This window comes from Burkholderia sp. MSMB1072, from assembly GCF_001524725.1.
GTDB lineage: Bacteria > Pseudomonadota > Gammaproteobacteria > Burkholderiales > Burkholderiaceae > Burkholderia.
This window is the reverse complement of sequence record NZ_LOYC01000010.1, coordinates 114,367-292,355: the sequence shown is the minus strand read 5'-3', so window position 1 is coordinate 292,355 and position 177,989 is coordinate 114,367. Positions and strand designations below refer to the sequence as shown.

Below are 177,989 nucleotides of genomic sequence, written 5' to 3'. Positions count from 1 at the left end.
GTTGTTTAGACAAAAAATAATGAATTCCGGCCATGCCCATCCGAGACGCTTCTCCCGCCCGCGCAGTGCAGCGCGCCAACGCCGATCCGAGCGAACGCGCGGACGGCCCGTCACTGATCGCCGTCTGGGGCGAGGACGACGGCAGCAACGCCTACCAGCTCGGCACGCGAGAGGTCGACTGGCACAGCCATCTGCGCGGCCAGGTGTTCTGCGTCGAAAGCGGATTCGCGCACGTGCGCACGCCGCACGGTTCGTGGCTGCTGCCGCCGCATCGCGCGGGCTGGATTCCGCCGGGAGAGCAGCACAAGGTCAGCATCAGCGGTGCGTTGAGCGGCTGGAGCGTCGTGATCGCACCGGCCGCGAGCCGCCGGATGCCCGATCAGCCGTGCGTGATCGCGATCACCGAACTGATGCGCGCACTCGTGCGGCGCGCGGTGTCGTGGGCCGGTCAGGATCGGCTCGACATCGAGCAGGCGCGCATGAGCGTCGTGCTGCTCGACGAGATGCGCCGCGCGCCGCACGAACCGCTGCACTTGCCGATGCCGCACGACCGGCGGTTGCTGCGGATCGCCAACGCGATCCTCGGGCAGCCGCACGATGGCCGCACGCTCGACGCATGGGCCGAATGGGCCGGACTGTCCGCCCGCACGCTGAGCCGGCTGTTCGTCGCGGAAACCGGCACGAGCTTCGCGCAGTGGCGGCAACAGGCGCGGCTCACGCATGCGCTCGAACGTCTGGCGAACGGCGACAGCGTCGCCAACATCGCGGACGCGCTCGGCTATGCGACGCCGAGCAATTTCATCGCGATGTTCCGTCGCGCGTTCGGCGATTCGCCTGCCCATTACTTCGCGAAGCGCAAGCAGCCGTAATGCCGCACGGCATCGCACGGCCCCTATCACCCCTGCCAGTACTGCGCGCGCATCGACGTCGCTATAGTCGCCGTGCGACCGGCCGGTCGGTCGCTCAATGTGACCTGTGGAGGATGTCGATGTCGAATGCCGTCGGATCGGACAACACGCCGATCGTCTCCGAGCAGCAGCTCGCCGATCATCTGGCCGCCGGCTGCAAGCCGGCCGCGCAGTTCCGGATCGGTACCGAGCACGAGAAGTTCGTCGTATCCCGCGCGACGCACGCGGCTGCGCGCTATGAAGGGCCGTCCGGCATCGCCGCGGTGCTGGCGCGGCTGCGCGGCGACGGGACGCCGATCGTCGATGCCGGGCAGACCGTCGGCGTGATTCAGCGCGACGGCGCCGCGATCTCGCTCGAGCCGGCCGGCCAGCTCGAACTGTCGGGTGCGCCGCTCGATACGCTGCACGACACGCATGCCGAACTGCATGCGCACCTCGCCGCGGCCCGTGCGGCATGCGATCCGCTCGGCCTGCGCTGCGTGCCGCTCGGCTTTCACCCTCACCTGTCGCGCGACGCGCTGCCGTGGATGCCGAAGCAGCGCTACGCGATCATGCGGCGCTACATGCCGCGTGTCGGCACGCGCGGGCTCGACATGATGCAGCGCACCTGCACCGTGCAGGTCAACCTCGATTTCGCATCGGAAAGCGACATGGCGCGCAAGATGCGCGTCGCGCTCGCGTTGCAGCCGGTCGCGACCGCGCTGTTCGCGAATTCGCCGTTCCGCGACGGCTGCCCGTCGGGCCTGCTGTCGACGCGCGCACACACGTGGCTCGATACCGACGAGGATCGCTGCGGCGTGCCGGCGCTGTTCCTGTCGCGCAGCTTCGGCTTCGAGCGCTACGTGAGCTGGCTGCTCGACAACGTGCCGATGTATTTCGTGCGGCGCGGCGATCGTTATGCGGATGCGACCGGGCACACGTTCCGCGATTTCATGCGGCGGCGCATTCCGCATCTCGAAGGCGAGACGCCGACGCTGGGCGATTTCGCGGACCATCTGACGACGGTGTTCACCGAGGTACGGCTGAAGCGCTATCTCGAGATGCGCGGCGCCGATGCCGGCTCGCCCGACATGATGGTCGCGCTGTCCGCGTTCTGGACCGGCCTGCTGTACGATCCGACCGCGCTGTCGGACGCCGGGACGCTGGCTGCCGCGATCGACCGCGGCACGTTGCTCACGCTGCGTCGCGACGTGCCGCGTACCGGGCTCGATACGCCGGTCGACGGCCGGTCGTTGCGCGCGATCGCGGCCGATGCGCTCGCGATCGCGCAGCGCGGCCTGCGCGCGCGGGCGCGCATGGATGCGGCCGGCCGCGATGAATCGATGTATCTCGCGCCGCTCGACGAGATCGTCGCCGGCGCGCCGACCCAGGCCGAACACTGGCTGGCCCGCTATCGCGACGCGTGGGCCGGCGATGCGACGCGGATCCATGACGAAGCCGCCATCTGAGCACGTCGCGCCGGGCCGCTCACGCGCAGCAGGCGAGCAGCGGCTCGTGAGCGAACTCGACGCCGATCGGCAGCGCGTGGCCGCGTCGCCGCGTACGGACGGCGTGCGCGAGCGTCTCGAACAGCCGAGCGGTATCGGCGAACGACAGGCACGCGTCCGTGATGCTCTGCCCATAGCGCAGCGGTACGCCGGGCACGACATCCTGGCGCCCTTCGATCAGGTTCGACTCGATCAGCACGCCGACGATGCGCGTATCGCCGGCCGCCACCTGCGCGGCAACTTCCGCGCCGACCGCGAGCTGATTCCGGTACTGGCGGCGGCTGTTGCCGTGACTGACGTCGATCATCACGCGCGGTGCGAAGTGCGCGGCCGTCATGCGCTCGCACGCGGCATTCACGGCGGCCGCGTCGAAATTCGGCTCGCGGCCGCCGCGCAGCACGACGTGCGTATGCGGATTGCCGGACGACGCGGCCGCGCATAGCCGGCCGCCCGCATCGATCGACAGGAAGCGGTGCGCGTGCGCCGCCGCGCGCATCGCATCGACGGCGATCTGGACATTGCCGTCGGTACCGTTCTTGAAGCCGATCGGGATCGGCAGCGACGACGCCAGCTCGCGATGCACCTGCGACTCCACGGTGCGCGCGCCGATCGCGCCCCACGCGACCAGATCGGCCAGGTAGCGCGGCGACAGCGGATCGAGCAACTCGGTCGCAGCCGGCATTTCCGTGCCGTTGATGTCGCACAGCAACGCACGGGCCGTGTGCAGTCCGACGTCGATCCGGTCGCTGCCGTCCAGCAGCGGATCGTTGATCAACCCCTTCCAACCGACCGTCGTGCGCGGTTTCTCGAAGTACACGCGCATCACGATTTCCAGTTCGTCCGCAAAGCGCGCGCGTTGCAGCGCGAGCCGCGCCGCGTAGTCGCGCGCGGCGTCGGGATCGTGTATCGAGCACGGGCCGGCGATCACCACGAGCCGGTCATCCGTGCCGTCGAGCACGTCGACGATCGCGCGGCGGGTCGTATGAACGGTGCGCGACGCGCGCCACGCCGGCGGCAGTGCGTCGGCCAGATCCGCAGGGGACGGCAAGCGCAGCACGGCGTCGCGGTTTGTCGTCCAGGCGTTTGCATCCATGGGGACTGCCCTCCTGTCGATAATTAACGAGACTTTTTACTACAGCGCGACTGTATTGAATGGTGCTTTCGACGCGCAACTAACATATTTATCAGTATCTAATTCATAACCTTATGAATGTGAAGAATAAGCGTCGGATTCGATAATTTGGGGTCCGGCAATTTGCTGTTAGCGGGGCGTGAAATGGAGCGTGCATTCGGTTTTCATTTGAAAACGCGGATGCGATTGTTGCTCGGCAATGCACGCACGGACGGCATTTTTACCAAGCTTCGCTATTCGTTCTGATAGTGGCGGCCCGATAGTCGTTCGATTAATTTTCGGATGCCCGACAGGCCATTCGGGCTCGAAAATATAAATCAACCCAGTCATTGCGGAGAGTCATCATGTCGAAGCGACATTACGAAACCCCCATTCACGTCAAGTATCGCGATACGGATTCGATGGGGCATGTGAGCAGTCCCGTCTATTACGACTATCTGCAGCATTCGTATCTCTGCTACATGTTCGACCTGCTCGGCCTGCCGCGCAGCGAGAAACTGCCGCACATCATGGTGAAGACACAGTGCGAATACCTCGCGCCGGCACAGTTCGGCGACAACCTGACCGTTCGCTCGAGCATCGTGCGCTTCGGCAGCAAGAGCTTCGATCTCGAACACCTGATGGAGCGCGACGACCAGACCATCGTCGCGCGCGGCGTGTCGACGCACGTGATGTTCGATTACGCGAACAACACGACGCTGGCCGTGCCCGACGAATTCAAGACGCGCGTGCTCGAATTCCAGGGGTCGCTGTAATGGGGGCGCGCCTGCTCGGGAGCGACACGTGAGCTGCGCGGTGGCGCGCGCCCGGCGCCGGATCGGCGCGATCGTCGAGCGGCGGGACGATCGCGCGATCGTGATCGTCCGGCATGCGGCGCAGGCATTGCTCGAGCCGGCGACGCTCGAGCGGCACCGCGCGCTCGCATGCCGCCATGAGGACGAGCTGGAGGTGCTGCTGCAGCCGTGCGGCGGTGTGCACGACGGCGTGCGGCCGCTGCTCGGCCGGCTGCGGGACGCCGGCGTGGCCGTGGCGCTCGACGCGGCGACGGTGGCCCACGACGCGTCGCTGCTCGAATTCGCGAGCTGGGTCACACGGTGTACGACGCCCGACGGTTCGGCGGCGGCCCCCGACGACACGGCCGTGCCCGGCGGTGCGCTGCTCTACGGGCTGGTCGTGCGGTGGCGCGATCTGCACGGCAGGTGGCGACGGCCGGGGCGCGACGCGGAGCCTGAACGCACGCCGCGGACCATCGCGGCGGACGCGGCCGAGCACCTCGTGGCCGGCGATCCCGACGCGCCGGTGCTCGGCGCGCTGCTCGACGCCGATGACGCGTCGACCGACGCGGCGCTCGACACGCTGTCGGATGCGGTGCGCGCGCGACGGATCTGTCTGGCGACGCGGGCGCGCTGGCCGCTCGCGCGACGGTTATGAGCGGCGTGGTCGCGCCGGCTGGCGGGCGCGCGTTCCTGGTCGGCATGATGGGTGCAGGCAAGTCGACGCTTGGCCGCGCGCTCGCGGCTTCGCTCGGCTGGGCGTTCGCCGACAGCGACGACGAGATCGAACGGCGCACGGGGCGCTCGGTCCCCGCGCTGTTCGATGTGGTCGGCGAAGGCGGCTTTCGGCTGCTCGAAACGCAGATCGTCGACGAGCTGACGCAACGCGCGAACGTGGTCGTCGCGACCGGCGGCGGCTCGGTCCTGAATCCGCGCACCCGCGCCCGCCTGAGCGAACGCGGCAGCGTGATCTATCTGCATGCGGATCCCGATGTGCTGTGGCGGCGGACACGCGACGACACGCGGCGGCGGCCGCTGCTGCAGTCGGGCGAGCCGCAGCAGACGCTCGCCGCGCTGTACCGGATGCGCGACCCGCTGTATCGCGAATGCGCGCATGCGCTGGTCGATACGGCCGCACATGATGTCGCGCGCGCGACGGCGGAAGTATTGACGTTGCTGTTTGCGCGGATGAAGGCGCCGGAGTGACGGCGCTTTCGCTTCCCTGCCCTTCGAATCGAGCGCGCGTTCGGTATCACGCGCGTTTTTGGAACGGCGAGTTCGGATTCTTTATCGTCCTATTGTGATAAGAAAAGTTATCCGGATGGTAGTGTTTTCGTGATCCAACTGCGTGTTCCGCGACAGAAGAATCGACGCGCCGCGCGCCGCAAATCCGTACTCGTCGAACCACCCGGCGCGGTGTCGTCGCGCGACACGTAACGTCTCCGTTTCGAATGCGCTCGTTGTCCGTGCAAGCGCAGGCCGTCGGCGGGTCGCTCGCGATCGGGGCCTGCAAAGCTGGGAGAGACGGTGCGCTGTATAAAGCGGAATAATGACGAGGCGCCTGTTCGCTTTAGGGAAACGTTGAGCAGACGACTGCTCCGCTTTCCCGCGGCCTTTCCGGAATCGTTCGCCGTTCGTCGATGTCCGGCCATCATCGCCGGACCGCCCGAAAGCCTTGTCCAGCAAGGCGCTACACGATCCAGATACATTGAAATACAAAATATCGTATGCGATTTAATCGAATGCGCTTGACGTGGCTGGCCGTCAGGCGGAAACTGCGTCGCATGCGATCGAATCGCATCTGAGACAAACCTACCGACGGAGCAAACGATGAGCAAGATCGACAAAGTGCTGTACACGGGCAAGACGCATACGACTTCCGGCGGCCGCGACGGCGCCGCGCGCAGTTCCGATGGCCGCCTCGACATTCAGTTGTCGTCGCCGGGCAGCGCCGGCACCGGCACCAACCCGGAGCAACTGTTCGCAGCCGGCTGGTCGGCCTGCTTCATCGGCGCGATGCAGCTTGCGGCGCGCGCCGCGAAGGTGACGCTGCCGGCCGATCTCGCGGTCGACGCCGAAGTGGATCTCGGCACGGCGGGCAACGCGTACTTCCTGCAGGCCCGGCTGAACGTGAGCGTGCCGGGGCTCGAGCGCGACGTCGCGCAACGCATCGTCGACGCCGCCCACCAGACCTGCCCGTATTCTAAAGCGACGCGCGGCAACATCGACGTCGACATCCGGATCGCCTGAACGTTGCATCGGGCGGCCGAGCGCCGCCCTCCCGAATTCCCGATTCCTTTTCCATCGAGGTGAAACATGAAAGTCCAACTGATCGCTGCCCTGTTCGTCGCTGTTTCGGCTGCCGTTGCCGCTCCGGCGTTTGCCAATGAAGCCACCGTGACGCGTGCGCAGGTGCGCGCCGAACTCGCGCAGCTTCAACGCGTCGGCTATCCGCTGAACCGCGCGACCGACGCCACCTACCCGAACGATCTGCAGGCCGCGCTGACGCAGATCCACGCCGACGATGCCGTCGCGGCCAACGCCGCAGCGTCCGGCTACGGCAGCGACGGCGACACCGCGACGCAATCCGGTCGCCGGCACGTCGCAAGCGTGGCCGAGCGCTCGGTGTACTTCGGTCACTGAACACACTCGCGGTACGTGAACCCTGATTCCCTTTATCCCTGATTCCATTTTGTTTTGTCGAGGTGAACGATGAAAACCCGATTGATCGCTGCCCTTCTCGTGGCTGTTTCCGCCTCTGCCGCCGCACCGGCGTTTGCCGACGAAGCCGTCGTGTCCCGCGCGCAAGTCCGCGCCGAACTCGTCCAACTGGCACAGGCCGGTTATCGGCCCGGCCGCGCGAACGATCCGCACTATCCGGACGACCTGCAGGCCGCGTTGACGCGCATTCATGCCAGCAACGCGGTGGCGGCCGATGCTGCGGCATCCGGTTACGGCAACGATGCCGCTGCCGCGACGCAGTCGGGTAGCCGGCCGGCGACGCGACTCGCCGAACGCTCGATCTACTTCGGTCATTGAACGAACGCGCGAACGGCGCCGATGGCCGGCGTGCGATGCGCAACCCCTGAATTCCTGAATCCCTGTCGAGGTGAATGATGAAGACCCAACTGATTGCCGCCCTTCTCGTTGCCGTGTCGGCTTCTGCCGCCGCACCGGTTTTTGCCGGCGAAAGCACTGTCACGCGTGCGCAGGTGCGTGCGGAACTGGCCGCGTTGCAGCAAGCCGGCTACCAGCCGAATCGCCCGAACGATCCGAACTACCCGGACAATATCCAGGCCGCGCTGAACCGGATTCGCGATGGCGGCGCCGTCGCGGCCGATACGCAGGCGGCCGGTTACGGCAGCGACGCCGGCGGCGCCACGCAGTCCGGCAGCCGAAACACGGTGCGTACAGCCGAGCGCTCGATCTATTTCGGCCATTGAGCGCGGTACGGCGAATTCGGCCGCCGAAGTCCACTATATAACGCGCATGCGATGTAATCGCATGCGCGTTATTATTTGCATCGTCCGGACTGCATCGTCAGCGCTACCTGTTCGCCTGATCCGGGATTATTCTGTGCGGCACCCCATCTTCCACCAAGGAGCCGCCGATGCCGGACGCCATGACCGGAAACGCGACAGGCGATGCGCACGTGCTCGACCGGGTCGTCTGGAATGCGCTCACGGGCAGGCAACGCCGTTTCGCGCTCGGCGAGGGTCGCGCACTGCGGTTCCCGGCGGCCATCGCGCCGTTTGTCGCGATCGACGACACGAGCCCGGCGTCGTTCGGCGCGCTGTGCGAACTGATCGCCGCACACGGACCGGCGGCGCTCGTCACGCCGGACGAGATCGAGTCGCCGGCAGGCTTGTCGGTGATCCGGCGCGCGACGTTGCTTCAAATGATCTGGCAACGGACGTTCGATCCGACGCACGACGCGGAATCTGTCCCGCTCGGCGAAGCCGACGTGCCGGACATGCTCGCGCTGACCGCCGCCGCGCAGCCGGGCCCATTCGGTCCGCGCACGTTCGAACTGGGCCACTACGTCGGCGTGCGCCGTGAAGGCCGGCTGGCCGCGATGGCGGGCCAGCGAATGCAGGTCGACGGATATACCGAGATCAGCGCCGTCTGCGTGGATGCCGCGTTTCGGCGGCAAGGGCTGGCGACGCGGCTGATCCGGTCGTTGATCGCGACGATCGGTGCGCGTGCGGAAACGCCTTTCCTGCACGTCCTCACGACGAATCAGGTGGCGATCGCGCGCTATCTCGCACTCGGTTTCGTCGTCCGTCGCGAGATGCACCTGCTGGTGGTGGGCGACGCGCGCACGTGACAACGCGGCCGGCGCGATTCCCGCGTCGGCCGCTTGCCGTATCCGGATGTTTTTATGCTTCGGTCGATCGGATCAGGTTGCCGCGCAGCGTGACGATCGCCTTCTGCACCTTGGCGAACTCGTCCGGCTTCAGCCCGGTAGCTTCGACTAGGTTCATGTCGAGCCCCTTCTCGCGCACGCGGCGACCGCTTTTGGTCAGGCTGACGAGCACCTGGCGCTCATCGGACGGATCGCGATGCCGCTCCAGATAGCCCATCGCCTCGAGCTTCTTCAGGATCGGCGTCAGCGTGTTGGATTCGAGGAACAGCTTCTCGCCGAGCTGGCCGACGGTCTGGTTGTCCTGCTCCCACAGCGCAATGATCGTGATGTACTGCGTATACGTGAGGCCGAGCTCGTCGAGAATCGGCTTGTATGCCTTGCCGAACGCGAGGTTCGCCGAGTAGATCGCAAAGCACAGGAACTCGGACAGCTTCGGCGCGGCGGGCGACGGGGTTTCGGTCGGTTTCATGGACTTCCTCCAGCGACGCGAACGGTCGCAGACGATCACATTATATATCGCATGCGATCTTATCGGAAGCATGATAATCGGTGTCGATAGGCCGACGCCCGCCGCGTTCGCTCAGCCCGGCTTGCGGCGCTTGCCGGTTCGCTGACGGCTGACCGACAGCAACGTGCACTGCACCGGATACGCGATTTCGGTCGCGAGCCCGCCCGCGGCAAACAGCAGGATCATCAGCCAGCGTTTCATGCGTCCTCCACGACCGAAAGGCTCGCGCCGTCGGCGACCGTCGCGTCGAGCGTAGTCGGATCGACGCCGTCGAGGCAGCCGAGATTGACGCGCCAGCATGCCGGGTCCTTGCGGGTCTGGTGGAACGGATAGACGCCGCACCGGCTGCAGAAATAGTGGCGCGCGGTGTGCGTGTTGAAGCGATAGCACGTCAGCACGCCCTCGCCTTCGACGATCGTCAGGTTGGCGGCGGCGAACATCGGGCTCATCAGCGCGCCGCGCCGGCGGCACAGGCTGCAGTTGCAGCGGACGGCCGGCGTGATGGCCGCGCTGAATTCGAATCTGACGGCCCCGCAATGGCAGGACCCTTTGAACCAGGTGGCAGACATGATGGGCTCCGAAACGGTCATGCCTGCTTTATAGCGAACCCGCGCGCGGGCGTTGTATCGCACTGTATCGACGGTCGGCGCAGATACAGGACATTGCAAATCCGCGGCTTACGCGCTCGGTCCAGCACGTGCTGCATCCGCGCGATTGCCGCGCGCGTTTCGCGTTCGAGCGCCGCGAACGGCTCGGCTGCCGGCAGCGCGCGAGCCAGCAGCGCTGCCGGTCTCGCCCATTCGTGGACGACCCACGTTGCGCGACGCGCAACGTCGCCGCTTTCGTTGGCGGCGGGCTGCGGCATGTCGCGTGACATGCACAAACAGAACGGCCCCGCTCGATTGCTCGAAGCGGGGCCGACCGGATGTGGGGCTGCTTACGCCAGCGACTCGGCACGTAACAGATTCGTGCATGCTCCCTGTCTTGCGGCCGGTTTCCGAATGCCGGATGGCCGCTGCTTCAACGCATTCGGATCGGCGGTGATGCGGGCAAGCCCGGCAAGCGGAAAAGCTGCTCAGGCTCAGTAAGCGGACATCTCGACGCAGGGATCGACCTTGGACGGCGAGCAGATGACCGAGTACTTGGCGCTTTCGCGCATCAGCGCTTCGCCTTCGTGCAGCGCGATCTTGATCTCGGGATGACGCTCGTACGCGAGGAAGGCCGAGCACACGACGGCGGACATCACGACGATGGAAAACACAAATTTTTCAAGGGTTTGGAAGCGTTCAGGCATGGTATGACCTTTCTCTCATGGCCGAAATTATACCTTGAGATAAGGGTTTTCCCTATAACCCTTTCTGCATACCGAGGATGCGTTCGAACGAGATGGGCACGACACTCGCGCCCTTTTACCGGGGCAAGCGCGGCGCTACGGCCGGCAAGGCCCGCGCCGCCTATCCGGGGAAGAGAACGAAGGCTTGCCGCCCGCGCATCACTGCGGCGCCGACGCGCCGCTCGCCGCATTGCCCGGCCACGCCTTGCCGATATGGTCGATCAGCGACTTCGCGGTGCCCGTCACGATCGCCGCGTCGACACCCGACGTCTGCCACGAGCCGTCTGCTGCCTTCACGAAGGTCAGGTTCGCGCGCGACGGCGAGTAATCGGCGTTGCGCCACGTGACCACGACGTCGCACGAATACGTGCGATCGCCGAGCTTCTTGCAGTCGCCGTCGGGTTTCGCCGACACGACGTCGGCCGATACGGGCAGCGGCTGACCGAACAGCGCGTTCAGGCCGCCGTGGTTTTCCGCTTCGAGCGCGCGGCGCACGGCGGCGTCGACGTCGCTCGATCCGGGACCGTCGTGAAGCAGGTTGCAGGCGGCCAGCAGCGTCGAGGCGCCGGCGAGTGTCAGCAGCGTTTGAACCTTCATGGATATCCGTCGATCGGGGGAACGCCGCGTAGTCTGCAACGTCCGCGTGTCGTGCGCGGTATCCATTTGTAACCAATTGCACGCTGTCGGCAGCCCCGCGCGGCTGTACGATGCCCTCGCCTACTGCCGCTCCTGCTTCACGCGGCTCACGAGCTGGGTCGGACTGACGAACTGCAGCGCGATCACGACCCACACGAGCGTGATGACCATGTAGATCATCGCCATCGCGTCGATCGACTGCGGCGCGCGCACGCCGGTCGAGAACACCGCGTAATACAGCGCGACGACGAGCGTCTGCGTGCTCGGGCCCGCGGTGAAGAACGTCAGCTCGAACATCCCGATCGTGCGCACCAGCACGAGCAGCCCGGCCGCGAGCATGCCCGGCACCAGCAGCGGCAGCAGCACGTAACGGAAATAGCGCCACGTGTTCGCGCCGAAGATGCGCGCGGCGGCTTCGAGGTTCGGATCGATCTGCTCGATGAACGGCGTCATCACGAGGATCACGAACGGCAGCGCCGGCACGAGGTTCGCGAGGATCACGCCCGGCAGCGTGCCCGCGAGCCCGATCTTGTACATCACGGTCGCCATCGGGATCCCGTAGGTGACGGGCGGCACCATCAGCGGCAGCAGGAACACCAGCAGCGCGAAGCGCTTGCCGCGGAACTGCACGCGTGCGAGCGCATACGCGGCCGGCACGCCGAGCGCGATCGACAGCAGCACGACCGCGCCGACCACCTCGACGGTCACCCACAGCACGCTCGCGAGCTGGAAGTCTTCCCACGCCTTCGCATACCAGTGCAGCGTGAAGCCCTGCGGCAACGGCGTGCCGAACCAGCGCGTCGCGACCGAATTCACCGCGACGGTCGCGATCAGCAGCATCACGTTCAGCAGGAAGAACGCCATCAGCGCCCACACGAGCGCCTTCCATGCGCGGCCGGCGAGGTTGCTTCTCATCCTGTGCGGTTTTCCCGTGTCGACGGGCCGCGCGTCGGGTGCATCGTGCTTCGGCGGCCACGTGCGAGCGGCATGATCGTCGGTCGCCATCAGCCCTTGCCTCCCGTCACCGCGCCCGTATAGAAGAAGCGGCGCGCGCCGAGCATCGACGCGACCACCAGCAGCTGCACGAAGCCCATCACGATCGCGATCGCCGACGCGAGCGAATAGTCGTAGCTCTCGAACGCGGCTTCGGCCGCCGCGATCGAGATCACGCGCGTCGGCCCGGCCGGCGCGCCGAGCAGCACGGCCGACGGAAATACCGAGAACGCCTGCACGAACGACAGGCACGCGGCCATCGTGAGCCCCGGCACGAGCAGCGGCAGGTAGATCTGCCGGAACTGCTGCCACGGGTTCGCGCCGAGCGTCGCGGCCGCGTGCGCGAGGGTCGGGTCGATGCCGCTGATGTACGACAGCATCAGCAGGAACGCGAATGGAAAGCCCGACACGATCAGCGACAGCAGCACGCCCCAGTAGTTGTGCGTGAGGCGCACTTCGTCCGTGTACAGGTGCAGCCCCTGCAGCGCCTGCGGAAACCAGCCGTTTGGCCCGAAATACGTGAGCATCCCGTCGGCGACGAGCACCGTGCCGAGCGTAACGGGAATCACGAGCAGCGTCGTGACGAACTTCTGGTATGGCGAGTTGCGACGCAGCGCGAATGCGACGGGCACCGCGATGCCGACATTGAGCAGCGTCGCGGGCACCGCGAGCTTCAGCGTGACGAGCACGGTTGGCCACATCGCGGTGTCGGTGAAGAACTGCACGTAGTTCGCGAGCGCGCCGCCGCCGTTCATCGGCTGGAACGACAGCACGAGACCGTACGCGAACGGATAGATGAACAGCGCGGCGATGAACGCGAGCGCCGGCGTGACGAGCCAGGCTTTCGCGTCGCGCGGCGCGCCGCCGGTCGCGAGCGTGCTCATGCGGCCTCCGCGCGAGACGCCGCCGTGCATGCCGCTTGGCGCAGCCCGTTCATTGCACGTCTCCCGGATAGACCAGCGTCCGTGCCGGCGCCACGCGCAGCCGCAGCGGTTCACCTTCCGCGAACTCCCCGGCCACACGCGCCCAGATCGCGCCGAACGGCGTGAGCGCGCGGATCAGCGAGTCGCGCCCGCCGTACTCGACGGTCTCGACGGTCGCGTCGAACGCGTTGTCGGCGCCTTCTTCCGCGCGCTCGACGTCGTCCGGGCGCAGCGCGACCACGACGTCCTTCGCGTCGAAGCCGGCCATCGGCACGCCCGCGAGGCGCACGCCGCCCGACGCGACGCTCACGCGATCGCCTGCCATTCCTTCGAGCGTAAACGGCAGCACGTTGCGATAGCCCATGAAGCGCGCGACATGCAGGTTGTGCGGGCGCGTGTACACATCCTTCGGCGACGCGACCTGCTGCACGACGCCCTCCTTCATCACGACGATGCGGTCGGCCATCGACAGCGCCTCGTCCTGGTCGTGCGTCACGTAGATCGTCGCGCGTTCGAGCTGCGTGTGGATGCGGCGAATCTCCGCGCGCATCTCGATGCGCAGTTTCGTGTCGAGGTTCGACAGCGGCTCGTCCATCAGCACGAGCGGCGGCTCGATCACGATCGCGCGCGCGATCGCGACGCGCTGCTGCTGCCCGCCCGACAATTGCCCGGGCAGCTTGCCTTCGTGGCCGACGAGCTGCACGAGCTCGAGGGCCTGCTGCGCGCGCCGCCGCGTTTCTTGCTTCGGCACGCCGCGCATCTTGAGGCCGAAGCCGACGTTGTCGAGCACCGACATGTGCGGAAACAGCGCGTAGTTCTGGAACACCATCCCGAAGCCGCGACGCTCGGGCGGCAGCACGTCGATGCGCGTGTCGTCGAGCCAGATGCCGCCGCGCGTGAGCGGCTGCAACCCGGCGATGCAGTTCAGCGCGGTCGATTTGCCGCAGCCCGACGGGCCGAGCAGCGCGATGAACTCGCCGCGTCGGATCTCGAGGTCGAGCCCGTTCAACGCGGCGACCTGTGCGCCTTGCGCATTGGTGAAACTGCGGCACACGCCGTCGAGCCGCAACCGTTCGAAACCGTGCTTCATTCCACGAACTCCATCGACGCGGGCGCCGCGGCGCCCGCCGGTTCAGCCGTCACTTGGATTTCTGCGAACCGATCTCGCGATCCCACTTCTGGAACGCGGCGACCATTGCCTGCGCGCTGAGCGGCTGCACGTGCGGTCGATCGGCGAGCAGCTTCGCGTATTCGGGGCGACCGAACTTGCGAACGACTTCCTGGCTGTGCGCGGGCGCCATCTCGAGCGTCACGCCCTTCACCGCCGGCCCCGGATAGAAGTACCCGTCGTCGTAGGTCATCGCCTGCTGCGCCGGTTCGAGCAGGAAATTCATCAGCTTGAACAGCACGTCGAGCTTTTCCTTCGGCACGCCCTTCGGGATCACCATGTAGTGCGCGTCGTTGACCCACGTCATGTTGTCGAACGCCTGGATTCTGAATTCGGCTGGCACGATGCCGAGCGCGCGCGGGTTGAGGTCCCAGCCGGTGACGGTCACGGTCATGTCGCGCGTGCCTTCGCCGAGCTCCTTCATCACCGCCGACGTGCCGCCCGGGTAGTACGGCACGCAGTCGTTCAACTGTTTCAGGAACGCCCAGGTCTTGTCCCAGCCGTTGATCGGGTCCTGCGGATTCTTGTCGCCGAGCACGTACGGCAGCCCCATCAGGAACGTGCGGCCGGGGCCCGAGTTCGCCGGGCGCGCATAGATCAGCTTGTTCGGGTGCGCCTTGCACCAGGCGAGCAGTTGATCGGGGGTCTTCGGCGGGGCGCTCACCTTCGCGGGGTTGTATTCGAGCAACGGGCCGGCCGGCATGTAGGTGACTTCGAGACCGAAGCCCTGCGCGAGATCCTGCATCTTGCGTGGGCCGGGCGCGTACTTGTCGAGTACGCCGGGGAAGGCGGCCGCGTTGTCGGGCAGGAGCTTCTGCCACAGGTTCTGCTCGATGCCGGCGGCCAGCGCGTCGGTGCCCGTCAGCACGAGGTCGATGTCGGAGCGCCCCGCCGCCTGCATCGCCTTGATCTTGCCCGGCAACTGCGGGGCGGGTGCGTTCGTGAACGTGACGTTCGCGACGAGATTCGGATTCTTCTCCTTGAACGCCTCGATGGCCTTCTGCGTGAGCTGCAGGTTGCCTGCGACGTCGACGATGTTCAGCGATACGGGGGCGGCAACGGCTGCGGCGGCCGACAGCGCGAAGCCCAGTGCGAGTGCGATCCGGCGGACACGGCAAGCGATCGGGGTGGTGTTCATGTCTCCTCACTTCGGTCGGTGGATGGGACCTTTCTTGTCAGGAAATCATGACGGCGTTATACGATGTCGGTCAACAAAAAACCACGGAATCCGGGGCGGGACTTTCCCTGACAAAAACCCTTCTGCGGTGAGGCGATCCGGCAGGCAGAATGAGCGCCAAGGGCCGAAATGGAGCGCTGAACGATATGAGTTAGGACATCGTATATCGATGCGAGATCAGGCTGAAACCGGGCGGCGACCAAGCACAACCGGCATATTTCGCGGGATGGAATGCCAGGCCCGACGGACGTCCGGCGCGAGTAATCGAATCTTCGTGCCCGTTGTTTATCGACGAGTGGCCATTGGCGGGGACATGGTGAGAAAATGGCCCGGCGGGACCCGCTTTCAGCGAGACAGAGACAATTCCCAGACCGCACTGAAATACTCGGCCAGTTCCTCGTTCGTTACGCTACCGTCGGCAACATCGACCATGAGATCTTCGAGATCGGCTAGACGAGGAATCGAGATGCCCTGTCGTTCCATATACGTCAACGCACAAGTGAGGCCGGTACGCTTGTTCGCATCATTGAACACGTGGCCCCGTGCGATTGCGACGGCATAGGTCGCCGCAATGCCGAACACGTCATCGAGACCCGCGTAATGGACATGATTGTCGACGCGTTGCAGGGCGGCCTCGACTCCGCCCCGACCCGCATGCGCGAAACCGCCGAGGCCGCCGAGATCGCGGATGATCTCGTCGTGGATGGTGATGACGTAGTCGAGATCCAGCAAATCAGCGATCCTTCAACGCGATTAGTACGTCCCGGTGTTCCGAAATGACTTTTCGCGCCGCGCGAAGCACATCGCCTTTCTCGGTCTCGGTCGAAGCCTTGACCTCCGTCGTGGGACGAATGATTGCGCGGGGTTTCAGTTCAACCCCGTACAGCACCTTTCTCTTGGGAGCCATGACAGATACCCGCTAAAAAAAACGATAACAATCAGCCGCTTACCCCGTTCTCATACGGGTGGCCATATCACCGGCAATCATAGCACCCGACGAACCGACGAAGGAGGCTCGGGACGGGCAAACGGTGTCCGTGCGTCAATCCCTCGGACCGGAGCGACCTTCGCCGAGCGCGATCGTCTCGTTGGCCAGCCGCTCCGCATCACGCCGCTCGCCGTAGCCGGATGCCGGATTAGGTGCCCGACCTCGCCGAGATGGACGAGCTGGCCGCCCCACCCGGCCGTCAGCGTCTCGGTGCGTTCGAAGCACGCGAGCGGATCGTTGCGGCTCGCGGCGACGATGCCCGGGAATGGCAGATGTGCAGCCAGGCGGCACAGGCTCAGGCGCGACCGACCCCTGCATCGATTTCCCGGATCGGCTACAGTGGGCGCTTTCGGCGCGCACCGCCCCGCCGCCGCGCCCTGAACCGTGCGCGAGCACGGCGGCACGGGCGGGCGCGGATCATTCACTTCGACGAGCGAACCTTCATGCCCGATCTGTCCGCCTTCCCGATCACGCACAAGTGGCCGGCCCAGCACCCCGACCGTCTCCAGCTCTACTCGCTGCCGACGCCGAACGGCGTCAAGGTGTCGATCATGCTCGAGGAAACCGGCCTGCCGTACGAGCCGCACCTCGTGCGCTTCGACACGAACGACCAGATGTCGCCCGAATTCCTGTCGCTGAATCCGAACAACAAGATCCCCGCGATCATCGATCCGAACGGCCCCGACGGCCAGCCGCTGCCGCTGTTCGAATCGGGCGCGATCCTGATCTATCTCGCGGACAAGACGGGCCAGCTGATCCCGAAGGATCTCGCGGGCCGCTACGAGACGATCCAGTGGGTGATGTTCCAGATGGGCGGCATCGGGCCGATGTTCGGCCAGGTCGGCTTCTTCCACAAGTTCGCCGGCCGCGATTACGAGGACAAGCGCCCGCGCGACCGCTACGTCGCCGAATCGAAGCGCCTGCTCGGCGTGCTCGACGCGCATCTCGCGAACCGCCAGTGGGTGATGGGCGATACCTACACGATCGCCGACATCGCGATCTTCCCGTGGGTGCGCAACCTGGTCGGCTTCTATGAGGCGGGCGATCTGGTCGGCTTCAACGAATTCCGGCACGTCAAGCGGGTGCTCGACGCGTTCGTTGCGCGGCCGGCCGTCGCGCGCGGGCTCAATATCCCGGCGCGCGATTGAGACCGGGCAGCAGCGCGGGCTCGCCGTGTGCGGCCCGCGCGCTGCTCGAGCCAAGCCCGCCGCATTGCGCGGCGGGCATTTTTTTGCCCGTGCGGTGCGCCGGCGTCACGCATCCGGCGGCGCTACTTTCCGCCACGCGCGTCCGGTGCAGGATTTTCCAGCCCCGCCAGCAGCTTGCCCAGCAGTTGCGACAACTGCGCCTGTTCGGCCGCCGACAACGCGGCCAGCAGGTCGCGCTGGTTGTCGATGTGCGCGACGACCGCTTCGTCGATCAGCGCACGCCCGGCGTCGGTCAGCGCGACCAGCGTGCCGCGCCCGTCGGCCGGGTTCGGCCGGCGCTCGACCCAGCCGGCCTTCTGCAGCCGGTCGATGCGCGCGGTCATCCCGCCCGACGACATCATCAGCGCGTCGTACAGCGCGGTCGGCGTCAGCGCGAACGGCGCACCGCTACGCCGCAGCGTCGCGAGCACGTCGAATTCGCCCGGCTGCATGCCGTAGCGCGCGAACAGAGGATTGAGACGGTCGCGCGCAATCACGAGCGCGGCTTCTTGCAGCCGCCCCATCACGACCATCGATGTCGCGTCGAGATCCGGGCGCTCCGCGCGCCATTGCGCGAGCGCATGCTCGGCTCGATCCATTAACCCTCCTCGGCTTGCCAGTTATCTTGACGTCGAGATAAATAGTCATTTATCTTGATATCGAGATACTTTACCTGAAAAACGCGCGGCGCCTCGTGGGCAGCCGCGCACCGATATCGAGGGCCTTGCATTGAATCGCTTCACTTCCCCCGGATGGCGGCTCGCCGCGATCGTGCTCGTCGGGCTGAACCTGCGGCCGGCGCTCGCCGCGGTCGGCCCGTTGCTCGACATGATCCAGCGCGCGACCGGTATCGGCGACGGCGCGGCGAGCCTGCTGACGACGATCCCGATTCTGCTGATGGGATTCGGCGCGCTGAGCGCGCGGCGCCTGCAGCGCGTCGCCGGGATCGCGGGCGGCGTGTGGCTCGGCGTCGCGTTGATCGGGCTGGCTTGCGCCGCGCGCGTCGGTGCGCAGCACGCAGGGTTGCTGCTCGCGAGCGCGTGCTGCGCGGGCGTTGGAATCGCGATGGTGCAGGCGCTGCTGCCCGGCTTCGTGAAGGCGCATTTCGCGACGCGCATCGGCGGTGCAATGGGCGTCTACTCGACGTCGATCATGGGCGGCGCGGTGCTCGCGAGCGTCGTCGCGCCCTTCGCGGCGGCGCGCTGGGGCTGGCTCGTCGCGCTCGCGGGCTGGGCGTTGCCGGCGGCGCTCGCCGCACTGGCCTGGCCGCTGGCGAGCCGTGGCGGCGACGCGCCGGCCGGCGGGCCGCTGTCGGTATCGAATGCGCGGCCGTCGCGTTCGCCGCGCGCATGGCGGCTCGCGTTGTTCTTCGGCATCGCGACGGGCGCCTACACGCTCGTGCTCGCGTGGCTGCCGCCGTACTACATGCGGCTCGGCTGGTCGCCGACCGCGGCCGGCAGCTTGCTCGGCGGCGTGACGCTCGCGGAAGTGGTCGCGGGATTGACGATTGCCGCGACGATCGACCGCCTGCCCGATCGCCGGCCCGCGCTGCATGCGGCGATCGCGTCGCTGTTCGTCGGGTTGCTGACGATGCTGGCCGCGCCCGACGCACTCGCGTTGCCGGCCGCGCTGCTGCTCGGCGCGGGAATCGGCGCGCTGTTTCCGCTGTCGCTGATCGTCACGGTCGACCACGCGGCCACGCCCGCCGATGCCGCGTCGCTGACGGGGTTCGTGCAGGGTGTCGGCTATCTGGTCGCCGGCTTGTTTCCATTCGCGGCAGGTGTCGTGCGCCAGCATCTCGCGGACCTGACGCCCGCGTGGGTCGCGATGGCGTGCCTGTGCGTCGCGCTATTCGCGCTGGCGGCGGGGTTTGCGCCGAAGCTGGCGCGGCACGTGGCGCGGGTCTGAGCGACGCGGGCGCGGGTGCGTTCAGCCCGCGCTCGCGTACAGCGTCGAATCCGCGAACCCTTCGGCGTCGAGCACGCGACCGATCAGGATCAGCGCGGTGCGCTCGATCTGCGTGCCCTGCACCTTGCCGACGATGTCGGCCAGTGTGCCCGTCACGCGTTCCTCGTCGGGCCAGCTCGCGCGATAGATCACCGCCACCGGGCAATCGGCGCCGTAATGCGGCAGCACTTCGTCGACGATGCGCGCGAGATGGCGCACGCCGAGATGGATCGCGAGCGTCGCGCGGTGCGCGGCGAGCGAGCCGAGCGCTTCGCCTTCCGGCATCGTCGTCTTGCCCGCGAAGCGCGTGAGGATCACCGTCTGCGCGACGCCGGGCAGCGTCAGCTCGACGCCGAGCGTCGCCGCGCACGCGGCCGTGGCCGTCACGCCCGGCACGATTTCGTACGGAATCCCGAGCGCTTTCAGGCGGCGGATCTGCTCGCCGATCGCGCCGTACAGCGATGGGTCGCCCGAATGCACGCGCGCGACGTCCTGCCCTTTCGCATGCGCGGCGGCGAGCAGCGCGACGATCGCGTCGAGGTCGAGTTCGGCCGTGTTGACGACCTGCTCCGCGCGATGACCGTCGAGCACGGCGGCCGGCACGAGCGAGCCCGCATACAGGATCACCGGGCACGTGCGCACGAGGCGCTGGCCCTTTACCGTGATCAGCTCCGGGTCGCCGGGGCCCGCGCCGATGAAATACACCGTCATCGAAATTTCTCCGTCAATTCGTGGGATGACCGCTGCGTCGCGTCAGGCGCGCGCGGCCGGATCGAGTGCGTCGACGAGCGTCCGGACCGAGTCGAACGCGCGGTCGGCATCGGGCAGCGGCGGCCGGCGCAGCATCACGACCGGCAGCCTGCGTTCGCGTGCGACGTCGAGCTTGGCCTCCGTGGCCGCGCCGCCGCTGTTCTTGCTGACGACGACGTCGATCCCCGCCAGTGCGAACAGCGCACGCTCGCCGTCGGGCGTGAAGGGCCCGCGCGCGGCGACGACCTGTGCGCGGGCGTTGCCGGGATGCGCATCGAGGCAGCGCACGAGCCAGAACTGGTGCGGCGGGATCGTGTCGAGATGCGCGAGCGGTTCGCGGCCGAGCGTGAACAGCGGACGCCTGAACGGCGCGAGCGCGGCCTCGATGCCGGCCCAGTCGTCGACCATCCGCCAGTCGTCGCCCGGTTGCGGCGTCCACGGCGCGCGGCGCAGCGCCCATAGCGGCACGCCCGCGTCGCGCGTCGCCGCCGCGGCGTTCGCGCTGATTTGCGCGGCATACGGATGCGTTGCGTCGATCACGAGGCCGATGCCGGCGTCGCGAAGATACGCGGCGAGCCCGGCTGCGCCGCCGAAACCGCCGACGCGCACGCCGCAGCGCAAGTCGTCGGGCGTCTTGCCGAGGCCGGCGAGACTATAGACATGATGCGGGCCGAGCGCGCGCGCGATTTTCAGCGCATCGCCGGTGCCGCCGAGCAGCAGGATGCGCGGGCTCATCGCGCCTCCCCGACGAAGCGGCCTTGCCGGTCGATCGCGAACATCTCGACCGCGACCGACGGCGGCACGATGTCGCGCGCCACCTGCAACGCATGTGCGCAAACGAGATCGCCGAGCGGCACGCCGTCGGCCTGCGCGAGTTTCAACGCTTCCTGGCTCGTGTTCGCGGCGCGCATCGCGGCCTGCAGCGCATCGCTCGCGCCGGCTTCGGCCGCCCACTGCGCGAGCAGCGGCAGGTCGATGCTCGAATGGCGGCTGTGCAGATCGAGATGGCCGGCCGCGAGCTTGCTCAGCTTGCCGAAGCCGCCGCACATCGACAGGCGCGCGACCGGCGCGCGCCGCAGGTGCTTGAGCACCGCGCCCGCGAAGTCGCCCATCTCGATCAACGCCATATCGGGCAGACGGTAGTGCGCGCGCATCGCGTCCTCGCTCGCGTTGCCCGTGCAGGCGGCGATGTGCGCGATGCCGTTCGCTCGCGCGACGTCGATGCCCTGATGAATCGACGCGATATAGGCCGAGCACGAGAACGGCCGCACGATGCCGGTCGTGCCGAGGATCGACAGCCCGCCGACGATGCCCAGGCGCGGGTTCATCGTCCTCAGCGCGAGCGCCTCGCCGCCGTCGACGCCGATCGTCACGTCGAAGCCGCCCGCGTAGCCGTGTTCGGCGGCGAGCGCTTCCAGGTGCGTGGTCATCATCCGGCGCGGCACCGGGTTGATCGCCGGCTCGCCGACCGGCAGCGTCAGCCCTGCCCGCGTGACCGTGCCGACGCCCGGCCCGGCATGAAAGCGCACGCCGGGCGCCGCCGCGAGCGCGACGCGCGCGAAGATCAGCGCGCCGTGCGTGACGTCCGGATCGTCACCGGCATCCTTGATCGTGCCGGCTTCGGCGCCGTCGGCCGTGGCGCGGCAGAATTCGAGCCGCATCATCACGCGCTGCCCCTTCGGCAGCACGATCTCGACCGCGTCGTCCGCATGGCCCGCGAGCAGCAGTTGCGCGGCCGCGAGCGACGTCGCGGTCGCGCAACTGCCGGTCGTGTAGCCGAAGCGCAGCGGCGCGGGCTGTTCGGGAGTTTCGTCGCGCATCACGCGTCCGTTGCGTTCGACGGAGTCGACATGGTCGACGAGCCGGCCGCGTCGGGCTTGCGCACGTCGTACAGCGTGACCGGCAGCGGCTGTCGCCACGTGTCGAAACGGCCGAGCGGTTCGGCATGTGCGAGCGACACGCGCGTGAGCGTGCCGCCGTGCACGTCGCGCCACGCGGCGAGCGCCATCTCGCCCTGCAGCGTGACCGCGTTCGCGACCAGCCGGCCGCCCGGTTTCAGCGACGCCCAGCACGCGTCGAGCACGCCGGGCGCCGTCGCGCCGCCGCCGATGAAGACCGCGTCGGGCGCAGCGAGCCCCGCGAGCGCTTCGGGCGCACGACCCGCGACGAGTTGCAGGCCCGGCACGCCGAGCGTTTCGCGGTTGTGTTCGATGAAGCGCTGCCGCTCCGCATGCGCTTCGATCGCGATCGCCTGGCACGATGGATGCGCGCGCATCCATTCGATGCCGATCGAGCCGCTGCCGGCGCCGACGTCCCACAGCAGCTCGCCGGGCGCGGGGGCGAGGCGCCCGAGCGTCATCGCGCGCAGGTCGCGCTTGGTGAGCTGGCCGTCGTGGCGGTACGCGTCGTCGGGCAGGCCGGGCGTGAGCGCGCGGCGCGGCGCGTCGGGGCCCGCCCGGCAGTCGAGCGCGACGAGATTGAGCGCGGCGGTTTCGGCGACGCTCCAGTCTTGCGCGAGGCCATCGATCCGTCGCTCGAGCGGGCCGCCGAGGTGTTCGAACACGCTGACGCGCGTCGGCCCGAAACCGCGGGCGGCGAGTTCGGCCGCGACGGCGGCCGGCGTGCGGCCGTCGGCGCTCAGCACGAACAGGCGCCGGCCCGGCAGCAGATGGCGCGCCAGCGTCGCGAGCGGCCGCCCGACGAGCGAGACCGCGCCCACGTCCTGCAGCGCCCAGCCGAGGCGGGCGGCCGCGAGCGACAGCGACGACGGCGCGGGCAGCACGCGCCATTCGTCGGGAGAAAGCGCGCGGGCGAGCGTCGCGCCGACGCCGAACAGCATCGGGTCGCCGCTCGCGAGCACGCACACGGGCGCGCCGCGGCGCGCGAGCAGCCCCGACAGGTCGAACGGCGACGGCCATGCTTCGCGCGTCGCCCGCAGCCGTGCGGGCAGCATGTCGAGATGCCGTTTCGCGCCGACCACGCGCGTCGCTTCGAGCAACGCGCGCCGCGCGTGGCGTCCGAGCCCCGCGTAACCGTCGTCGCCGATGCCCACTACCGTCAGCCACGCCGTCATCCACCCTTCCCCATCGTTCGATTTCATCGTGTCGCCGCGCGGCCCGGAAAGCGCCGATGCGGCCGTCCGCATTGCGAAATACGGCATGGTACCGTGTTCCACCCCGCGTTTCATCCGGCCGCCCGCTCGCGCCCGGGCATTGCCCGCTTCGCCCGCCGCGAACGGCCAGACGGTCGCGAATCGTGGCCGAAATCGGGTATCCTACGGCCGTTCGTTCGCCGGTGCCCTTCGGGGCCGAAGAGGGAACACAGGGCGCACCGCGCGCCGCTGTGGCTGCCCCCGCAACTGTAGACAGCGAGCCGATCCCCCCTCATGCCACTGGTTCCACCGGGAAGGCCGGGAGCCGGCGCCGACCTGTCAGCCAGGAGACCTGCCGGCCAGAAAGTGCGTGCGTGCCAGTCGGCGTCGGGCGGGGTGTACCGATGCGTTGGCCGCGGCGCCACACTGTTCCGGTATCCCGTTGAGTTCCGCTCCCGATTCGATTCCTGCGTCGTCCGTCGTGCGCCCGTCGGCCTGCCCGGGGCTCGTGCGCGTGGTCGCGGCCGCCGACGGCGGGCTGTGCCGGATCAAGCTGCCGGGCGGCCGGCTCGACGCGCGCCAGGCGCGCGCAATCGCCGCCGCCGCGCGCCTGTACGGCTCCGGCATGATCGATGCGACCAATCGCGCGAATCTCCAGTTGCGCGGCATTCGCGACGGTGCGGCCGATGCGCTGACGCGCGCGTTGCTCGATGCGGGGCTCGGCCCGCGAGCAAGCGCCGACAACGCCACCATCGTCAATGCGGCCGCGCTCGCGGCGAGCGACGACGTCCGCAACGTGATGCTGAGCCCGCTTGCCGGGCACGACCCTGCCGCACTCGTCGACAGCCACGCGCTCGCCGTGCCGCTGCTCGACATGCTCGCGAGCGAGCCGCGTCGCGGCGAATCGTCGCCGAAATTCTCGATCCTGCTCGACGGCGGCGAAACGGTCGCGGCGCTCGATCATCCGCACGACATCTGGCTGGCCGCGTGGCGCCGCGGCGACGGCGCGGTACGTCTCGCGGCGGGGCTAGCCGGCTGTCCGCCGGTGGCGCACGGCGATCGGCCGGCTTCGGTCGACGTGTCCGCGGACCAAGGCGTGGCACTGGTTCGCGCGCTGCTGCTCGCGTTCCTCGATCTCGCGCCGGCTGACGTCACGCGGATGCGCGCATTGCTTGCGACGTGCGACGAACGCACGCTGCTGGAGCGCGCGCAGCACTACCTGCCCTTCCCGCTCGCGGCCGATCCGGCGCTTGCCGACTGGCGGCGCACGCGTGTCGACCCTGCGTTGCGTTTCGGCGCGCGCCCGTCGCGCGACGCGGCGCGTTGCAGCGTCGGCGCGCAATTCGCGCTCGGGCGGCTCGACGCGGCGCAATTGGAGCAGCTCGCCGCACGGGCCGAAGCCGATGGCGACGGCACGCTGTCGATGACGCCGTGGCAAGGCGTGTTCGTGCACGGCGTGCCGAACGAGCGTGCGGCTGCGACGCGCGACGCACTCGCGTCGCTCGGCCTCGTGTGCGCGCCGTCCGACCCGCTGGCGATGCTCGTTGCCTGCACCGGCAGCACGGGCTGCGCGAAAGCGCGCGCCGACACGAAACGCGACGCACGCGCACTCGCCGCGCGCGTCGGCCATCCGCTCGACGTGCATCTGACCGGATGCGAGCGCCACTGCGCGCTGCCGCACCCGGCCGCCCATACGCTCGTCGCGGTGGCGCCCGCGCATTACGACCTTTACCGGCGCGACGCGGCCGCGGGCCTCGGCGCCCCGCTCGCGCGCCATCTGACGATTGATCAGGCCGCGGTCCGACTCATGGACGCGCGGCACAGCCAGGACACCACCGATGCTTGACTACATTCGCGACGGGCAGGAAATCTACCGCCAGTCGTTCGCGACGATCCGCGCCGAGGCCGACCTGTCGCGGGTTCCGCCCGATCTCGAGAAACTCGCGGTGCGCGTGATCCACGCGTGCGGGATGGTCGACGTCGTGTACGACCTGCGCTTCTCGGTCGGTGCCGGCGCGGCCGGCCGCGCCGCGCTCGCGGCCGGCGCGCCGATCCTCTGCGACGCGAGGATGGTCGCCGAAGGCATCACGCGCGCGCGGCTGCCGGCGGCCAATCGCGTGATCTGCACGCTCGGCGAGCCGGAAGTGCCCGACCTCGCACGGCACCTCGGCAACACGCGTTCGGCCGCCGCGCTCGAACTGTGGCGCCCGCATCTCGCGGGCAGCGTCGTCGCGATCGGCAATGCGCCGACCGCGCTGTTCCACCTGCTCGACATGATCGACGCCGGCGCGCCGCGCCCCGCGCTGATCCTCGGTTTCCCGGTCGGCTTCATCGGCGCGGCCGAATCGAAGGCGATGCTCGATGCCGACAGCCGCGGCGTGCCGTACGTGGCGCTGCTCGGCCGGCGCGGCGGCAGCGCAATAGCCGCCGCCGCGGTCAATGCGCTGGCGACGGAGGTCGAATGACGAGCGCGCGCGGACGGCTGTTCGGTGTCGGCGTCGGCCCCGGCGATCCCGAACTGATGACGATCAAGGCGCTGCGCGTGCTGCAGGCGGCGCCCGTGGTCGCGTATTTCGTCGCGAAGGGCAAGAAAGGCAACGCGTACGGCATCGTCGAAGCGCACCTGCTCGACGGGCAGACGCAATTGCCGCTCGTCTATCCGGTGACGACCGAGGCGCTGCCGCCGCCGCTGTGTTACGAGACGGTGATCGCCGATTTCTACGACACCGCGGCCGAGATCGTCGCGGCGCATCTCGATGCAGGCCGCGACGTCGCGGTGATCTGCGAAGGCGACCCGTTCTTCTACGGCTCGTACATGTACCTGCACGACCGTCTCGCGCCGCGTTACGACACCGAGGTGATCCCCGGCGTGTGCGCGATGCTCGGCGGCACGGCCGTGCTCGGCCAGCCGCTCGTCTATCGCAACCAGAGCCTGTCGGTGCTGTCGGGCGTGCTGCCCGAGCACGAGCTGCGCGAGCGGCTCGCGCGCGCCGATGCGGCGGTCGTGATGAAGCTCGGCCGCAACTTCGACAAGGTGCGGCGCGTGCTCGACGAACTCGGGCTCGCGAAGCGCGCGCTGTACGTCGAGCGTGCGACGATGGCAAACCAGCGCATCGTGCCGCTCGACGAGGTCGATCCGATGGCGTCGCCGTATTTCTCGCTGCTCGTCGTGCCGGGGGAAAAATGGCAAGGATGACGACACCGCCCGCGATCGTGATTCTCGGCGCGAGCGCGCTCGATACCGCGCGACGTATCCAGGCGCGCTACCCGGGCGCCCGTGTGCACGGGCTCGCGTCGCGCGTCGACGCGGACGTGCCGTTCGACGAGCTCGGCGCGCACCTGCGCGAACTGTATGCGCGCGGCTTGCCGATCGTCGCGCTGTGCGCGGCCGGCATCGTGATCCGCTGCCTCGCGCCCGCACTCGCCGACAAGGGCGTCGAGCCGCCGGTACTCGCGGTCGCGGAGGACGGTTCGGCCGTCGTGCCGCTGCTCGGCGGGCTGACGGGCGTCAATGCGATCGCGCGCGAAATTGCCGAATGCGTCGGCGTCGCGCCCGCGATCACGACGAGCGGCGAACTGCGCTTCGGCGCGTGCGTGCTCAATCCGCCGGAAGGCTATGCGCTCGCCGATCTCGCGCAGGGCAAGCGCTTCGTGTCCGACCTGCTCGCGGGCGCGTCGACGCGCATCGACGGCGCCGCGCCGTGGCTCGACGCGGTCGCGCTGCCGCGCGATGCCGCGGCCGCACACGCGATTCGCGTGACGCCCGATGCGTGGCGCGGCGCGCGCGACGAACTCGTGATTCATCCGCGCAGCGTGGTGGTCGGCGTCGCCGCGGAGGCCGTGCATGCGGAACACGCGCTGGCCGAGCGCATCGCAGCTGCGCTCGATACGCAGGGTCTCGCCCGGCTGGCGCTCGCGGCCATCGTCGCGCCGGCGTCGGCGATCGGCGAATCCGCGCTGGAAGAAGCGGCGAGCACGCTCGACGTGCCGCTGCGTTTCGTCGATGGCGATAGCGACCGCGACATGCCCGCCGACGCCGCCACGCTGCTCGCCCGCGCATTGCGCGTCGCCCACACGATGCGTGCGGCATCGCACGGCCTCGCGTGCGCGGTCGCCTCGCATCCGATCGATCCCGCGACGCTCGGCCGCGCACGCGGCCGCCTGACGGTGCTCGGTCTCGGCCCGGGCGGCGCCGCATGGCTCACGCCGGCCGCACGCGCGGCGCTCGCGGACGCGACCGACATCCTCGGCTATACGACCTACGTGAACATGGCCGGCCCGTTCCGGGCGAACCAGCGCGTGCACGGCACCGACAATCGCGAGGAAATGCAGCGCGCGCGCCATGCGTTCGAACTGGCGGCCGAGGGCCGCCGCGTCGCGGTCGTATCGTCGGGCGACCCCGGCGTATTCGCGATGGCCGCGGCCGTGCTCGAAGCGCTCGACGAAGCGCGCGACCCGCAATGGGCCGCGGTCGACCTGCGCGTGGAGCCCGGCATCTCGGCGTCGCTCGCGACGGCCGCGCAGGCCGGCGCGCCGCTCGGTCACGACTTCTGCGCGATCTCGCTGTCGGACAACCTGAAGCCGTGGGAAGTGATCGAGACGCGCCTGCGGCATGCGGCGCAAGCCGATCTCGTGATGGCGTTCTACAACCCGATTTCGCGCGCGCGGCCGTGGCAGCTCGACCGGGCGCTCGATATCGTGCGCGCGTATCGCACGGCCGACACGGTGGTCGTGCTCGGCCGCGACATCGGCCGGCCGGGCGCGACGCTGTCGACGACGACCCTCGGCGCGCTACGCGGCGACCAGGTCGACATGCGCACGATGGTGATCGTCGGCTCGTCGACGACGCGGCGCTTCGCGATCGGCAACACGCGCGAATGGGTCTATACGCCGCGCTGGTATCGCTGACGGCCGCTGCGCCCGGCCGGCGCGCGTACCGCATCCGGCGGCGCTCGCGTGAATGCGCATGCGCGCGAGCCGGTAATCGGCATGCCGGCGCGTCGCCGGTTCGCTGGAACCGGTCCATGCGCACCGCGTCGCGCGATCGGCCGGAAAAAATGCCCGCCCTGCGTTTCGAAATGCGATCGAATCGGCAAGTTCGTTACGTATCGGGAATCGAATAACAAAAAGAAGAACACCTAAATTCCCTATTCGACGCGAATCCTCCAAGATAGGCACGCCGCCGGCGGGGCACGTGCCTGCCCCATCGGCGGCGATACGCAGGCCAGCGTATCCCTCTTCCACTTGGAGAACACAGAATGAACAACAATGCGTTGACGCGTTTCGTTCCGCGTGCGTTTGCCGCGGGTTGTCTGCTCGCGGCGAGCGTGTCGCACGGTGCCGGCGTCTATGCGCCCTATGTCGACGTGACGCTTTATCCGACACCGCTGATCGACCAGATCGGCGTGCGCCAGGGCATCCAGCAGTTCACGCTCGCGTTCGTGGTCGCGGGCAACGGCTGCGTGCCGTCGTGGGGCGGCGTGCAGCCGATCGGCAACGGCGCGAGCGGCGGCCTGCTGACTGCACTGTCCACGTCGATCGCGAGCTACCGCGCGAAAGGCGGCGAAGTCGCCGTGTCGTTCGGCGGTGCGAACGGCACGCCGCTGATGCAGGCGTGCTCGACGGTCCCCGCGCTGAAAGCCGCGTACCAGACGGTGATCGACACGTACGGCCTCACCCATGTCGACTTCGACATCGAGGGCGGGTCGCAGCAGGACACGGCGGCGATCGCGCGCAACTTCCAGGCCGTCGCGCAACTGCAGGCCGACTACGCGGCGAAGGGCAAGCCGCTGCATGTGACGCTGACGCTGCCGACGATGCCGACCGGGCTCACGCAGGACGGCGTGAACGTCGTCAACGCGGCCATCGCGAACAAGACCGCGTTCGATGCGGTCAACGTGATGGCGATGGATTACGGCCCGGCGAACCTCGACATGGGCGCCGCGGCGATCAGCGCCGCGCAGGCGCTCTACTCGCAGCTCGACACGGCGTTCAAGTCGGCCGGCCAGCCGAAGACGAATGCGCAGCTGTGGCAGATGGTCGGCGTCACGCCGATGATCGGCGTCAACGACGTGCAGGGCGAGACGTTCACGCTCGCGAATGCGCAGACCGTGCTGAACGCGGCAGTCGCGAACGGCTACGGCTTCTTCGGCAACTGGTCGGTCGGCCGCGACCAGGCGTGCCCGTCCGGCGGCACGTATGCGTCGCCGACCTGCTCGGGCGTCGCGCAGCAGCCGTACGCGTTCGCGACGATCTTCAAGAAGCTCGACGGCAAGTGGGGCGCGGGCGTCACGCAGGACCCGAACTACGGCGGCGGCACGAATGGCGGCACGCCGCAGCCGGGCGCACCGTGGGCGGCCGGCCAGGTCTATACGGCCGGCGCGACGGTCACCTACCAGGGCACGACGTATCAGGCGCAGTGGTGGACGCAGGGCGACGTGCCCGGGCAGGCGGCCGTGTGGAAGCCGGTCGGCGGCGGCACGCCCGCGTGGTCGGCGACGACCGCCTACCAGGGCGGCACGTGCGTGACGTATCAGGGCGCGAAGTATTGCGCGAAATGGTGGACGCAGGGCGACAACCCGAGCGCGGGCGGCGTGTGGGTGAAGTCGTGACGTTGCGACGGGCCGGCGCGTGACGCGCGACGGGCCGTGTTCGGCGTGGCAGGACCGCACGCCGGCAACGGCCCGCTGCCGGCGCCGTCGGGTGCCGCCGCCCTACCCGCGCGCATGCTCGGCCAGCAGCCGCGCCTTCGCGTCGACGAGCAGCGCCGCATGCGCGTCGCGATGCTGGCGAATCCGCTCGGTCGGCCCGACGACCGACAGCCCGTACCAGTCGCCGTCGAGCATCAGCGCAACCGCGATCGCCGACAGTTCGGGCGCGCTCTCGCCGAAGTTCTCCGCCCAGCCGAGTTCGCGAAACCGCGCGGTCTGCGCGACGAGCGCCGGCAGGTCGGCCACCGTCGCGTCGGTGAAGCGTTCGAACGGCAGTTGCGCGCCGAGCGCCTGCTGCACGTCGCTCGCGAGTTCCGCGAAGATCGCCTTGCCGATCGAGTTCGCGTGCAGCGGGCGCAGCTCGCCCGGCTGGCGCGTATAACGGATCGCCTGCTCGGATTCGACGACGTCGAGGTAGGTGACCGACACGCCCTGGATCTTGCCGAGCACGGCGGTTTCGCGGGTCGCGTCGCGCAGCGCGACGAGGTGCGGATGCACGATGTCGACGACCGGGTCGGTCGCGTCGATCGCGGCGGCGACCGTCTGCAGGCGTCGCGTCGGATAGTAGCCGCCGCGCTTGCGCACTTCGTACAGATAGCCGCGGCTCACGAGCGTGCGCGCCATCGCGAGACAGCTCGACGCCGGCACGTTGAGCAGGCGCGCGAGTTCGGTCAGCGGCAGCGGCCGCCGTTCGGCGGCGAACAGCTCGAACAGGTCGAGCGTGCGGGCAACGAGTTTGACGTCCATGACGAGCGCTTGATTCGGAACGGGAAACCGCGCGCCGGGCGAGCCGCCGGGTCGGTACGGTCAGTACGACTTCGGCAGCCCGAGCACCTTCTCCGCGATGTAGCACAGGATCAGTTGAGGGCTCACGGGCGCGAGCCTCGGAATCATACACTCGCGCAGGTAGCGCTCGACATGGTATTCCTTCGCATACCCCATCCCGCCGTGCGTCGCGATCGCCGTCTGACAGGCCTGGAACGCGGCTTCCGCGCCGAGGTATTTCGCCGCGTTGGCCTCCGCGCCGCACGACTGGCCCGCGTCGTAGCGCGTCGCGGCCTTCATCACCATCAGCCATGCGGCCTCGAGCTGCATCCACGCCTGCGCGAGCGGGTGCTGGATCGACTGGTTCTGCCCGATCGGCCGGCCGAACACGACGCGCTCGCACGCATACTGCGTCGCGCGGCGCAGCGCGGCCTGCCCGAGCCCGATCGCCTCGGCGGCGATCAGGATCCGTTCGGGGTTCAGGCCGTGCAGCAGATAGCGGAAGCCGTCGCCTTCGTTGCCGATCAGGTCGTCGCGCGACACGCGCAGGTTGTCGATGAACAGCATGTTCGAATCGACCGCCTTGCGGCCCATCTTCTCGATTTCGCGCACCTCGACGCGCGAACGGTCGAGGTCGGTATAGAACAGGCTCAGCCCGTCGGTCGGCTTCGCGACCTGGTCGAGCGGCGTCGTGCGCGCGATGATCAGCATCTTGTTCGCCACCTGCGCGGTCGAGATCCAGATCTTGCGTCCGCTCAGCACGTAGTGATCGCCGTCGCGGCGCGCCTGCGTGCTCAGGTGCGTGGTGTCGAGGCCCGCGTCGGGCTCGGTCACCGCGAAGCACGCCTTGTCGCGCCCGGCGATCAGCGGCGGCAGGAAGCGCGCCTTCTGCGCATCGTTGCCGAACACCTGCACCGGGTTCAGCCCGAAGATGTTCATGTGGACGGCCGACGCGCCGGACAGGCCGGCGCCCGATGCGCTGATCGTGCGCATCATCAGCGCTGCCTCGGTCATCCCGAGCCCGGCGCCGCCGTAGGCGGGATCCATCGCGATGCCGAGCCAGCCGGCGTCGGCGAGCGCCGCATGGAAATCGGCCGGAAACCCGCCCGCGCGATCGCGTTCGAGCCAGTAGTCGTCGCCGAAGCGCTCGCAGATTTTCTCGATCGCGCTTTCGATCGCGCGCTGGTCGTCGGTCAGGTCGAACTGCATGGTTTGCTCTCCAGGAAAACGTGAACGGCCGCGCCGCTTTCGCGACGACACCGGGCCGCCCCGGCCGTCGCGCCGACGAAAAACGCCTTCGGGCGGCCGGCACGCGGCGTCGGGGCAACGCGCACGGTCATAACGGAAACACGCCCGTCGCGACCGCGGCGAATACCATCAGCACGGTGGCGGCGAACAGGAACGGAATCGTGAATTTCTGGTGCTCGGCGAGCTCGACGCCGGTCAGGCCGACGATCAGGAACGTCGCGGGCGTAAGCGGGCTCACCGGAAAGCCCGTCGTCATCTGGCCGAGCAACGCGGCTTGCGCCATCTGGATCGGCGGCACGCCGAGCAGCTTGCCGCTTTCCGCGAGCACGGGCAGCACGCCGAAGTAGAACGAATCGGGATCGAACAGCAGGCTGAGCGGCATCGACAGCAGCCCGAGCACGAACGGCATGTGGTGCGCATGCTCGATGGGCACGTGCGCGACGACGACCTCGGCCATCGCCTTCAGCATCCCGGTGCCGGACATGATCCCGGTGAACGCACCGGCCGCGAGCAGCACGCTCGCCATCATCAGCGCGGCCTTCGCATGCGCGTCGATCCGCTCGCGCTGCGCCTGGACGTCCGGGTAATTGATCACGAGCGCGGCGACCGTGCCGAGCATGAACATCACCATCGGGTCGACGATGCCCGACACGAGCGTGACGAGCACGACGAGCGTCAACGCGACGTTGATCCCGAATCGCCGCGGCCGGCGCAACGCGCGTTCGGCGTCGGTCAGCTCGCGCGGCGCGATCGCGAGCGACGCCGCGCCGGCGCGGTCGAGCCCGAGCCGTTTCGCCTCGCGCAGGCCGAGCACCCAGGCGGTGCCGAACACGAACGCGAGCCCCACGATCTGCACCGGAATCATCGGCGTGAAAATCGCCGAGCCGGGAATGTGCAGCGCCGCCGACGCGCGCAGCATCGGCCCGACCCACGGCAGGAAGTTGACGCCGGCCGCCATCGACGCGACGCACGCGAGGATGCGGCGATCCATCCCGAGCCGCGTATAGAGCGGCATCATCGCGGGCAGCGTGACGAGAAACGTGACCGCGCCGGAGCCGTCGAGATGGATCAGCAGCGCGAGCAGCGCCGAGCCCATCACGATGCGCGGCGGATGGCAGCCGATCACGCGCAGCACGCCGGCGATGATCGGGTCGAGCATCCCCGCATCGGTAAGGATGCCGAAAAAAAGAATCGCAAAAACGAACATCCCGGCGATCGGGCCGATGTTCTGTACGCCGTGCACGACGAACTTGCCGGTCTGCAGCCCGAAACCTGCCGCGAGCGACGCGGCCACCGGCACGACGATCAGCGCGACGAGCGGCGACAGCCGCTTCGTGATGATCAGGCCGAACAGCGCGACGATGGCGACCGCGCCGATCCATGCGAGCATGATGCGTCTCCTCTTCTGCCGGTGCGCATGTCGGTGCGTGTCGACGCGCGGGCCGGCGTGATGTCCGAATGACGGTGCGCGCGGCGCGCGGCCGTGCACCGCGGTACCGCACGGCTGGCGGCCGCGATGCCGGTCAGCGCCGGCGGTCGTCGGCGTTGCCGTTGTCGTTGCCTTCGTCGTCCGCAAAAACCTGCGCCGCATGTTCGTTCAGCGCGGGCGGCGGACGCCGGTACGTGGCCGGCGTGCGGCCGAGCTTGATCGGCGACGCGATGCCGCGATGCCGGCCCAGCTCGATCTTCATCCGCCGATGCGCGACATGCGGGTGGTCGAGCGCCGCATCGAGCCCGAGCACGGGCGCGCACGGCACGCCGCGACGCATCAGTTGCTCGGCGAGCGCGGCGCCGTCGTGCGCGGCCAGCGCCGTTTCGAGCAGCGTGCGCAGCGCGGTGCGATGCTGACTGCGCGCGCGGTTGTCCGCGAAGCGCGGATCGTCGAGCCAGTCGCGCGTGCCGAGCACGTCGCACAGCGCGGCGAACTGCCCGTTGTTGCCGACCGCCAGGAAGATGTCGACGCCCGCCGTCGGAAAGCTGTCGTACGGCGTGATGTTCGGATGCGCGTTGCCGGTGCGCACGGGCGCCTTGCCGGAATGGAAGAAGTTCGGCGTATGCGGATGAAGGATCGACAGCGCGCAGTCGAACAGCGTCGATTCGACGAACTGGCCGCGGCCGCTGGCGTCGCGCTCGCGCAGCGCCATCAGCACGCCGAGCGCCGCGTTCAGCCCCGTGACGAGATCGACGATCGGCACGCCGACGCGCAGCGGCGCGCCGCCGGCTTCGCCGTTGACGCTCATCAGCCCCGCGAGCGCCTGCACGGCCGCGTCGTAGCCCGGCAGCCCGCCCAGCGGGCCGTCCGCGCCGAAACCCGACACGCGGCAATGGACGAGGCGCGGAAACCGCGCATGCAGGGCGTCGAACCCGAGCCCCCAGCGCTCCATCGTGCCGATCTTGAAGTTCTCGACCAGCGCGTCCGCATGTTCGAGCAGCCCGAGCAGCCGCTCGCGATCGGCCGGCTGCGTCAGGTCGAGCGCGATACCGAGCTTGTTGCGATTCACGCCGAGAAAGTACGACGCGGTGTCGCCGTCGAACGGCGGGCCCCACGTGCGCGTTTCGTCGCCGGACGGCGGTTCGACCTTGATCACCTCCGCGCCGTGATCGGCGAGGATCTGGGTCGCGTACGGACCGCCCAGCACCCGCGACAGATCGATGATGCGCAATCCCGCCAGCGCGCCCTGCTGCTCGTGTTCCGCCATGCGTCTCGCTCCTGGTTCCGGTTGATCGGACTGCCGGTTCCGGCGTCCCGGCGCGTGCAGCGCGGTTGCTCCGGATTCGACGAATAATTCTTGTATGTGAATTTATATTCACACCCACGAATTATGTTGTCAAGCCCGGATGGACCCGGCTGCCGCGCGGACGACGTCGGCGTGCACGAGGTGGAACGGCACCGAACGCGCGCCGGTTGCGGTCGCGCCCCGCCGTTGGCTAAGCTGGCGGGCGACATTCATCCCCCCCATACAAGGCGGAACATTCATGAAACGGTTGTGGCTGGCGGCCTTCGTGCTGGCGTCGACGCTGGGCGTCGCGCACGCGCAAAACCAGACTTTCCACTTCGGCGAAGGACAAGCCGGCATGCCGGGCGCGGCGCCGCACGCTGCCGCGCCGGCGGCCCGGCCCGCGCCCGCACGCCGGCACGTCGCCGCGCCGTCGCCTCATCATCGGCGTGCGGTTCACAAGCGCCGCCATTCGCGCGGCGCGAAGCCGGCGCGCGGCGGGATCTACACGCACGCGTGACTGGCGTCCGTGGCGCGACCGCGGTGCACGCGATTGTCACGAACGGCCGGTAACATCGGCGCGGCGGCTTGCATGCCGTCGCCGCCTGCTGCCGGACCCTGCGCAGCCGACGTGCCTTTCCTCCACGATTCAGCACCTGTTTTGCCAGAACATGAGCACCGGGCCGGATACCCTCGCCGTCAACAAGGAACGCGCCACGATCGTGTGCCGCCAGCGCAGCAGCGTGCTGCTGGTCGCGCGCACCGCGGCGCGCTGGTCGCTACCGGGCGGCACGATCCGGCGCGGCGAGACGCCGCTCGAAGCCGCGCAGCGGGAACTCGCGGAGGAAACGCGGCTGGAGGGGCTCGCGCTCGACTACGCGGTGCAGTTCGGCGGGCTGACGAAGCTGCATCACGTGTTCGTGGCCGACGTGCCGGCGCACCTGACGCCGCGCGCGAGCAACGAGATCGCCCGCTGCAAGTGGTTTACCGTCGACCGGCTCGATACGCTGCGAGCCAGCGTGCCGACGCGCAAGATCATCGAGTTGCTGCGGCTCGACTGTTTCTCTGCGCTCGCGAGCGGGCCGCTTCGCTGAGGCCGATGCCGGGTCGGGCTCCGACCGCGGCGATTACGCGCGCAGGAACGGACCGGCCTTGCGTTCGAGCAGCGCGACGAGTGCGGGTTGCATGAACGCGTAGCGGTCGGGGATGTCGAGGCAGACGATCTTCCGGTGCTTCAGATGCGCACCGAATTGCGCCGACAGTCGCGCCTTGTGCGCGCGCTCCATCACGAACACGATGTCTGCCCAGTCGAGTTGCTCGGCGGACAGCCGTACGTCCGCGTCGGGCGCGAGGCCCGCGGAGTCGGTTTCGATGCCGGGCCACGCGGCGAACACCGCTTCGGCCGTCGGGCTGCGTAGCCGGTTGCGGCTGCAGATGAACAGTGCCCGTGTCATGTCGCTTCGCGGCCGCCCGAAAGGCCGGCTCAGCCCTGCGGAATCGTGCCCGGCCGCACGTACGCAAGCATGTGCGGCACGTAATCGGCCTTGCCGAGCTCGACGCCGTGATGGCGCAGGATCGCGTACGCAGCGATCGCGTGGAAGTAGAACTGCGGCAGCGCCCAGTCGCGCACGTACTGTTCGCCCGTCATGTCGAACGCGATCCCGTTCGGCAGTTCGAGCGTGATCGGCAGCGCTGCGCCGCCATCGAGCGCATCCGGCGCGAGTTCGCCGAGAAAGGCGAGCGTGCCGGCGATGATCGCCTGCGCATCGGCCGGCGAACCGGGTTGCGCATCGGCGTTCCAGCCCGCCTCGCGCAACGCGAGCAACGCCGCCGGCAGCGGTTCGCCGCGCAGCCGGTGGACCGGCTCCATCGCCTGGAAACACGAGAAGCGCACCTGGGCGGCGAGCGGATACATGTCGGGCGCCAGCCTCAGCGTCATCGCCGCGTCGGGTTCGTCGCCGGCGGACTGCCGGTGCGCGACGGCCTTGTCGAGCCACGCGGACTGCGCACGCAGCATCTGGATGTAGGTCGGAACGAGAAGTTGGGTCGGTGACACGCGTGCGCTCCTGTGCTGGGGTTCGCGCCACACGATAGCAGCGTCGGCGCAAACCTGCATCCTTGGTCGGGCGCGCCGTGTGCCGTCACGGCTTGCCGTGCCGCGCCAGGAACCGGTCGAGCTGCGACGCAAACGCCTTGCCGTCGCGCGCGCTGAACGGCGCCGGCCCGCCCGTGTCGATGCCCGCGCTGCGCAACTGGTCCATCATCGCGCGCGTCGACAGGCGTTCCTCGATGTTCTCGCGGCTGAACCAGTTGCCGCGCGGGTCGAGCGCGTGTGCGCCCTTGTCGAGCACGGCGGCGGCCAGCGGGATGTCGGCCGTGATCACGAGGTCGCCGGGTTCGGCCAGCTCGACAATGCGCGCATCGGCCACGTCGAAGCCGGCCGGCACCTGCACGGCCTTGATGAACGGCGACGGCGGCGTGCGCAGAAACTGGTTCGCGACCAGCGTCACGCAGATCTCGGCGCGACGCGCGGCGCGAAACAGCATGTCCTTGATGACGGCGGGACACGCGTCGGCATCGACCAGTACTTGCATGGTGGAGGTTTCCGGTGGGCAGAAGCAGAAGCGGCGATCATAGCGCACCGCCGGCCGGCCATCGGCCGCCGAGATCGGTGCGAAGCGCGTCGGCCGTCACCCGCTGCGCGCCCCACGACGCGGCGAGCCGCGCACCCTGCCCGATCCGCACGGCCGCATCGTCGAAGTCGACGAACACGACGTGATCGGCCGCCGCGGGTCTGGCCGGCGTGTCGCGCGTGCGCCCGTCGGACAACACCCATAGCCAGCGCGCTTTGCCGGGCTCGCGCCGCGCCGCGCGGGCGAGCAACTGCGCGGCGGCCGCGATGCCGTCCGCGAGCGGCGTACCGCCGCCGCCGTCGACCGGCTCGAGCCAGCGCGCATTCCACCAGCGCGGCACGGCCGGGCCGAAGCGCCGCACGGCGCCGTTGCCGCCGAAGCAGACCAGCGCGGTTTCGACACGCGCGCGCGCGGCCTGATCGAAATACGCGACGATCAGCCCCTTCGCGAGCGCGAGCCGTTCGTGCGACAGCATCGACGCCGAACAGTCGAGCACGAAGCAATGCAGCGCGTGCGGCGTGCCCGCACGTTTCCCGTAGCGCAGATGATCGCGATGCAGCGGGCCGCCGCGTTTCGCGGCGAGCGTCGCCGGCCAGGCGATGGCCGCGCCGGCGCGCACCGTGCCCGGCACGCGCGCGGCGGCGCCTGACTGCCATCGAGGACCGCGAATCGCGTTCGCGGCGGCGCCGGCTCGATGGCTCAGCGTTTTTTTAGCGGCAGCGGCACCACGCTTTTCACGTCGCGCAGCCCGGCCGGTTCGGGCGGCAGGTAGCCCCAGTCGGCCTGCGGTGCCGACACGCCGGCCGTCGGGTCGTCCGTTTCGCGCGGCCGGTCGTCGGGGCGCGGGTCCGGCGGCGCGCGACCGTCGCGTTCGCCATCGTGCTGCGACGACTGGTACGACGATTGCTGCGACGACTGCGGCCCCGCATGGCGCCGGTGCCGCAGCACGGCCTCGGCCACGCGCTCCACGTGCGACACCGCCACCGCGCCGGCCCGTTCCAGCGCGGCCAGCGCACGCGCGGCGCGCAGCATCACGAGATCGGCACGCAGCCCGTCGACGGCCGCGTCGATGCACAGCGCGCTGACGCGCGCATGGACCGCATCGTCGAAATCCAGCGCCGGCAACCGGGCGCGCGCCGCGCGAATCCGGTCCGCGAGTTTCCGCTGAGCGGACGCGTGACGCGCGCGAAACGCGTTGGGATCGAGATCGAACGCGAGTCGCGCCTTCACGATCCGCTCACGCTGGGCGGCGTCGAAGCAGTTCTCCAGTTCGACCATCAGCCCGAAGCGGTCGAGCAACTGCGGGCGCAGCTCGCCCTCCTCGGGATTCATCGTGCCGACCAGCACGAAGCGCGCGTCGTGCGAGTGCGACACGCCATCGCGCTCGACGATGTTCACGCCGCTCGCGGCGACGTCGAGCAGCGTATCGACGAGCCCGTCGGCGAGCAGGTTCACTTCGTCGACATACAGCACGCCGAGATGCGCGCGAGCCAGCAGGCCCGGCCGGAAGCGCACGCCGTTTTCGGCCAGCGCATGCGCGAGATCGAGCGTGCCCGTCACCTGCTCGTCGCTCGCCGACAACGGCAGCGTGACGAACTGCCCTTCCGGCAACAGCTCCGCGAGGCCGCGCGCGGCAGTCGACTTGGCGGTGCCGCGCGGCCCGCTGACGAGCACGCCGCCGAGCGACGGGTCGATCGCGGCAAGCAGCAGCGCCTGCTGCAACGCGTCCTGCGCGACGAGCGCCGCAAACGGAAAAACCGCGCGGGCGCGGTGCGTCGTCGGATCGGTCATCGCCGCCCCCCTTCCTGAAGTTGTTCGCTCGCGAGCCAGACCGCTTCGATCCGCTCGCGATAGTTGCCCGGCTGCTGCCACAACCCGCGCTGTATCGCCTCGACGAAGCGTTCGCAGATCCCGTGCAGCGCCTTCGGGTTGTGCCGCTCGAGGAACGCGCGGGTAGCGTCGTCGAACAGGTACGCGTCGGCGACGAGCGCGTACTGGTGATCGGACAGCACGCGTGCGGTCGCGTCATAGCCGTACAGATAGTCGACGGTCGCGGCCAGCTCGGCCGCGCCCTTGTAGCCGTGACGCTTCACGCCGTCGAGCCATTTCGGGTTGACGACGCGCGAGCGGATCACGCGCGCGATTTCCTCGCGCAGCGTGCGCATCTTCGGCGCGACCGGGTTCGCATGGTCGCCGTGGTAGATGCTCGGCTGTTGCCCGGACAGGTGCCGCACCGCCGCCGTCATCCCGCCCTGGAACTGGTAGTAGTCGTTCGAATCGAGGATGTCGTGCTCGCGACTGTCCTGGTTCTGCACGACGACGTCGATCGTCGCCAGCCGTTCGCCGAACACGTCGGCCGCCGCGTCGCCTGCGCTGCTCTGCGCGTACGCATGGCCGCCCCATCGACGGTAGGCGTCTGCGAGATCGGCGTCGGTCTGCCAGCGGCGCCGGTCGATCAGGTCCTGCAGGCCCGCGCCGTAGCTGCCCGGTCGCGCGCCGAATACGCGCCAGCCGGCGCGGCGCCGCGCTTCGTCGTGCGCCACGCCCTGCGCGATCCATTTCGCGCGTTCACGCTCGATGCGCGCGCGGATCGGGTTCAGCGCCTCGGGCTCGTCGAGCGCGGCGACGGCCTGCACGGCCGCGTCGAACAGGTGCATCAGGTTCGGGAACGCGTCGCGGAAGAAACCCGACACGCGCAGCGTCACGTCGATGCGCGGCCGGTCGAATATCTCGATCGGCAGGATCTCGAAGTCGGTCACGCGATGGCTGCCGTGCGCCCATTTCGGCCGCACGCCGATCAGCGCGAACGCCTGCGCGATGTCGTCGCCGCCGGTGCGCATCGTGGCCGTCCCCCACACCGACAGCCCGATCGCGCGCGGATAGTCGCCATGATCCTGCAGATGGCGCTCGATCAATTGCTGCGCGGATTTCAGGCCGAGCGACCACGCCGCCTGCGTCGGCACCGCGCGCGTATCGACCGAGTAGAAGTTGCGGCCGGTCGGCAGCACGTCGGGACGGCCGCGCGACGGCGAGCCGCTCGGCCCCGGCGGCACGAAACGGCCGTCGAGCCCGCGCAGCAACTGACGCATTTCCTCGCCGCCGCAGGCGTCGAGCGCGGGTAGCAGCATCGTGCGCACGCGCTCGATCACCGCGAGCGCATGCGGCCATGCGCCGGGCGGCGGAATGTCGATGCGGGGTCCGTCTGAAGCGGCTCCGCACACGGCGTCGAGCCAATGCTGCGCAAGCCGTTCGAGCCGCTCGCGCGTATCGCCCGCATGACGCCACGGCGACGCATCGAGCGCCTGCAGGACGGTCGGCCGCGGCCCCGTCCACGGCGCGGCCCAGTCGGCCGCGAGCGGGTCGAAATCGTCGCCGAGCGCGAGATCGCGCGCGAGTGCGCCGATCAGCCCGGCGCGTTCGCCCTTGCCGTCGCCGACCGGAAAACGGGCGAGCGCGAGCAGCGTGTCGCGCCGCTGGCGCTCGATCGGCGACGCGCCGAACACGTGCAACCCGTCGCGAATCTGCGCTTCCTTCAACTCGCACAGCCATGCGTCGACCCGCGTGAGCAGCGCATCCTCGTCGCCCGCGTCGCGCGGCGGCGACACGCTCAGCTCGTCGTGCAGCCGATGCTCGGCGATCGTCGCGAGGATCGACTTGCGCAACAGCTTCGCGCGCCGCGCATCGACCATCAGCGCTTCGTAGTATTCGTCGACCTGCCGTTCGAGATCCTGCAGCGGGCCGTAGTTTTCCGCGCGCGTGAGCGGCGGCATCAGGTGATCGACGATCACGGCCTGTGTGCGGCGCTTCGCCTGGCTGCCCTCGCCCGGATCGTTGACGATGAACGGATACAGGTGCGGCAGCGGCCCGAGCGTCAGGTCGGGCCAGCACGCGTCGGACAGCGCGACGCTCTTGCCCGGCAGCCATTCGAGATTGCCGTGCTTGCCGAGATGGATGACCGCGTCGACGCGATACGCATCGCGCAGCCAGAAATAGAACGCGAGATATGCATGCGGCGGCACGAGCTCCGCATCGTGGTAGCTCGCGTAGTCGTGGTCGTCGCGCGAGCGTGACGGCTGGATGCCGACGAACACGTTGCCCGCGCGCCAGCCGGCGATCGTGAAACGCCCTTGCCGCAGCGTCGGGTCGGCTTCAGGCGGCCCCCAGCGCGCGTTCAGCGCGTCGCGCACGGCCGCCGGCAGCCGCGCGAAATGCGCGACGTAGTCGGCCAGCGGGAAGCTCTGGAACGCCGGGCGCAGCGCATGCACGGCCGTGTCGTTGGTCACGCCTTCGGTGAGCCGCGCGATCAGCGCGTCGCCGTCGGGCGGCAGATCGGCCACCGTATAGCCCGCGTCGCGCAGCGCCGCGAGCACGCGCAGCGCGGATGCCGGCGTGTCGAGCCCGACGCCGTTGCCGATGCGCCCTTCGCTTTGCGGATAGTTCGCGAGAATCAGCGCGATGCGCTTGTCGGCATTGTCCAGCGTGCGCAGCCGGCACCAGCCGCGCGCGAGCGCCGCGACGAACGCGATCCGCTCGGCATCCGGCTGGTAGCGCACGACGTCGACCTCGGTATGCGGGCAGCGATACGCGAGCCCCTTGAAGCTCACCGCGCGCGTGACGATGCGCCCGTCGACTTCGGGCAGCGCGACATGCATCGCGATGTCGCGTGCGTGCAGGCCCTGGTTGTCGGCCACCCACGCGTCGCGATTGCCGCCGGACAGGATCACTTGCAGCACCGGCGCGTCGCCGGCGAGCACGTCGTGTTCTGGGCTGTCGATCGCGCCGGCCGCGAACGCGGTCGTGTTCAAGACGAGTGCGACGCCGTGCGTGTCGCAGAGTTGCGCGATGACCTCGCGGCTCACCGCATCCTTCAGCGACGTCACCGCGATCGGCAACGGATTCAGCCCTGCGTCGATCAGCGCGTCGGCCAGCGCATCGAACACGGCCGTGTTCGCGGCTTGCCAGTGCGCGCGATAGAACAGGATCGCGACGACGGGCGCGCCGGGTGTCCAGCGCGGCCGCCAGTCGTCGACGCTCGCGCGATCGCGCGCCGGGTGATACAGCGCGGCGGCCGGCAGCGGGCGTGGCGGTTCGGGCTCGTCGCCGAACCCGAGCGTGTGAAACGCGATGCTGCGCAACAGCGCGTCGGCGTTGTGCACGCCGCCTTCGCGCAGATAGCGCCACCATAGCCGGCACAGGTCGGCCCCGACCGTGCTCTTCGCGACGAGGTTCGGGTCTTCCTGCAGGTCGCCCGAGAACATCGCGAGCCGTTGCCCGCTCTTCGACGCGAGCGACACCGCCTGTTCGATCCCGTACGGCCAGTACGCTTCGCCGCCGAGGTGATCGATCACGACCGTCTTCGCGTGACGCAGCACGTCGTCGACGTAGAAATCGACCGACGCCGGCTGCCGCAGGAACGTGACGTTCGCGAGCCGCACGCTCGGGAACCCGGCGGGCAAGTGCGGCACGACACTCGCGAGCAACGACAGCGTCGTGTCGGCCGAGCTCAGGATCACGATGTCGGCCGGCTGCTGGTCGATCCGGACGACGCCCTGCGTATCGTCGACGAAGCCGCCCGGCGTGGTGCGCAGCAGATGCATCGTGCGTTACGCCCGTTGCGGCTCGGCCGCGCACGCGGCGTCGAACGCGCGTTGCAGCGCGGCCGCGTCGAGATCCTCGCCGATCAGCACGAAGCGGCTCGCGCGCGTTTCGCCGTCCTGCCAGCGGCGGTCGAAATAGCTGTCGAAGCGGCGGCCGACGCCCTGGATCACGAGCCGCATCGGCGCGCCGGGCAGCGCGGCGAAGCCTTTCGCGCGATAGATCGTGTGCGCTTCGACCACGCGCTGCAGCGCGGCGATCGTCGCTTCGCGCGTGCCGGCGTCGCCCGACACCACCACCGAATCGAAATCGTCGTGATGGTGGTCGTGATCGCCGTCGTCGGCCGCACCGTGATGGTCGTGACGCAGGTGGATCGTTTCCTCCGACGCCGATTCGAGGCCCAGCAGCATCGCGAGATCCAGTTCGCCGCGCGTCGCGCGCACGATCTTCACCTGTGGCGGGATCTCGTCGCGGATCGCGGTTTCGATCCGCGCGAACTCGGCGTCGCCGACGAGGTCGGCCTTGTTCACGATCACGAGATCGGCGGACAACAACTGATCGGCGAACAGTTCGTGCAGCGGCGATTCGTGGTCGAGATTCGGATCGGCGCGGCGCTGCGCGTCGACGGCCTGCGGGTTTTCCGCGAACTGGCCACTCGCGGCGGCCGGCCCGTCGACGACGGTCACGACCGCGTCGACCGTGAAGCTGTTGCGGATCGTCGGCCAGTTGAACGCCTGCACGAGCGGCTTCGGCAGCGCGAGGCCCGATGTCTCGATCAGCACGTGGTCGATGTCCGCGCGGCGCTCGACGAGCGCTTCCATCACCGGATAGAACTCTTCCTGCACGGTGCAGCACAGGCAGCCGTTCGCGAGTTCGTACAACTGGCCCGATGCCTCGCCCCGTGCATCGTCGCAGCCGATGCCGCAGCCCTTGAGGATTTCGCCGTCGATGCCGAGTTCGCCGAATTCGTTGACGATCACCGCAATGCGGCGGCCTTCGGCGTGCTGCAGGATATGGCGCATCAGCGTCGTCTTGCCGCTGCCGAGAAAGCCCGTGACGATCGTGACGGGAAGCTTGCGTAGGGTCATGGTAGGTCCTGTGACGGAAATGGAATCAGGCCGGGGTCGTCGCGTCGGTGGCGGCGCGGCCATTCATGGGGCGGGACGCGGGAAGGCCGCCGCGCAGTCCGGCCGGACAGCCGCAGGACGGGCGGAACAACGAATCGGGCATGGTGCTTCCTTGCGAACGGTCGACATCGTGAATGCCAACACGGCTGCCGCGGCCCCGCCCGCGCCGCCTGCCGCTCGCCGCGCCGGCCGCTCGCGTGCGCGCGGCGGCAGATGGGCGGAGGAAGCGTCGAACACCGGGCGTCGGGCCTGCTGCGGCCGTGGACGATGCGCCGCCTCCCCGCGGCGCTGAACCCCAACGTTTAGGCCGGTATCCGGGCTGACGAACACGCCGCTTCGCCTTCCCGGATACGCGCGGCATCCAGTGGCGGTCGTTCGCATGCGCGGGGCATGCGGCGAAGCGGCGCTGCATCGCGCTGCGCGCGACGCGTTCGCTTACCGTTGCGGGGGCAGCACAGGTTGGCTCGACTGCGGCGCAGGCAGGCTCCCTGTTTCCCGTTTAACTGCGTGCGCCGGAGCGGCGCGCGCGAGCACCAAAACGCGTGCGAGTGTAGGCGGCGGTGCGGGGAGCGTCAAGGCGAGCGGCCGGCAGCAAATGCGAATGATTGTCGCTTTCAACTACGTGAGATAAACTTCGCTCGATAACGAAACCTACCATCACGCGACGGCCATGTGAGGCAATCACTCAGTCATCCTTAAATTTCCATGTCGAAACGACAGATATCCGGGCGGCGGTTTCCTGTGCTGGCCCTGTCGCTGTGCTCGATCGCCGGCGTTGCTTCCTGCCCTGCCCCGGCGGCCGAGTTCGACGACGAGCTGCCCACGCTCGAGGTGCGCAGCCGACGCCATCCGAACGATCCGCGCGCCGAAAGCGTGAGCACGGCGACCCGCACCGCGAGCGATCCGCGTGACGTCCCGCAAACCGTCGACAGCGTCCCGGTCGAGGAAACGCTGTCCTATGGCGGCCGCACGCTTGCCGACGCGCTGGCCGGCGTGCCGGGCGTGTCCAATACGTCGGACACGCGCTTCGATGCGTTCCGCATCCGCGGCTTTTCCGCCGCGGGCGACCTGCTGCTCGACGGCATGCGAGACGACGCGCAATACGTGCGCAGTCTCGGCAATATCGAACGCGTCGAAGTGCTGAAGGGGCCGGCCGCGGCGCTGTACGGGCGCGGCAGCGGCGGCGGCGTCATCAACCGGATCACCAAGCAGCCGTTGCCGGAAAACTTCGGACATGTCTCGGCGGCGACCGGAAGTTATGGACGGCTCGGCGCGTCGGTCGATCTCAACCGGATGCTGTCGAGCGCATGGAGCATGCGGCTCAACGCGGGGCGCGAACACGCAGGCAGCTTCCGCGACCACGTCGACGGCACGCACCAGTACGTCGCGCCGTCCATCAAGTGGCAGGACGCGCGGCGAAGCTGGCTGCTGCAATTCGAATACGACACGTACGACCGCGTGCCCGATCGCGGCATGCCGGCGCCGGTCGCCGCGGTCGACGCGGCCGGCAAGCCGGTCGCGTTCTCGCTGCCGTCCACGCCACGCGCAACCTTCTTCGGCGCGGCGGGCCGCGACACCCTCCGCGACGAGAACATGAACTGGCGCTCGGTCTTCACGCACGTGCTCGATGGCGACTGGAAATTGCGCCATACGCTGGGCGTGCTGGATTTGCGCAGCACCTTCGACAATACCTACGTCACGCAAAGCTACGTCACGAAGCCGCGCGACTACCGGCGCGTGCAACGTGCGCGCTACCTGCAGGACATGACGCATCTCAACGTGCAGACCGGCGTCGAGCTGAGCGGCAAAGTCGCGACCGGCCCCGGCTTGCATCACCTGCTGTTCGGCATCGAATACGGCTGGCAGAAACGCAGCCCGACGCTCTGGCAGGCCGACGCGGCGCCGGTCCCGATCACCGGGCCGGATCGTCTCGCGCCGGCCGGTAGAGCGCCGCGCCCGTATGCGATGAACCGCCATCGCCTCAGCGACTACGCGATCTTCGCGCAGGATCGCATCGACCTCGGGCGAGCGTGGAAACTGCTCGGCGGCGTGCGCGGGGAACGCTTCGACGTTGATTCGACCAACGCGCTGAACGCTTTGCATGCACGGCGCACGACGACGGCATGGAGCCCGCGGCTCGGCGTCGTGTGGTCGCCGGTTGGCGCGCACAGCGTGTATGCGTCGTACAGCAAGAGCTTCGCGCCGGTCGGCGGCGACCTGATCGGCATCACGCCGGACGCGCGCGGCAACGCCAACGATCTCGGCCCGCAATACAACCGCCAGTACGAGATCGGCGTGAAAAGCGACTGGCGCGATGGCGCGCTGAGCACGACGCTCGCACTGTTTCAGCTCGATCTGTACAACCGCCGCGTCGCCGATCCGGTTCGGCCCGGTTTTTTCGACCTCAACGGCCTCGAGCGCAATCGCGGCCTGGAACTGGGCGTCGCCGGCCGGCTCGCGGGCGACTGGTTCGTTCGCGGCGGCATCGGCTGGCAACACGCACGCGTGGTCGACGCCGAGCCGAAGTACGCGGGCAAGCGGTCGGCGGGCGTGTCCGGGGCGAACGGCAGCCTGTTCGTCGGCCATGCTCCGCTGCGCGGATTTTTCGCCGAACTCGGGCTGGTGTACGAAGGAGCGCGTTACGCCGATCGCGACAACCTGCTCGAACTGCCCGCATACGTCCGCTGGGACGGCAAGGCCGGATATCGCACGCGCGACCTCGAGGTGACGCTGGCGGCCGTCAACCTGACCGATCGCGACTACTACGCGAATGCGACGGGTCTCGCGCAGATCGTGCCCGGTTCGCCACGCACGTTTACACTGACGGCGGCGTACAAGTTCTGACCTCGCGGGCCGCGCCGACGCCCCGCGCAACCGGTCCGCCGGGCGGCTCGTGCGTTGCACGCCTGTGCTATCGTATGCGCCGCGTTCGGTGCTCGCATGCGCATTCCGCGCATGCAGTTAAACGGGAAACAGGAGGCGGATGTCCGCCCGGCCTGTGCTGTCCCCGCAACGGTACGCCGCCCGCGCAACGCGCTTTTCCGCACGTGCGCCCAGGCCGCCCGCGATGCCACTGCCCTTCGACCGGGCGGGAAGGCTGCGGTCTGGCAAGCGGCCAGCCCGGATACCGGCCGACGCAAGGGGCGAGCGCGATGCTCGCCGAACGCCCGATCCGCGGGGGACGGATGGGGTGCGCATTCCACCCGCGTTCGCGCGGGGTTTCGCCCGATCCGTCATGCACTGCCTGCCCGCCGGCCGCCGATGTGCCGCCCGCCTTCCCCGTTCCACTGTGTCGACACGGTGCGCACCGTGCCGCGCGCGATGAGCCGCGCATGGCTCGTCGGCGCGGGCCCCGGCGACGCCGACCTGCTGACGCTCAGGGCCGTGCGCGCGATCGGCGCGGCCGACGTGCTGCTCGTCGACGATCTCGTGAACCCCGACGTGCTGCGCCATGCGCGCGCCGACGCGCTGATCGAGCACGTCGGCAAGCGTGGCGGCCATGTGTCGACGCCGCAGGAGGCGATCGTCGCCGCGATGCTCGCGCACCTGCGCGCGGGCCGCAGCGTCGCGCGGCTCAAGGGCGGCGATCCGTTCGTGTTCGGCCGCGGCGGCGAGGAACTGGTCGCGCTCGGCGCGGCGGGCTTTCCGGTGGAAGTCGTCAACGGCATCACCGCGGGCATCGCCGCGCCGGCCGCGCTCGGCATCCCGGTCACGCACCGTGGCGACGCGCAGGGCGTGATCTTCGTCACCGGCCACGGCGCGGGGGCCGACGAGCCCGACTGGCGCGCGCTCGCGGCCACGCGCATGACGATCGTGATCTACATGGGCATCCGCCGGCTCGACGCGATTGTCGCGGCGCTGCGCGACGGCGGCCTGCCCGGAGATACGCCGTGCGCGGCGATCGAGAGCGCCACGCGCCCCGAACAGCGCCACCTGCTCGCGACGCTCGATACGCTCGTCGAGCGTGTCGGTGCGGCCGGTATCGGTTCGCCTGCGATCGTCGTGATCGGCCGCGTCGCGGCGCTCGCCGACGATCCGGCGGTGCGTGCGGCGCTCGGCGGCTGCGCATGATGCGCGTCGCGCTCGGCGTCGGCTTTCGCGCGGGCGTCACGGCCGCGCAACTCGATGCCGCGATCCGTGCCGCACTCGCGCGCTACCCGGCCGCCGAACCGGCGCTCGTCGCGACGCTCGCCGACAAGGCACGCGCCCGGGCGCTGCGCACGCTGTGCGCACGCCGTGGCTGGCCGCTCGTCGCGTTCGATGCGGCGCAACTCGCGAGCTGCCCGGAACTGGCCGCGAGCGGCCCGTCCGGCGCCGCGCTGGCGCGCTTCGGCATCGCGGGCGTGGCCGAGCCGTGCGCGCAGCTCGCCGCGCCGCACGGCCGGCTGCTCGGCCCCAAATCCATCCGGGACGGCGTGACGGTCGCGCTCGCCGGCCCGCTCTGAACCCGTTGTTTCGCTTTCGACAGGACGATTCCCGATGAAGACCGATTCCGAATCCCATCAGCGGATGGCCGAACGCCGCCGCGCCGGCCACGAGAAGAAGCAAGCCGCCGCCACGCAGGAAAAGGGCCTGCTGATCGTTCACACCGGCAACGGCAAGGGCAAGAGCACGGCCGCGTTCGGGATGGCCGTGCGCGTGCTCGGCCACGGCATGCGGCTCGGCGTCGTGCAGTTCATCAAGGGGGCGCTGCACACGTCCGAGCGCGACTTCCTCGGCGCGGTCGCGCAATGCGATTTCGTGACGATGGGCGACGGCTATACGTGGAACACGCAGAATCGCGATGCCGATATCGCGACCGCGCGCAAGGGCTGGGACGAGGCGCGCCGGATGATCGAAAGCGGCGACTACCGGATGGTGATCCTCGACGAACTGAACACCGTGCTGAAGTACGAATACCTGCCGTTCGACGAAGTGCTCGCGACGCTCGTCGCGCGTCCGGCGTCGGTGCACGTCGTCGTCACCGGGCGGCATGCGCCCGATGCACTGATCGATGCAGCCGATCTCGTCACCGAAATGCGGCTCGTCAAGCATCCGTACAAGGAGCAAGGCGTGAAGGCGCAGCGCGGCGTGGAGTTCTGAGCATGCCGGCCTGCCCCGCGCTGTTCGTCAGCGCACCCGCGTCGGGCCAGGGCAAGACGTCGGTGACGGCCGGCCTCGCGCGGCTGCACCGCCGGCTCGGCCGCCGCGTGCGCGTGTTCAAGACCGGCCCCGATTTTCTCGATCCGATGCTGCTCGAACGCGCGAGCGGCGCGAGCGTGCATGCGCTCGACCTCGGGATGGTCGGCGAGGCCGGTTGCCGCGCACTGCTCGCCGAAGCCGCGCGCGACGCGGACCTGATCCTGATCGAAGGCGTGATGGGGCTGTTCGACGGCACGCCGAGCAGCGCCGATCTCGCGGCCGCGTTCGGCGTGCCGGTCGTCGCGGTGATTTCGGCGAAGGCGATGGCGCAGACGTTCGCGGCGATCGCCTTCGGGCTCGCGCGGTTCCGGCCGGGATTGCCGTTTCACGGCGTGCTGGCCAATCGCGTCGGCTCGGGTCGGCACGCGCAATTGCTGCAACAGGCGTTGCCCGACGAGCTGCGCTGGCTCGGACACGTGCCGGCCGATGCGGGCATCGCGCTGCCGGAGCGACATCTCGGCCTGCATCGGCCGGCCGATATCGACGATCTCGACGCGCGGCTCGATCGCGCGGCCGATGTGCTCGCGCAGACGGCGCTGGCCGACTTGCCGCCGGCCGTCGCGTTCGCGGAACCGGACGTGGCCGCGCCGCTGCCGCGCGCGCTGGCCGGCAAGCGGATCGCAGTGGCGCGCGATGCGGCGTTCTCGTTCATCTATCCGGCCAATCTCGCACTGCTGGATACGCTCGGTGCGACGCTGCGATTCTTCTCGCCGCTCGCCGACGAACCCGTGCCCGACGATTGCGATGCGCTGTTTTTGCCGGGCGGCTATCCGGAACTGCATGCGGCGACGCTTGCCGGGAATGCCGTGACCGCACGGACGATTCGTGCGCACGCGGCAGCCGGACGGCCGATCGTCGCGGAATGCGGCGGGATGGTGTATTTGTGCGAATCGCTGACCGATGCGGATGGCTCGACGACGCCGATGCTCGGCCTGCTGCCGGGGCATGCGACGATGCAGCGCCGGTTCGCGGCGCTCGGCATGCAGCAGCTCGATACGCGCACCGGGCCGATGCGAGGTCATACGTTCCACTATTCGCGGCTCGCGACGCCGCTGGAACCGGTCGCGCGCGCCGCGCGGCCCGACGCCGCGCGGGACAGCGGCGAAGCCGTCTACCGGAGCGGCGCGATCGTCGCGACGTACATGCACATGTACTGGCCGTCGAATCCGGATGCAGTCGTGGCGTTGTTCAGCGGGGACGCGTTCTAGATAGCTGGATGCGGCGCTCGGATCGAGGCCGCTCGTTCGCCGTTCCGAAGCGGGGCCGATGCTCGGCCCGGCGCCGCGTGCCTCGCCTCGTCCGTCACACCAGAAACGCCTCGGTCAGCTTGACCCAGTACGACGCGCCGGTCGGCAGCGCCGCGTCGTTGAAGTCGTAGCCGGGGTTATGCACCATGCAGCCGCCCTCCCCGTCGCCGTTACCGATGATCAGGTAGCAGCCCGGCCGTTTCTCGAGCAGGAACGCGAAATCCTCGCTGCCGGTCAGCGGCACCATCCCGTCGATCAGGTTGGCTTCCCCGACCCATTCGCGAGCGACGCCGCGCGCGAACGCCGTCATCTGAGCATCGTTCACGAGCACCGGGTAGCGGCGCTGGTAGTCGATCGTCGCGGTCGCACCGAACACGGCCGCCTGCGCATGCACGACCTCGTTGATGCGCGTTTCGAGCAGGTCGCGCACCTCGGGCTTCAGCGCACGCACCGACAGGCGCATCTGCGCGCGATCGGGAATCACGTTCGGCGCCTCGCCCGCATGGATCGCGCCGACCGTGACGATCGCCATGTCGAGCGGCGACACGTTGCGCGACACGATCGTCTGCAGCGCCAGCACGATCTGCGCGCACACGACGACCGGATCGATCGCCCGGTGCGGCACCGCGCCGTGACCGCCGCGGCCCTGCACGTCGATGACGACGGTATCCGACGACGCCATGAACGCCCCCGGCAGGAAACCGAATTTGCCGGTCGGAAAGCCCGGCATGTTGTGCATCGCGAAGATCACGTCACACGGAAATTGCTCGAACAGCCCTTCCTCGAGCATCTTCTTCGCGCCGCCGAGCCCTTCCTCGGCCGGCTGGAAAATCAGGTTCAGCGTGCCCGAGAAGCGGCGTTCGCGCGCGAGGTGTTTCGCGGCCGCCAGCAGCATCGCCGTGTGGCCGTCGTGGCCGCATGCGTGCATCTTGCCTGCGATCGTGCTCTGGTACGGCAGGCCCGTCGCTTCGTGAATCGGCAGCGCGTCCATGTCGGCGCGCAGGCCGAGGCGCTGCTTGCCGTCGCCGACTTTCAACTGGGCGACGACGCCGGTGCCGCCGAGCCCGCGATGCACGGTGTAGCCCCACGACTGCAATTGTTCGGCGACGAGATCGCTCGTCGCGAATTCCTCGAAACCCAGTTCGGGATGGGCGTGGATGCGATGCCGAATCTCGATCATTTCGTCGGCGAGGCCTGCGGGAATCACGCTGTGCGTCACGGTGTCGTCTCCTGATGGGCGATGAGGAACATGCAGGCAACGATAGTCGATTCGGCAGCAACCGGGCAGACGGAAAGTCGTCGCGGTAGCAACCGGTGGTTGCTATATGGAAATATGGCTCAGGGCACATGGTGGCCGGCCATCCGGACGACTGACGCGGCCGATCCGGCCGTGCGACACTGGGCGTCCTGTCGCGAATTCTCGTGCAAGAGGGGTGGTCGTGGTCATTTATGCGCCTGAAATACTGCCTTTATCTCAAAGACTTACGAGATTATGTTCACTATTTGACGTTTGTACATTTTTTGTGTACGCTGATAAAAAAGTGAACAAGCGATCCTCGTTGATGCCCAAGAACGCCACTCTCCCGATGTCGGAACAGCAGGTGCTCGACGAAGCGTGCGCCGCGTTCGGCCGCATAACCCCGCGCTTCAACGCGCGGCCCGTGCGCATGCCGGCGGCATACCGCGCGCGTGCCGACGCGATGATTCGCTTCGACGTGGCGGGACAGGTCGTGGAGATGCCGGCCGCCGTGAGCCTTCGTATCGAATCGCTGGCGGGCGCGCTCGCGGAACTGCGTCGCCGCAGAGGCGGGACCGCACACGCGCCCGGCGAGCGGCCGCTGATGCTGGTCGCACCCTACCTTTCCGGCGAACTGGCCGCCGGCCTGATCGACCAGGGTATTCCGTTTCTCGACACCGCCGGCAACGTATGTCTGATCCAGCCGGAAGCGACCGTCATGATCGCGGGCCGGCCCAAACCTGCACGCACGCCGCGCCGGCAGGCGTCACGCGCGACGACGCCGAAGGGGCTGGCCATGATGTTCGCGCTGGCGACGCAGCCGGGCCTGGTCGCGCAGCCGTATCGGGAGATTGCCGCCGCGTCGGGCGTCGCGCTCGGCACGGTCAATCTCGCGATGGACGATCTGATCGCGCGCGGTCTCGTCGGGCAACGCCGCAACGGCGAGCGCCTGATTCCCGACTGGCCGCGCTTCGTACAGGAATGGGCCGCGCTGTACCCGAGCCGCTTGCGTGCGAAGCTGCCGAGTCGCCGGTTTGCCGGCCTCGCGCCCGACTGGTGGCGCGGCTTCGATTTCGCGGCCTTCGATGCGCAACTCGGCGGCGAGCCGGCGGCCGATCTGCTGACGCACGATCTGAAGCCGGCCGCGATCACCGTCTATACGCACGGCGCCGTGCCGAACCGCCTGCTGCTGCAGGGCCGCCTGCGTCCGGACGCGCACGGCGACGTCGAAATCCTCGAAGCGTTCTGGCCGCGCTCGCCGGCACTCGACTGGCGCGAGCAAGATGTGCCGCTCGTGCCGCCGCTCCTGATCTATGCGGATCTCGTCTCGTCCGGAGACAGCCGCAATCTTGCCGCCGCCGAACACATCCATGACCGATACCTCGCCCACCCGCCCGCTTGAAGTCGATGCGAGCCGCCCGCTCGAGCCGGCGGCGGTGGCGCTGCTGCAGTCGGTCGGCGCGGCCTGCGCGCAACTCGACGCGGCATTCGTCGTGGCCGGCGCGACCGCACGCGACATCCTGATGTGGCATGTCCACGGCATCCGGCCGGTGCGCGCGACGCGGGACGTCGACGTCGCGGTGTGCGCGGTCAGTTGGCCGTTTCATGCACGGCTCGTCGATACGCTCGTCGCGACCGGGCAATTCGCCCGCGCGCCGAAGCATCGGCAGAAACTGCTGTTCGACAGCGGTACGCAAGGTTTTCGCACGGAACTCGACCTCGTGCCGTTCGGGCCGCTCGAAGCACCGCCCGGCGAAATCGCATGGCCGCCCGGCGGCGACTTCGTGCTGAACGTGCTGGGTTTTCAGGAGGCGGTCGATACCGCGCTGACCGTGTCGATCGGCGCCGGCATCACGGTGCCGGTGGCGAGCCTGCCGGCGCTCGCGCTGCTGAAGCTGCTCGCGTGGAAGGACCGACGCGCACGCCAGAACAGCGACGCGTACGACCTGCTGTTCCTGCTCACGCATTTTCACGATGCGGGCAATCGCGAGCGCATCTGGGACGTCGCGCCCGACCTGCTCGAGCGACATGGCTTTCAGCCGGAGCTGGCGGCAGCGGCGCTGCTCGCGCGTGACGCGAAGCGCGCCGCGTCGCCGCATACGCGCGATGCGATCCGCGCGCTGTTGTCCGACGAAGCGACTTACGCGACGCTCGGGCAGGATCTGCAGGCCCGCGCGTTCGCGCTCTTGCCAGGTGAATTCAATGACGATGCCGACCGGTATCTCGATGCGTTCCGCGATGGCTTCCTCTCGGATCCGCCCGTTCGTCGGGCATGACATGCTGCCGCGCGACGGCAATACCATCGTGCATTCGCCGCGTCATGCCGAGGCTGCCCAGTCTTCGAGCGGCAACCCCGCGACACGACTGAATTCGCGACCATTGTTCGTGACGAGCACCGCACCGGCTGCGATCGCGTGGCCGGCGATCGAGGCGTCGTTCGCGCCGATCGGCGTGTCGCGTGCGGCAAGGTCGGCGCGGATCGCAGTCGTTGCATCGATCGCCGCGGTATCCCACGACAGCACGCCGTCCAGCCGCGCGACAAAGCTCGTCACGAGCTCGGCATGCTTCGGCGATGCCTTTCTGCCGACTGCACCAAACCGCATTTCGGCATAAGTAACGGCCGATACGACGATCCGGTGCTGCGCGTTGACGCACGACTGCAACCGCGACAGCACCGCGGGCGGCCGCTCGCGCATGATGAACGAACAGATGTTCGTATCGAGCATGTAGAGCGTGGTCACCGCTTGGACTCCGTCGGCACATCGGCGTCGCCGGACAAGTCGAAGCGGCCGGATTCGATGACGGCCGGGCGCTCGGCAAGGAAATCGGTATCGGCCAGCGGTTCGTTCGCGAACGACAGCCACGTGGGACGGACCGGCCGTAACAGCAGCGTATCGCCCTCGCGGCGGATCTCGAGCTCCGTGACACCCTCGAACTCCATGTCCTTCGGGATGCGGATTGCCTGGTTACGGGCGTTCTTGAAAATGGAAACGGTGCGCATGAGCCACTCCATGGGAGTACGATGCGCCCACTGTAGACATATGCTGGCATATGTCAATTTGGCGGGAGGCGAATCCACCGTTGCGCCCCACGTGGTCGAGGATGTCTGATTCATGCTGCCGGCCTGTCGTCGATGATAGGAGCAATCCATTCTTCATGACGCAGGCCGCGCGGTCCATATACCGGACGGCCAATGCATACGCATCGCAAGGCCGCGCACACCGTCGCACCGACGCTGCGCGCGCCGCCCCTCATGGCAACCGGAAAGTGTCAAAGAACGTATCGCGCTCGATCACGGTGAGCGCCGCGCGCTTGTGCGGGAAATCGAACTCCTTCAGCGTGTAGAACCCGAGCCGATGCATGTACGCGATATGCCGCACGTGGTCGACGCGCGGCTCGCCGACGAGCCGCTGCGTGCGCGGCTCGTCGACGAACATGTAGTGCAGCACCCCGCTCCACCACGCATGCAGCTTGCCGGCGCTCTGAAAACGCGAGTCGCCGATCAGCAGGTGCAGCCCGCGATCGTAGTCGTGCGCATCGTAGAACGGCGCGAGGCGGTCCTCCTTCGCCCAGTAGAACTCGAAATAGCCGAACGGCGTGTCGTCGAAATAGCCGATCATCGGGTGCATGTGCGGGTCGGCGAGCCGTTCGGCGAGATACGCCGCATGCTCGTCGCGCGTGCCGCGCTGGTCCCAGAAATGCGCGACACGGTCGAGGTTCATCCAGGTGCTGAACAGGTCCGCGTGCGCATCGATGTCGACGGTGCGCAGGCTGAACGTCATGCCGACCTGCGGCATCGCGCGGGCATAAATCTCGCCGGCCGGCGACGGCGGCCGCACCGGATGCCGATGGCCGTTCGTGATCGCGTAGCGCAGCGGCATCCCGCCCGACGCGGGCGCCTTCAGCCACGGCCGCGGATTCTGCCAGAACGTCGTGCGCGATACGGTGAGCCGCAGCGTGTCGCCCGCGACCTGCGCGCCGTCGATCACGCCTTCGCGCACCGCACGCGCGACGTACGATGCCACGGCCGCCGCATCGGCACCGCCGAGCGGCACCGAGATCGTCGCCGCATCGTGCCGCGTGTCGGTGTTGAACAGTGCGACGAAGGTCGCGAGCAGCGCGTCCGGCGCGTCGTCGGGCCGCCATGCGTCGAGCGCCTGCTCGACGACGGCCGCCGCTTGCCCGTGCGCGGCGCCGTCGAGCGCCGCGGCCACTTCACCTTCGACGGCGTCGGCCGTGCCGGCCGGTTTCGTCAGCGTGTCCTGCATCACAATGCTCCCGCGTCGTGGCGATCGGCGAGCACGTGCAGCCCGCGTTCGAGCGCCGGAAACAGGCTGCGCTGGAAGTTGTTCCAGCGCAGTTCGAGAATCGTGTCGTCCGGCGCGATCGGCGTGTCGAGCACGTCGCAGATCACCTCGCCGGAATCGATACCGTTGTCGACGTAGTGGAACGACGCGCCCGTCATCGTCACGGGTTCGACGGACGACGTCGCACCGGTGGCCCAGTCGACCCGTTCGCCGCGTGCGCCGTGCAGCGCGTCGAGCGTCGCCCATGCGCCGCGCCGCTGGTACGGCGAATCGTCGGCCGTGATGCCCGGGTGGATGTTCGCGATGCGACGGTGAAAGCGCGCGCCCGGCCGCACGAGTTCGTCGAGGATCACGAGCAGCCCGTCGAGCACGACGATGTCGGCGTCGAGTTCGAGCAGGCGTTCGAGCAGGCGGCGCTCGAATGCCTGTTTGCCGGTCACGCGCTCGCGCGCGTCGCGCGGCAGCCGCCGGTACGTCGACGCGATCGTGCAGAACAGTTCGTCGACGGGCCGGCCTTGCACCGTCAAGCCTTCCGGCAGGATCCACGGGCGGCCCGGCGTGCGTGCGAACCCGTAATCGGCCACTTTCGCGCGGTCGGATGGCGACCCGTCGTCGTCGTCGACGATCACGCCCTGGAGCGTGTAGCGTTCGCCGAGCGGCGAATCGTTCAGGCGTTCGACGAGGAATTCGAGCGGCGCCTTCATGTAGCGCGTGCCGCCCCGATAAGCGACCGGCTGGCCGGCACGATCGGCCGCGCCGTTGCGCAGCGACTGGATGTAGACGAGATTTTTCTTCGGCATGGAGGCGTCGTGGAAAAAAGCGGACGAAGGCGCCGCGGCCGGCCCGCGCCGGCCACGAAGGCCGGCCGGCGAGCGGCGGCGCGCGACGTCACCAGTTGTATTTCGCGGTCGCGATCACCGTGCGGTCGGTCCCGAAAATGCAGACGTTCGTCGATTGGCAACCGCTGATGTAATGGCGATTGAACAGGTTCGTCCCGTTCACGGCGAAGCGCCAGTTACGCGTGTCGTAATGCAGGCCCGCGTCGAACAGCGTGACGCTCGATACCGTCAGCGAGTTGTCGGCCGCACCGGCCGACGCGCTCTGGTAGCGAATGCCGCCGCCGAGGCCGAAGCCGGCGAGCGGGCCGGTGTGCCACGTCCAGTCGGTCCACAGCGACGCCATCTGGCGCGGACGCGGAATGTCGACCGGCCAGTTGTTCAGCGAGACATCGTTGGCCTGCACGTTCTTCACGTCCTGATAGACGTACGACGCGATCACCGACAGGTTTCGCGTGACCTTGCCGGTCGCGCTCAACTCGATCCCGCGCGAACGCACTTCGCCCGTCTGCACGGACTTCGTGCCGGTGTCGTCCTGGCTCGGCAGCGCCGGCGTCAGCACGTTGGTCTGGTTGATCTGGTAGATCGCCGCGTTCAACATCAGGTTCTTGCCGGGCGGCTGCCAGCGCAGGCCGGCCTCGATCTGCTTGCCGCGCGTCGGCTGCGGCAGCCCGCCGCCGAGCAGGTTCACGCCGATCAGCGGATTGAACGACGTCGCGTAGCTGACGTACGGCGACAGCCCGTAATCGCCCTGGTACGTGAGGCCGACGCGGCCGGTGAACGCCGTGACGTCCGCCTTCGTCGACGTGCCGGCCGCGCGGTCGTCCATCCGCATGTTGACCCAGTCCTCGCGGCCGCCGAGCGTCAGCGTCCAGCGGTTCCACTTGATCTGGTCCTGCGCGTACAGGCCGAACGTGTTCATCGTCGTGTACGTATTCGTGCGGTACGTGGTGTTCGGATCCGAGAACACGGCCGTCGTGACCGGCGTATAGACCGGGTTGTACAGGTTCAGTGTCGGCGCGGCGGCCAGCCATTCGCTGTCGGTCGTGGTCTGACGGTTGTACTGGAAGCCGAGCAGCAGCGTGTGCTGCAGCGGCCCCGTCGCGAAGCGGCCCTCGAGGTTGTTGTCGATGTCGAAGCGGCTGTAGTTCATCTGGAACACGCCGGCCCAGCGATTGACGGTGGTCAGCGTGTCGTCCGAGAAGCCGTTGCCCCACACCGAACCGTTGTCGAGCGACAGGTGCATCAGGCGCGTGTTCTGACGGAACGTCCAGGCCGGCGTCAGGTTGCGCTCGAACTGGTAACCGACCGACCACTGCTTCTTGCGGTAGTAGTTGAAGTTGCCGTCGCCTTCGTAGATGTCCTTGTCGATCTGGCCGTTCGGGTTCGGCAGCACCGTGCCCTGCGCGGGCAGGAAGTTCGACGAGATGTCGCCCCAGTCCTGCAGGTAGGTCGCGGACAGCGTCAGCGACGTATCCGCGTCCGGGCGCCAGCGGAACGACGGCGCGAGTGCGACGCGCTGATCGTTGTTCGGTCCCGTCAGTGCATTGCCGTCGCGCGCGACGCCGACGAACCGGTACGCATACTTGCCGTCCGGATCGAGCTTGTCGCCGACGTCGATCATGAACTGCTTGCGTGCGTAGTTGCCGATCTGCACGCCCGCTTCGCGCACGCGCTCGCCGTCGGCGAGCTTGGTGTGCACGTCGATGATCGCGCCCGGATCGCCCGCGCCGTACAGCACCGAGGTCGGCCCGCGCAGCACGCTGATGCTGTCGATCATGTACGGATCGACGCGCCAGCTCGCGAGGTTGATCGTGTTCGGCACCTGCAGCCCGTTCACGTAGGCGGTCGGCGTGAAGCCGCGCAGCGCCGCGTACCAGTCGGAGCGGTTGTCCGATCCGTACGACGAGAAGCCCGGCACGTAGCGCAGCGCCGCGTTCACGTCGGTGGCGCCGGTCATCTCGATCTGCTGCGCGGTGACGACGTTGATCGTCTGCGGGATCTCGTTGAGCGGCGTGTCGGTCTTGGTGCCGGTCGTGCTGCGCTTCGCGACGAGCCCGACCGTGCCGTCTCCCACCGAGGCCGCGTTGACGGTGATCGCCGGCAGCGTGCCGTTTTGCGCGCCCGTCGACGGATTCGCCGTCGCACCGTTTTGCGCACTGCTCGCCGACGCCGCGGCGCCTGCGTTCACGGCCGGCGCCGTCTGGGCGTAAGCGTGCCCTGCCGCCGCCGTACCGAACGCCACGCTTGCCGCGGCTGCGATCGCACGCAAACGCGTGCCTGTTGCCCACTCCATCTTCTTCTGCTCCACTTTTTTCATGCGGTCTCCGACCGCGCCTTTGTCAAAGAGCGAAAGCCATCCGGCCCGCGCTCACCCCGTTGTTCGGTCGTTTTTCATGCGTTGCCCGGGCCGCGCCTTCGTCATGCGCGGACGCGATCCCGTCTTCGAGCGACGCGCAGATTTCGTCCGCGCGGCGCGCCAGTACCGACAGCAGCGTGTCGGACAGGCCGTGGCTGTCTTCGCAGCAGCCTTGCAGATAGATGCGCGGCGCGAAGTGCTCGGGCGTCGCGAGCAGGTAGTCGCGCGTCACGTCGCCGCGCGCGAGCGCATCGCCCAGATGCGGCGCGAGGCCTTCGAGCAGCGCCGAATGCGTGTCGCGGCGGTAGCCGGTCGCGAGCACGAGCGCGTCGAAGCGCTCGACGCGCGTGATGCCGCTCAACCGGTCGCGCAACGTCAACTCGATGCGGCCGTCGGCGGTGCGCACCGCGGCCTCGATCGCGCTGTTCGCGAGCAGCGCATGACGCGGCGTGCCGTCGATGCGCTGCAGGTACAGCATTTCGTAGATCTGCTCGATCAGCGGCCGGTCGACCACCGCGTAGTTCGTGTCGCGATAACGCTCGAGCAGCGCGCGGCGCGCATCGTGCGGCTGCGCATAGACGACGTCGGTGAATTCGGGGCTGAAGATTTCGTTGACGAACGGGCTGTCGTCGGCCGGCTTCAGCGCGCCTGCGCGCATCACGAGGCTCGCGTCGACGTGCGGGAAGCGGCGCGCGAGGTCGATGAACACCTCGGCCGCGCTCTGCCCCGCCCCGATCACCGCGACGCGACGTCGCTCGCCGTCGGGCGACGCGACGAGCCGGTCGATGTCGGTCAGGTAGGATGACGAATGGATCACGCGGTCGCGGCCGAGCGCGGCGAACGCATCCGGAATCGCCGGCGTGCCGCCGACGCCGACCGACAGCGCACGCGTGACGCGCTGGCGCTCGTGGCCGGCCGCGTCGCGCGACAGCACGCGCAGTGCGTCGATCCTTGCCCCCTCGCCGCGCACGGGTTCGATCCCGAGCACGGTCTCGCTGTAATGGACGCGATCGTCGAACGCGTCGGCCACCCAGCTCAGGTAGTCGTGGAATTCGACGCGGGTCGGATAGAAATTCTTCAGGTTCACGAATTCGTTCAGCCGGCCGCGTTCGAACAGGTAGTTGATGAACGTGTAGCGGCTTTTCGGATCGCGCATCGTGACGAGATCCTTCAGAAACGAGATCTGCATCCGGCAGTCGTCGAGCAGCATCCCGCGATGCCAGCCGAATTCCGGCTGGCGCTCGATGAAGCAATGAGCGAGCGCGTGCACGCCGCCGCGCTCCGCGAGGCGCACGGCCAGCGCCAGATTCGACGGCCCGAAGCCCACGCCGATCAGGTCGAATACGGTTTCTCTCTGCATGTCTCAGCTCCCTTGTCGGTGAATCCGGCCCGTCAGACGTGACGGCCGGAGAAGAACGTCTCGCGCAGCGTGCGCATCCACAGCGGCTGCGCGTCGGCCAGCGCGAGACGGCGCTGCCGTGCGAAGCCGTGCCGCGCGAGATGGTCGGCAACCCGCGTGTGGCCGACCGGAACGGCACAGCCGACCGCATCGGTACGCAGGTCGTCGAGAAACAGGTAATGCACGACGGACGGCAGCCAGCCGGCTACGCGGTGCGGGCCGCGCCAGCGCGGCTCGCCGACCAGCATCCGCAGCCCGCGGTCGTAGTCGCGCGCCGCGACGTGCGGCGCGAGCGCGTCCTCCTTCAGCCAGAACGCTTCGAAATACGCGAACGGCTCGCCGTCGAAGCAGCCGACGAGCGGCGTGACGTGCGGATCGGTTTCCTGCGGGCCTGCCGCGCCGCATGGCGCGGGCCGTGCGCCCGGCCAGCCGTCGCGCACACGCGGTTCGTCGAACCAGCGCGCGAGCCGCTCGGCATCCTCCGCCGGCTGCCAGCTGCGCAGCGTGAAGCGCACGCCGAGCGCCGGCAGGTCGCGCGCGTAGACGTCGCCGCGCGGCGCGGGCGGCCGGAGCGGATGACGCCGGCCGTCGGTGATCGTCGGCAGCATCGCGCACGGCGGAGGCGCGCCGACGCGCCACAGGTCGGCCTGTTGCGCCCAGCCGTCGCGCACGCAGCGGCCGCCGTCGGCGAGGACGCCGCTCGCGCGCAGCGCGTCGAGCGCGACCGCCGGCCAGGCGGCCGGGTCGAGCCGGATCGCCGCGTGGCGCGCGCTGTCCGAGAACGCCGCGGCCAGCGCGGCCAGCAGCGCCCGCCGCTGGTCGGCCGGCGCCGCGCGATGGTTGTAGGCGACGAGGCGCAGCGCGCCGTCGTCGCCAAGCTGCGCGCGCAGCAACTGCGCGCCGATCCCGTCGCCCTGCGCGACGCGGATCTCCACGCCGTCGCGCACGGCGAACAGGCCGTCCGCGAACGCGAGGCGGTAGGTATCGAGCATCGTGAATCCGTCCGGACGCACCTCAGCCAGCATGGCGCGCCTCCTGTCCCGTTTGCGCTTGCGCATCGAGCCGCGCGCCGAGCGCCGCGAGCGTCGGCGCCGCGAACACGTCGGCGACCGTCAGCGCATGGCCGGCACGGCTTGCGGCATCGACGAAGCGCACGACGTCGAACGACGTCGCGCCGGCTTCGAACAGGTCCGCATTGGGCTCGGGGGCGGCCGTCGCGAACGTGTCCGACCACAGCGCGGCGAGCACGGCAGCGGCATGCGACGGCATGGCGTGGATCCGTGTCGCGCCGTCGGCGCGTGCGCCGAACGCGACGCGCGTATCCGCGCGCTCATCGGGCGTGCCGAGCACGGCTTCCGACGCACCGGCGAAACGCGCGACTTCGTCGTGATACAGATCGACGAGCGTGTCGACGAAATCACGCGCGAGCAGTTCGTCCGCATACGAGAACGCGGCGCTCACGCGGCCGTCCGGATGCTCGACGACGTCCAGCTCCAGCGTAAACACGACACGATGGCGCACGTCGTCGAATTCGGCCAGCGACAGGCCGGCCCAGTCGCGCGCGGCCGCACCCGTCGGGCGCAGGTAGTTGAACATCACCTGGAACAGCGGATTGGCCTGCGCGGCACGCGGCGCACGCAACGCGGCCACCACATCGGCGAACGGCACGTCGGCATGCGCATACGCGGCGAGCGCCGTGTCGCGCACCTGTGCGAGCACGTCCGCGCGGCGCGCGGCCGGGTCGATGCGCGTGCGCACGACGACCGCGTTGATGAACAGGCCGAGCGCCGCGCGGGCCGCGTCGCCCGTGAGCGCGCGCGTCGACGCGAGCACGCCGACCGGCTGGTCGGCCACGCCCGTCGCGCGGAACAGCGCGGTGTTGAGCGCCGCGTGCAGCAGCATCGGCAGCGTGGCGTGCGACGCCGACACGGCGTCGCGCGCGGCGCGAATCAGTTGGCCATCGAATTCGAACGCGATGCGGGCCGCGCGCCATTGCGGCACGGCCGGCGCGTCGGCACGCTGCGGCAGCACGCGCGACGGCAGATCGGCGAGCGCATCGCGCCAGTACGCGACACGCGCCGGATGGCAAGGCGCCGGCAGCACGAGCGGCAAGGCCGGCTGCACGGCTTCGTCAGGCTGCACGGCGCCGCGCCGCACGCGGGCGACATAGCGGGCGCGCACCGCGTCGAGCCACAGCTCGATCGATTCGCCATCCGACACGATGTGGTGAATCGTCACCGACAGCACGTGATCGTCCGCACCGAGCCGCAACACGCGAGCGCGCCACAGCGGCGCGTCGGCCGCGAGGTCGAACGGTGCGAGCGCATCCGCGTCGGTCAGCGCGGCCGCGCGGGAGAGCGCATCGGCGTGGGCCGACAGGTCGGTCACCGGCAGATCGACGGCAATGTCCGCGTCGATCCGCTGGCCCGGCAGCGCGCCGTCGCGAGCGACGAGCCGCGCACGCAGCGCCGGATGCACGGCCGCCGCATCCGAGAACGCCGCGCGCAGCGCCTCGACATCCAGCGGGCCGCGCACGCGCAGCGCGACCGGAATGTTGTACGCGGCGCTGTCCGGTTGCGCGCGCCACAGGAACCACAGGCCGAGTTGCGCGGGCGACAGCGGCCATACGCCATGCGCGTCCGGTTTGACCACCGCGACGCCCGGCGCCGCGGCGCCCGCATGCGCTGCGCGCGGCGCATCGGCCACCTGCAGCGCGTATTGCGCAAGCACGGGCGCCTCGAACAGCGCACGCACCGGCACGTCGCGGCCGAGCCGTTCGGCCACGCGCGTCGCGACGCGCACGGCCGCGAGCGAATGACCGCCGAGATCGAAGAAGTGATCGCCGCGGCCGACGCGCTCCAGGTTCAGCACGTCGCACCAGATCGCCGCGAGCACGGCTTCGTCGCCGTCGTGCGGCGCCTCGTACTCACGTTCGATACGCACCGGCGCCGGCAGCCGCGCGCGGTCGACCTTGCTGTTCGCGTTGCGCGGCAGCGCGTCGAGCACGATCAATTGCGCGGGCACCATGTAATCGGGCAGCGTGCGGCGCAGATGCACGTCGAGCGTCGCGGCTTCGACCGGCTGCGCGGCTGCCTGCGCGTCGGCGGTCAGTTCGACGTACGCGACGAGTTGCGCGAGCGCGCCCTGCCCGTGCACGACCGCGCATGCTTCGCGCACCGCGTCATGTGCGGCGAGCTGCGCTTCGATTTCGCCGAGCTCGATGCGCAGGCCGCGCAGCTTCACCTGGTGATCGACGCGGCCGATGAAATCGAATACGCCGTCCGCGCGGCGCCGCACGAGGTCGCCGGTGCGGTACAGTCGCGCGCCCGGCGCGCCGTACGGATCCGGCACGAAACGTTCGGCCGTCAGCGCCGGGCGGTCGAGGTAGCCGCGTGCGACGCCGATCCCCTCGCCGCCCAGATACAGTTCGCCGATCACGCCGACCGGCAGCGGATGCAGCCGCGCGTCGAGTACGTGCGCGGTGCGCGCGCCGACCAGCGTGCCGATCGGCAGATACGCGGCGTCGCCGAGCTTCGCGAGATCGTCGCCGGGGCGAAACATCCACAGCGTCGGCGTGATGACCGTTTCGGTCGGGCCGTAGCCGTTGACCACGCGCACGTTCGGCAGCGCACGGCGCAACATCGCGAACGCCTCGCGCGACGTCGCCTCGCCGCCGACGGTCAGCGAACGCAGCGTCGGCGGCGCGCCGTGCGCGAGCGCCCATTCGGCGAGCTGTGCCGCGCAGCCGGGTGGCACGTAGGTCATCGTCACGCCGTCGCGGATCATCATCGCGCAGGTCTGCGCGGGCGGCCACAGCACGTCGGCCGTCACCGACACGGCGGCGCCCGACATGTATTGCGAAAACCAGCCTTCGTGCGCACCGTCGAAATTGACCGACTGGAACAGCAGGAACACGTCGTTCTCGCCCGCGCCGTAACGCTCGGCGATCGCCGCGCAATGCAGCGCGAACGACGCGTGGTCGACGATCACGCCTTTCGGCTTGCCGGTCGAGCCCGACGTATAGATCGCATAGGCCGCGTGGCCGGGCAGCACGTCCGGCAACGCGACGTGCGCGGCTTCGTCGAGCGCATCGATCGCATCGGCGCGCCACACGCGCAGCGCAGGCAGTTCGGGCAGCGACGCGGCGCTCGCGGCGTCGGTCAGCACGTGCGCGATGTTCGCGTCGCCGACGATCTGCGCGAGCCGTTCGCGCGGGTGAGCCGGGTCGAGCGGCACGAACGCGGCGCCCGACTTCAGCACCGCGATCAGCGCGACGAGCAGGTCGACCGAGCGCTGCAGCGCGACGCCCACGCGCATCTCGGGCCGCACGCCGGCCGCCACCAGATGGCGCGCCAGGCGCGCCGCGCGGTTATCGACTTCGCCGCGCGTCAACGCGCGATCGACATCGGCGACGCCGCGTGCGTCGGGCCGCGCGTGCGCATGCGCGGCGATGCGCACATGCACCGGAACGAACGGCTCGGCAGCGGTCGCGCCGGCCGGCGCGTTCCACGCGAAGAGCTGCGCGCGTTCGTCGGCAGGCAGCCAGTCGAGATCGCCGATCGGCATGTCGGGGCGCGCGAGCGCATCGGTCAGCAGCGTGACGAAGCGCGCAGCCAGCCGTGCGATCGCATCCGCGTCGAACAGATCGAGCGCGTAGATGAAAGCAGCGTCGAAGGTGCCGTCCGGCGTCGCTTCGACGGACAGCGTCAGGTCGAATTTCGCGGACGGCGTGCCCGACGGCAGCAACGCGGCCGATGCCGAGCCGAGTGCCGGCAGCGCGCGGCGTTCGCCGTACGCGGCCATCACCTGGAACAGCGGATGATGGCTTGCACTGCGCGGCACGCCGAGCGCGTCGACCACCTGCTCGAACGGCACGTCCTGATGCATCTGCGCGTCGACGAGCGCGCGCTGCGTACGCGCGACCATCGACGAGAAATCGCCGTGCGCGGGTACGTCGACGTCGATCGCCAGCGTGTTGACGAAGAAACCGATCAGGCCCGCGACTTCCGCGCGCTCGCGGTTCGCGGCCGGCACGCCGACGCAGATCCGTGCGTCGCCGGTCGCGCGCGCCAGCAGCGCGTCGAGCGCGGCGAGCAGCACCGCGAACGGCGTCGCGCCGGACGCGGCCGCGAACGCGCGCAACCGCGCACCGATGCGCGCATCGAGCGAAAACACATGACGCGCGCCGCGCGCACTGCGCCGCGCCGGCCGCGCGGTCGCGCCGGGCAGCGTCAGCACGCCGCGCTGCGGATCGAGCCGCTCGCGCCAGAACGCGAGCTGACGGTCGCGTTCGCCGGCGTCGAGCCAGCGGCGCTGCCACAGCGCGTAGTCGGCGTACTGGATCGGCAGCGGCGCGAGCGGCACCGGCTCGCCCGACGCATACGCGCGATAGAACGCCGCGAGTTCGTCCAGCATCACGCCCGACGACCAGCCGTCCGACACGATGTGATGCACGGTGAGCGCGAGCCAATGATGCGTCGCGTCGAAGCGAATCAGATGCGCGCGCACGAGCGGCGCCGCCTCGAGATCGAACGGTTCGGCTTCGTCGGCCGTCGCGAGCGCTTGCGCGCGCGCCACGCGCTGCGCATCCGGCAACGCGTCGAGATCAGTTTCGCGCCACGGGCAGCGCAACGGCGCGTGGATCGTTTGCGCGACGCCGTCCTGCGCTTCGTCGAAGGTCGTGCGCAGCGCCTCGTGGCGCGCAATCAGCGCATCGCATGCGAGACGCAGCGCATGCACGTCGAGCGGGCCCGTCAGCGCCAGGCGCTCGGTGATGTGGTACGCGTCCGGCGCATCGATCAGCCGCGCGTGCAGCCACAGCCGCGTCTGCGCGAACGACGCCGGCACGCGGTCGCTGCGCGGCGTGCGCGGCGGGATCGGCAGCACGCGGAAGTCGATGCCGGCCGCGCCGAGCTTGTCGATGAAGACCGCGCGCTGCGCGTCGGGCAGTTGCGCGAAACGCGTCGCGAGCGCGAGCCAGTCGGGTTGAACCTTCGTCATCCGTCGTCCTTATTGGGTTTCCAGTTCGCCGAGCAGCGCGTCGATCGCGCTTGCCGCATCGGTTGCGCCGCGTGCCGCGCAGGCCGCGTCGATCGCTTCCGCGCAGCGCGCCAGCGTGCGCGTGTCGAACAGCGTGCGCAGCGGCAGCGCGAGCCCCCAGTGCAGGTTGGCCTGCGCGTGGGCCTGCGTCGCGAGCAGCGAGTGGCCGCCGAGCAGGAAGAAATCGCCGTCGCGGCCGATCGCGTCCACGTGCAGCACGCGCTGCCAGATTTCCGCGAGCGCACGCTCGGTATCGGTCGCGAGTTCGATGGCTTCGGTCGCTTCACGCACCGGCGCGGGCAACGCATGGCGGTCGCACTTGCCGTTCGGCGTGACGGGCAATGCATCGAGCTCGATCAGTTGCGACGGCACCATGTACGCCGGCAGTTGCGCACGCAGCGCGTCGAGCAACGCCGCGCGGTCGAGCGGGCCAGCGCCGCCGCGGGCGACGTAGCCGATCAGTTGCTCGTCGCGCACGATCACGACCGCATCGTTGACCCCCGGCGCCGCGCGCAGCAGCGCCTCGATCTCGCCCGGCTCGATTCGCTGGCCGCGCAGCTTCACCTGCGTGTCGACACGGCCGAGGTAGTCGAGCGCGCCGTCCGCGCGCCGGCGCGCGAGGTCGCCGGTGCGGTACATGCGCCCCCCCGGCACGAACGGATCGGGCACGAAGCGCTCGGCGGTCAGCGCCGGACGGCCGAGATAGCCGCGTGCGAGGCCCGCGCCCGCGAGATACAGTTCGCCGGTCGCGCCGGCCGGCACCGGCTGCCACGCGGCATCGAGCACGTGCAGTTGCAGGTTCGCGATCGGATGGCCGATCGGCACCGCGGCCGCACGCGCGTCGTCGGGGCCGCAGGTCCAGTGCGACACATCGATCGCGGCTTCGGTCGGCCCGTACAGGTTCACGAGCGTCGCGTTCGGCAAGAGGCGCGCCATCTTCGCGACGAGTTCGGGCGCCAGCGCCTCCCCGCTCGCGACGATCAGGCGCACGCTGTCGCATTGCGCGGCAGCCGCGAAATCGTCGAGATGCGCAGCGAACGCGGCGAGCATCGACGGCACGAAATGCAGCACCGTCACGCCGTGCGCGTGGATCGCGGCGGCCAGACGCGCCGGATCGCGGTGATCGCCCGGCGCGGCGATCGCGAGCTTCGCGCCGATCGCGAGCGGCCACACGAATTCCCACACCGACACGTCGAAGCCGAACGGCGTCTTGTGCAGCACGACGTCGTCGCGCGTCAGCCGGTACGCGTGCTGCATCCACGCGATCCGGTTTGCGAGCGCGCCGTGCGTGTTGCCGGCGCCCTTCGGCTTGCCGGTCGAGCCGGACGTGTAGATCAGGTACGCGAGCTGCGCGTCGTCGATCGCGGCGGCGTGATGGTCGGTATCGCCCGCTTCGTCGGCCAGCAGTTCCGCGACCGTCAGCAGTTGCGTCTCGGCGCCCTCGCCCAGCGCGGCCTCGACCTGTTCGCGCAGATGCGCCTGCGTGATCGCGACGGCCGGCCGCGCGTCGCGCAGCAGGTAAGCAATGCGTTCGGCCGGATAGTCGGGATCGACCGGCAGATACGCGGCGCCGGCCTTCAGCACGCCGACGAGCGCCATCACCATGTCGAACGAGCGCTCGACGCACAGCGCGACCGGCGTATCGGGCTGCACGCCGCGCCGGCGCAGCGCAGCGGCGATGCGCGACGTCGCGGCGTCGAGTTCGCGATAGGTCGCGCGCTGCACATGGCCGCGAGCGTCCGCGTATTCGAGCGCGGTCGCGTCGGGCGTCGCCCGTGCCGCGTCGCCGAATTGCAGGTGCAGCGGCTGCCGTCGTTCCACCGGCCAGGTACACGCGGTGTCCTGCACACGCGTCAGCGCATCGCGGGCCGCATCGTCGGCGATCGACAGCGTGCCGAGCCGCGCGTCAGGCGTACGGGCCAGCGCATCGAGCGCGCAGGCGAAGGCGCGGTGCCAGGTCTCGACCTGACGCGCGTCGATGCGCGCGGTGTCGTAGCCGTAGTCGATCGTCAGTTCGACGCCGGTTTCGATCACGAGCGTCAGCGCGAAATCGGTCGCTTCGATGCTGCGTACGCCGCTCAACGCCAGCCCGCGCGGATCGGCATCGCGCGCGGTGTCGTCCACCGGATAGTTCTCGAATACGACCAGCGTATCGAACAGTGCGCCGCCCGCCCCGCGCGCCCAGCGCTGGATGTCGGCGAGCGGGGTGTGCGCGTGTTCGGCGGCGGCCGCGTTCTCGCGTTGCAGCGTTTGCAGCCAGTCGGCCGCCCGTTGCTGCGGCGCCGGCGCGGTGATCACCGGCAGCGTGTTGATGAAAAGACCGAGCACCGAGTCGACGTCCGCGAGCGCGTCGGGACGGCCCGCGACGGTCGCGCCGAACGCGACGGCCGGCTGGTGCGTCATCCGCTGCAGCGCGAGCGCCCATGCACCCTGCACCAGCGTGTTGACGGTCAGTTTCAACGCGCGGGCGGTCTGCGCGACGCGCGTCGTCGTGTCGGCATCGAGCGTCGCGCGCCACGTGACCATCTCGGCATCCGCGCGGTCGGCCGTGCGTTCCGCGATCAGCGTGGGCGCGTCGAGCCGCGCCAGGCGCTCGGTCCAGAAGCGCTCGTCGGCATCGCGATCGCGCGTGCCGAGCCACGCGATGAAGTCGCGATAGCGCAGCGCCGGACGGCTCGCGAACGGCGACACGGCGTCCGGGTCGCGGTAGTCGCGCAGCACGTCGGCGAGCAGCCGCGCGGTGCTCCAGCCGTCGAGCAGCACGTGGTGACGCGTCCATACGACGCGCCATGCGTCGTCCGTCACGCGGATCAGCGTGAGCCGCATCAGCGGCGGCTCGCGCCAGTCGAAGCCGCGTGCGCGGTCGGCCGCGAGCCACGCGTCGAAATCGGCGTCGAGCGTGTCGCCGCGCGTGCGCCAGTCGAGCTGCTCGACCGGCATGCGCGCGTGACGATGCACGCACTGCAGCGGCGCGGCTTCGTCCGGCATCACGCTCGTGCGCAGGATGTCGTGACGCGCGACGGATGCGTCGAACGCAGCCGCGAGCCGGTCGGCGTCGAGCGCCGTTGCGGTCGCGACGAGCTGGTTCACGTAGCTCGCGTGGCCGGGCGCGAACAGCGCATGGAACAGGATGCCCTGCTGCATCGGCGACAGCGGATACACGTCGTCGATCGCGCGCCAGTCGAGCGGCGCGCGCTCGATCGCGGCCTGCGTGAGACCGGCCGCCTGCGCGAGCGGGAAATCGCCCGGCGTCGCGCCGGCGCCGCGATGCGCGACGCGCGACGCGCAGGCGTCGACGAGTTCGCGCAGCGCGGCCGCGAAGCGTTCGGCGAACGCGTCGATCGTCGCGCGTTCGAATTGCGGCGCACCGTAGACCCAGTGAACCTTCAGCGTGCGCACACCGTCGCCGTCCGCGTCGAGGTACGCGTGGATCGCGAGCGTATTGCCGAGCGGGCCCTGCGGGTCGCGCTCGACGCCGGTGCCGCCGAAACGCGGGACGAGCATTGCATCGCGCGGCGCGTCGAACTGGCCGAGATAGTTGAACGTGACACGCGGGCGCGGCACGGCGGCCAGCGTCGCGCGCGTCGCCGTATCGCCATGGTGAGCGAGCACGCCGAAGCCGAGCCCCTTGTGCGGCACCGCGCGCAGCGTGTCCTTGACCGCGCACAGCGTGTCGCGGGCCGTCGCTTCGACCGGCAGCGTCACCGGGTAATGACTCGTCAGCCAGCCGATCGTGCGGCTGGCATCCGCGTCGTCGAACAACGCCTCGCGGCCGTGTCCTTCCAGCTCGATCCGGCACGATGCGGCGCCGCGCGCGCCGGCCAGCGCCAGCACGAGCGCCGCGCCGAGCAGCTCGATCGTCTGCGTGCGATAGGCCGCGTGCGCGTCGGTCAGCGCGGCACGGGTCAATGCCGCGTCGATCGTCTGCACGACGACTGCCGCGTCGGCGTTCGTCGCCGCTGCGTCGGGGTGATCGGGCACGATGTCGTCGCCCTGCGCCATGCCGGCCCAGTAGGCGGCTTCGGCTGCGAACGGCGACGCCGGCTCCGTTGCGGCGCGGGCGAGCCGCGCGGCCCATGCGTCCGCGCGCAGGCCCGGTTGCGACAGGCGGATCGGCGTGCGCTCGCATGCGGCGCGATAAGCGGTGTCCAGGTCGTCGAGCAGGATCCGCCACGACACGCCGTCGACGATCGCATGGTGAATCGCGAGATAGAGCCGCGTCGAACCGTCCGGCAGCCGTGCCGCGCACGCGCAGGCGAGCGGCCCGCTGCCGAGGTCGAGACGGCGTTGCAGCGCGTCGAAACGTGCCAGCGCGTCGGCTTCGTCGCGAGCGGCGGCTTCGACGAACGGCAGCGCGTCGTACGGCTTCGCCGCATCGCTCGCGTGCCACGTGCCGTCCGCGCCGCGCGCGAAGCGCTGACGGAATGCGTCGTGATGCGTGAGCAGCGCGTCGAATGCGCGGGCGAACGCGTCCGCGTCGAACGCGCCGCGCACATCGAACGACACCGACTGGTTCCAGTGGCCGCGGTGCGGGATATCGAGCGCGAAGAAGCGTTGCTGCGCGGGCGTCAGGATCGACGTGGCAGCCGGCAGCGCGACGGCAGTCGCGTCTGCGCTTGCAGGCCGGGCGGCGATGGCCGTGTCGTCCGTTTTTGCGATGCGTGCGAGTTCGGCGACGGTCGGCCCGTCGAACAGTTGCTTCGGCGTGAAGCGCACGCCGCGCTTGCGCGCACGGGCGATCACCTGCAGCACGAGGATCGAATCGCCGCCGAGTTCGAAGAAATTGTCGTCGCGGCCGACTTTCGGCGCCTTCAGCACGGCTTGCCAGACGTCGGCGAGCACCGTTTCGACCGCGCCCTGCGGCGCATCGCCGGACGCGACCGCGACCGGCACGGCCGCCAGTTCGCGCAATGCCGCGCGATCGATCTTGCCGTTCGCCGTCACGGGCAGACGCGCCAGCGCGACGAATTGCGCGGGCACCATGTAGTCGGGCAGCTTCGCGGCGAGCGCGGCGCGCATCGCGGCCTCGTCGAATGTCGCGCCGTCGCGCATCACGACGAACGTCGCGAGCCGCAGGCGGCCATCGTGCTCGATCGCGAGCGTTTCGGCCTGCGCGATCGGGCCGGCCGCGCGCACGGCCGCACTCACCTCGCCCGGCTCGACTCGGTAGCCGCGAATCTTCACCTGGTCGTCGATACGGCCGAGGAAAACGAGCCGGCCGTCCGCGCGCAACCGCACGCGGTCGCCCGTGCGATACAGCCGCGCGCCGGGCGTGAACGGATCGGGCACGAACCGTTCGGCGGTTTGCGCGGGGCGTCCGAGATAGCCGCGTGCGACACCCGGCCCGCCCAGATACAACTCGCCCATCGCGCCTGCCGGCACGCAGGCGCCGAACGCGTCGAGCACCAGCGCGCGCGCATTCGGCAGCGGCACGCCGAGCGGCACGCCGCTCGCGGGATCGCGCGCGCCGGCGGCGATCGACGCAGTGTCGCACGCGATCGCGCCGACCGTCGCTTCGGTCGGCCCGTAATGGTTGATCACGCGGCAGGCCGGTGCGAGCGCGGCCAGCCGCGCGACCAGCGCCCACGTGAGCGTTTCGCCGCCCGTCACGAGCGCGTGGCGCGGCAGCACGTCGGCCGGCGCGCGCGCATCGAGCAGCGCCTGCAGGTGGCTCGGCACGATCTTCAGCACGCCGACGTCGCGACGGCGCATTTCGTCGGCGAACAGATCGGGATCGAACGCACACGCGGCCGGCAGCAGGTGCAGCGTGCGGCCCGCGCACAACGCGCCGAACAGCGTCGTGTGACCGAGATCGGCAGCGACGGTCGAGACCATCGCGAACGACGCGTCGGGTGCGAACGCGAGTTCGTCGAGCATCCCCTGCACGTAGTCGGCCAGCGCGCCGTGCGAGACGACGACGCCCTTCGGCGCGCCGGTCGAGCCCGACGTATAGATCAGGTACGCGCCCTGTTCCGGGTGCGGCGCGGTGCGCACGCCGGCCGCATGGGCGAGCGTCGTGTCCTGCACGAGCGCGTCGACGTCGAGCGGCTGCGCGTCGATGCCCGCCGGCCACGCAGCCGGCTCCGCGACGAGCGCCCAGCGCGCACCGCAGTCGGCCGCCGCCGCGGCGAGTCGCGCGGCCGGCTGCGCGGGGTCGAGCAGCACGGCCAGCGCGCCGGCTTTCAGCGCGCCGAGCAGACCGACGACGAAACGCGCCGAGCGCTCGATGCAGACGACGACGGCCGCCTCGGCGGCCACGCCGCGTTGCGCCAGCGCCCGCGCGATGCGGTTCGATGCGTCGTCGAGCTCGGCGAACGTCAGCGAAGTCGATGCGTCGGAAAGCGCGATGCGATGCGGATACGCGGCCGCCTGCCGGGCGAATGCGGCGACAATGTCGGCATGTTCGACTTGCAGCGCACGGCCGTCGCGCGGCTGGCGCGACGCGGCCGAAGCATCGCACGGTAGCGTGGCCGTCGTGTGCTGCGGATCGCGCGCGGCCGCGCCGACGAGCGCCGCATAGCTGTCGAGCCATGCGCGCGCAGTATCGGCGTCGATGCAGTCGGTCGCATACGCCGCGACCAGTTCGATCCCGTTCGCGTCGTCGGTGAAATCGAGCGCGAAGTCGAAGCGCGCGGCGAGATCGGGGCCCGGCGTCGCGACCGCCGTGGCGCCCGGCAGCACGCTGTCGTGCCGTGCGTCGAACTGCTGCGCGAACTTCACCCGCAGCCATTCGTCGCCGCGCTTGACGGGCGGCTTCACCGCGTCGACGACGCGCTCGAACGGCACGTCCTGGTGCGCGACCGCATCGAGCGCCGCGGTACGCGCCGCGTCGACGAGCGCGCGGAACGGCAGCGTCGGTGCCACGCGTACGCGCAGCGCGACCGTATTCAGGAAAAGGCCCAGCAGCGCACGCGTTTCGGGACGCTGGCGATGCGCGACCGGCACCGCGACGACGACGTCCGTTTCGCCGGTCAGGCGCGACAGCCATGCGTCGAGCGCCGCCAGCAGTACCGTGAAGACGGTTGCCCGTGCGTCGCGTGCGAGTTGCCGCACGTCGGCCGCGACCGCATCGGGCAGGCGCACCGACACGCGCGCGCCGTGCAGCGTGCGTACCGCGCCCGGCTGGCGATCGACCGGCAGCGCGAGCGGGCCCGGCACGTCGCGCAACGCGCCGCGCCAGTAGTCGAGCTGGCGCTCGCCCTCGCCGCCGGCCAGCACGTCGCGCTGCCAGTCCGCGTAGTCGGCGTACTGGATCGGCAATTCGGGCAGCGACGGTTCGCGGCCTTCGGCATACGCGCGATACGCAGCCGACAGTTCGTCGAACGCGCAGCGCGAGCTCCAGCCATCGGTGATCGCGTGATGCGCGGTCAGCAGCAGGCGATGACGATCGTCGGCGAGCGCGATCAGCGTCGCGCGCAGCAGCGGGCCGCGCGCGAGGTCGAACGGCTCGGCCGCGTCGCGCTCGGCGAGACGGGCGGCTTGCGCGTCGCGGGCGGCCGGCGGCTGGTCGCGCAGGTCGACCGCGACGATCGGCACCGGCAGATGCGCATGAATCCGCTGCATCACGACGCCGTCGTCGTTGTCGACGAGCGTCGTGCGCCAGGCTTCGTGACGGCCGATCACGTGATCGAGCGCCCGCTGCAACGCGTCGCGGTCGAGCGCGCCGTCGATCGTCCAGTGTGCGGCGATGTGATACGCGGCGCTGGCGCCGCGTGTTTGCGCGAGCACCCAGAAACGTTGCTGCGCGAGCGATGCCGCACGGTCGATGTGCGGCGCACCCTGCGCACCCGGCGCCGCCGCATCGGCCGCCGCACGGCGCGCGGCAATCGTGGCCACCGGTTCGCCGGTCTCGCGTTCCGCCCGGTCGAGCGTTGCGGCCAGTTCGGCGAGCGCCGGATCGGCGAACAGCGTATCGAGCCGCAGATTCACGCGCACGGTGGCGCGGATCGCGGCCTGCAACTGCATCGCGGCGAGCGAATCGGCGCCCAGCACGAAGAAGCGATCGTCGCGCGACGGCGTGACGTCGAGGCCCAGCAGCGTCTGCCAGAGGCCCGCGATCTGCCGTTCGGTCGGCGTGCGCGGCGCATCGCCTGCGCCTTGCGCCGTGTCGCGCGCGGCGGCAATCCGCTCGCGCAGCGCGGCACGGTCGAGCTTGCCGTTCAGCGTGTACGGCAGCGCATCGCAACGCACGAACCGGTGCGGCTGCCAGGCGGCCGGCAATTGCGCGGCCACGTGCGCCTTCAATGCGGCATCGTCGGCCGCCGCGCGCAGCGCGACGCACGCAATCAGCCGCGTCGGCCCGTTGGCGGTTTCGGCCACCACGGCCGCGTCGGCCACGGCCGGGTGCGAGCGCAGGCATGCGGCGATTTCCGCCGGCTCCACGCGCACGCCGCGCACCTGAACCTGATCGTCGAGGCGGCCGAGAAAGTCGAACGCGCCGTCGTCGCGCAGGCGTGCGAGGTCGCCCGTGCGATAGACGCGCGCGCCGGGTTCGCCGTGCGCATCGGGAATGAAACGTTCGGCCGTGAGCGCCGCGCGACCGTGATAGCCGCGTGCGACGCAGACGCCGCCGAGCAGCAGCTCGCCCACGCCATCGGCTGCGGCGCCGCCGATGCGTGCCACGCGCGGGCCGATCGCGCGGCCGATCGGCAGCGACGCATACGCGTCGTCCGCGGCCAGCACCGGCGTTTCGCCCGGTTCGACCGGCCACAGCATCGGCGAGATCACGGCCTCGGTCGGCCCGTAACCGTTGATCAGGCGGACTGCCGGGAACGTGCGGCGCACGAATTCGAACGCCTGCTGCGGCAGCGCTTCGCCGCCGAACGCGAGTACGCGCAGTGCCGGCGGCACGCCGTCGCGCGCGGCGACGGCCGCGAATTCGCGCAGGTACGCGGGCGGAAATGCGGCGACGCTGACCGCTTCGCGCACCATCAGCGCATGCGCGGCGTCCGGCGCGAACGGCTGCGGCGGCGCGACGACGATGCCGGCGCCGACCGCGAGCGGCGCGAGCCAGCATTCGTGCGCGGCGTCGAAATTGACCGACGCGAAATGCAGCAGACGGTCGCCCGCCTCGATCGGCAACGCGGCCGCGAGCGCGTCGCAATGCGCGGCGAGCGGCCCGTGCTCGACGACCACCGCCTTCGGCGTGCCGGTCGAGCCCGACGTATAGATCATGTACGCGGCCGAACGCGGGTGCACGGTCATCGTGTCGTCATCGAACGCATCGTCCTGCGCGACACCCGATGCGTCGGCCGTCGCGTCGAACGCGTGTTCGAACGGCGTGCCGAGCGCCGCACGGCCGGCGGCGTCGACGATGCCGTGCCGCAGTTGCGCGTCCTGCACGATCCAGTCGAGGCGTGCGGCCGGATGGCGCGGATCGAGCGGCACGAACACGCCGCCCGCCTTGAGCACGGCCAGCAGCGCGACGAACAGTTCGCACGAACGCTCGACACATACGCCGACCCGCACTTCGGCGCCGACGCCGGCCGCGCGCAGGCGCCGGGCGAGTTGCGATGCACGTGCGTCGAGCGCACCGCGCGACAGGCGCAGGTCGTTCTGGAAAGGCACCGCGATCGCAGGTGCGTCGGGCGCGATGCGCGCCAGTGCGCGGATTCGGTGATGCAGCGCAGTCGGGAAACTCGTCATGTGCGTGAAGTCCTTCGGTCCGGCCGCTTCGGCCAAGTCTCGGGGCCGCTTGGGGCGGCTTCACTGGTGTGACGAACGACGCGGCCGATTTTTTACCGTTTTGCGCGCAAAGTGCATGCGACCGCTTTTTTTGACGACGGGGCTAAATATTTGCGCGGCCCGTTCGTCTATCAGGGAGGAACGCCGCAACGGGGCAAGCCCCGCCCGCTGCGTTCGCGTCAGATTCGCCGTTTTTCGCGTTATTGCCCGCCTTCCCTTTACCGACGTTGCCGATGACAGCCGCCCACGAGCCCTCCTCCCCGCCGTCCCTCGACGCTTCCCCCGCCCGCCCCGCGGCGCGCCTGATCCTTGCGCTGCTGCGCGAAAGCCGCGTGTCGCTCGCGCTGGCGCTCACCGCATGCGTGCTGAACGGCGTCGCGAGCGTGCTGCTCGTCGCGACGCTGAACCGCGCGCTGTCGCAACCGGGGGCGGCCGATGCATCGCTCGCGTGGCGCTTCGCGTTGTGCGCGGTGATCGCGCTCGTCACGCGGATCGTGTCGGGCACGCTGTTTGCCCGCCTGTCGCAGGACACGATGGCGCGGCTGCGCGTGCATCTGGCGCGGCGCGTCGGCGCGGCCGAATTGCGCGACATCGAGCGAATCGGCGCCGCACCCGTGCAGTCGGTGCTGACCGACGACGCGACCAACGTGTCGATGCTGTTCTTCGCGTTGCCGAACCTGGTCATGCACGGCTCGATCGTGTTCGGCTGCCTCGGCTATCTGGCGTGGCTGTCCTGGCCCGTGTGCGTGCTGGCGCTGGCCGCGATCGTCGCCGGCTCGCTCGGCTATCACACCGGCGACCGCCGCGCGATCGCGTCGCTCGAAGCCGCCGGCCACGCGCAGGACCGCCTGTTCGGCTATCTCGGTTCGCTGTTCTCCGGCGCGAAGGAGCTGAAGCTGCACGATGCGCGCGCACGCCAGTTCGTCGACGGCCAGCTCGGCGCCGCGATCGGCGAGGTGCGCGACCACCGCCGCCGCGCATTCAGCGCGTATGCGGTCGGGGTCGGCTGGATCATCTTCCTGTTCTACGTGTTCCTCGGCGTCGCGTCGTTCTGGCCGCAGCTCGGCGTGCATGCCGACCCGGCCGCGGCCGCCGGCTACGTCGTCGTGTTCCTGTTCATGCTCGTGCCGCTCGACGGCCTGCTGAACAACCTGCCGACCGTCAACGCGGCGCGCGTGTCGCTCACGCGGATCGAAGGCGTGATGGCCGAATTCGGCGCGCTGCGAACGGTGCCGCCCGCGGCCGATGCGCCCGACGTGCCGCCGGCCGGCGCCGTCACGCTGCGCGGCGTCACGCACGCGTATTTCCACGAGCGCGACGAACGGATGTTCAGCATCGGGCCGATCGACCTGACGATCAAGCCGGGCGAGCTCGTGTTCATCGTCGGCGGCAACGGCAGCGGCAAGACGACGCTCGCCAAGGTGCTGACGGGGCTCTACGAGCCCGAGCAAGGCACGATCGAGGTCGATGGCCGCACGATCGGCTGGCGCGAGCGCGCAGCCTACCGGCAGCGTTTCAGCGCGGTGTTCAACGATTTCCATCTGTTCGATGCGCTGCTCGGCATCGTCGACCCCGACGATCCGTCGCGCGCACAGGCCGATGCGCGGGCGAACGCGCTCGTCGCGAAACTCGCGCTCGACCACAAGGTGAAGGTGGTCGACGGCGCGTTCTCGACGCGCGCGCTGTCGACCGGGCAGCGCAAGCGGCTCGCGCTCGTCGTCGCATACCTGGAGGATCGTCCGTTCTACCTGTTCGACGAATGGGCGGCCGACCAGGATCCGTCGTTCAAGGCCGTGTTCTACGAGCAATTGCTGCCCGAGCTGCGCGCGCGCGGCAAGGCCGTGATCGTGATCACGCACGACGACCGCTACTTCGACCTCGCCGACCGTCTGCTGAAGCTCGACAACGGGCGCATCGTCAGCGACACGCAACCGGCGCGCGTGCGTGCGCAGGATGGCGTCGATGCGCTGAGCGCGTAACGCGGCGGTCGATCGAAACATCGCCGGCACGCTGCACTGGCAGTGTGTCGGCGATTGTCGGATTGTCGTTTCGCAGGAAATGGGGCTCGATGCGTTGGCGAACAGGAAAAAGCGGAAGCCACGCGTCGTCAAGCCAGCACGACGCCCTGCCGGCATCCCCCCGGCGCCATCCTCCGCGCACTCAGCGCACGGCCGGCAGCTTCAGCATCGTGTCGGTCATCACGTCGGCCAGCTTCAGCGCCGACATCGGGCCGCCGAACCCCCAGATGTTGCGCTCGATCAGCGCGATCCGGTGCGCCTTCAGCGCGGGCACGAAACGCCACACCGGCGAATCGAGTTTGGCCGACAACGGCACGTCCATCCCCGACGCGGTCACGAACAGCACGGCGAGATCGCGCTGCCGCAGCAGATCGGCCGACGTCACGTACAGCGTGCCTTCTCGCGTCGGCTTCTTCGGCCACGGATCGAGCCCGAGCGCCCGCGCGAGGCCCGCGGACGTACTGTTGCCCGTATAGGCCCAGTAACGATCGGGCAAGCCGAGATCCTGCAGCAGCGCGACGCGCTCGCCGTTGCGGCCCGCGGCCGCGAGCCGCGCCGCATTGCGCGCGATGCCGGCGTCGAGTTGCGCTTCGACTGCCTGCGCGCGCGCGTCGCGCCCCGTCACCGCGCCGATCGTCCGGAAGATCTGCCGCATCCAGTCGAGCTGCGTGACCGGCACGCCCCCCTCCGACACGTTCGGGCTGAACTGGAACAGGATCGTCGGCGCGATCCGGTCGAGCGCGTCGAAGATCGGCGCATGCCGGAAACCGACGCCGATGACGAGATCCGGCTTGACCGCCGCGATCGCCTCGAGCCCGGGCTCCTGTCGCGAGCCGACGTCGGTCACGCGCGCGAGCTGCTCGCTCCGGTAGCCGAGCCAGCCCGGGTAGAACGCCGTATCGGCCATCCCGACCGGCACGATGTCGAGCGCGATCACGCTTTCCGCGAACATGAAGTCGAGCGCAACCACGCGCTGCGGCCGCACGGGCATCTTCGCGCTGGCCTGCGACACGACGGGATTGCCGGCCAGCGACACGGCGCCTTGCGTACCGCCGGCGCCCCCGGCCTCGGAAACGGCGGCCGCCGATGCGGACAACGCGCCGCAGCACGCGGCGCCGAGCGCGGCGAGTGCGCCGAGCGCGTGCCGGCGGCCGGGGCGCGTCACCGGATCGCGTCCTGCTCGGCCAGCGCCGCGTCGTCCATCGTCAGTAGCAGGGGGCAGCTTCCACACAGTTGCGTTTCTCCAGGAATTTCGTAGCGCAGGCAGCACACGCGGCGGGCGCGAAACGGCGTCGGCAGCAGCGGCGAGCGCGGCAGCGCGTCGCGCACCGGCATGCGCAGCGGATTCGGCTCGCCGTGCATGCAGGTCGAACCGAACAGCCAGTTCGCGTCGCCGACGGGATCGGCTGCGCACGGCAACGCACGACAGGTCTCGAGCAGATAGTCGAGCAGATTGCCCGCGTTGCTCCACAGCACGCGCGGCGTGACGCGCCCCATCGCCGCGAGCAGGTCGATCACCGCGCCGAGATGCGCGATGAGCCCCGCATAGCGCGGCTCGGGATCGTCGCACGGCGCACCGAGCGCGTCGCTTGCGAAATACAGCGCGGCCGGCATCCCGCCATCGAGCGCGACGAACGTGCGCTCGGGCGTCATGTCGAGCGGCCGACCGAGCGTCAGCGCGGCGACGACGCCGGCCGTCGCCGCGCGGCCGAAATAGTATTTGCTCCACTGAGACATCAGCGCACGCGCATGCTGCGTCGGATCGCCGCCGTAATGGTCGACCATCGCGCCGAGCACGGCGTCGCGGTGCGCGGGCAACGCGCTGACGGGCACGACGATGCGGCCCGGCGCGTGGGCATCCTCGGGCATGCCGAGCCACACGACGTCGAGGTGTTCGGCGAACGGTTGCGGCGCGAACGCCGAAAAGCGCATGGCACGCGCGCCGTCGAGCGACGGCGTCATCGCCCCGCGCGCCGGGCGCGGCGCCCCTCGACAACCAGCAGCCCGAGCAGGTACGGTGCGCCGATCAGCGCGGTCAGCACGCCGGCCGGCACTTCGCGCGGCGCGACGACGATGCGCGCCGCGAGATCCGCGGCGCCGAGGATCAGCGCGCCGCACGCCGCCGCGAGCCACAGCCGCGTGCGATGCCGGCGCGCGCCGAGCATCGTCGCGACGTGCGGCGCCATCAGTCCGATGAAGCCGACCGGCCCGACCGCCGCGACCGCCGCGCATGCGGCGAGCGTCGCGATCGTCAGCGCGAGCGGCCGCAGCGCCGCCACCGGCAGGCCGAGCGCAGCGGCCTGGTCGTCGCCGAGCGCGAGCATGTCGAGCGGTTTCGCGAGCCACGCGAACACCGGCACCGCGAGCGCGCACCACGGCAACAGCATCGAGACCTCGCCCCAACTGCGGCCATACGTGCCGCCGACGAGCCACACGACGAAGCGCGCGGGCTGCACGCTTTCCTGCGTGATCAGCCACTGCGCGAGCGTGGTCCACAACGCGCCGATCACGATGCCCGTCAGCGCGACCGCGAGCGGCGCGTAGCGATGCCGGTGATTCAGCGCGAGCGTGATCGCGAGCGACAGCCCGCCGCCGATCAGCGCGGCGGCGGCAAGCGTCACGTGGCCCATCAGCGGCCACGTCGACAACGCGAACAGCGTGACGAGCCCCGCGCCCTGCGTGACGCCGAGCACTTCGGGGCCCGCGAGCGGATTGCGCACGACGCTCTGCATCGCGACACCGCTGACGGCAAGTAGCGCGCCGGCGAGCAGCGCGCACAGCAGGCGCGGCATGCGCAGGTCGATCAGCATGCGCGCGAGCGCATCGTGACCGGACAGCGCGGCCGACCAGCGCGCGGGCGACAGCCACTCCGGCCCGGCCGACACGCCGACCAGGACCACCAGCACGCCCGTCGCGACGAACAGCGCGGTGCGCAGCGGCCAGCCGAGCCGTTCGAGCCAGCCGACGAGCCGCGTCGAGCCGCCGCCCGCCGCGCGTTCGGCATCCGCGTGCAGCACGCCCGACCACGCGGCGCCGCGCCGGATCATCGCGAGCATCAGCGGCGTGCCGACCAGCGCGATCGCGACGCCGGTCGACAGCGTCGCGTCGAGGCCCGACGCGAGCACCGCGCTGTCGGTGACGAGCACGAGCGCGCCGCCGGCGAGCGCCGACAGCGGCACCAGCACGCCGAGCCGGGCCGCGCGCGCGCCGCGCACCTGGCGCAGCAGGTTCGGCGCGACGAGGCCGACGTACGACAGCGGGCCGGCGATGCTGACGGCCACGCTCGTGAACGCGACCGCGACGATCGTCGCGGCGAGTCGCGTCGCATCGACGCGCACGCCGGCCGCGGCCGCCGCATCGTCGCCGAGCGTGAGCGGATTCAGCGGCCGGATCACGAACGGCAGTGCGATCAGCGGCACCACGAGCCAGCGCACGGCGAGCGCGAGGCCCGTCGCGCCCGGCTGGTACAGGCTGCCGTTGGTCCACAGCGCGGCGCCTGCGATGTTCTGCTCGAAGAACGCGAGCACGAGCGTCGACAGTGCGGCGAACAGCAGCATGCACACGCTGCCCGCGAGCACGAGCCGCAACGGCGTCGCGCGCCAGCCGCCCGCCGCGACGATCGCGCACGCGGCGGCGGCGAGCCCGCATACGAACAGCAGCGGCACCGACGCGACGCCCGCCAGCGCCGGCACGAGCATCGCCGCGAGCAGGCCGAGTTGGGCGCCCCCCGTCACGCCGAGCAGGTCGGGCGATGCGAGCGGATTGCGCGTGAGCGACTGGAACAGCGCGCCGGCGATGCCGAGACAACCGCCCGCGACGAGCGCAGCCGCGACGCGCGGCAGATTGAGGTCGAACAGGAATACGTGCGCGAGCGACGCGGCATCGCTGCCGGGCGCCGCGTCCCACCACACGCGCAGATCGGGGGCAATCCGCAGCGCCGCGAGCAGCGCGATCAGCACGACGAGGCCGAACGCGATCGCGCCGGCCCGCCCTGTCGTCGCCCCGTTGCCCGTCGCCGCGAGGCGCTTGCGCATCGCGAACGTCGTCATACCGCGAGATCCCGGTCGAAGACGCCGGCCGCCTGCGGCGCGCCGTCGGTCGACGGCCCGTAGGCCGGCACGCACATCGGTGCGCCCGTGCGCGGATGCGCGAGCTTCAGCATCTCGACGCCGAACGCCGCGCGCAGCCGCGCCGGGTCGAGCATCGCGTCGGGCGTGCCCTGCGCGACGAGGCGGCCCGCGCGCATCAGCACGATCTCGTCGCTGTACGCGGCCGCCTGGTTCAGGTCGTGCAGCACCCACACGATCGTCAGCCCGCGCGCACGGTTCAGCGCACGCAGTGCATCGAGGATGTCGAGCTGGTGATGGATGTCGAGATAGGTCGTCGGTTCGTCGAGCAGCACGATCGGCGCCTGCTGCGCGAGCGCCATCGCGATCCACGCGCGCTGGCGCTCGCCGCCCGACAGCGCGCCGACGTCGCGCTGCGCATCGTCGGCGAGGCCACTCGTTTCGAGCGCCTCGTCGATTGCCGCATGATCGATCCGCGACAGGCCGCGCAGGAAGCCGCCGTACGCATAGCGCCCGTACGCGACGAGCTCGCGCACGGTGAGGCCCGACGGAATCTGGTTGAACTGCGCGAGCATCGTCAGCTCGCGCGCGAGCGCGCGACGGCGAAACGATGCAAGCGGCTTGCCGTTCACTTCGACATGACCGGCGCGCGCGGGCTGCAGGCCCGCCAACGTGCGCAGCAGCGTGCTCTTGCCGCAGCCGTTCGGTCCGCACAGCGCGGTGACGCGGCCGGCCGCGATCGACAGGTCGAGCCCGTCGATCACGACATGGTCGCGATATCCCACCGACAGCCCGCGCGCGGCAAGCGCGGCGGTACTACGCGTCATCGATCCTCCGTTCGGTCGCGCGGGACCGTGTAACTCTGGGCCATCGCGACGACGACCTTGCGCGGCCCCTCGAACGGGTCGCGTGCATGCGCGCTCAGCATGTTGTCGAGCATCAGCACGTCGCCGGTGCGCCACGGGAACACGATGCGCTGCTGGTCGAGCACGCCGCGAATCTCCGCGAGCGCGTCGGCCTCGAGCGGTTCGCCGTCGCCGTAGTACACGTTGCGCGGCACGTTCTCGAGCCCGACCGCGTCGACGAGCGCTTCCTGCATGTCTTCGTCGAGCGCCGACAGGTGAAACAGGTTCGCCTGGTTGAACCAGACGCGCTCGCCCGTGCGCGGATGACGCGCGACGGCCTGGCAACGCTCGCGCGTGCGCAGCAGCAGCTCGCCGTCGTCGTCGGTGCGCCACGCGCATTCGATGCCGCGCGCCGCGCACATCCGCTCGACCTCGGCCGGCTCGTCGGTGCCGAACGACTGCTGCCACGGCAGATCGAGCCCTTGCCCGAAATTGCGCACGTACAGCAGCTCGCGCTTCTCGAAGCGCGCGACGAGCGCCGGATCGAGTGCGCGGTACACGGCGCGGCTGTCCGCGATCGGCGTCGCCCCACCCTTCGGCGCGGCGAGCGCGCAGTGGAACCAGATCCGCAGTGGCCATTCACGCGTGTACGACTGTTCGTTGTGCAGCGGAATCGCGCGGTGCGGCGGGTATTCGGTCGACGTGTAGACCGCGCCTTCGACCTGGCTGCGCGGCGTCGATGCGTATTCATAGCCGATCAACGGATCGCCGAACGAAGCCGCGAACTGCTGGAACGCGTCGATCGACGGCACGCGAAAGCCCGTGAACAGCACGCCGCCCGCCCGTTCGAGCGTGTCGGCCGCGATCTCGCGCGCCAGCGGCGCGACGTCGTCGATCGACATCCCGTCGTTGCCGCGCGGCGACACGACGGTGGGCAGCCCCGGCTCGATACGCAGGTCGTCGAGCGTCGGCAACGAAAGCAGGGTCATGCAAACGTCCTCTTCAGGTGAGGCGCCGCACCCGCGGCGCAGCAGATCACGACGCGCGCGTCGCGCGCTCGCCGTCCATCGCACGGCGCAGGCTCGCCGGGCGCATGTCGGTCCAGACGGTCTCGATGTGCGCGAGACAGTCGGCCTTCGGGCCGCTCACGCCCACTTCGCGCCAGCCAGCCGGCACGGGCCGGAACGTCGGCCAGATCGAATACTGTTCTTCGTCGTTGATGACGACCGTATAGACGAGATCGTCGGTGTCGGCGGAAGGCGTCGGGGCTTGCGTCATGATCGGAAATCGCTGGGCGGTTGAAGGAGGCGAAGCGGCGGATTCGGCCGCTCCTGTCTGATAGACGGTTGGCCGGCGCGTTTTTTTACCGCCGCCGCGCGCGGCCGCCGAGGAACACCGGGCATGCGACGCCGCGATGGCACGCGTCGAGGCATTCCGCGCAATGGCGCTCCGCGTCGCGCACCATGAAATGCACGAGCGTCTGCGACACGTTCAGCGCGCGCGCCGCGGTCTGCAGCGTCTCCTCGCGCAGCCGCACCATCTCGAAGGCCGCACGGCTGCGCGCCGGCAGGTCGTCGAGCGCGGCCCACACGCGCCGCAGCGTATCGCGCGTCATCAGCGCGGCTTCCGGCGTCGGCTCGGGCGACGGCACGTCGAAGCCGTCGTCCTCTTCCGTGTGATAGACGTTTTCCAGGCTCTGTCGGCGGCATGCGTCGATCGACGCATTGCGCACCATCCGCGTCACGTACGCGACCGGCTGGCGCACCGCGTCCTGGTTCGGGAATTCGACGAGCTTCACGAACACGTCGTGCACGACGTCCTCCGCGCGGCTCGCGCAACCGACGAAGCCGCGCGCGACGTTGACGAGCATCGCGCGATGGGCGATCAGCACGTCGAGCAGCGCGCCCTGCGCACGGGGCTCGGACGCCCGGCGCGGACGCGGCGCGGCGCGTGGCGGCAGGTCCGGATAACTGCCGAGGAACGGGTTTGCCGCTGTCGCCGCCGGTCGGTCGAGCACGTCCGCCATGGCCATCGATCTGCTCCGTCAAATTCCGAGATAGCGCAATTTAACGTAAACGCAAATCATTCTCAATCCGATTACGAGATGACCCTTTGGGTCATCAGGATTTGTCTGAACAATTGGTGGAATCGTTGTTGGAGTGGACAGGTGTGTATCTGCGCTGCGCAGACGGCTCGCACGCCGCGCACGCATGCTTTCACGTTCCTGACGAAACGCCTGCACGTGTCATCGGCGGTAGCAACTTCTTACTACGTGAAATTTTGGGGGCTCGTACGATCGACCTGCCGTTTCCAAGGGAGAGCAACATGAAATCCATCGTGTTATCCGCAGTCATGGTGGGCGCGCTGTCGAGCGTGATGCTCGCCGGGTGCGTCGCCTACCCTGGCCCTGCCGAAGTCACGATCGGCTGGCATGGCGATCGTTACTGGGACGGAAATCGCTACTGGGAGCGCCGCGACTGGGAAGCCCGGCATCCCGGCCCGCGTGACGACCGCGATCGCCGGGATGACCGCCGTGACGACCGTCGCGACGATCAGCGGCCGCAGTGGTGATGCCGCTGCGCACTCTTGACCCATCATTCAACGACAGGACCTCGACATGAAGACGCTACTCAAAACCCTCACCGCCGCCGCCGTTGCCGCCGCCGTGCTCGTGCCGGCCATCGCCGAAGCGCATCCGCACCGCGTGTGTCACTTCGAGCATCACCATCACAAGGTATGCCGCTGGGTGCGTTGAGCGTCGCGCAGCCGATACGGAAAAGCGCCGCTTGCCGGCGCTTTTTTTCGTGGTCGACGCCACGCGGCGTCCACGCTAGCGCTGCCACCGCTCCGGCGCGAGCCAGATCGGAAACGACAGGATCACCGCGAGCCCGCGCCCGTCGATACCGGACGTCACGTCGACCGCCCCGCCGTGAGACTCGGCGATGCGCGCGACCAGAGACAGTCCGATACCGCTTCCCGGCTGCGCGGTGCCCGGTACCCGGTAGAAGCGTTCGAAGATTCGCTCGCGCTGATCGATCGGCACGCCCGGTCCGTCGTCCGCGATCCGCAACCCGACCCGCCCTGCATCCGCAACGCCATCGCACGTGATCTCGACCCGTCCGCCTTCACGGCCGTAACGCAGCGCGTTGTCGATCAGGTTGCGCACCGCGATCGCGATTTCGTCCAGGTCGCCCCACACGCATACCGGCTCGACCGCCACCCGCACCGTCTGCCCGCATGCATGCGCGGCCGCGTCGAAGTCGCTCGCGATCAGCGCAACGAGCCGTGCCAGGTCGACCGGCCCATGCTGCTCCGCACGCGAGCCGGCATCCAGCCGCGCCAGCTCGAGCAATTGCGCCGACAGCCGCGCGCTGCGCTCGACGCCCGTTGCCAGGCGGCGCAGCGCCGCGTCCTTGTCCGTCGGATCGTCCGCCCGCAGTGCCACTTCCGCCTGCGCCGACAACGCCGCCAGCGGAATGCGCAATTCGTGCGCCGCATCGCCGATGAAACGGCGCTCGGTATCGACGGCCTGGCTCAGCCGCGTGAGCAGCCGATTGAACGATTCGACGAGCGGCCGGAGTTCGCGCGGCAGCATCGCCAACGGCAAGGGCGAAAAATCGAACGCGGCCTTGTGCTGGATCGCCCGCTGAACCTCGCGCACCGGCCCGAACGACCAGCGGATCCCCCACCAGATCGCCACGCCCAGCATCGCGAGCATCACCGCCGTATTGAACAGGCCGAGCTGCACCGCATTGCTGGCCTTCTCCTGCCAGGTCGTGGCCGGCCCGCCGGTCTGCACGTGAATCCGGCCGGCCGGATCCGCGAGCGAGTAAACCCGCCAGGTCTCGTCGTGCGCGAGACCGCGTCCGGCGCTCACGCCGTATCCGTCGCGCATGTCGGCCTTGAGCGCCGGCCCCGGCGCATCCGCGCTGTGCATGACGTTGCGGCCGTCGACCCAGATCTGGAACGCGACGTCGTATTTGCCGTACGCGGCTTTCGGCAACACCGCCTGTGTGCGCACTTCGGGCAGGCGATCGATCGTATCGGGCAACGACAACAGCAGCAGTTGCGCGGCGCCCTCGAGCAAGCCGTCGCGCCAGCCGCGCTGTTCGCGCCACAGGCCGATGCCGAGAAACGCGCCCCAGCCGGCCCAGAACACGACGACCATCGCCATCACGGTCGCGAGCAGGCGTACGCGCAGCGACCTCATGCCGTACCCTCCCCGATGCGATAGCCGAAGCCGTGCACCGTCACGATCAGTTCGTCGCCGAGCTTGCGCCGCAATTGATGGATGTACACCGCGATCGTGTTGCTTTCGATTGCGTCGTCGTTGCCGTACACGCGCTCCTCGAGCTGCGCCCGCGTGACGACCCGCCCTTGCCGCTCCATCAGCGCGAGCAGCGTCCGGTATTCGTGGATGCTCAACGCAACCGGTTCGCCGGCCCGCGTGACTTCCCGGCGCGCCGGATCGACGTGGACATCGCGGCAGACCAGCCGCTCCGACACACGGCCCTGGCTGCGGCGCGTCAGCGCGCGAAGCCGCGCATAAAGCTCGTCCAGCTGGAACGGCTTCACGAGATAGTCGTCGGCGCCGGCGTCGAGGCCGCGAATACGGTCGCTCAACTGATCGCGCGCGGTCACGATCAGCACCGGTGTCGCATCGTAGTTCGCACGCATCGCGGCCAGCAGCGTGAAACCGGACGCGCCCGGCAGTTGCAGGTCGAGCAGCACCGCGTCGTAGTCGTGCCCGACGAGCGCGAGCCGCGCCGCCGGCACGTCGGCCGACCAGTCCGCGTGCCAGCCGTTCTGCGCGAGGCCGGCCCGCACGGCGTCGGCCAGCATCGCATCGTCTTCCACCAGCAGGATATGCATCGATATCGCTCCTCGATTGGCGAGGTCGCCAGACTGACGGACCGCGATTAAAAACTTCTTAAAGCCGAGGGGCCACGATGCGCATCGATCGCCGCATTGCCGGCGCAATGCATCCGGCGCTTTCCGGAGAGGCCCGCCATGACCGTGTTCCGTTCTTCGATTTCGTTGCTGCGATGCAAGACGGCGCGGCGCGCCACCTTCGCGCCGGGCCGGTGCGCGCCATTCTGGCATGGAAGGCCGCACGCGTCGTGCCCGTCGTGCCCTGGTCGCACGGGAGCCGCGCGATGAACCAGTTCGCCACGCTCGTCCCGTTCGGCCTCGCGCTGAGCCTGGCCAGCGCCAACGGCATCGTCTGCCTCGCCGGGCTGTCGCTGATCGAACGACTGATTCCCGTGCTGCCGTCGCACGTGCTGCTCGCGATGATCGGCGTCGCCGGTGCGCAAGGCGCGTGGACCTTGCCGGAAGCGATCGTCGTCACGGTGCTCGGCAGTTTCGCCGGCTGCCTCTTTCATTACGCGCTCGGCAATCTGTGGCCCGAAGACAGCGTGCTGACCCTGCTGCGCCGCCTCGCACCGCCGGGCCGGCTGCAGCCCGCCAGAATCGACGCGCTGATCGAAAGCATCCGCGCGCGGCCCACGCGGCTCGCCCTGTGGTCACAATTGGTGCCGTTCGTCCGGCTCGTCGCGCCGGCGCTCGCCGGATTGCTGGAAACGAGCTTCACGCGTTTCGCGTCCGGCGCCGCGGCCGGCATTGCGCTGTGGAACACGCTGTTCATCACGGCCGGCTATCTCGCCGCGCAAGCGGTCGCCTAGCCGCGCCTGTCATTGACCGATCGATCCTCCAGGAGCCTGTCGATGCGAATCCCCGAATGGATGCTGTTTCTGCGTAGCTGGTGGCACAACCCGCGCCGGGTCGGCGCACTCGCGCCGTCCGGTCCGGCGCTCGCCGCGTTGATCACCGCACAGGTACCGTGCGACGGCGCGTCCGTGATCGAACTCGGCGCCGGCACCGGCGTGTTCACGCGCGCGCTGCTCGCACGCGGCGTCGCGAGCGAGCGGCTGGTGTTGGTGGAAGCCGATCCCGCGTTCGCGAACGCGCTGCGGCATCAATTTCCGGCGTTGCGGGTGATGCAGATGGATGCGGCCGAGCTCGGGACGACGGGCGACTTCTTCGGCGGGCAGCGCGCGCACGCGGTCGTGAGCGGGTTGCCGCTCGTCGCGATGCCGGTCGAACAAGCCGTCGCGATCGTGCAGTGCGCATTTGCGCGCCATCTGGCTGCCGGTGGCGCGTTCCATCAGTTCACCTATGTGCCGCGCTGCCCGATTCCCGCGCGCTATCTGGAAGCCATGCGCGTTCGCGCCGTGCGGGTCGGGGTCGCGTGGATGAATTTTCCGCCGGCCTTCGTGTATCGGTTCGAACGGCTGGGTGAGGTGGTCGGCCGGCACCGTGCCGCTGCGAAGCCGTCGCTGGATGAGGTTGCGCGAGCAACGGCTTCGTAGGGTCGAGACACGGCCCGGCTGTTCGTGCTGCCGGGCGCTGCCCCGGCGACGGGCCGCGCGCGTTCGCTCCGGTCGCGCCGATCCCGGTCAATGGATCGACGCCGCCCAACACTCAATACAGGAAAATCCGGATCGTTGCGGCTGCATCGAAAGGCCCAATCTTCGGTGGTCCGAACGACTTGAGCACCGCATCGAGCAACACGCTCTGATTCGCGACGTTGGCCGGAAACTGCGTGAGCGTGAACTGCTTGTTGAACTCGATCGCCTTGCCCTGGCTGTCCTCGAGGCCGATGCCGAAGTTGCTCTTGCTTTCAGGCACCAGCAAGCCGTTCTGCACGATGCCTTTCGTCGCTTCGAAGTAACCGTCGACGCGCACCGGGATGCTGCATTTCTTCGTCAGCGACAGCGAAAACCGCCGGCGCGGCACGGCCGGCAGGAAGCCGTTGCCGGACGTCTGCACCTGCCCGAAATTGACGATGCCCGGCTCGGGCGTCACCAGCACGTCGACCGTGCATGGCGTCGGCTTGAGCTTTTGCAGCCCGCTCAGGTAGTAGCGGAAGCTCCCGTTGCTGTTCAGCCCACGTTCGCCGTCGAACTGGAACACCGCGTAGACGTCCGACGGCGGCGTCACCCACGTTCCGCGCTTGCGCACGACGATCTGATACGTGATGCTGATCGGCACCTTGGGGCACCGCCCTTGCCCGACCTCCCAATCGCTCAAATGGCACACACCGACGGAGCTGCCCGTATCGATGCGATCGCCCTGCAGGTTGCCGCGCCCGTAATGATCTTCGCCGCCGTAGCGAATACCGACTTCGAGCCCCCATGCAGCCGGATTCTGCATCGCAGGATTCGCGTAGAAGTAAACCTGCTCGGGGAAGTTCTGCAGCCTGGGAATATCCTTGTAGCAATAGCCGGTCGTCGTGCGCGGCGGGGAAACCCAGATCACGTAGCCGTCCGGCGCGTCGGTCGGATACGACGCGACGTTGCCGATCGATTCGGTCAGCGACATGCCGCTGCCGTTCGCGACACATTTCAACGCCCACGCCGGCTGCGCAAGCGCGACCAACAGCGCGAGCGCACACCACCGGAGCCACTTGGGCATCCGCGCCGTCACCCCGCTTCGAGCGCCCCCGCTCATTTCTTCACGCTCTTGCACACACCGGCCTCGCACGCATACTCGACCGCCACCTGGCCGCCGTAATCGTCGATATGCGTGACGAACAGCGTCGACGGCGTCGCCGCCTTGAACGGCACGTCGGCCGTGCTCATCGGGCTCACCATCGTCGGCTCGATCGGCACCGGCGCTTTTTGCGCGCCCGCGCTCACGTCGACCACCGTCACGTGGTAAGGCGTCGGGTTGTCGAACACCAGCTTGTGCGCCGCCGCATCCACCCGCAGCGTCATCGGCAGCGTCCAGTCCTCGTCGCGCGCGGGCTGCACGGCCTTCGGCCGGTAGAACAGCTTCATCTGCGTATGCAGCGCGATCTGCAGCGTGTTCGGCGTGTCGGTCTTCGGCGGCACTTCGCGGATGTTCAGGTAGAACACCGTTTCGCGATCGGCCGGCAGTTGCGCACCGGGCAGCTTCGCGATCCGCAGCACGTTGCGCTCGTTCGCCTCGACCCGCTGCAGCGGCGGCACGACCATCAGCGGCGACGTGATCTTGTTGCCCTTCGTATCCTCGAGCCACGACTGCACGAGATACGGATACGTCGTGCTCTTGTTGGTGATCGTCACGATCGCGGCCTGCTCGCCTTCGTTGAAGATCACGCGTGTGCGGTCGGGCACGATCGCCGCCTGGGCGGCGCCGGCGAGCAGCGCGCCGACGGTTGCGAACGCGCACAGCGCGCGCCGCGGGAAAGAACGGGAAATGGAATGCTTCATCGCTGGATCCGTAAATCATCGTTCGGCCCGCACGGCCGCTGCATGCGACTCGCCGGGCGGCTGGCACGTCACCGGAATCGGCGTGCCTTCGAGTTGGAGTTGGTTCGGCAGTGCGTCGATCGTGCAGAGCGTCCGTTCGCCCGCCCGCACCGCCAGCGTGGCTTTCGGCTGAACCTGGGTCAGGAACGCCGCACCGCCTTCGCCCACGATGCCGAGTTCCTTGCCGTTCGCCGCGTCCTGCACCGACGCACCGAACGGCAGCGGCTTGCCGGCCGCGTCGGTCAGCGTCAGGTACAGGTTGCTGCCGCGCGCGGTGGAAAATTTCACGAAGCCGATCGCGCCGTCGGTCAACACCATGCGCTGGATCGGGTTCGTCACCTGCACTTCGAGCGGCAGCTTCTCGACGTTGACCGTCGCGTCGTACACGTTGTACGGCGAGATGCCGTCGAGCACCGCGTAGCCGCGCGAGTCGGTATGCGTGAGCGTGCCGGACAGCGGCACGTCGGGCACGCCGTCGGTCGACACCAGCAGCCGCGTGTCGCCCGCATTGCCGTTCGCGTGCGCGGACACGCCGTACTGCGTCGCGACGAACGAGCCGTCGACTTCGAGCGACGCGGCCGCATACGCATTGGCGAGCGTCGACGCCTGCGCGGTGAGCTGGTACGCCGACGTGCGCTGGCGGAAGCTCGCGTTCGCCGACGCGCGGCCGTCCGTCGCGCCCGCATTGACCTGGTAGACGCGTCCGGCCGGGTCGTCGTAGATGTAGCCGGCGTTCGCGCTGGTGCTGCCGCTGCCCGTCGTCAGGTTCGACGTGACGGTGTGGTTGCCGCCGATCGGCAGCGTCGCGGTGACCGAGAACTGGTTGCCGCTCGCGCCCGCGCTCTGCGTGCGGAATGCCGACACGCTGACGTTCAGGTTGCGCAGCGTGCCGATCGAGAACGACCGCGTGAGCGTCAGGCCGACCCGCTGCTCGGACGCACGCGCCCAGTAGGTCGTCTGGTCGTACGAGAAATAGGTCGACGTATTGCCGAAGCGTTTCGACATCGTCGCCGAGTAGCGCTGCTTGCTGTTGGCGAGGCCGTACGACGTCGGATCGCCGGAGAATTGCGCGAAGTTGGTGTACTCGCGCTCGGAGAAACGGTAGCCGAAGAAGCGCACGTCGGCATCGAGCCCGTCGAAGTGTTTCGAATAGTTGATGCGATACGAGTTGCCGTTGCGTGTCGCGCCGTTCCACCACAGGCGCGCCCGCGCGTGCGTGACGTCGGCCGATACCGCGCCGAAGGCGCCGAAATCGCGGCCGACGCCGAGCGCGACCGACGTGTAGCCCGACGCCGCGATGAAGCCGCCATACGCGGTGATGTCGAACGGCAGGCCGTACGCGATTTCGCCGAAACCGAAGAACGGCGTGATGCCGGCGCCGCCGAACAGGCGCGGCTTGCCGACCGCGGCCTTGTAGCGCAACTGTCCGGTGCGCGCGAGGAACGGCACGGCGGCCGTCGTCACCTGGAAGCGCTGCACGCTGCCGTCCTCTTCCTCGACCGCGACGTCGAGCGTGCCCTGCACGCTCGTGTTGATGTTCTGCAGCGCGAACGCGCCCGGCGACACGCGCGTCACGTACAGCACGCGGCCGGCCTGCGACACGGTCACGGTCGCGTTGGTGCGCGCCACGCCCGAGATCAGCGGTGCATAGCCACGCAGCGACGGCGGCAGCATGCGGTCGTCGCTGCGGATCGACGCGCCCGTCAGCGCGAACGTGTCGAAAATGTCCGAGCTCAGGTAGTCGTCGCCGAACGTCACCGTCGACTGGATCGACGGCAGCGCGCGAAATGCATAGAGCCGGCTGAAGCGGAACGTGCGGTCCGCGTACGCCGTGTTACCCACGTTCGATTGCGCCTGGTAGTCGCCGCGAAAGCGCCAGGCATCCCAGTTCGCGCCCACCGTCCCGTAGGCCTGGATCGAATTCGTCTGCCCGCCGGCCGCACCGAAGTTGCGGTTCGTGTTCGCGATCACGCGATAGTCCAGCATCGCGCCGGGAATCCCTTCGGACCAGTGATCCGGCGGCAGGTAAGTCGAATCGGTGAATTCGAGCGCGGCCTGCGGAATCGTGATCTTGAGCCGCCCGTCGCTTTTCAGGTAACGCACGGTCGCCCCTTCGATCGCCGCCAGGTCGACGCAAGCGCCGCCCCGGAAGCGCGGCAGGTCCTTGACCAGCGACGGCTTCAGGCCGAACCGCGCGACGAGCTCCGGTCGCAGGCACGGCTTGCCCGCGCCCGTTGCATCGACGGTCACGAATTCGATCGGCTGCAGTCCGAGGTACAGATCGTTGACCTGCACATCGAGCATGTACTCGCCGGGCAACGTGAAGTCCGGCTGCGAGAACTGCGACAGGTCGACGTTGCTCGTTCCGTCGATGTCGAGGAACGACGAATTGAATTCCGTCGCATGGCTCTGGCTGCCGACGACCAGCACGGAGACGCAAAGGAAGGAATGTCTGATTCGCACGCGGCGCTACCGGGAGTCCAGGGAGAAGGAAAACGGGAGGAAAGACGAAGGAGGAAGGGACGCACGCCTCCCTCCTCCGGTACGGACGCTTACTGGTAGCGGACCGTGAAGTTCGCGACGCCGTCGGCGGTACCCGGCGTCACGCCGGCTGCCGTCGCTTCGTACATCGCCGCGAAGCGCGCGGTGTTCGTGCCGTTCTGCAGCAGCGTCGGTGCCTTCTGCTCGGCACCGTTGTCGAGGTATTCGCCCGACGCGGACTGCAGGCGGATGCCGACGTTGGTTGCCGAACCGATCGTGGCAAGCAGCTTCGGCTGGCCGGCGCTCGACGTGCCCGTGAACGTGAAGTACGCGTTCTGCGCGATGCTGGTGTCGCAGTCGGTCAGCTTGATGTCGAACGACACCGGGTCCGACTTGTCGCCGGCTTGCTTGAACTTGTTGGTCGGCACCTTGCCGAGCTGCACGGTCTGGTTGACCGAGTTCGAATCGATGCCGCATGCGCCCGCGACGATCTCGCCCGTGAAGTTGATCGTGCCGGTGCCCGCCGCGAAGGCCGAGGTGGACAGGGCCGCGAGTGCGACAGCGGTCAGGAGAGATTTTTTCATGACGTTTCCCGTAAGGAGTGCAAATGGAATGAACGACGTGGCGGACACAAGCGGTAGCGTGTGGTGGCTCCCGTCCGACACGAGGCCGCATTATCGAGATAACCGTGAAAGATTTCTGTAAATCATTGTCAAATACATCTGACAATGTTTTCTTTATTCCTCTGGAACCTCATTCTTTCCTTTCGATTTCCAATTCCAGATCTTTAATCCGCAGTCCTTTTTTATTTTCCGGAACCGATTGAAGATTAAGGGAATTTTTTGCCGGTAATCGGCTTGGCCGTGCCCCTCGCCGCTGGGTCCGGCTTGCACGCTGCCTCCACTCAAAGGACAAAACATTGTCCAGTGCCGCCATCGTTGTCCGATCGCAACACGAATATCGAGTCATTTTCAACTGACAGGAAATTAAAGACGGTATTTCATCAATATGGATTTATCGCGCAAACGATTGCGAAAAGCATACAAACGTTTTACTGCGACACTTTGCCGCCGCCATTGATTCCAATGCATCGATTAATTCGATCGTCAATTACCGATCGGGAATCGACAGCATGCGCGGCCGCCGGAACACGCCTGGCATGCCGGATCGGATGAGATGAGAAACGAAGAGACGCGGCACATGTTTACGCCGGCGGGCGACACGATTGGTCCACGGATGCGGACGCCGCCCCTGCGCGCGGCCGAGAGATGAGAGCGATGCGCGGGCCGGCGAAAGGAAGCGCCGATGACGAAAGGCGGTACGACGGGCGGTACGGCGGACAGCACGCCCTGTCGAAGCGGCGGCCGTACGTCGAATCGTACGGCCGCCATCATGTCGCCCGACACGCTGCGGTATCGGGCGACGAATCGCCCATCACGCGGAAGCCGCGGCCTCCGCCGATGCAAGCGCCCAGCCGCCGCCGAGCGCGCGATACAGCGCGATCGCATTCGCGAGCCTGAGCTGCCTGAGCCGAATCAGCTCCTGCCCCGACTCGTACGTGCTGCGCTGCGCGTCGAGCAGTTCGAGATAAGTCGCGACGCCGCCCGCATAACGACGCTCCGCGAGCTTCAGCCGCGCGCCGTCCGCCGCATACACGTCCTGCTGCGCGGCAAGCTGCCGGTCGATCCAGTCGCGCGCGGCGAACGCATCGGCCACTTCGCGAAACGCAGTCTGCACGGCCTTCTCGTATTCGGCGACCGCGATGTCCTTGCGCGCGTTCGCGACGTCGAGGTTTGCGCGATTGCGCCCGCCCGCGAAGATCGGCAGCGTGATGCGCGGCGCGAAGGTCCACACGCTCGTGCCGGCCGCGAACAGGCTCGAGAACGCGTCGCTCACGGAGCCGTAGTCGGTCGTCAGCGCGATGCGCGGGAAGAACGCCGCGCGCGCCGCGCCGATGTTCGCGTTCGCGGCCTTCAGCCGTGCCTCGGCCTGCCGGATGTCCGGCCGCCGTTCGAGCAATTCGCTCGGCGCGCCCGGCGCCACGGGCGCGATCGACAGCGTGTCGAGCGCGGTCGCGTCGGCAGGCACGTTGCGCGCGAAATCGCCCGCCAGCAGTTGCAGCGCCCGTACGGCCTGCGCATGCTCGCGCTGCAGCGCGGCCTGCGACGCGCGCGCGGATGCGACCAGCATCTCGGCCGAGCGCAGCTCGATCGCGTCGCTCGTGCCGGCGGCATAGCGGCGTTGCGTGAGCGCGGCCATCCGCTCGCGCGCATCGAGCGTGCGCTGCGCCAGCGCACGCTGCTCGTGCAGCGCACGCTCCGATACGTACGCACCCGCCACTTCGGCGATCACACCGATGCGGACCGTGCGCTGCGCGTCGGCCGTCGCGAAGTATTCGGCGAGCGCCGCGTCGGACAGGTTGCGCACGCGGCCGAACAGGTCGAGCTCGTACGCGCTGACGCCGACGCCCGCACGATACAGCCCGCTGATCGCGCTTTCGCGCACGACCGGATCGTACTGGCGCGCGCGTTCATAACCGAGCTGCGCATCGACCGACGGCATCCGGTCCGCACGCTGCACGCCGTACAACGCGCGCGCTTCCTCGAGCCGGCCGGCCGCGATCCGCAGGTCGCGGTTGTTCGCGAGCGCCGCATCGATCCACGCCTGCAGCGCCGGATCGGTGAAATACGCATGCCAGTCGTCGAGCAACGCGGCATCCTGCGCCGCGGCCGGGTCGGCCGCCGGTGCAGTACTGCCGTCGACCGGCGCATAGCTTGTCGGCACCGGCGCCACCGGGCGCTCGTAACGCGGCGCGAGCGAGCAGCCGGCGAGCGCGAGTGCAGCGGCCAGCGCGGCCGGAACCCGCCGCGCCGCGCGCGCGTTCAGCGCAAACATCATGGTTGCGAACCCTCCATCGTCGCCGGCCGCGACCCGCCGCGCCGGCGCGGGCCGACGTCGAACAGGCGGCCGACGATCACGAAAAACAGCGGGACGAGAAACACCGCGAGCACGGTCGCCGTGATCACGCCGCCCAGCACACCCGTGCCGATCGCCATCTGCGCGCCGGACGCGGCGCCCGATGCGAACGCGAGCGGCAGTACGCCGACGCCGAATGCGAGCGACGTCATCACGATCGGCCGCAGCCGCAGGCGCGCGGCCTCGAGCGCCGCGTCGACGAGCGACATGCGCTGCGCCACGAGATCCTTCGCGACTTCGACGATCAGGATCGCGTTCTTCGCGGACAGCCCGATCGTCGCGATCAGCCCCACCTTGAAATAGATGTCGTTCGGCATCGCCCGCAGCGTCACGCCGAGCACCGCGCCGATCACGCCGAGCGGGACGACCAGCATCACCGCGAACGGAATCGACCAGCTCTCGTAGAGCGCCGCGAGCGCGAGGAACACGACGAGCACCGACAGCGCGAACAACATCGGCGCCTGCGCGCCCGACAGCCGCTCCTCGAACGACTGCCCCGACCACGCATGGCCGATGCCGGCCGGCAGCGTCGCGGCGATCCGCTCGATCGCGCTCATCGCCTCGCCGCTGCTGTGGCCTGCCGCGGCCGAGCCGTTGATCGTGAACGACGGATAGCCGTTGTAGCGCGTGAGCTGCGGCGGCCCGAGCGTCCAGTGCAGCGTCGCGAACGCCGCGAGCGGCACCATCTCGCCGCGCGCGTTGCGCACGCGCAGCTTCCTCACGTCGTCCGGATCGAGCCGGTGCAGCCCGTCGGCCTGCACCATCACGCGCCGCACCTGCGTGCCGTGCATGAAGTCGCCGATATAGTCGGAGCCGAACATCACCGCGAGCGTCGTGTTGATCTCGTCCATCGACACGCCGAGCGCGGACGCCTTCGCGCGATCGATGTCGAGCTTCAGTTGCGGCGCGTCCTGCGTGCCCGCGAACATCAGGTCGGTCAGCGCCGGATCCTTGTGCCCCGCCGCGAGCAGTTGCTCGCGTGCCGCGCTGAACGCCGCGTAGTCGAGCCCGCCGCGATTCTGCAGCCGGAAGTCGAAGCCGCTCGACGAACCGAGATCGGGCAGCGCCGGCGAATTCATCGCGAACACCGTCGTGTTCGGCGTGCCCGCGAAGCGCTCGTTGATGCGTGCGACGATCGACTGCACGTGATCGTGTGCGGTCTTGCGTTCCTTCCAGTTCTTCAGCGTGACGAAGATCATCCCGCCGTTCGGCCCTTCGCCGTACAGGTTGAAGCCGCCGAGCGCATACGTATAGGCGGTCGGCTCGTCGCGGCGGATACTCGACTCGACCTCGCGCACGCTCTGCATCGTTTCCGCGAGCGGCGTGCCTTGCGGGCGAATCACCATCACCATGAAGTTGCCCTGGTCCTCGTCCGGCAGGAACGCGGTCGGCAACTGCGTGAGCATCAGCGCGGCCGCCGCGGTCAGCGCGCCGTACACGACGAGCCAGCGCAGCGGCTTCTTCAGCATCGTGCCGACCCGCGTCGCGTAGCGCTGTGTCGCGCGCGCGACGAAGCGGTTGAACCAGCCGAAGAAGCCGCGCTTCTCGTGATGGTCGCCGGACACCGGCTTGAGCAGCGTCGCGCACAGCGCGGGCGTCAACGACAGCGCGAGGAAGGCCGAGAAGCCGATCGATACCGCGAGCGACAGCGCGAACTGCCGATAGATGTTGCCCACCGCGCCGCCGAAGAACGCCATCGGCACGAACACCGACGTCAGCACCACGGTGATCCCGACGATCGCGCCGCTGATCTGCCGCATCGCCTTGACGGTCGCGTCGTAGGGCTGGAGCCCTTCCTCGACCATCAGCCGCTCGACGTTCTCGACGACGACGATCGCGTCGTCGACGAGGATGCCGATCGCGAGCACCATCCCGAACATCGTCAGCACGTTGATCGAGAAGCCGGCCGCATACATCACGCCGAACGTGCCCGCGAGCGCGACCGGCACGACGAGTGTCGGGATCAGCGTCGCGCGCAGGTTCTGCATGAACAGGAACATCACGAGGAACACCAGCACGCCGGCCTCGATCAGCGTCGTGACGACCTTGTTCATCGACACGCGCACGAACGACGACGTCTCGTACGGGATCTGGTATTTCACGCCCGGCGGGAAGTATGCGGACAGCTCGTCCATCGTCGCGCGCACGCGCTTCTCGGTGGACACCGCGTTCGAGCCCGGCGCGAGCTTGATGCCCATCCCGGTCGCGACCTTGCCGTTCACGTACGACGGATAGTTGTAGTCGTTGCCGCCGAATTCGACGCGCGCGACGTCGCGCAGGAACAGCGCGGAGCCGTCCGCCCGCGCGCGCAACGCGATCGCGCCGAAATCGGCCGGCGTCTTCAGCGGCGCGTCCGCGAACACGGTCGCCGCGATCGGCGCGCTGTCCGGCACCGCGCTGCGGCCGATGTCGCCGATCGTCACGCGCGCATTGTGCGCCCGCACGGCCGACGCGATGTCCGACGCGGTGAGGCCGTGCCCGGCCATCTTCACCGGGTCGGGCCAGATCCGCATCGCATATTCGGCGCCCCAGAACTGCACCTTGCCGACACCCTCGACGCGGCGCAGCGCCTGCACCACGTTCGCGGACGCGTATTCGCCGAGTTGCACGGCATTCATCCGGCCGTCGTCGGACGTCAGCGACACGACGAGCTGGATGTTGTCGGCCGCCTTCTCGACCTGGATGCCGTCGCGGCGCACGGGCTCGGGCAGGCGCGCATCGACCGTCTTCAGCCGGTTCTGCACTTCGACGGCCGCGAGATCGGCGTTCACGCCCTGCTTGAACGTCAGGTACAGCGACGCCGCCCCGGCGCTGCTCGTCGCCGACGTATACAGCAACCCCGGCGCCCCGTTCATCTCGCGCTCGATCAGCGCGGTCACCGATTCCTCGACGACCTGCGCGGACGCGCCCGGGTACGTCGCATAGATGCTGACGACGGGCGGCGCGATGTCCGGATACTGCGCGACGGGCAGCGCGCGGATCGCGAACAGGCCGCCCAGCATGATGAAGATGGCGATCACCCATGCGAAGACGGGGCGATCGATGAAGAAACGTGCCATGTTGGTTTGAACCGGTCAGGTTTGACGGGCGGCCGGCGAAGCGGCCGCTGCCGGCGCCGCCTTCGACGGCGGCGCCTTCTCGACGGGCTTGACGACCGTATCGGGCGCGAACTGCGCGGCGTCGTCGACGATCACGCGCTCGCCGCCCGCGAGGCCGCGCGTGATGCGCCAGTCGTGGCCGCTCATCTGGTCGGCCGCGACTTCGACGTCCTTGACCTTGCCGTTCGCGCCGACCACGCGCACCGACGTCCGGTCGGTCGTGCGCAGCAGCGCGTCGCGCGGCACGAGGATCGCCCGCTGGTCGACCGCCGTGTCGAGCGAGATCCGCACATACGCGCCGGGCAGCAGCTCGCGCTCCGGATTCGGAAACAGCGCGCGCATCGCGACGGTGTCGGTGGTCGGATCGACCGCGAGATCGCTGAACAGCAACTTGCCCTTCAGCGGATACGTAGTGCCGTCGGCGCGCAGCAGCGTCACCGCGACGTCGTGCTGCGCGATGCCCGTCGCGCGCCCGCTCTTCACCGCGCGACGCAATGCGTCGACGTCGGCGGCCGGCTGCGAGAAGTTCACGTAGATCGGATCGAGCTGCTCGACGGTCGTGAGCGGCGTCGCCTGGTCCTGGCCGACGAGCGCGCCCTCGGTCACGAGCGCGCGCCGTGCGCGGCCCGCGATCGGCGCGGTGACGGTCGCGTAGTCGAGCTGCAGTTGAGCCCGCGCGAGTTCGGCCTTCGCGGAGACGACCTCGGCCTTCGCCTGCGTGTCGGCCGCGACGGCCTCCGTGTGGTCGCGCTCGCTCACCGCGCGATCGCGCACGAGATCGTCGTAACGGCGACGCTTGTCGGTCGCCGCGAGCGCGGCGGCCTGCGCCTTCGCGAGCGCGCCCTGCGCGGCGTCGCGTGCGGCCTTCAGCGGTGCGGGATCGATGCGGAACAGCACCGCGCCCTGCTTCACTTCCTGGCCTTCCTCGTAGGTACGTGCGGTGACGATGCCCGCGACCCGCGCGCGGACCTCCGCCTGCCGGTATGCGTCGAGCCGGCCCGGCAGTTCGACGGTCATTGGCACGGCCGTCGGGCGTACCGTCACGACGGTGGCCTGCTTCGCGGTCTCCGGCGCGGCGTCCTTGTCGCCCTTTCCGCATCCGGCCACGGCCAGCAAGGCTGCGAGCGCGAACGGCGCCAGCCGCATGCGGCGCCACAGGGTGCGTTTGTTATTCATGTTCTGACCTCGGATCACTCGCCGCCGATACAATGCGGCGGCTCAGGGTGGCCGATTATAATCAGTCACGACTGATTAAATACAGACGACTTCAATCTGGCCCGCACATTGTCTCAATAAAACGACAGCGAACTGTAAGGAATTTCACGACATGGCCCGCAAGACCCGGGAAGAATCGCTCGCCATCAAGCACCGTATCCTCGACGCCGCCGAACTCGTGCTGCTCGAGCGCGGCGTCGCGCAAACCGCGATGGCGGACCTCGCCGAGGCCGCCGGGATGTCGCGGGGCGCCGTGTACGGCCACTACCGCAACAAGATGGAAGTGTGTCTGGCGATGTGCGACCGCGCGTTCGCGCGCACCTCGGAAGGTTTCGACGCGGGCGATGGCCTGCCGCCGTTCGCGACGCTGCGGCGCGCCGCGTCGCACTACCTGCAGGAATGCGGCGAGCCGGGCCCGATGCAGCGCGTGCTGGTGATTCTCTATACGAAGTGCGAGCAGAGCGAGGAAAACGGTGCGCTGCAACGGCGGCGCATGCTGCTCGAGTTGCAGATGCTGCGCATCACCAAGGCGCTGCTGCGTCGCGCGATCGCCGCCGGTGAAGTCGCCGCCGATCTCGACGTGCATCTGGCCGCCGTCTATCTCGTGTCGCTGCTCGAAGGCGTGTTCGCGTCGATGATCTGGACCAACCGGCTGCGCGGCAATCTGTGGAACGACGCCGAGGCGATGCTCGACGCCGGTTTCGACGCCGTCCGCACCTCCGCCGCCCTCCGCCGACGCGCGCAAAAATTGCCTGACCGGCCAAAATCGTCGTAACAAATGCTGATTTAACCCGATTTACCGCAGTGCGAAACGAATGAGCTGACCCCCTTTAAAATTTTTAACGTTTCGCGGAACATCGGTAGACTGACGCTGTCATTTTTCTTTAGCGTCTGCGTGATACCGGGTTCGACCCGGTATGCACGCCGCCGTTCGAAGCGGGCCCGCCCCGCGCGTTGGGTCGAACGGAAACGACACAGGCCCCTGGCGGGGCCTGTTTTGTTGCACGCCCGCCGCCCGCCCCGTCGCCTTTCGACGATGTGCCGCCGGTGGCCCCCGCCCACACCCCTTTGAACCGCTTTCCTGGATGTGGACACCTTGGTCAAGTCCGTCGTAACCCCTGATGCCGTCGCGCCCGGCCGTGCGCAGCGCGCCGTGCGCGCGCTCGTGCCGGCCGCCGTGCTCGGCGCCCTCGCCGCATTCGGCCTCGCCGCCGCGCTGCCGGCCGTGTCGCAACTGCCGGGCGCCGTCGACTCGGGCACGGCCGCGCTGCCGCAGCGCGTGCTGTCCGATACGCCGTTTCCCACCGCGCAGCATTTCGTGACGAGCGAGCTCGCCCGCACGATCGGCGAGCGCAACGAACACGTCGAGCGCAACGATCGCAGCCTGCAGCCGGGCCTGTTCGCACCGCTCAGCGCGCATCGCAACGACATGCTCGGCTATGCGAGCCTGTTCCAGTTCGCGTCGCCCGAACAGCAGCACGGGATGCGCGCGGGCGACATCGAGCTCACGCTGTCCGATACGCTGAACCGTCTCGACGTGCCGCCCGAAGTGCGCATCCAGCTCGGCGATCTCGTCACCGGCAAGGTCGCGATGCGCGCGAGTGCGCAGCGCGGCGACTATTACCGCATCGCGTTCGACACGAACGACGGTACGCCGCGCGTCACCGCGCTCGAGCTGCGCGTCGCCGGCCGCACGTTCGGCGCGATCTGGTTCCGCGCGCCCGGCGCCGAGCACGGCGCGTACTACACGCTCGACGGTTCGCCGCTCGAAGCTGCCGCGTTCACGATGCCGGTCAAGTGGACGCGCATCAGCTCGTTCTTCGGCGAGCGCATCCATCCGCTGTCGCAGGCGATGGCGTTCCATACGGGTGTCGATCTCGCCGCGCCCAGCGGCACGCCGGTCGATGCGGCCGCCGACGGCGTCGTGTCGTTCGTCGGCACCGATCCGGGCGGCTACGGCCGCTATGTGATCGTCGATCATACGGACGGCTATTCGACCTACTACGCGCACCTGTCCGCGTTCGCGCGCGGGCTGAAGGTCGGCGAAACCGTGAAGCAAGGCCAGCGCATCGGCTCGGTCGGGATGACGGGCGCCGCAACGGGCCCGCACCTGCATTTCGAGGTGCGAGTCGCGAACGATCCGGTCGATCCGCTCGTCACGCTCGCGAGCGCGCAGACGGCGCTGTCCGACATGCAGCTCACCGCGTTCCGTCAGGAAGCCGCGCAATGGCGCTTGCGCCTCGCGTCGATCAGTACGACGCCGTTCGCGTTCGCGCAGAACGACGGGCCGCTGTGGGGCGATTTCGCGATCGGTTCGTCGACGCTGCGCGCGGTGTTCGATACGCATTACAGCGCGTCCTGACGCGCGAACGCCGGCACTCACGCCAAGAAGCGCACCGCGGCCACAGCAGCATGCTCACGCCCGTCGCCGCTCGACCAGCGGCGACGCGGCCCCCATCTTCATCATCGGAAATCCGCCGCCTGCATCGGGCGGCACGCCGTCACCGCGCGGGTTCGGTGCGCTCCACCGTCTGCGCGATGCGCTGCGCCCTCGGACGGCGCGACAGCAACCACCGCGCCGCGCCGTCGAGCGACGTGCACAGCACCAGATAAATCGCCGCGACGAACAGGAAGATCGGCGCCGGATACACCATCAGCCGGTTGTTCACCTGGGTCGCGACGAACGACAGTTCCGGCACGCCGACGATATACGCGAGCGACGTGTCCTTCACGAGCGCGACCCACTGGTTGACGAACGACGGCGTCATGATCCGGATCGCCTGCGGCAGCAGCACGTAACGCACCGTCTGCCAGCGCGTGAGGCCAAGCGACAGCCCGGCCTGCCATTGCCCGTCGCCCGCCGCGACGATCCCCGCATGCACCGCATGCGCGAGATACGCGCCGCCGACCAGCGCCAGCGCGCACACGACCGTCGCGAGCCCCGGCACATCCATGTGCAGCAGCACGGGCATCAGGAAATACGTCCAGAAGATCAGCATCAGCACCGGAATCGCGCGAAAGAAGCCGATGAACGCGAGCAGCAGCACGCGCGCCGGGCCGCGTGCGAGCGCCATCGCGACGCCGAGCGCCACGCCGAGCCCGGCCGACGCAATCGCGGACGCGAGCGCCAGCACCAGCGACAGCGCGGCGCCGCCGAGCGGGCCGTCCGGAAACGCGCCGACGAGCAGGTACGGCAAATTGGAGACGAGCAGCGAAAGATCCATCGTCAGCGCCCCGCTCCGAGCCGGTCGCGCCATTGCGTCGCCGCGTACGCACCGGCCTCGATCGCGGCCACCGCCGCGACGTACAGCAGCGTCGCGACGCCGAACGCGGCGAACGTCCTGAACGTTTCGGTCTCGACCTGCCGCGACGCATACGACAACTCGGCGACGCCGATCGCCATCGCGAGCGACGAGTTCTTCACGAGATTCATGTATTGGCCGAACAGCGGCGGCAGCGCGATGCGCACGGCCTGCGGCAGCACCACGTAGTGCAGCGACTGCATCGGCGTGAGTCCGAGCGCGGCCGCCGCATCGTGTTGCGCACGTCGCACGCCGCGCAGGCCGGCTTCGCATTCCTCGGCGACGAATGCCGCCGTATAGGCGCTCAAGCCGACCCAGCCCGCGACGAATTCGAACGACGGCCACGCGAGCGTAAACGGGCCCACGCTCACCGCATGGCGGGCGTTGAGCCACGCGACCCACGTATCGGGCAGCAACGACGCGACGCCGAAATACCAGAACAGCAACTGCACGAGCAGCGGCGTGTTGCGAAACGCGACGACGTATGCGGCGGCGACCGTGCGCGGCGCCCTGCCGCGCGCATGCCGCATCACGGCGAGCAGTAGCCCGCCGACGGTCGCGGCGACGGCCGACGCGGCCGCGAGGCCGAGTGTCAGCAGGAAGCCCTGCCAGAGCCAGGACAGATATTTGGGAGCCAACCCGAGCATGCTGTGGCGCGCGCGAAGCGCACGTTCGGATGAAAACGAAAAGCGCCGCACGGCCGACGTTCAGGCCGATCGCGGCGCACGTGCGTGACCGGTCAGGTCTTGTCGCCGATACGGAAAATCCGCGTGAGCGGCGTTTTCGTGGTCGGCCCGAACCATGCGTCGTAGATCTGCGTGGCGCGACCGCTCGCCTCGAGCCCCTTCAGCGTGTCGTTGACGAAGCCGAGCAGGCGCGTCTCGCCCTTCGGCACGCCGACACCCATGTAGTCGTTCGAGATCGTGAACGCCGGGATCTCGTAGTTCTGCTTGTCGGGCACGTTCGCGAGCAGGCCGATCAGTTTCGGGCCGTCCTGCGTGATGGCCTGCACGTTGCCGGCGCGCAGCGCGGCGAACGCGAACGGCGTGTCGTCGTACGCGACGATCGTTGCCTTCGGGAATTTCTCGCGCAGCGTGATCTCGTTGGTCGTGCCCTTGTCCGCGCCGACGCGCAGGCCGTTCAACTGGTCGGCCGATTTCAGCACGCCCTTCTTCGCGAGAAACTGCTGGCCCGACGAGAAATACGGAATGCTGAAGTCGATCTGCTTCGCGCGCTCGTCGGTGATCGTGAAATTCGCGAGCACGAGATCGACCTTGCCGGACGTCAGGAACGGGATGCGGTTCGCGGGGTTCGTCGGTTGCAGTTGCAGCTTCACGCCGAGCTTGTCGGCCAGCGCCTTCGCATAATCGACGTCGAGACCGACGATGCGGTTGCTTTTCGCGTCGACATAGCCGAACGGCGGATTGCTGTCGAACGTCGCGACGCGCAGCACGCCGGCCTTCCTGATGTCGTCGAGACGGTCCGCATGCGCGACGGTGCCTGCGGTAACGAGCGCGACCCCGATGAGCCACGTAGCGAGCGTGTTGATTTTCATGAGCACGACCTGATTTGTTATGGAGGCCGCCGCGGATCGCGCGGCGGCACGGTTCGAAGAACATCGCGACGCAGTGTCGTCGCGAAGCCGCTAACGTATCAGCGCGTGCGGCGAACTCGAACCAATAAATGGTGCTTTGCTCTGCGGGTTTCGTGATGAGGCACGCATCGCGCGTCACGGAAACGTGAACGAGAATTCCGCCCCACCGCCCGCATAGCCGGGCGCCAGTTCCCCGTCCGCGCCGGTACGGATGTACTGCGCACGCAGCGGCATCACGGCCATGTCGCCCGTGCGTCGCATCGGATACTCGGTCGCTGCGCCCGGCTCGCCGTACGCGATCCGCTCGCCGGTCAGCGCGTTCGTCATCACGATGTTGAATCCGCGCGCGACCGTCTGCCCTGCCGGCGCGCTCAGTTGCAGCAGCGTCTTGTCGGGATTCGGCTGCGCGGCCTTGTCGCGGAAGCTGATCGACGGCTTGGCCGACGCTGCGCACTGGCTGAGCGCGATATCGAAACTGACCGGCTTCGACGTCGCGTTCAGGCTCGGAAAATTGCTGATCGAGAAGTTGCCGAGCGTCACCGGCACGATCTCCTTCGACTGCACCTCGCAGCGGTTCGGCACATGAATCTCGCACTCGCTGCCAATGCACACGTTGCCGACCCCGACGAAAGCCTTCAACTGCTTGCAAAGGTTCGGCGGGCTTGTCTGCTCGGGCACCGCCACGGTGCCGCCGACCGTTGCGACACCTTTCGGCAAGTCGAGCGCGTAAATCGCGACGGTCGGATTGCCCGGCAGGTTCTTGACGACCAGCTTGCCCGGCGGCAATTGTGAAACCGGCTTGGCGAGCACCAGGAATTGTCGGAAGCGCATCATTCGCGAATCGGTACCCCCGGCGCCCGACTGGATGAGTGCTTGCTTCGCGGTCGCCACCGGCAGCGTGCCTTGCTGCAGCGTGCGCTCGACGCCGTCATCGGATACGCCCGCCCATTTGAAGCCGATGCCATCGACGTTCGTCTGCGCGACGCCGTCCGCGACGATACTGCCCGGCGTCCAATGTGCCGCACTCACGAGTTCGTGTGCCGTCGGAGCCATGCTGCCGTACTTGAACGTCACCATGAGCGAAACGGTGCGCTTGTACAGGATCGCGTTGTTCGGTGTCGTGCTCGTCAACGGCGTCTGCATTTGCCAGGGTGTCGCTTCGACGTTGCTGAAACTGCAATCCAGCGCCGTCGCGTTACTACCGCTTTGCGCCATGACGTGCGTGCCGAACGCAAGCATCAGATATCCCATCATCGTCAGGCGTCGTATCGCCCGGCCGATACGACCGGGCCTGCACCATTGAATCGTCTTCATGCTGCCCCACCTTTGTATCGCTGGCTAGCGGGCGTGCCGATCGGCACGCCCGCCAGCCATTGCATTACTCGATCACACCGAGATTGAGACCGGCGATCTTTTGCAGCGCAGCTTCGCCGGACGCGATGCTGTTGCGGAAGATGCCTCGGTTGATACCGACGAGGCCGCCGAAGGTCTGGCCCGACGATCCGTTGACCCGCCCGCTCGCGACGGAGCGCTCGACGAATCCGGTGTTCATGCCGATCAAGCCGCCGAGTGTCGAATAGCAGCCGGCGCCGACCATGCCCGATGCCGACGCGTCACGCACCGTACCGAGGTTTTCGCCAGTAAAACCGCCCACCGTGCTCGACCCACCGCCCGTCACGTTGCCGGTTGCCGACGCGGCCTCGATCGTGCCGGACGTCGTGTTGGCGCCGGCAAAACCGCCCACCGACGCGCCAAACCCGCCAGACACGTCGCCGCTCGCATCGACGTTGCCCAGTTCGGCCGCGTTGCTGCCGACGAAGCCGCCCGTCTTGCTGTAGTTGCCGCCCGTCGTCTTGCCGCGCGCGACCGCGTGTGCAATCCGTCCGCCGAGGTGACTGCCGACGAAGCCGCCGTTGGTGCCCTGGCCGCCTTTCACCGCGCCATGCGCTTCCGCCATGTCGATGATCGCGTTCGGCCCCAGGTTCATGCCGACAAAGCCACCCGTCGAACCCGTCGATGCGCTCCAGACCTCGCCCAGCGCCTTGCTGTCGGTCACGATCCCCTGGTTCAACCCGACGAAACCACCGATCGCTTGCGCATATCGACCGTCGACGATGCCGCTCGCACTCGACTTGACGATCTTGCCGGTATTGCTGCCGACGAGGCCGCCCACCGTACCGCCCGAGCCGCCTGTCACGCGGCCCAGCGCGGCCGAGTCCTCGATCATGCCGAGCAGGTTCGCCCCCACCAGTCCACCCACGTTCACGCCGGCGATATTGGCGCCCGACGTGGTGCCGCGGCTCGTCGACCGGAGAATGTCGCCGCCCCGGTTCACGCCGACGAGCCCGCCGATCGACGCGAGATTCGATGCACCGCCGAATACGGTCGCATTCGATTCGCTGTCGGACACGACACCGGAGAGCTCGCCGACGCGGTTCTCGCCGATCAGGCCGCCGACTGCATACGACATGTGGTTGCCTGTCACATATCCGGCAAACGATGCGCGGGACATCTCGCCCAGATTGGTGCCGACCAGCCCACCCAGCGCATTGCTGCGGTTGGCGTTCGCATTGACCTGCATGCCGGTTGCGGTCACGTTCGAAATCTTGCCGGCGTTTTCGCCCACCAGCCCGCCGATGGACACCGGACCGACGCCCGCCGCGGCGCTGACGCGCAACGACTTCAGGTTGAGGTTGGCAAGCGTGCCGGTGTTGCGGCCGAACAGCCCGGCGTACGGGTCGCTGCTCGTAATGTTGAGGTTGCTGATCGTGTTGCCGAGGCCGTCGAACACACCGGAGAACTGTGCTCCCGAACCAATCGTCTTGAACGCGGAGCCGTAATAGGAACCCGCGATGTCGTTGCCGAGCACGTACAGCCCGTCGAGATTCGCATCGACCGCCTGCAGCTGCTGCAGGTTCTGGATCACGGTATAGCGATACCCGTTCGATTCGAAACCGGCCCCCGCCCCCGACAGCTTCACTGCCGCACCGCCCGTCAGCGATTGCGCGACGCCGTAGTCGAGCGTCAGAAGCGCATTCGCGCCGGTCAGCGCGATCGGCGCCGCGATCCGCACGTTGTCGTGTGCGTTAATCGCGAAGTGTGCATTCGCGCCTGTCGCGCGCAGCGCGCCGTTGATCGACACGTCGCCCTGCCGGCTGGCCGGCGTCAAGCGGTTGCCGCCGGCCCAGGTAACGGCCCCGTCGACCGAGGTGTGGCCGCGATCGGCGACCAGCTCGACATCGGTGGTCGCGAGATTGCGCGACAGCGTGTCGGCCACGATCGTACCGGGCTGGTTCGCACCGGCCGTGACCGACACGTCGGACGATGCGATGCGCCAGGAGCCGCCGCGACCGTTGGTCGCGCGCGTATCGACCGTTGCACCGAGCGCCACCTTCACGTCCGCGCCGCGCGTGTCGACCGTGCCGCCGTTGCCCGGTGCCGTCGCGCTCGCATTCAGCACACCCGCGACGTTCACGGTGCCGGCATCGTAGCCATCCAGCGAGATCCGGCCCGCCGTATTCCTGAGCGTGCGCGCCTCGATGGTGCCTTGATTGTTGACTACCGTACGCAGCAACGTATCGGCGGTTTTGGCGTTCATCAGCACCTGTCCGCCGTCGGCTTTCAGCAATTGTTCGTTGCTGACGAGCGCGTTGACGGTTCCCTGGTCGACCTGCACGCTGAGCAGCTTGCCGCCGTCGAAATTCAGCGTGACGTCGCTGCCCGACGCCAGTGCAACGGTGCCCATCTGTGCCTGGACGATTCCCCTGTTGAACACGCGCGCGCCCAGCAGGGCGACCGACCCGCCTTCGCGCGCCACGAGATTGCCGAAGTTCTGCACTTCGCTCGGACTCCGGCCGGAGAACCGGAAGCGGCCTGCGTCGAAGTCTTCGTTCTTGATGTCCAGCGTCGTCGCCACCAGCCCGCCGACATTGACCTGCGCGCCCTTGCCGAACAGGATGCCGTTGGGATTGACGAGAAACACGCGGCCGTTCGCGTCGATGTTGCCGTAGATCGCGCTGCCGTCCTGGCTGACGACCCGGTTCAGCGCGATCGACGTCGCGGCCGGCTGGTTGAACGTGACACGCTGCCCTTTGTCGACGTTGAACGACTGCCAGTTCGTCACCAGTTTGTCGCTGTGCTGGTTGATCGACATCTGCTGCCCGTTGTCGTAGCGAAGCATGTCGGCTTTCCCGGACACGATCGTCTCGCCCGTCGGTAGCGCATGCACGGACGTCGCTGCGCCGCCCGCAAGCAGCGTCAGCACCGCGACGACACGCGCTCGCGTGCTGGACTTGCCGCGCCGGCGTACCCGTTCGCCGGCGACCTGCCAGGCGCCTTGTCGGTCGTTCCACACCAGAGCATAGGTCTTGTTCACTTTCGTTTTCCCTTGTTGTAGTTGAATCCCTGCCGATACCCCCGGCAGGACGGGTCCTGCAAACATGGACGTGCCGCTCGTCACGGCGGCGCAGCCCGCGCGCGGTATTCGTGCGACGCACCGCTCTCGTCGACGGCGTCGAACACGATCGCGCCCGCGCCGGCCCGCATGCCGATCGGAATCTCGGCCCGGCCGAACGGCGCGACGTCCACCGCGCCGCTCTCCAGCACGACGGGTTCGCCGTTCACCGACAGGCGCGTCAGCGTCACGTAGTACGGTGTGGGGTTGCGCGCGGCGACCGATGCAGCGGCCTGCGTGTCGCCGTGCGTCCATACGAGCCGGTTCGGCGCGTCGTCGGGTTCGCCATCGAGACCGGGCGGCCGAACCAGCAGCTTCATCCTGAGCCGGTACGCGATGCGCAGTACGTGCTCGCCGGTCGGCGCGGCCGGCGGCACTTCGAGCAGATTGATCCAGAAGCACACCTCGCGGTCCGTGGGAAGGCCGCCGCCGACAGCCAGCACGCGAATGGACAGCGGCTGCCCCGGATCGAGCCGCGCAAGCGGCGGCGCGACGACGAACGGCACGCGCAGACGGCTCGGGTCGGCATCCGGGTCGCCGTCGTCGAGCCACGCCTGCACGAGGATCGGGGCGCTCCCGCCGTTGCGGGCGAGGATCGTCAGCGCGCGCGCATTGCCCGGATAGACGAACCGCGTGCCGACCACGGAGAGAGACGCCTCGCACTGGACCGCGCCGACGCTCGCGACACAGGCCAGCACGAGCGCGCGCAAGACGCGACCGGTATCCGGGCGGCGGCACCCACGGCGCGACGACAGCCGCGCAAGCGGGACATCACGAAAGCGTGAACGATGCATCGTGTTAGCGCCCTCCGTCGTGCTCGGCTCGCGATGCGACGGCGTCCCGCGTCACCGTCGCCGCGCGGCAGGTACCCGTCAGCATCACGTAGCCCGTCCCCGCACGCTGCGCAGCCGGTATCGCGTAATCGATCACGCACTGCTGGTCCGCACGCGTTCCCCATTCGACGCGAATCCGGCCGTCCTCCGCGGCGCTGCGTACGAACAGTCGGCTGCCCTGGCCGACCACACCGAGCGCCGCGCCGGTGCGTGCGTCGAACGCGCGTGCCGCGAACGCCAGCGGCCGCCCGTCGTCGGTCTGCGCGTCGATCAGCAGCGCACGCGCCTTCAGCGTGTCGTAAGACAGCATGACGATCGACCCCGAGCGCGGGGCAACACTGCGCGACACCGTCTTCAGCTCGACGTTCTCCGGAATGTCCTTCGGGTCGATGTCGATCTTGTTGAGCTGATACGGAATGAGGCTCGGCACGATCGCGTAGCCGAAGCGGTCGACGCGCGCGCTCGTGTTCGCGACCTGTGCGCCGCGCGCGTACGGCGCGTGCACGACGCCGATGGTTTCGCTCAACGTGGGTGCCGGCGTCAGGCCGCCCGGATGCAGCACGAGGCCGCCCGTCGCGTTCGCCGAAGCCTGCTGGTAGTCGCGCCCGATGCCCAGATTCGCCGACACGGACACGGCCGGCCGCTGATAGCCGATGCCGAAACTGCCCGACGATGCGCGATTGTTGCCGTCATAGCTCGACGCCAGCGAGTACGATCCGTCGCCCCGCTCGCCGAAGCGGCCCGCGAGGCTCGCCGTGGCGCTCGTGCCGGCGCTGCTGTCATGCGTCACGAGCGAGCTGAAGATCGGCGCACGCCGCGAATTGCGGCCCAGCGGAATCGATACGTTCACGCTCGCGAGCGTGCTGCCCGCGCCACCCCCGAACGACGGCTCGCGTCCGGACAGGTTGCGCACGCGCTGCACCGACGCGGTCACCGTGGCATCGCGCCACTGCGTGCTGTAGCCGAGCGTGAAACTGACCGTCCGCCCGCCACCCGCCCAGTAGCTGAGCGCCGATCCGTTCGCATAAACGCTGCCCGCTCGCCCGATCTGCTGGCTCACGTTGAGATCGACCCGATCGCGCAAACGCGCAAACGTGGCCGCCCCTGCGCCCTGATCGCCCCGGCCGTTCAGCAGCATCGCGTCGCGCAGGCCGAGATAGCCTTTCGTGGAATAGCGATACGCGAGCAGCGAGAAGTTCGTCCCGCTGTTCGGCAGGTTCTTGCTGTACGACACGCGAATGCTCGAACCGGTCAGGCGCTCGCTGCCGCGCGGCTGCGTGCGCGCGATCGTGATGTCCGCCCCGAAGCCGCCGATCGACGTATTGAGCGCGACACCCATCAGCGCGGACTGGTAGCGGCTCGCGAACGCGGCGCCGCCATAAGCCGTCACGGCATTGCTGACGCCGCGCTGCACGGTGAACTGGCCGACGTACTGCTTGCCGATATCGTCGCCGAGTTCGATCGCCTGCCCCGCCATCACGCTGAACCGCGTGCTGCCCGGACGCAGCAGTTGCACCGTCGTCGCGAACGGCACCACGAAGCTGCGCGTCTCTCCGTTGGCCTCGGTCACCGTCACGTTCAGGTCGCCGCCGTAGCTCATCGCCTGCAGGTTGTCGATCGCGAACGGTCCGGGCGCGACGGTCGTCTCGTGCACCAGATAGCCGCGTTGATAGATCGACACCTTGGCGTTCGACTGCGCGACGCCGCGCACGACGGGAGCGTAGTAGCGCTGCTCGTCGGGCAGCATCCTGTCGTCGCTCGCGATCTGCACGCCGCGAAACGACACGGCGTCGAACATCGAACCGCTGGTCGAGCTCTCGCCCGCCAGCAACTGCGCGTGCCAGTCGGACAGATCGGTTTGGGCATACACGTAGCCGCGCTGATAGCGCGCGCCGCTGCGCTGCGACCACGTCAGGTTGCCGTTGTGACGGATCCGGATGGGCCCGGCGCTCGCCGCCATCGACAGGCCCGTATAGAACTGCGAATACTCGTAACCGCTTGAACGCGTCGTAAACGCACTCGCGTTGTAGTTCAGCCATGCGGCCGGCACGCCGTTCGTCCAATGCGACGGGTCGACGTATGTGCTCTGGCTCGCGAGCCGCATGTAGAGCTGAGGCGCAGTCAAATACAGCCTCTGCTCGGCCGCGTCGAACGACAGCGCGCCGCCGGGCACGTAGCGGGACAACGCATCGCAGATCGGCCCGTCGGGCATCGGATTCGGCGGCTGGCTGCCATCCTGGCCGCGCGCGCTTCGATCCAGATCGATGCCCGCGCGCTGCAGCAGCGCGCGATCGTAGCAAGGCAGCACGTCACCGCGCACATCATGACGGAACATGATGTCTTCCACGCCGCGCCACTGCCCGTTGACGATCAGGTCGACGCGATGCATGCCGGGCACGACCGCGTTCGGCCGTGCGAACGGCGTCGTATCGATTGGCTCGCTGCCCGCGCCGTGCATCAGCATCGAATCGTCGAAGTGCGTGTCCCCGCCTGTCGACACGCTCGATGCCGCGCTCGCGGTCGAGCGGCGCGTGCCGTCCCGCCCGGCCGGCTCGACCGTATCCGTCGTCGCGGCGAAACCGTTCGTCCCCGACACCATCGCGATCGATGCGAACACGGATGTGACGGCCAGCAGACAAGGACGCTGCAGAAACCGCGGCGCACATGAAAATTGAAAACCAGCCGAACTCAGCATGAGGATACAGTTGTTTCGCATGCCGAATCGATTTTCGTGATCCGGCATGCTGTGTCGTGCCTTCGAGATGTGCTATGTGAACCTGTTGCTCAATCGGTCAATTTTTTAGTTATCGTGCTGCGGCCGCCGTAGTCGTCGATCGCCATGTAGCGCACGGCCGTCGGACGCTGCGAACGCGCGGTGGCGGCGGGCAACGGGAAGCGCTGCGACCCGAACGGGGCGACCATCCCGCCGCCGGCCGGGACGAAGGTTCCGCCGACGTCGCCCTCCACCATGCCGAACGACACGTAGTACGGCGTCGGATTGGAAACCTCCAGCGATATCGGCTGCCCGCGCGCAGGCGCCGCATCGGCCGATACTTTCCAGACCAGCTTGTCCGCTGCGGTGTCGGCGTCGTTCGCGAGCGCCGTGGGCCGGTAGAACAGTTTGATGCGGGTCCGGAACGCGAAGCGCAAGCGGTTGTCCGCGTCCTGCGTCACTGCCGGCACCTCGAGCACGTTCAGCCAGAACACCGATTCGCGGTCGGCGGGCAGTTGTGCCTGCAGGTTCGTGATGCGCAGCACGGCGTTGCGTCCGGTTTCGACGCGCACCAAGGTCGGCGCAACCAGGAACGGTGTGCGCATCTCCTCTGGCGGCACATCGGCGCGGCCGTCGTCGATCCAGCTCTGCGCGAGTACCGGCTCGGTACCGGCGTTTTTCATCCGGACCGTCACATCGCGGGCATGCTCCGGAAAAATCACCCGGGTACCGTCCAGCAGCAGTGCCGCCTGTGCCGGCGCGGCACAGGCGGCCCACGCCACGACACCGGCCACGGCTTGCACACGAAGGGAACGAATGGACAGGTTCATGACGTGGAGCAGGGATTGCATCGATCAGTGGTACGCGAGCACGTAGCGGATGAACGAGTTGCCCGAACCGGTCTTGATCGCAGCCGGCGCGGCCGTCGATACGTATTGCGCCGTATAGGTCAGCGTGGCGGTGTTGTTCGCGACCGTCGCGACTTGGGCATCCGCGATGTTCTGCGGCTGACCGAGCATGATCTTGCCGTTCTTGCCGTTGCCCGCATCCTTGAGCTGGATTTCGATGCCTTCCGCCGGCTTGGTGCCGACGAGTTTCAGGTTGCCGGTCACCGGATTGATGTTGATCGACCGCTGATCGAATTCGACCAGAACCTTCGTGCCGTCGGTACACCCTGCATTGCCGCCGATGTTCAGGTTGAACGTGACGGGATTCGAAGTCTTGCCGATTTCGGTGAACGTGTCCGTGCCGATGCGGTCGCCGAGTTGCACTTCCTTGCGGTTGCCGGCGCCCGGCGCTGCGCCGTCGATGTTGCAGGTGACGTCGGAAATGCTGCCGTAGAACGCGAGCTCGCCGTCGAATGCGTGGGAAACCGACGGCACGAGCGCAGCACTTGCGATACCTGCGGCGACGCAACCCCGGAGCAGATTCATCTTCATCGTTGAATTCCTTTAAAAATGGATGTTTTCTCGGAACAACCCGTTCACGCGCCGGCATTCGATCATTTCGCCGATTGCCCGCAGCACGAACCTGGTCGTCTTATTCCGGAAGAAAGGCTGACCTCATCCGCGAATTTGACGGCCAGCGAAATTCTATTAATCAAAATGATTTATCGATATCGTACGGGTACGAATTATTCCATTCGCTTATCGAAGCATGTGGAATTCGAATGAACGCGGCAATCGCGAGCGACAGGCAGCCGACGATGCCGGCGCAGCAAGGGCGCACGGCACTTCGACCGATAGTCGATAACGGAACGACGAGGCGAAAGAAGGCCCGGCGAGCGTCCGTTATTGCACGCGCAAAATCCAGGCCAATTGCATTATTTTGTTAACAACAGTTTCAGATCATCTCCCATCCAATAATTTTCTCATTGGAATTGACATGTATTCAGAAAAATCTCATGTGCACGCCCCTCGCGACTCATTTTAAAATGCTAACCAATCGAGAATATTGCACACCAGAATCAGCATTTTCCTTTTCCATGCCGATTCGTCATTGCGGGCCGCCGGTCGTTTCGCAATCGCATCGATATACGCGTCGTTACCGACTTGTCCCATGTGCGTCATTCGGGTCCGGCGCTGCCTTCCCGCCGCCTCGAGCGGCAACGAATGCAGCGCCAAAAAAAACGCCCGCTGCAAGCAGCGGGCGCGAATCCCAGTCAAGGAGGTGTCACACGAACTACGGGTCCAGCATAAAAGGATCGGCCATCGTCGACAACGAAGCGATTGCGATATCGATATCGTCGCCGTGCGGATGAGCTTCCGAGTCGGCGCACCCCATAAACGAAACGGCGCTCCGCCGTCCGGAGGAGCGCCGCTGGCTATCCGTGGCGGCGGGCAGCGCCGGCCGCCGGCCGGGCTATGCTCCGCGGCCGATCACGGCTCGTGGCGCAGATACCCTTCCTTGCTCGGATCGCGCATGCGCCACGACACGATCAGGGAGATCGCGCACAGCACGGTCACGTACCAGTAGAAGGTTTCCTCGCTGCCGATCGACTTGAACCACAGCGCGACGTACTCGGCCGAGCCGCCGAAGATCGCGTTCGCGACCGCATACGACAGGCCCACCCCCATCGCGCGCACTTCCGGCGGGAACATCTCGGCCTTGATGAGGCCGCTGATCGACGTGTAGAAGCTGACGATCGCCAGCGCAACCGTGACCAGCACGAACGCGGCCACGGGGCTCGTCACGTCCTTCAGCGCATGCATCAGCGGCACCGTGCCGATCACCGCGAACGAACCGAACAGGATCATCGACGTGCGGCGGCCGATCTTGTCCGACAGCGCGCCGAACACCGGCTGCATCAGCATGTAGACGAGCAGCGCGACGGTCATCACGTTGCTGGCCGTCTTCGCCTGCATGCCGGCCGTGTTCACGAGGTACTTCTGCATGTACGTCGTGAACGTGTAGAAGATCAACGAGCCGCCGGCCGTGAAGCCGACCACCGTGAAGAACGCCCCCTTGTGCTGCCACACGCCGCGGATCGTGCCGGCGTCCTTCTTGTCGCGCGATGCGCTCGTCGACGTCTCGTCGAGCGACTTTCGCAGGTACAGCGAGATCAGCGCGGCCGCCGCGCCGACCACGAACGGAATGCGCCAGCCCCACGCTTTCAGCTCACCGGCCGACAGCGTCTGCTGCAGGATCACGAGCACCAGCAGCGCGCACAGCTGGCCGCCGATCAGCGTCACGTACTGGAACGACGCAAAGAAGCCGCGACGGCCCTTCAGCGCCACTTCACTCATGTAGGTCGCGCTCGTACCGTACTCGCCGCCCACCGACAGGCCCTGAAACAGGCGCGCGACCAGCAGCAGTGCCGGCGCGAGCGCACCGATCTGCGCATAGGTCGGCAGCACCGCGATCACGAGCGAGCCGCCGCACATCATCAGCACCGAGATCATCATCGCCGTGCGACGGCCGTGACGGTCGGCGATGCGGCCAAACAGCCAGCCGCCGATCGGACGCATCAGGAAGCCGGCCGCGAACACGCCCGCCGTGTTCAGCAGCTGGGTCGTCGTGTTGCCGCTCGGGAAGAATGCCGGCGCGAAGTACAGCGCGCAGAACGAGTAGATATAGAAGTCGAACCACTCGACGAGGTTGCCCGATGAGGCGCCGACGATGGCGAACACGCGCCGCCGGGTGTCATGCGCGGACAGCGCAGCTTGGTCGGTCTGGACGTCCATGGGTTGGTCTGTTCCTTTTAGTACTTTCTGGGCGAGACGGCTGGGGCCGCCGCGTGCGGTCGCACGTGGCACCGGTTCCGGCGCACGGCGCTACGGGATTTTAGCGAAATGTAAAGTAACAAGCGCTCCGGGTTCGTCCGGATGTAGAAAATTTTTCTCCCGCCACGCGTTCGTCATATGAAAACGCCAGCCTTCAGGCCGGCGTCCGATGCAAACATTTTCGCTTGGCGACGATCACACGCGCACTTCCGGCGGCACGTAGCGGCACTCGTAGCGCTTGCGTACGGTGCCGGCCTCGTCGACGCTTTCCAGGTACACGTCGAACTGCCAGAGCCGCGCCATGTGCTTGAGCACCTCTTCGCTGTCGTTCGACAGGTGGCGGTTGTCGGTCATGAAGTGACGCAGCGTAAGGCTACGGTCGCCGCGCGTGTTGACGGCCCATACCTGGATGTTCGGCTCGCGATGATGGATGTCGTACTGCCGCGACAACGCCTGCCGCACGTACTGATAGCCGGAATCGTCGTGGATCGCCGATACCTCGAGCGAGTCGCGCATGTCGTCGTCGAGCACCGAGAAGAGCCGCATCTCGCGAATCAGGTTCGGCGACAGGTACTGCGCGATGAAGCTCTCGTCCTTGAAGTTGCGCATCGCATAGTGCATCGCCGGCAGCCACGGCGTGCCCGCGATCTCCGGAAACCACTTGTAGTCCTCCTCCGTCGGCGCTTCGCAGATCCTTCGGATGTCGCTCATCATCGAGAAACCGAGCGCATACGGGTTGATCCCGCTGTAGTACGGCTTCGTGACGGGCGGCTGGTAGACCACGTTGCTGTGCGAATGCAGGAACTCCATCATGAAGCCGTCTTCCAGCTTCCCCTGGTTGTACAGCGTATTGAGCAGCGTGTAGTGCCAGAACGTCGCCCAGCCTTCGTTCATTACCTGCGTCTGCCGCTGCGGATAGAAATACTGGCCGATCTTGCGCACGATGCGGATGACTTCCCGCTCCCACGGTTCGAGCAGCGGCGCATTCTTCTCCGCGAAATACAGCAGGTTCTCCTGCGGCTCGGGCGGATAGCGCTCTTCCTGCTCCTCCGTCAGCTCGGGCTTCTTGCCGGGCAGCGTGCGCCACAGTTCGTTGACCTGCGACTGCAGGTACGCCTCGCGCTCGCGCCGCAGTGCCGCTTCCTTCGACAGCGACGGTTTCTGCGGCCGCTTGTAACGGTCGACGCCGTAGTTCATCAGCGCGTGGCACGAATCGAGCAGTTCCTCGACGCGATCGAGACCGTAGCGCTCCTCGCATTCCGCGACGTAGTTCTTCGCGTACACGAGATAGTCGATGATCGCGTGCGCGTCGGTCCACAGCCGGAACAGGTAGTTGCCCTTGAAGAACGAGTTGTGCCCGTACGCCGCGTGCGCGATGACGAGCGCCTGCATCGTCATCGTGTTTTCTTCCATCAGATACGCGATGCACGGGTTCGAATTGATGACGATTTCGTAGGCCAGGCCCATCTGGCCGCGGCGGTAGCTCTTTTCGGTCGCGAGGAAGTGCTTGCCGAACGACCAGTGGCGGTAGTTGACGGGCATCCCGACCGACGCATACGCATCCATCATCTGCTCGGCGCTGATCAGCTCGAGCTGGATCGGGTAGATGTCGAGCTCGTATTGTTCGGCGACCTGCGAGATGTGCGTGTCGTATTCCTCGAGCAATTCGAACGTCCAGTCGGACGGGCACGGCAGTGGCTTGCGTTCGGCAACGTTCATACGCGCTTCCTTTTGCCCGGAACCGGGCAAGTCGGCGGCCGGCGGCGACGGCTCGGCCTGCACGCGTTGCTGCGGTGCGGCAGGGCCGGCCGTGTCGTCGCCGGAAGGGCGCGGCTCGTAGCCGCGCGACTCGTTGTGCAGATGGCGGGTCGTCATGACATTTCCACCTGCTTTTCGAACAATTCGCGAAACACCGGGTAAATGTCCGCAGCCGATTCCACTTTTTTCATCGCGAGATGCGGTTGCGACAGGGCCAGTTGCGCGTATTCCAGCCACAGATTCTGCTCTTCCGGCGCGACCTGGATATACGCGAAGTAACGCGTCTTGGTGAGAATATCCTCTTCCAGGATTTTGCGACACTTCGGCGAATCGTCAGTCCAGTTGTCGCCGTCGGACGCTTGCGCGCCATAGATGTTCCACTCGGTCGGCGAGTAGCGCTCGTTCATCACCTTGCGCATCAGTTCGAGCGCGCTCGACACGACCGTGCCGCCGCTTTCGGTCGAATGGAAGAAGGTATCTTCGTCCACTTCCTCGGCGCGCGTGTGGTGACGGATGAACACCACTTCGATGCGCTCGTAATTGCGCTTGAGGAACAGGTAAAGCAGGATGAAGAAGCGCTTCGCGAGATCCTTGCGCTGCTCGTCCATCGAGCCCGACACGTCCATCAGGCAGAACATCACGGCCTGGCTCGACGGTTGCGGCTGCTTCACGCGGTTGATGTAGCGCAGGTCGAACGGATCGATGAACGGAATCCGCCAGATGCGCCCTTTCAGGTGGTGGATCTCGGCTTCGAGCGTCGCGATTTCCGGGCGGCGGTCTTCGGTGTCGTTCTTCAGCGCTTCGAGCCGCGCCTCGAGTTCGCGCAGCTCGTTGACGAGCGGCGAGCCGAGCGCGATGCGCCGGCCGAGCGCGCTGCGCAGCGAACGCACGACGTCGATGTTGTTCGGCGTGCCTTCCGCCGACCAGCCCGCGCGCACGTTCTTCCAGCTCGGCACCGTCAGCAGGTGCGTCTTCACGAGGCGCGGCAGTTCGAGATCGTCGAAGAAGTACTGCATGAACTCGTCGCGCGACAGCTCGAACACGAAGTCGTCCTGCCCTTCGCCCTCGTTGCTCGCCTGACTGCCGCCGCCGCCCGAGCCACCCTGCGGACGCGGAATCTTGTCGCCGCGCACGTAGTCCTCGTTGCCGGGATGCACGTATTCGCGACGCCCGCCCGGCGCGTGCCGGAAATTCGGCTCCGCGATGTCCTTGCGCGGGATCGTGATGCTCTGCGTGCTCTGGATATCCTTGATGCTACGGTCGCGCACCGCGTCGGACACGGCACGACGAATGTAGTTCTTGACGCGACGCAGAAAGCGTTCGCGATTGGCGATGCTCTTGTTCTTGCCGGCCAGCCTGCGGTCGATGATTTGATGAAGCACTCCCGGTCTCCCGCTCGAAAGTCGATCTGCCGGGGCACTCGCCGCGCATGCCGTCTGCCGTCATGCGGGCGGCGCCTCTGAAAGCGCCCGGACGGACTCGCCGTCCGGGCACGATACCGCGCGTGTCATGACGACTTGCGCACGCGCAGGTACCAGTCGCAAAGCAGCCTCACCTGCTTCGGCGTATAGCCCTTCGCGACCATCCGGTTCACAAAGTCCTCATGCTTGCGCTGCTCCTCCGCCGAACCCTTGGCGTTGAACGAAATCACCGGCAACAGTTCCTCGGTGTTCGAGAACATCTTCTTCTCGATCACGACGCGCAACTTCTCGTAGCTCGTCCACACGGGGTTCTTGCCGGCGTTCGCCGCCCGTGCGCGCAACACGAAGTTCACGATCTCGTTGCGGAAATCCTTCGGATTGCTGATCCCGGCCGGCTTCTCGATCTTCTCCAGCTCCGCGTTCAGCGCGGCGCGGTCGAAGCTCTCGCCCGTGTCGTGGTCGCGGAATTCCTGATCCTGGATCCAGAAATCCGCATACGTGACGTAGCGATCGAAGATGTTCTGCCCGTATTCCGAATACGATTCGAGATACGCCGTCTGGATCTCCTTGCCGATGAACTCCGCGTAGCGCGACGCGAGCACGTCCTTCACGAAGGACAGGTACTTCTGCTCGGTTTCCGGCGGGAACTGCTCGCGTTCGATCTGCTGTTCGAGCACGTACATCAGGTGCACGGGGTTCGCCGCGACCTCGCTCGTATCGAAGTTGAACACGCGCGACAGGATCTTGAACGCGAAGCGCGTCGATACGCCGGTCATCCCTTCGTCGACGCCCGCGTAGTCGCGATACTCCTGGTACGACTTCGCCTTCGGATCGGTGTCCTTCAGGTTTTCGCCGTCGTACACCTGCATCTTCGAGAACAGGCTCGAATTCTCCGGCTCGTGCAGACGCGACAGCACCGAGAACTGCGACATCATCTTCAGCGTGCCCGGCGCGCACACGGCCTCGGCCAGCGACGAATTGCGGATCAGCTTCTCGTAAATCTTGATCTCTTCCGACACGCGCAGGCAGTACGGCACCTTCACGACGAAGATCCGGTCGAGCAGCGCCTCGTTGTTGCGGTTATTGCGGAAGGCCTTCCACTCCGATTCGTTCGAGTGCGCAAGAATCACGCCGTCGAACGGAATCGCGCCGAAACCTTCGGTGCCCTTGAAGTTGCCTTCCTGCGTGGCGGTCAGCAGCGGGTGCAGCACCTTGATCGGCGCCTTGAACATTTCGACGAATTCGAGCAGGCCCTGGTTCGCGAGGCACAGGCCGCCCGAGTAGCTATAGGCGTCGGCATCGTCCTGCGCGTACTGTTCGAGCTTGCGGATATCGACCTTGCCGACCAGCGACGAGATGTCCTGATTGTTCTCGTCGCCCGGCTCCGTCTTTGCGATGCCGACCTGCCGCAGGATCGACGGATAGCGTCGCACCACGCGGAACTGGCGGATGTCGCCGTTGTATTCGTGCAGGCGCTTGACGGCCCACGGACTCAGGATGCTTTTCAGGTAGCGGCGCGGAATGCCGTACTGTTCCTCGAGGATCGGACCATCCTCGTCGTAGTCGAACAGCCCGAGCGGCGATTCGTTGACGGGCGAGCCCTTCAGCGCATAGAACGGCACGCGCTCCATCAGTTGCTTCAGACGCTCGGCGATCGACGACTTGCCGCCGCCCACCGGGCCCAGCAGATAGAGGATCTGCTTCTTCTCTTCAAGACCTTGCGCAGCGTGGCGGAAATACGCGACCACCTGCTCGATCACCTCCTCCATTCCGTAGAACTCACGGAATGCCGGATACACCTTGATGACCTTGTTCGCGAAGATCCGCGACAGGCGCGGGTCGTTGCGGGTATCGATCTGTTCAGGTTCCCCGATTGCTTCCAGCATGCGTTCACCCGCCGTCGCATACGCGGATGGATCGTTCTTGCAGAGCGCGAGATACTCCTCCAGCGAGAGCTCTTCCTCTCGCGTTTTTTCGAAGCGGTTCGCGAAGCTGCTGTAAATATCCATGCTACCTCCCTCGCCTGAGTCTGAAGACGTGCCTGCCTTCTATGACTGCGCAGAAGCAAGCGCGTTCGAATTCATCCTAAACCCTTTCTTATTTTTTTTCACGAACTCTTCGTATGAAGTTCGTCATTCTCGACAACACCGCTTGGACAACGCATTTCGTCGTTTTACAATCGACTTCCCGAGCCGCAGAAACTGCATCCGCCGCGTCTCGTCGAACATCGAAACGGCTCGTGCGTTGGACACCTCCGACGTCGCCACCTCTCCCCTTCATCCCTATACGTTCGAGCGGCCGCGCGCGATGACACGCCGCCCGCACCGTTACAAATTTTTTTCGCAGTCCCGTACGGACATACCCGTACGACGAACGCGGGAACACGACGCGCACGCAGCGCCTCCGCGCGAATCCGTCGGTGCGCCACGCACGATGCGCGACGCACGTGCCTGTGCCCGATCGATCGTCCGCGCTGTCACATTCGGCCTGTCGCAGAAACGACGACGCCCGCGGATCGCGGGCGTCGTTCGTCACCAAATGGGGATAGATACGCGGCGCACGCGGATCAGAACGTCTCCCAGTCGTCACCGCCGGCGCTCGCGACGGCCGGCGCGGGCACCGGCGCAGCCGACACGGCGGCAGGCTTGCGCGCCGGCATCGCGGCGGTCGCGCGTTTCGGCGCGGCATCGCGTTCGACGCGCGCAGCGGCCTGTACCGGCGCCGCCGCCGGCGCGGACGATGCGCGCGGCGCATGCCGCGCCACCGCAACGACGGTGTCCGCGCGCGCCGTTTCGTCGTCGAGCTGGAATACCGCCGCCGTTTCGCGCAGGCGCATCGCCTGTTTGTCGAGCGACTGCGCGGCGGCCGCGGCCTCCTCGACGAGCGCCGCATTCTGCTGCGTGACCTCGTCCATCTGCGCGACCGCGCGCGCCACCTGATCGATCCCGCCGCTCTGTTCCTCGGACGCCGCCGCGATCTCGCCCATGATGTCCGTCACACGCTGGACCGCGCCGATCACGTCGTTCATCGTGCGCCCGGCTTCGTCGACCAGCGTCGAGCCGGTCCGGATACGCTCCACCGACGCGTCGATCAGCGTCTTGATTTCCTTCGCCGCGCTCGACGAACGCTGCGCGAGGCTGCGCACTTCGCCGGCGACGACCGCGAAGCCGCGGCCTTCCTCGCCTGCCCGCGCGGCTTCGACGGCCGCATTCAGCGCAAGTATGTTGGTCTGGAACGCGATTCCCTCGATGATCGCGATGATGTCCGCGATTTTCGCCGAGCTGTCGTTGATTTCGCCCATCGTGCCGACCACCTGGCCCACCACCGTATTACCCTTGTTTGCAATATCGGACGCATTCGCGGCCAGCGCGCTTGCCTGGCGCGCATTGTCCGCATTCTGCTTCACGGTGCCGGTCAGTTGCTCCATGCTCGACGCGGTTTCCTGCAGCGCAGCGGCCTGTTCCTCGGTACGCGACGACAGGTCGATGTTACCGGCCGCGATCTGGCGGGCCGCGGTGGCGATCGATTCGCTGCCGCCGCGCACGGTGCGCACCGTGTCGACGAGCCCGCGCTGCATCCTCGCGAGGCCTTCCAGCAACTGCCCCATCTCGTCGCGCCGATCGACGACGATCGGCCGGCGCAGGTCGCCCGCGGCGATCGCGTCGAAATGCGACAGCACATCGGCAATCGGGCGGCCGATCGCGCGGCTCAGCGTCAGCCACGACAGCGCCGCGGCCCCGATGCCGGCCAGCAGCACGACGATCGACAGCACGCGCATCGTCTCGAACACCGATTCCGCCCGATCGAAGCGCGCCTGCGCATTGGTGAACTGAAAGTTGCGCAGCGCTTCGCCGGCCACGGCCAGTTCGTTATAGCGCGCCTGAAGCTGCTTCGCGCCGTCGCCGATCCGGTCGTGATCGCCCGTGCCGATCGCGCTCGCGAACGCGTCGCAGGTATCCTGCAGCACCTTGCGCCGGGCGACGACGTCCTGGGCGAGGCGATCCTCATCGGCGCCGCGCGGCAGCGCGAGGTACTTCTGCCACCATGCGTCGGATTGCGTGCGCATCGCGCGGCTGCGCTCGATGGCAGCCGTGGAATCGGGCGTGCCGACAAGCAGCGCCGCCCGGTCGAGTGCGAGGCGCTCGCGCGCGGCGAACATTTCCGCGACCGACACGTCGACCGCGCTCGGCATCTGGTTCGTGAAAATCTCGCGCGTCGAATCGTTCGAACGCGTCATTCCGTACAGACCGAGCACGCCGGTGATACCCAGCAGTACCGCCAGAAACGCCATCGTCAAACCGATGCGCGCACGAATCGTCAGGTTCCTGAACACCATCATCCATCCTGTATTGCGTCGTCATGAACGGGCCTCGCCCGTTGGCTCGAAGCATTGCTTCACTCGGTGCATTTACGACCGTGTGGCGCATAACTTGATGGTTTTGGCGTCATTATTTCGAATTATTCGTCTGTTTATTACAAACGACTGAATAATTGACGCAATTCGGGTCGGAATGGCGAAAAGGAGAAGGCGCACCGGTACGCGGCCGTCTGTCTCGTGCGACGGACGGGCCGCGTAGCGGAACCGGAAAGCGGTGATCCGGCCCTAGTCGGCCAGTTCGATGCGGCTCGGAATCGACGGCTGCGCGCCTGCGCGCGTGACCGACAGCGCCGCCGCGCGTTGCGCGAAGCGGATGGCCGTGTCGACGTCCGCGCCGGCCGCGAGCCGTGCGGAAAAGCCGCCGATGAAGGTGTCGCCGGCCGCCGTCGTGTCCACCGCCTGCACCGCCGGCGCCGGATAGTGTCGCGCGGCGCCGTCGGCCGTCAACGCGAGCACGCCGCGCGCACCGAGCGTGACCAGCACGTTGCGCGCGCCGCCGGCCTGCAGCAAGCGCGCGGCGGCTTCGGCCTCCGCCGGGTCGCGCACCGGCAGCCCGGTGAGCGCGGCCGCCTCGACCTCGTTCGGGATCAGGTAATCGACGAGCGGCAGCCAGCCGTCCGGCAGCGGCGCGACGGCCGGGGCCGGATTGAGCACCACCGTGCGGCCGAGCCGGCGCCCGGCCGACAAGGCAGCGAACACTGCGTCCGGCGGCGTCTCGAGCTGGCAGATCAGCACGTCGGCCGCCGCGAGCGCGGCCTCGTGCCGGGCAATCGTGTCGGTCGTGACCTCGCCGTTGCCGCCGGCGACGATCACGATCGCGTTCTGGCTCGCATCGTCGACGACGATCAGTGCGACGCCGGTCGACGCCGACGCGCTCGTCGCGAGCCCCGTGCAGTCGATTCCCTCGACCTCGAGGCCCGCTCGCAGTGCCGCGCCGTGCGCATCCGCGCCGACGCAGCCGATCATCGCGACGTGCGCGCCAAGCCGGGCGGCGGCGACGGCCTGGTTGCCGCCCTTGCCGCCCGCTGCCTGCGCGAACGCGTGCCCGGCCAGCGTTTCGCCTGGCAGAGGCAACCGCGGCGCCCGCACGACGAGATCCATGTTGAGGCTGCCGACCACCGTCACGCGGCCGGCGCCCGTGGCGGTCGCCGTCATGCGCGAGCGCCCGGCGCGGCCGGCTCGCGATAGACCGCCGTCGATTCGCGCAGCACGAGGCGCGGCGACACGACGCGGCGGCGGCTCGGCACGGCGCTCGAACCGCCGCCGATCCGTTCGATCAGCGTCTGCGCGGCCATTTCGCCGAGCGCGCGCACCGACTGGCCGACCGTCGACAGCGCCGGATACGTGTAGCGGGAAAATTCGATGTCGTCGAACCCGATGATCGAGCAGTCGTCGGGCACGCGCATCCCGCGCTCGGCCGCCGCGCGCAGCGCGCCGACCCCCATCAGGTCGTTGCCCGCGAAGATCGCGCTCGGCCGCACCGATTCGAACAGCCGCGACGCCGCGTGATAGCCGCCTAGGCACGAGAAATCGCTTTCGGCGATCGCGCCCGGCACGATGTCGACCCCGCGCTCGGCCATCGCACGGATGAAGCCGTGCACGCGCATCGCGCTGACGGCGGTGTCGGTCGGCCCGGTGATGCAGCCGATCTTAGCGTGCCCGAGTTCGAGCAGATGGCGCGTGGCCAGATACGCGCCGCGCTCGTGGTCGATCTGTACGAGATCGGCCGCGAGCCCCTCGATGTTGCGATCGACGACGACGAGCGGCGCGTGGATATCGGCGAGCGTCTGCGCGAGCACCGCGTCCTCGCCCGCCGACGCGACGATCAGACCGTCGATGCGCTTTTCCTGCAGCACGCGCAGGTAATTGCGCTGCTTCACGGGATCGTCGTCCGAATTGCAGAAGAACACGCAATAGCCGTTGGCTGCGCACTGATCCTCGATGCCGCGCGCAAGCTCCGCGAAGTATGGATTCGTGCTGTTCGGCACGACGAGGCCGATGGTCGCCGTCGCCCGCGCCTTCAGCGAGCGCGCCACGGCCGACGGCACGTAATTCAGCTCGCGGATCGCGCCCTCGACCTTCGCACGCACATCCGCGGACACCGGCCGCGAATTGTTCACCACGTGCGAGACGGTCGTAAACGACACGCCCGCCATGGCCGCCACATCCTTGATCGTCGCCATTTCCCGTTTCTCTCTGGTCTGTTCTGTGTGTCTTCTTACCGCACGCGCGTACGCCGGCTGCGATACGTATCGAGCACGACCGCCACCACGATCACCGCACCCGTGATGATCCGTTTCGTCGGCTCGTTCGCACCGATCTGCGCCAGCCCCGCGGCCAGCACGGAGATGATCAACACGCCGAAGAACGTGCTGATCACCGAGCCGCGCCCGCCCATCAGGCTCGTGCCGCCGATCACGACGGCGGCGATGACCTGCAGTTCGAGGCCCGCGCCCGCGTTCGGATCGGCCGCCTCGAGCCGCGAAATCTGGAACAGCGACGCGAGCCCCGCGAGCGCGCCCATCAGTGCGAATACGAGAATTTTATACGGCCGCGGGTTAACCCCTGCAAGTCGCACCGCTTCCTCGTTCGTGCCGATCCCGATCAGATAGCGCCCGAACACCGTGCGCGTGAGCACGAACTGGGCCGCGATCATCACCGCGACCGCGATCAGGAACGCCGGCGAGATGCCCAGCGCGATCGGGTTCGACAGGAAATCGAACGCGTCGCCGATATACGCGGTGCGCGAATTCGTCAGCTGGTACGCGAGGCCGCGAGCGGCCTCCAGCACGCCGAGCGACACGATGAACGACGGAATCCGCCAGCCGACCGTGACGGCGCCGGTCAGCGTGCCCGTCGCGGTTGCGACCGCGATCCCGATCAGCGCGGCCGGCAGCGGCCCCCACTGCCATTTCAGCGCGGCGACGCTGACCATCGACGCGGCGAGCGCGAGCACCGAGCCGACCGACAGGTCGATCCCTGCGATGATCAGCACGAAGGTCATCCCGACCGACATCACGACGAGATCGGGAATCTGGTTCGCGATCGTGCTGAACGTGTCGTAGGTCAGGAAGTGCGCGCTCAGCACCGAAAACAGCGCGATCATCGCGGCCAGCGCGCCGGCGAGCCCGAGATAGTTCGACAGGCCGAGCCGCGTGCCGGACAGCGTGCGCGCGCGGCGCCCCGTCACGTCCTGCTGCGCGCCTGCGTCGGTCGGGGATACGGGAGGCTGGGTCATTGCTGTGGTCCTGTCGTCGAAGTGCCCGGAGCGGCGCCGCGCGCCTGCCCCGCATCCGGATGCTGCATGGCGGCCGCCGGCGTCTCGCGGCCGAAGCCGGCGAACGCCGCGGCCAGCAGCGCATCCTGGGTCCAGTTGCCGCGCTCGAACACGGCCGTCATGCGGCCGGCCGACATCACGCCGATCCGGTCGCAGATCAGCATCAGCTCGCGCAGGTCGCTCGATACGACCACGAGCGCGCGGCCTTCGCGCGCGAGCGCGCCCATCAAAGTGTAGATCTCGAATTTGGCGCCGACGTCGATCCCGCGCGTCGGCTCGTCGAACAGCAGCACGCCCATGTCGCGCGCGAGCCAGCGGCCGATCACGACCTTCTGCTGGTTGCCGCCCGACAGTTCGCCGACCGGCTGCGTCGCCCCGTGCGTGCGGATTCGCAGCGCGTCGATCTGCTGCTCGGCGAGCGCGGTCTCGCGCACCGAATCGACGATGCCGCCGCGCGCGAGCCGGTCGAGCTGGCCGAGCGACACGTTCGCTGTAATCGACTGCGACAGCAGCAGCCCTTCGCCCTTGCGATCCTCGGTGATCAGCGCGATGCCCTGCTGCACCGCATCGACCGGCGACGCGATCCGCACCGGCTTCAGCGGCTGGCCCACCGCGATCGTCCCGGCATCCGGCGTGTCGGCACCGTAGATCAGCCGCAGCAGCTCGGTGCGACCCGCGCCGATCAACCCCGAGATGCCGAAGATCTCGCCCGCGCGTACCTCGAGCGACACGTCGCGCACGGCCGTCCCGCGCGTGAGGCCCGACACCGCGAGCCGCGGCGCACCGAAACGACGTTCGCCGAGATCGATATGTTCGCCGATCTCGCGCCCGACCATCAGCGTGACGAGCCCGTCGGACGTGGTCGCCGCCATGTCGCCCGCATGCACGAGCCGGCCGTCGCGCAGCACCGCGACGCGCTCGGCGACGCGCGCGAGTTCCTCGAGCCGGTGCGAGATGTAGACGATCGCGACGCCGCGCGCCTTCAGCCGGTCGATCTGCTCGAACAGCAGCTCGACTTCGCGCGCGGTCAGCATCGCGGTCGGCTCGTCGAGAATCAGCACGCGGCAGTCGCCGATCAGGTTGCGCGCGATCTCGACCATCTGCTGGTGGCCGATGCCGAGCGCGCCGACCGGCGTATCCGGATCGACCGCGTCGAGCCCGACCTGCGCCATCGCCGCGCGCGCGTCGTCGCGCAGCCGCGCGCGATCGATGATCCCGAAGCGCCGCGGCAGGCGGTTCAGGAACAGGTTTTCGGCGACGCTCAGCGTCGGCAGCAGGTTCAGCTCCTGCATCACCATGCGCACGCCGAGCGCCTCGGCCTGCGTGCGGCTCGCCGGCGCATAGGCGTGGCCGCCGAGCTGCATCGTGCCGGCAGTCGGGTCGACGAGCCCGCCGATGATCTTCGACAGCGTGCTCTTGCCGGCACCGTTCTCGCCCGTCAGCGCGAGCGCCTGGCCCGCGTCGAGCGTCAGCGTGACGTCGGCGAGCACGGGTTCGGCATAGGTCTTGCCGATGCCGGATACGGACAGCACGGGGTGGGCTGAACGTGAGGGTTGGAAGGTCGGTTCCATCGCGATCCTGGTTGCGGCCGCGCGCACGGGGCGCGCGGATATGACGCTCACAAGTGCATGTGCATGCAGTGGCCGTGATCGCGCTCACACCGGATAACGGCCGCCGCGCCGGATTCTTGAGGGCGGCAGCCGGACCGGTGCGGCGTTACTTCGTCACGAGATCCACCGGCGTCTCGACCACGCCGGACATGTCGGCCTGCTTGCGATGCTCGGCGATCGCCTTGAGCGCCGTGTCGATGCCGAATACGGCCTGCTTCGCCGCGTACTGGTCGGCGGTCGCGAGCACGCGGCCGTCCTTCAGCATCGGCTTGATCGCGTTGATGTTGTCGTAGCCGACCACGAGCACCTTGCCCTGCTTGCCGGCCGCGCGCACGGCAGACACGGCGCCGATCGCCATGTTGTCGTTGCCGCACAGCAGCGCCTTCAGGTTCGGGTATTCGTTGAGCATCGCGGCAGCCACCGCATTGCCCTTGTCGATCTCCCATTCGCCCGACTGCACCGACACGACCTTCATCCCGCCCGCCTTCATCGCGTCCTGGAAGCCGGCCGTGCGCTGCTGGGCGTTGGTGGTCGTCGACACGCCTTCGACGATGCCGACCTGGTCGCCCGCCTTCAGCCGCTTCGCGAGGTAATCGCCGACCTTGCGCGCGCCCTTGCGGTTGTCCGGGCCGACGAACGGCACGTTCAGGTTCTTCGACTTCAGCACGTCGGGATCGAGCCGGTTGTCGATGTTCACGACGACGATGCCTGCGTCGACGGCCTTCTTCACGACCGGTACGAGCGCCTTCGAATCGGCCGGCGCGAGCACGATCGCATCGACCTTCGAGACGATCATCTGCTCGACGATGCGGATCTGGTTCGCGGTGTCGGTCTCGTCCTTGATGCCGTTGGTGACCAGGTCGAACTGGTTCGCGTTGTGTTTCTGGTATTCCTTCGCGCCCGTTTCCATGGTCAGGAAGAACTCGTTGGCAAGCGACTTCATCACGAGTGCGACCTTCGGCTTGGCCGCGGATTGCGCGTGGACAGCCGGTGCGGCGGCCACCGCGACGGCGGCGAGCGCGGCGGTCAGGAAGCGACGGCGAAAGCGGACATTCATACACATCTCCTGGCGACTGGCCCGAAGGGCCGGATTGTTGTTCGGTTGTTGTTTTAATGTGAGCAAACGTTTGCGCCACACTACCCGGGCAATGGCCATCGATGCTGCTGTCGGTACCACGGAATGGAAGCAAGGCAGACGGCCGACTGCCTGGCGCGCGCTGTCGTCGACGCGCCACCGCCGGCGGGACGCCGGCGGAGTGAAGGCTATGCTGTACCGATTCGCTTCGGCGCGCAACCTGTCTGATCAATATTTAAGGGTTTATTCGGAGCGCGCGAGCGCGCTTCACGACGCGCAAATGCGACAGTCGCGATGCCGAAGGCGGCTCGCCGACGCGCGTCGCCGGCGGGCCGATGATGAAGCGGTTCGGCGCGAACGACGCGATCGGCACGCGGATCGCCGGCATCCACCGATCCGATATGTGGTCGACTGTGACTGAACCGGCGATTCGTATCGCGCTGCTTCGTGAATGAGGATGGTTGCCGATCGTGCGTTCCGCACCGAGATTCGGCGTTGCAGATCGTTCTTGTTTTTCCGTGGGCACGGAAACGCGTGCCGGTCGTCCTGACGCGACGCACCCGGATGTCTCGGCCGATGATTCGGACGCGCCGGCGGCAATCCCCGCCGCCGCCCGGTGCGGTGTACGGCAGGCTATGCGCGGCGCGTGTCGCGCACCGTCCGCGGCATCTGCCCGGACGGCGTGCGACATGCGCCATCAAACGGCTTCGCGCAACAGCCCCGCGATTTCCGCTTCGTTCAGATGCGGCGCGAACATTTCGATCAGCCGGTACGCATACGCGCGCAGGAATGCGCCCTTGCGCAGGCCCACCCGCGTCGTGCTCGCCTCGAACAGGTGCTGCGTGTCGAGCGCGACGAGCCCCGTGTCGCGCTGCGGATCGTAGGCCATCGCCGCGACGACGCCGATCCCCATTCCGAGCTCGACGTAGGTCTTGATCACGTCCGCGTCGATCGCGGTCAGCACGACGTCGGGCACGGCGCCCGCCTGCGCGAACGCCTGGTCGATGTGCGAGCGGCCCGTGAAGTCCTGGTCGTACGTGATGATCGGGTACTCGGCAATCTCCTCGAGCGTCAGGTTCTCGCGGCCGACGAGCGGATGGCCCTTCGGCACGACGACCGTGTGGTGCCACGAATAGCACGGGAACGTGACGATGTCCGGATAGCGGTCGAGCGCCTCGGTCGAGATACCGAGATCGGCCTCGCCGTTCAGGATCATCTGCGCGATCTGCTGCGGGCTGCCCTGGCGCAGCGCGAGATGCACCTTCGGGAACACGTCGGTGAATTGCCGGATCACCTTCGGCAGCGCGTAGCGCGCCTGCGTGTGCGTCGTCGCGACGACGAGGTGGCCGCTGTCCTGATCGGCGAACTGGCGCGCGACGCGGCGCAGGTTCTCGGCGTCCAGCAGCATCCGCTCGATCAGCTGGTGCACCGCCTTGCCCGGCTCCGTGAGTCCCGTCAGCCGCTTGCCGCGCCGAATGAAGATGTCGACGCCCAGCTCATCTTCCAGATCCTTGATCTGTTTCGACACGCCCGACTGCGACGTATACAGCACGTTCGCGACTTCCGTCAGGTTCATGTTCTGGCGCACCGCTTCGCGCACGAACCGCAATTGCTGAAAATTCATGGGTATGCCTCTTAGGCTGTCGTTGTTTGATTGTCGAATCGGAGCGAATCCCGCCCTCTGCCCTGCATTGTCTCGTCAACGTGCGGGAAACACCCGCACGGCGCGCGGCACGGCCGTCGCGCCGTCGCCGACCTGCAGCGAAAGCGCCCGCCATGCGTCGCGGTCGAGTTCCGCCTCGAGCGCGCCGCCCGCGCGCGCCTCGAGCTCCACGCGCACCGAACCGCCGAGCGGAATCACGCGCCGCACGTCCACCGCTATGCCGTCGCGGTGGCCTTCGCCCGCCGGCCACAGCTGCAGATCGTGCGGCCGCACGTAAGCGTTCGCGGGGCCCGCGAAGTCGGCGTCGACCTCGATCGGCGCAGCCGCACCCTCGGCGACGAAGCCACGCCCGGCAACCGTGCCCGGCAGCCGGTTCGCCGCGCCGAGGAACTCGTACACGAACGCGCTTTGCGGATGATCGTAGACGTCCTGCGGGCTGCCGACCTGCTCGACGTGGCCGCGGTTCAGCACGACGATGCGATCGGCCACTTCGAGCGCCTCTTCCTGGTCGTGCGTGACGAAGATCGTCGAGATGTGCAGGTCGTCGTGCAGGCGACGCAGCCAGCCGCGCAGTTCCTTGCGGACCTTCGCGTCGAGCGCGCCGAACGGCTCGTCGAGCAGCAGCACCTTCGGCTCGACCGCGAGCGCGCGGGCGAGCGCGATGCGCTGGCGCTGGCCGCCCGACAGCTCGGACGGGTAACGCTGCGCGAGCCAGTCGAGCTGCACGAGCTTGAGCAGCTCATGCACCTTGTCGCGAATCGCGGCTTCCGACGGCCGCTCGCGGCGCGGTTTCACGCGCAGCCCGAACGCGACGTTCTCGAACACCGTCATGTGGCGGAACAGCGCGTAGTGCTGGAACACGAAGCCGACCTGGCGGTCGCGTGCGCCGACCGACGCCACGTCGAGCCCCTGCAGCACGACCTGGCCGGCGTCCGCGTGCTCGAGGCCCGCGATCACGCGCAGCAGCGTGGTCTTGCCGCAGCCGGACGGCCCGAGCAGCGCGACCAGTTCGCCGGGCGGAAAGTCGAGCGACACGTTGTCGAGCGCCGTGAAATCGCCGAAGCGCTTCTGAAGGTTACGGACGGTGATACCCATTCTGGTTGCCTCTTTACGATTTCGACGAAACGGCGCCGACAGGGCCGGCATGTGCGGGAACGGCGTCGTGCGCGTCGGCCAGTTCGGCCGCGAGATGACGCTCGGCGATCAGCTTGAGCGCGAGCGTGACGAGCGCGAGCAGCGCCAGCACCGACGCCACCGCGAACGCCGCCGCGAAGTTGTATTCGTTGTACAGGATCTCCACGTGCAGCGGCATCGTGTCGGTCACGCCGCGGATGTGGCCGGACACGACCGACACCGCGCCGAACTCGCCCATCGCGCGCGCATTGCACAGGATCACGCCGTACAGCAGGCCCCATCTCACGTTCGGCAGCGTCACGCGGCGGAAGATCTGCCAACCCGACGCGCCGAGCACGCGCGCGGCCTCTTCCTCGTCGGTGCCTTGCGCCTGCATCAGCGGAATCAGCTCGCGCGCGACGAACGGGAACGTGACGAAGATCGTCGCGAGCACGATGCCCGGCACCGCGAAGATGATCTGGACGTCGTGATCCTGCAGCCACGGCCCGAGCCATCCCTGCGCGCCGAACAGCAGCACGTACACGAGGCCCGAGATCACCGGCGACACCGAGAACGGCAGGTCGATCAGCGTCGTCAGCAGCGCCTTGCCGCGGAATTCGAACTTCGCGATCGCCCACGATGCGCACACGCCGAACACGAGGTTCAGCGGCACCGCGATCGCGGCGACGGTCAGCGTCAGCTTGATCGCCGACCACGCATCGGGATCGGCCAGCGATTCGAGATAGAAGCCGACGCCCTTGCGCAGCGCCTCGACGAACACCGCGGCGAGCGGGACGACGAGGAAGAACGCGAGGAACGCCAGCGCGATGCCCGTGAGCAGCCAGCGCACGACGCGCGATTCGCTGACGGGGTCGAGCCGCTTCGCGGCGCGCGCGGTGGGCGACGGGGTTTTCAGCACGACGGTGGCCTCCTGGCTCATTGCTGGCCTCCTGCGGCGACGGCGCTGACGGCGACGGGCGCCGGACCGCTCGCGCCCTTGCTCGTCCTGCGCTGCAGATACCACTGCAGCGTGTTGATCAGCAGCAGCATCAGGAACGACACGACCAGCATCACGACCGCCAGCGCAGTCGCGCCCGCGTAGTCGTACTGCTCGAGCTTCGTGATGATCAGCAGCGACGTGATCTCGGATTTCATCGGCACGTTGCCGGCGATGAAGATCACCGATCCGTATTCGCCGAGCGCGCGCGCGAACGCGAGCGCGAAACCGGTGAGCAGCGCCGGCAGCACGGCCGGCAGCACGACGCGCCGGAACGTCAGCCAGCGCGACGCGCCGAGGCATGCGGCGGCTTCTTCCTGCTCGCGCTCGAAATCCTCGAGCACCGGCTGCACGGTGCGCACGACGAACGGCAGCCCGATGAAGGTCAGCGCGACCAGCACGCCGGCCGGCGTGAACGCGATCTTGATGCCGAGCGGCGCCAGATACTGGCCGACCCAGCCGTTGGTCGCGTAGACGGCCGCGAGCGAGATGCCGGCCACCGACGTCGGCAGCGCGAACGGCAGGTCGACGATCGCATCGACGAGGCGCTTGAAGGGGAACGTGTAGCGCACCAGCACCCACGCGACGAGGAAGCCGAACACGGCATTGATCAGCGCGCCGCCGAACGCGGCCGAGAACGTCAGCCGGTACGACGCGAGCACGCGCGGCGACGTGACGGCAGTGACGAACTGCTCCCACGACAGCGTCGCGGTCTTCAGGAACGTGGCGGCGAGCGGAATCAGCACCACGAGGCTCAAATAGGCCACCGTGATGCCGAGTGTCACGCCGAAACCGGGCAGCGCGCTCGGCTTGCGAAAGGTGTACGTCGTCATCGGATGCTCTTGCTGGGTCGATGCTGCTCATGGGCCCGACGCAAACGCCGGCGCAGTGAATCGCGCCGGCGGCCCGTCGGGGATGCAGCGCGCTGTCGTGGCGCGCCGCTTGTCGTTATGGCGTTACTGCGGCTTGTAGATCGAATCGAACACGCCGCCGTCCGCGAAATGCGTCTTCTGCGCATTCGTCCAGCCGCCGAACGTGTCGTCGACCGTGTACAGCTTCAGCTTCGGGAACTGCCTGGTCAGCTCCGCCGGCACGTTCTTCGAACGCGGCCGGTAATAGTTGCGCGCCGCGATTTCCTGGCCCTGCGGGCTATACAGGAAATTCAGGTAGGCCTCGGCCAGCTTGCGCGTGCCCTTCTTGTCGACCACCTTGTCGACCACCGCGACGGGCGGCTCGGCCAGGATGCTCACCGACGGCACGACGATCTCGAATTTGTCGGTACCGAATTCCTTGACCGACAGGAACGCCTCGTTTTCCCACGCGATCAGCACGTCGCCGATCCCGCGCTGCACGAAGCTCGTCGTCGCGCCCCGCGCGCCCGAATCGAGCACGCCGGCGTTCTTGTAGAGCTTCGTGACGAATTCCTTCGCCGTCTGCTCGTTGCCGCCCGGCTTGTGCAGCGCGTATGCCCACGCGGCCAGGTAGTTCCAGCGCGCGCCGCCCGAGGTCTTCGGATTCGGCGTGACGATCGAGATGCCCGGCTTGGTCAGGTCGTCCCAGTCCTTGATCCCCTTCGGATTGCCCTTGCGCACGAGGAACACGATCGTCGACGTATACGGCGACGCGTTGTCGGGCAGACGCTTCTGCCAATCCTTGTTCACCAGCCCCTTGTTCGCGAGCGCGTCGATGTCGTACGCCAGCGCCAGCGTGACGACGTCGGCCTGCAGGCCGTCGAGCACCGAGCGCGCCTGCGCGCCCGATCCGCCGTGCGACTGCTTGAAGTTGACGGTTTCGCCCGTCTTCGCCTTCCACTCCTTGCCGAACGCCTGGTTGAAATCCTGATACAGCTCGCGCGTCGGGTCGTACGACACGTTCAGGAAAGTCGTATCGGCCTGCGCATGCGTCGCGACGCCCAGCGCCGCCGCCGCGCCCAGCGCGAGTGTTGCGATCAGGCGGCCCACCCCGCCCACCAGCCCCGTATTGCGCTTCGCCATCCTTGGTTCTCCAGTGTTGTCGGTATTGCGATGTCGGGCCAGTCTAGCGAACGGGTTACATGATTAAAAATAATCGTTCCTCATTTTTTAATACTCAAAAGTGCTAACGCATACGGGACGGACGGTTGCGGCGGACAAACCGGCGTCCGGGCGTCGCGAAATCGCGCCGGAACCGGCGCGATCGCGTCGAACCTCAAGTAACACTTGAAATTCACCAAGTACTGTATAAAAATACAGCTCACTGTCTATCCATACAGTTGAGCCATGACCAAACTCACCGCCCGTCAGCAGCAAGTGTTCGACTTGATCCGTCGCGCGATCGAGCGCTCCGGATTCCCGCCCACCCGCGCCGAGATCGCGGCCGAACTGGGCTTCAGCTCGCCGAATGCGGCCGAGGAGCATCTGCGCGCGCTGGCACGCAAGGGCGTGATCGAGCTGGCCGCCGGCGCATCGCGCGGCATCCGGCTGCTCGGCATCGACGACACCCCGCACCAGTTCACGCTGCCGCACGCCGGCCTGATGCAACTGTCGCTGCCGCTCGTCGGCCGCGTCGCGGCCGGTAGCCCGATCCTTGCGCAGGAGCACATCTCGCAGCATTACGCATGCGATCCCGCGCTGTTCACCAGCAAGCCCGACTACCTGCTGAAGGTGCGCGGCCTGTCGATGCGCGACGCCGGCATTCTCGATGGCGACCTTCTCGCCGTGCAGAAACGCACGGAAGCGAAGGACGGCCAGATCATCGTCGCGCGTCTTGGCGACGACGTCACGGTCAAGCGCCTGATGCGCCGGCCCGGCGGCCTCGAGCTGATCGCGGAGAACCCGGATTACGAAAACATCTTCGTCAAGGCCGGCAGCGCGGATTTCGCGCTGGAAGGCATCGCCGTCGGGCTGATCCGCTCGGGCGAACTCTGACATTCCATCTCGCCAGGAGAACATCATGGAACGCCTTGCCCGCCTGCTGCCTTTCCGTCAATTCGGTCGCCTGCGTCATCTGCGCGGCCGCACGCCATGCGCACCGCTGTCCGCGGCGGCGCCAGTGCAAGAAGAAGTCGCAGTCGAACGGCAGGCGTCCCTGCTGCCGTCAGCGCTTCCCGCATTCGCGCGGGTATCGCTGAATGCCGGTCTGAATCACGCGGAACCCGCACGCCGAGCGCCGGTGCGCGTCTATCACGGTCGCTCGCGCCTGATCATGGTGGGTACGATCGATGCCGTGTGCCGCATGATCGATCGCTGCATTGCAGAGGAACGATCGGCCACGCCGGGCGGTCTCTGATTGCGGAACGTTCCCGCACCGGAGGCAACGTGACTGAATCGTCGCGCCGCGCACGGCGCCTCAAGCCCCTGCTGATCGTCGTGCTGGTCGTCGCCGTCATTGCGACGCTCGGCTATGCGTACGCGTCGCCGTATGTCGCGCTCGGCCGCCTGAAATCGGCGATCGATGCGCGTGATGCGCAGGCGATCAGCGAATATGTCGATTTTCCGTCGCTGCGCATCAGCCTGAAGCAGCAGGTCACGGAAGAGTTGATGCGTCGGATCGACGCCGTGAAGAAAAACAATCCGTTCGCGGTGATTGGCGCGCTGATCGGGTCTGCGCTGATCGGCCCGCTGGTCGATGCGTACGCGACCCCGGAGGGCGTGGCCGCGCTGATGAACGGATTGCCGCCACGCGGCAATCCGGGCGAGCGTCCGCCTGAGTGGTCGAACCCGCCGCCAGCAGGCAATGCACCCGGCAACACGCCTGCCGCACCGGCCGCCAATCCGGCGCCGGCAAGTGCCGGCGCACCGGGCGGCAACGCGGCCGCTTCGGCGGCATCGTCGCCGGCACCGGCACCCGCGCCCGCGCCCGCGCCCGCCGCACCGGCCAGCCCGAGCGAAGCAACGCCAGCGCCGCACCAGCAGCAAACCAGCGCGGGCTACCGAAATATCGATGAATTCGTCGTGACGTATCAGCGCAGCGCCGACGGCACGCGTTATGCGGCGATCTTCCACCGCTTCGGACTGTTCTCGTGGAAATTGTCCGGCATCGACCTGCATGCATAGCAGGCCGCGCTCGACACGCGCCCTGCCGGTGCAGTGCAACGCCTGACCGACATGCATCGCCGGTCAGGCAGCCATCCGGCCTTTAGATCATTTGCCGCTCGCGATGGTCGCTTCACGCTCGCGTGCGATTTCGGCCTTCTGCTCTTCCGCCGACGAACACGCCACCAGAATGCTGCAGTTCACGCGATCGAGCAGTTGCGTGTTGCCCGACCCCATCCACCATCTCGACAATCCGCTGCGGCACCGGTGCCCGACGACGACGAGATCGACCTTCAGCTCCGACGCGAGATTCGCGATTTCGTCGATCGGATAACCGAACGCGAAATGGCCCTCGGCCTGGACGCCGCGCTCGCGCAGCCAGTTCACGCCTTCCTGCAGAATTTCGCGCGCGGTTTCCTCGAAGCGGCCGCATGCGACATCGGTCAGCAAGCCTGCACTTTGCGCAATGCTCGAACGCATGTCGACGACCGACAGCAAATGCGTTTCGGCCTTCAGGTCCATCGCGAGATTGGCGCCGCAACGCAGCGCCTTGCGCCCCTCGAGCGTGCCGTCGTAACACAGCAAAATCTTGTTGTAGCTAGCCATGGAGCCTCCCTATCGCAACAACGAGCCTACGCATTCATCATGGTGCGCCGCAATTCAGGACGCAAGGGATGGAAAACGCTGATTCGCCCCGCGCGGCGCGTGCGCGATGATGCGGTGCACGATCGGTGCGCACCTGCATCGCACCGTGCAGGCATGCGCTGAAGCGATGCAGCCGATGCACTAGAATGGCCCGTTCCATCTCGAGCGGGCCGCGTCGCGCCGGCATCGTGTGCTTCGACCATGCCCGTGTGACACGCATTCGCGCGATCCGTTCGCCAGCCCGCCACGCACCGGTAGCGGAACGCGCCCGCTTACAACGACAGCCCGCCCATGCCCGTCGCACCGATCGATTTCCGTAACGTCGAAAAGCACTATGGCGACAAGCTCGTCGTCGACGGTCTGTCCTTCAACGTGAAGGCCGGCGAATGCTATGGCCTGCTCGGGCCGAATGGCGCCGGCAAGACCACGACGCTGAAGATGCTGCTCGGCCTCGCGCATCCCGATGCAGGCGCCATTTCGCTGTGCGGCGAACCGGTTCCATCGCGTGCGCGACACGCACGCCGGCGGGTCGGCGTCGTCCCGCAGTTCGACAACCTCGACCCCGACTTCACGGTCCGGGAAAACCTGCTCGTGTTCAGCCGCTATTTCGGGATGTCGGCGCAGGCTGCACGCGCACTCGTGCCGCCGCTGCTCGAATTCGCGAAGCTCGAGAACAAGGCCGATGCGAAAGTCGGCGAGCTGTCGGGCGGCATGAAGCGCCGCCTTACGCTCGCCCGCGCGCTCGTCAACGATCCCGATGTGCTGGTGCTCGACGAGCCGACGACGGGCCTCGACCCTCAGGCCCGGCACCTGATGTGGGAGCGGCTGCGCTCGCTGCTCGCACGCGGCAAGACGATCCTGATCACCACGCATTTCATGGAGGAAGCCGAGCGCCTGTGCGATCGGCTGTGCGTGATCGAGGAAGGCCGCAAGATCGCCGAAGGCGCGCCGCACGCGCTGATCGAATCGGAGATCGGTTGCGACGTGATCGAGATCTACGGGCCCGATCCGGCCGCGCTGCGCGACGAGTTGTCGGCATTCGCGAAGCACACCGAGATCAGCGGCGAGACGCTATTCTGCTATGTGACCGATCCCGAGCCGGTCAGCGCACGACTCAAGGGCCGTACGGGGCTGCGCTATCTGCATCGCCCGGCCAATCTGGAGGATGTGTTCCTGCGGCTCACGGGCCGCGAGATGCAGGATTGATCGACCATGGACGTCCGTCACTATTCCGCCACCACGCCATCGGCCCCGCCGCGCGAATCGCGCTTCGCGATAGCGATGCCGGCGAACGCCAGCAACTGGATCGCCGTCTGGCGGCGCAACTATCTCGTGTGGCGCAAGCTCGCGCTCGCGTCGATGTTCGGCAATCTCGCCGATCCGATGATCTATCTGTTCGGGCTGGGTTTCGGGCTCGGCCTGATGCTCGGCCACGTCGACGGCGTGTCGTACATCGCGTTTCTCGCGGCCGGCACGGTCGGCTCGAGCGTGATGATGTCCGCGAGCTTCGAATCGATGTATTCGGGTTTCTCGCGGATGCACGTGCAACGCACGTGGGAAGCGATCATGCATACGCCGCTCGCACTCGGCGACATCGTGCTCGGCGAGATCGTCTGGGCGGCCAGCAAGGCGATGTTGTCGGGCGGCGCGATCATGCTCGTCGCGGGCGGGCTCGGCTACGCGCAGTTTCCGTCGATGCTCGCGGTGCTGCCCGTGATCGCGCTGGCCGGCCTCGCGTTTGCCAGCATCGCGATGATCGTCACGGCGCTCGCCCCGTCGTACGATTTCTTCATGTTCTATCAGACGCTTGTGCTGACGCCGATGCTGCTGCTGTCGGGCGTGTTCTTCCCGATCGCGCAGTTGCCGCCGCTCGCGCAGCACGCGGCGCAGGCGCTGCCGCTCGCGAACGCGGTCGAGCTGATCCGCCCTGCGATGCTCGGCCGGCCGGCGACCGACATCGCGTTGCACGTCGCGGTGCTCGCCGGCTACGCGGTCGGTGGGTTCCTGCTGTCCGCATGGCTGTTCCGGCGGCGGATGATGCGCTGACGGCCGGCGCACCGGCCGCCGGCTTCATGCGACGACATTACTCGTCGTCGTCGCTCCACGGAATTTCGACGTCGGTCAGGAACGCGACGGTCGCGAGCGGGCCGCCTTCCTGCCGGCCGAGCTTGCCGTCCGCGCGATGCCATTCGACGCGAAACTGCGTGCCCGGATCGTCGGCCAGCAGATAGACCGTGCGCAACTCTTCCTTGTCGGCTTCGTCCACCGGGCCGTCGAACGACACCAGCATCTTCTGCGGCCACAGGCCGTTGACGGGATCGTAAATCCGATCGCCTTGCGGAATGTCGATGCTGGCCTCGACACCGATCGTTGCGGAGGCCTCGATGATCATCGTGCCGAGTGCCTGCAGCACGGCAGTCGCCCGCGCGGAATTGGCCTGGCGGATCGCGAGATCGCCGCGCGTCAGCGCCTTTTCGAGTCGAGGATGGATCTTCGGTTGGGTCATGCGTTTTCCTGTTTGCTTCTTGTAAAAGGCGCCGCACACGTGAAGCGGCGGCGCCGGATGAATACGACGATGGCGCGCGACGGGCGCGCCGTTTGCATGCATCAGAACCCGAACGCGATCGCGAGCAAGCCGCTCGCGATCCCGAACACGACGACGAGCGCCGCGACGATCGCCAGCATGTAGGGCTTGAACGAACGCGCGAGCATCGCCAGCGACGGCACGCTGATCGGCGGCAGCGTCATCAGCAGCGCGGCGGCGGGGCCGACGCCCATGCCGAGCGACAGCATCGCCTGGATGATCGGCACCTCGCCGGCCGTCGGGATCACGAACAGCATGCCCGCAACCGCGAACGCGACGATCCAGCCGAGATGATTGCCGATGTCCGGGCCGATATGCGGGAACAGCCATGCGCGCGCGGCGCCGAGCAGCAGCACGAGCACGATGTATTCGGGCACGAGCCGCACGGCCATGCGCGCGAGCAGTTTCATCCAGCGGACGAACGGATTGCCGGCTGCGGCCTGCTCGGCCGCCAGCGCCGCGAGCTGCGCATCGTCGATGCTGCGGTCTTCGGGGCGCGCGATGCGGTTCAGCAGATAGCCGATCCCGAACACCATCGCGATGCCGAGCAAGATGCGCAGCGCGCTCCAGTGCCAGCCGAGCACGAAGCCCATGAACACCAGCGCCGCCGGGTTCAGCACCGTATTGCCGAGCCAGAACGCGACCGCGCCGCCCGGCGACGCGTGGCGCGCACGCAAGCCCGCCACGACCGGCGCCGCGCAGCACGTGCACATCATCCCGGGCAGCGACAGCAGCCCGCCCGCGGCGACGCTGCCGAATCCCGTGCGGCCGAGCACGCGCGCCACCCAGTGCGCGGGCAACAGCGCCTGTACGGCCGAGCCGAGCAGCAGGCCGAGCACCATCGCCTGCCAGATCGCCTTGCCGTACGCCCACGCATAGTCGAGCGCCGCCTTCAGCGACGGTTCGGGCGCGGCCGCGGACGTGCCCATCAGGATCGACTGGCCGATCGAATGGTGCTCGGCGGCAACGAACGCCTTGTTGTAGTACGGGAACCATTTCACATAGAACAGGCCCGCGACCGCGATCAGCAGGAAGGTCATCCAGCCGAACGCCGGAGTGGGTTGGGTGCGTGTGGTCGTCATCGTGCGGTGGTCGTCGATTGGTCTTTGTCGGTTTCGGATGTCGCGCCGGCGGCAAGCGCGGCCGATGCGGGCAGTCCGGCTCGCGCGAGTTCGGCCAGCAGCCTGCGCGCCTGATCGCGCACGTCGGCTGCGTTGGGCCGAAACGTGAACGTCAGCGCCCGGTTCGGCTTGTTGTACGTCGCGCGGTAAGTGCGCGCATAGGCGGGATCGTAATGCTTGTCGATCAGTTCGGCGAACAAATCGGCCCGCGCGCCGGCATCGATCAGCCCCTTCCAGCGCGTCACTTCTTCGCGGCTGTGCAGGCCGATCAGCCGATGAAGCTGCGCCTTGAACGCATCGGGTTCGTCGAACAGATGCGCGTAATCGTCGAGCAGGAACGCGATCCGCTCGTCGTGGGCCGCCTCGACCTGCACCCACGGCCCCGCGTGAAACGCGTCGATCAGCGCGATCGGTAACTGCACGAGGCCGATCCTGCGGCTTTCCGACTCGACGAACACCGGCCATTCGGGGTCGAAACGCCCGAGCGTCTCGACGAGCCCCGAATCGAACCCCTTTTGCGCCGGCTGTGGTTTGCCCGGCAGCGCGCCGAGCAGCGAGCCGCGATGGCATGCGAGCGCTTCGAGATCGAGCGTCTGCGCGCCCACGTCGCGCAGCGCGTTCAGCAGGCGCGTCTTGCCGCAGCCCGTATGGCCGACGAGCGCGATGTAGCGAAAGCGCGTCGGCAGCGAGTCGAGCGTCGCACACACCGATTGGCGGTACGCCTTGTAGCCGCCGTCGAGCTGGCGCGCCTTCCAGCCGATCAGGTTGAACCAGGTCGTCATCGAGCCCGAGCGCTTGCCGCCGCGCCAGCAATAGATCAGCGGCCGCCAGTTGCGCGGCCGGTCGGCGAACGTCGTATCGAGATGGCGCGCGATGTTGCGCGCGACGATCGCCGCGCCCACGCGCGTCGCCTCGTACGGCGATACCTGGCGGTACATCGTGCCGACGAGCACACGCTCTTCGTTGCTGAGCACGGGCGCGTTCAGCGCGCCGGGAATATGATCCTCGGCGAACTCGAGCGGCGTGCGCACGTCGATGATCTCGTCGAACTCGCCGGCGCGATCGAGGGTGACAATCAGGTTCTTCAATTTGGCGTCGAACAGGGGCGATACGGCTCGGGGAGCCGCATGGGCACGGAAGGCGGATTGACGATTATCTCACGGGCCGGCGTCCCGGGCGTCGCGCGGCGGTCGGCGGCGGCGAGGCGGCCTGCATCGCGTCGATCAGGTGGTCGCGGAACGCGCGCACCGACGCGGGCAGATCGCGCCCCGCCATCGTCTGCACCTGGATGCTGCGTTCGCGCAATTGCGGGTTCGTCACTGGCACGACGACGAAGCCGTCCGCATCGGAGCGATCGCGCACCGACAACAGCCCGGTGAACATCACCGCGCCCGTGCGCCGCGCGTAGCCGTACATCGCGGCGGTGTTGTTGCTCGTCAGTTCGGGCTCGAGCAGCAGCCCGTCGAGCGCGCACGCGATGTCGATCAACTGACGCACCGTCGTGCCGGCCTCGGGCAGCACGTGCGCGTGCCGCGCAACGTCGGCGAGCGACACCGCGTCGCGCGCCGCGAGCGGATGATCGTGCCGGACCAGCGCAAAGACCGGCGCGCGCTCGGTGTGGTCGACGCGCACGCCCTTCTCCGGCGCGAGGCTGAAGGTCAATGCGATGTCCGCATCGCCGTCGCGCACGCGCCGGGTCGCGTCCGCCGGCGACACGACCCACACGGTGAAATCGACGCCCGGGTGGCGCGCCTTGAAGCTCGCGAGCACGCCGGGCAGGAAATCGATCGCGAACCCCTCCGAGCACGCGATCTTCAGCAGGCTGCCGTGCAGCGCGTCGAGCCCGCCGATGTCCTTCATCACGTGTTCGGCCTCCAGCAGGCTGCGCTGCGCGAACGCCAGCAGCCGCTCGCCGGCCTCCGACAGCGCCATCCCGCGCGGCCGCCGCTCGAACAGCGGCGCGCCGAGCTCGCTCTCCAGTTTCGCGATCTGGCGGCTGATCGCCGACACGGCCACGTGCAGCCGCGCGGACGCGTCGCTGATCGAGCCGGTACGCGCCACCTCGACGAAATATCGCAACGCCAGACCATGCAGGAAAGCCGCCATCGTTCTGTCTCCGCGCCGCATCCGGTCGCGCTGCTTTGCCTTTTCGGCAAAGAAAGGTTCGAAATTCGATCATTGTGACAAAAAAACCGGCTTTCTAGAATCGATCGCACTTCACGTTGCGTACGCGGCCCGCGCGCAGCGAACCCTCGGAGGAGACACGATTTGAGCCGTACCGCCGCTATCCAGCACGCACTGAACCAGTTCGAGTCCGGTGCATTCTTCACGACCCTGAGCCGCCGCGTCGGCCTGCGCACCGAAAGCCAGGAAAGCGGCAGCGGCGCCGCGCTGCGCGCCTACCTGACCGACGAGATCGCGCCCGAGGCCGCCCGCCTCGGCTTCACGTCGCGGATCGTCGACAACCCCGTCGACGGCGGCCCGTTCCTGCTCGCGTCGCGCCACGAAGACGACGCGCTGCCGACCGTGTTGATCTACGGCCACGGCGACGTCGTGCGCGGCTACGACGCGCAGTGGCGCGCGCCGCTGTCGCCGTGGACGCTGACGGCCGACGGCGACCGCTGGTACGGCCGCGGCAGCGCCGACAACAAGGGCCAGCACTCGATCAACCTGGCCGCGCTGGCGAGCGTGCTCGCTGCACGCGGCGGCCGGCTCGGCTTCAACGCGAAGCTGCTAATCGAGATGGGCGAGGAAACCGGGTCGCCGGGCCTCGACGCGCTGTGCCGCCGGGAACGCGACGCGCTCGCGGCCGACGTGCTGATCGCGTCCGACGGCCCGCGCATCGCCGCCGCGCGCCCGACGGTATTTCTCGGCTCGCGCGGCGCGGTCAACTTCAAGCTGAGCCTGTACGCCCGCGACGGCGCACATCACTCCGGCAACTGGGGCGGACTGCTGCGCAATCCGGCGATCGTGCTCGCGCATGCGCTCGCGAGCCTCGTCGACGCGCGCGGCGCGATTCGCGTCGCGGGGCTGCGCCCGCCGCCGATCCCGGCTGCCGTGCGCGACGCGCTTGCCGATCTCTCCGTCGGCGGCGGCCCCGGCGACCCGGCGCTCGACGCCGACTGGGGCGAGCCCGGCCTGTCCGCCGCCGAGCGCGTATTCGGCTGGAACACGTTCGAGATTCTCGCGTTCAAGGCCGGCAACCCGGAGCATCCCGTCAACGCGATTCCGCCTGCCGCGTATGCGCACTGCCAGTTGCGCTTCGTCGTCGGCACCGACTGGGAAGCGCTGCATGCGCATCTGCGCGCGCATCTCGATGCGCACGGCTTCGCCGACATCGAGATCGACGTCGAACGCGGCGCACCGGCGACGCGCGTGCCGCCGGACGATCCGTGGGTCCGCTGGGCCGTCGCGTCGCTCGCGCGCACCACCGGCAAGAAGCCCGCGATCCTGCCGAATCTCGGCGGCACGCTGCCGAACGAGGTGTTTGCCGACACGCTCGGGCTGCCGACGCTGTGGGTGCCGCACTCGTACCCGGCGTGCTCGCAGCACGCGCCCGACGAGCATCTGCTCGCGAGCGTCGTCAGCGAGGGGCTGCAGATGATGGCCGGCCTCTTCTGGGATCTCGGCGACGACGCGCCGCCCGTTCGCCGCGCGGCAGCCGCCGCGGCCGGCGCCGCCCTGTAACGCGCTTCGCCCCTTTCACGGGACTGCACACACGATGAATACGACCACCCTGACCTCGCAGGACGCCGCGCACCCCAGCGCCGCGAAGATCCGCCGCATCATCTTCGCGGCGTCGATCGGCAACGCGCTCGAATGGTTCGACCTGATCGTCTACGGCTTCTTCGCGGTCACGATCGCCAAGCTGTTCTTCCCCGCCACGAGCGAAGCGACGTCGCTGATGCTGACGCTCGGCACGTTCGGGCTGTCCTACCTGATCCGGCCGATCGGCGGCTTCGTGCTCGGCGCGTACGCGGACCGCGCGGGCCGCAAGGCGTCGCTGCTGCTGTCGATCGCGATGATGATGGCTGGCACGCTGCTGATCGCGCTGATGCCGACCTACGCGTCGATCGGCATTCTCGCGCCGCTCGGGATCATGCTGTCGCGGCTGATGCAGGGCTTTTCAGCGGGCGGCGAATTCGCGAGTTCGACCGCGTTTCTCGTCGAGCATGCGCCGCAGCGGCGCGGTTTCATGTCGAGCTGGCAGTTCGCGAGCCAGGGCCTCGCGACGTTGCTCGCGTCGGGCTTCGGCGCGCTGCTGACGGCCACGCTGACTTCCGCGCAACTCGAAAGCTGGGGCTGGCGCGTGCCGTTCCTGTTCGGGCTCGCGATCGGTCCGGTCGGGCTGTACATTCGCCGCTACGTCGACGAAGGCGTCGAATTCAAGACGCAGGCGCGCTCCGACGCCCCGGTGCGTGAGCTGTTCGCGGCCCAGAAGTTGCGGCTGCTGCTGTCGATCGGCGCGCTCGTGATCTCGACCGCGATCAACTACATGATCCTGTACATGCCGACCTACGCGATCAAGCAGCTCGGGCTGCCGGCCTCGACGGGATTTGCGGCGACGCTCGCGACCGGCTTCGTGCTGACGCTCGTCACGCCGGTCGTCGGCCATCTGTCCGACCGCACCGGGCGGATCCGCATGATGGCGGTCGCCGCCGTGCTGATGCTCGTGACCGTGTGGCCGACGTTCGCATGGCTCACACGCCACGCGTCGTTCGCGACGATGCTCGCCGCACTGGTCTGGATCGGCGCGCTGAAGGCGATGTATTGCGGCGCGCTGCCGGCGCTGATGGCCGAACTGTTCCCGTCGCAGACACGCGCCACCGGGCTCGCGGTCAGCTACAACACCGGTGTCACGCTGTTCGGCGGCTTCGCGCCGTTCGTCATCACCTGGCTGATCAGCGCGACCGGCAACCGGCTGTCGCCGGCGCTCTATCTGATCGGGTGCGCGCTGCTGAGCCTCGCCGCGCTGTTCGTCGCACGCACGCGGCTGAAGATGCGCTGACGCGGGACACGACGGCGCAGCCATGCGCCGCCGACACGGCCCGTCGTGGCATCGCTGCCGCGCGGGCCGCGCGCCGTTTACGGCGCCGGATTCGGCTGCCGTTCGTGCAATGCGTCGATCTCGGCGAGGATCTCGTCGGACAGCGTCACGTCGATGCTGCCGATGTTCTCCTTCAACTGCTCGAGCGACGTCGCGCCGACCAGATTGCTGCGCACGAACGGGCGGCTGTTGACGAACGCGAGCGCCAGTTGCGCGGGCGACAGCCCGTGACGCCGCGCGAGCGCGACGTAACGCGACGTCGCCTCGATGGCCTGCGGCTTGCTGTAGCGCTGGAAGCGCTCGAACAGCGTGATGCGCGCGCCGGCCGGACGCGCGCCGTTCTCGTACTTGCCGGACAGCCAGCCGAACGCGAGCGGCGAATACGCGAGCAGGCCGACGCCGTCGCGATGCGTGAATTCCGACAGCCCGTTTTCGAACGTGCGGTTCAGCAGGCTGTACGGATTCTGGATGCTCGCGATGCGCGGCAGCCCGAGCCGCTCGGCCGCGTGCAGGAACTGCGCGACACCCCACGGCGTTTCGTTCGACACGCCGATCGCGCGCACCTTGCCGGCCTTCACGAATTCCGCGAGCACGCCGAGCGTTTCCTCGATCGGCACCGTGTACGCGTCGTCGACCCACGGATACGCGGGACGGCCGAACGTGGTCGTGCTGCGATCGGGCCAATGCAGTTGGTAGAGATCGACGTAGTCGGTCTGCAGGCGCTTGAGGCTGCCGTCGAGTGCTTCGGTCAGGTTCTTGCGGTCGAACTGGTTGCCCTCGCCGCGGATATGGCGCGGATTGTGCGGCTGCCGCGCCGGCCCCGCGATCTTCGTCGCGAGCACGATGCGGTCGCGCTGCGCGCGATGCTGCGCGATCCAGGTGCCGATGTATTGCTCGGTGCGGCCCTGCGTGTCCGGCTTCGGCGGCACCGGATACATCTCCGCGGCGTCGATCAGCGTCACGCCCTGCCCGAGCGCATAGTCGATCTGCTCGTGCGCGTCGCGCTCCGAATTCTGCTCGCCCCACGTCATCGTGCCGAGACCGATCAGGCTGACCTCGATGCCCGAATCGCCGAGTGTGCGGTATTCCATGCTGTTCCTGTCGCGTCGGTGGAAAGCAGGAACGCTATCACATCGAAGCGGTTGCTTCAGGCTGGCGCCGCGCACGCTTACAAGCGGCTTTTGGGCTGCCCGGCGCGCTCACGCGCCCGCTGCCCGGACGACGCTGCTGCCGCCCTCCGTCACTGCGGCCGCTGGATGAAGCAGGTCGCCGACGCATGCGCGACGATCTTGTCGTCCGGCGTCTTCAGCGTGCCCTCCGCGACGCCCAGCGAACGCGACAGGTGAATCACGCGCCCTTCCGCGATCAGGTCGACGTCGCGCGGCACGGGCCGCAGCATCTTCACGTGCAGATCGACGGTGCCGTAACCGACGCCCGCGTCGAGCATCGAATGCACCGCGCACCCGGTGACGGAATCGAGCACCGTCGCGGCGAACCCGCCGTGCACGCCGCCCAGCGGATTCAGGTGGCGGCCGTCCGCCCGCGCCGAAAACTTCACGTAACCGAGCTCGACGTCGAGCGGACGCATCGGGATCGTCTCCGAAATCGACGCAAGTGGCACGTCGCCCGACACGGCGGCACGCAGCAAATCGAGGCCAGACAGGGAAAGCGGATTCATCGGGTTGTCTCCGGGTTGAAAGCGCGTCGCCGCGCGAGTAAGTTCTAAATTGGAACCCATTATTGTCAACGATGCCGGCCGTTGTCAACGCGGCTGCGCCCGTTGCAACCGAAGGCGGGTTCTATAATCGAACCCGCTATTTCGCTGAACCGCCGCAAGACCGCCGCAAGAGGCAAGAGACTCGACGATGAAATGGGATGACATCGGCACGCTGAACTGTTCGGTCGCGCGCACGCTCGCCGTGCTCGGCGACCGCTGGACCATGCTGATCCTGCGCAACGCCTTCCTCGGCTGCCGCCGCTTCGATGCATTCCAGGCCCAGCTCGGCCTGACGCGCCACGTGCTGGCCGAACGGCTGGCGCGGCTCGTCGACGAAGGCGTGCTCGCCAAGCGCGCATATCACGAACGCCCGCCGCGCTTCGAATACCGGCTGACGGAAAAAGGCCGCGACCTCTACCCGGCGCTGCTCGCGCTGATGGCGTGGGGCGATCGCTGGAAGGACGACGGCCAGGGGCCGCCGCTGCAATTGCGCCACCGGGCCTGCGGCCAGCTGATGCACGCGGTGACCGTATGCTCGGCCTGTGGCGAGCTGCTCGACGCGCGCGACGTGCAGCCCGAGCCAGGGCCCGGATGGATCGCGCCCGATGAGGCCGGCGCGTCTGTAACCACGGATTGACGATGCGCTACGCGCGGATGTCCGTCAGACGCGCCCGTTGCACGCACGCTTCGGCGACAGGCCGCATGGGGGCCGAGTCAGTCCGACCGGAAGCACGCATTGCTCGCACACGCGGGTCCTGCAACGGCGAATGCAATCGCATGCCATCGCCGGCGCTGTCCGCTGTCCGTTGACCGCCCCGCGCGCATACACGAGTTGCACAACGCAACTTTGCGTCACCCTCATCGCCGCTGCCGATCATCGTGCGGCCCCTCGCTTCGCATCCGCACGTGACCGGGCCGCCACGCGTGCGTTACACTCACGGCCCGCTGTCTCGAAATTATTCGCTGTCCAAGATGTTGTCGCGCAATCGCCTCGCTGCCGCCTGTCTCGCCGCTTCCCTGCTCGCCACACCCTTCGCCGCCTTCGGCAAGACGCAAAGCGAATCGCTGCTCCAGCAAGCGATCGATCTCGTGTCGCGATGGTTGCCGGCCCCCACTCACGAAGCACCCGCGACGCAGGTCGTCGAATCGGCGTTCTCGCCCGATGGCGGCGCCGAAGCGCTCGTGCTGAAAGCGATCGGGGCGGCGCGCAGCTCGATCCGGGTCGCCGCCTACTCGTTCACGTCGCCGCCCGTCGCGCGCGCGCTGCTTGCCGCCAAGCGCCGCGGCGTGAATGTCGCGGTGGTCGTCGACGACAAGGGCAATCGCGCGAAGAGCAGCAAGCAGGCACTGAACCTGCTCGTCAACGCGGGCATCCCGACGCGCACGATCGACGCCTATGCGATCCATCACGACAAGTACCTCGTGATCGACGCGGAGCACGTCGAAACGGGTTCGTTCAACTACAGTGCGTCGGCCGCCAGCCGCAATTCCGAGAACGTCGTCGTGGTCTGGAACAATCCGCAACTCGCGTCGCGCTACCTCACGCACTGGCAAAGCCGCTTCGACCAGGGCACGCCGTACCGCTCCAGCTACTGACGCGCGACACGCGCTTTCGCGCGACGCTCGACCGCTCGCATTTTTGCCGCCGCGTGACAGATGATCGGCGAGCATGGCGCGATGCTCAATTCGGCCAAATGGCCAGCATGCCGGCTCGCGAAGCGCCCATCACGGGCGACGCCGCCACGTTCAATGGATTTCGGGCACCCGCCCGATCACTGCGCCGGCATGCGCGCCCGACACGCAGCGGTTTGCGTGCCCGTCCGCATCGCTTGCCGGATTCGCCGACAAGCCGCGATCGCCCATCGGCAGCACGCTGCGCACGCAATCGGTGCTGAACATCAGCGTGTTCTGCACCAGTGGGTAAAGGAGATACAGCGCAAACGCGAGATAGCCCGCGTACAGAATTCGAACCATGGTGCGATGGGATGCGATGAACGATTGGACTTGTCCTGTTTACGGCATCGCGACGCGCACCTTGAGGTATCGCCCGTGCGACGCCGCATCGGAACGAAACACGAGCCGATGACACCCGCTTCTCACAGCATCTTCGCCGACCCTCACGGAGCCGATCACCGCAGCCGCGAGACGTGCAGCGTGGCGATGCATCGAGGAATGCGGGATACGTGTTCGGAAACGTTGGCGGACGCGCTGCGCGACAGCGACGTCGTCGCGCGGCTCGGCGGCGACGAGTTCGTCGTGCTGTTGAGCGCCACCGATCCGCCGACGTCGCCGAGCCCGTCGAACGCGCGACGCAGACGCTCGCGCAGCGCAATGCAGCCGACGCACGCGGCTACGCGATCCGTTTCAGCGTCGCGCACGTTGCGTACGATCCCGCACGCCATCGCACCGTCGCCGACCTGCTCGCATCGGCCGATCGCTGGATGTACGAACACAAGCAGCGCGGCAAGACGGCCGGCGCATGACCGCGGACGAGCCGCGCCGGCGCGACAGCGCGCAACCCACGCCGCCGCGCTGCCGCTCGGCCGCGGTCGTGCAGGGACGTCGGTTCAGCTTCCGCAAGGCGGCGCACTAGCCATTGCGTCCGCGATCTGCTCGGGCGTCAGGTCGCGCTGATGCGTCGCCAGCGACCAGCGATGCCCGAACGGATCCTCGACCTGCCCGTAACGATCGCCCCAGAACATGTCGGCGGCGGGAATCGTGATCGTCGCGCCGGCCTCGACCGCCTTCGCGATCGCGGCATCCGTGTCCGGCACGTACAGATGCAGACAGACGGGCGTGCCTTTCAGCGCCTTCGGGCCGAGCGCACCGTGCTCGGGCATTTCATCCACCAGCATCAGCGTCGAATCGCCAATCGCAAGACACGCATGCGCGAGCCGGCCGTCGGGCATCGCGAGGCGAAACTGTTCGGTCGCATCGAATGCGCGCTTGTAGAAGTCGATGGCTGCGGTCGCGCCCGCACAGATCAGATGCGGGGTCAGCGTGCGCATCCCTTCCGGGATCGGCTTGACGGACGTGGACATGGTGTCGCTCCTTCAGTCGGTTGTCGTATCGAAAATCGGGACGGACGCGCGATGCGCACGCCTCCGATGCTACGACGGACGACTCCCGCGGAAATCGACACGACATGCGGGATTTTTTTGTTTGGCCGAGCCACCGGGTGCACAGGACGCCCAGGGCCTCGTCAGCGGGTTCGGGCGGCCTGCTCGTCGGTTGGCCGAATTGACGGCGGCAGGCCTGCAGCAACTCGGCCACCGCGTCGAGCGGAAGATCGACAAACCGGCCGATCGGCAACATCACGCCATCCGGCACCTTCGTGCGCGACGAATGTACGGAAAACGGGTAGACGATGTAACGATTACCGGCGACGCGGACGATCCGGAATTCCGTGACGTCACACCAACGCGTGATAAGTTTTTCGCGGGCGGAACCGATCAGCCGGAAGCCCGTCTCGTCGACCTGCAGCGCCATCTGGCGCCGCGACGACACGAACAACGCGGCGCTGGACAGCCCCAGCAGCGCGGCCAGCACCCCCACCGGCCAGAGCGTCGGGGCGGCCGCATAACCGCACCGGCTCGCCGAAGCCAGCCCCGCGCACACGATCTTTCAGCCTTCGGCCGCCGACTGCCAGCGCGACCGGCAACGGGCCGGTGACCGTTTCCGCGACGGGATCGACGTGCCAGCCGGAATCCGTCGTTTCGCGTTCCTTCACTGCACGCTGGCTCGTATCGACGGCCGTCGGTCCATCGGCTCGGGGCATGTCGGGATTCCGATCCCGCTCGCGCGAATTACGCGCCATTGCGCCGACGTCGGTCAATTACATACCTTGACCGTGCCGTTCGTCGTGCATTGACCGATGGCCCAGTGGCTCTGCCCCGCCAGATGAGGCGCGAGGCCCATGCCGCGGATCGGCGCGGCCGGCGGTGAAGACGCGGGGACGGTCGCCGATGCGGTCTCGGGTGACGGTTGCACGGGCGACGGCCCGGACGCGGTCTGACAGGCGGCAAGCGCCGAACAAAGCGCGAATGCCAGCGAAGCGATGGCGGATCTGGGCATGATCATGGGCGCGTTCGCGCGATTCGTTTTGGGGGACCGGCTCGCCGTCAGATTTGCGGCAGATCGCGCAACGTGCGCGACTCGCTGGTTGCATCGATGTCGAGCTCGATGCCTTCGGACGCATCGCGATACAGCACGCGCTTCAGCCTGGGTCCGATCGCAGTGGTGTCCGATGCCGAGAAGATCGCGCGGACATCGTTGCCGGACGCGAGTGCGCGCGCCACGTCCGCCACCGGGGCCTCGCTGGGCGCCGCCGCCCACGAGCGATCGACCGGATTCACGGCCGCCCAGCGCACGTGCGTCACGCGCGCGCTGAGCGGATCGATTCGGACACCATTCACCGCAAACGTCGACATCGGCATCTCCTTTGAATTTTTGCAGCCCGCCGCATGCACGCTGCGGGCTGCGAACGGCCCGGACCTTGCCCGCGCGGCGCGCACGGCCCGCGATCACGTGCGCGGCTCCGGCCAACGCGATTTTCGATGATACATTGGGACGCTTTGCAACCGTCAACAGACGATCGTGTACGGGAGAAACACATGAGCGACGCCTGGGGAACCTTCCCTGCCAGAATGGGCGACCATCAGGCTTTCATCAGCTTCAACCACGGCTTTGCGGAAATCGCGGATGGCGATCCGCGCACGTCGGTGCTCAGCGTGCGCGTTCCCTTCGCGCATCCGTCGCCCGACGGTCTGCCGACCGGCGACGAATTCGCCGATCTCGCCAAGATCGAGGATCTGCTCGACGCCGCGATCACCGCGAAAGACGGCGTGCAAGTCGGCCGCATCACCGTCGACGGTAACCGGGACTTTCTTTTCTACGTGCCGTTCGACGAAGAGGCGGCCGCCGAGATCGTCGACTCGCTGGCCGACCGGACGACCTATGCGCTTCAGTACGCCCATCAGGACGACCCGGACAAGACGACATACTGGCAGACGCTCTACCCGACCGAGGACGACTGGCAGATCATGCGCGACATGCGCACGCTGGAGGCGCTGCGGCAGCAAGGCGACGTCGCCGACGTGAGCCGGCGCGTGATGCACTGGGCGTACTTCCCCGACCCGAGCGACGCACACCAGTTCGCGGACTGGGCCGAAGCGAAAGGCTATCCGGTCGAATCGGTCGCGCCGACCGAAGACGGCAAGTCGGCGGTGCGGTTTTCGCACGAAGACACGATGGCCCTCGCCGATATCACGCGCCATACGATCGTGCTCAATCGCGAGGTGCGCGCACTCGGCGGCAATTACGATGGATGGGAGACCAGCGTCGAACAGGCCGGCTGAGCGGCGCGCGATGCCCGCGGCGCGTGATGCGACGTCACGCATGCGACGCAAAAAACATCCCGGCAGCGTTGTTGCGCGCTGCCGGGATCAAGGCATCGCCGGCAAAAACCGGCGATGGGCCTGAGGGTTCGCTCAGGCACGAGGAAAGCAATTCGAACGGATCGGGCGAACGGATGTCGGAGTGCGAACGCGTGCCGTCGCGCAGTCCGCCGAACGCCTGTCCGGTTCCGCCGACGCAATTTTCCGGCGTCGGGGGGCAAAAAGCCCCCGCTCCTGCGCGAGCGAGCGGGGAAATGGTTGACCGGGCCGGGGAAGAACGGTCAACCGGTCAAATTGTGATCTCGAGTCGCGCGGCGGTCTGTGCGGCAACTCACCCTTTAGTGACAACGTGACGGCAACCGGCATGCTCGCGTGCCGGCGAATACCGTCACGATTCAAGCACGACGCATTGCTTGCCGGCCTCGTTGACGAAAAGCCGGGAGACGGCGTTCGTCTTTTCATCCCGGCGTTTTATTTTTTAATCAAGCCGCTTTTTCAGGCCCAAAGGCGCAGCTTCCGGTAAATCGCAAGTATTGTCAAAGCAGGATTATTCTATTTTTTTCGTGCGATGCGATTCCCGTCTCGTTTTTCCGTACGTAATTTCTTGCGCGCAATGATCTGCGTCATGAAAATACAAGTTCGTCGCTACAACGAGCCACTGGAAAACCAGTCGGCAGCCATATCGATCCAGTCGAGATTGCTGACGATTTCAATAGCAGCGCCGCCGACGATTTCGGCTGTCGACGAATCTGCCGCCACCGCGCCGGTTGCCCCCGCGCTCACCTTCGCTATCTCGGTCGATGCGACGGGCCTCGGATCGGCAAGCCGCTCCAGCCAGTCGACGATATTGGCGCGCGCGTCCGCCTCGTCGGCGAAATCGTTTCGCTCCAGAAAACGATCGAATACGATCCACGCGAGCGTCTTGCTTCGCACCTCGGACTCGAGCTGCCTGTCGACGACGACGGTACGGCCGGACTCGGCGATTTCGAGCGTCGCCGTGAAGCAGTAATCCAGATATTCGATCTCGAGTTTCGACGACATGGCTTCTCCGCTCAATGCGCCCTCTCATTTTTCACGATGGCCGGCGTGCTTCGCGACACCGTGTGAATCTTGCGTAAATTTCGCGCAGGGTTTCATTCTCGCTGGCAGTATCGCGATATTCTCGCAACCTGTCGATCTGGACCGTCAACACATGATCGTTCCCATTCTTTTTGTCGGTTGAGCCGTAAGTCGCTCCATTTTCCTGTTTTTGGTATCGAACCGCTGCACAGCCGTCCGCGCTGCTAAACTCGAATCACGAGGGCCGCTTGCGCCACCAGAGGAAATCAATGACGCTCGCTCACGCACGACGAGGCGACGTAGATGTCTGGATCGTCCAGCTTCCCGGGCACGCTCCCTATGCCTACACGCACCTCAAGCGGGTATTTTCGTCCGACGACTCTCGACATCGGGTCGTGACGGTCGACTTGAAGAAACTGCTGACCTGCGCCGACCGCGACACCACCGACTATGTGCTGCCGTCGGTTCAGTATTGGGCACCCGGCAAGGCCGCGGGCATTCGCGAATTCCTCGATCCGGACCGGGACCGGATTCCGGACATGCCGTTCATCACGTTTCGCGAGACGAGAACGCGAACGCTGCTCGGCATTCCCGGCCTGTCGAAAATCGGCGTCGCGTCGTTCCGTAACGGCCAGCATCGCGCACGCTATCTCGCCTATGCCGGCGCGACGATCTTGCCTGTCGAAATCCACGAGACCGAAGCCGATTTGCTGGTCCGGTATTGCGGCGAATGATGGCGAAGTCCGTTCGGATTTCACCGGCCGCGATGCCGTAGCAGGCCGGCCGCGGCTGCACGCGCGTGCGCGGCATGCCGACGCCGGCAAAGCGTTCAAGCCTGGATCGCGTAAATCCGGTCGGTGACTTCCGTCCGGCCGATGCGGCTCGTTTCGACTCCGGCCAATTGCCAGCCGTTGTGTTCGTAGAACCCAATCGCACGCACGTTGCCCTCCAGCACCTGCAGATGGACCTTGTCCACGCCGATCGACCGGGCCCATGCGCGAACCGCTTCGATCATGCGCTTGCCCGTGCCGCTGCCGTGATGCGACGGATGAACGTGCAGGCAGTCAAGCAACACACCCAGCGCCGGATCGACGGGGCGCTCGGCGCTGACGAAGCCGACCGGCTCGCCATTCGACTCGGCGATCAGCACGAAGCCCCAGTCGCGCTCGTTGCGATCGAAATACTTGCGCCACCGGATCGCATGCTCGGTCGGCGCCTCGTCGGACAGATAGGCGGCTGGAAGAATATGGCTATAAGCGGTTTGCCAGCTCAGCGTGTGCAGGCGAGCAATGTCGTTCGCGTCGTGCACCGTCGCGGCGCGCAGTGTGGTCCGGGTGTCCGGCATCGGTAGCAACTCCTTGTGCTCGTTCTCTTGATCGGCATGTGTCTTCGCAAAATATACCGTGCTTGCGGGATGCACTTCGCACGGGCTCGTCGTCGGAAGGTCGGCACGCGGGCAAAAAAATCCCGACACCGCCTGCGGTCGTCGGGATCGAACGGCCCTGCAAAGCATGAGGGCACGAGGAAGGTCACACATTACATGAATGTAAGACTGTCGCGCTTTGTCGGTTTGCGCCAAGCCCCTGTTCGATTCCGCCAATCGGCCTGTTGCGCGCGGTCGTAAACGAAAAAAGCCTGCTCGCGTTTTGCGCGAGCAGGCAAGAAAACGGATCAGCATTCGAGGCACGAGGGCTGTCCAGGCAAGATAACGGCACGGCGAGCGGGAACCTTAGGCGAAAAGGAAGCATCGCGGACAAATTGATGCGGCCGTTGCCTGCGCAACGACACGGACGCGCGATACGAAGCACGCTCGGGGGCTCGTCGCCACGCCCGTCTCCACATCGGAGGTGCCGGACAAGTGGTGTTATCTATCGGTCGATATCACGCACGATCGATCGCACGCCCGATTTCGATTCCTGCCCGCCTCGCTTCGTCCGACGGTCTGATATTCGGCATCGAAGTCATATTGCCAAGGCCACTCGATTCCGTCTGTGCGAACCCGAACGTTCGCCATCCACGTGCCGCCGGGTGCCGGCCGCACGAACGCGACGATGATTTCGTAACCGTCGAATTCATCGCTATGGCATTCGATTGTCTTGCGTATAGGGTGTCCGTTTCCATGCGCTTGATGCTTTGTCGCGCAGTGCGCTTTAGCGCTATCGGTCTTTTGAAGCGCGAGGCCGAGACCCACCGGATTCGAAGGCCGATTCCGCTGTGCGTAGGAACAGTTGACAGAGCTCAGACCCTCGGCGCGATGCGGGTTTGAGCATTCGTCAATGCTATGGACGCGTACAGTGACGCTGCATGCGAAGGCAGAAAAACACACACCCGTTTCGGTATCAGATGCGGACTGCATGCTTCACGAGAAACGTCCTCCAGTACTCAATAACGGCACGGGTGAAGTCGTGCAACTGCATAGTTTTTCCATCCGAAAGCACAACGCTTATCGTGGGGTACTCGGCTTCGGCCCAATGATGGCGACCGTCATTGTCCTCATAGACATCGACGAATGTTGCGTTGTGATGCAGGACATCACGTGTCTTGGCCGATTTGACTGATTTGTTCCTCGGATCGCGAAGCACGAAATGCTTCGATATGTTCGCTATCTCATGCGCAGCAACGAGAGAGGGACTCGCGTTCCACTCATCAAAAAAAGGTTGTTTGTCTTCTCGTTGAATCTTGCCAAGGTGCTCTAGCGCATAGTCGCGCATCGCACTTGCGGTAACGCAGAAATTGAAAAAGTGATCAGCCTTATCAACGGGGTCCGTCGAACCAAATGTACGGCGAGACTCGCGCTCCAGCTTCCGATACAGATCCTCAACGGTGGTCAGTGTAGGTGCGAGTGACATCGCAGTCATTCCCAACTATTGATTTTCGGCTGTGACAATTAGCTTGTTATCTGCCGGCTCTGCTGCCATGTCGTCGGCCGGATACAGCTCGAGCATCGCGCGCTCCGCCTCGACGTTCGCCGCCCTGCCTGACTCCGCGGACTCCTCATCGAAAAGAAACAGAGCCGACCACATCGGCTCCAATCTTCGAAGCAATGTGGTGGCTTGTCAGTCCAGGGCGAAACAAAATGCCTATGCCAAACCTTACGCCGACCTCGAAGGCGATTGGTCGCCCCCTGGCTTTGGTTCAATCGCTTCGATCAATCGAGCAAGCGAATACGCCGTTCTCGGCGCGCGGCCACGCTCGCGAATCGTCCGAACCTTAAGAAGTACTCGCCACGGCTGACGCGGGATGTCGCGAGGATCAATCGGCGACGTGCCCAACTCCGGCTGCCCTTCCAGTTGGCGCATAACGTCTCTGGATACCGGACCGCTAACTGCAACAGCATGCCCGTCTATCGACGTGTGCATATCAAACCGTCTGGAATCGGGGAGCAAGAACAAATCTCCCTCGAACTGTTGCCCGGACTCTTCGATTTCCATCGCATCCGTACGTGAGCGCGCTCGACTAATCGAGGCCCGATCCAATAGAAAGTCGCGATCGGACTCGACAATACGAACGGTCGCATCTCCCTCGTCTAATCGACGGAAAAACTTTCGAAGCGAAACAAGAACTCGACTGTCCAACGCTTCGCTAGCCGCCTCAAAGTCACGCTCATCTACCGATCCAATTTGCCCCAGCAATTCTGCAACCTCGTCCACCACGTCCTTGAGTACAGTGTCGATAAGTGGAGTTTCGCCACCCGCCTCCTCGAGAACAAAGCCAAATGACCCGCGAGCTACGTCAGTAACCAGCATTTGCGCGTTTCCACGCAGAGGAATACGGCCGCGATCCCGTAGCTGGCCGAGTTCACGAGTAGCAAGGCACTTCTTGATTAATTCTTGAACCTCTTCAAGAGCGCCTCCGGCAAAATCGGCATCGATGCCATACGAACCATGCACCGGGCCACCGCCAAAAAACACAGCGAGTGACGCGTGTGTATCAGGCACGTCAGCGAGACGGGCGAGTTCATCCTCGATGTCTTGGCGCCGCGACTCGTACTGCAAGAATCCGGTCGGATCGTCTTCTAAAGTGCGCGACCCAAGCAGCCCCTGCACCGAGGTCAGATCGGCGACTAACGCGTCGCGTTTCAGCTTCTTAAGCATGCCTCCCCCTCCTAACCCAATATTCCGGCGACCACGGCATCGTTGTCGTCAGAGTCGAGTGGCACGTTAACCATTCCTTTCCAGAGAAAGGTCTCTCGCTGGTGGGAAAACAGCCCTGCCCAATATCGCACATCGTCCACCAACAAGTGCGGCGGTTTATGAAGATCGATGAAAAAAGCTTCGCAATGGAGCCTGGCCTTCAGGGCCCGCGGACTGATAAGTCCCTGATTTTGCATACACCACTGACCGAACGCGTGTGTGTCCAACAGATGTGGCGGGCGGTATGCATAGGTCACCACATCTATGTCGCCTGGCGGACGGCCCCGCGTCATCTCGACGCCCTCGGAAAAGCTCCCATCAAGCCACTGGTAGCCAGCAACGAATCCGTTCGCTCGCAGCTCTGCCCGATATGTTCTAAGGCCGCGAAGAATTTCACGGCGCTCTTCCGAGTGGCCAAAGCGCTGAACATATTCGGAGAACGCCGCAACATAAGGCGAGCACGCGGCAGGTATCGTTGGTGTGTCACCAATGAATGGTGGCAACACCATAGACGCATTAAATGCAGGTATCACTGAACTGTCACCCCGGCGTTGGTCTTTATTTTCCGCGCGTGCTCTCCGGCTTTCCGCGCACTCATCGAGCGTCAGTTGCTCTGGTATTTCAGCGGCGGATTGTAGCTCATTGCGACCAACATCAGACATGACGACAGCGAACACTGGAGATCTTTCAACTCCATGATACTGTATATATGTACAGTCGTCACGCCAATCGGTAGCTATGAATTCGAAACAGCGTCGATCCACATGTCCTCCGCCGGGTACGGCTGCAGCATTGCCCGCGCGGCCTCGACGTTCGACGTCGTCAGCCATTCCTCTCAATCGTCCGAACGCAGAATCACAACCGCCCGCTTCTCGTCTTCAGGCAGGTGCATACGCTTCATGACTTGGTGCTCGTCACCATTCCGTGATCATCGCCATCGTGTGACGCTCGGTGCGGTATTTATATACCCGAGTGCGCCAGATCCTGACATCGCACCGATCCCCACCCCGCAATCCTGTCAGGCTAATGACGTGTGCAGCGCATGCTACATTCCGCTCAGTTTTTCCTGTGAGGATTACGCATGGGTTCAGCATTCATTCGAGAAGGCGACACGACGTCACACGGCGGCCGAGTGATTGCCTGCACGTCGACTAATATCGTTTTCGGTAAGCCCCTCGCCCTCGAAGGTGACATGGTGTCGTGCCCGAAGTGCGGCGGCGTCTATCCCATCGTGGGCGTCCGGGTTCGAAGCATGACGTTCGGCGGCCGCGCCGTGGCGACCGATGGTGACAGAACGGCCTGCGGCGCACGACTGATCGCGTCACAGGGCAATGCAACGGTTGAGCCGACGTCCGGCGCGGGCGGTTCTGTCGGCGCGGGAAAAAGCGTGCACGCCCAGACCACCGCGCAAGTCGATGGTGCCTATCGTGGTCGCTTCCAGCTCGTCGACGACAAGACGCGCGCGCCCCTCGCGAACCATCCCTACACCGTCACGTCTGCCGACGGCCAAACTGTCAAGGGCACAACCGATGCGGATGGCCATACCGACTGGCTAAGCAGCCATCAGGCGGCGTCGCTCCACTTCGAAAACGGCCAGGCGAACGACGTATGACAAACGCGGCATCGGGCAGCATGGCGGCCGGCAGCGGCATGACCACCCAGGTCGGGATAACCAAGGGCAACCTGTCCCCGGAAGACCTCGCGGTGCTCTGCGATGCGCTGTGTCGATGCAAGGCGATCGGCGTTTTCAGCCGCGACGCGAAGCTCCTCCGCCAATCGTGCGTCGCGCAGCGGCTACGAGCAAAGAACCTCGCGTCGAAGGTGGCGACCGGCAAAACGACGTCTTACATTCCGGAAGTCTCGTATGACATGCGGAACGAGCCGCCAACCCCAATCATGCGCGCGTCCGACCCGTCGACCCCGCACCCGTGGATTCCAGCTTGGATTCAGAAGTACTGGCCAGGTGGCATGGATGCGTATAAGGAAGAGAGCAAGCCTTGGATTCGACGACCGGACGTCGTCATCGTGAATGACGTGTCACTTCCTCCTGTACAGTCGAATATCAAAAAGGTGGTAGAAATGAAGTTCCCACCCGACTCATTTTCGAAGACACAGGAAGCCGCGTACATGGACATCGCAGGCGACGAATCGAAGTATGCCGGCATAAGCCCGGATGATTGCGGCTGTGGTGACGCTGACGAAGAAGAGCAGCGCTCATCGGCGAAGCAGTCGCAAACGGACCTTGAGAGCATCCTCGGCGGCGGCTCCAATGCGCGCTCGGGAAGCCTGTTCCCGCCGCTCATACCCCCGTCACTCCCCCCATTCCCGGCTTTTCCCTGATACGCACCATGCCAATGACGAAGGACGAATTGATCGCGTGGGCCAATGACCCGAACCGAGTCGGGACGTTGCCATTTGGCGCGTTCGAGCCGAAGCACCAACGCGCGATCGTAGGTGCGGCCCTCGCCGTGCGCGCCGTGATCTACTTCACGGGCGGGTATACGCCGGCCAAACGCAAGGCGCTTGTCGCCTGCTACGAGCGATACAGCGATGCGCTGCAGGTCTACCAGCACGCCGCAGAACAGTCGGCCGGCCGTGAACCGTCGAAAGACTCGCCGCTCCGATGGCTGTACCAGGACGGTAAGCAACCGGTGGAGCTATCAAAGGGGCCGTCGCTCATCTCGTTGTCCACGGGCATCCCGGCAAATGCGCCGTTCACGCTGGCCGTCTCCAATGCGGCAGACAAGGACGAGGCCGGCACGATGGAATTCGCGACGTTCTGCCTCGAAGACTGGCAAGCATCGTTAAACCGAGGCATGGACGTTGTGACGTTCTCCGTGCCGCAGGCCTTCCTAACGCTCTGCCCAGGCGTGTTTGAGGCGCTCTTCGCGCAAGCCGTCGGCGAGCTCGATGCGGTCAACGGTCACGCCGGATATGCCGCGAACCTGTCTCTGCTGCAGCGGGGCCCGAACGAGGCATCGGAATATTTCTGGGCGCGCAAGTTCGGACCCGGGCTGGATGTCGGCGATCCGATGCGCCGGAACCTCCGTCGGCTCACCGATCACATCAAGACGGTGGATTGGTTGACGGCCGTCAACGCCGACCTGCTAAAGAAACTGGGGGGAGCGGACAAACTAGGCCTACCGCCGGACTGGTTCCGCAAGCAGCCCTACAACAACGGAGGCTTGATCATTCAGGCAGGCGTCGCGCCGCAGACGGGAATTGCCGGCGAGCCGGGTCACCCTCCCGAGCCTCCGGCCGCGTACGTGCTGCTGAATAATGCAATGCGACCGATCATTGCCGACGAGATCGGTACCCTGCAGACTGGAACCGCGACGAACACAGCGCCGCTGTTGAATTCTCAAGTTGCGACCGAAGCTTGGCTACGTCGGCTCGACGTCGAGCCAGACCGCATCAACGGCTACTGGGTCGAACTACACAAGACGCCGAAGCTGCCGACATCAATGTGAGCGCATGAACGGCCGCCCCACGATCATTTCGTCAGCCGGATAAGGCTGCACCATCGCGCGTGCTGCCTCGACATTCGCCACCGATTGCCCGCGGTGCACCGGATTTGAAGGCTGATTCGCATAACGCTCAGCGTGTGCAGCAATCGTCAGATGGTTGCCCACGAGTTCAAGCGGGCGGCATTCACCGGCTACCTTCGAAATAATGCCAATCCACACCCAGCGCTACCCTAGCCAGAAAGCTACGCCAAAACTTACGCCTTGCTGCACACCCCAAAACCCAAGCACCGCTGTAGGACGCGGTTGTATCGGCTTATACTTCACTGATTCCCATGATACGGCACTCAAGTGAGACCGCAGTTGAACGGAATCTCCAACAAGGCCGACAATTTCGGCGCGCGGACATACGTATGAATTTTGCAAGACTGGCAGTACACGACTGGCACGCAATGGGGAATGTCGATCTCGACCTCTCCAACCGCACGACCATTATCACTGGTGCGAATGGCAGCGGGAAGACTTCCCTGCTACGAATCCTGGCGATGCACGCGAAATGGGTTGCCGTCGACTACAAGATTCCTGACCCCGCCCCGGGCGAGTCGGCAGCGGCCAAGCTTCTTGCAGATACGGACTATCTCCGTGTTGGCACGCTGGAGTACTCCAACGAACACGGGCAAAAAGACTCGACGTCCATTCTCTCCAGCTCGCCAGGCTATATTAGAGGGCATCTGGCACTGCAAGCATCAAAACCCGTTCCCAGTATCTTTGTTTCCTCGACTAGATCGTCCTTTGCGTACCAGCCAGTAGACGCCACCACGATCAGCCCCCAACCAGACCTGACCCCTGCAGTCGCGTTGGAGGATGCCCGTGCGTCGCAGCAACGCGATCTCAATGGAAGCCCGGCCTCGATGGCTGGCGCTATGAAAAAAACTTTGTTCCGATGGATGGTAGGCGCATATGGCATCAAATCCGGAGATCGTTTTTTGCTACGCCCACTTGAACAGTACAGAGTTTACTTCGAGGGTTTCGAGGCAGCGTTAAAGAAAGCACTTCCAGAGCAATTCAAGTTCGCGAATATCGAAATTGCTCAGAATGGGGAAGTAGTATTCGCCTGCAAAGACGGGATTGAAAGATTTATCGTCGAAGGGGCCTCAGGTGGATTTTCGTCTCTAATTGAGACAATCTGGATGCTCTACCTGCTTGACTTGAACGTGGCGAAAGGCGAAGAGTATACCGCCATAATTGATGAGCTAGAAAATCACCTCCACCCAAGCGTACAACGAACAATCTTGCCGTGCTTGATTGACGCATTTCCGCGAGCACGCTTCATTGTTAGCACACATAGCCCCCTTGTTGTGTCATCAGTTCCTGATGCATACGTCTACGCGTTACGACCGGACGATACTGGAACTATCCATTCGGTCCGATTGGACTTCAAGGAAAAGGCGAGAACTGCCGCGCAAATCCTTGATGAGGTGCTGGGCGTATCGGTTACTCTTCCCGTATGGGCAGAAGATGAATTGAAAGAATTGGTGTCGAAGTATGCCAACCAGCCAGCGACGGCAAACATTTTCGACAACTTGCGAGATGATCTGCGCGCTCGCGGCTTGGAAGCATTGGCCCCCGAGGCAATTCAAGGGGTACTGCAAAAAAATGATTAAGCTTACTCGGCCTGAGTGCCCGTACCCAAAGGCACTAGAAGACAAGAACTACAAGCATGCGAGAAACAAAGAGGCTTTATTGGCCGGCACGCACTCAAAGTGTATGTATTGCGAAAGCAAGATTCTTGCAATTGATTTTGGCGATGTAGAGCACATCAAACCGAAGGCTGAGGAAAAGTTCCCGGAACTCGAATTTGCTTGGGAAAATCTCGGAATCGCGTGTAGCAGGTGCAACAATAAAAAGAGCGACAATTACGACATTGGCACTCCGTACATCAACCCATATGAAGAGAATCCAGCAGATTTCCTAGTAGCCGAATACAATTGGATATTTGCACGCCGGCAAAATGAACGCGGCCATTTGACGATCGAGGATATCGGGTTAAATCGCCCTGAGTTATTAGAGCAGCGCAAGACGTTGCTTGATCGAATAATGCAGGTTATTCGTGCAGCAGACAGCACGTCTAACGATCAACTTCGCATCGCCGCTCTTGCCTCACTCGCCGAAGAGGCTGCTGCGTCGAAAGAGTACTCAATGGTAGTTGCCGCTCGCCTCGCAGCTCACGGCGCAACCTGATCGTTATGGCGACTGACAGCAAGATTCGTTAGTCTGGTCCCTGTCGGGGGGACCAGTGACACCCCATCCCAGCCTTATACAGCAAGCCTCGTCGGCGAATTTGGCGTAACGCCGAATCACTTGGCCTCCGCGTACATTTCGTCCGCCGGGTAGAGTTGCAGCATCGCGCGCGCGGCTTCGACGTTCGTGGTCGTCAGCCACTCTTCCCAGTCGTCCGGCCGGAGAATCACGACTGATCGCTTTTCTTCCCCCGGCTTGTGCATGCGCGACATTAGCAGGTGCCCGTCGGCGTTGACGGTAATCATCGACATCACGTGTCGCTCTGCGCCGTCCGGATTCGTCAGCGTGCGCCAAATACCGGCGACGCACATTGTCGGGCGATCGACCACGCCGATTTGCTGCCACACGCACGGCCCGAGCACCCAGTCTCCATTCGCTTCCTGGCGCGCGTCTGGATAGGACGGCTCGAGACGGTTCGGGCTGGAATCAGGCAACGCCGGCCGGCGCGCCAAGCGGGCCCGTACAGCGGCGACTTCCCAAGGTTGTCGTCGCGGACGTTCATCGTGGTGCGCGTGAACGGCGGCTTGCATACATGCCATGCGATTCTTTACAGGGTTGCACCAGCCCTCTGATGCGCGGCATTTCGATGCCGCGTTCATCAGCGTGAACCGCCTGCGCACGCGCAAGTCGGCGTTTGCGGTTGGCGACTGGATCATGGACAGTGGGGCGTTCTCCACGATCCTGACCCACGGCGGTTACCCGGAACACGTCAGCAAGTACGCGGAACACATTAAGCGCTGGTCGACAAACGGAAATCTTTTGGCCGCCGTAGCGCAGGACTACATGTGCGAGGCGCACATGCTCAGATCACCGGCATGACGATCGAGCAGCACCAGCAGCTCACGATCGATCGATACGACATGTTGATGCATTGCGATGTCGGCGGCGTCTACATCCAGCCGGTACTCCAGGGCTACTCTCCCCAGGACTACGTGCAACACGTCACGACGTACGGCGAGCGCCTCAGACACGGCGCATGGGTAGGCGTCGGTTCCGTGTGCAAGCGCAACGGCGATCCACGCGCGATCGAACGCGTGCTAATGCAATCAAGACGGCGCGGCCCGACCTTCAACTGCACGGCTTTGGGTTGAAATCGACGGCTCTGTCGTCGTGGATCGTACGCGAGTTGCTGCACACTGCTGATTCATTGGCTTGGAGCTTCGCCGCCCGCAAGCAGGGCCGCAATGCAAATGACTGGCGCGAAGCCAAAGCCTGGACTGACAGGATAAACTGCTGCTCCGAACCGATACAGCGCGCTCTCTTTACCGCCGAGGAATTATGCACGTCTTGATCTATATCACGGCGGTTGCAGTTGCGAACCTAGCCGTCGCCCATTTTGGGCCTGCGGCTACGCCAATCATTGCGTTTCTGCTCATCGGACTTGATCTCGCGATTCGAGATCGCCTGCACCTAGACTGGCGCGGCCGCGCCCTATGGACGCGGATGTTTGCCTTGATAGCGGTAGCCGGCCTGGTCAGCTATGTGCTCAACCCCTCGTCCAAGGAGATCGCATTTGCCTCGCTTGCCGCGTTCAGTGCCGCGGCAGTAGCAAGCGCAATTGTGTTTCAGATTGCGCGTCACGTTCCGATCCTTACACGGGCGAATGGTGCAAACGTCGCCGGTGCAGCAGTCGATTCCATCATCTTTCCACTTATTGCATTTGGGGCGATTTTCCCAATGATTGCAACACTGCAATTCGTCGCGAAAGTGGCCGGCGGCGCCTTATGGTCATGGATCGTCTTTCGTAAGGCTCGAACTACCTGAAAACCGCCGGGAAACATGGCGCGGCAGTAATATTTCGTCAAGTGAAGTCGAAGAAGTCCGCTAGCAGCAAACCGTTCTTGTTACGTTTCCGCACGTCGATCCGAATCACCTCAACTCCATCGATGCCGAGCAGATCGGAAGACAGGTCTCTATTTCCATCCCACTCTAGCTCATTGGTTCCTTGATGATTCGGGGAAAGCAGAGCGACTCGGACGCGCTCCGGCTGGAAAAAATTGACGAACGCATCAATCGCAGTGACGGCATCAGGCATTCTCTTATACGCAGCGGGATGCAGCGGCCCAGCAAAGTTCCACCGTCCCGGACCTCCCATCTTCTCATTGCACTTGCCCAAAAAGTGATCGAGATTCTCATCTGCTTCGTGCGGAGAAGTCAGTCGTAGATAGAGGCGTCGCTCGTTGCCGAGGTAGTAATCGTCGTTTAGTTTCAGCTCATCGGGGATCTTCCCCTGTCGACCAAGTCTGTGATCGAGGAATAGAGAGCGGAGCGTCGTACTCTTTCCGTGATTCCTGGGCGCAATCACGAACAGCGCCCGCTCCAGATAGATCGTTGAACCCACTTGTTTCCTCACGTCGTTCCCCGTTGTTGTTGATTTGCTGATGATACAGCGGCTTCCGCGCTCAACGACGAGCACAGAACAATCCCGCCCGGCAATTCAGTGCCGGCGCATTCCCAAACCACTTTGAATCCATTGCGTCGGATGTAGCGCTCTCACCATGAGCAGTTCGTTAGGCGCCCGCTTCATTTCACATAAAGAGCGTGATGAACACCAAGCCAAGACTCCTTGTGAGCTTCAGCGGTGGCCGGACGTCTGCATACATGTCCCGCCTGTTGAAGCAAGCATACGCCGATCAATACGAGCTCCTGTTCATCTTTGCGAACACGGGCGAGGAACACGAAAACACGCTCCGTTTCGTTGATCAATGTGACAAGGAATTCGGCCTCAACATCGTATGGGTCGAGGTGGACGTGATTCATGGCCAGCGCAAAGCGACGAGTTTCCGCGTAGTGTCGTTCGAAGGCGCGTCACGTTCCGGCGAACCGTTCGAGCAGATGATCCGGAAGTACGGAATCCCGAATCGGAACTTCCCACATTGCACGCGCGAACTGAAGCTGCGTCCCATCTACGCTTATGCGGAATCGATTGGATGGAAGCGTGGCACGTATGACGTGGCCATTGGGATTCGTGCAGACGAACAGAGGCGCGTCAGTCCGCGCGCTGAGAAAGACCAAATCGTCTACCCACTCATTCACTGGCAGCCCGTCGACAAACAGGACATCAACGAATGGTGGGCCGATCAGGCGTTCAACCTCGACTTAATCGAGCGCCTAGGCAACTGCAAGTGGTGTTGGAAAAAATCTGATCGGAAGCACTTTGCAAACATCGACGACTGCCCCGAAGTTTACGATTTCCCTCGCCGGATGGAACAGCAATATCCGTTCGCTGGAGCCGGATCGACCGGCGAACGAAAAGTGTTCTTTCGCCTTGGACGGTCAACCGATCAACTCTTTGCCGCCCGCCTGGCTGCCGAAGGCTTCCGCGTACTTCCCGAAGACACCGATTCAGATGGTGGTTGCTCGGAAAGTTGCGAAGCATTCAGCGCAGGACAGTTGCAACTGTTCGACTTCACCGAAATTCCAGCCTGACCATCTGAGGACCACACTATGACCACCGGAAAAATTCTCCGACCGATTCCCGTCATTCACGACAAGGACGGCTATTTCATGCACCCGGACCTGCGCCATTTCTGGCAAGTCACGATGGACGGCGCCGAGCAGTGCACGAAAGAACAATGAGCCGAGCTCGAAGTCCAGGCCGGCATCAAGACGTCGTACCACCACCTCGAAAGTGAGAACGAAGACCATTTGGCCTACGTCGCGTACTTCGAGCGCAGTGAAGGTGTGTCGCTGTGGAACCCCGAACCAGACACGGGTTGGTGGCTGATCGAGATCGGCGACAGCGAAGACGGGCCGTACGCAGTGTATGCCACGAACGCATAAGGACCAGCATGACGACCACCCAAAACGAAAAGAGCCCGGCCCCCGAACTTGCGAGCGAGGCAGCGGATAGTGGTGCTCACGCTACCCGCGAAGGCATTGTCAACACACGTGTCGACCTCCGCAGTGAGACGAGTTCGAAAATGACCTGCACAGGTGCGCTGCAGGTGGGTGTTCTGCGCGTACCGATTCATGCCGCGCGCCAGCGTCCTTCTCGCCGCACCTCCTGAGCTGAACGCCACTGCCCCGACTGACTGAACTGAATTCAACTAGACGCCAGTTCGTAACAATCTCTCGCGTAATCAATTACGTTTGTTACCGCTTGGCCGAAAATCAGAGTAAACGCCACAGCGTCTGGCCCTTCTCGCACCTCGCCCGGAATAGCGTTCCAATTGCGATCGAATTCGTCCCGTGGATGCGCAACGATCTTTACCTGACGCTGAGCGCGAGTGATCGAATATCGATTCAGCAGACCCAACACAATCTGATGCAGCTCGTCCGCCGATTTCGGTTCTTTAACTTTCATTCCACTTCACCAAAAACAAGTTGACCACTTCGAAGGCCTCAGTCCATCTGAGATGCCCGCATTCAACCGTAGCGGCTCAGCCGCTCCTGCGAGAAATTCTTCGTATACGCGACGGCCTCGGCCTCCGTGTCGAACTCGCCGAGCGAGCGAAACGCGGCCTCCCGGCTGAACCCCAACTTCGTCACCTCGACCTGAGCGGCAAACCTGCCGTCCTCAGTCACGCGCGGCTCACAGTTCATCTCGTACCCGCGCATCACAAATATCTTCAGCATTGGTTCAACGCTTTTTTTGAGACAGAGGGATCGTAGCATGGTCGACTCACCTACTCTGATTGCACCGGCCGCCTACGTCACCGTGGCGCTCGCCGCCGTGATCACCGGCCTGACCGAGAAGGCTATCCGCCGAAAAATCGAGGACGGAAAGTGGCTCGAAGGTCGAGAGTACCGGCGCTCGCCTGACGGCGGCATTTTCATTTCCATCAAAGGGTATCAACTATGGGTAGAGCAAGCGGCGGCGTAGAAATTCGCACGTCATCCATCCGCCTGAACTTCACACTCGACGGCAAAAGAGAGCGGCAAACGCTGATGCTGAACGGCAAACCGATGCCGCCCACTCCAGCAAACGTCAAATACGCCCACCGCCTGATTGCCGAGATCGTCGATCGGATCAGGCTTGGAACCTTCAGTTTGGTCGAATATTTTCCGACCTCTGGAGCACCCAGCACACTGACTGTCGGCGGCTGGCTCGACACCTGGCTCGCCGCCCAGCGAATCGAATCGTCGACGAAAGACGGATACGAGAGTGCCATCCGATTCTGGAAGGCCGCAGCGTGCGATAAGAATCAGAATCCGCTCGGACCGACTCCCCTCCGCAGATTGAAGTTGAGCCACATATTGACTGCCATTGCGGGCCGGCCTGACCTGAGCGGCAAAACGGTCAACAATTACGTGTCGGTGATGAGAAAGGCGCTTGACTTGGCCGTCTCCGACAACGTGTTGACCGACAATCCCGCGGCAAATGTGCCTCGCGCGAAACACCAAAAGCCCTCTCCGGATCCGTTTTCCCGCGACGAGTCTGAAAAAATCATCGATGAGGCCGAGCGCGCCCATGCCGGACAGGTCCACAACCTCATCGAGTTCTGGTTCTGGACCGGCCTTCGGACATCGGAGATATTTGGCCTGCAGTGGCTAAATGTGGATTTGCAGAACGCGACCATCCTGGTCGCCGAAGCGCTAGTCCGCGGCGAGCACAAGGATCGAACCAAAACAGCAGTCGCGCGCACGGTTCGCCTGAACAGCCGGGCACTAGCCGCATTGACACGTCAGCGCTCATTCACCCAAATAGCTGGCGCCGCGATCTTTCATGATCCGCGGTACAGCACCCGGTGGGAGGACGAGCGTGCATTCCGACGAAGCTTCTGGACACCGATTCTGAAACGACTCGGAATTCGCTACCGGCGGCCGTACAACATGCGGCATAGCTACGCGACGGCAATGCTGATGGCCGGAATGACCCCAGCCTTTTGCGCGAAACAGCTCGGGCACAGCATCGAGATGTTCCTGACAACGTACGCGAAATGGATGGATGGCGAGCAGAACGCTCTAGAGATGGCGAGGCTCGAATCGACGTTATTGTCCCCGAGTTGTCCCCCGCAAAGCAAAACAGGCGCCTAAGCGCCTGTTTTGTTAATGCATTCGTTGGGGTGGCTGATGGGACTCGAACCCACGACGACAGGAATCACAATCCTGGACTCTACCAACTGAGCTACAGCCACCACTGATACTGCTTGCTTCGTTTCGCTGTTTTGTTTCAGCAGCGAAGAACAAGATTATACGAACACTTTTGAATCTTGCAAAGCCTTTTTTTCAAAAATTTCTTCGGCTTCGTTCAGATGCGCGCGTGCCTCGTCGAACACGGCCAGATCGCCGCGCGCGAGCTTCTTGTTGTCGGATAGCACGCGACGCCAGCCACGCGCGCCCGGCATGCCACGATACAGCCCGAGTGCGTGCCGCACGATCGCGCCGAGGTAGGTGCCGCGCTTCAGCTCGGCCGCGCAATACGCGATCAGTTGCGCCTCGGCCTCTTCGCGCGTCGGCACCGCTGCGCTCGATCCGTAGAAGCGCGCATCGACCTCCGCCAGCACGTACGGGTTGTGATATGCCTCGCGGCCGAGCATCACGCCATCGACGTGCTCGAGATGCTGCTCGACTTCATCGAGCGTCGTGATGCCGCCGTTGATCACGATCTCCAGCGACGGAAAATCGCGCTTCAACCGATACGCATAGTCATACTTGAGCGGCGGGATCTCGCGATTCTCCTTCGGCGACAACCCCTTCAGGATCGCGTTGCGGGCGTGCACGACGAACGTCTCGCAACCGGCCTCGGCCACCGTACCGACGAAGTCGCGCACGAATGCGTAGTCCTCGACCGCATCGACACCGATCCGGTGCTTGACCGTCACCGGCACCGACACCGCATCGCGCATCGCCTTCACGCAGTCGGCGACGAGTTGCGGCTCGTTCATCAGGCATGCGCCGAACGCGCCGCGCTGCACGCGCTCGGACGGACACCCGCAATTCAGGTTGATTTCGTCGTAGCCCCACTGCTCGCCGAGCTTCGCCGCGCGCGCGAGATCGTCCCGCTCGCTGCCGCCCAGTTGCAGCGCGATCGGCGATTCGCTCGGCGTGAACGCAAGATGCCGCTGGGCGTCGCCGAACAGCAACGCGCCCGTCGTGATCATCTCCGTATACAGCCACGTGTTGCGCGTCAGCGTGCGGTGAAACGACCGGCAATGACGGTCGGTCCAGTCGAGCATCGGCGCGACGGATACACGGCGGGGAGGAAGCGAGGACGGAACGGACATGGAATCGGGTACAGGCCAGACGGCGCGGAAACAACCGGATATTTTACCGCAATACTGGCCGCCCCCGCCCGACGCGTGCGCTAGCCGTCGCCCAGTTCCGCATCGACCGCCCGGCGTGCCTCGTCGAGCACGCATTCGATCACGCGCCGCTCGGTCAACAGCATCCCGTCGACCTTGACCGGCCGCCAGTCGATCCGCACGGCCTCGCCTTGCAGCACGCGATAGTGCGCATGCTCGCCGTCCCAGACCTGCTCGGTCTTCACCTCGATCTCGAAACCGCGGTACGGCTCGCTGAAATCGCCGAGGTCGCTGCCTCTCGGTTCCATCGCACGCTCCGTGACGACGCCGCGCGAGGCCGCCTGAGCGGCCGGCGCCGCGCGCTCAATCGTATTCGTCGGACAAGAAAGACCGGCCATCGGCCGTCAGATCGACCCGGTCGGCCGTCGCCAGATAGATCAGCCCGTCGTTCAGCAACGCATGGACGACGCCGTCGAATGCGGCGGGAACCGGCCGGCTGTCGCCGAACTGGTCGATCCATTTCAGCGCCTCGATGGCTTCGGGGGAAAGGATGGGGGTCATGCGTTCGCCTCCGGCATCGGTGTCGTTCCATCCTAGCACTTCGTCCGGGAGTCGAATACCGAGGCAAACGCGCTGCGCGGATGCACGTGCGGCGCCACCGGGCACGTGCCTACCCGGCGGCGCCGCACCGATGCGCGACACACGCGCTCAGAGGCGCGCGATCGACACTTCCGTCGACTTCACGAGCGCGACGACTTCGGCGCCGACCTTCAGTTCGAGTTCGTCCACCGAACGGGTGGTGATCACCGACGTGACGATGCCGAACGGCGTCTCGACGTCGACTTCGGAAACCACGGACCCGCGAATGATCTCCTTGACCTTGCCCTTGAACTGGTTCCGTACGTTGATTGCAGTGATGCTCATCGGGATGATCGCTCCGAAGAAAAAAATCTCAGAACGGGCGGCCGGAGCCGCCCGGAATTAAACGGCCCAGCGGATCTGCCCGACCGGTCGAACCTCGTCTGCTGCTTGTTCCGCGTGTTGATCGGCCGTACCGGCGCCGCCGGCGAGCACGCGTTTCAGCACGCGATCCTCCAGCGCCGCGAATGCAGCCGACGCACGGGCACGCGGCCGGTCGAGCGGCACCGACTGGTCGAGCGCCACGCGCCCCTGCTCGATCAGCAGGATGCGGTCGCCGAGCGCAACGGCCTCCTGCACGTCGTGCGTGACGAGCAGCGCGGTGAACCGGTGCTCGCGCCACAGGCGCTCGATCAGCGCATGCATTTCGATGCGGGTAAGCGCATCGAGTGCGCCTAGCGGCTCGTCGAGCAGCAGCAGTTGCGGCCGGTGCACGAGCGCGCGGGCCAGTGCGACACGCTGCCGCTGACCGCCCGACAGTTGAGCGGGCCAGTCGTTCGCGCGTTCCAGCAGCCCGACTTCGTCGAGCACCGCGCGGGCCTGGTCGCGCGCGCCGCGGCCGAGGCCCAGCATCACGTTCTGCAGCACGGTCTTCCATGGCAACAGGCGCGCATCCTGGTACATGATCCGCGTATCGAGCACGCCGCCGCCCTCGCCGCGCGTCACGAGCGCGCCGCTGCTCGGCTGCTCGAGCCCCGCGACGAGACGCAGCAGCGTCGATTTCCCGCAGCCGCTGCGGCCGACGATCGCGACGAAGCTGCCGCGCGCGATGCCGAGCTCGACGTTGTCGAGCACCGTGCGGGCGCCGAAGCGCTTGCTGACGCCCGACAAGGTGACCGCATCGTCGGAAGCCGGGGCGCCCGCGCGCCGCCGCGCGAGCGGCACGACCGATGCGCTGCCGTCACGTTCGAGGATCGCCGCATCGCGCGCATCGCCGTCCGCAACGCGGGCCTGCGCCAGCTCGGCCTCGAGGTCTGCGCCGGCGAGCGGGCCGTAGGCGGCCGCCGAGGTCGTCGCATTCATGCCTTTGCTCCTGATTGATAAGCGGGGTGCCAGCGCAGCGTCACGCGTTCGAGCCATTTCGCCAGCACGTCGGCCAGCTTGCCGAGCACCGCGTACAGCAGGATGCCGACCACCACCACGTCGGTTTGCAGGAATTCGCGTGCGTTCATCGTCATGTAGCCGATGCCCGACTGAGCGGAGATCGTCTCCGCGACGATCAGCATCACCCACATCAGCCCGAGCGCGAAGCGCACGCCGACGAGGATCGACGGCAACGCGCCGGGCAGGATCACGTCGCGGTACAGCGCGAAGCCGCGCACGCCGTAGCTCTTCGCCATCTCGATCAGGTTCGCGTCGACCGAACGGATCCCGTGATAGGTATTGATGTAGACGGGGAAGAACACGCCGAGCGCGACGAGGAACAGCTTCGCCTTCTCGTCGATGCCGAACCACAGGATCACGAGCGGGATCATCGCGAGCGCCGGGATGTTGCGGATCATCTGGATCGTCGAATCGAGCGCGACCTCGGCGGCTTTCGACAGCCCGGTCGCAAGCCCCAGCGCGAGGCCGACGCCGCCGCCGATCGCGAAGCCGAACAGCGCGCGCCACGTGCTCACTTTCACGTTCGCCCACATTTCGCCCGACGTCACGAGCGACCACGCCGCGCGCACGACCGCCACCGGCTCGGGCAGCACGCGGGTCGACAGCCAGCCGGTGCGCGCACCGACTTCCCACGCCACCAGCAACGCGAGCGGCACGAGCCACGGCGCGACGCCGCGCCATGCGCGGGCGGCCACGGCGATACCCGTCGCCGACGTTTTCGTTGTCATCGCAAGCCTCCTCGCTCAGCTTTGGCTCGTCTTCGGCAGATAGTTGTTGCCGACGATCTCGCCGAACGGCCCCGACAGCGGGCCGGCCGCCTTCTCGACGCCCTTGCCCTTGATCAGCGGGAACACGAGCTCCGCGAAGCGATACGACTCCTCGAGGTGCGGATAGCCGGACAGGATGAACGTCTCGATGCCGAGATCCGCGTATTCGCGCATGCGTTCGGCGACCTGCTCGGGATTGCCGACGAGCGCCGTGCCGGCGCCGCCGCGCACGAGCCCCACGCCGGCCCACAGGTTCGGATAGACCTCGAGCGCGTCGCGGCCGCCGCGCTTGCCGCCGTGCAGCGCGGCCATCCGGCGCTGGCCTTCCGAATCCATGTTCGCGAACGCCTTCTGCGCACGCGCGATCGTGTCGTCGTCGAGCCGGCTGATCAGCCGCTCGGCGTCGCGCCACGCTTCGTCCTCGGTCTCGCGCACGATCACGTGCAGGCGGATGCCGAACTTGATCTTGCGGCCGCGCGCGTCGGCACGGGCGCGGATGTCGGCGATCTTCTTCGCGACGGCCTCGGGCGGCTCGCCCCAGGTCAGGTAGGTATCGATGTGATCGGCGGCGATCGCGTGAGCGGCCGGCGACGAGCCGCCGAACCACAGCGGCGGATGCGGGTGCTGCACGGGCGGATAAAGCGCCTTGCCGCCTTTCGACTGCAGGTGCTTGCCGATATAGTCGAACCCGCCGTTGTCGTGCGACGCGGTCAACAGCCCGCGCCAGATGTTCAGGAAATCGTCGGTGATCTCGTAGCGCGTGTCGTGATCGGCGAAGAGACCGTCGCCTTCGAGCTCGGCCGCATCGCCGCCCGTGACGACGTTGATCAGCAGGCGGCCGCCCGACAGGCGGTCGAACGTCGCGGCCATCCGCGCGGCCAGCCCCGGCGAAGCGATGCCGGGGCGCACGGCGACCAGGAACTTCAGGCGCTGCGTTGCCGGAATGAGGCTCGACGCGACGACCCACGCATCCTCGCAGGAACGACCGGTCGGCAGCAGCACGCCGTCGTAGCCGAGCGTGTCCGCCGCCACGGCGACCTGCTTGAAGTAATCGTAGTCCGCGGCACGTGCGCCTTCGGCCGTGCCGAGATAGCGGCTGTCGCCGTGCGTGGGGATAAACCAGAACACATTCATCTGCTGCTCCTGCTTGACTGTCACTGCCGAAATTTGAAAAAACAT

The 177,989-nt window shown here is 67.2% G+C and carries 161 protein-coding genes, 1 tRNA gene, 5 pseudogenes and 3 riboswitches; of the genes and pseudogenes, 58 read left to right on the top strand and 109 right to left on the bottom strand.

The window, feature by feature from the left end:
• The first annotated feature begins 32 nt into the window (after positions 1-32).
• Together WS89_RS06390 and WS89_RS06385 are read left to right on the top strand one after the other, a co-directional pair.
• Positions 33-869, top strand: a complete 837-nt coding sequence (locus WS89_RS06390) for an AraC family transcriptional regulator (protein ID WP_059789933.1) — start codon at positions 33-35, stop codon at positions 867-869.
• Between the two features lie 119 nt (positions 870-988).
• A complete protein-coding gene (locus tag WS89_RS06385; RefSeq protein WP_059789971.1) occupies positions 989-2,356 on the top strand; it encodes a glutamate--cysteine ligase in 1,368 nt (455 codons plus the stop codon).
• A 19-nt stretch (positions 2,357-2,375) separates the two neighbouring features.
• Here the strand turns inward: WS89_RS06385 and WS89_RS06380 are convergent, their stop codons facing one another.
• Complete coding sequence (locus WS89_RS06380; RefSeq protein ID WP_082741807.1) at positions 2,376-3,488, bottom strand: 3-deoxy-7-phosphoheptulonate synthase; 1,113 nt, start codon at positions 3,486-3,488, stop codon at positions 2,376-2,378.
• Positions 3,489-3,871: 383 nt separating this feature from the next.
• Here WS89_RS06380 and WS89_RS06375 point away from each other — a divergent pair, with 383 nt between their 5' ends.
• The 8 genes from WS89_RS06375 (at position 3,872) to WS89_RS06340 (ending at position 8,627) form a co-directional block, all read left to right on the top strand.
• Positions 3,872-4,282, top strand: coding sequence for an acyl-CoA thioesterase (locus tag WS89_RS06375; protein ID WP_034207340.1), 411 nt, complete (start codon positions 3,872-3,874; stop codon positions 4,280-4,282).
• 28 nt (positions 4,283-4,310) lie between these two features.
• Positions 4,311-4,958, top strand: coding sequence for a hypothetical protein (locus WS89_RS06370; RefSeq protein ID WP_060035469.1), 648 nt, complete (start codon positions 4,311-4,313; stop codon positions 4,956-4,958).
• Positions 4,955-5,506 carry a shikimate kinase gene (locus tag WS89_RS06365; RefSeq protein ID WP_156440185.1) on the top strand — a complete coding sequence of 184 codons (552 nt, stop codon included), beginning with the start codon at positions 4,955-4,957 and terminating at the stop codon, positions 5,504-5,506. Before WS89_RS06370 ends, WS89_RS06365 begins: the two co-directional genes overlap by 4 nt.
• A gap of 624 nt (positions 5,507-6,130) precedes the next feature.
• The gene (locus WS89_RS06360) at positions 6,131-6,550 is read left to right on the top strand and encodes an organic hydroperoxide resistance protein (RefSeq protein WP_034201940.1); all 420 of its coding nucleotides are present in this window, start codon (positions 6,131-6,133) and stop codon (positions 6,548-6,550) included.
• Positions 6,551-6,616: 66 nt separating this feature from the next.
• Positions 6,617-6,943, top strand: coding sequence for a DUF4148 domain-containing protein (locus tag WS89_RS06355; RefSeq protein WP_034207338.1), 327 nt, complete (start codon positions 6,617-6,619; stop codon positions 6,941-6,943).
• A gap of 69 nt (positions 6,944-7,012) precedes the next feature.
• Positions 7,013-7,339: a DUF4148 domain-containing protein gene (locus tag WS89_RS06350; RefSeq protein ID WP_059789929.1), complete on the top strand. Its 327-nt coding sequence runs from the start codon at positions 7,013-7,015 to the stop codon at positions 7,337-7,339.
• Between the two features lie 74 nt (positions 7,340-7,413).
• Positions 7,414-7,743, top strand: coding sequence for a DUF4148 domain-containing protein (locus WS89_RS06345; protein ID WP_059789927.1), 330 nt, complete (start codon positions 7,414-7,416; stop codon positions 7,741-7,743).
• A gap of 167 nt (positions 7,744-7,910) precedes the next feature.
• Positions 7,911-8,627, top strand: a complete 717-nt coding sequence (locus WS89_RS06340) for a GNAT family N-acetyltransferase (RefSeq protein ID WP_059789925.1) — start codon at positions 7,911-7,913, stop codon at positions 8,625-8,627.
• A 52-nt stretch (positions 8,628-8,679) separates the two neighbouring features.
• On the opposite strand, the gene WS89_RS06335 is transcribed toward WS89_RS06340, so the two are convergent.
• From WS89_RS06335 to WS89_RS31915, 12 genes and pseudogenes are all read right to left on the bottom strand, one after another.
• Positions 8,680-9,135 (bottom strand): MarR family winged helix-turn-helix transcriptional regulator, encoded by a 456-nt coding sequence (locus WS89_RS06335; RefSeq protein WP_006482257.1) that lies wholly within the window; start codon positions 9,133-9,135, stop codon positions 8,680-8,682.
• A 111-nt stretch (positions 9,136-9,246) separates the two neighbouring features.
• On the bottom strand, positions 9,247-9,375 hold the full coding sequence (locus WS89_RS34555) for a hypothetical protein (protein WP_257128139.1): 129 nt from the start codon (positions 9,373-9,375) through the stop codon (positions 9,247-9,249).
• Complete coding sequence (locus WS89_RS06330) at positions 9,372-9,743, bottom strand: GFA family protein (RefSeq protein ID WP_059789969.1); 372 nt, start codon at positions 9,741-9,743, stop codon at positions 9,372-9,374. The genes WS89_RS34555 and WS89_RS06330 overlap by 4 nt, the downstream gene beginning before the upstream one ends.
• Positions 9,744-9,862: 119 nt before the next feature.
• Positions 9,863-9,976: pseudogene (locus tag WS89_RS33625) on the bottom strand (nitronate monooxygenase); the annotation flags it as partial.
• A gap of 279 nt (positions 9,977-10,255) precedes the next feature.
• Positions 10,256-10,468, bottom strand: coding sequence for a hypothetical protein (locus WS89_RS06325; protein WP_059789922.1), 213 nt, complete (start codon positions 10,466-10,468; stop codon positions 10,256-10,258).
• A gap of 198 nt (positions 10,469-10,666) precedes the next feature.
• Positions 10,667-11,104, bottom strand: coding sequence for a hypothetical protein (locus WS89_RS06320; RefSeq protein WP_059498907.1), 438 nt, complete (start codon positions 11,102-11,104; stop codon positions 10,667-10,669).
• A 120-nt stretch (positions 11,105-11,224) separates the two neighbouring features.
• Positions 11,225-12,148, bottom strand: coding sequence for an ABC transporter permease (locus tag WS89_RS06315; protein ID WP_059789920.1), 924 nt, complete (start codon positions 12,146-12,148; stop codon positions 11,225-11,227).
• Positions 12,148-13,020 (bottom strand): ABC transporter permease, encoded by an 873-nt coding sequence (locus WS89_RS06310; protein ID WP_059499087.1) that lies wholly within the window; start codon positions 13,018-13,020, stop codon positions 12,148-12,150. Before WS89_RS06310 ends, WS89_RS06315 begins: the two co-directional genes overlap by 1 nt.
• A gap of 49 nt (positions 13,021-13,069) precedes the next feature.
• Positions 13,070-14,149, bottom strand: a complete 1,080-nt coding sequence (locus tag WS89_RS06305; protein WP_059789918.1) for an ABC transporter ATP-binding protein — start codon at positions 14,147-14,149, stop codon at positions 13,070-13,072.
• A 49-nt stretch (positions 14,150-14,198) separates the two neighbouring features.
• Positions 14,199-15,365 carry an ABC transporter substrate-binding protein gene (locus WS89_RS06300; protein WP_059789916.1) on the bottom strand — a complete coding sequence of 389 codons (1,167 nt, stop codon included), beginning with the start codon at positions 15,363-15,365 and terminating at the stop codon, positions 14,199-14,201.
• A 384-nt stretch (positions 15,366-15,749) separates the two neighbouring features.
• Positions 15,750-16,136 (bottom strand): type II toxin-antitoxin system death-on-curing family toxin, encoded by a 387-nt coding sequence (locus tag WS89_RS06295; RefSeq protein WP_059498911.1) that lies wholly within the window; start codon positions 16,134-16,136, stop codon positions 15,750-15,752.
• Positions 16,137-16,446: 310 nt separating this feature from the next.
• A pseudogene (locus WS89_RS31915) lies at positions 16,447-16,664 on the bottom strand (alpha/beta hydrolase); the annotation flags it as partial.
• 171 nt (positions 16,665-16,835) lie between these two features.
• On the opposite strand from WS89_RS31915, the gene WS89_RS06290 reads away from it, so the two are divergent.
• Positions 16,836-17,540 carry a glutathione S-transferase N-terminal domain-containing protein gene (locus WS89_RS06290; RefSeq protein WP_059789914.1) on the top strand — a complete coding sequence of 235 codons (705 nt, stop codon included), beginning with the start codon at positions 16,836-16,838 and terminating at the stop codon, positions 17,538-17,540.
• A gap of 122 nt (positions 17,541-17,662) precedes the next feature.
• On the opposite strand, the gene WS89_RS06285 is transcribed toward WS89_RS06290, so the two are convergent.
• Entirely contained in the window at positions 17,663-18,178 is a 516-nt protein-coding gene (locus WS89_RS06285) for a MarR family winged helix-turn-helix transcriptional regulator (protein ID WP_059498913.1), read from the bottom strand.
• Positions 18,179-18,308: 130 nt separating this feature from the next.
• Here WS89_RS06285 and WS89_RS06280 point away from each other — a divergent pair, with 130 nt between their 5' ends.
• On the top strand, positions 18,309-19,487 hold the full coding sequence (locus tag WS89_RS06280) for an MFS transporter (protein WP_059789911.1): 1,179 nt from the start codon (positions 18,309-18,311) through the stop codon (positions 19,485-19,487).
• Between the two features lie 21 nt (positions 19,488-19,508).
• Here WS89_RS06280 and cobM read toward each other — a convergent pair whose 3' ends face one another.
• Genes cobM through WS89_RS06260 form a run of 4 tightly spaced genes read right to left on the bottom strand, consistent with a single transcriptional unit; the run spans position 19,509 to position 23,349 of the window.
• A complete protein-coding gene (cobM, locus tag WS89_RS06275) occupies positions 19,509-20,237 on the bottom strand; it encodes a precorrin-4 C(11)-methyltransferase (protein WP_059789909.1) in 729 nt (242 codons plus the stop codon).
• Positions 20,238-20,279: 42 nt separating this feature from the next.
• The gene (locus tag WS89_RS06270) at positions 20,280-21,011 is read right to left on the bottom strand and encodes a cobalt-precorrin-6A reductase (protein WP_059789906.1); all 732 of its coding nucleotides are present in this window, start codon (positions 21,009-21,011) and stop codon (positions 20,280-20,282) included.
• On the bottom strand, positions 21,008-22,096 hold the full coding sequence (locus tag WS89_RS06265) for a cobalt-precorrin-5B (C(1))-methyltransferase (protein ID WP_059789904.1): 1,089 nt from the start codon (positions 22,094-22,096) through the stop codon (positions 21,008-21,010). The genes WS89_RS06270 and WS89_RS06265 overlap by 4 nt, the downstream gene beginning before the upstream one ends.
• Positions 22,096-23,349, bottom strand: a complete 1,254-nt coding sequence (locus WS89_RS06260; protein ID WP_059789964.1) for a bifunctional cobalt-precorrin-7 (C(5))-methyltransferase/cobalt-precorrin-6B (C(15))-methyltransferase — start codon at positions 23,347-23,349, stop codon at positions 22,096-22,098. Before WS89_RS06260 ends, WS89_RS06265 begins: the two co-directional genes overlap by 1 nt.
• 202 nt (positions 23,350-23,551) lie before the next feature.
• Positions 23,552-23,741, top strand: a riboswitch (cobalamin riboswitch).
• A 107-nt stretch (positions 23,742-23,848) separates the two neighbouring features.
• On the opposite strand from WS89_RS06260, the gene cobG reads away from it, so the two are divergent.
• The 5 genes from cobG (at position 23,849) to WS89_RS06235 (ending at position 29,978) form a co-directional block, all read left to right on the top strand.
• Positions 23,849-25,213, top strand: coding sequence for a precorrin-3B synthase (gene cobG / locus WS89_RS06255; protein WP_306454013.1), 1,365 nt, complete (start codon positions 23,849-23,851; stop codon positions 25,211-25,213).
• Positions 25,206-25,832, top strand: coding sequence for a precorrin-8X methylmutase (locus tag WS89_RS06250; protein WP_059789900.1), 627 nt, complete (start codon positions 25,206-25,208; stop codon positions 25,830-25,832). The genes cobG and WS89_RS06250 overlap by 8 nt, the downstream gene beginning before the upstream one ends.
• Positions 25,829-26,563, top strand: a complete 735-nt coding sequence (locus WS89_RS06245) for a precorrin-2 C(20)-methyltransferase (RefSeq protein ID WP_059789898.1) — start codon at positions 25,829-25,831, stop codon at positions 26,561-26,563. The genes WS89_RS06250 and WS89_RS06245 overlap by 4 nt, the downstream gene beginning before the upstream one ends.
• Complete coding sequence (gene cobJ / locus WS89_RS06240; RefSeq protein WP_059789896.1) at positions 26,560-28,275, top strand: precorrin-3B C(17)-methyltransferase; 1,716 nt, start codon at positions 26,560-26,562, stop codon at positions 28,273-28,275. Before WS89_RS06245 ends, cobJ begins: the two co-directional genes overlap by 4 nt.
• 350 nt (positions 28,276-28,625) lie before the next feature.
• Positions 28,626-29,978, top strand: a complete 1,353-nt coding sequence (locus tag WS89_RS06235; RefSeq protein ID WP_059789894.1) for a chitinase — start codon at positions 28,626-28,628, stop codon at positions 29,976-29,978.
• A 102-nt stretch (positions 29,979-30,080) separates the two neighbouring features.
• Here the strand turns inward: WS89_RS06235 and WS89_RS06230 are convergent, their stop codons facing one another.
• The 4 genes from WS89_RS06230 to WS89_RS06215 all read right to left on the bottom strand — a co-directional run bounded on the left by WS89_RS06230 (position 30,081) and on the right by WS89_RS06215 (position 34,789).
• A complete protein-coding gene (locus WS89_RS06230) occupies positions 30,081-30,824 on the bottom strand; it encodes an IclR family transcriptional regulator (RefSeq protein WP_059789892.1) in 744 nt (247 codons plus the stop codon).
• Positions 30,825-30,884: 60 nt separating this feature from the next.
• Positions 30,885-32,051 carry an acyl-CoA dehydrogenase family protein gene (locus WS89_RS06225; RefSeq protein ID WP_059498922.1) on the bottom strand — a complete coding sequence of 389 codons (1,167 nt, stop codon included), beginning with the start codon at positions 32,049-32,051 and terminating at the stop codon, positions 30,885-30,887.
• Between the two features lie 127 nt (positions 32,052-32,178).
• Positions 32,179-33,480, bottom strand: a complete 1,302-nt coding sequence (locus WS89_RS06220; protein WP_059789962.1) for a CitMHS family transporter — start codon at positions 33,478-33,480, stop codon at positions 32,179-32,181.
• Positions 33,481-33,613: 133 nt separating this feature from the next.
• Positions 33,614-34,789, bottom strand: a complete 1,176-nt coding sequence (locus tag WS89_RS06215; RefSeq protein WP_059498924.1) for a CaiB/BaiF CoA transferase family protein — start codon at positions 34,787-34,789, stop codon at positions 33,614-33,616.
• A 277-nt stretch (positions 34,790-35,066) separates the two neighbouring features.
• Between WS89_RS06215 and WS89_RS06210 the strand changes: the two genes are divergently transcribed.
• Together WS89_RS06210 and WS89_RS06205 are read left to right on the top strand one after the other, a co-directional pair.
• Positions 35,067-35,327: a hypothetical protein gene (locus WS89_RS06210; RefSeq protein ID WP_059789890.1), complete on the top strand. Its 261-nt coding sequence runs from the start codon at positions 35,067-35,069 to the stop codon at positions 35,325-35,327.
• Positions 35,328-35,478: 151 nt separating this feature from the next.
• The gene (locus WS89_RS06205) at positions 35,479-35,901 is read left to right on the top strand and encodes an NUDIX hydrolase (protein WP_059498926.1); all 423 of its coding nucleotides are present in this window, start codon (positions 35,479-35,481) and stop codon (positions 35,899-35,901) included.
• Positions 35,902-35,934: 33 nt separating this feature from the next.
• Here the strand turns inward: WS89_RS06205 and WS89_RS06200 are convergent, their stop codons facing one another.
• From WS89_RS06200 to cobW, 7 genes are all read right to left on the bottom strand, one after another.
• Positions 35,935-36,261, bottom strand: a complete 327-nt coding sequence (locus WS89_RS06200) for a low molecular weight protein tyrosine phosphatase family protein (RefSeq protein ID WP_059789888.1) — start codon at positions 36,259-36,261, stop codon at positions 35,935-35,937.
• A 29-nt stretch (positions 36,262-36,290) separates the two neighbouring features.
• Positions 36,291-36,923 (bottom strand): DUF1993 domain-containing protein, encoded by a 633-nt coding sequence (locus tag WS89_RS06195; RefSeq protein ID WP_059498927.1) that lies wholly within the window; start codon positions 36,921-36,923, stop codon positions 36,291-36,293.
• Positions 36,924-36,948: 25 nt separating this feature from the next.
• On the bottom strand, positions 36,949-37,401 hold the full coding sequence (locus WS89_RS06190; RefSeq protein WP_059789886.1) for a YaiI/YqxD family protein: 453 nt from the start codon (positions 37,399-37,401) through the stop codon (positions 36,949-36,951).
• A gap of 37 nt (positions 37,402-37,438) precedes the next feature.
• Positions 37,439-38,071, bottom strand: coding sequence for a vWA domain-containing protein (locus WS89_RS06185; RefSeq protein WP_059789884.1), 633 nt, complete (start codon positions 38,069-38,071; stop codon positions 37,439-37,441).
• Between the two features lie 68 nt (positions 38,072-38,139).
• Complete coding sequence (locus tag WS89_RS06180; protein WP_059789882.1) at positions 38,140-39,231, bottom strand: ATP-binding protein; 1,092 nt, start codon at positions 39,229-39,231, stop codon at positions 38,140-38,142.
• Positions 39,228-43,037, bottom strand: coding sequence for a cobaltochelatase subunit CobN (gene cobN, locus WS89_RS06175; RefSeq protein ID WP_059789879.1), 3,810 nt, complete (start codon positions 43,035-43,037; stop codon positions 39,228-39,230). Before cobN ends, WS89_RS06180 begins: the two co-directional genes overlap by 4 nt.
• A 6-nt stretch (positions 43,038-43,043) precedes the next feature.
• A complete protein-coding gene (cobW, locus tag WS89_RS06170; RefSeq protein WP_059789878.1) occupies positions 43,044-44,123 on the bottom strand; it encodes a cobalamin biosynthesis protein CobW in 1,080 nt (359 codons plus the stop codon).
• 327 nt (positions 44,124-44,450) lie between these two features.
• Positions 44,451-44,715: riboswitch (cobalamin riboswitch) on the bottom strand.
• A gap of 152 nt (positions 44,716-44,867) precedes the next feature.
• Here cobW and WS89_RS06165 point away from each other — a divergent pair.
• From WS89_RS06165 to WS89_RS06145, 5 genes are all read left to right on the top strand, one after another.
• Positions 44,868-47,006, top strand: a complete 2,139-nt coding sequence (locus tag WS89_RS06165; protein WP_059789876.1) for a TonB-dependent receptor — start codon at positions 44,868-44,870, stop codon at positions 47,004-47,006.
• 68 nt (positions 47,007-47,074) lie between these two features.
• Positions 47,075-47,312, top strand: a riboswitch (cobalamin riboswitch).
• 111 nt (positions 47,313-47,423) lie between these two features.
• Complete coding sequence (gene cobA, locus WS89_RS06160) at positions 47,424-48,233, top strand: uroporphyrinogen-III C-methyltransferase (protein ID WP_179949849.1); 810 nt, start codon at positions 47,424-47,426, stop codon at positions 48,231-48,233.
• Positions 48,230-48,607, top strand: a complete 378-nt coding sequence (locus WS89_RS06155) for a cobalamin biosynthesis protein (RefSeq protein WP_059789874.1) — start codon at positions 48,230-48,232, stop codon at positions 48,605-48,607. The genes cobA and WS89_RS06155 overlap by 4 nt, the downstream gene beginning before the upstream one ends.
• 34 nt (positions 48,608-48,641) lie before the next feature.
• The gene (gene cobO, locus WS89_RS06150; RefSeq protein WP_059789872.1) at positions 48,642-49,244 is read left to right on the top strand and encodes a cob(I)yrinic acid a,c-diamide adenosyltransferase; all 603 of its coding nucleotides are present in this window, start codon (positions 48,642-48,644) and stop codon (positions 49,242-49,244) included.
• Positions 49,245-49,246: 2 nt separating this feature from the next.
• The gene (locus WS89_RS06145) at positions 49,247-50,551 is read left to right on the top strand and encodes a cobyrinate a,c-diamide synthase (RefSeq protein ID WP_059789870.1); all 1,305 of its coding nucleotides are present in this window, start codon (positions 49,247-49,249) and stop codon (positions 50,549-50,551) included.
• A gap of 94 nt (positions 50,552-50,645) precedes the next feature.
• On the opposite strand, the gene WS89_RS06140 is transcribed toward WS89_RS06145, so the two are convergent.
• Positions 50,646-51,809: a M20 aminoacylase family protein gene (locus WS89_RS06140; protein WP_059789869.1), complete on the bottom strand. Its 1,164-nt coding sequence runs from the start codon at positions 51,807-51,809 to the stop codon at positions 50,646-50,648.
• Between the two features lie 343 nt (positions 51,810-52,152).
• On the opposite strand from WS89_RS06140, the gene WS89_RS06135 reads away from it, so the two are divergent.
• Positions 52,153-53,229, top strand: coding sequence for a type IV toxin-antitoxin system AbiEi family antitoxin (locus tag WS89_RS06135; RefSeq protein WP_059789867.1), 1,077 nt, complete (start codon positions 52,153-52,155; stop codon positions 53,227-53,229).
• Positions 53,198-54,103 (top strand): nucleotidyl transferase AbiEii/AbiGii toxin family protein, encoded by a 906-nt coding sequence (locus WS89_RS06130; protein ID WP_059498938.1) that lies wholly within the window; start codon positions 53,198-53,200, stop codon positions 54,101-54,103. Before WS89_RS06135 ends, WS89_RS06130 begins: the two co-directional genes overlap by 32 nt.
• A gap of 42 nt (positions 54,104-54,145) precedes the next feature.
• Here the strand turns inward: WS89_RS06130 and WS89_RS06125 are convergent, their stop codons facing one another.
• From WS89_RS06125 to WS89_RS06085, 9 genes are all read right to left on the bottom strand, one after another.
• Positions 54,146-54,568, bottom strand: coding sequence for a PIN domain-containing protein (locus tag WS89_RS06125; RefSeq protein ID WP_059789866.1), 423 nt, complete (start codon positions 54,566-54,568; stop codon positions 54,146-54,148).
• Positions 54,565-54,828 (bottom strand): type II toxin-antitoxin system VapB family antitoxin, encoded by a 264-nt coding sequence (vapB, locus tag WS89_RS06120; protein WP_059789959.1) that lies wholly within the window; start codon positions 54,826-54,828, stop codon positions 54,565-54,567. Before vapB ends, WS89_RS06125 begins: the two co-directional genes overlap by 4 nt.
• Positions 54,829-55,078: 250 nt before the next feature.
• Positions 55,079-56,095: a GNAT family N-acetyltransferase gene (locus tag WS89_RS06115; RefSeq protein ID WP_059498939.1), complete on the bottom strand. Its 1,017-nt coding sequence runs from the start codon at positions 56,093-56,095 to the stop codon at positions 55,079-55,081.
• A complete protein-coding gene (locus tag WS89_RS06110; protein WP_059498940.1) occupies positions 56,095-56,934 on the bottom strand; it encodes a N(5)-hydroxyornithine transformylase PvdF in 840 nt (279 codons plus the stop codon). Before WS89_RS06110 ends, WS89_RS06115 begins: the two co-directional genes overlap by 1 nt.
• A gap of 88 nt (positions 56,935-57,022) precedes the next feature.
• The gene (locus WS89_RS06105; RefSeq protein WP_059789864.1) at positions 57,023-59,290 is read right to left on the bottom strand and encodes a TonB-dependent siderophore receptor; all 2,268 of its coding nucleotides are present in this window, start codon (positions 59,288-59,290) and stop codon (positions 57,023-57,025) included.
• Positions 59,291-59,312: 22 nt separating this feature from the next.
• Positions 59,313-60,689 carry a lysine N(6)-hydroxylase/L-ornithine N(5)-oxygenase family protein gene (locus tag WS89_RS06100; protein ID WP_059789862.1) on the bottom strand — a complete coding sequence of 459 codons (1,377 nt, stop codon included), beginning with the start codon at positions 60,687-60,689 and terminating at the stop codon, positions 59,313-59,315.
• A 32-nt stretch (positions 60,690-60,721) separates the two neighbouring features.
• Complete coding sequence (locus WS89_RS06095; protein ID WP_059789860.1) at positions 60,722-61,753, bottom strand: GNAT family N-acetyltransferase; 1,032 nt, start codon at positions 61,751-61,753, stop codon at positions 60,722-60,724.
• Positions 61,743-66,728: a non-ribosomal peptide synthetase gene (locus tag WS89_RS06090; protein ID WP_059789857.1), complete on the bottom strand. Its 4,986-nt coding sequence runs from the start codon at positions 66,726-66,728 to the stop codon at positions 61,743-61,745. Before WS89_RS06090 ends, WS89_RS06095 begins: the two co-directional genes overlap by 11 nt.
• Before the next feature lie 9 nt (positions 66,729-66,737).
• Positions 66,738-76,412: a non-ribosomal peptide synthetase gene (locus tag WS89_RS06085; RefSeq protein WP_059789957.1), complete on the bottom strand. Its 9,675-nt coding sequence runs from the start codon at positions 76,410-76,412 to the stop codon at positions 66,738-66,740.
• A gap of 272 nt (positions 76,413-76,684) precedes the next feature.
• Between WS89_RS06085 and WS89_RS06080 the strand changes: the two genes are divergently transcribed.
• Positions 76,685-78,430 carry a cyclic peptide export ABC transporter gene (locus tag WS89_RS06080; RefSeq protein ID WP_059789854.1) on the top strand — a complete coding sequence of 582 codons (1,746 nt, stop codon included), beginning with the start codon at positions 76,685-76,687 and terminating at the stop codon, positions 78,428-78,430.
• A 181-nt stretch (positions 78,431-78,611) separates the two neighbouring features.
• Here WS89_RS06080 and WS89_RS06075 read toward each other — a convergent pair whose 3' ends face one another.
• From WS89_RS06075 to WS89_RS06045, 7 genes are all read right to left on the bottom strand, one after another.
• Positions 78,612-79,634 (bottom strand): ABC transporter substrate-binding protein, encoded by a 1,023-nt coding sequence (locus tag WS89_RS06075; protein ID WP_059789852.1) that lies wholly within the window; start codon positions 79,632-79,634, stop codon positions 78,612-78,614.
• Complete coding sequence (gene fhuF, locus WS89_RS06070; protein WP_059789849.1) at positions 79,631-80,431, bottom strand: siderophore-iron reductase FhuF; 801 nt, start codon at positions 80,429-80,431, stop codon at positions 79,631-79,633. Before fhuF ends, WS89_RS06075 begins: the two co-directional genes overlap by 4 nt.
• Positions 80,428-82,518 carry a Fe(3+)-hydroxamate ABC transporter permease FhuB gene (fhuB, locus tag WS89_RS06065; RefSeq protein WP_059789847.1) on the bottom strand — a complete coding sequence of 697 codons (2,091 nt, stop codon included), beginning with the start codon at positions 82,516-82,518 and terminating at the stop codon, positions 80,428-80,430. Before fhuB ends, fhuF begins: the two co-directional genes overlap by 4 nt.
• Positions 82,515-83,363, bottom strand: a complete 849-nt coding sequence (locus tag WS89_RS06060; protein ID WP_059498949.1) for an ABC transporter ATP-binding protein — start codon at positions 83,361-83,363, stop codon at positions 82,515-82,517. Before WS89_RS06060 ends, fhuB begins: the two co-directional genes overlap by 4 nt.
• Positions 83,360-84,370: a TauD/TfdA family dioxygenase gene (locus tag WS89_RS06055; RefSeq protein ID WP_059789845.1), complete on the bottom strand. Its 1,011-nt coding sequence runs from the start codon at positions 84,368-84,370 to the stop codon at positions 83,360-83,362. The genes WS89_RS06060 and WS89_RS06055 overlap by 4 nt, the downstream gene beginning before the upstream one ends.
• A 46-nt stretch (positions 84,371-84,416) precedes the next feature.
• Positions 84,417-84,659: an MbtH family protein gene (locus WS89_RS06050; protein WP_006476052.1), complete on the bottom strand. Its 243-nt coding sequence runs from the start codon at positions 84,657-84,659 to the stop codon at positions 84,417-84,419.
• 85 nt (positions 84,660-84,744) lie between these two features.
• The gene (locus tag WS89_RS06045; protein WP_059789843.1) at positions 84,745-85,413 is read right to left on the bottom strand and encodes an RNA polymerase factor sigma-70; all 669 of its coding nucleotides are present in this window, start codon (positions 85,411-85,413) and stop codon (positions 84,745-84,747) included.
• A gap of 293 nt (positions 85,414-85,706) precedes the next feature.
• Between WS89_RS06045 and WS89_RS06040 the strand changes: the two genes are divergently transcribed.
• A complete protein-coding gene (locus tag WS89_RS06040; protein ID WP_059498952.1) occupies positions 85,707-85,952 on the top strand; it encodes a hypothetical protein in 246 nt (81 codons plus the stop codon).
• Positions 85,953-85,998: 46 nt separating this feature from the next.
• Positions 85,999-86,136, top strand: a complete 138-nt coding sequence (locus WS89_RS34180) for an HHHH-motif protein (RefSeq protein WP_014897078.1) — start codon at positions 85,999-86,001, stop codon at positions 86,134-86,136.
• 75 nt (positions 86,137-86,211) lie between these two features.
• On the opposite strand, the gene WS89_RS06035 is transcribed toward WS89_RS34180, so the two are convergent.
• Together WS89_RS06035 and WS89_RS06030 are read right to left on the bottom strand one after the other, a co-directional pair.
• Positions 86,212-87,591, bottom strand: coding sequence for an ATP-binding protein (locus WS89_RS06035; RefSeq protein WP_059789841.1), 1,380 nt, complete (start codon positions 87,589-87,591; stop codon positions 86,212-86,214).
• Positions 87,588-88,253 (bottom strand): response regulator transcription factor, encoded by a 666-nt coding sequence (locus tag WS89_RS06030; RefSeq protein WP_059789840.1) that lies wholly within the window; start codon positions 88,251-88,253, stop codon positions 87,588-87,590. Before WS89_RS06030 ends, WS89_RS06035 begins: the two co-directional genes overlap by 4 nt.
• A gap of 284 nt (positions 88,254-88,537) precedes the next feature.
• On the opposite strand from WS89_RS06030, the gene WS89_RS06025 reads away from it, so the two are divergent.
• Together WS89_RS06025 and WS89_RS06020 are read left to right on the top strand one after the other, a co-directional pair.
• On the top strand, positions 88,538-89,065 hold the full coding sequence (locus WS89_RS06025; protein WP_059789955.1) for a DedA family protein: 528 nt from the start codon (positions 88,538-88,540) through the stop codon (positions 89,063-89,065).
• A gap of 42 nt (positions 89,066-89,107) precedes the next feature.
• Positions 89,108-89,752: a class I SAM-dependent methyltransferase gene (locus WS89_RS06020; protein WP_156440516.1), complete on the top strand. Its 645-nt coding sequence runs from the start codon at positions 89,108-89,110 to the stop codon at positions 89,750-89,752.
• A gap of 112 nt (positions 89,753-89,864) precedes the next feature.
• Here the strand turns inward: WS89_RS06020 and WS89_RS06015 are convergent, their stop codons facing one another.
• The 7 genes from WS89_RS06015 to WS89_RS05985 all read right to left on the bottom strand — a co-directional run bounded on the left by WS89_RS06015 (position 89,865) and on the right by WS89_RS05985 (position 101,406).
• Positions 89,865-90,893 (bottom strand): fimbrial protein, encoded by a 1,029-nt coding sequence (locus WS89_RS06015; protein WP_059789839.1) that lies wholly within the window; start codon positions 90,891-90,893, stop codon positions 89,865-89,867.
• Complete coding sequence (locus WS89_RS06010) at positions 90,890-91,636, bottom strand: fimbrial biogenesis chaperone (RefSeq protein ID WP_059498956.1); 747 nt, start codon at positions 91,634-91,636, stop codon at positions 90,890-90,892. Before WS89_RS06010 ends, WS89_RS06015 begins: the two co-directional genes overlap by 4 nt.
• A gap of 15 nt (positions 91,637-91,651) precedes the next feature.
• The gene (locus WS89_RS06005; RefSeq protein WP_059789838.1) at positions 91,652-94,105 is read right to left on the bottom strand and encodes a fimbria/pilus outer membrane usher protein; all 2,454 of its coding nucleotides are present in this window, start codon (positions 94,103-94,105) and stop codon (positions 91,652-91,654) included.
• Between the two features lie 122 nt (positions 94,106-94,227).
• Entirely contained in the window at positions 94,228-94,740 is a 513-nt protein-coding gene (locus WS89_RS06000) for a fimbrial protein (protein ID WP_059498958.1), read from the bottom strand.
• A gap of 850 nt (positions 94,741-95,590) precedes the next feature.
• The gene (locus WS89_RS05995) at positions 95,591-97,051 is read right to left on the bottom strand and encodes an efflux transporter outer membrane subunit (RefSeq protein ID WP_059789953.1); all 1,461 of its coding nucleotides are present in this window, start codon (positions 97,049-97,051) and stop codon (positions 95,591-95,593) included.
• Entirely contained in the window at positions 97,051-100,191 is a 3,141-nt protein-coding gene (locus WS89_RS05990) for a multidrug efflux RND transporter permease subunit (RefSeq protein WP_059789837.1), read from the bottom strand. The genes WS89_RS05995 and WS89_RS05990 overlap by 1 nt, the downstream gene beginning before the upstream one ends.
• 15 nt (positions 100,192-100,206) lie before the next feature.
• Positions 100,207-101,406 carry a MexX/AxyX family multidrug efflux RND transporter periplasmic adaptor subunit gene (locus WS89_RS05985; RefSeq protein WP_059789836.1) on the bottom strand — a complete coding sequence of 400 codons (1,200 nt, stop codon included), beginning with the start codon at positions 101,404-101,406 and terminating at the stop codon, positions 100,207-100,209.
• A gap of 151 nt (positions 101,407-101,557) precedes the next feature.
• Between WS89_RS05985 and WS89_RS05980 the strand changes: the two genes are divergently transcribed.
• The gene (locus WS89_RS05980) at positions 101,558-102,220 is read left to right on the top strand and encodes a TetR family transcriptional regulator (protein ID WP_059498961.1); all 663 of its coding nucleotides are present in this window, start codon (positions 101,558-101,560) and stop codon (positions 102,218-102,220) included.
• 321 nt (positions 102,221-102,541) lie between these two features.
• The gene (locus tag WS89_RS05975) at positions 102,542-103,807 is read left to right on the top strand and encodes a M23 family metallopeptidase (RefSeq protein WP_059789835.1); all 1,266 of its coding nucleotides are present in this window, start codon (positions 102,542-102,544) and stop codon (positions 103,805-103,807) included.
• 139 nt (positions 103,808-103,946) lie between these two features.
• Here the strand turns inward: WS89_RS05975 and WS89_RS05970 are convergent, their stop codons facing one another.
• From WS89_RS05970 to WS89_RS05855, 24 genes are all read right to left on the bottom strand, one after another.
• Positions 103,947-104,669 carry an amino acid ABC transporter permease gene (locus tag WS89_RS05970; protein WP_059789952.1) on the bottom strand — a complete coding sequence of 241 codons (723 nt, stop codon included), beginning with the start codon at positions 104,667-104,669 and terminating at the stop codon, positions 103,947-103,949.
• Between the two features lie 2 nt (positions 104,670-104,671).
• On the bottom strand, positions 104,672-105,394 hold the full coding sequence (locus WS89_RS05965) for an amino acid ABC transporter permease (RefSeq protein WP_059789834.1): 723 nt from the start codon (positions 105,392-105,394) through the stop codon (positions 104,672-104,674).
• 92 nt (positions 105,395-105,486) lie between these two features.
• Positions 105,487-106,302: an ABC transporter substrate-binding protein gene (locus WS89_RS05960; RefSeq protein ID WP_059789833.1), complete on the bottom strand. Its 816-nt coding sequence runs from the start codon at positions 106,300-106,302 to the stop codon at positions 105,487-105,489.
• 174 nt (positions 106,303-106,476) lie between these two features.
• The gene (locus tag WS89_RS05955) at positions 106,477-107,655 is read right to left on the bottom strand and encodes a fimbrial protein (protein WP_059789832.1); all 1,179 of its coding nucleotides are present in this window, start codon (positions 107,653-107,655) and stop codon (positions 106,477-106,479) included.
• Positions 107,656-107,719: 64 nt separating this feature from the next.
• A complete protein-coding gene (locus WS89_RS05950) occupies positions 107,720-110,716 on the bottom strand; it encodes a two-partner secretion domain-containing protein (protein WP_059789831.1) in 2,997 nt (998 codons plus the stop codon).
• Positions 110,717-110,796: 80 nt separating this feature from the next.
• Entirely contained in the window at positions 110,797-111,504 is a 708-nt protein-coding gene (locus WS89_RS05945; protein ID WP_257128136.1) for a fimbrial biogenesis chaperone, read from the bottom strand.
• A gap of 88 nt (positions 111,505-111,592) precedes the next feature.
• Complete coding sequence (locus WS89_RS05940) at positions 111,593-114,244, bottom strand: fimbria/pilus outer membrane usher protein (RefSeq protein ID WP_059789829.1); 2,652 nt, start codon at positions 114,242-114,244, stop codon at positions 111,593-111,595.
• A 167-nt stretch (positions 114,245-114,411) separates the two neighbouring features.
• Positions 114,412-115,191 carry a fimbrial biogenesis chaperone gene (locus WS89_RS05935; RefSeq protein ID WP_257128135.1) on the bottom strand — a complete coding sequence of 260 codons (780 nt, stop codon included), beginning with the start codon at positions 115,189-115,191 and terminating at the stop codon, positions 114,412-114,414.
• A gap of 3 nt (positions 115,192-115,194) precedes the next feature.
• The gene (locus WS89_RS05930) at positions 115,195-115,779 is read right to left on the bottom strand and encodes a fimbrial protein (protein ID WP_059498970.1); all 585 of its coding nucleotides are present in this window, start codon (positions 115,777-115,779) and stop codon (positions 115,195-115,197) included.
• A 939-nt stretch (positions 115,780-116,718) separates the two neighbouring features.
• Positions 116,719-118,023, bottom strand: a complete 1,305-nt coding sequence (locus WS89_RS05925; RefSeq protein WP_059498971.1) for an MFS family transporter — start codon at positions 118,021-118,023, stop codon at positions 116,719-116,721.
• A gap of 234 nt (positions 118,024-118,257) precedes the next feature.
• Positions 118,258-119,937, bottom strand: a complete 1,680-nt coding sequence (locus tag WS89_RS05920; protein WP_059498972.1) for a SpoVR family protein — start codon at positions 119,935-119,937, stop codon at positions 118,258-118,260.
• Positions 119,934-121,202 (bottom strand): YeaH/YhbH family protein, encoded by a 1,269-nt coding sequence (locus WS89_RS05915; protein WP_059789827.1) that lies wholly within the window; start codon positions 121,200-121,202, stop codon positions 119,934-119,936. Before WS89_RS05915 ends, WS89_RS05920 begins: the two co-directional genes overlap by 4 nt.
• Positions 121,203-121,327: 125 nt before the next feature.
• On the bottom strand, positions 121,328-123,250 hold the full coding sequence (locus WS89_RS05910) for a PrkA family serine protein kinase (protein WP_027784391.1): 1,923 nt from the start codon (positions 123,248-123,250) through the stop codon (positions 121,328-121,330).
• Positions 123,251-123,807: 557 nt separating this feature from the next.
• Positions 123,808-125,577: a methyl-accepting chemotaxis protein gene (locus tag WS89_RS05905; protein ID WP_059789826.1), complete on the bottom strand. Its 1,770-nt coding sequence runs from the start codon at positions 125,575-125,577 to the stop codon at positions 123,808-123,810.
• Positions 125,578-125,844: 267 nt separating this feature from the next.
• Entirely contained in the window at positions 125,845-126,774 is a 930-nt protein-coding gene (gene rbsK, locus WS89_RS05900; RefSeq protein WP_059789825.1) for a ribokinase, read from the bottom strand.
• Positions 126,771-127,802 (bottom strand): LacI family DNA-binding transcriptional regulator, encoded by a 1,032-nt coding sequence (locus WS89_RS05895; protein ID WP_034207256.1) that lies wholly within the window; start codon positions 127,800-127,802, stop codon positions 126,771-126,773. The genes rbsK and WS89_RS05895 overlap by 4 nt, the downstream gene beginning before the upstream one ends.
• Positions 127,803-127,837: 35 nt before the next feature.
• Positions 127,838-128,857, bottom strand: coding sequence for an ABC transporter permease (locus tag WS89_RS05890; protein ID WP_059789824.1), 1,020 nt, complete (start codon positions 128,855-128,857; stop codon positions 127,838-127,840).
• A complete protein-coding gene (locus WS89_RS05885) occupies positions 128,854-130,467 on the bottom strand; it encodes a sugar ABC transporter ATP-binding protein (protein WP_059789823.1) in 1,614 nt (537 codons plus the stop codon). The genes WS89_RS05890 and WS89_RS05885 overlap by 4 nt, the downstream gene beginning before the upstream one ends.
• A gap of 145 nt (positions 130,468-130,612) precedes the next feature.
• Entirely contained in the window at positions 130,613-131,563 is a 951-nt protein-coding gene (locus WS89_RS05880) for a sugar ABC transporter substrate-binding protein (protein ID WP_059498976.1), read from the bottom strand.
• A gap of 715 nt (positions 131,564-132,278) precedes the next feature.
• Positions 132,279-133,205 (bottom strand): CysB family HTH-type transcriptional regulator, encoded by a 927-nt coding sequence (locus WS89_RS05875; RefSeq protein WP_034207252.1) that lies wholly within the window; start codon positions 133,203-133,205, stop codon positions 132,279-132,281.
• Between the two features lie 75 nt (positions 133,206-133,280).
• Positions 133,281-134,339, bottom strand: coding sequence for a sulfate/molybdate ABC transporter ATP-binding protein (locus tag WS89_RS05870; protein ID WP_047900604.1), 1,059 nt, complete (start codon positions 134,337-134,339; stop codon positions 133,281-133,283).
• Positions 134,340-134,352: 13 nt separating this feature from the next.
• A complete protein-coding gene (gene cysW / locus WS89_RS05865) occupies positions 134,353-135,297 on the bottom strand; it encodes a sulfate ABC transporter permease subunit CysW (protein WP_059789822.1) in 945 nt (314 codons plus the stop codon).
• Complete coding sequence (cysT, locus tag WS89_RS05860; RefSeq protein WP_059498978.1) at positions 135,294-136,187, bottom strand: sulfate ABC transporter permease subunit CysT; 894 nt, start codon at positions 136,185-136,187, stop codon at positions 135,294-135,296. Before cysT ends, cysW begins: the two co-directional genes overlap by 4 nt.
• Before the next feature lie 123 nt (positions 136,188-136,310).
• Positions 136,311-137,348 (bottom strand): sulfate ABC transporter substrate-binding protein, encoded by a 1,038-nt coding sequence (locus tag WS89_RS05855; protein WP_059498979.1) that lies wholly within the window; start codon positions 137,346-137,348, stop codon positions 136,311-136,313.
• 264 nt (positions 137,349-137,612) lie between these two features.
• Between WS89_RS05855 and lexA the strand changes: the two genes are divergently transcribed.
• Genes lexA through WS89_RS05840 form a run of 3 tightly spaced genes read left to right on the top strand, consistent with a single transcriptional unit; the run spans position 137,613 to position 139,388 of the window.
• Entirely contained in the window at positions 137,613-138,260 is a 648-nt protein-coding gene (gene lexA, locus WS89_RS05850) for a transcriptional repressor LexA (protein WP_059498980.1), read from the top strand.
• A 25-nt stretch (positions 138,261-138,285) separates the two neighbouring features.
• A complete protein-coding gene (locus WS89_RS05845; protein ID WP_006476078.1) occupies positions 138,286-138,621 on the top strand; it encodes a hypothetical protein in 336 nt (111 codons plus the stop codon).
• A gap of 29 nt (positions 138,622-138,650) precedes the next feature.
• Positions 138,651-139,388 (top strand): DUF2939 domain-containing protein, encoded by a 738-nt coding sequence (locus tag WS89_RS05840; protein ID WP_059789821.1) that lies wholly within the window; start codon positions 138,651-138,653, stop codon positions 139,386-139,388.
• Positions 139,389-139,475: 87 nt separating this feature from the next.
• Here the strand turns inward: WS89_RS05840 and WS89_RS05835 are convergent, their stop codons facing one another.
• A complete protein-coding gene (locus tag WS89_RS05835) occupies positions 139,476-139,973 on the bottom strand; it encodes a universal stress protein (RefSeq protein WP_059498982.1) in 498 nt (165 codons plus the stop codon).
• Positions 139,974-140,303: 330 nt separating this feature from the next.
• Here WS89_RS05835 and nodI point away from each other — a divergent pair, with 330 nt between their 5' ends.
• Together nodI and WS89_RS05825 are read left to right on the top strand one after the other, a co-directional pair.
• The gene (gene nodI / locus WS89_RS05830) at positions 140,304-141,218 is read left to right on the top strand and encodes a nodulation factor ABC transporter ATP-binding protein NodI (RefSeq protein ID WP_059789820.1); all 915 of its coding nucleotides are present in this window, start codon (positions 140,304-140,306) and stop codon (positions 141,216-141,218) included.
• 6 nt (positions 141,219-141,224) lie between these two features.
• Positions 141,225-142,058: an ABC transporter permease gene (locus WS89_RS05825; protein ID WP_059498984.1), complete on the top strand. Its 834-nt coding sequence runs from the start codon at positions 141,225-141,227 to the stop codon at positions 142,056-142,058.
• A 37-nt stretch (positions 142,059-142,095) separates the two neighbouring features.
• On the opposite strand, the gene WS89_RS05820 is transcribed toward WS89_RS05825, so the two are convergent.
• The 4 genes from WS89_RS05820 to WS89_RS05805 all read right to left on the bottom strand — a co-directional run bounded on the left by WS89_RS05820 (position 142,096) and on the right by WS89_RS05805 (position 145,823).
• On the bottom strand, positions 142,096-142,518 hold the full coding sequence (locus WS89_RS05820; RefSeq protein WP_034207242.1) for a hypothetical protein: 423 nt from the start codon (positions 142,516-142,518) through the stop codon (positions 142,096-142,098).
• Positions 142,519-142,619: 101 nt separating this feature from the next.
• Positions 142,620-143,678 (bottom strand): permease, encoded by a 1,059-nt coding sequence (locus WS89_RS05815; RefSeq protein ID WP_059789819.1) that lies wholly within the window; start codon positions 143,676-143,678, stop codon positions 142,620-142,622.
• Positions 143,675-144,805: a tRNA 2-selenouridine(34) synthase MnmH gene (mnmH, locus tag WS89_RS05810; protein ID WP_059789818.1), complete on the bottom strand. Its 1,131-nt coding sequence runs from the start codon at positions 144,803-144,805 to the stop codon at positions 143,675-143,677. The genes WS89_RS05815 and mnmH overlap by 4 nt, the downstream gene beginning before the upstream one ends.
• A 64-nt stretch (positions 144,806-144,869) precedes the next feature.
• Positions 144,870-145,823: a LysR substrate-binding domain-containing protein gene (locus WS89_RS05805; RefSeq protein WP_059498987.1), complete on the bottom strand. Its 954-nt coding sequence runs from the start codon at positions 145,821-145,823 to the stop codon at positions 144,870-144,872.
• A 162-nt stretch (positions 145,824-145,985) separates the two neighbouring features.
• On the opposite strand from WS89_RS05805, the gene WS89_RS05800 reads away from it, so the two are divergent.
• Positions 145,986-147,404, top strand: coding sequence for a M20 family metallopeptidase (locus WS89_RS05800; RefSeq protein ID WP_059789817.1), 1,419 nt, complete (start codon positions 145,986-145,988; stop codon positions 147,402-147,404).
• A gap of 34 nt (positions 147,405-147,438) precedes the next feature.
• Positions 147,439-148,725 (top strand): MFS transporter, encoded by a 1,287-nt coding sequence (locus WS89_RS05795; RefSeq protein ID WP_059498989.1) that lies wholly within the window; start codon positions 147,439-147,441, stop codon positions 148,723-148,725.
• A gap of 77 nt (positions 148,726-148,802) precedes the next feature.
• On the opposite strand, the gene WS89_RS05790 is transcribed toward WS89_RS05795, so the two are convergent.
• Both WS89_RS05790 and WS89_RS05785 read right to left on the bottom strand, forming a co-directional pair.
• Entirely contained in the window at positions 148,803-149,855 is a 1,053-nt protein-coding gene (locus WS89_RS05790) for an NADP(H)-dependent aldo-keto reductase (protein ID WP_059789816.1), read from the bottom strand.
• Positions 149,856-150,004: 149 nt separating this feature from the next.
• Complete coding sequence (locus tag WS89_RS05785; RefSeq protein ID WP_059498991.1) at positions 150,005-150,442, bottom strand: PaaI family thioesterase; 438 nt, start codon at positions 150,440-150,442, stop codon at positions 150,005-150,007.
• 187 nt (positions 150,443-150,629) lie between these two features.
• Between WS89_RS05785 and WS89_RS05780 the strand changes: the two genes are divergently transcribed.
• Complete coding sequence (locus WS89_RS05780) at positions 150,630-151,118, top strand: winged helix-turn-helix transcriptional regulator (RefSeq protein ID WP_059789815.1); 489 nt, start codon at positions 150,630-150,632, stop codon at positions 151,116-151,118.
• Positions 151,119-151,453: 335 nt separating this feature from the next.
• On the top strand, positions 151,454-152,077 hold the full coding sequence (locus WS89_RS05775) for a phospholipase D family nuclease (RefSeq protein WP_027784365.1): 624 nt from the start codon (positions 151,454-151,456) through the stop codon (positions 152,075-152,077).
• Positions 152,078-152,227: 150 nt separating this feature from the next.
• Here the strand turns inward: WS89_RS05775 and WS89_RS05770 are convergent, their stop codons facing one another.
• Complete coding sequence (locus WS89_RS05770) at positions 152,228-152,455, bottom strand: hypothetical protein (protein ID WP_059789814.1); 228 nt, start codon at positions 152,453-152,455, stop codon at positions 152,228-152,230.
• A 6-nt stretch (positions 152,456-152,461) separates the two neighbouring features.
• On the opposite strand from WS89_RS05770, the pseudogene WS89_RS34900 reads away from it, so the two are divergent.
• Positions 152,462-152,964, top strand: a pseudogene (locus tag WS89_RS34900) (diguanylate cyclase domain-containing protein).
• Between the two features lie 84 nt (positions 152,965-153,048).
• Here the strand turns inward: WS89_RS34900 and WS89_RS05760 are convergent.
• From WS89_RS05760 to WS89_RS05755, 4 genes and pseudogenes are all read right to left on the bottom strand, one after another.
• Positions 153,049-153,522: a VOC family protein gene (locus WS89_RS05760; RefSeq protein ID WP_059498995.1), complete on the bottom strand. Its 474-nt coding sequence runs from the start codon at positions 153,520-153,522 to the stop codon at positions 153,049-153,051.
• Between the two features lie 187 nt (positions 153,523-153,709).
• Positions 153,710-154,259 (bottom strand): annotated as a pseudogene (locus WS89_RS34550) (aspartyl-tRNA synthetase); the annotation flags it as partial.
• 53 nt (positions 154,260-154,312) lie between these two features.
• Positions 154,313-154,561 (bottom strand): hypothetical protein, encoded by a 249-nt coding sequence (locus tag WS89_RS34830; RefSeq protein ID WP_082741804.1) that lies wholly within the window; start codon positions 154,559-154,561, stop codon positions 154,313-154,315.
• A gap of 41 nt (positions 154,562-154,602) precedes the next feature.
• Positions 154,603-154,911: a hypothetical protein gene (locus WS89_RS05755; RefSeq protein WP_059499096.1), complete on the bottom strand. Its 309-nt coding sequence runs from the start codon at positions 154,909-154,911 to the stop codon at positions 154,603-154,605.
• 183 nt (positions 154,912-155,094) lie between these two features.
• Here WS89_RS05755 and WS89_RS05750 point away from each other — a divergent pair, with 183 nt between their 5' ends.
• Complete coding sequence (locus tag WS89_RS05750; protein ID WP_059789812.1) at positions 155,095-155,838, top strand: DUF695 domain-containing protein; 744 nt, start codon at positions 155,095-155,097, stop codon at positions 155,836-155,838.
• A gap of 684 nt (positions 155,839-156,522) precedes the next feature.
• On the opposite strand, the gene WS89_RS05745 is transcribed toward WS89_RS05750, so the two are convergent.
• Positions 156,523-156,918, bottom strand: a complete 396-nt coding sequence (locus WS89_RS05745) for a hypothetical protein (RefSeq protein WP_059789811.1) — start codon at positions 156,916-156,918, stop codon at positions 156,523-156,525.
• Positions 156,919-157,205: 287 nt separating this feature from the next.
• Here WS89_RS05745 and WS89_RS05740 point away from each other — a divergent pair, with 287 nt between their 5' ends.
• Complete coding sequence (locus tag WS89_RS05740) at positions 157,206-157,670, top strand: plasmid fertility inhibition factor family protein (RefSeq protein ID WP_059789810.1); 465 nt, start codon at positions 157,206-157,208, stop codon at positions 157,668-157,670.
• Between the two features lie 95 nt (positions 157,671-157,765).
• Here the strand turns inward: WS89_RS05740 and WS89_RS05735 are convergent, their stop codons facing one another.
• From WS89_RS05735 to WS89_RS31865, 4 genes are all read right to left on the bottom strand, one after another.
• The gene (locus WS89_RS05735) at positions 157,766-158,281 is read right to left on the bottom strand and encodes a GNAT family N-acetyltransferase (protein ID WP_059789949.1); all 516 of its coding nucleotides are present in this window, start codon (positions 158,279-158,281) and stop codon (positions 157,766-157,768) included.
• A 994-nt stretch (positions 158,282-159,275) separates the two neighbouring features.
• Positions 159,276-159,785, bottom strand: a complete 510-nt coding sequence (locus WS89_RS05730) for a hypothetical protein (RefSeq protein WP_156440250.1) — start codon at positions 159,783-159,785, stop codon at positions 159,276-159,278.
• Between the two features lie 243 nt (positions 159,786-160,028).
• Positions 160,029-161,030, bottom strand: a complete 1,002-nt coding sequence (locus tag WS89_RS05725; RefSeq protein ID WP_059789808.1) for a hypothetical protein — start codon at positions 161,028-161,030, stop codon at positions 160,029-160,031.
• 11 nt (positions 161,031-161,041) lie between these two features.
• Positions 161,042-161,899: a DUF6932 family protein gene (locus WS89_RS31865; RefSeq protein ID WP_218919443.1), complete on the bottom strand. Its 858-nt coding sequence runs from the start codon at positions 161,897-161,899 to the stop codon at positions 161,042-161,044.
• A 251-nt stretch (positions 161,900-162,150) separates the two neighbouring features.
• On the opposite strand from WS89_RS31865, the gene WS89_RS05720 reads away from it, so the two are divergent.
• Genes WS89_RS05720 through WS89_RS05710 form a run of 3 tightly spaced genes read left to right on the top strand, consistent with a single transcriptional unit; the run spans position 162,151 to position 164,539 of the window.
• Positions 162,151-162,681 carry a PAAR domain-containing protein gene (locus tag WS89_RS05720; protein ID WP_059789807.1) on the top strand — a complete coding sequence of 177 codons (531 nt, stop codon included), beginning with the start codon at positions 162,151-162,153 and terminating at the stop codon, positions 162,679-162,681.
• Positions 162,678-163,409 carry a VRR-NUC domain-containing protein gene (locus WS89_RS05715; RefSeq protein WP_059789806.1) on the top strand — a complete coding sequence of 244 codons (732 nt, stop codon included), beginning with the start codon at positions 162,678-162,680 and terminating at the stop codon, positions 163,407-163,409. Before WS89_RS05720 ends, WS89_RS05715 begins: the two co-directional genes overlap by 4 nt.
• A 14-nt stretch (positions 163,410-163,423) precedes the next feature.
• Positions 163,424-164,539 carry a type VI immunity family protein gene (locus tag WS89_RS05710; RefSeq protein ID WP_059789805.1) on the top strand — a complete coding sequence of 372 codons (1,116 nt, stop codon included), beginning with the start codon at positions 163,424-163,426 and terminating at the stop codon, positions 164,537-164,539.
• Here the strand turns inward: WS89_RS05710 and WS89_RS33610 are convergent.
• Positions 164,531-164,755, bottom strand: a complete 225-nt coding sequence (locus tag WS89_RS33610) for a hypothetical protein (protein WP_156440248.1) — start codon at positions 164,753-164,755, stop codon at positions 164,531-164,533. The two genes, WS89_RS05710 and WS89_RS33610, sit on opposite strands and share 9 nt — an antisense overlap.
• A gap of 191 nt (positions 164,756-164,946) precedes the next feature.
• On the opposite strand from WS89_RS33610, the gene WS89_RS31855 reads away from it, so the two are divergent.
• Together WS89_RS31855 and WS89_RS31850 are read left to right on the top strand one after the other, a co-directional pair.
• Positions 164,947-166,197 carry an AAA family ATPase gene (locus WS89_RS31855; protein ID WP_179949775.1) on the top strand — a complete coding sequence of 417 codons (1,251 nt, stop codon included), beginning with the start codon at positions 164,947-164,949 and terminating at the stop codon, positions 166,195-166,197.
• Positions 166,190-166,774, top strand: coding sequence for an HNH endonuclease (locus WS89_RS31850; protein ID WP_082741801.1), 585 nt, complete (start codon positions 166,190-166,192; stop codon positions 166,772-166,774). Before WS89_RS31855 ends, WS89_RS31850 begins: the two co-directional genes overlap by 8 nt.
• Positions 166,775-166,890: 116 nt before the next feature.
• Here WS89_RS31850 and WS89_RS31845 read toward each other — a convergent pair.
• Positions 166,891-167,357, bottom strand: a pseudogene (locus WS89_RS31845) (SOS response-associated peptidase family protein); the annotation flags it as partial.
• Positions 167,358-167,371: 14 nt separating this feature from the next.
• Between WS89_RS31845 and WS89_RS05700 the strand changes: the two are divergent.
• From WS89_RS05700 to WS89_RS05690, 4 genes are read left to right on the top strand one after another with little or no spacing between them, the layout of a single operon-like run.
• Positions 167,372-167,653, top strand: a complete 282-nt coding sequence (locus WS89_RS05700) for a deazapurine DNA modification protein DpdA family protein (protein WP_059789804.1) — start codon at positions 167,372-167,374, stop codon at positions 167,651-167,653.
• Entirely contained in the window at positions 167,650-167,925 is a 276-nt protein-coding gene (locus WS89_RS05695; protein WP_059789803.1) for a hypothetical protein, read from the top strand. Before WS89_RS05700 ends, WS89_RS05695 begins: the two co-directional genes overlap by 4 nt.
• Entirely contained in the window at positions 167,811-168,125 is a 315-nt protein-coding gene (locus tag WS89_RS34980; protein ID WP_441294212.1) for a deazapurine DNA modification protein DpdA family protein, read from the top strand. Before WS89_RS05695 ends, WS89_RS34980 begins: the two co-directional genes overlap by 115 nt.
• Complete coding sequence (locus WS89_RS05690; RefSeq protein ID WP_059789802.1) at positions 168,113-168,598, top strand: VUT family protein; 486 nt, start codon at positions 168,113-168,115, stop codon at positions 168,596-168,598. Before WS89_RS34980 ends, WS89_RS05690 begins: the two co-directional genes overlap by 13 nt.
• A gap of 37 nt (positions 168,599-168,635) precedes the next feature.
• Here the strand turns inward: WS89_RS05690 and WS89_RS33605 are convergent, their stop codons facing one another.
• On the bottom strand, positions 168,636-169,175 hold the full coding sequence (locus WS89_RS33605; RefSeq protein ID WP_060354806.1) for a hypothetical protein: 540 nt from the start codon (positions 169,173-169,175) through the stop codon (positions 168,636-168,638).
• 203 nt (positions 169,176-169,378) lie between these two features.
• Between WS89_RS33605 and WS89_RS05680 the strand changes: the two genes are divergently transcribed.
• A complete protein-coding gene (locus WS89_RS05680; protein WP_059789800.1) occupies positions 169,379-170,263 on the top strand; it encodes a phosphoadenosine phosphosulfate reductase domain-containing protein in 885 nt (294 codons plus the stop codon).
• A gap of 18 nt (positions 170,264-170,281) precedes the next feature.
• Complete coding sequence (locus WS89_RS34540) at positions 170,282-170,413, top strand: hypothetical protein (protein WP_257128132.1); 132 nt, start codon at positions 170,282-170,284, stop codon at positions 170,411-170,413.
• A 466-nt stretch (positions 170,414-170,879) separates the two neighbouring features.
• Here the strand turns inward: WS89_RS34540 and WS89_RS33600 are convergent, their stop codons facing one another.
• Together WS89_RS33600 and WS89_RS05670 are read right to left on the bottom strand one after the other, a co-directional pair.
• Positions 170,880-171,140: a hypothetical protein gene (locus WS89_RS33600; protein WP_156440330.1), complete on the bottom strand. Its 261-nt coding sequence runs from the start codon at positions 171,138-171,140 to the stop codon at positions 170,880-170,882.
• A 62-nt stretch (positions 171,141-171,202) separates the two neighbouring features.
• On the bottom strand, positions 171,203-171,412 hold the full coding sequence (locus WS89_RS05670; protein ID WP_059789799.1) for a hypothetical protein: 210 nt from the start codon (positions 171,410-171,412) through the stop codon (positions 171,203-171,205).
• 37 nt (positions 171,413-171,449) lie between these two features.
• Here WS89_RS05670 and WS89_RS05665 point away from each other — a divergent pair, with 37 nt between their 5' ends.
• Both WS89_RS05665 and WS89_RS05660 read left to right on the top strand, forming a co-directional pair.
• A complete protein-coding gene (locus tag WS89_RS05665; protein WP_059789798.1) occupies positions 171,450-171,659 on the top strand; it encodes a hypothetical protein in 210 nt (69 codons plus the stop codon).
• Entirely contained in the window at positions 171,635-172,813 is a 1,179-nt protein-coding gene (locus tag WS89_RS05660) for a site-specific integrase (RefSeq protein ID WP_059789797.1), read from the top strand. Before WS89_RS05665 ends, WS89_RS05660 begins: the two co-directional genes overlap by 25 nt.
• Positions 172,814-172,838: 25 nt before the next feature.
• Here the strand turns inward: WS89_RS05660 and WS89_RS05655 are convergent.
• The 8 genes from WS89_RS05655 to ssuD form a co-directional block, all read right to left on the bottom strand.
• Positions 172,839-172,914 (bottom strand) — tRNA-His (locus tag WS89_RS05655).
• A gap of 54 nt (positions 172,915-172,968) precedes the next feature.
• Positions 172,969-173,955, bottom strand: a complete 987-nt coding sequence (gene dusA / locus WS89_RS05650; RefSeq protein WP_059785570.1) for a tRNA dihydrouridine(20/20a) synthase DusA — start codon at positions 173,953-173,955, stop codon at positions 172,969-172,971.
• Between the two features lie 128 nt (positions 173,956-174,083).
• Complete coding sequence (locus tag WS89_RS05645) at positions 174,084-174,329, bottom strand: hypothetical protein (RefSeq protein ID WP_059789796.1); 246 nt, start codon at positions 174,327-174,329, stop codon at positions 174,084-174,086.
• A gap of 55 nt (positions 174,330-174,384) precedes the next feature.
• Positions 174,385-174,582, bottom strand: coding sequence for a hypothetical protein (locus WS89_RS05640; protein WP_059499097.1), 198 nt, complete (start codon positions 174,580-174,582; stop codon positions 174,385-174,387).
• A 147-nt stretch (positions 174,583-174,729) separates the two neighbouring features.
• Positions 174,730-174,945: a TOBE domain-containing protein gene (locus WS89_RS05635; RefSeq protein ID WP_006476104.1), complete on the bottom strand. Its 216-nt coding sequence runs from the start codon at positions 174,943-174,945 to the stop codon at positions 174,730-174,732.
• Positions 174,946-175,002: 57 nt separating this feature from the next.
• On the bottom strand, positions 175,003-175,962 hold the full coding sequence (locus WS89_RS05630) for an ATP-binding cassette domain-containing protein (protein ID WP_059789795.1): 960 nt from the start codon (positions 175,960-175,962) through the stop codon (positions 175,003-175,005).
• Positions 175,959-176,771, bottom strand: coding sequence for an aliphatic sulfonate ABC transporter permease SsuC (gene ssuC / locus WS89_RS05625; RefSeq protein ID WP_059789794.1), 813 nt, complete (start codon positions 176,769-176,771; stop codon positions 175,959-175,961). The genes WS89_RS05630 and ssuC overlap by 4 nt, the downstream gene beginning before the upstream one ends.
• Before the next feature lie 15 nt (positions 176,772-176,786).
• Entirely contained in the window at positions 176,787-177,944 is a 1,158-nt protein-coding gene (gene ssuD, locus WS89_RS05620; protein WP_059789944.1) for an FMNH2-dependent alkanesulfonate monooxygenase, read from the bottom strand.
• Between the last annotated feature and the right edge of the window lie 45 nt (positions 177,945-177,989).

Excerpts from the sequence above, each read along its gene's own strand:
- WS89_RS06390 (WP_059789933.1), top strand. The coding sequence starts at position 33 with ATGCCCATCCGAGACGCTTCTCCCGCCCGCGCAGTGCAGCGCGCCAAC.
- WS89_RS06385 (WP_059789971.1), top strand. The coding sequence starts at position 989 with ATGTCGAATGCCGTCGGATCGGACAACACGCCGATCGTCTCCGAGCAG.
- WS89_RS06380 (WP_082741807.1), bottom strand. The coding sequence starts at position 3,488 with ATGGATGCAAACGCCTGGACGACAAACCGCGACGCCGTGCTGCGCTTG.
- WS89_RS06375 (WP_034207340.1), top strand. The coding sequence starts at position 3,872 with ATGTCGAAGCGACATTACGAAACCCCCATTCACGTCAAGTATCGCGAT.
- WS89_RS06365 (WP_156440185.1), top strand. The coding sequence starts at position 4,955 with ATGAGCGGCGTGGTCGCGCCGGCTGGCGGGCGCGCGTTCCTGGTCGGC.
- WS89_RS06360 (WP_034201940.1), top strand. The coding sequence starts at position 6,131 with ATGAGCAAGATCGACAAAGTGCTGTACACGGGCAAGACGCATACGACT.
- WS89_RS06355 (WP_034207338.1), top strand. The coding sequence starts at position 6,617 with ATGAAAGTCCAACTGATCGCTGCCCTGTTCGTCGCTGTTTCGGCTGCC.
- WS89_RS06350 (WP_059789929.1), top strand. The coding sequence starts at position 7,013 with ATGAAAACCCGATTGATCGCTGCCCTTCTCGTGGCTGTTTCCGCCTCT.
- WS89_RS06345 (WP_059789927.1), top strand. The coding sequence starts at position 7,414 with ATGATGAAGACCCAACTGATTGCCGCCCTTCTCGTTGCCGTGTCGGCT.
- WS89_RS06340 (WP_059789925.1), top strand. The coding sequence starts at position 7,911 with ATGCCGGACGCCATGACCGGAAACGCGACAGGCGATGCGCACGTGCTC.
- WS89_RS06335 (WP_006482257.1), bottom strand. The coding sequence starts at position 9,135 with ATGAAACCGACCGAAACCCCGTCGCCCGCCGCGCCGAAGCTGTCCGAG.
- WS89_RS34555 (WP_257128139.1), bottom strand. The coding sequence starts at position 9,375 with ATGAAACGCTGGCTGATGATCCTGCTGTTTGCCGCGGGCGGGCTCGCG.
- WS89_RS06330 (WP_059789969.1), bottom strand. The coding sequence starts at position 9,743 with ATGTCTGCCACCTGGTTCAAAGGGTCCTGCCATTGCGGGGCCGTCAGA.
- WS89_RS06325 (WP_059789922.1), bottom strand. The coding sequence starts at position 10,468 with ATGCCTGAACGCTTCCAAACCCTTGAAAAATTTGTGTTTTCCATCGTC.
- WS89_RS06320 (WP_059498907.1), bottom strand. The coding sequence starts at position 11,104 with ATGAAGGTTCAAACGCTGCTGACACTCGCCGGCGCCTCGACGCTGCTG.
- WS89_RS06315 (WP_059789920.1), bottom strand. The coding sequence starts at position 12,148 with ATGGCGACCGACGATCATGCCGCTCGCACGTGGCCGCCGAAGCACGAT.
- WS89_RS06310 (WP_059499087.1), bottom strand. The coding sequence starts at position 13,020 with ATGAGCACGCTCGCGACCGGCGGCGCGCCGCGCGACGCGAAAGCCTGG.
- WS89_RS06305 (WP_059789918.1), bottom strand. The coding sequence starts at position 14,149 with ATGAAGCACGGTTTCGAACGGTTGCGGCTCGACGGCGTGTGCCGCAGT.
- WS89_RS06300 (WP_059789916.1), bottom strand. The coding sequence starts at position 15,365 with ATGAACACCACCCCGATCGCTTGCCGTGTCCGCCGGATCGCACTCGCA.
- WS89_RS06290 (WP_059789914.1), top strand. The coding sequence starts at position 16,836 with ATGCCCGATCTGTCCGCCTTCCCGATCACGCACAAGTGGCCGGCCCAG.
- WS89_RS06285 (WP_059498913.1), bottom strand. The coding sequence starts at position 18,178 with ATGGATCGAGCCGAGCATGCGCTCGCGCAATGGCGCGCGGAGCGCCCG.
- cobM (WP_059789909.1), bottom strand. The coding sequence starts at position 20,237 with ATGACGGTGTATTTCATCGGCGCGGGCCCCGGCGACCCGGAGCTGATC.
- WS89_RS06270 (WP_059789906.1), bottom strand. The coding sequence starts at position 21,011 with ATGAGCCCGCGCATCCTGCTGCTCGGCGGCACCGGCGATGCGCTGAAA.
- WS89_RS06265 (WP_059789904.1), bottom strand. The coding sequence starts at position 22,096 with ATGCGCGACGAAACTCCCGAACAGCCCGCGCCGCTGCGCTTCGGCTAC.
- WS89_RS06260 (WP_059789964.1), bottom strand. The coding sequence starts at position 23,349 with ATGACGGCGTGGCTGACGGTAGTGGGCATCGGCGACGACGGTTACGCG.
- WS89_RS06250 (WP_059789900.1), top strand. The coding sequence starts at position 25,206 with ATGCTTGACTACATTCGCGACGGGCAGGAAATCTACCGCCAGTCGTTC.
- WS89_RS06245 (WP_059789898.1), top strand. The coding sequence starts at position 25,829 with ATGACGAGCGCGCGCGGACGGCTGTTCGGTGTCGGCGTCGGCCCCGGC.
- cobJ (WP_059789896.1), top strand. The coding sequence starts at position 26,560 with ATGACGACACCGCCCGCGATCGTGATTCTCGGCGCGAGCGCGCTCGAT.
- WS89_RS06235 (WP_059789894.1), top strand. The coding sequence starts at position 28,626 with ATGAACAACAATGCGTTGACGCGTTTCGTTCCGCGTGCGTTTGCCGCG.
- WS89_RS06230 (WP_059789892.1), bottom strand. The coding sequence starts at position 30,824 with ATGGACGTCAAACTCGTTGCCCGCACGCTCGACCTGTTCGAGCTGTTC.
- WS89_RS06225 (WP_059498922.1), bottom strand. The coding sequence starts at position 32,051 with ATGCAGTTCGACCTGACCGACGACCAGCGCGCGATCGAAAGCGCGATC.
- WS89_RS06220 (WP_059789962.1), bottom strand. The coding sequence starts at position 33,480 with ATGCTCGCATGGATCGGCGCGGTCGCCATCGTCGCGCTGTTCGGCCTG.
- WS89_RS06215 (WP_059498924.1), bottom strand. The coding sequence starts at position 34,789 with ATGGCGGAACACGAGCAGCAGGGCGCGCTGGCGGGATTGCGCATCATC.
- WS89_RS06210 (WP_059789890.1), top strand. The coding sequence starts at position 35,067 with ATGAAACGGTTGTGGCTGGCGGCCTTCGTGCTGGCGTCGACGCTGGGC.
- WS89_RS06205 (WP_059498926.1), top strand. The coding sequence starts at position 35,479 with ATGAGCACCGGGCCGGATACCCTCGCCGTCAACAAGGAACGCGCCACG.
- WS89_RS06200 (WP_059789888.1), bottom strand. The coding sequence starts at position 36,261 with ATGACACGGGCACTGTTCATCTGCAGCCGCAACCGGCTACGCAGCCCG.
- WS89_RS06195 (WP_059498927.1), bottom strand. The coding sequence starts at position 36,923 with ATGCAGGTTTGCGCCGACGCTGCTATCGTGTGGCGCGAACCCCAGCAC.
- WS89_RS06190 (WP_059789886.1), bottom strand. The coding sequence starts at position 37,401 with ATGCAAGTACTGGTCGATGCCGACGCGTGTCCCGCCGTCATCAAGGAC.
- WS89_RS06180 (WP_059789882.1), bottom strand. The coding sequence starts at position 39,231 with ATGACCGATCCGACGACGCACCGCGCCCGCGCGGTTTTTCCGTTTGCG.
- cobN (WP_059789879.1), bottom strand. The coding sequence starts at position 43,037 with ATGCATCTGCTGCGCACCACGCCGGGCGGCTTCGTCGACGATACGCAG.
- cobW (WP_059789878.1), bottom strand. The coding sequence starts at position 44,123 with ATGACCCTACGCAAGCTTCCCGTCACGATCGTCACGGGCTTTCTCGGC.
- WS89_RS06165 (WP_059789876.1), top strand. The coding sequence starts at position 44,868 with ATGTCGAAACGACAGATATCCGGGCGGCGGTTTCCTGTGCTGGCCCTG.
- cobA (WP_179949849.1), top strand. The coding sequence starts at position 47,424 with ATGTGCCGCCCGCCTTCCCCGTTCCACTGTGTCGACACGGTGCGCACC.
- WS89_RS06155 (WP_059789874.1), top strand. The coding sequence starts at position 48,230 with ATGATGCGCGTCGCGCTCGGCGTCGGCTTTCGCGCGGGCGTCACGGCC.
- cobO (WP_059789872.1), top strand. The coding sequence starts at position 48,642 with ATGAAGACCGATTCCGAATCCCATCAGCGGATGGCCGAACGCCGCCGC.
- WS89_RS06145 (WP_059789870.1), top strand. The coding sequence starts at position 49,247 with ATGCCGGCCTGCCCCGCGCTGTTCGTCAGCGCACCCGCGTCGGGCCAG.
- WS89_RS06135 (WP_059789867.1), top strand. The coding sequence starts at position 52,153 with ATGCCCAAGAACGCCACTCTCCCGATGTCGGAACAGCAGGTGCTCGAC.
- WS89_RS06130 (WP_059498938.1), top strand. The coding sequence starts at position 53,198 with ATGACCGATACCTCGCCCACCCGCCCGCTTGAAGTCGATGCGAGCCGC.
- vapB (WP_059789959.1), bottom strand. The coding sequence starts at position 54,828 with ATGCGCACCGTTTCCATTTTCAAGAACGCCCGTAACCAGGCAATCCGC.
- WS89_RS06115 (WP_059498939.1), bottom strand. The coding sequence starts at position 56,095 with ATGCAGGACACGCTGACGAAACCGGCCGGCACGGCCGACGCCGTCGAA.
- WS89_RS06110 (WP_059498940.1), bottom strand. The coding sequence starts at position 56,934 with ATGCCGAAGAAAAATCTCGTCTACATCCAGTCGCTGCGCAACGGCGCG.
- WS89_RS06105 (WP_059789864.1), bottom strand. The coding sequence starts at position 59,290 with ATGAAAAAAGTGGAGCAGAAGAAGATGGAGTGGGCAACAGGCACGCGT.
- WS89_RS06100 (WP_059789862.1), bottom strand. The coding sequence starts at position 60,689 with ATGCAGAGAGAAACCGTATTCGACCTGATCGGCGTGGGCTTCGGGCCG.
- WS89_RS06095 (WP_059789860.1), bottom strand. The coding sequence starts at position 61,753 with ATGCTGGCTGAGGTGCGTCCGGACGGATTCACGATGCTCGATACCTAC.
- WS89_RS06090 (WP_059789857.1), bottom strand. The coding sequence starts at position 66,728 with ATGACGAAGGTTCAACCCGACTGGCTCGCGCTCGCGACGCGTTTCGCG.
- WS89_RS06085 (WP_059789957.1), bottom strand. The coding sequence starts at position 76,412 with ATGACGAGTTTCCCGACTGCGCTGCATCACCGAATCCGCGCACTGGCG.
- WS89_RS06080 (WP_059789854.1), top strand. The coding sequence starts at position 76,685 with ATGACAGCCGCCCACGAGCCCTCCTCCCCGCCGTCCCTCGACGCTTCC.
- fhuF (WP_059789849.1), bottom strand. The coding sequence starts at position 80,431 with ATGACGCCGTCGCTCGACGGCGCGCGTGCCATGCGCTTTTCGGCGTTC.
- fhuB (WP_059789847.1), bottom strand. The coding sequence starts at position 82,518 with ATGACGACGTTCGCGATGCGCAAGCGCCTCGCGGCGACGGGCAACGGG.
- WS89_RS06060 (WP_059498949.1), bottom strand. The coding sequence starts at position 83,363 with ATGACGCGTAGTACCGCCGCGCTTGCCGCGCGCGGGCTGTCGGTGGGA.
- WS89_RS06055 (WP_059789845.1), bottom strand. The coding sequence starts at position 84,370 with ATGACCCTGCTTTCGTTGCCGACGCTCGACGACCTGCGTATCGAGCCG.
- WS89_RS06050 (WP_006476052.1), bottom strand. The coding sequence starts at position 84,659 with ATGACGCAAGCCCCGACGCCTTCCGCCGACACCGACGATCTCGTCTAT.
- WS89_RS06045 (WP_059789843.1), bottom strand. The coding sequence starts at position 85,413 with ATGGCCATGGCGGACGTGCTCGACCGACCGGCGGCGACAGCGGCAAAC.
- WS89_RS06040 (WP_059498952.1), top strand. The coding sequence starts at position 85,707 with ATGAAATCCATCGTGTTATCCGCAGTCATGGTGGGCGCGCTGTCGAGC.
- WS89_RS34180 (WP_014897078.1), top strand. The coding sequence starts at position 85,999 with ATGAAGACGCTACTCAAAACCCTCACCGCCGCCGCCGTTGCCGCCGCC.
- WS89_RS06035 (WP_059789841.1), bottom strand. The coding sequence starts at position 87,591 with ATGAGGTCGCTGCGCGTACGCCTGCTCGCGACCGTGATGGCGATGGTC.
- WS89_RS06030 (WP_059789840.1), bottom strand. The coding sequence starts at position 88,253 with ATGCATATCCTGCTGGTGGAAGACGATGCGATGCTGGCCGACGCCGTG.
- WS89_RS06025 (WP_059789955.1), top strand. The coding sequence starts at position 88,538 with ATGAACCAGTTCGCCACGCTCGTCCCGTTCGGCCTCGCGCTGAGCCTG.
- WS89_RS06020 (WP_156440516.1), top strand. The coding sequence starts at position 89,108 with ATGCGAATCCCCGAATGGATGCTGTTTCTGCGTAGCTGGTGGCACAAC.
- WS89_RS06015 (WP_059789839.1), bottom strand. The coding sequence starts at position 90,893 with ATGAGCGGGGGCGCTCGAAGCGGGGTGACGGCGCGGATGCCCAAGTGG.
- WS89_RS06010 (WP_059498956.1), bottom strand. The coding sequence starts at position 91,636 with ATGAAGCATTCCATTTCCCGTTCTTTCCCGCGGCGCGCGCTGTGCGCG.
- WS89_RS06000 (WP_059498958.1), bottom strand. The coding sequence starts at position 94,740 with ATGAAAAAATCTCTCCTGACCGCTGTCGCACTCGCGGCCCTGTCCACC.
- WS89_RS05995 (WP_059789953.1), bottom strand. The coding sequence starts at position 97,051 with ATGTTTGCGCTGAACGCGCGCGCGGCGCGGCGGGTTCCGGCCGCGCTG.
- WS89_RS05990 (WP_059789837.1), bottom strand. The coding sequence starts at position 100,191 with ATGGCACGTTTCTTCATCGATCGCCCCGTCTTCGCATGGGTGATCGCC.
- WS89_RS05985 (WP_059789836.1), bottom strand. The coding sequence starts at position 101,406 with ATGAATAACAAACGCACCCTGTGGCGCCGCATGCGGCTGGCGCCGTTC.
- WS89_RS05980 (WP_059498961.1), top strand. The coding sequence starts at position 101,558 with ATGGCCCGCAAGACCCGGGAAGAATCGCTCGCCATCAAGCACCGTATC.
- WS89_RS05970 (WP_059789952.1), bottom strand. The coding sequence starts at position 104,669 with ATGGATCTTTCGCTGCTCGTCTCCAATTTGCCGTACCTGCTCGTCGGC.
- WS89_RS05965 (WP_059789834.1), bottom strand. The coding sequence starts at position 105,394 with ATGCTCGGGTTGGCTCCCAAATATCTGTCCTGGCTCTGGCAGGGCTTC.
- WS89_RS05960 (WP_059789833.1), bottom strand. The coding sequence starts at position 106,302 with ATGAAAATCAACACGCTCGCTACGTGGCTCATCGGGGTCGCGCTCGTT.
- WS89_RS05955 (WP_059789832.1), bottom strand. The coding sequence starts at position 107,655 with ATGAAGACGATTCAATGGTGCAGGCCCGGTCGTATCGGCCGGGCGATA.
- WS89_RS05935 (WP_257128135.1), bottom strand. The coding sequence starts at position 115,191 with ATGCAATCCCTGCTCCACGTCATGAACCTGTCCATTCGTTCCCTTCGT.
- WS89_RS05930 (WP_059498970.1), bottom strand. The coding sequence starts at position 115,779 with ATGAAGATGAATCTGCTCCGGGGTTGCGTCGCCGCAGGTATCGCAAGT.
- WS89_RS05925 (WP_059498971.1), bottom strand. The coding sequence starts at position 118,023 with ATGGACGTCCAGACCGACCAAGCTGCGCTGTCCGCGCATGACACCCGG.
- WS89_RS05920 (WP_059498972.1), bottom strand. The coding sequence starts at position 119,937 with ATGACGACCCGCCATCTGCACAACGAGTCGCGCGGCTACGAGCCGCGC.
- WS89_RS05910 (WP_027784391.1), bottom strand. The coding sequence starts at position 123,250 with ATGGATATTTACAGCAGCTTCGCGAACCGCTTCGAAAAAACGCGAGAG.
- WS89_RS05905 (WP_059789826.1), bottom strand. The coding sequence starts at position 125,577 with ATGGTGTTCAGGAACCTGACGATTCGTGCGCGCATCGGTTTGACGATG.
- rbsK (WP_059789825.1), bottom strand. The coding sequence starts at position 126,774 with ATGACGGCGACCGCCACGGGCGCCGGCCGCGTGACGGTGGTCGGCAGC.
- WS89_RS05895 (WP_034207256.1), bottom strand. The coding sequence starts at position 127,802 with ATGGCGACGATCAAGGATGTGGCGGCCATGGCGGGCGTGTCGTTTACG.
- WS89_RS05890 (WP_059789824.1), bottom strand. The coding sequence starts at position 128,857 with ATGACCCAGCCTCCCGTATCCCCGACCGACGCAGGCGCGCAGCAGGAC.
- WS89_RS05885 (WP_059789823.1), bottom strand. The coding sequence starts at position 130,467 with ATGGAACCGACCTTCCAACCCTCACGTTCAGCCCACCCCGTGCTGTCC.
- WS89_RS05880 (WP_059498976.1), bottom strand. The coding sequence starts at position 131,563 with ATGAATGTCCGCTTTCGCCGTCGCTTCCTGACCGCCGCGCTCGCCGCC.
- WS89_RS05875 (WP_034207252.1), bottom strand. The coding sequence starts at position 133,205 with ATGAATTTTCAGCAATTGCGGTTCGTGCGCGAAGCGGTGCGCCAGAAC.
- WS89_RS05870 (WP_047900604.1), bottom strand. The coding sequence starts at position 134,339 with ATGGGTATCACCGTCCGTAACCTTCAGAAGCGCTTCGGCGATTTCACG.
- cysW (WP_059789822.1), bottom strand. The coding sequence starts at position 135,297 with ATGAGCCAGGAGGCCACCGTCGTGCTGAAAACCCCGTCGCCCACCGCG.
- cysT (WP_059498978.1), bottom strand. The coding sequence starts at position 136,187 with ATGACGACGTACACCTTTCGCAAGCCGAGCGCGCTGCCCGGTTTCGGC.
- WS89_RS05855 (WP_059498979.1), bottom strand. The coding sequence starts at position 137,348 with ATGGCGAAGCGCAATACGGGGCTGGTGGGCGGGGTGGGCCGCCTGATC.
- lexA (WP_059498980.1), top strand. The coding sequence starts at position 137,613 with ATGACCAAACTCACCGCCCGTCAGCAGCAAGTGTTCGACTTGATCCGT.
- WS89_RS05845 (WP_006476078.1), top strand. The coding sequence starts at position 138,286 with ATGGAACGCCTTGCCCGCCTGCTGCCTTTCCGTCAATTCGGTCGCCTG.
- WS89_RS05835 (WP_059498982.1), bottom strand. The coding sequence starts at position 139,973 with ATGGCTAGCTACAACAAGATTTTGCTGTGTTACGACGGCACGCTCGAG.
- nodI (WP_059789820.1), top strand. The coding sequence starts at position 140,304 with ATGCCCGTCGCACCGATCGATTTCCGTAACGTCGAAAAGCACTATGGC.
- WS89_RS05825 (WP_059498984.1), top strand. The coding sequence starts at position 141,225 with ATGGACGTCCGTCACTATTCCGCCACCACGCCATCGGCCCCGCCGCGC.
- WS89_RS05820 (WP_034207242.1), bottom strand. The coding sequence starts at position 142,518 with ATGACCCAACCGAAGATCCATCCTCGACTCGAAAAGGCGCTGACGCGC.
- WS89_RS05815 (WP_059789819.1), bottom strand. The coding sequence starts at position 143,678 with ATGACGACCACACGCACCCAACCCACTCCGGCGTTCGGCTGGATGACC.
- WS89_RS05805 (WP_059498987.1), bottom strand. The coding sequence starts at position 145,823 with ATGGCGGCTTTCCTGCATGGTCTGGCGTTGCGATATTTCGTCGAGGTG.
- WS89_RS05795 (WP_059498989.1), top strand. The coding sequence starts at position 147,439 with ATGAATACGACCACCCTGACCTCGCAGGACGCCGCGCACCCCAGCGCC.
- WS89_RS05790 (WP_059789816.1), bottom strand. The coding sequence starts at position 149,855 with ATGGAATACCGCACACTCGGCGATTCGGGCATCGAGGTCAGCCTGATC.
- WS89_RS05785 (WP_059498991.1), bottom strand. The coding sequence starts at position 150,442 with ATGAATCCGCTTTCCCTGTCTGGCCTCGATTTGCTGCGTGCCGCCGTG.
- WS89_RS05780 (WP_059789815.1), top strand. The coding sequence starts at position 150,630 with ATGAAATGGGATGACATCGGCACGCTGAACTGTTCGGTCGCGCGCACG.
- WS89_RS05775 (WP_027784365.1), top strand. The coding sequence starts at position 151,454 with ATGTTGTCGCGCAATCGCCTCGCTGCCGCCTGTCTCGCCGCTTCCCTG.
- WS89_RS05770 (WP_059789814.1), bottom strand. The coding sequence starts at position 152,455 with ATGGTTCGAATTCTGTACGCGGGCTATCTCGCGTTTGCGCTGTATCTC.
- WS89_RS05760 (WP_059498995.1), bottom strand. The coding sequence starts at position 153,522 with ATGTCCACGTCCGTCAAGCCGATCCCGGAAGGGATGCGCACGCTGACC.
- WS89_RS34830 (WP_082741804.1), bottom strand. The coding sequence starts at position 154,561 with ATGATCATGCCCAGATCCGCCATCGCTTCGCTGGCATTCGCGCTTTGT.
- WS89_RS05755 (WP_059499096.1), bottom strand. The coding sequence starts at position 154,911 with ATGTCGACGTTTGCGGTGAATGGTGTCCGAATCGATCCGCTCAGCGCG.
- WS89_RS05750 (WP_059789812.1), top strand. The coding sequence starts at position 155,095 with ATGAGCGACGCCTGGGGAACCTTCCCTGCCAGAATGGGCGACCATCAG.
- WS89_RS05745 (WP_059789811.1), bottom strand. The coding sequence starts at position 156,918 with ATGTCGTCGAAACTCGAGATCGAATATCTGGATTACTGCTTCACGGCG.
- WS89_RS05740 (WP_059789810.1), top strand. The coding sequence starts at position 157,206 with ATGACGCTCGCTCACGCACGACGAGGCGACGTAGATGTCTGGATCGTC.
- WS89_RS05735 (WP_059789949.1), bottom strand. The coding sequence starts at position 158,281 with ATGCCGGACACCCGGACCACACTGCGCGCCGCGACGGTGCACGACGCG.
- WS89_RS05730 (WP_156440250.1), bottom strand. The coding sequence starts at position 159,785 with ATGTCACTCGCACCTACACTGACCACCGTTGAGGATCTGTATCGGAAG.
- WS89_RS05725 (WP_059789808.1), bottom strand. The coding sequence starts at position 161,030 with ATGCTTAAGAAGCTGAAACGCGACGCGTTAGTCGCCGATCTGACCTCG.
- WS89_RS31865 (WP_218919443.1), bottom strand. The coding sequence starts at position 161,899 with ATGGCTGACGACGTCGAACGTCGAGGCCGCGCGGGCAATGCTGCAGCC.
- WS89_RS05720 (WP_059789807.1), top strand. The coding sequence starts at position 162,151 with ATGGGTTCAGCATTCATTCGAGAAGGCGACACGACGTCACACGGCGGC.
- WS89_RS05715 (WP_059789806.1), top strand. The coding sequence starts at position 162,678 with ATGACAAACGCGGCATCGGGCAGCATGGCGGCCGGCAGCGGCATGACC.
- WS89_RS05710 (WP_059789805.1), top strand. The coding sequence starts at position 163,424 with ATGACGAAGGACGAATTGATCGCGTGGGCCAATGACCCGAACCGAGTC.
- WS89_RS31855 (WP_179949775.1), top strand. The coding sequence starts at position 164,947 with ATGAATTTTGCAAGACTGGCAGTACACGACTGGCACGCAATGGGGAAT.
- WS89_RS31850 (WP_082741801.1), top strand. The coding sequence starts at position 166,190 with ATGATTAAGCTTACTCGGCCTGAGTGCCCGTACCCAAAGGCACTAGAA.
- WS89_RS05700 (WP_059789804.1), top strand. The coding sequence starts at position 167,372 with ATGCGATTCTTTACAGGGTTGCACCAGCCCTCTGATGCGCGGCATTTC.
- WS89_RS05695 (WP_059789803.1), top strand. The coding sequence starts at position 167,650 with ATGACGATCGAGCAGCACCAGCAGCTCACGATCGATCGATACGACATG.
- WS89_RS34980 (WP_441294212.1), top strand. The coding sequence starts at position 167,811 with ATGGGTAGGCGTCGGTTCCGTGTGCAAGCGCAACGGCGATCCACGCGC.
- WS89_RS05690 (WP_059789802.1), top strand. The coding sequence starts at position 168,113 with ATGCACGTCTTGATCTATATCACGGCGGTTGCAGTTGCGAACCTAGCC.
- WS89_RS05680 (WP_059789800.1), top strand. The coding sequence starts at position 169,379 with ATGAACACCAAGCCAAGACTCCTTGTGAGCTTCAGCGGTGGCCGGACG.
- WS89_RS34540 (WP_257128132.1), top strand. The coding sequence starts at position 170,282 with ATGACCACCGGAAAAATTCTCCGACCGATTCCCGTCATTCACGACAAG.
- WS89_RS33600 (WP_156440330.1), bottom strand. The coding sequence starts at position 171,140 with ATGAAAGTTAAAGAACCGAAATCGGCGGACGAGCTGCATCAGATTGTG.
- WS89_RS05670 (WP_059789799.1), bottom strand. The coding sequence starts at position 171,412 with ATGCTGAAGATATTTGTGATGCGCGGGTACGAGATGAACTGTGAGCCG.
- WS89_RS05665 (WP_059789798.1), top strand. The coding sequence starts at position 171,450 with ATGGTCGACTCACCTACTCTGATTGCACCGGCCGCCTACGTCACCGTG.
- WS89_RS05660 (WP_059789797.1), top strand. The coding sequence starts at position 171,635 with ATGGGTAGAGCAAGCGGCGGCGTAGAAATTCGCACGTCATCCATCCGC.
- dusA (WP_059785570.1), bottom strand. The coding sequence starts at position 173,955 with ATGCTCGACTGGACCGACCGTCATTGCCGGTCGTTTCACCGCACGCTG.
- WS89_RS05645 (WP_059789796.1), bottom strand. The coding sequence starts at position 174,329 with ATGGAACCGAGAGGCAGCGACCTCGGCGATTTCAGCGAGCCGTACCGC.
- WS89_RS05640 (WP_059499097.1), bottom strand. The coding sequence starts at position 174,582 with ATGACCCCCATCCTTTCCCCCGAAGCCATCGAGGCGCTGAAATGGATC.
- WS89_RS05635 (WP_006476104.1), bottom strand. The coding sequence starts at position 174,945 with ATGAGCATCACTGCAATCAACGTACGGAACCAGTTCAAGGGCAAGGTC.
- WS89_RS05630 (WP_059789795.1), bottom strand. The coding sequence starts at position 175,962 with ATGAATGCGACGACCTCGGCGGCCGCCTACGGCCCGCTCGCCGGCGCA.
- ssuC (WP_059789794.1), bottom strand. The coding sequence starts at position 176,771 with ATGACAACGAAAACGTCGGCGACGGGTATCGCCGTGGCCGCCCGCGCA.
- ssuD (WP_059789944.1), bottom strand. The coding sequence starts at position 177,944 with ATGAATGTGTTCTGGTTTATCCCCACGCACGGCGACAGCCGCTATCTC.